The organism is Proteus sp. fly-1067 (genome assembly GCF_040139345.1).
In the GTDB taxonomy this organism is placed as follows: domain Bacteria; phylum Pseudomonadota; class Gammaproteobacteria; order Enterobacterales; family Enterobacteriaceae; genus Proteus; species Proteus vulgaris_B.
In genome coordinates, this window is the sequence record NZ_JBEEUL010000001.1 from 217,718 (window position 1) to 448,403 (window position 230,686).

Sequence of the window (230,686 nt, forward strand, 5' to 3'; positions counted from 1 at the left end):
ACAAATTGGGGCAAATGATAAAGAACAAATTAGTGTTAATCTGAAAAAGATGGATGCCACTACTTTAGGGATTGATAAATTAGATTTGACCGCTAAACCAAGCAGTTTACATGGGAGTTCAACTACGACAGTTTCTGTCTCCGATGGCGATACTCCTCCTAAATATCAAGATGTTGATATCGATACAGCATCACTTAAAACAGGTTTAGCAGCAGGTGAATCTTTAGAAGGTGTTTACTATGCGTTGGATGCCAATGGTAAAGAAGATAAAACCCAATTGGCAATCGAAATAAAAGATAAAAATGGGGATGTTAAAACGTATAAAGCAACGCTGGATACAACGGGTGCTGTCGATACATCAACGCATAAATTTACAGTTGGTGGTAAAGTGGTTTTATCACAAGGCGCTGAAATTAAAGCATCTTCAACACCACCAACCATTAATGATGCACCGTTAAAAGGATTAGACGATGCATTAGCGCAAGTGGATAGCTTACGTAGCTCAATGGGGGCTGTTCAAAACCGTTTAGAATCGACTGTGAATAATCTAAACAATACTGTGACTAATTTAACTGCAGCAAACAGCCGTATTTTAGATGCCGATTATGCCACAGAAGTGTCTAATATGAGTAAAGGTCAAATCTTACAACAAGCCGGTACTTCGGTATTAGCGCAAGCAAACCAATTACCACAAAATGTATTATCACTATTAAGATAATAAAATAATAAAGAACAATTAGGCTGATTAATTTTTAGATAGAGGATCCAGATCCTTTGCTATTTAAAAGTTAATTCAGCCTATATTTTTAAATAGCGTATTTTTATTTTAGCTATTAATAAATGTAGAGTAATAACAATGGCACAAGTTATTAAAACAAATATCTTATCACTCACAACGCAAAATAATTTAAATCGTTCTCAAAGTGCATTGAGCAATGCCATTCAACGTTTATCTTCGGGTTTACGCATTAATAGTGCGAAAGATGATGCTGCAGGTCAGGCAATTTCAAACCGCTTTACCGCCAATACTCGAGGTTTAACCCAAGCCGTACGTAATGCGAATGACGGTATTTCGATTGTACAAACTGCCGAAGGCGGATTAAATGAAATTAATGACAACTTACAGCGTGTTCGTGAGTTAATCGTACAAGCAAAGAATGGTTCAAATTCCATTACAGATCTCAAATCGATCAAAGAAGAAATCAAACAACGTACTGCTGAAATTAATCGTATCTCTGAACAAACCCAATTTAATGGTGTTCATGTTTTGAATGATGATAATGAAATGACCATTCAGATAGGAACAAATGATAATGAAGTGATTAGATTTAAGTTAGATAAAATCAATAGTAATACTTTAGATATTGCAAACAATAAGTTATTAACAACATCAACAGTAAGAAAGGGTGAAACAAAAATAGGAGCAATTATTGATCCAAGCACACTCGGTATTAGCGGTATTACAGATTATAAAACAGGTTATTTAGTCGGTGAATATATTCTTGATGGTAAAGTGGTAAAAGATAAATATATTGCGGTATCAGGTAACCGATGGTACTTAGTGTCTGCGGGAGCTTTTGAAGCTGATGCAACAGATAAAACTAAACTCGTCATAAAAGCGAGTGCAATGGGTCCTGCTAATAACTTTACCCCTAGTGCAGGGCGTCTGGTTGAAGCTTTCAGTGTTAATGATGGTGCTCTTGCAGCGTTAGATTTTGCAATTAGTAAAGTAGATAACGCTCGTTCTGCATTAGGGGCTGTTCAAAATCGTTTAGATTCGGCGGTCAATAACCTGAATAATACGGTGACTCATTTAACGGCGACTAACAGTCGTATTTTAGATGCCGATTATGCCATGGAAGTCTCTCATATGAGTAAAGGACAAATTTTGCAACAAGCGGGAACCTCGGTATTAGCGCAAGCAAACCAGTTACCTCAAAATGTATTATCACTGTTGCGTTAATCCTCTTCATCCTTCTGATAAAACAGATAAGTCATTCGATAATTTCCTGTGTGTTTTATCATCAATGTAATAGTTTTTTTAATTAATCATTTGTGAGTATTTCAACTCGCTATTAAGACGCTAAAATCGCATAAAAGAAAATGCTCTGATTTATATGTTATTTTTTTATGAACAGAATGCGTATTTGATGCGCTAATTTCTTTTAATGAGATAAATTATCAATTTAATTAACGGTTTTTCTAAGGATTAGCTGTGTATGTTTTAAGGTAAAGTAGTTCTCGTAATGCAATGACAAATTAATTTATCAATGAAAACCCAATTTTTGCCGAAAATTTGGCATAGGTGAAAAAGAGGCGCTTTTGTTTCACTGTTCAGCCGATTGCTAAATTTATTTCGCCAGATAATGGTTTCCGGTCTTTTATCCAAAGGTGTCTTTTGTTGTGAGTGATTTGTATACCGCCGAAGGCGTGATGGACAAAAATAGCCTCTGGGAGCGATATGTCCCGTTGGTTCGCCATGAAGCATTACGATTACAGGTCAAGTTACCTGCGAGTGTTGAATTGGATGATCTTTTGCAAGCGGGTGGGATTGGGTTATTAAACGCTGTTGAGCGTTATGACTCAATGCAAGGTGCTGCCTTTACCACTTATGCTGTTCAACGTATCCGTGGCTCTATGTTAGATGAGCTACGTAGTCGAGACTGGGCGCCACGTAGTGTGCGTCGCAATGCAAGAGAAGTGACTCATTCTATTCATCAATTAGAGCAGGATCTAGGACGACCCCCATTAGAACAGGAAGTTGCTGATCATTTGCAGATTGAATTAGCAGAATACCGGCAGATCCTATTGGATACAAATAACAGCCAATTGTTCTCTTATGACGAATGGCATGAAATTTACGGTGAAAGCTGTGAACCGTCTCAAGACGAAGATCATGATGACAATCCATTACAGATGTTATTAGAAAGTGATATTCGCCAAAGAGTCATAGACGCGATAGAATTGCTTCCCGAAAGGGAAAAAATGGTTCTTACTCTGTATTATCAGGAAGAACTTAATTTGAAAGAAATAGGCGCAGTGCTTAATGTCGGGGAATCCCGCGTAAGCCAGCTACACAGCCAAGCCATAAAAAGGCTGCGAGCACGCTTAAACCCAGAGAAATAGAAGTTTTGCTTATTTTTGTTTTTGTTTATTAAGACTACAACACAGGGCTTTATCTCTTATGTCTGTTTCAACACAAAAGAAACGGCCGCTAAGCCGTTACATTAAAGACTATAAACACAGCCAGACTCATTGTCTACATTGCCACAAGGCGCTTGATCGGATCTCTCTCGTATTCAATCGCCAAGTTATCAATAAAGAAGCCATTTCTGAAATGACGGATTTAATTGATGATGAAACGTGGGAAACGTTACAAGAGAAGTTTTCTGCGCTATGCCGTTTTTGTAGTGAGATTTACTGTAATAGTGAAACTGACTACTTTGACATTATGTCTTTTAAGCAGTATTTGTTTGAACAAACGGAGATGAGCCACAGTACTGTTCGTGAGTATGTGGTTCGTTTACGTCGGCTCGATGAATTACTGACTTCAACTAATTTTCCTCGTCAAGAATTTACGACAGAGAAAATTCAGTCAGACCTGAGTAAAAAGCTCACTCCCTCTGCATTTAGTAACTACAATATTGCGCTACGTAAGTACGAGCAATATCTCGATTGGTGTCAAGAGCCACCATCGATGAATAGCAGTCACTAATTGCGCTCAAGAGAGACCTTAAAAGGAGTAGCCTAGCCTACTCCTTTTTCTTTTGACTTAATTCAAGTTCCTTTCTGTTTCTTCTTACTTAATCTCTTTGTTGTTTTTCAATTTCTTTATTTATCGATGATTAAATACAATATTGTGTTTATAAATGCCATTAACATGACATTTGTAAGTAAAAAAAAACGCCCCGAAGGGCGTAACTTTTAAGGTATACATAACGATATAATTCAATCAACTTCTAGGTTTTGGTTGACTTGGCGACAAGTATATTTACTAATTCAATAGTCGGCGATGGATAAATATAAAAAGAGTGAGAATAGTCACAGCATTAAGATAAATATCTATCTGGGCTATTTTTTATAAGCATTAGATTAATAAAAGAAAAAACCACCTTTAATCAAAGCTTTTTTAAAGGTGGTCTCAAAATAAAAAGAGAAAAAGAGGAGAGCTAATTAACTAATGGTCATTAAACTTGCATTACCACCGGCGGCCGCAGTATTAATGCTTAACGCTCTTTCATGTAATAAACGCTCTAACAATAAGCCCGTTTCACCTCGTGAAAATCCTTGAACAGAGATTATTGCCCCTTTGCGTTGAGCAATTTTCTGGCAAGTTTCACGTAATTGATCACCATCACCATGATAAATAACAGCATTTATTTTTGATGGTTCCTCAGCCCAGTTTTCAGTGAGTGTAATTGCTTTTCTGACAATATCAGGTAATTCACGGTATGTTTTTTGTGAGAACGAGCTATTGACGATAATGGCATGGCAACCCGAGGCGAGAACACCGGCTATTTGGGTTAGAACATCTTGCTCATTATCTGAAATACAAAGCACATTACCGCAAGGAACTAATTGGTAAGTATTACGTTCGCCAGTAGGGCCAGGTAATATACGTAATGTCCCTGCTTGGGATGCAAGTGCATATTTTTCTAAGGCTTCATAGTGTAATTTATCTGCTTTGTTTGATAACCATTCCATATATTTATTGTAAGTTTGTAAATTACGCATAGAAGTATCAAGCGGGAATGTTTCATCTTGACGCGCCAGTGTTTGCGTTGCTGCATTTTCAGGGCGTTTGGATAATAAGCGATACAGATAAACAGGGCCACCCGCTTTCGGGCCTGTACCAGATAATCCTTCACCACCAAAGGGTTGAACGCCGACAACCGCACCAACCATATTACGGTTTACATATAAATTCCCCACTTTGGCATTTGATGCAACATAAGCGATAGTCTCATCAATTCTTGTATGAACGCCCATTGTTAAGCCATAGCCTGTCGCATTAATCTCTTCGAGTAATGCAGGTAAATCTTGGCTTGCATAACGTACAACATGTAATACAGGGCCAAAAATTTCCCTTTTTAGAGAACTGACTTTATCTAATTCAATTAAAGTAGGTTGAACAAAAGTACTGTTATTTTCAATTTGTTTTGGCAGGTTATTGTATGAGGCTTGATAAATGTCGTAACCTGCTGTGCGCATAACTTGAATATGTTTCTCAATACCTATTTTCGCTTCTTTATCAATAACAGGGCCAATATCGGTGGATAATAAACTCGGATCACCTATTATCGCTTGTGCCATTGCTCCTTTAAGCATCTCAATGGTGTGATCTGCTACTTCTTCTTGAATACATAAAAGACGTAACGCAGAACAACGTTGACCCGCACTATCATAAGCTGAAGCCATAACATCCGTAACAACCTGTTCGGTTAATGCAGAAGAATCCACAATCATGGCATTTAAACCACCAGTTTCTGCAATTAAAGGAACAGGGTGACCTTCGCTATCTAATCGACCAGCTAAGGTTTTTTGTAAAATATGTGCAACATCTGTCGAGCCTGTAAACATCACACCACGAACACGTTCATCAGCCACTAAACGTGCGCCAATCGTTTCGCCTTGACCCGGTAAAAGCTGTAATGCAAAGCGAGGAACACCAGCTTGAAGGAAGAGTTCAACTGCTTTTGAAGCTATTAAAGGAGTTTGCTCTGCAGGTTTAGCAAGTACGGTATTACCTGCGGCTAACGCTGCTGCGATCTGTCCGCTGAATATGGCTAATGGGAAGTTCCATGGGCTGATACAAACCACAGGCCCTAAAGGGCGATGTGTATTGTTATCAAAATCTTGTGCAACTTGCGCCGCATAGTAATAGAGGAAATCAATCGCTTCTCGTACTTCTGCAATGGCATTGCTATAAGTTTTGCCCGCTTCACGCACTAAAATTCCCATTAATGGCCCCATTTGTTGTTCCATTAATTCCGCAGTGCGAACTAAAAAAGAGGCTCTTTGTGTAGGAGGCGTTGCAAACCATATTTCTCCATTTTCTTGAGCAACGGTTAAAGCAAAATCTACCTCGGCTTCAGTGGCTTCTCTTACCGTACCCACTATATCAGTATGATTTGCTGGGTTTAAAACAGATTGAAGCGCTTGTGTTTTTTCTGAAGAATTAAACGTATCACCTAACAACGGTTCACAATGTCTATTTTCAGTGGCAGAGGTTAACAATGCACTAGAGAGTGATGCCAAACGGTGTTCATTTGACATATCAATACCTGGTGAGTTCTTACGCTCATCACCATAAAGCTGATGAGGAAGTGGAATTTTAGGGTGTGAAAGCCCAATTTGCCCCTCAGCTTGTGCCATTTTATTGACTTCTTTGACCGGATCAGCGACCAACTCATCAAGGGAAATAGTGGTATCCGCGATCCGATTTACAAATGAGGTATTGGCTCCATTTTCAAGTAAACGACGCACTAAATAAGCGAGTAACGTCTCGTGTGTTCCTACTGGTGCATAAATGCGGCAAGGACGACCCAACTTCCCGTCTGCTATTTTTCCTACAACTTGTGCATAAAGAGGCTCACCCATGCCATGTAAACACTGGAATTCATATTGCCCGGGGTAATAGTTTTGTCCTGCCAAATGATAAATTGCAGAAAGGGTGTGTGCGTTATGTGTTGCAAATTGAGGATAAATAAAGTTAGGCGACGCAAGTAGTTTCTTTGCACAAGCCAAATAGGAAACATCGGTATACACTTTACGAGTATAAACAGGGTAATCCTCAAGACCATCAATTTGAGCACGTTTTACTTCGCTATCCCAATATGCGCCTTTAACTAAACGGATCATTAAGCGACGACGGCTACGACGAGCTAAATCGATGACATAATCAATGACTAATGGGCAACGCTTTTGGTAGGCTTGAATAACAAAACCAATCCCATTCCAACCTGCTAATTCAGGCTCAAAACAGAGCTTTTCAAGGAGATCGAGTGAAATTTCAAGTCTATCCGCTTCTTCAGCATCAATATTAATACCGATATCATATTGTTTTGCTTGTAATGTTAATGAGAGTAGGCGAGGGTAAAGCTCTGACATAACACGTTCATATTGTGCACGGCTATAGCGAGGGTGTAATGCTGAAAGCTTGATAGATATTCCTGGGCCTTCATAAATACCTCTACCATTAGACGCTTTGCCAATGGCGTGGATAGCTTGCTGATAAGAAACTAAATAATCTTGTGCATCTTTTTCTGTTAATGCCGCTTCTCCTAACATGTCATAAGAGTAGCTAAAGCCTTTCTCTTCAAGCTTACGAGCATTTGCTAATGCTTGAGAAATAGTTTCACCTGTAACGAATTGCTCCCCCATTAAACGCATGGCCATATCAACGCCTTTACGTACTAATGGCTCACCACTTTTGGTCAAGATGCGATTCAAAGAGTTAGAGAGTTTTTCTTCATTATGTGTAGAAACTAATTTACCTGTGAATAATAAGCCCCATGTCGCTGCATTCACAAACATCGATTGGCTTTGTCCTAAGTGTGAGCGCCAATTACCATGACTAATTTTGTCACGAATAAGGGCATCACGTGTGGCTTTATCGGGAATACGCAGTAACGCTTCCGCTAAACACATTAAAGCTACACCTTCTTGTGAAGAAAGTGAAAATTCTTGTAATAAGCCTTGTACAAGTCCTGAACGCCCAATGCCATTTTTTTGTTTACGTAATTTTTCGGCAATGGAATAGGCTAATTTATGCGTTGCTTGGGCTTCATTTTCAGGTAATGTCGCTTGTTGCAATAGCATAGGAACAGCCTGTATTTCAGGAGTACGATATGCAGAGGTAATAGCAGAGCGTAAAACAGATTGCGGGTGAATATGTTCAGCAAACTCTAAAAAAGGCTGATAATGAGCTGTTGGTGTTTCAGTCTCTCCTTCAAGATCTTGTTCAGCAAATGTTGTATTACTAATATTCACCTGATCATTTTCAATTTGTTCAAGATAATTGAAGATAGCTTGTTTAATTAACCAATGCGATGTTCTATCTAATTTTTGTGCAGCCTCTTTTAATCTATTGCGGGTATCTTCATCAAGTCTAACACCCATTGTTGTGCTACTCATGCAGTGCTCCTCATATTCTATTTCTCATTCACAAGTACTGTTACCCGTTATTTTTATTAATATCATTCATGTTGCAACTTTGTGCAACATTGTTAACAATTTATTTATAAATAATGTGAAAGTGGTCAGGTTTTATGTGTGATTAAAAATGAATCAATTTATATCTCTTTATATATCTATATAAATCAATTAATTATATTTATTTTATTGATGTTTATATTTATAATGTTGTTCAAATTAAGACAAATAGTGTGAAGTCATATACAAAAATTAAACATTTAAACGTTAATTTCTTGTTAAATGCAGTTAACCTATTCTAGGATTGATGTGAATGTTTTATCTGTTGCTGTAAGAAATTATTTTAATTAAAAACTGAAAAGATCATTAATGCGCAACGAAGTGCAACGTTCCTGTACAAGTCAGAAGCATATCGATGATCGAAAACAGATTTATGGAGAACTGCAATTATGGCTCTAACTTCGCCAATGCTAATTACATTTACGATCTATATTCTGGGTATGCTTTTTATTGGCTATCTAGCTTATCGCTCAACAAAAAACTTTGATGACTATATTTTAGGGGGGCGACGGCTAGGCAGTGTAGTGACTGCGCTTTCAGCGGGTGCTTCAGATATGAGTGGATGGCTATTAATGGGATTACCCGGTGTAGTTTTTTTTGCGGGTATTTCAGAAAGTTGGATAGCTATAGGGCTCTGTTTAGGTGCATGGCTAAACTGGCGCTTAGTTGCAGGGCGTTTACGTTTGCAAACTGAAAAAAATAATAATGCATTAACGTTGCCTGATTATTTGACTTCGCGTTTTGATGATAAAAGCAAAATGCTACGCATTATTTCAGCATTAGTTATTCTTACCTTTTTTACTATCTATTGTGCATCTGGTGTGGTCGCTGGTGGAATGCTATTTGAATCAACCTTCCATATTCCTTATCACGAAGCAATGATTTATGGTGCACTTGCAACAATTGCCTATACTTTTTTAGGTGGTTTTCTTGCAGTAAGCTGGACTGATACCGTTCAGGCAACACTCATGATTTTTGCTCTGATCCTGACACCGATTATTGTGATTTTCTCCATTGGTGGCATTGATACTTCTATTGCAATTATTAAAGCTAAAGATCCGTCTTATCTTGATATGTTCAAGGGTCTTGATTTTATCGCCATTATCTCTTTATTGGCGTGGGGATTAGGTTACTTTGGACAACCTCACATCTTAGCGCGTTTTATGGCGGCTGATTCGAATCAAACAATTCGCAAAGCACGTCGTATCGGCATGACGTGGATGATCCTTTGTTTAGGCGGAACGGTTGCAGTTGGTTTCTTCGGTATTGCTTATTTTGAAATGAATCCGGCACAAGCAGGGGCTGTAACGGCGAAAAATGAACGTATTTTTATGGAATTGGCATCGTTACTGTTTAATCCATGGATTGCAGGTATTTTGTTATCAGCCATTCTCGCCGCCGTAATGAGCACATTAAGCTGTCAGTTGTTAGTGTGTGCAAGTGCCTTAACAGAAGACTTATATAAGCCTTTCATTCGTAAAAGTGCTAGTCAAAAAGAACTGGTTTGGGTAGGGCGTGGGATGGTGTTATTAGTGGCTGTTATTGCTATCTTCTTAGCTCGAGATCCTAATAATAAAGTCCTCGATTTAGTCAGTAACGCATGGGCTGGATTTGGTGCCGCTTTTGGCCCTGTCATTCTTATCTCTGTGATGTGGAAACGTATGACACGCAACGGCGCTTTTGCCGGAATGTTGATTGGTGCTTTAACGGTATTAGTGTGGATGCAATACAAGTGGTTTGGGTTATATGAAATTATCCCTGGCTTTGTTTTTGCTTCTATCGCCATCATTGCAGTAAGTCTTATGGGGAAAGTACCAAGTAAAGAGAACCAGCAACGTTTTGATGAAGCTGAAATGCAATACCGTAATACATAATAAAAATTTAACCAAGTTAAAGAGAGAAGGGCGTTTATTTAATAAATAAACGCCCTTTTTAAATATAATTATTTATACTGGGTAACTTTATAATTCAGAATTAATTTAAATTAACCTCTTCATAATACTCGAAACGATTATAAATAGTTGCTTTGCTAGTATCAATAAGCTCACCATTTTGTTTAATAGTACTAATTAAATCCCAGGTTAAACAATTATTATATTTATCCCATTCTCGACATGTTTGGTCATATTCTCTTATATCATCATAGAGGCTACTGAATAATTGTGTTTGATGTAATACTTTACCATCTGAGCCATAATTAAATTCTAATGTTATTTCATTGTTTTCAACTGTTTTTAATAAACGATCTTGTTTATCATAATGAAAATAGATGGTATTTCCTAAATTTTCAGTATCAGATTTAATCACCGTTTCTGAAGTGATTTTATTATCACTATAAGAAAATTGGCTTGTTTCAGAGCCCATTAATTTGCCATGCTCATCATAAAAATTAGAGACCTTATGTGTTAACTGATTTTGAGCATTTTCATGGTATAAGGTGTGTAAATATAAAGTATGAGTTCTATGGCGATTCTTTAGTTGATATTTAAATTTCATATCATAAGGCACTGACATTCTTAGAAGGTTGGTTTCTATATGTTCATGAATATATTCTTGTGTGGAAAAATCATACAGCATTAAACTTCCACATTCATCAAATTGAGCTTCACCTTTAAAAGCTTTAAATCTACCTTCGTGAGGCAATTGACTGCTTGTAATGACTGATTTCACTGGACCATTATAATAATCAAGCATACTAACCATATTCTTTGCTGAATTACTTTGTCTGTGTGTTTTATCGCACAAAGATCCTTTAGCAGAAGCTGAAAAACTTATGAGTGGTGTGCATAAAGAAAAAATAAAAAATAACTGTAATTTCATGTAATGAGCCATTTTGAAATTTTTATAAAAGGATGTTGTTTAATAGAAAGCGTCCATCATTATTTTCTAAGCAGTATAAAGGAAGATAATTTTCTTAGTAAGTATTACGCTATCATTAATTGATTTAAGTAGTTTTACATAAATTGCTTTTTGATGAAAGTGTTGATAACTACCTTATTGATATGTAGGTATATAAATAAAAAAATCAGTCTATTTTAGATAGTCTGATTTTAATATTATTTAGTTATCTATCAAAATAATAAAAAATATATAAATCACTCGTAGTAACTAAATTTATTATGAATAGTCGCTTTGCTATAATTAATAATTTCTTCATCAAACTTTATGGTACTTTCCAGTTGTTCTTCTAAGCAGTTATTGAAAGTATCCCATTCAATGCAAGTAGAAATAAATGCCTTGTCTTCCCCATTTATACCTTTGATATAATTTGATTGTTTAGTTATTTTCCCTTCAACATCATATTCATATTCCACATTAACTTTTCCATCTTCAATCACTTGTTGCAGTTTTCCTTGGGGATCATAAGAATACAATGTGGTGATAACATCAGACGTTGTTGCTGAAGATTGACTGATCTCTTTAATGATACGGCCCTCTTTATACTCAAATTGACTGGTAAACGTATCCATTAAAGCACCATCATGGGCATAGTATTGAGTGATTTTTTTATTGAGTCGGTTCTGTTCATCTTTAAGATAGGTTTCTTGCATATAGATAGAATGTGAACCATAGGCATTTTTTAGCTGAAATTGATATCGAGTAACAGAAGGGTTATCGGGGGATGTTCTTATCAAATTCGTTTCTACATTACCTTCAAAGTATTCTTGCATTGATGTACTGTCTTTAAGCAAGTTTCCACATCCATCAAGCTGAATTTCACCTTTTAATGCCTTAAATCGTCCATCATCAGGAATAGTGCTTGTCATGATGACTGATTTAACAGGGCCATTATAAGAGCTGAGCAGCATAATGGTACTATTGGCAATATTGATCTGTTTTGCAGCATCAGTACATTGGTTTGAAGATGCAAACACAGAGAAAGATGAAACAGCATACAGTGACAAGGTAAGAAGTAATCGTGATTTCATAAGGCCATCCATGATAAAGCAGTGTATAAGATATAATGCAAGTATAGGTAATTACATTGACAAATAGTATAGATGAAATACTTTACTTGCTCATGCACCAAAATGGATAAAGTACTCATTTTAATTTTTTAATGGAAACACTAATGCCTACACATTTTTCCTTTATTACAGATACCGCCACTTTAGCCATTTTTGATCTGCAGGCTATCCAACATCGGAAATTAGATACAGCAGATTGGTGGTGTATCCCAGATGACGAATTAAAAGAAATGAATAAAGGAAATATTGCATTTATTGGATTGGGTGAAGATGGTTTATACACGATTAACCTATGTGAAAAAATAGAGAAACCGGATGTAAAAATAAAAATAAATTGCCCTTCTGGAAAAATATTCATAGGTGCAGGTGAAGATACGACAGGAGGGGATCTAGAACCTAATGATCCGGCATCTTGTTCAGGAGAGATTATTTTTTTACCGAAAGGAAATTATGAAGTCTCTTTAAGAAAAAAAAGTTATTCACTTTTTATTTCGATAATATCATGTAAATTAGAAAAAAATAGATTTAAAACAATAATACGTATTGATTAATAAAAATATAAATATCACTTTAAAATAATCGATATTTTATTAATTAAATTTAACTAATTAACTATTTTTAAATATTACATTGATAAATAGTTTATTGTTGTTAATAAAACTATAAATAATTAAATAAATTTATTCTTTAAGTAGAGATAAGGATCGTTGATTGACTTCTAATAAAAATGATAAATATTAAATAAAATAAAGAAAGGTTATTTTTAATATTAATCTTAATATTTTTAATTAATTAAATTTTAATTGAAATTTAATCTAAAAAAGAAAATCAAAATAAGAATGATATTGTAAATTATATAGGTATAAATACTTATTTTAATAGTAAAGTAGTTGCGTGTTTAGAGTGAATAAGTAGATAATCATAATTACTTACATATTATTACGTAATAAATATAGAATAATGTTTTTTATAAACTACATTATTCGATGTCCTATTTATATATTACAACCACCATAAGCCAGTCTTATTTAGATATATTACCGGAGAGTTTTACTATGAATAAAATACTTCTTGCTACTATGATCGCAGGTATTTTTTCTACCACTGCTTTTGCTGCTTCAGATAATACTATTCGTTTCCAAGGTGAAGTTTCTGATGAAACATGTACTGTCACCGTTAATGGCAACTCTGCATTACCAGTTGTGTTATTACCCACAGTACCAGTGACTGCGTTAGACACAGCAGGCAAAACAGCAGGACAAACACCTTTTACTATCGCGGTAAGTGGTTGTACAGGTACTAAAGGAACTGATACAAATATTAAAACGATTTTTGTTGCCAATAATCTAACCACTGAAGGTCGTATTGGTAACTCTGCTGCTAATAACAATGTCAGTTTAGAAATCATCGATCCTGCAAACACAGGAACAAAAATTGATTTAACCGGTGTAGGTAATGATGGGCTGGTATTAAAAGCCAATGAAGAATCTGCATCTTATGATTATGCGGTTCGTTATTATGCTGATGATGTGGCCACAGCAGGTAAAGTAGAAGGCAGTGTGCAGTATTCTATCTCTTATCAATAATATTACTATGTCTCCTTTATATAAAGGAGACATTTTTTGATTATATAAGAGGAAGATAAAATGATAAAAAAAATAATTATGCTCATTGCAGTTCTTTTTTTAAGTTATAGTACAGCGGCTTTTTCAAGTGTTACGATGCTAAAAACCCGAATTATTTATTCTTCAGACTCACGTTTTGAAGTTTTAAAATTTATGAATAATGATGATATTCCTTACATCATGCAAATATGGGCGGATAAAAACAATCCAAATTCAACGCCGGATAATGCGGATGCTCCTTTTATAATTCAACCTCCCGTTTTTCGTATCGATCCTAAAATAGGGCGAGATGCCCGATTGATTTATATAGGAGAAGGTCTTCCTCAAGATAAAGAATCCCTTTTTTATTTAAATATCGCCCAGATCCCACCTAAAAATCTAAATCAAGATATCAAAGAAGGTAATAGTTTTACTGTTATTGTGCATCATAGATTAAAAATATTTTATCGTCCTAGCGCAATTGAATCACAGATCAATAATGTTGAAAAACAAATAACCTTTTTAAAAGACACTAATGGCAATATAACAGTTAAGAATAGCTCACCTTTCTTTGTATCATTTGCTTCGTTAGAAGCCACAAATACGTCAGGACAAAAATTTGCATTTAAGTCTACTATGATTTCTCCGCTCTCTACAGAAACTTTATTATCAGAGACAAACAATAAACTTTCATTCTCACCCGATAAGATAACTTATAAATATCTTAATGATTTAGGTGGACAAAATAGCGCAACATATTTAATTCATTAATTTAAATGGCATTGAAATGAAATTAACAGAAAAAAGAGTGGCTAAATTAAACAAGAAGTTAAGATTAATATTCTTAATTAGCTCCTTTACTTTTGTTATTCATACAATGCCTTTAGCTATTGCTGATGAGTATGAATTTGATCCTGCTTTATTATTAGGCAATAAAAACAATATTAATATGAATCAACTTCATGACAGTAATTATCTCTCTCCCGGTGATTACGATGTTGATATTTATATTAATAATCGTTTTGTAGAAAGAAAAACGATTAAATTTAAGTTAAATGATAACGATAAAGTGTTGCCTTGTTTTACGCTTAAGCAAATTGATGAAATGGGAATTTTGTTGAGCGATATAATGAATAATGAGAATACGCAATGTTTGTCATTAAACCAGATCAATAAAAATATCGTAGATACTTTTGACGCTGCAAACTTCAGAATAACGATAGCGGTACCACAAATCTTATTAAAGAGAATACCGCAAGGTTATGTTAATGAAGCGGATTTAGATGCAGGAAATACGATGCTGTTTACCAACTACACTGGTAACTATTATAAAAATAAATCGAGAGGGCAAACCTCAGACTATGGATTTGCAAGTGTTAATCTGGGCGTCAACTTAGGAACATGGCAATTTCGGCAACAAGCTTCTTATTCTTATAATTCTTCAAAGGCGGGGAGTGATAGTGATTTTAATTGGATAAGAACTTATCTACAAAAACCGATACTCTCATTAAAATCGACACTAGTGGTGGGAGATATTTATACGGCAGGTACACAGTTTTCTAGTTTGGCATTTAAAGGGATCCAATTGATGTCTGATGAAAGAATGCTGCCTGATTCACAAAAAGGGTATGCACCTGTTATCAGAGGTATTGCCACCACTACGGCGAGAGTGGTAGTAAAACAAAATGGCACTGAGATTTATCAAACGACAGTGTCTCCTGGTCAATTTGAAATTAATGATCTTTATCCCACTAGTTATGAAGGTGATTTGCTTGTCGAAATACATGAAGGAAATGGCAAAATCTCTTCTTTTACCGTGCCTTTTAGCGCATTACCCGAATCAGTCAGGGCGGGGCGGTTTAAATATAATTTCACCGCTGGAGAAGTGAATAATTTTGGCTCCGAAAATAGCTATTTTTCGGATCTTGCTTTGCAATACGGTTTAAATAATACCGTAACATTAAATACAGGATTACGTGTTGGGCATCAATATCAGGCAATATTTGCTGGTTCTGTTATTGCAACTAAATTAGGGGCTTTTGGATTTAATAGTGCGCTTTCTAATGCTGAGATTAATGGTAAAAATTATCAAGGTGGACGATTAGGTATGAGTTATAGTCGTACTTTTAGTCCAACAAATACGGTTATTACATTGGCGGGTTATAAATATTCAACAGAAAATTTTCGTGAATATAATGACGTATTAGGTTTAAGAAAAAGTGCAAATGATGGCATGATTTGGAATTCCAATAGCTATAATCAAGAAAGCCAATTTACACTAAGCGTGAATCAAGCTTTAGATAAATGGGGACAGCTTTATATTTCTGGTTCCATCAGTAATTATTATGGTAATAAAGGGCATGATGCACAATATCAAATCGGATATTCCAATACTTATAAAGATATCGCTTACAATATTGCCTATAGTCGCCAAAAAACAGGGCAGATGATTGCCAATAATACATTCACATCAACAAAAACAGACTCTATTTCAGAAGATATGATTATGGTTTCTGTTTCTATGCCATTAGGGATGTCTGATTATTCACCAATGTTATCATTATCATCAAGTCATGCGAGTGATGACTCTAGTTATCAAGCTAACCTCTCAGGTTTGTTAGGTGAAGACAAAACGTTATCTTATAGTGTAAATACTGACTATGACACGCAAAACAGAGCAATAGGTAGCGGTTTACATGTGATTAAACAACTGCCATTTACGACACTATCAGGCAGTATTTCAAATGGTAAACATTACACTCAAGGGAGTATTGGTGTTCAAGGCGCATTGGTTGCTCATAGTGGTGGTGTAACATTAGGACCTCGTATTAGTGAATCATTTGCATTAATTGAAGCAAAAGGTGCGAATGGCGCGAGTGTAAGTAACGGAATGGGATCTAAAATTGACTATTTTGGTTACGCTATTGTGCCATCTCTGGTTCCTTATCAATATAACAATGTCAGTTTAGATGGGAAAAATATTCAAAATAATAATATTGAGCTTTTAGAAAATACGAAACAAATTGCGCCATATTCTGGGGCTAGCACTAAAATAGTATTTAAAACGCGAGTCGGATATCCTGTATTAATTGGTGTTAAACCAGAAACTCAGCTAGCACTGGGTGATAATGTTTACGATAAAGAAGGTCATATTGTCGGTATGGTTGGGCAAAGTAACCAAGTTTATGTTCGGGTTGAAAATAGAGAAGATACATTAATTGTTGGGAAAGAAGCAAATAGCTGTAAATTAACTTACTCAATACCCGAAGAAAAAGAAGCCGATAAACTTATTTTATTATCAGGTCAATGTTTATGAAATTAAATTGCCACTACTTTTCGTTTAAAACAGCTATTTTATCCGTGTTAATGTTGATCCCAACTTTTGTTTCTGCAACCTGCTATAAAATAACGACAACAAACACTAATCCTAGAAGCAATTATTATACAGAGCCTGGTAAAGGGACGGCAAAAAGTTGGGCTGGCGCGCGAGATGATTCTGGATCTATGGGTACAACTCCCAAAGTTATTAATGTTAATAATGATCAGTTCCAGCCTCCGGGTACTTTAGTCGCAAGTGGTTTTGTTTCTATGTTAGATGCTGGTTATGAAACGTATGATCCTGAGCAAATACTATTTCGCTGTACAGCAGATGAGGAAGGAAAATTAAGAGAGTTCTATTCCACTAATGGCGATTATGCTTATGGTGGTAATAAATTAGTTAATCCTGCATTAGGATTAAATGAAACTTATATTAGCCTTGCTAGAGGATTAGGCATCCGTATTAAAAATACCATAACCGGTGAATATTACAGCCGTTACTGGAAATCTCGTCCATTAACTAATTTAGACCGAGATAGCCAAAATTGGATCTTAGTAAAAGCCAAGGATTTCTCAAATATGGAAGTTGAGCTTTTTAAAATTAACTATGAAAGAACAGGGGATATGCCACCTGCGCAATCAAGTAGCGGATTAATTACCTTTGTTAACCAACCTGCCGGTTATATTGCCTTTCAGAGTTCTAATTATTCATATTTATTAAAAGATGGCAGTGATCATGCCTCAAATTATCATGGCTTTTATGCTTATTGGCCGGCTTCTGTAAATATGTCTCGTCGTATTTATATTCGAAATGCAGCAACTTGTTTTGTGCGTAATGTTACACCTTATGTGTCATTTCCATTAGTTACCGTTAATGAATTGGCAAGTGGAAAAAAAGTTACATTACCTATCGATATTAATTTCTATTGCCAAATAGCGAGTCCGGCTAATGATGGAGTAGGAAATATGTTAACAGGTACGGGAACCGGTCAAACTGCAATGGGTTTTTTACCTCGTCCTGCTAATGTTAATAAAGCTATTGAGTTAGGGTTAACAGTGCCTAATGGAGGCGCTATCACGCATTTAGTCACGGATGGGTATGGAACTAATAATAATATGGCAAAAGGTGTCGGGGTAAGAATATATAGACCTAATGGCATGCCATTAAATTTATTATCGACTTTGGCGAGTGAAGGGCAAGGCGAAGCCTATGGCTGGTATTCTGTATTAGAGGATGCGCAATCACTCTCTTATAATAATGGTGTCTCTGAGTTAACAAAAACGCTGTATGCCTCATTGGAAGCATTACCGAGAGAGCAGATCACAATGGGTAAATTTAGTGCCACATTACAAGTTATTATACAGGTGCAATAATAATGAAGCGATTTAGGTTATTTATTTTATTACTCTGTATTCCTATTTTTGCGAATATTGTGAAAGCAGATTTAGCATTAGAAGGTTCTAGAGTTATTCTTTATCACTCTGATAGAGAGGCTTCATTTAAGATAAAAAATGATGGCGAATTTCCGGTTATAATCCAAACATGGGTTGATGATGGAAATCCTGAAAATACACCAGAAACGATAACTGATGTTTCTGCTTTATCTTTACCTCCTGTATTGCAACTACAACCTAATAACTCACAATTAATTCGAATAATTAATAAATTTACGCATACAGACAAAGAAAAAGAAGCACTTTATTGGCTCAATTTATATGAAATAACACCCAAGCCAGTAAATAAAAAAGAAGATGAAAACTTAATTAATGTTGTGGTGAGATTGCAAATAAAAGTATTTTATCGCCCTGATCATTTAGTGATGAATATTTCAGAAGTTAGCCAATCGCTTATCTTCACGAAATCAGATAAACAATTAACAATCGAAAATCCTACGCCGTTTTATGTCACGATAAAATCTGCATCTGGTGAACATAATCCTAATATCATTATTCCTATGTTAGCACCCTTTTCAAAACAGCAAGTAACATTAGCCAATGAAAAAATAAACCAAATCAGCTATGTGCTTATCGATGATTTTGGTAGTGAATTTCAAAGTAAACAGGAGATGAAGTAGGGTTTTAGTGATTTATTTTTAGATTGTTCTATTAATTAGATATATATTTTATTTTAAATATCAGGAATTAGATATTGTTTGTATAAGCTTTATACCAAGATTGAGTTAATAATACACTTTGCTTATTAATCGTAAATATAAGGCAAAAAAAGAGCCATTTTGTCGCCATTTTCTTTCAGATACAAAAAAGCCACTTATTGCTAAGTGGCGTAAATGTCTGATTTATCAGCTTAAATTTGGTGGGTCGTGGGAGGCTCGAACTCCCGACCAATTGATTAAGAGTCAACTGCTCTACCGACTGAGCTAACAACCCGATGCGCAGATTATTCTCCTCTCAAAAGCGATGGTCAAGCCCTTATTTTAATTTTTTTTCAAATGGATAAAATATCGCCAGATAAATTAAAGAAAGGATCTTATCTGGTTATCAAAGCATCATTCATTTTACTAAAAGTGATCTTTTCATTACTTACACTGAGATTTGTGTCACAATAATTTCGCAAACATATTGCCACGTCAAAAAATAAAATAGTGGCAAAACAACATCAAAAATATGAACACATTTCAGGTATGGTATGGAAGAGCAAACAGAAATTTCTCCTCCCGCTAGAGTGAAAAATGCCACTCTACAACGCGGGCTAACAAATCGTCATATTCAATTAATTGCTATTGGTGGAGCTATTGGTACTGGTCTATTTATGGGATCAGGGAAAACCATTTCATTAGCTGGGCCATCAATTATTTTCGTCTATATGATAATTGGCTTTGTCCTGTTCTTTGTTATGAGAGCTATGGGAGAGTTGTTATTATCAAATTTAGAATATAAATCATTTAGTGATTTTGCGGGTGATTTATTAGGGCCTTGGGCGGGCTTTTTTGTCGGTTGGACCTACTGGTTTTGTTGGGTTATTACGGGTATTGCCGATATTGTTGCTATAACGTCTTATATTAGTTATTGGGCGCCTAATTTTCCTGAATGGGGCACATCGTTTATTTGTGTGCTGACATTGCTTATTTTGAACTTAGCAACAGTAAAACTGTTTGGGGAAATGGAGTTTTGGTTCTCCATGATAAAAATAACAGCTATTGTTTCTTTGATCATTGTGGGGATTGTTCTCATTAGTATTGGATTTGAATCTCCAGCGGGACATACCGCGGCATTAGAGAATATTTGGAATGATGGGGGAATGTTCCCTAAAGGGCTAAGTGGTTTTTTTGCAGGCTTCCAAATCGCTATTTTTGCTTTTGTCGGAATAGAATTAGTAGGAACCGCAGCTGCTGAAACTCGTGATCCAGAAAAATCATTGCCTAAAGCCATTAACGCTATTCCTATTCGTATTATTACTTTCTATGTGCTGGCATTAGCAATTATTATGTCAGTCACACCATGGCGTTCTATTTTGGCGGATAAAAGCCCCTTTGTGGAATTATTTGTCATGATAGGAATACCTGCAGCTGCAAGTTTGGTGAACTTTGTCGTATTAACGGCCGCTGCGTCTTCTGCTAATAGTGGTATATTTTCTACAAGCCGTATGTTATTCGGTTTATCAAAAGAGGGCGAAGCACCAAAGCAGTTTAGCCAATTATCTAAGCGGGCTGTACCTGCCAATGGGCTGTTATTCACCAGTTTATGTTTATCATGTGGGATCGTATTAATTTACTTTATTCCCGATGTTATGCATGTATTTACCTTAGTAACAACAGTGTCGGCGTTATTATTTATGTTTATTTGGAGTATGATTTTATGCTCTTATTTAGCGTATCGTAAAAAACGCCCTCAGTTGCATGAGAAATCTATTTATAAAATGCCATTAGGTATTCTGATGTCGTGGCTATGCCTGACTTTCTTTGTCTTTATGACGGTGTTATTAGCTTTTGAACATGATACTCGCCAAGCGTTAAGTGTGACGCCATTGTGGTTTATTGCACTGGCTATAGGCTATCAATATGTTAAAAAGAACAAACAGAAAAAGAATGTTCAAAAATAAAACATTAATCACGCAATGAAAGAGAAAAGCCTTATTTAATTTTATAAGGTTTTTTTTTGAATTTTTTATTACTGATAAAGTAATTATTTTATAAAAATTTATAATCTAAAATAAAGATATTATATTTATATACCCATAATTGCCTTATAGTCTTAGTTATTAATTTAATAAGTGTATATTTTATTATTTACTGAGTGAAAAATAGGCATTATTTTGGGGTAATAAAATATTTTTAAAATATGTTAACTACATCCGGTAATTTTTTAAAAATACACTATCCTACAATTAAAATAAAAGGAGGCGGTATGTATAAGAATATTTTGGTTCCCATTGATATTGATGAAGATAACCTAATGAACAAAGCAATTCCGTTAGTGGAAAATATTGCAAAAAATGAAGATCCTTATGTTCATTTTTTGTATGTACTCCCGAAACTTCCACAATCTTCTTATTATCGACTTGTTATGAATGGCGATCAATTAGATCAAGGTTGCCTAAAAACATCAGCTGAAAAAGAGCTAAAAAAAATTATTGAACGGTTTGATTTACCTGAAGACAGAATGCAAACTCATATTTGCATAGGAACACCACGAGATGCCATATTGCAGATCGCAGATGAAGTAAACGCAGATCTAATCGTGATTGGCTCTCATAATCCTGAAGATGATTCTTATCATATTGGTTCAACAGCTGCTGATATTACACGCTACGCTAAACGCTCTGTTATGGTGGTGAGATAAGACTTAGTAGGCTGTATATTGCATAAGAGTAACTGCCATTTATAACAATACCGCTGTTATATTTCATTTTTATATAACAGCGGTTGTGTAATGAGATTGCGAGGATCGCACAAACCAATGGTTTTTATATTTGAAACACTTCCTTTTTTAATTACTATAAGCCATCTTCTAATAACGATAATCATCAAAACTCATGTTAAGAATTACTGCATTACTAGAAAATAAATCAGTCAATCCTGAGCTTCATTACTATCCTGGCTTATCATTATTATTAGAAGATGATGAGTGCCAAGCTAAAATACTTTTTGATACGGGAAAAGATTTTACCTTTGCTTCAAATGCGAAAAAGATGGGGATTGATTTAACTACATTGAAAACAATTGTTGTCTCTCATGGGCATTATGATCATTTTGGTGGACTTACGCATTTACCAGTAGGCTTTTTCTCCAATAAGCCACGAGTTATCGCTCATCCTCATCTATTTTCCGTTCGTTATTCAGCACTTTTTTTAGGTAATAAAAATATTAAATTTAAACGATTAGCTCCTTTTTTTGATCGCAAAAAACTTGAAACACAATTTTCTTTTGAATTAACAGAAGTTCCTTTAACAATTGAGAAGAATTTCATTTATTCAGGACAAGTAACACAACGCCAAGTGAGTAAACGCTATGGTGTTATTATTCATGAATTAGGCGAAGAAGATGATTATGTTCTTGATGATAGCTTTCTTGTTTGGCAAGGGAAAAAAGGTCTAGTGATTATCACCGGTTGTAGCCATTCGGGGATTGAATCCATCATTGGGCATGCAAAAAAAATAACCGGAAATAACCAAATTCAAGCGATTGTAGGAGGATTGCATTTACGTTGTGCAACACCCTCTGCATTACAACGTGCTAAAAAAGCCATAGATGAAAATATCGATGTGTATGGATGTCATTGTACGGGAGTATTAGGGCGAAAATACCTTAATGCAAAAGATTTTAATGCAGGGCAATCTTTATCTTTTGAATAAAAATAAACAGCAAAATTTATATCCTCACTTTAGAATAGTGTGAGGATATGAAGTAAAAAAGAGAATAAGTCGTTCAAAGGGAATCAAAAATTCGCTGATAAATCATTTTTACGATGTGATCTTTTTTCTGATTATATTGATGTACATTTTCAACATCTTCTTTTGCACTGAGTTTTGCATCTATATATAACTCTCTATCTTCTTTATGATTAATTAACCAATCTCTAAATAAAATATGTCTAAGATGCTCAGGGCAATTAGGTGCAAATACATGTAGATTCACATTAGGTGTTTCTAGTTTTAACATACGATGTTGATACCATGAAGGTTCTCTCACCGTAAGTTTATAGCCTAACTGATTTAACCAAGGAATATAGCTTGGTTCATCAGCAGGATCAGCAACAATTAAATCAATATCAATGATCGGTTTTGCATTTAACTCAGGTACTGCTGTTGATCCTATATGCTCAATAGCTAGGCATTTATCTTTTAATTTTTGGATAATCTGTTCTTTTTGTTGATTAAATAATGTTACCCATAATTTATTATATGGCTCAATCGTTATTACACTTGGTGTTGGTTTGCCATTTACCCATGGATTTTCATCAGGAGAACCTTCTTCAAAGGTACTGATTTTCTGTTTTAGATCTTGATTCATAAATATCTCATTTAAGGTTTTGGCAGATAGAAAATGAAAATAAATTTATTGAAATTACATTTAGGATAAAAGCAGAAGTTGCGATAAAAAAGAGATGAAATTTTTGTTTTTTGACCTGCATTCTAGCAAGTTAACTATTTAAAATGAAAAATTTAAGGTGCATTTAGTGCTATTTAGGCAGAAGATTAAACAATGCTTTTGGCAATAACTGATGCAGTATTATTGCCAAAAGAAGAGTGCATAAGTGGTTTTACTTGCGAATAACCATGACTGAACGTGAGGTGTTATTGACAATATAATCCGCTGTTGAACCCAGCAATATATTGCGTTGGTTACGTGAGCTTGAACCTATAATAATAGTATCTGCATCAATTTTTTCTGCTAACTCTAGAATATTATAATTAGGTGTGCCGATAACAGCATGGCATTGGTATTGCTCTTTAGGTAAGTTAAATTGTTGTTTTACACATTGCTCTAATTTTTCAGTTAGTAAAATTAGAGCTTGTTGCTTTTTCTCAACAACGGAAATGCTATCGCAATTAAGCCCATAAGCTTCTAAAGAGCGTAAATTAGGCATAACTGTAATAAAATGGAAATAATTTTCTGGTTTTGAGGCAAGGAAGTGAATATCAGCAATCATTCGTTGAATTCTGTTATCTTCTAATAAATCAATTGCAACAAGGTATTTGTTAGCCATAGTCTACCTTTTAAATAAATTAGCCCTTAAAGTAAGTATAAGTAAATTAGCTTACAAGTTGAAATTTAAAAGCAAATATTGCGATTATTGCATCATTATTTTGGGTTTTTAGGCTCTAAAAGATAAAAAAATGGTGTGGTGAACGAGTAAATCCTTTAAAATTTAGCCAATTGCCTAATCGCTATTTTTATTATTTTTACACATCCATGGAATGATCTCACTAGGTTATAGTTTATATGAGAAAATCAAGCGAAGACTTACTTAAATGTATTGCCACCATATTACAGTGGGTGCTTAATATTGGATTGCTTATTTTAGCAATTGTATTAGTCAGTTTTCTTATCAAAGAAACTTATGTAATTGCTTCATTATTATTTAATTTAGGTGCACAAGAGTCATCTTATCAATTACTAGAAGGCATTTTGATCTACTTTCTTTATTTTGAGTTTATTGCGCTTATTGTTAAATATTTTTTATCTGGTGGGCATTTCCCGCTTAGATATTTCATCTATATCGGTATTACTGCAATTGTGCGTTTGATTATTGTTGAACACAAAGATTCTGTGGATACTTTAATCCAATCAGGCGCAATTTTACTGCTAGTTATCGCATTATTTATTGCCAATACTGAAAAGTTAAAACGGACTTAAAAATCGATAATTTATGTTTACTTAGCTACTGAGCATAAAAAAACAGTCTTAAAAATAAAAATAAGGTTTCCGCAAGATTGAGAGAGGTATGTTATTATCTCTCTCAATTTTATTAGGGGTTATACAAAAATATTACTATGTCCTATCAATGTCCATTATGTCACCAGGCACTTTCTCTTCGGGCTCACAGTTGGGTATGTGAAAATAATCATCAGTTTGATTGTGCGAAAGAAGGGTATGTAAATTTACTACCAGTGCAATTTAAACGCTCGAAAGAGCCGGGTGATAGCGCTGAAATGATAAATGCTCGCCGTGAGTTTTTAGATGCAGGTTTTTATCAGCCAATGAGAGATAAAGTGGCTGATTTACTACAAACATTGTTGCCTATAGATAATAGTGTTGTATTGGATATTGGTTGTGGCGAAGGCTATTACACCCACCAGTTTTATCAAAATTTAAAATTACATAATCCACAAGTGTATGGCTTAGATGTTTCTAAAGTTGCGATTAAATATGCAGCTAAACGTTATTCATCTATCCATTTTTGTGTGGCTTCAAGCCAGCGTTTGCCATTTTGTGATGCTTCTTTAAATGCGGTTATTCGTATTTATGCACCTTGTAATAGTGATGAATTAGCCAGAGTTATTGTAAATAATGGATATATTATTACGGTCACTCCTGCACCTCGCCATTTATACCAGCTAAAAGCACTGATTTATTCAGAAGTACATCTTCATCCATTAAAAGAAGAACAATTTGATGGTTTTAATAAAGTGGCTGAACATCAAGTTGCTTATATGATGAATTTAAACGGTAAGCAGGCATTTGATTTATTACAAATGACGCCGTTTGCATGGCGAGCAAGTGAAGAAGTGAAACAGTCATTATCTGAAAGTGAACGTTTTGAATGTGAAACGGATTTTTTAATTCGTGTTTATCAACGTCGTGCTTAATAACGAAAAACAATAAATAATTTATGATGTAAATAAAAAAGCTTAGGCGTGATATCAAACCTAAGCTTTTTATTGTGTTCTGTTAAATTGGTAATTATTTAGCGTACATAAATAATTCAAGATGTTCGAATACAATATTAAAGCCGATAGCAATTAATACGATCCCACCAATAATTTCTGCTTTTTTCCCAAGCACTGGGCCAATATAGCGCCCAATTAGCATACCTAATGTTGCCATGATCATCGTCATCATGCCAATGGTCATCGCAGTATGAACAATATTTACTTGAAGGAATGCTAAACCAACACCAATTGCCATTGCATCAAGGCTTGTTGCTATGCCTGTTGCAATTAATGAGAGTGAGCCATGGCGTTGTGGTGCGTCGTCTTCGCAAGGACATTCATCACTACGTTTTAGGCTTTGATAAATCATACGGCTACCAAGAATAAATAATAGCCCGAAAGCCACCCAGTGATCCCATTGAATAATATATTGGCTAGTATATAAACCTAATGCCCAACCGATAACGGGTGTGCTGGCTTCAATAATACCAAATATAAATCCAGTACGGAGTGCTTCACGAAAACGAGGTTTATGTAATGTGGCACCTTTACAGACTGCAACAGCAAATGCGTCCATAGAAAGAGCAAGGGCGAGGATGATAGTAGCGTAGAAACTCATAATAAAGCCTCGGTTGGGGTATTTCCATATACACACAATTGACCCCCAACCAAAGAAGTACAATTATGTGTCTATGGTCTTGCCAACCGTATTACGGCATCTGCACCACGCTAAATAAAAATAAGCGAGTATGTTGACACAGATTTCTTAAAATAATTAAGTCTTATTTTAAGACAGGCTACTCCCCAATGACTTGATGCAGAAGATAACATATTATTTCTGAAAGGCAACATATTATTTATTATATTTCAAAGATGATATTGATAATAATTATCATTATTAACTTTGGCGATTTTAAATATATTAGAAACGTTTTTTAAATGTTAAAAAAATGATAAGTTTCAATGTGATAAATTATTAACCATGTAATAAACAATAGATTATAATTATATTTATAATAAAAAATTAATTTTTTTAATTGAGAGTAATACACCTAAAGATAATAAGCTTAATTTCTTCAAATATTAAATGAATATTAAATAAGCCTATATTTAATGAGTCTATATTTAATGTTTATTTTCTGTTTTTAATAATCAGATAAAAATAAAAAATAGATTTTTTTAAAAAAAGTGTTTTTTAATTTAATTTATTAATTTTATTTTTTTCTTTAATTATCTATAGGTTAAGTGATTATTAAAAATAAAATTTATAGTAATAAAAAAGCCATTCAAAATGAATGGCTTTTTAACTAAAATAAGGTTAATTAGTCACATTGTACTTTTATTGCTAAACCGCCGCGTGATGTTTCGCGATATTTAGCATTCATGTCTTTACCTGTTTCATACATAGTTTCAATGACTTTATCGAGAGAAACTCGTGGTTCGCTGGTACGACGAATGGCCATACGTGCCGCATTAACTGCTTTTACTGAAGCAATGGCATTACGTTCGATGCATGGAACCTGTACTTGTCCTGCAACTGGGTCGCACGTTAAACCGAGGTTATGCTCCATACCGATTTCAGCAGCAATGCAGACTTGCTCTGGGCTTCCACCTAATAATTCAGCAAGACCCGCAGCTGCCATTGAACAAGCTACGCCGACTTCGCCTTGGCAACCCACTTCAGCACCAGAGATTGAGGCATTCATTTTGTAAAGAATACCAATTGCCCCTGATGCTAAGAAATAACGTAAGTAGGTTTCTGGTGTCACAGGTTCGATACAACGATCGTAGTAAGCCAATACTGCTGGCACGATACCACATGCGCCATTAGTTGGTGCAGTTACAACACGTCCACCTGCTGCGTTTTCTTCATTTACGGCCAGTGCAAACATGTTAATGAGATCAACGACTTTCATTGGATCGTTTGATAAGCTGTTGCTTGATGTTAATAAACGATTTAATGCAGCCGCACGGCGAGGTACACGTAATGGGCCTGGCAATACACCTTCTGTATTTAAACCGTGTTCAATACATTCTTGCATTGTTTTATAAACATCAGCGAAATAGGCATTGATTTCAGCTTGGGTGTGCAGATCTAGCTCGTTTTTCATCATTAAGCTAGAAATGGATAAACCCGTTTCTTTACAGTGCTTTAATAACTCTTCTGCACTAGCATAAGGGTATGAAACAGGTTTGCTATTAAGTGTTGATTTGCCAAAATTTTCTTCATCAACAATAAAACCACCACCAATAGAGTAGTAAGTTTTTCTATATATTTCTTTGTCACCAGCAAAAGCATGAATAGTCATACCATTCTCATGTAATGAGAGATTGTCATTACTGAAATGCATGCTTTCTGCTGGGAAATCGACAACTTTTAAACCGTTCGCTAATGAAAGTTTGCCTGTTTCTTCAACTTCACGAATAAAACCGGGGATGCTGTCAATATCGACAGTAGCTGGTGCGTTACCTGCTAAGCCCATAATGATAGCGATATCAGTATGGTGACCTTTACCTGTCAAAGACAAGGAGCCGTAAACATCAACAGCTACACGAGTGACAGACGCAATCAATTCCTGGTTGACTAAATCATCGACAAATTCTTTACCCGCTTTCATTGGCCCTACAGTGTGAGAGCTAGATGGTCCGATGCCCACTTTAAACATGTCGAAAACGCTAATCACGTCAGACTCCTTAATAATAAGAGAGAGGGTTAAAAAAGAATAAAATATAGTTATTTATAGTAAAGGGATCGTTTTTACGATTATATCGTCCCGTTAATGATGTAGTTTACAACATTTTTTTAAAATAGCTAAGTAGAGTTGTGAAGGCGATGATAAAAAGCACAAGCTGAACAGAAAATAACGCTTTAAGTGATATGTAAAGCAAGTTTATGTAAAATAGCTGCCGTTAATCCCCAGACAAGATGTCCATTATAAGGGTAAAAATAGATCCGATGATTTTCGCCTGAACGACGAAAATCGAGTGGCTGATAATGTTGTGCATTGAGCACGTGACTTAATGGCATTTCAAAGATAGACGCAACTTCAGCTGGGTTTTGGCGTAAAGATAAACCTGCTGGGATTACACCCACGATGGGAGTAACCAAATATCCACTTGAACTTTGCAATGGAGGTAATTGCCCAATCACTGAAACAGCATTGGGGGGAATAGCAACTTCTTCGTGAGCTTCTCTGAGTGCGGTTTCAATAAGGTTATTATCTTCAGGATCACGTTTTCCACCAGGTAAAGCGACTTGACCTGCATGAGAGCGTAATGTTGATGCGCGTTCTGTTAATAATATGGTTGGATTAGGTTTATTGATAATCGGCAGCAATACAGCTGCCGTTTTTTGAGCATGAAGTGGCTGATTTACCCTATCATTAGGTAATGTGAGTTGAAAACGATTGATAAAAGTATCAATGGGTGTCATCGACAGTAGACTCATTTAAAACAGTTAATATTTGCCCAAGTTTATCGAATGTTTCTTGGTACTCTTTTTCAGCAACACTATCAGCGACAATACCGCCACCCGCCCAACAGTAAATCTTATTTTTTTCTGTCAATAAAGTACGGATGCTGATATTGGTATCCATTGTGCCACAAAAACTAATGTAGCCAATGGCACCGCAATATCCATGACGGCGGTGTGGCTCTAATTCTTCAATGATTTCCATTGCCCTGATCTTAGGTGCGCCAGTGATCGAACCGCCGGGAAACGCAGCTCTTAATAAATCGGTTGCTGTTAGATGTGAGGGAAGTTGTGCTGTAATAGTACTGACTAAATGGTGTACCGCTGGAAAACGTTCAACAACAAACAGTTCTGGTACTTTAACGGAACCTGTAACGGCAACTTTTCCTATATCGTTACGCATAAGATCAACAATCATTAAATTTTCTGCGCGATCTTTACGTGAGTTTTGGAGCAGTAAAGCTTGTTCATCATCTTCTTCGGGGGTTGCTTTGCGAGGCAGAGTTCCTTTTATTGGGCGTGTTTCTATTTTACTATCAGCTAAATGAATAAAACGCTCTGGTGAAACACTTAACACAAAATTATTGGGCAAACACATAAAAGACGAAAAAGGTGCTTTATTTGCTTGATTTAATGTTAAAAATGCATTCCATTCACTACCAACATAGCTTGCGCAAAAACGTTGAGCCAAATTAACTTGATAGCAATCACCAGAAAGTAAATATTGATGAATTTTAGCAATTTTTTCGTTGTATTCAGCATTGCTAATGTTCGATTGCCAGTCTGTGGTTAATGCAAATGGAGTATCAATCAATGTGGATATTTGGTTTTCTAGCCATTGCAATCGCTCATCAATATTGTCATAACTAATTAAAGTGGCTTTTTTTAATTTATGATCAACAATTAAAGCCCAATCATAAATTCCAATAGCCATATCTGCAAAATTGAGTTCATTTTTAGCGTTTTCAGGTAGTTTTTCAATGCGACGACCTAAGTCATAACTCCAAATACCTAAAGCCCCACCTAAAAACGGCAATGAGTCATTGTATTCTGGATGAAAATTAAACTGTTCTAGTTCTTGTTGGATCAATGTAAATGGATCTTTTTTAGAGCGTCTGATTGCACCATTTTTTTCTTTAATCGTTGTGGTTTGCTTGCGAGTTTCTAAAGTTACAAGAGGATCAGAGACAATAATATCAAAACGGTTATGAGGATGTTCGGCAAAGCCAGAATGAAGTAAACTAGACCAAGGCAATGAAGCGATGGGAGAGAATACCCGTAGTGCTAGATCTGGAGTATAAATGAGCTCACGTTGTTGTAATTGCATATCCATCTTATGACCATGTAAACAAAGTATGTTGTATCATTCGCACAATGAATTGTAATCAAAAAGATTATATTCATGTAAATACAAAATAGAAGTTGATAAAGATAAGAGTAACATTATGTTTCTAGGAATGCCTACATTAACACATGAAGAACAACAAAAAGCAGTAGAAAAAATTCAATCTCTTATGGCTGAGGGAATGAGCAGTGGAGAGGCTATTCAGTTGGTTGCTCAGGAATTAAGAGAAAAGCACACAACGCGTGAATCGGTTTCTATCATATTTGATGACGAGAATGAATAAAACATTTTTTTAACAAATGTCACAAATATGTTGTTAACCCTATGCTATGCTTAATGGAAACACATCCTGTTTTAAGGGATATTTTCGGGAGGTTATATGAAATTAAGCAAGTTAGCAGGTCAAACAGGGATACTTGGTGTCGCTCTTTTACTTGTTGTTTCTTTTGGAGCATCTGCGGAAAGTGTCGATAATGTTAATAAAGATGTTGTACGTTCTGCGCCTTTTGCAAGTTGCGTTAATTTAGACAACAACCAACTTGTTGCTAGAGTGAAGAATGATTATCTACAGAATCGCCTTCCTCGTTGGCAAGAAGATAAAAAGGCACTGGGTCCGAAACCTGTAGCAAGTATCAATGCTAATGAAGTTATCAAGATGGATAATAACTATCAGATGGTATTGAATGTTCGTGGGGCGAGAACAGACCTTCGTTACAACGTTCAAGTTAATTGCGATGAAAATACCATCACTTATGTTTCACCTAAATAATGAATAAGTGGTGTTTTTCGTTGTTAACTGATTGAAAAAAAGAGATAAACTTAAGTTTATCTCTTTTTTTGTCATTAAATTTTATCAAGAAAGTGCTATTATTTTTTCGCTTGAGGCTCATAAGGTAAACGAGAATAGTGTTGGCTTCTTGCTCGATAAAACATTAGTCTTTCTTGAAAAAAAGCATGGAGCGCTTGAGGCTGCTCTCGTAAAACTGCGTCAGCAACAACGGGCATATTATATCGCTCTTTAAAGGCAACTCCTGAAGCTGCTAAGCTTACGTTTATTTTGTCTTTTTCTTCTTGTGTTAATTCTGAAAGGTTATAACCCATCATCTTCCTCCCTATAACAATACGAATAAAGTAAAAGAGCATGCTTATTAATGCAAGTAAATAAAGATATTAGTCATTATATAATGATAAAAAACATACGCATTATTTAGAACATTTTTTAATCAGCATTATTAAATATAACAATAAAATATAAATATTTACTAATTGTTATACTACTTTATAGGTAATTCTAATAATGAAAATGATAAAAATTACATTTATACATATAATTAAATTGATTTTAAAATAGACTAAAAAATAATTTACCTCTACAAAGAGTAAATAAAACTAATCTTTAATTTGATTTAGATCAATGAAAAAAACAGAGAAGTTTGCATCAAAAATAGATAAATATTGTTAATTTATTGGGTAGGGGGGATCTATGTGTTTGTTTTATATTACTTGATAAAAGTGGGGGGTAACATATTGAAATATTGATGTAAAAAAATGCCCTGTTGGGGAAACAGGGCGAAAAATAATACAACACCAGGGAAAAACATAGTATAAATAAAATTAACTAAATGGTTAATAGGTAAACTTACGTGATTCTTCATTTTTTTATTAATATGAAATAAATATTTAATACTCTTTAATTAGTATTCAAAAAAAAGGAGTGCTATTAATGAATAGTAAGTGAATAAAAAAGAGAAAGGATGCCAATCAATGGCATTCGTAAAAATGAGAAATAAAAAGATATATTTAAATTTAAATATTTAGATAGGTTTATAAGAGAAATTATAAAGTATACGTTTTGTTTTACTATAATACCTTATTAATATTAAAGCACTTTATTGATTTTATAATATAAAATGTTTATTGTTAATGATTATAAAAATCTTATTTCTTAAATGTTAATTATCAGAATGGCTAATCCAAGCTTCAAGATATTACTTTAACGAATCGTTTTTATTTTTCATTTTTAAATTTATTTTAGATATAAGTAAAGTTATTTGCTGATGTTTTTTTAAGCTATATGTTTTTTTTCTAAAATGACTGATTAACTTAATTATTAAAGTGTTAATTTTTCTTTTTTGAGTTAATGAAATTAAGAAATATTTATTTATCTTAATGATATGTATGTTTTTTTTATTTTTTAATATTGTTCGTTTTAGTTAATGAGATAATTAAATTTAAATACTAACATGTAAAAAAATAAACAAAAAATATACATATCGTATAATCTTGTGTTACATTTAATTCGCTTTTTACACAGCAACTTTTGATATTACATAAAGACATACTCGGATCATTAATTGATTCAATCATACGGTGTTTATTCGTTTTTATTTCAATAGCGATGTAAGGATAAGTTATATACGTTATTATACAGGGGGATTAATTTGACTGGGCTAATAAACTTTGCAAATAACATTTTATGGGGATATGTCCTTATCTACTTACTTCTAGGAGTCGGTATTTATTTTACTATCCGTACTGGGTTTATACAAATCCGACATTTTAGTCATATGTTCTCTATTTTAAAAAATAGCCATAAGTCAGATAAATCAGGGATCTCTTCCTTTCAGGCGTTATGTACAAGCTTAGCTGCGCGAGTAGGAACCGGAAATTTAACCGGTGTCGCTATTGCATTAACGGCAGGCGGGCCTGGTGCTATTTTTTGGATGTGGGTTGTTGCTCTAATCGGTATGGCAACATCTTTAATTGAAAGTACATTAGCACAACTTTATAAGACAAAAGACGATGAGGGTAATTATCGTGGGGGACCTGCTTATTATATGACGAAGGGATTGAAAATGCGCTGGATGGGCGTTCTCTTCGCTATTTTCCTCATCATTGCTTTCGGTTTAGTTTTTAATGCGGTTCAAGCTAATTCAATTGCGCAAGCAACAGCATCAGCCTTTAATTTTGATCCATTTTATGTTGGCATCTTTTTAGTGGTAACTAGCGGATTTATTATTTTTGGTGGTCTACGTTGGGTTGCTCGTGTTGCAGAGTTAGTCGTTCCTATTATGGCAACTGCTTATTTATTATTAGCCTTCTGGGTTGTTGCTGATCATATTGAACGCTTACCTGATGTTTTCCTTTTAATCTTTAAAAGTGCTTTTGGTTTACAAGAAGCTGCCGCTGGTGCGATAGGTTACGGTATTAGCCAAGCAATGACTCAAGGTATTCAACGGGGTTTATTCTCTAACGAAGCAGGAATGGGATCAGCTCCTAATGCCGCCGCTTCTGCAACACCTTATCCGCCACACCCTGCATCTCAAGGTTATATTCAAATGCTTGGCGTATTTATGGATACGTTGGTTATCTGTAGCGCAACAGCAGTGATTATTTTGTCATCAGGAGTACTCGATAGTTATCCTGAAGGCATTAATGGCATTCAATTGACACAATTAGCGCTGTCATCAAGTGTTGGTGGTTGGGGAAGTACCTTTATTGCTATTGCTATTTTCTTCTTTGCTTTTACCTCGATTATTGCCAATTATGCTTATGCAGAAAGTAATATGATTTTCCTTGGGCGTAATCATACAACAGGGTTATTCCTTTTACGTTCAGCTGTATTAGCAATGGTGATGTTTGGTGCTTTGGCAGATATGCCTCTTGTTTGGAAAATGGCTGATCTCTCGATGGGATTAATGGCAATGACAAATTTAATTGCCATCATATTGCTTTCAGGTGTTGCATTAAAATTAGTCAAAGATTACAACGAGCAACGACAAGCTGGTTTATTGCCAACTTTTGATATACGCCAATATCCAGAGTTACAAGCGGATATTGAAGATGGCATATGGGAAAATAATATCATTCCTGATGAGCCTTTAGTTCGGTGTGAAAAAGTCAGCAATAACTGAAAAATATAAAAAAAGAGTCAAAACGGAAAACCCATATTTTTTAATATGGGTTTTTTGATTACAATTTAACTTTGGGAATAATCAATCAAGGATCAGAAATGAGGTCTAGTCGGTATTATATAGGATTACTTATTGTAGTAGGTCTCTTAAGTAGTTGTGCTCAACAACCTGAATTTATTGATAGAGGCAATTATATTGCTAAAGTTATCCCTAATAAGCAGGATGCTAAGGACTGTGTTAAATATCTAGTCATGCATTATACCGCGCTAGATGATGAGCGTTCATTGAAGGTTCTCACTGCTGGGCGAGTCAGTAGCCATTATCTTATTCCCACACATCCTTCAACTATTGATGGAAAACCTGTGGTTATTTCATTAGTAGATGAAAAACAAATTGCTTGGCATGCAGGTGTTAGTCAATGGGGAGAAGCGACAAGCTTAAATCATTGTTCTATTGGTATTGAGATAGTTAACCTGGGCTACCGTGATAATGGAAAATTTAGGTATTGGTATTCTTATACAGCAGATCAAATTGTGACTATTTCAAGTGTGATGAAAGATATTATTGAACGCTATGATATTGAGCCTCAAAATGTTTTGGGTCACAGTGATATTGCACCTTTAAGAAAAGTTGATCCGGGTCCTTTATTTCCTTGGGAACGATTAGCAAACCAAGGAATAGGTGCTTGGCCTAATAAACAGTTAGTACAAACTTATTTAGCAGGTAGAGATCCTTCTGAGCCCGTTGATGTTGCAAACTTCCAAAAGCTATTACAGCAATATGGTTATCAAACACCCACAAATGGCGTATTAGATAACAATGCACAAAAAGTCGTGAAGGCTTTCCAAATGCATTTTAGATCAGCAAAGGCCAATGGGATCCCTGATGCTCAATCAGAAGCTATTTTAATGGCTTTGATTGAGAAATACCGAACTTAAAATTTCCGTTGATGAGATGAATAGATAGCAAAAATATAGGTAATCAAAAAGAAAAAAGCGTCTCCAATATAAAAGTTGGAAGACGCTTTTTTTGTGAACTCACAATCAGTGTTACAAATTACGAGCTATAGACTAATTATTTCGCTGTATTTTCTACTGAAAGATTTTTTTCTTTAAGATTTAAGCTAACGAACAGTGAAATCACGAATGCGATCGCACCGGGTAATACCCAACCTAAACCATAATCAGAAAGTGGGATATAGCTAAATAATTGCAGTAAATCAGCATTTAACCATTTCAATTGTTTCAACGTATCGAAAAGACTCATTAATACGATGATGGCAATAGTAAAGCGATAGGTAAAGCGTGGTGATTTTAATTTATTACGAATAAATTGTAGTAATACTAATGTGACTGATGTTGGATAAATCATCAATAACGCAGGAATGGTTACGCGTAATAAAGTATCAAGGCCAAACGTTGATACGATTGTGGTCATTAATGTAAAGACAACAACCCAGAAGCGATAGCCTAAGCGGTGATGGAATGTCGCAAAATAGTCAGCTGCAGCACTTGTTACACCCACGAGTGTGGTCATACTTGCTAATAAAACAATCCCTCCCATTAGCCAAGTACCGACAGAGCCAAATAAGGCATCAACATAACGAGAGAATATTTGACCACCATTTGTGGCATTGAGTGCAGGATCTGCAAAAACAGAAACAGAGTGGCTAGTAGCTCCTAAATAGAAAAGGCATAGATAAAGTGCAGCTAACAGTAAAACTGAAATGAGTCCTGCTTTTACGGTAATAAAACCAATTTGGCGTGGTTCAGTAATTCCTTTGGTATACAAAGCACGCGCAACGATACCACCGAATGCCATAGCAGAAAGGACATCCATGGTTTGGTAACCATCTATAAAGCCAGAGAAGAAACCATTAACAGCATAAAGACCTGTTGGTTCTCCAATAGGAGAAATAGGTTTAGCCACAACGGCAATGCCGACAACAACCAGCAAGACTAACAGTGCTGGAGTCATAAATTTACCAATAGCGCTGATCATCGTGCCTTGTTTTAGCATGAAAAACATGCTTGTAATATTGAAAACAAGCGCGAAAGTCAGGTGTGTTGCGGTATTTTTCTCAATAAGACCTAACGGCAGGAAGCCCATTTCATAGGCGGTGTTAGTCACACGAGGCATCGCGAAAGTAGAGCCTACGATAAGATATAGTGCAACCCAGAAAATGACAGCAACCCATGAAGGTAAATCAACAGAAAGACGCTCACCACGTCCTCGAATTGCGACAATGACTAAGGTAAGAAAAGGAAGTAAGACACCCGTAACAAGAAAACCTAAGGATGTGCTAAACCAAAGGCTACCCGATTGAAAACCCGCCATTGGGGGGAAAATAATATTACCAGCGCCGAGGAAGAGTGCGAAAACCATCATTCCAAGAACGAGCATGTCTTTTGTAGAAAGCATAACTAAAACTACCTGTCTGTGAAGAAAATATATTAATGATTTATATTTGTTATTCTACTCTGAGCCTATTTAATAGCTGAATATGTTGTAAAAATGCAGTTTGAATAACGAAAAGTGAATTGATAGTAACAAATTCTGAAGGATATGTAAGAAGAAAGGCAGATTTAACGCTCATTTAACAGTAATTATAGAATAATAAAAGGCTATGTTTTTGGTCAAAAAGCAGTGTGATCCTCTGCTAAGGATCACAAATGCTATATAATTTTGTAGACATTCACGATAAAACACAAAAAAGATCGTGTTTAAATAAATTTATTGATAGCGACTGCAACACCGTGCTCTTCATTAGAAAGTGTGACGAATTTGGCGACTTTTTTCACTTCATCAGGGGCATTTCCCATTGCAACACCTAAAGCTGCATATTTCAGCATTGCTAAATCATTACCTTGATCACCGATACACATAATTTTTTCTGGAGTAATTTTTAAATGTTCAGCGACTTTTTGAACCGCACTTCCTTTATTGACATTGGTATTTAGTACTTCAATAAAATAAGGGGCACTACGTAATATGCTGTATTGTTCGTAAATATTGGCAGGTAAATATTGGATGGCGTTATCTAAAACGGCCGGAGCATCAACAATCATAAATTTACTAAAATACATATCAGATTGCATTTCATTAAGTGGACGGTAGTAAAGAGGTGTCCAAGATAAGAAGGCTTCTTGGCAAGTGAAATGGCTAATATGACGATTAGTTGTATAAATTTTATTATCACTAATGACGTGAAAATGAACGCCTATCTCACGAGAGAGATTTTCAAAATAGAGGTAGTCTTCAAAATTGAGTAAATCTTGAATAATGACTTCACCATTATCTGCTTGATGAATTTGGCTTCCATTATTACTAATACAGTAACAATCAGAAGTATCAAGACCGAGTATCTTTAAATAAGGGGAGATGCCATTAAAAGAGCGCCCCGAAGCTAGCACAATCTTAACACCAGCTTCTTTTGCTCGTTGAACCGCATTTTGTACTTCGGGCGTGATTTCGTGTTGTTTGTTGAGTAAGGTTCCATCTAAATCAATAGCGATAAGCTTAATACTCATTAGCATCCCCATATTAAATAAAAGCAATCATGATAAAGGAAGGGCGAAGCGGTCTATCATCACATAGTTAGAGTATTATTTATGTGACATTAAAGGCTATCTGTATAATGTCACATAAATAGAAGGGTTAATCACAACAAGGTGATTGTAAATGTAAGGGTTGTTTGGTTTCTAATACGATCTCTTGATTTTGCCGAAAGTCGAAAGGCGTAATGCCATACTCTTTACGGAACATATAAGTAAAGTGAGACTGCGAACCAAAGCCAAAATCGAGGGCGATATCAAAGATAGAACGTTCACTTGTACGTAATAAATGGATAGCGCCAGCCAATCTACGTTGACGAATATACTTTCCTAAAGAGGTGCCTGTGACTTCTTTAAAGATTTTCTGCATGTGCCAAAGAGAATACCCAGAATAAGCCGCCAACTCTTCAAGATGGATAACACGGCCTAAATGCTCCTCAATCCATTTACTTAGCGCGCAAACCAATGCGAGATGATTATCTTGTGGCATTACAGTTCCATTCTATCAATGAAGTTAAGGTAAAAATCAAAATTAACTCCCTAATCTTATACAAAAAGTGGCAGACAGAGAAATCCATATTAATGGATAGCTATTTCTTATCGTTGGCAAAATGTGTAATAAAAATAAAAAGTGTTCATTTCGCCGACAATTTATAGAAAAATAGTGCAAATTATCTCAATTTTGTCGAGGAAGCGTTTATCTTTCATAATGAAAGTTATGCTAAATTCACTCATAGAGATAATTGATTGCGAATTTTATAACAACAACTCTCTGTGTTGTTATCGTATTTAAGCGAATGCTTATAATGTTATTAATCATACTAACAAAATGTATTTAAAGGATTTTAAATTGAACGCAAAGAAAATAATTATTAGTTTAATTATTGCATTAGCCATTAGCTTTGGTCTCTATCTTATGGCTTTAGACAACTTTTGCGATCGCGGAGAAGACTTTCAGCAAGGCCTTTGTCGGTTTACCACATTATTCCCCTCCAAACATAGTTAAAAAGTCGCTTTTCTTATTATTTTTCGCCTAGCATAAAATGTATTTGTTATTCAAGTCAGATTAGTGTTTTAATGGGGGCTTGAAATAAACAAAATCGTAAATATTAGTTTACACGTTAAGTTGATAAAATAATAAAAGAAGAGGATGTATGGCGAGAGAGTCGCAACAGACAGAACTTAAGCGCGGTCTGAAAAATCGACATATCCAGCTTATTGCGCTGGGTGGTGCTGTCGGCGCTGGTCTGTTTCTTGGTATAGCGCAAACCATTAATATGACGGGCCCATCAGTAATACTAGGATATGCTATTGGTGGTTTTATTGCGTTTATGATCATGCGCCAATTGGGCGAAATGGTTGCCGAAGAACCAGTTGCGGGTTCGTTTAGTCACTTTGCCAATAAATATTGGAGCCCTTTTGCCGGCTTCTTATCTGGTTGGAATTACTGGGTGATGTTTATCCTTGTTGGTATGGCAGAATTAACTGCAGCAGGAAAATACATTAACTATTGGTTGCCTGATATCCCTGTTTGGGTTTCCGTTGCTATCTTCTTTGTGGCAATCAACTTAATCAATTTGATTAACGTTAAAATGTATGGTGAAACCGAGTTTTGGTTTGCCATTATTAAAGTATTAGCAATTGTTGGTATGATTTTATTCGGGAGCTACTTGCTGGCAAGCGGCAATGGTGGGCCTCAAGCTTCTGTAAGTAATTTATGGGAATTAGGTTTCTTTCCTCATGGTTTTACGGGCTTTATGTCGGCATTAGCAATTGTCATGTTCTCTTTTGGTGGACTTGAGCTAGTGGGGATCACGGCAGCTGAAGCTGAAAATCCAAAAGTAAGCATCCCGAAAGCGACTAACCAAGTTGTTTATCGTATTTTAATTTTCTATATCGGTTCATTGTTGGTGCTACTGTCACTTTATCCTTGGACTCAAGTAGTGAAAGGTGAAAGCCCATTTGTACTGATTTTCCATAATTTGGATAATTTCTTAATCGCAAATATTTTAAATGCTGTGGTATTAACAGCTGCATTATCTGTTTATAACAGCGGTGTTTATTCTAATAGTCGTATGCTTTATGGTTTGGCAAAACAAGGTAATGCGCCACATGCACTTTCTCGTATTAATAAACGCGGTGTGCCAGTTGTGTCATTACTCTTGTCTGCAATTGCGACTTCATTAGGTATTTTAGTTAACTACTTATTACCTGATCAGGCGTTAGAGCTATTAATGGCATTGGTTGTTACTACGTTAGTGCTTAACTGGATTATGATTTGTTTGGCGAATTTAAAATTCAGAGCAGCAAAAATGAAAGAGGGTGTAGAGCCTTTCTTTAAAGCACTTTGGTATCCTTATGGTAACTATATTTGTCTTGCTTTTTTATGCATGATTTTAGTGATTATCTTATTTATGCCACAAGTGAATATTTCGGTGATCTTAATGCCATTCTGGATTGCGTTCTTGTGGGTTGGATTTAAGATTTCTCGTATGAAGAAAACGCCAGATAATGCTCAAGCAAGTCAAGATATTTAAGTTACTGCAGATTGGTTGAGTTACTTTATTGAACAAAAAACGCATCTCAATGATGCGTTTTTTTATGCTCTATATTTTTATTGTTCACACTTATTCTGATAGGCAAAAATAAGAAGTTACTGCCAACGTAACCAAGCAAATAACACGTTACCATTGTTATAAGTACCAGGTACATACGTTGCTTGTAGTGAAAGGTGCCCATAACCAACAGACACTAACGGCAAAGGCAGTGGCATAGGAATATAGTTATATTCATGGCGAGCAGTAATACTCAGTGTAAATCCTGCGCCCATTCGGAAACCGTCTTTATCACCGGGATACCACATTTTCTCAAAACCATAGCCCATAATAGGTTGTACACGGTTATTTGAGTCCATAAATGCCATTGCATAAAGAGAATGCCAATCACCATCACTGTCATAACGATATTTCCCCATACCAAAACCCCAAGGGGTTTCGTTATAGCGATCCGTTTTTTCTTTATCGTAAGTAAAACGGTTATGCCAAGTCCAAACAGGTAAATAGTAGTTATATTGGTCGTTATCCCAAGTTTGATTGATATTACGTTTGAATTTCCCCCAATAACTCTCTTCGTTATTAGATTGAGATACATTATTGGTAGTTTGATGATTTTCTGTAGTAATAATCTGATGTGGGATTAAATTATTTTCAGAAGCGGAAGCAGTTGTTGTTAACGCAAGCGAAAACAACGTGGTTGCTAATACGCTAGGGTGAAAATAGGTTGAAAACATAATATAACTCCGAGTACGGCATTGCTATGATTCTGGTGATGACAAATAAACGTTACTAATAGTGTTATTTAATCGACAAGTATTTAAGATAAGAGGTATCTGAAACTTTACTTCTTAACTAAAATCTTAAGGGATAAGAATCGGTTATAAAGAAAATAAACAAGTTTGTTGTATTTATGAATGTGTTTGTTTGAGGCATTCAATATTGTTATCTTTTAATGGTAACGTATTGTTTTTAATTTAAAATTAAGTTTTTATTAGATTGCTAATAAATAGCTGATAAATAAGGTTAAAGAGAAATAATTTTAGGTTGGTTATTTTCAACAGCAAAATCCCATAAAATAGCTATTTTTATGACTTAATGAAAATATTGAGATAAATTTAATATCAATAACATTAGGTTATAAAAAGAGATTAATTTCCAGCGGATAATAGAGTAACGAATAAGAAGAGTTAAATAAAAAAAGAAAAAAACAGAGGTTGGTTTATAAAACGTTTAGGTTGTGTAGTTTTTTTAGTGGGATGTCGTTTTTTATGCAGATTATCCTAAAGCAAAAACGTATGAGTAAACATCATTCACACGTTTTCAGGAAATATATTGTTTATTATTGAGATAATTTTTCTTGGCTAATAACAAGGAGTCGGTGAGTATGAGTATCACGATCCTTACCCCAGCAGAAAGCATCCCAGTTATTGTAGAAATCTTCAATACTGTCAATTAAGTGCAGAGGTCTATCTTCCTCAGTTCCATCTGAAGCATAAATATAATGACCTTTGCTAAAAGCCCATAAAATCATATCAATCCAAAAACCTTTACCATCAGAAGTTTGTTCTTCATCAGTAACGACGATATTATGAGCTTTTAAAAGATTACAGAAAAAAGTACGAGGCAATTCTCTGATCGCATCACGATGTTTAGGTATACGGGAACGCCAAACTTTTATTTGAGTACACGTTGTTTTTCCATAAACGATATCTTTTCGAAATCTAAGTTCAACAAGGTAGGCTGTTTCACTTTCTTTATCTGTGGTGATAAGTCTGTATTGATCTTTACGTAATGATTTAACTAAACGGTATCCTATTGGTGTATTAAAACCTTCTAAATCAATATCTTTCACACCTTGGGTAATAAACTGAAGTGTATGTTCAATATTTTTAGCTGGTAGTTTTAACTTTTCATTAAAGTCTGCATCAGGAATAAGATAAGGCATTGATTGTCCATTATTCTGTTGCGATGGTTCATTTTTCATTTAGCCCCTCCGCATAGTGTGATTGTCCAGAAATGCATTATAAATACCTCATCTAGCAGATAATATATCGATTGTCGTTAAAATGAACAAAATAATTTATTTTATTCTTCTTATTTAAAGATAGCTAAAATATATTTATTAAATTAATGCTTTGTGCAATATAGGCTATTGGTTTTGTGTTTATTATATACAATCTTCGCTGATTTATCTTACTGAATCACAAATCTCAACAATAGAGAATTTATAAATCGAGATTAGCTATCAAACTAGCATCTTTATCTTGAGCATGCGATACTCCTTATCGCCTGAATTTACAGGCTTTGGCTCGGGGCGCCTTATGGCTGAGATGAACCCGTATAACCTGATCTGGATAATGCCAGCGTAGGGAAGTCAAGGTAACTCTGCTGATTAACAGAGCCCGACTTTTCTGTAACTGGTGAAAGGAGGAGTTAATCAGTGAGATTCAATGCATTGTCTATCGCAGGCACCGATCCTAGTGGTGGTGCCGGTATTCAGGCTGATCTGAAAACATTTTCCGCACTGGGTGTCTATGGCACAACAGTAATGACAGCACTTGTTGCTCAAAATACCTGTGGTGTCCGTAGTGTCTATGATTTATCCCCTGATTTTGTTGCTGCTCAATTAGATGCTGTCTTGTCTGATGTTCGCATTGATAGTGCCAAAATTGGCATGCTCTCTAATGCTTCGATTATTGATGTGGTTTGCGAGAAACTTCAACAATATGCCATTCCTTTTGTTGTGCTTGATACGGTTATGATTGCAAAAAGTGGCGATCCTCTATTACAGCCTGATGCGGTTAATAAAATGATCCGTCAGCTTTTACCGTTGGTAGATTTGATCACTCCTAATTTACCCGAAGCAGCTGCACTGCTAGGTTGTGAAGTCGCTCAAGATGAAATAACGATGAAGCAACAAGGTTATGCATTGCTAAAGCAAGGATGCAAAGCCGTGTTAATGAAAGGAGGGCATTTAACAGAAGATGAAAGCCCTGATTGGTTATTTACTCAAGATGGCGAGTGGCGATTTACCTCAAAACGCGTTAATACGAAAAATACCCACGGTACAGGATGCACGCTTTCAGCCGCTTTAGCTGCTATTCGTCCTCAAGTCTCTAATTGGCAAACTTGTGTTGAGCAAGCAAAAGCCTATTTACAACAAGCGCTAGAACATGCGGATAGTTTAGAGGTTGGGCAAGGTTTTGGCCCAGTACATCATTTTCACCGCTGGTGGTGATACTAAAAAGCCCCTCAATAAAAGGGGCTTTATCGTCAAATCTATCAGTTAAGCAATTAAGCAATTAAGCAATAGTGACAGATTTATCCAAATAAACATCTTGTACGGCGTTAATCAGTGCAACTCCGTCTTTCATTGATTTCTTAAAGGCTTTACGCCCTAAGATAAGGCCCATACCACCTGCACGTTTATTAATCACCGCAGTACGAACGGCATCTTCAAGGTCATTATTACCAGAAGCGCCACCAGAGTTAATTAATCCTGCGCGCCCCATATAGCAGTTTGCTAATTGGTAGCGAACTAAATCAATTGGGTTTTCAGTCGTGAGTTTCGTGTAAACGCGCTCATCAGTATGACCAAAACCAATCGCTTTAAAGCCACCGTTATTTTCAGCCATTTTTTGTTTAACGATATCAGCACCAATAGTCGCCGCTAAATGGTTTGCCTGCCCCGTTAGATCTGCACTTGCATGGTAATCTACACCATCTTTTTTGAACGCTGGGTTGCGTAAATAAGCCCATAGTACAGTGACCATACCCAATTCATGAGCACGTTCAAAGGCCATTGAAATTTCTTCAATTTGGCGACGGCTTTCTTGTGAACCAAAATAAATAGTCGCACCCACTGCAACAGCACCCATTTCAAAGGCTTGCTCTACGCTGGCATACAGTGTTTGGTCATATTGCGCTGGGTAGCTTAAGGTTTCATTGTGGTTTAATTTCACAAGAAAAGGAATTTTGTGTGCATAGCGACGAGAAACAGAAGCAAGAACACCATAAGTAGAGGCAACACAGTTACAACCTGCTTCAATCGCCAACTCAACAATATTTTTTGGATCAAAATAGAGAGGGTTTGCTGCGAAAGAGGCCGCCGCTGAGTGCTCAACACCTTGGTCAACAGGTAGAATAGACAGATAACCCGTTCCCGCTAAACGCCCGTGATTAAACAGGGTTTGCATTGAACGTAACACGCTATTAGGGCGATTATTATCAATCATTACACGATCAACAAAGTCAGAACCTGGCAGGTAGAGATTTTCGCTCGGGATGGTTTGGCAACGATGGTCTAATAATGATTTTGCATCAGCACCTAACAAACTTACTATATCAGTCATTACATACTCCAGTTCATGATGAGATGAGAGTGATTGTCATTTATCTACATTAAGATAACAAGTCACATTGAGGCGGTAACCGGCAGTGGATCGCTTCAGGTAACACAATAAATTCAAATTTATTCCCTAAAAGGGGTTCTCCATCTAAATTAAACACCATTTCATGAGAAGCACTAATGTTTACCCAGCGACTTTCTCGCTCAATTATCTTGTCATTTTTCTTGCTATCAAACATGCTGTTTAAAATAGAGGGGAGAAGTTCGTGAGCTTCAACAATGGTGATATTGAGTTTATTGTCATTAATTAAGGCTTCAGAGCATAATTTCTGTCCGCCACCAGCTTGGCGGCCATTACCGATAGCTAGAATAAGAGACTCGCCTTCCCAATGGAAATTTTCAGCTTCAATAGTGCAATAATCAGCTTTTAAAGAGTCGATACTTAAAAGACCATTAATAAAATAGGCAGCTCCACCTAATGCTGATTTTAATGCCTCAGGAGTCTCGGTTGTGATTTTGGTTCCAAAACCGCCTGATGCCATATTAATAAAATAGTGCGTCTTGTTCACTGAGATAACATCAATGGGAACAGCTCGACCTTTAACCGCTAAATTAAGTGCATTTTCCATATCACGAGGGATTTGTGCGCTGGTGGCAAAATCATTTGCTGTGCCTAATGGAATAATGCCCAGTGTTGGTAAAGATGAGGGTGAAAGATGAATTAATTCAGAAACAACGCTATTAATCGTTCCATCTCCTCCTGCGGCAATTACCGTTTCTGCTTGTATATCTATAGCTTCTTGTACAAAACGGCGTATATCACTGGATTCCCAAGTTACTCTTACTTGGAGGTTAAAACCTTCGTTACGTAATTGGTAAACTGCTTTTCTCAATGCGCTGTTGTTAGCGCTTTTTCCATTAATGATCAGCAAACTAATTTTACTCATTGATGAATCCCTTTAATTGAATCACTCTTTTAAAGGTAATGGATATCGAGAAAATTACTATTTTTTTTACAAATGATAACGAAAAAGGGAATGTGTTTACGTAAAGGAGAGTTGATAACGGGAATGAAAAAAGAAAAGGCAAATCCAAGGGAGATTGGATTTGCCAAGGAGGTGGTTCCTAGTCTTACTGTATTCATTCTAGTTCTTTATTTTTCGGAACTGATGATACGGTAAACAAATCATTATTGATGTGATCTGTATTTGAAATTGATCACTTTAAATCAGATTATGACGCTTTACTTCACTTCTACAGCATCAATCTTATGCGGCTGACGTGTTGTTGTACCTTGTAGGTTGCGGATCAGCAGTGCGAAATCTAAATCAACATCTTCAGGAACAGATAAATAAACCATGTGACCATTACCTGGTGCAACATCAGTTGGTTGCTGTTTTTTGTTAAACAATTCTTCTAAGGTAAATTGAATATTGCCGGTTGGTGTCATTAATTCTAGGCTATCACCTAAAACAAATTTATTTTTAACATCAACTTCGGCTAAACCGTTTACGCGTTTGCCGGTGAATTCACCGACAAATTGTTGGGTATCAGAGACAGAATAACCATATTCATAAGTTTGGTATGCATCATGGGTATGACGGCGTAAGAAACCTTCTGTATAACCGCGATGTGCTAAGCCTTCTAATGTCGTTAGCAACGTTGGATCGAATGGTTTGCCTGCAACAGCATCATCAATTGCACGACGATACATTTGTGCTGTACGGGCACAGTAATAGAAGGATTTAGTACGGCCTTCTATTTTCAGAGAGTGCACACCCATTTGAGTTAATTGCTCTACGTGTTCAATTGCACGTAAGTCTTTAGAGTTCATGATATAAGTACCGTGCTCATCTTCGAACGCAGTCATATATTCACCAGGACGTTTGGCTTCTTCAATTAAGTAAACTTTATCTGTTGGTGCGCCAACACCTAAAGTAGGCTCAACGTTTTTAACTGGAATTGGCGTGTATTTTTCAACGATATTACCCACATCGTCTTCTTTGCCTTCTTCGACTTTATATTCCCAACGGCAAGCGTTAGTACAAGTACCTTGGTTCGGATCACGTTTATTGATATAGCCAGATAGCAGGCAACGGCCTGAGTAAGCCATACATAATGCACCATGAACGAAAACTTCTAATTCCATATCAGGAACTTGCTTACGAATTTCAGCAATTTCATCAATAGAGAGCTCACGAGACAGGATCACACGCGTTAATCCCATTTGACGCCAGAATTTTACGGTTGCCCAGTTAACAGCATTGGCTTGTACTGAAAGGTGAATATCCATTTCAGGGAACGCTTCACGTACCATCATGATCAAACCCGGATCAGACATAATCAGCGCATCAGGACCCATATCAATGACGGGTTTTAAGTCACGGATAAAGGTTTTTAATTTAGCATTATGGGGTGCGATATTAACCACAACATAGAAGCGTTTACCTAATTCATGGGCTTCTTGAATACCTTTGGCAAGGTTTTCGTGGTTAAACTCATTATTACGCACACGTAAGCTATAACGTGGCTGACCTGCATAAACGGCGTCTGCGCCATAAGCAAATGCATAGCGCATATTTTTTAATGAGCCAGCAGGAGAGAGCAATTCGGGTGTAAACATGGTTAATTTCCTGGTTCTGATTTCAAGTCAGTCCCCCACACATTGGGTAGGGGTATATCATAAAGGGGAGGATTCTAGCGCTTAAGTGTAGCGAGGTTCAATGTATTCCTGAAAAAATATCATCGAAATCGATAAGCTTGTGTCTCCCAACGATACCCTTGGCCATAAATTGAGCGAATAAATTCGATTTGATCGTTAAGTTGCTCAAGTTTACGTCTTAAGTTTTTAATATGGCTATCAATGGTTCTGTCCGTCACAATGCGATAATCATCATAAAGATCATCCATTAGCTGATCACGAGTTAATATTTTTCCGGGTTGTGTCGCTAATGCTTTGAGTAGACGGAATTCAGCTGTGGTTAAGTCGAGAATTTTATTGTTATATTGGATTTGATAAGCCTGCTCATCAATGATAACTAACTTATCGCTTTGAACAATATCTTGTGGTCGATAAAAACGGCGTAATAAAGTTTTGACTCTGGCTACGACTTCTCTTGGGCTGTAGGGTTTGCAAATATAATCATCGGCGCCAATCTCAAGTCCAAGCAATCTATCTACTTCCTCTGTTTTGGCTGTGACCATAATGATGGGAATATCAGAAAACTGACGTAACTCTTTACAGATCGTAATGCCATCTTTAACGGGCAACATCAGATCTAATAATATTAAATCGTAATGTTGTTGTTTTACACAATGGCTAACTTCAGCACCATCTGCTAGCCAGTGAGTTTGATATCCTGAAGCTTGAAGATAATCAATAAGTAATTGAGCAAGCTTGGGTTCATCTTCAACTATAAGGATTGAATAGGGTGATTCGGCAGCAGTCATTATTGGCTCAGTGGTTATAGGCTTAAAGATCATCAGAATATGCAGGTAATTCTATAAGAATTTTCATGCCTCCTAAAGATGAAGGCATAGCACTTATTTTACCATTATGAGCTTCAACGATATTTTCGCAAATCGCAAGACCTAATCCAGAACCGCCACTGGCACGATTTCGTGAGCTTTCTGCACGATAAAAGCGTTGGAAAACGGCTTGATACTGTGATTTATCCAATCCAGGCGCGCTATCTTCTAAGGTTATCAATACACAGTTATTCTCTTTTTTTGTCTTGATATGTAATTGTCCACCAGCATAGGTATAACGCACACTATTTTCTAATAGATTATGAAAAAGCTGAATAAGCCGGTCAGGATCGGCTTGTACAATTAATGGAGAGATATCATCTAATTCAGTATATAAGGCAATATCTTTGGTGTGATATGTGTGGCGATAAGAAGCAACAGCTAATAAAATCACCTCATTAATATCAATAAAATCTTTACGATAAGTGAGTGAGCCTCTATCTGATAATGAGAGTTGGTGGAGATCATTCACCAGTTTTGTCAGGTTTGTTACTTCGAATAAAAGGGAGTTTAATGTCTCGGACGTGGGCTTTCTTACACCATCTTGTAACGCTTCTAATTCCCCTTTTAAAATAGCGAGAGGTGTACGTAACTCATGTGAAATATCAGCCATATAATCACGACGAATTTGCTCATTTTTCTCTAGTGTGCTGGCGAGTTGGTTAAAGTCTGTGGCGAGCTGGCTGATTTCATCTTTACTACTGGGTGTTACACGAACAGCAAAATCACCAGCGGCTAATTTATGTGTGGCTTCGACCAGTCGTTTAACGGGGCGTATCATATTGCGAGAAAGGATCAGTGTAATAAGTAAAGCTAAAAGAACGGTTAAACCTGCAATTATCCAACTGGTACGCAGTTGTTGTTTATCAAAACTGATATCCGCTTCACTACTAATCTTATCAGCGGCACTGACAATCACCCAACCTACAATTTCATCATGAGAAGTAATTGGTTTTTTGAAGGTTTCTTCAGGAAATTGATTGTCATGACCAAATAAGCGCTTCATGTTTTTATCAACAATCCAAAACTGTGTGCGCCAGCCTTTTGGTGGAGGGCCTTCACTGCTTTGGCTTATTTGGTCAATACTGCGTAATATTTGATAAAGAGAACGATCATCTCTATTGAGAAAACGCCAGTCACCGGTTAAAGCATATTGATCTGTTAAGGCTTCAGCTAAAAGAGTTGCACGCTGTTCACTGTTTTTCTTGATATAGCCAATAAACCCTTGTTGAAAGCTACCTCGAATACCAATATGCATGGCAAGAACTACAACCATACAGGTAGCGAAAATCACCAAGAACAGCTTGCTTCTCAGTTTCATGCTTTAGCCTCTTTCTTGCTGAAACGGCGTTGTTGCCAACGTTCACGCAATCCATCAAAAAATAGATAAATAACTGGGGTGGTATAAAGGGTTAAGAGTTGGCTCATTAATAACCCACCTACGATTGTTATCCCTAAAGGTTGTCTTAATTCTGCACCATCTCCGCTTCCTAACATCAATGGCAATGCGCCAAATAATGCGGCAAGGGTTGTCATAATAATCGGGCGAAAACGCAATAAGCTCGCCTGAATAATGGCTTCTTTGGCTGACAATTTACCCTCGCGTTGGGCAGTGATCGCAAAATCCACCATAATAATGGCATTTTTCTTCACAATACCAATGAGTAACATAATGCCAATAAGTGCAATCAAGCTAAAAGGTGTATCAAAAAGCTGTAACGCTAATAACGCACCGACACCGGCGGAAGGAAGGGTGGATAAAATGGTGAGTGGATGAATATAGCTTTCATACAGTACACCTAATACCAAGTACACAGTCACAATAGCCGCTAAGATAAGAATAAGCTGTGACTTAATGGTTTCTTGGAAGATCTGTGCCGTACCTGCAAAGGTGCCCCTTACGGTATTGGGTACGCCCAACTCGGTCATTGTGCGTTCAATAGAATTAATTGCATCAGCTAATGTATAACCTTCAGGAATATTAAAAGCAATCGTTGAGGCGGCAGATAATCCTTGATGGTTGACGCTCAATGGCGCATTGGCAGGATACCAACTTGCAAATGCAGAGAGCGGAATGCGCTCACCTTGGTTATTTACCACATACATTTTATCTAACGCAGAAACGTCTTGTGTATACTGTTCAGACACTTCCATGACGACTTTGTACTGATTGAGTGGGGCATAGATAGTGGAGATCTGACGTTGACCAAAAGCATTATTCAGCAAGTTATTCGCATCACTGACATTAATACCTAATTGTGACATGGTATCTCGATCGTAAGTTAGTGCCATTTCAGCACCTTTATCTTCTTTATCTGAGTTAACATCCACAAGTTGAGGCAGTTCGCCTAATGCTTTACGTACAATGGGTTCCCATTTACGTAATTCACTTAAATCATCCGCTAATAAGGTAAACTGATAACTGGCATTGGCCTGACGCCCACCTGCTCTAACATCTTGCACAGGCATTAAAAAGAGGTTAGCGCCAGGTTCATCAGCGAGTTTGGCACGTAAACGATTGATCACTTGGTTGGCACTATCAGTACGCTCTGACAGTGGATTGAGGGAAATAAACATAAACCCACTGTTAATACGCCCCCCTCCCGTAAAGCCCGTTACGCTATCTACGTCTTTATCTGCATTTATTTCTTGCATAAAACGAGTCATTTTTTCTTTCATTGATTGGAATGAAATACTTTGGTCAGCACGGACAAATCCCATTAATCGGCCAGTGTCTTGGTCGGGAAAAAATGTTTTAGGTGCGCTGATATACAGGTAAGCATTTAGGCCTAAAGTCGCAAGAAAAATCGCCATAACCCAGCGTCGATGGCGCAGAGCCCCTTGTAATGTGACACTGTAACCTTGTTGAGCGCGGAAAAGTAACTTACCAAATCCTCGCAAATGCGATTGTGCTTTGGGTTTGACACCTTTTAATAAATGCGCACACATCATGGGGGTCAGTGTTAACGAAACAAATAAAGAAATAGCGATAGCTGTGGTTAACGTAATAGCAAATTCTTTAAATAATCGTCCAACAAGTCCATCCATTAATAGCAGAGGGATGAATACCGCCACGAGAGAAATACTCATCGAAAGTACGGTAAAGCCGACTTCTCCAACCCCTTTTAAAGCGGCTTCTTTAGGTTTTAAACCATTCTCAATGTGGCGAGAGATATTTTCGAGTACCACAATGGCATCATCAACCACAAAACCGGTAGCAACGGTTAATGCCATCAATGAAAGATTATTTAAACTAAAGCCACAAAGATACATGGCTGAAAAAGTACCAATTAATGAAACGGGTACAGCAACGGCAGGAATAAGCGTAGCACGGCCTGAACGTAAAAATAAAAATACGACTAGAATTACGAGTGCGACAGCAATGGCTAACGCACGTTCAACTTCTGCTAATGATGCGCGGATAGTGGGGGTTCTATCTTGGGCAACTTTTAAATCGACATTGGCTGGAATAAGTTCACGTAATTCAGGAAGTTCATCACGAATACGGTTAACCGTTTCAATAATATTGGCTCCCGCTTCACGGCGAATAACCAGTAAAATAGCAGGTTCGCCGCCACTCATCCCTGCTGCGCGTGAGTTTTGTACCGAATCAGTGACTTGCGCAACATCGCCTAAACGCACAACAGCTTCTTGATTGTAATGCACGATGATTGGGCGATATTCAACCGCTTTGCTTAACTCGTCATTGGTTTGAATTTGCCAACGATTTTCATCATTATTGACAAAGCCTTGAGGGCGTCGCACATTCGCTTGGTTAATTGCTTTTCTCACATCATCAAGGCTAACATTTTGGTTAAATAGCGCATCAGGATTGAGAGCAACACGTATTGCGGGTAATGATCCTCCACCAACAGAAACTTCACTTACTCCTTCAATTTGTGAGATTTTTTGTGCAAGGCGGGTTGATGCCAGATCGTAAAGCTCTCCTGTATTTTGTATGTCAGAGGTCAACGTTAAGATCATTATCGGTGCATCAGAAGGATTTGATTTATAATAACGTGGGCGACTTGGCATTCCGGAAGGTAATAAGCTTTGTGACGCATTTAGCGCCGCTTGCACATCACGAGCAGCAGTATTGATATCTTTATTTAAGTCAAATACCAACGTAATGCTGGTACTACCAAGCGAGCTACTAGAGGTCATCTCATCAATACCTGCAATTCGCCCTAAAGAGCGTTCAAGCGGTGTAGCAACAGAAGATGCCATAGTTTCAGGCGAAGCCCCAGGTAATGAGGCATAGATATTAATAACGGGATAATCAACCTGAGGCAAAGGCGCAACAGGAAGTAACATAAAGCCTAATGCACCACAAAGAGAAATTGCTAAACTAAGTAATGTGGTTGCTACAGGTCGTTGAATAAAGAGGGCGAAGAACTTCATGATACAGCCCCGTTATTATTCTCAATGTGTTTATTGCGGTTTACATAGAGTGATAATTTATCAAACAGTAGATAAATCACTGGCGTAGTAAACAGAGTTAAGATCTGGCTCATAATTAAGCCTCCGACCATACAAACCCCTAATGGCTGGCGTAATTCTGCACCCACACCAGTACTTAACATTAAAGGTAAAGCTCCGAGAAGTGCCGCCATTGTTGTCATTAATATTGGACGAAAACGTAATAAACACGCTTGGTAAATAGCCTCGTAAGGGGTTAAACCTTGTTCTCGTTCTGCTGCAAGGGCAAAGTCTATCATCATGATCGCGTTTTTCTTTACGATCCCAATAAGTAAAATGATCCCAATAATAGCAATAATATCAAGCTCATTACCCGCGGCCATTAATGCGAGCAATGCGCCAACACCCGCGGTCGGTAGTGTAGATAAAATAGTAATAGGGTGAATGAAACTCTCATATAACACACCGAGTACAATATACATTGCCACAATAGCCGCGATAATCAGCCATAAAGTGCTTGAAAGTGCACTTTCAAAGGCAAGTGTTGCACCTTGGAATTGAGTAGTGATATCTCTTGGCATCGAGATTTGCTCTTCCGCCAATTTTACCGCTTTGACAGCTTCTTCAAGAGACGATTTTTCGGCAACATTAAATGAGAATGTTGCTGAAGGGAATTGTTCTTGATGATTAATCGAAAGTGGCGCTAGGCGTTGTTCTACGGATGCAATAGATAATAAAGGCACCATAGCGCCATCTTTGCCAGTTAAATGTACAGCTGAGAGCGCCTGTAAGCCATCACCGCTGCGAATATCTTGTTCTAATACAACACGGTACTGATTTGCTTGAGTGTAGATAGTTGAAATTAAACGCTGACCAAAAGCATTATAAAGTGCGTTATCAATCTCACTCATTGTAATGCCTAGGCGACTTGCAGAATCTCTGTCCACTTTGATATACGCCATCATGCCACCGTCTTGCCAATCGCTGCTGATGTCGGTTAGTTCTGGGCTGTTTTTTAATGATTGAGAAAGCTTTGGTACCCAATACGCCAATTCATCTAATGATGTTGCTTGCAACGTAAATTGATATTGAGTACGAGAAACTTGCGTGTCAATTGTTAGATCTTGTGTGGGTTGCAAATAGAGCGTTATGCCTGAAATAGAGGCTATGCGTTCTTGTAGACGAGGAATTATTGTATCAATACGCGAGTCGCGTTGATCAAGGGGTTTTAATGTGATTTGTAATCGACCTGTATTGAGTGTTGCATTACTACCATCAATGCCGACAAAACTGGCAATATTATCAACCGCAGGATCATCAATGAGTTTATCAACCACTTGCTGCTGTTTTTCAACCATCGATTGATAAGAAATAGATTGTGAGGTTTCGATGGTGCCTTGTAATAATCCATTATCTTGTAATGGGAAAAAGCCTTTAGGAATAAACATATACAGCAAAACAGTCAACACCAAAGTGCTGAGTGCAACACCTAAGGTTATCCATTGATGGTTTAACACACGTTTTAACCACACGGCATAAACGGCAATCATTTTTTCAAAGAAGCGTTCACATGCTATTTCAAAACGATTGTGTTTGATTTCATTTTCAGGCCTTAGCAATCGCGCGCACATCATTGGCGTTAATGTCAGCGAAACCACCGCAGAGATTAGAATAGCGACAGCAAGGGTGATTGCAAACTCTCTAAATAGACGGCCAACAATATCTCCCATAAATAACAGGGGGATCAGTACGGCAATCAGAGAGAACGTTAGTGAAATAATGGTAAAGCCAATTTCGCCGGCTCCTTTTAAAGCGGCTGTTAACGGCTTATCACCACGCTCAAGGTAGCGGGAGATATTTTCAATCACAACAATGGCGTCATCGACAACAAAGCCAGTCGCAATCGTTAATGCCATTAAGGTGAGATTATTGACAGAAAAACCACAGAAATACATCACTGCGAATGTACCTACTAATGAAAGTGGTACGGCAATGCTTGGAATTAAAGTTGCGACACCATTACGTAAAAAGAGATAAATCACCATCACTACAAGTGCGATAGCTAAGCCAAGCTCAAATTGTACATCTTTAACTGATGCCCGGATCGTTGTGGTTCTGTCGGTTAAGATCTCAACATTCACTGATTTAGGTAAATTAGAGACTAAATCTGGTAATAAATTACGAATATTATCAGTGGTATCAATAACGTTAACGCCGGGCTGACGTTGAACATTTATAATAATTGCCTGTTCGTTATTTGCCCATGCACCTAACTGGTTATTTTCAGGTGCTTGCTCGATAGTTGCGATATCAGATAAACGAATAGGCGCATCATTTTTATAGGCAACGATGAGTTGGCGATAATCTTCTAATGATTTCATTTGGTCATTAGCCGATAATGTTACGGAACGAGTAGGGCCATCAAGGCTTCCTTTCGCTGAGTTAACGTTCGCATTATTGATTGCTACACGAATTTTTTCGCTGTCTAAACCGTAGGACGCTGCGGCTTGTGCATTGAGTTTGACTCTAACTGCGGGACGCTGACCACCGGCTAATGCCACTAAACCTACACCATTAACTTGTGAAATTTTTTGCGAAATACGGGTTTCAACCATATCTTGCAACTGTGTCATCGGTAATGTTGAGCTCGTCACCGCTAAAGTTAAAATAGGCGGATCAGCTGGGTTTACTTTGCTGTAAATCGGTGGGTAAGGCAAATCGGAGGGTAGTAGATTCGTCGCTGCATTTATCGCAGCTTGTACCTCTTGTTCTGCAACATCTAATGGTAAGGTTAATTGGAACATCAGAGTGATCACTGAAGCGCCACCAGAGCTTTGTGATGACATCTGTTTTAACCCAGACATTTGCCCAAATTGTCGTTCAAGTGGTGCAGTGACAGCGGATGTCATCACATCAGGGCTTGCTCCAGGATAGAGAGTAACGACCTGAATTGTCGGGTAATCAACTTCAGGTAAGGCAGACACTGGCAACATACGATAACCAACGATACCAGCTAACAGTATGGCCACCATAAAAAGAGTTGTTGCAACTGGGCGCAGAATAAATAAGCGAGATGGTCCCCCACCTGTACCGTGTGTTTTTTCGGTCATTACGCTTTCTCCGCAACTACACGGTTATTTTCTTTATTTTTAGGTACTGTAGGTGTCACGATTTCGACTTTTGCATCTTGTGTTAATCTATCCACACCATCCGTTACAACACGCTGATCTGCTGATAAACCAGAAGCTATCACAACTTTTCCTGCATTTTGTAAGGCGACTTCCACGCGTAATTTGCTAACTTTATTTTCGTTATTCACAACCCAAACAAAGTGACCTTCATTACCCATTTGCAAAGCCGCATTCGGAATAACAACCGCTTTTTTTAATGTGGTGATATAAAGACGGACATTGACGAATTGATTAGGAAATAATGTTGTCTCTTGTTGCGGGAAACGTGCTTTTAATTTAATGGTGCCAGTAGTGGCATCAATTTGGTTATCAACACTAAATAATTTTCCTTGAGCTAATTCAAACTGGTTATTTCTGTCTAATGCGGTGACAGGCAAATCAGCACTATTCTTACGTGCTTGAATAACTTTTGCTAAATCTTGTTCTGGCAATGTAAAAAGCACATCAACGGGATCCATTTGATTGATAACCACAATCGGCGTTGATGAGCCACCTGAAATATAGTTACCCACGTCAACTTGTTTTAATCCCACACGACCTGAAATCGGTGCCGTAATCTTACTGTAAGTTAATTGCAGCTGTGCATTACTGATTGTAGCCTCATCAATACGGATACTTGCTTCTGACTGTTTCACTAAAGCTTGCTGATTATCCAACTCTTGTTGTGAGACTAAATTCGTTTTTGCCAACTTCTGATAACGCGCTAAATCAAGACGTGCATTAGCTAATGTGGCTTGATCTTTTGCAAGTTGTCCTTTGGCTTGGGCTAATTGCACTTCAAATGGGCGAGAGTCAATTTCTGCTAATAAATCACCTTTTTGAACCTGCTGCCCTTCCGTGAAATGTAAAGCCATTAATTGACCTTCAACACGACTCGTCACTGTGACGCTATTAGTTGCTTTCACTGTACCTAAAGCTGATAAAAATTGAGGCACATCTTCTTGTATTGATGTTGCAACCTGAACGGGTGGCATAGGAGGGCGACGAGATCCAGTTGTACTTCGACTTTGTGAGCTTGTTGCTTGAGTTCCTTTATTTTCAGGTGTAGTTGTTTTTGCTGCATTAAATTGCCAATAGGCGTAAGCACCTGCGACTACGACGATTAAAGCGATAATAAGAGAAACTCTTTTTTTAGCATTTTTATTTTTATTCATTACTTTTGTGATCCCACTGGCAACTAGCTAATCAGAAATACTGAAATGAAATTTTGGAATAGTGACATTCTACCTGTTTTTACACAGTTAAAAATGGAGGAAATATGGAAATTAAGTCAAGGAATGTGTTTTATTGGCTTTATTTTAAGCAGTTAAAATAAAATGATACTGGCATTATTTTATCGTTGTTATTCAATAAGCCATTATTTATTAAAAAACGGACAAACAATAGCGTGGCTTAATTGTTTATATAGGGATAATTAAGTAGAAAATAATTTATTGATAATCAGTAAGTTATTTTGCTTGATGTTTTTTTGAACGCATAACTATTTTGTACAAATGCCTGTAACTATGATAAAACGCAATAGTTAGTTATAATTCTTAGATAATTATGCTTTCCAGTGATAGAATGCCAACCTTGTTTTTCTCTGTGTTTGAACTCTTTTCAAAGAATAACAATCCAGTATGAAATTCACCGAGCTTTAACTCTGTCTTAAAATAATCATTTTTGTAAAAATTAGCCTAAATATAAAGGCGTAATAAAATAATTAGAGGTTTTTAGTGTCAACTGCAAACACACCTGACGATGGACAAAAACCGAGCCTGAATGCATTTAAACAGCCTCGCGCATTTTATCTCATCTTCTCAATCGAATTATGGGAACGTTTTGGCTATTACGGTCTGCAAGGGATCATGGCCGTTTACCTGGTTAAAATGCTGGGCATGGGTGAGGCGGAAGCAATCACCGTTTTTGCTGCATTTACCGCATTGGTTTATGGTTTTGTTGCTATCGGTGGATGGCTTGGGGATAAAGTTCTTGGTACTAAAAGGGTTATTATCCTTGGGGCAATCGTACTGGCAATTGGTTATGCAATGGTGGCTTTCTCAGATCACGATAAAGATGTGATTTATTGGGGACTTGCAACCATTGCTGTAGGTAATGGTTTATTTAAAGCAAATCCATCCTCATTACTTGCAACCTGTTATGAGAAAAACGATCCACAATTAGACGGTGCATTTACCATGTACTATATGTCTATCAACGTAGGTTCGTTCTTATCTATGCTAGCAACACCATGGTTAGCAGCTAATTATGGTTGGGATGTAGCATTTGCATTAAGTGTTGTAGGTATGCTGATCACCTTAGCAAACTTTATGGTTTGTCGAGGATGGATCAAAGATAAAGGCTCTAAACCTGATTTTGAACCGCTTAATTATTTAAAATTGTTATTAACGCTGGTGGGGATCGTTGCTTTAACGGCAGTATCGACTTGGTTATTACATAATAATGAAGTGGCAAGTTGGTCTTTAGCCGTGATCTCATTAGGTATCATCCTTATTTTTGCGCGTGAAACCTTTATGATGAAAGGGGCTGCTCGCCGTAAGATGATTGTGGCATTTTTACTGATGGTTGAAGCAGTGGTCTTTTTTGTTCTTTACGATCAAATGCCAACATCTTTAAACTTCTTTGCGATCCATAACGTTGAACACTCAATCTTAGGTTTTAGCGTTCAACCAGAGCAATTCCAATCACTTAATCCATTCTGGATCATGTTAGCAAGCCCATTATTAGCAGCTGTATATAACTTTATGGGCGATAAATTACCTATGCCTTATAAGTTCACTGTTGGAATGTTCTTAAGTGCAACAGCATTTTTAGTGTTACCACTGGGTGCAAGCATGGCAAATGAAGCAGGGATTGTCTCTTCATGGTGGTTAGTCGCAAGTTATGGTTTCCAAAGTATTGGTGAGTTAATGATTTCAGGGCTTGGCCTTGCAATGGTTGCCCAACTTGTACCACAGCGTTTAATGGGCTTTATCATGGGTGCTTGGTTCTTAACTTCGGCAGCTGCTGCAATTATTGCAGGTAAAGTGGCAAGTTTAATGGCGGTACCAGAAGATGTTCAAAGCGCACATGCCTCATTAGAAATCTACAGCAGTGTCTTCCTACAAATCGGTATTGTGACTGGTGTTATTGCAATCTTAATGCTTTTAACTGCACCAATGCTGAGCAAAATGACACAGTAATGTGTCGCATTAAAAAAGAAAGCTGAAGAAAATAGAGGATGCCACAAGGCATCCTTTTTTGTGTTGAGGATTACCTAATTCAGAAAAATTGCCGCCATAAAAAATACCGCCCTAATAAGGGCGGTATTGTATAAGGGGTCATTTATAACATTGATAAAGACTTAACCAACCACTTTATCAATTTGTAATGCAACGTCTTTTTCATGGGTAGCTGGCTTTACCGCAGTCCAACCTTTATAAGCCAAAGGTAAGAATGCGACAGCAATTGCTAAGAATGAGACTCCTGCGACATAATAGGCGCCCGCCATAGCTGTTTTTTCTAACCATGCACCTGTTAACATTGGAGTTAATCCACCAAACACGGCATAAGCCATATTATAAGCAAAAGACAATCCTGAAAAACGAATCGATGGTGGAAATGCTCTTGTACTAACAATTGGTGTTGTTGCAATCGCACCAACGAAAAAGCCCATCAATCCATAATTAAATGCCAACTGAAAACCTGACATTGCTGTATCTAAATTGCCATAGAAATGGAATGCAGTAACAATCAAACCACCCCATGATAATGTCATTGAAACACGTGTTCCTAATTTGTCGCCAATCCAGCCCCAGAAGATACAACCTAAAGTTAAGGTTAATGTTGCAACACAGTTCGCTTCCAATGAGGTGGTTCTATCAATTTTGTAAATCCCTTCAACAATTACACTAGGTGTCATCAATATGGTGACAACAATGGCTGTTGATAAAGACCAAGTTAATGCAGCCGTAATTAAACACGCTTGTTTATGGTTTTTAATAACAGAAATTACAGGCATTTCTTGTGCTAAGGCTTTTTTTGCGGCCATCTCTTTAAAGATTGGAGTTTCTTGCAAGAATCGACGCAAGTAAACAGAGATTAAGCCAAATATTCCGCCTAAAATAAAGGGAATACGCCAAGCAAAATCATTAACTTCTTGAGCGCTATAACTGCGCTGAACGATAATTGCGACGATCGATCCTAATAAAATACCGCCAGTAATACCTGATGTTAATGTTCCAACACCTAAGCCATAACGTTGTTTTGGTGTATGTTCTGCAATAAATACCCAAGCACCTGGCATTTCGCCACCGATAGCAGCACCTTGCATGATACGCATTAATAACAACAATAATGGGGCTGCGATCCCAATGCTGGCATAAGTGGGTAATAAACCAATAATTAATGTTGGAACAGCCATTAAAAAAATACTTAAAGTAAACATGCGTTTACGGCCAATAATATCGCCGTAGTGTGCCATAATAATGCCCCCCAAAGGGCGAGCGAGATAACCGGCAGCAAAAATACCTAATGTCTGCATCTGTGCAATAAAGGCGTTATCACCGGGAAAGAACAAATGGCTCAATGTTTTCGTAAAGAACACGAAGATCACGAAATCATAGAACTCCAAAGTTCCTCCTAGTGAGGATAAACCCAACGTTTTATAATCGTTGCGATTTAATGGTCTTGCCGTAGGTTGACTCAACGGCTGAGTGGAGTGTGATTGTGATGTCATAATAACAACCTATAATAATCATCGTGATAAAATAAATAACTAATAAAGTCACAAATACATTCTTTTAGGATCAGCAAATAAAATAGGGTGGAAATAAATAACATTAAGTGGTTATTTATAGGCTATTTACGTGAGAAAGAATAATGTTGTGATGATGGTTTAAGTTATAACAGGAAGCTCTTAATGATGTAAATAGGTTAAAATAAAACAATCAAATAGACTTGAAAGCTAACAATTATCAAGTTTAATATCTATAATTTATCTATATCGCAATATCTTATATCAATAAATAGGAAATGCCATATATAATATAAAAATATTACATATTGTTTTTTATGAGGTGAATTTTAATATTTTTAAATAAAAACGAGGTGATATTGAATATATTTATTATGCTTTAAATAAACGATTAAATAATAAAATCGATATGAGTTTAATTTATTATTTTTTGTAAAAAAAGTTATTATTAGATAATTAATAAAGCTATTCGTATTAATAGTGAAAGATATGATCTGATAGGAAATAGATTATTAGTATATTCTACTGTATGTTAAATTTGGCTTTTGTGGGTATTGGTTTCAATAAATTAATAATTATTGGAATTAAATGCCAATTAATTTTGTAATCATAATCATATTTTTGTGTTTTTATGCATAATGTGATTTTTTTGAGCGACTTCTTAAATGAAAAATAAAAACAAAAATAAGCATCAAAAAAGTTATTTTTGGTTATAATTACAACAGTAAGTCAATTGAACTGTCGGAGGATTTATGGTCTCTATCTCTATGAGTGCTATTCTCTTAGCTGCAATTGTTCTGTTTGCCTCACTTTCTGTCGTTGCATTAGGTGGTGGTTTAGCGTTAAAAACCATTCTAAATAACACCAAATACAGTGATAATTATGCTCTGAGTGCTTCTGTTAAAAAAACCTTTATCACATCGCTGATCATCGTATTGCTACTCATTTACTATTACCTTTCAACAACGGCTTAATTATTTATTGTTGGTTACTCAAAAAAACGCCACTGTATTTTATTAACAGTGGCGTTAGTGTAATGATTTATTATTGCGTTATTTTAAACTAAGAAAATGGTGGCTAAACCTAAGAATATAAAGAAACCACCAGTATCTGTAATGGCGGTTATCATCACACTAGAACCAATGGCGGGATCTTTACCTAATTTAATCATGGTCATCGGGATTAATACACCCATCATGGCGGCCATTAAGAGATTAAGCACCATTGCCATCGTCATAACTGCGCCCATAGCAAGGTCACCATAGAGGAAGAAGGTGACAATACCCATTATCCCTCCCCAAACAATACCGTTGATAAAGGCGACACCAAGCTCTCTTAAAATTAAGAATGAGAAGCTTCCAGTTTGAATTTGGTGTAGTGCTAAGGCACGTACAATCATTGTAATAGTTTGATTACCTGTGTTACCCCCAATACCAGCAACAATTGGCATTAGTGTGGCGAGGGCAACTAATTGTGAAATAGTATCTTCAAAGACACCGATAACACGGGAGGCAACGAAAGCAGTACATAAGTTGATAGCAAGCCAAGTCCAACGTGTTTTAACAGCTTGTCCAACTGGAGCGAAAACGTCTTCTTCTGGGCTCAAGCCCCCCATACGACGAATATTGGTATCGCTCTCTTCATGCATGTTATCAACAATATCTTCAACGGTTAATCGCCCCATAAGAAGGCCATTGCTATCAACCACAGCAGCTGAAATTAAGTCATAACGTTCGAACGCGCCCGCAGCATCTTCGCCTTTTTCTTCTGGCATAAAACTGACGGTATCTGTTTTCATCACATCTGAGACAAGTTTGTCAGGAGATTGCGTTAAAACAGTGGTTAATGGAAGTTCGCCCAAAAGATGATTTTTATTATCAATAACGAAAATTTTATCCGTTGCTTCAGGAATAGAGCCTCGTTGGCGCAGATAGCGTTGTACGGTTTTTAACGTTACATTGCCTCGCACAGTGACGAACTCAAAGTCCATCATTTGACCAACGCTGTCTTTTGGATATTGCAGGACTTCTCTTATCCTATTACGCAGGCTTGGTTCTAAATAGGTAAGAAGGCGACGCATTGTATCGCGGGGTAAGTGCTCTGCAATGTATGCTTGCTCATCCACATGTAATGTGGCGACCGATCGTAATAATTCACGGTCGGTCATATCTTTAATTAAACTGTCCCAAACGGCGACAGACGCTTCGACTAAAACAGCACCACGTTCATTATTATCAACCAAATGCCACAATGCGAGACGTTCGTCATAGGGAAGGGCTTCAAGAATATCTGCAATATCTGCCGCGTGTAGATCTTGTAGTAATTCTCGAACAGTGGTGATTTTTTCATGAAGTTCATGGTGGCTCAGCCTATCATTTTCACTTGCTTCCCCTAAAACGGTTTCAACAAAATGATCATCTTCAAGAAAGATACTCAAAATTTGCTGACGCAGGAGTGCCACTTTTTGTGAATACGGATTGATGGCAGCCGCAGTATCATTGTTGATAGCTGGTTGAGACATGTTATTCCTTTTTAATTCTTACGAGGGAGATAACCATTAACACTAATTATTCCATTTTAGGATGATTATCGGTTTTCTCCGTATAAAAAATATGAATCTTGAACAATATTGCGTTGATGATGTTCATATTATGGTCACAAATCAAACCTATGTTGTTATGTGATAGTTGTTGTATGATAGATGCAACAAAAGACGCATTGGCTAGCGTCTTTTTCTGTATAATATCATATTGTTAAGCAGATTCCTCTTTTATATCCAGTTTCCAGCCAGGAACTGACTGCCAATGCTCTTGTTCTTTTTCTAAATCCAATTCCATCAATGTGTTATCAGAAAGATATTTTTTAGGAAAATAAAGAGTCCAGTGATTTTCATCAGTAACTAAACGCAAAGATGCTGGTTTTGTCGTTGATTGTCGCTGATTATTAAGTAAAGTTGCTAACCTCAGTATTTGTACAAGTGGGAAATACTGTTTCTTTTTATAAAGATTAAATTTAGGTAGTTCATCCAGCTTAATCCCTTTTCGGTGATAGCGAACTAAGGTTGTTAATAATAGCTGTTGTTCTTGATTAAAACCCGGCAAATCTGTATTTGAAAGAATATAGGCAGAATGGCGGTGCAATCCACTTAAATTAATGCTTAATCCGACTTCATGTAACATGACAGCCCATACTAAAATAGCTTCTAGATCAGGGCGAACGAGTTTAGGATTTTGTTGCGCCCATTGTTCGTAAAGGGATTGCATGGTTTCAAGTACGCGCTTTGCTTGCTCTCTATCAATATTATAGTGTTCGGCAAGGCTTTTTGCTGTACGTTGGCGAATATCTTGATGGCGAAATCTGCCTTCCATTTCATAAAGCACACCTTCACGTAGCGCACCATCAGATAGATGTAGTGCTTTTAATCCTAAAGAATCAAAAATACCACATAAAATCGCCAAACCTGGTACAAAAACATGCTTACGCTCATCGGATAATCCAGGCAATGAGATGTCTTTAAATTTCTTAAAGCGTAACACTTGCTTTGTTAACATGAGTAGACGTTCGGGGGTGATAACACCGTCTTTTTCGCCAAACTCAACTAAGATCTCATGAGCTGCTTTAATTGTACCCGATGCGCCTAAAGCCACATCCCATCCGGTCATTTTATATTGCCATGCAATTTTTTCCATTTTACGTGCTGCTTTTTCTCGCGCTTTACGAAAAGCAGATTCGCTGATTTTTTGCTCAGGAAAAAATTGACGACTAAAACTAACACAACCCATGCGCTGGCTTTCAATTAATATCGGCTCAAAATTTTCACCAATAACCAATTCTGTTGAGCCACCGCCAATATCAATAACGAGCTTTCGACCTTTTTCCGATTGTGTATGTTCAACGCCCATAAAGATAAGCCGGGCTTCTTCATGTCCAGAAATAATTTCGATAGGGTAAGGGATAACTTCTTTTGCTCGTTGGAGAAAGACTTTAGCGTTAGTCGCAACACGTAATGTATGTGTGCCAACGACGGTAACATTTTCGGCAGGAAAACCCTGTAACCTTTCAGCAAAAAGAGAAAGGGCGGAAAGTCCACGTAACATAGACTCTTCGCTTAATTCATTATTATCGTCAAGGCCATCAGCGAGATAAACACGCTGTTTTAAGCGACTTAACACTTGCAATGCGCCATTAACAACGCGCGCAATTATCATATGAAAACTATTAGAACCGAGGTCAATAGCTGCAATTTCTAAAGGGCGTGGTGAAGAGTCATCTTGTGATAAAGGCATAAAATTACGCTCGTTCCCCTGGTTGTTCTAACAATTTAATGTACTCATAGACAGCAAGCTGGGAACGAATTTTACGTTTATTTCCACGAGGAACATAGCTATTTGTTAAATCTTTATCAATAAAACGCGCTTTAACGGTGTCATTAAATTGAATATCTAATATATCAAGAACACGCTGTTTTAGTTGAGGATCAAGCAAAGCCACTGCAACTTCAATACGATAGTCAAGATTTCGCGTCATCCAGTCGGCAGAAGATAAGAAGATTTTTTCATCACCTTTATTAGTAAAGACATAAACACGATCATGTTCTAAAAAACGATCAACGATACTGGTGACTTGAATATTCTCACTAAATCCTGGCTGATTAGGGACTAAAGAGCACATGCCTCGCACTAAAAGTCGGACTTTGACTCCCGCTTCTGATGCGTCATAAAGACGATTAACTAACTCTTCATCGACTAAATTATTCACTTTTAATGTAATCCCTGCGGGATGCCCAGCTTGAGCACTGTGAATTTCATTAGTAATTAGTTGGTTTAAAAGAGTTCGCGAATTTTGAGGTGAAACCATCAAATGTTCAAAAGTAACAGGGCGATAAGGGTTTTCAATAAAGCTAAAAACACGACGTACTTCATTGGTAATTTCAGTATTCGCAGTTAAGAGCGAATAGTCAGTATAAAGGCGCGCCGTTTTTTCGTTAAAATTCCCAGTACCAATATGGGCATAGCGAATAATTTCGCCATCTTCTAAGCGAGAAATAATAAATAATTTCGCATGAATTTTTAAACCTGGCGCAGAGAATATAACGTGAACACCGGCTTCTGTTAGGCGTTTTGCCCAATGAATATTGGCCGCTTCATCAAAACGAGCTTGTAATTCTACAACCACAGTGACTCGTTTACCGTTATGTGCAGCATGGATCATGGAGTCTATAATTCGAGAGTCTTTTGCAACACGGTAAATATTGATTTTAATTGAAATAACGCTTGGGTCAAAAGAGGCTTGGCGCAACAATTCCAGCACATGTTCAAAAGTATGATAAGGATAATAAAGTAAGACATCTCGCTCCCTAATGGCATCAAAACCATTACGGAAATTATCAAACCAAATATGGCGTAACCGCGGGATAGGCTTATTTAATAGAAATTTGCTACCTTCATTTGGAAAGTTAATAAAGTCTTTAAAATTATGATAACGCCCTCCTGCAATAACGGAGTCGTTATTTGATAAACCTAATTTACTGCGCAGTAATGCCACCATCTCATCTGGCATATCACGTTGATAAACAAAACGCACAGGCTCTGCGGTAAGGCGTTGTTTTAAGGTTGAGGACATCATTTCAAGTAAACTTGATTCCATTTCTGTCGCAAGATCGTACTCCGCATCTCGCGTCATTTTCATAGAATAAGCATTCAATGAGTCATAATCAAAAAAACCTTTAAAAACTTCATCAAGGCAGTAACGTAAAATATTATCCAATAAAATCATGGACTTTTTCTTACTACGCCCTTGATCAGTTGGCAAAATAACAAAACGAGGAACTTTATCTGATGGAATTTCTAATAAGGCGTAATGAATAGTTTGCCCTTGTGCAATTTCAACGGCCAAATAGGTATAGTCATCTTTAAGAAATTCAACCAAATTGGTTTCAGGATTAATTAAAATAGGCGTAATGTGTTTTCTTAAGTTTTGACGAAAATATTGGCGTAACCAGATTTGTTGATTAGGTGATATTTGACGTTCATTGATTAAGAAGATTTGATTTCGTGCCATCTCAAGCAATAAATCGTTATATAAAGCATCAAATTCTTGGTCAGCCTTAGCCACTTTTGATTGAATTTTTTTGATAAGATGGCGAGCATGACTTGAAGCAGAGCGAGAGCCTCGCTCTTCATTAATTAAGATACGGCGTTTAACATCAGCAAAACGGACTTTATAGAACTCATCAAGATTATTTGAATAGATCCCCAGAAACCTGACTCTTTCAATTAACGGGTTTCGTTTGTCAGCCGCTTCTTGTAATACACGTTCATTAAACGCAAGCCAACTGATCTCTTTATCAATATAGAGTCGTTCCTGGGACATCTGAACTCCAACTAGGGTTAAAGTTAAATCTTAATATCTGAATAAATCAGACATGTTGCTTAATAGTCGCACCCGGTTTGACAAAATTTTCGGGTTTTGCTTCTTTGGCTTTTTGCTCAAAATAAGGTGCTTGGAATGTACACATTCTAATTGCAGAACGATAGGCACCGTTAACAAAAAACTCATCTATTAAATCACCTTCTTTTTTAAAGCCAAGCTTTTCATAAATATGAATCGCTTTAGCATTCTCTTTATCAACGATTAAATAGAGTTTGTATAAATTAAGTACAGAAAAAGCATAATCCATCGCTAATTTTGCTGCTCGTGCTGCATAGCCATGACCTTGATGTGCAGGTGCAATGATAATTTGGAATTCGGCACGACGATGAACATAATCAATTTCAACCAACTCGACAAGTCCCACTTTAGTGCCTTCACTTTCAGCAATAAAACGGCGTTCACTTTGGTCGTGAATATGTTTTTCATATAAGTCACTTAACTCAATAAAAGCCTCATAAGGCTCTTCAAACCAATAGCGCATAACACTGGCATTGTTATCAAGTTGATGGACAAAAGAGAGATCTTCTCGTTCGAGAGGACGTAATTTTATAGGTGGAACTTTCCTACCACCGGACATAAGCACCTCGGTGAATGCATTGAATAAAAAAGAGAAAAGGGTGACACAAAAAAAGTCACGCGGGCTACAGTGTAGCACAATGTGACTTTTTAGCTTAAACGAAATAGTTAATCAAGGCTGCCGAACAACGCAATATCATCAAGGAAAGCTTGATTATTCTTCATAGTCAATCGGTCTTCAGCTAACCAGCTGATTGCTAATGGGTAGATACGATACTCTTCTATTTGTATTCTAGCTTGTAATGATTGTTCAGTGTCATCCGGCAAAACAGGAATACGTGCCTGAAGAATCATTGGGCCACCATCAAGTTCTTCGGTAACAAAATGGACGGTAACGCCATGAAAAGACTCTTTATTTGCTAAAACTTGGCGATGAGTATGCAACCCTGGATATTTAGGAAGCAAAGAAGGGTGAATATTTAATAATTTATGCTGATAATGAGTGACAAAATTAGGTGATAGAATACGCATAAAGCCTGCTAAAACCACGATATCAGGCTGATAAACATCAATTTTTTCGATTAGCGCTTTATCGTAATCAGCTCTATCATTAAGTTGGGATGGATCAATAAAATAGGCTGGAATATCAGCCTGTTTTGCACGTTCGAGGCCATAAGCATCCGCTTTATTGCTAAAGACAGCAACCACATTACCTGTGATTTTATTTGCCCTACAGGCGTCAATAATCGCCTGTAGGTTGCTGCCGTTTCCTGAAATAAGGACAACGATATTTTTCATTCACATGTTTTCATTAGTTAATAATAACTTGTGCTTCACCTGCGGCTTGTGGCGCAATTTCACCGATAAGCCATGCATTTTCACCACATTCTGCAAGGTGTGCTAATGTTTTTTCAACATCATCTGGATTAACCGCAATTAATAGTCCGACACCACAGTTAAAGGTGCGGTACATTTCATGTGTGCTAACTTGTCCCGCTTCTTGTAACCACTTGAAGACGATAGGCCATTCCCAACTGTGACTTTCGATACGAGCTTGCGTATTTTCAGGTAGTACGCGAGGAATATTCTCCCAGAAACCGCCACCTGTAATATGTGCAACTGCATGAATATCAACATTCTCAATTAATGACAGCAGTGATTTCACGTAAATACGTGTAGGCGCTAATAGGTGATCGGCAAGTGATTTTTCACCTAATGATGTGTTATCAGCTTGTGTATTGCTGACTTCAAGAATTTTTCTGACTAATGAATAACCATTAGAATGAGGGCCGCTGGATGCTAAAGCAATTAATGCATCACCTGTTTTAACTTTACTGCCATCAATAATCTCTGATTTTTCAACCACGCCGACACAAAAGCCTGCGATATCATAATCATTGCCATGATACATGCCGGGCATTTCTGCTGTTTCACCACCCACTAATGAACAACCTGATTGTTTACAACCTTCAGCAATACCTGTTACAACACGAGCAGCGGTATCGACATCTAATTTTCCTGTGGCATAGTAGTCAAGGAAGAAAAGGGGTTCGGCGCCTTGAACAATTAAATCGTTGACACACATTGCGACTAAATCAATACCGATGTCATCATGGCGATTTAAATCCATCGCAAGGCGGAGTTTTGTACCCACACCATCGGTGCCTGAAACTAAAATAGGTTCGCGGTATTTAGATGGAATTGCACATAGTGCACCAAAACCACCTAAACCCCCCATAACTTCAGGACGGCGAGTTTCTTTTACTACACCTTTGATACGATCGACTAAAGCATTACCTGCATCAATATCGACACCGGCATCTTTATAGCTGAGAGAGGATTTGTTAGTCACGTAGAGCCCTCACGGCAAGTTGCTGTTAAGAAAAAATGTGTGCGGACGCTATTCTAACAGGCAAAGCAAACGTTTGCGAGGATCTTCTTTCTAGGTCACAATTATTCATGTTGGTGTGGTTAAAAGCTGTGCGCTTGATCAATATCAATAGAAAAACGATGGAATGTTGGCAAAAAAGCGGTATAATCTCGCGATTTTTTTGTCAGGCTGCGTCGTACATTAGGAGAAATTATGAAGATCGTTGAGGTAAAACACCCACTCATTCAACATAAATTGGGGCTGATGCGAGATCATGATATAAGCACTAAGCGCTTTCGTGAACTGGCTTCAGAAGTTTCCAGTCTACTGACGTATGAAGCTACCGCCGATTTAGCAACAGAGACGGTAACAATTGAAGGTTGGTGTGGTCCGGTAGAGATAGAACAGATTAAAGGAAAAAAAATCACAGTAGTTCCTATCCTCCGTGCAGGTATCGGGATGATGGATGGAGTATTAGAAAATATTCCTAGTGCCCGAATCAGTGTAGTTGGCGTTTACCGCGATGAAGAAACCTTAAAACCCGTCCCTTACTTCCAGAAATTAGCATCCAATATTGAAGAGCGTATGGCTCTTGTTGTTGACCCTATGTTAGCAACAGGCGGCTCTATGATTGCCACAATTGATTTATTAAAAAATGCGGGCTGTACTTCAATTAAAGTATTAGTACTGGTTGCTGCTCCAGAAGGTATTAGGGCATTAGAAGAAGCTCATCCAGATGTGGAGTTATATACTGCATCGATTGATAGCCATCTTAATGAGCATGGGTACATCGTTCCAGGTCTTGGCGATGCTGGTGATAAGATATTTGGTACAAAATAATAATTAAGCCGACTTTGATAGTCGGCTTTTTTTTGGACCATTTATTTTTTCTATACTCTACATATTTAAGGAGCAGTTAGATGACTAGTGCGAGTGGGCCTAGACAGCAACATGGCGACTTAAAATAAGACGAGTATAAAGTTAAAAATACAAACCAATTTCACATTCATATTAAAGAGAGGTCGTAAGCATGACTCGTCGTGCAATCGGGGTAGAAGAGCGCCCACCATTATTACAAACAATTCCGTTGAGCCTTCAGCATCTGTTTGCAATGTTTGGCGCTACCGTACTTGTGCCAATATTATTTAAAGTTAATCCGGCAACAATATTGTTATTTAACGGGATCGGAACCCTGCTTTATCTCTTTATTTGTAAAGGACGCATTCCTGCTTATCTAGGTTCAAGTTTTGCGTTTATCTCACCAGTGCTTTTGTTGTTACCATTAGGGTATGAATTAGCACTTGGGGGATTCATCGTTTGTGGCGTGTTATTTTGTCTTGTGGCAGGTATTGTAAAAATAGCAGGGCGAGGCTGGATTAATGTGATGTTTCCACCTGCGGCAATGGGCGCAATCGTTGCCGTTATTGGGTTAGAATTAGCAGGAACCGCGGCAGGAATGGCGGGTTTATTACCAAGTGCAGATGCACCAGTAGATAATCAAACATTGCTTATCTCTATGGTCACTTTAGGTGTCACTATTTTAGGTTCAGTGATGTTTAGAGGATTCCTTGCAATTATTCCTATTCTTATAGGGGTATTAGCAGGTTATGCGCTTTCTTTCTTCTTAGGGGCTGTTGATGTTACGCCTATTAAAGAAGCTAATTGGTTTGCATTACCGACATTCTATTCACCACGTTTTGAATGGAGTGCAATCTTCATTATTCTGCCTGCGGCATTAGTGGTTATTGCTGAACACGTTGGTCACCTTGTTGTTACAGCAAATATTGTGCAACGCGATTTAATGAAAAATCCAGGCTTACATCGTTCTATGTTCGCAAACGGTTTCTCTACCATAATTTCGGGTTTCTTTGGTTCAACGCCAAATACCACATATGGTGAAAATATTGGTGTTATGGCAATTACCAAAGTCTATAGCTCATGGGTTATTGGTGGCGCGGCAATATTTGCAATCTTATTATCCTGTGTAGGTAAATTAGCCGCCGCTATTGCTGCTGTTCCTGTTCCAGTGATGGGCGGAGTATCTTTATTGCTTTATGGTGTCATTGGTGCATCAGGTATTCGTGTCTTGTTAGATTCAAAAGTGGATTACAACAAACCGCAAAACTTGATATTAACTGCCATTATTCTGATTGTTGGTGTGAGTGGCGCTTCAATTCACATTGGTGCAGCTGAATTAAAAGGCATGGCTTTAGCAACAGTTGTGGGTATTGTTTTAAGCTTAATCTTTAAATTAGTCAGTGTTGTTCGACCTGAATCAGAATTTGTAGATAACACGATTGAATCAGTCAGTGGTACTGCAAATAAAAAATAAGTGATATGTTGAAGTTAACGAAAAAGGCGGATTATATCCGTCTTTTTTATTGCACCCTGTTTTTATGTTAAAATTAAAAACTAAGATATTTGATTTTTTGAGTGTTTAAAACTTAGAAAAGCATCAATAATTCAATCATGATGTTTATTTAAATAAAATAAATGAGACAATGGATGTCTGTTCTTATGCGAAATAGGCATTTAGTTACTGTTTAAGTGACATTCGTTTTAAGGTTGGGAAAGACTCAAAAAAGGTATAACGTAATTTATGGAAAAACTCATTGAAATTTATGATTTCATAACATCAAAGCAAATATTTACCACAATATTCTTAGTTGTTGTGTTGCTGGTGGTATGGTTTCTCGCCAAGATGATTTTCCGCCGAATTGCAAAGCGATTACTTTTTTTATTTACTGAACTTTCAGATGAAGAAACGATAGAAGACATTGCTAAAAAGAGTGCCTCTATAGTTGCAGTAACATTAGTTCTTTATATTAATCAGCTACTACCTTCTTTTTCTCATGAGATGAATGTTATCTTTGAGACGGTTGCTCGAGCTTTTATTATTATCAATATTGCCTCATTGCTTAATAATGCTCTCGATATTTTTAACATTAGGCATGCAAAAAAGGCGTGGCATCGGAACAATTCCATTAAAGGTTATATTGAAATTGCCAAAATCGTCGTTTGGATAATTTCTTTTATTTTGATCATTGCACTTTTTACTGAACAATCACCACTTATTATTATCTCAAGTTTTGGTGCCATTGCTGCGGTATTAATGTTTGTTTTTCAACATACTCTTATCTCATTTGTTGCCAATATTCTTATTTCTAACGGTAAAGTCTTAAAGCTTTATGATTGGATAGAACTTCCAAGTAGTAATATTAGTGGTGAGGTGATTGATATCGCATTACACACTATCACAGTCCGTAATTGGGATAATACGATTTCACGTATTCCAACCAAAGATTTTTTGACGGAAAAATACACTAACTGGCAACCGATGTTTTCATCTGGAGGACGTCGGATTAAACGTAGCTTTTATATTGACCAATCTTCGATTTCATTTGCAACGGAAGAATTGGTCCTTGAATTAAAAAATACAGTTCCTCTTCGTAAAAGCATAGAAGCTATGCTTGAAGGCAAAGAAGAAGAGATTGGCGATATCAATGTGTGGCTAGAAACAAAAGGGGTCACCAATTTACAGCTATTTAGAAAGTACATGCTAAATTGGATAAAAATGCGTGGTGATGTTAGGCCTGATATGTATTTAGTGATAAGAACAATGCCACCAACCCCCATGGGATTACCCGTAGAGTTATACTGTTTTACCAGAGCGACAACATGGGTAGAATATGAAGAAACACAATCTGAAATTTTTGAGTATATAAATGCATCAGCTAAATATTTTAAGCTTGATATTTATCAGCAACCTTCAGGTAATGATGTTGCGAAATTAAAATTCAGATAATAAAAATATTAATTAAACAAAGAATACTTTTTTAATTTTATGCTAAATAATTTGAGGTATAGCTTGGCAACTCGTGTAAATAAACAAAGTCAATGATAGGGCAACTTGAAGCATGAAGAGTTCATAAAATAAGCGATCACGCAAATCTTGCTGTTATCTTAATCAGTATCATGTGCTTTTTTAATATTGGTTCTGACCTTGTGAGAATTTGTGTTAGAATCACCACGTTTATTAAACTATTCAGGTGAGGTGCTTCTGAATACGCCGTCACAGCTATCATTACCACTATCTCTGCCCGATGATGAGACATTCGATAGCTTTTATGCAGGGGAAAACGCGTCGTTAGTCGCGGCAATTCAAACCGCCATTCATCAATCCCATGGCAGTTATATCTATTTCTGGTCCCGCGACGGGGGTGGAAAAAGCCATCTATTACATGCTGCATGCGCTGAACTTTCATTAAAAGGTGATGCCGTTGGCTATGTTCCACTTGATAAACGAGCCTATTTTGTTCCCGATGTCCTTGAAGGCATGGAGCATCTATCATTAGTTTGTATCGATAATGTTCAATGTATTGCAGGTGATGAAGAGTGGGAGCTTGCCTTATTTAATCTTTATAATCGCGTTTTAGAGCATGGTCGAACTTGTTTATTAATTACTGGGGATAGACCACCTCGCCAAATCGAATTACAACTTCCTGATCTTGCGTCTCGGCTAGATTGGGGGCAAATTTATCGTTTGCAGCCATTAAGCGATGAAGAAAAAATTCAAGCATTACAATTAAGGGCAAAGCTTCGTGGTTTTGAGTTACCTGAAGATGTAGGTCGCTTTGTGTTAAAGCGCCTTGATAGAAAAATGCGGACACTCTTTGAAATGCTTGATGAACTTGATCATGCTTCTATTGTAGCTCAACGAAAACTCACCATTCCCTTCGTGAAAGATATTCTTAAACTGTAGCTTTTACCTCAATATTATCCCTCATCAAATTAGGTGAGGTGAATAACACAAATTTTCCTCTATTGTTTAAATTAAACCAATTAAAAGTAATGATTTTTCGTTATTTTTAATGGTGATTTTTTGTATTAAAAACTATAAAAAAACCGCTTGTCTTTATAAAAGGCAAGCGGTGAGAAATACAAACAATAAAGGAGGAGGGTTAAATAATTAGTGTGCTTCTACTACTTTAGTTTTCTTCTGAGGTACCAGTAAGAAAATCAGATAAAGTGCAGTAATTGCAACCGTGTATCCTGTGAAAATTAACCAGAATGATTTCCAGTCAACGGCACCATTTGTGGTGTATAAGTCAATGACCCAGCCACTTAACATTGCACCTAAATAAGTACCAAAACCGTTCACTAAGGTCATAAACATACCTTGTGCAGTTGAACGATATTGTAATGGGATCTCTTTTTCTAAGAACAGTGAACCTGAAATATTAAAGAAGTCGAAAGCACAACCATACACAATCATTGATAATAATAAGACGATTTGTCCTAATGATGTGTAATCGCCGTAAGCAAAGAAACCGAAACGTAAAATCCAAGCAATCATACTAAATAAAACAATAGTTTCGATTCTTACTCGTTTTAGTAACAGAGGTAGGAATAAAATAAAGACGACTTCTGAAATTTGTGAAATAGATAAAAATACAGAAGGATAACGTGCAAAGAATGAATCATCGGCGTTTGGTAATGCTGCAATATCCTGCAGGAATGGTACACCAAAAGTATTCGTAATTTGCAGAACAGATCCTAATAGTGTTGCAAAGAATAAGAAAACAACCACGTTTCTCTTTTTGAAAACTTGCAAAATATTAGAAAGACTAAATGCCACTTCTTCTGTTTTAGCTTCATTTTTATCAACCGCTTTTGTTGCAGGTAAGAACATGGCAAAAACAGCGAGAATAATAGAAGCAATTGCAGCCACAAAGAGTTGATGATAGCTATTACCTAAACCTAAGAAACTAATAACCCACATGGCCGCGATAAAACCAACTGTGCCGTAAACGCGGATCTTTGGAAAGTAGTTGTTAGGTTCTAAATGTTTTTGCTCTAACAGTTCAAAGATGATGCTGTTTGCCATTGAAATACTTGGCATAAAGAACAATAAATGCAACAAGGTAGCAAAAAATAATGTAGTGACAGTCGTCATTTGCGACATCAACACTAATGCTAATGCAGAAAAAATATGCAGGGTAATAAATACTAATTTGCGGTTATTTATTTTATCTGCAATAAATCCCATGATGACAGGTGCGATAAGTGAGGCAAGCCCAAGAGCACTGAAAATAAGCCCAACATCACTACCTTTAAAATGCAGTTCTCCAAAGAGGTACGAGGCAAATGTTACCAGCCAAGATCCCCATATAAAGAACTGGAGGAATGAGACAAGTTTTAATCTAAGTACGATATTCATCTGTTTTCCTATTAGCCTAGCAATCACCCGACACCATAATGATGATTGGTTAGTTTTAATTGCCCATAATGTTGGCTATAACGTTGTTTATTTCATATACATCTATAACTTCATTTCACACCGATTAATTGTCATCAAATTAAAAGTTAACAACTAAAGAAGAGATAGAGTAAATAACAAATTGAAAGATTATTGCTGTATTGCAGTGCTGTTTAAAATGTATTTTTTTTGTTAATTTCTTTCTTGGATGATAATGAAAAAATAGAGTGGCGAGAATTTAGTGTTTATCAACTCTGCTATCATATTTTCTGATGTCCATGATATGTAGGAACGCATTTGTGTAAAGAGACTTGAGTCACAATATAAATGAAACACATGATTATTTTTTTCTTTTTAAGGTGACCTATAGCGGGATCGTGTGATCTTGATAGACTATCCAAAAAATGATGATTTATTAGCCATAAAAAATATGAAACTGAGATGAATTTTTTTGAAAGCAAAAAGAGATTAATTTTTTTCTGTTGAGGGAATAAAGAACACTTTATTAATTGTTGTGTTTACAATTTAATAACATTTGGTGATTTATGCCTAAATGGGGAAAATAGAGTAAACGATTGCGGTATTAATGATAAAACATAAAGAATAAAGCCTATCTCACGTATCGTGAAGTATAGGCTTTAATTTTCTGATCCTAGCTAAATTTTCCTGTTCTTAGCTAAATAACTCTTTCACTTGCTCAGGTGGGCGGCCTAAACGGGCTTGATTTCCAACAACCACAATAGGGCGCTCAATAAGCTTAGGATTTTCATGCATTGCTTGAATTAACGCATCTTGCGATGTTTCGTCAGCAAGTTTGAGTGTTTTATAGATCTCTTCTTTTGTACGCATTAATTTTCTTGCATCATCAAACCCTAGCGCTTTAAGAAGTGTTTTAAGTTCGGTTACTGAGGGCGCTGTATCTAAGTAGAGATTAATCTCAGGGGTTACTTGCATTTCTTCTAATAAATGTAAGGTTTCACGGCTTTTTGAACAGCGTGGATTGTGATAAATCGTCACTTTCTTGGTCATGTTGTCCCTTATTTAAATTGACTGTCTCTTTGCTGTATTTTTCTTAACTGATCAATACGCGCATCAAAGCGTGCTTGGTCGTTACTGCCCAGTTTAACTTGTCTGCTTGCATCACCTAAATAACGGATCGCTGTTTCAAAGTCACCTCGGAGTGCTAAATCTTCAGCATAAGCCGCTAATTCATGGGCTCTATCACCTTGTTTAGCTGAGTTTTCTGCCATTAACTGCCAGCCAATAGGATCATTTGGATTATCAAAGGTATAACGATAAAGCAGGCGATTAGCTTCGTTATATTGTTTATTATGTATATAAGAATTAGCCAAGTTAGCAATAATAACGTTGTTATTAGGGTTCTGTTTTAATGCCAATTGCAATCTTGCGACAGCATCACTTGCCCGATTTTGCTCTAAATCGATATCTGTCATTGCATCGATAAGCCAAATATTATTAGGTTCTTTTTCTAACATTGGCGTGAGTAATTTTCTTGCGTCATCAAATTTACGATCACGAGAGTAAATGAGTATTTGCGCATAATTGGCGGCTAATTTTTCAATCGCAGTACCTTGCTTAAACTGATCAAGCGTGGTTTGAAATGCATTATCTGCAGTGGGATTTTTATTTAGCATGGTTAACACACGCATTTTAGCGAATAGAAAATTTGCTGACTGAGGAAGTTGGCGTGCTGGATATTGGCTGGCTCGGCTTCTTGCATCAGATAATCGGCTATCCGGTAAGGGGTGTGTTAATAACATTTCAGGCGGTTTAGAACTATAGCGAACTTGGTCAGCAAGAATTTGCATAAAATCAGGCATCCCTTTGGGGTCAAACCCCGCTCGATAGAGTGTTTGAATTCCAATACGATCAGCCTCTTGCTCGTTCATTTGTGTAAACGTGATCATATTCTGCTGCATCCCCGCCATACTCCCCGTAAAGGTTGCAAGACCTGCATTGGGATTTGCCATAAATATCAGGATAGAGCCTAATACCCCAGCAAGTGCAAGAGGGGTTGTTTTTGCTTGGTCTTCCAGCATTCTTGCTAAATGACGCTGAGTAACATGCGTGATTTCGTGAGCCATGACAGAGGCTAACTCACTTTCATTTCGGCTATAGCGAAAGAGTGCGGAATGTAAAACAATGTTCCCCCCAAAATAAGCAAAGGCATTAATATTGGGATTATTGACTAAGTAAAAATGAAAGGGTGTTTTGACTGAGCTAGCATTAGAAACCAGCTTTTGCCCCAAATTATTAATGTAGTTAGAAAGCAGAGGGTCAAAAACTAATGGTGCACTATTTCGCAGTTGGCGAGTATAGTAATCTCCCATAGCAATTTCTTGGTTAATACTTAGCGTTGAACCTGCAGTGGTTCCCATATCAGGTAAAGAGTCTTCAATATCAATCGCAGCATGCGCTGGCAATACTGATGTTGATAGCAACGCAGAAACAAGAAGCGCGACTAATGGTTTTTTAAGTCTGAGTTTCATACAACTATATCCTGATGGCTATCTTAACGAAAAATTAATAATTAATGATGTATGATAGCAAAACCTAACGTAAAATCTGTCAAAAGATTATTGCTTATATGAATGAATATATATAGCTCTATTGTTCTGATTATTATAAAGGATCTTTATTTTCATGCTGGACTTGCTTGTTCAATGGTACAAACGCCGATTTGCTGATCCACAAGTTATCGCCCTTGTGGTTATCTTAATTGCAGGCTTTTTAATTCTGTACTTCTTCAGTGGCATACTCGCTCCTTTGTTAGTGGCAATTGTGCTTGCCTATCTTTTAGAGTGGCCAACTCATTTACTTGAGAAATTAGGATGCGCCCGCATATGGGCGGTATCAATTATTCTGACACTCTTTATTGGTATTAGTGCTATCGTTATTTTGATTTTAGCACCCACAGTTTGGCAACAAGGGATGACACTAATTTCTGATATCCCAAATATGATCAATAAGTTCAATGCATTTGCACATGAATTGCCTGATCGTTTCCCCGCATTAATGGATGCGGGTATTGTTGATATGATGGCAGAAAACTTACGTAGTAAGTTCTCAACAGTCGCTGAATCTGTCTTAAAGGTATCTTTAGCTTCATTAATTGGCGTTATCACACTTTCTATTTATCTTATTCTTGTTCCTTTAATGACGTTCTTTTTGCTTAAAGATAAGCAACAAATGCTTAATGCCGTACGTCGTGTTTTACCAAAAAATAGAATACTGGCAGCGCAAGTTTGGATTGAAGTTAATCAGCAAATAACCAATTATATTCGTGGCAAAGTGACAGAAATGGTTATTGTTGGCATCTTTACTTATTTTGTTTTTGCCTTCTTCGATCTACGTTATTCCGTACTGCTTGCTGTTATTGTAGGTGTCTCTGTTTTAGTACCTTATGTTGGCGCTGTTTTAGCGACGATCCCTGTGATTGTTATTGCGCTTTCTCAATGGGGATTAGGCTCTGATTTTTGGGCGTTATTTATCGCTTATCTTGTTGTTCAAGGATTAGATAGCAACTTATTAGTACCGATTTTGTACTCTGAAGCAGTAAATATGCATCCTTTAGTTATTATCTTATCCGTGATTATATTTGGTGGTATGTGGGGATTTTGGGGGGTTTTCTTCGCTATCCCATTAGCAACATTGATAAAAGCAGTATTGCATGCATTACCTGATGAAATTGCAAATGAGCAACATATAAAGAAAAGTTAAAGATAGTTTTGAGTTAGCAAAAAAACAGACAGTGAAAACTGTCTGTTGTCTTATCAATACAGGTATTTATTTACGGATGCTGGGCGAGATATTCGAGAACGATTTGATGGTGATTAGTCGTTTTAAAGCTATCAAAAACGTGTTCAATAACGCCATTTTTATCAATTAAGAAAGAAGTACGATGAATACCATCGTAAGTTTTTCCCATAAATTGCTTTTCTCCCCAAATACCAAATTCTTCTGCAACTTTATGATCTTCATCTGAAAGTAATGTGAAGTTTAACATCTCTTTTTCAGCGAAACGGGAAAGTTTTTCTGATTTATCTGTGCTAATACCCAATACTTCGACTTTGGCCTTTTTTAATGTATCCATTTCATCACGTAAGCCACAAGCTTGTGTCGTACAGCCTGGTGTCATTGCTTTAGGATAAAAATAAACGAGCACGCGTTGACCAGCGAAATCAGATAAATTAATTATTTCTCCATCTTGGTCGGGCAGACTGAATTGAGGCGCCTTTTCACCGGCTTTTAATGGGTTCATTTGGTCATTCTCCATTTTTTACTGTTTCATCATCAGACTATTTACGATACTTATTGTGCCTTGAGCATTTAGCTCTGTACATAACTGATTGAATTTCTCATTAATAACAAGACCGTGATCATCTAATGGGTTATGCGCCGTGATTTGTATTTCTAAACGGGCAGGTGTGCCATCTTCTGACGGGTGCGTTTTAGAAATTAATTCAGCAAGATTAAAATTATGCTGGCTAAACAAATTAGTAAAGCGTTCTACAATACCGGGCGCATCTTCAATATCAACCTTCGCTGCAATGGTTGAAGGATAGGTAATGGGAGCCCCATTTTTGGTTCTTTTCATGACGGTCAATAAATCAAGTTCCGCACTTTTAATCGGCAACAACGCTTCTAGCTGTGCGATAGCGTTCCAGCCACCTGAGAGTAGCATGATAAACGTAAACTCTTGACCAAACATCGCAAGTCGGCTGTCCTCGATATTACATCCACATTGGCTGACTAATTGTGTAATGGTATCAACAATACCTGGGCGATCAGCGCCTAATGCAGTAATGACGAGAAAATGTTTATCAGGTATGGGCAAAATGAGGTTCCTTTTGACTTTCAGTTTATTCTTAACAGGTAAACACAAATTTTGATTTCTGCCAAGATCCCTTGCTCACTATCTTCAATTATTATATCTCTTTAATTCATATCAAAGAATATTAGCAAATTTCATTAGAAACCTAGAGTTAAGTAGTTTTCAATAGAGCAATGAATGAGTACCATTGAGTATACGTCTATCTCGGAGCAATGATTATGGTGAATAACGAATTTAATTTTACAGGCAGTATGGTGGCATTGGTTACACCAATGGACGCAAAAGGCAATGTTGACCGGGTTAGTTTACGTAAATTAGTTGACTATCATGTTAATGCAGGCAGTGCTGCCATTGTTTCTGTCGGTACAACTGGTGAGTCTGCAACATTAAGTCATGACGAACATGTTGATGTCGTTTTAATGACATTAGATATGGCAGATGGACGTATTCCTGTGATTGCAGGTACGGGTGCTAATGCAACATCTGAAGCTGTTTGGTTTACACAACAATTTGAAAACAAAGGTATTGCAGGTTGTTTAAGTGTGACGCCATATTATAATAAACCTTCACAAGAAGGCTTGTATCAGCACTTTAAAGCGATTTCTGAAAGCACCGCACTATCACAAATCCTGTATAATGTGCCAGGACGCACGGGATGCGATTTATTGCCAGTAACAGTTGCACGTTTAGCCAAGTTGGATAATATTGTGGCAATTAAAGAGGCGACAGGGAACTTAAGTAGGGTTAGTCAAATCCAAGAGTTGGTTAATGATGATAGTTTTATCTTATTAAGCGGAGATGACGCATCATCATTAGACTTTATGCAACTTGGCGGCCATGGTGTTATTTCGGTTACTGCTAACGTTGCTGCGTCAGAGATGGTAGAATTATGTCGATTAGCAAATGCGGGTGAGTTTGCAAAAGCACGTGAACTTAATCGACGGCTGATGGACTTGCATCATCAGTTATTTGTTGAACCTAATCCAATCCCAGCTAAATGGGCGTGTCAACGTATTGGATTGATTGAAGACGCCACATTGCGCTTACCTATGACTCCGTTGACATCATCAGGTCAGCAAATTGTCGAGAAAGCGCTGTTAACAGCGGGAATACTGTAAAACTTAGGGAATTTTAATGGCAACACTATTGCATAAATCAAAGATTATGAAAGTCGCGGGTCTGTCGCTGGTGGTTCTACTGGCAGCCTGTTCAAGTGATCAGCGCTATAAACGTCAGGTCAGTGGTGATGAGTCTTATTTAGAGACGGCAGGGCTAAAGAATTTAGCTATTCCGGCGGGTATGGTGTTGCCTTTGCAAAATGGGGAATATGATATTCCAACCCCTAAAAAAACTGAGCCAGTAGGCTTAGCGCTTGATATTCGTCCACCGACTCAAGCTCTGAACTTATTAAGTGGTTCACGTAGTGAAAATAATGCAGATAACAGCAAACTGTTCTTACCTAGCACTCCTGAAAATACAACACTGTATGAGCAAGTAACGGCTATCTTAAAGGATAAAGGCGTTGCTATTGTAAAAAGTGATGCAGGGCAAAAAGAAATTCATACTGATTGGATAACATGGCTACGTGCAGATGAAAACGTGCCTTTCCAAACACGTCAACGCTTAGTCATAGCTCAAGCGGGTAATGTAATTTCATTAACAGTGACTAACGAAGGTTTACGTCAAGGCGAAACAGACGTTACTGATCCAGCTGAAGTAAAACGTTATAATATTTTAATGCTTAATGAGCTGGTTGATGGTTTAAACCGTATGCGTAATTTAAGCGAAAATACAGCTACAAGTAATCTTCAAGGTATTATTGATGTCCAGAGTGGCAGTGATAATGCAGGGCTTCCAGTGATTATTGTACGTGCGCCATTCGATGTTGTTTGGGATAGATTACCAATCGTATTAGAAAGCGTGGGAATGAAAATGGGCGACCGCACTCGTTCTAAAGGTTCAGTTGAAGTGACCTATAAAGGAATGAGTAGCGCAAACTGGAGCTCGTTAGGTGTTGATAGACCAACTGTAGAAGAAGCGGATTATAAATTACAAGTGGGTGATTTAAATAACCGTAGTAGCCTACAATTTATCAGTGATAAAGGTAAACCATTAACACAATCACAGAATGATCAAATGGTTGCAGCGTTGAAAGCCGCTTTCAGTAAACCTGTGAAATAGGTATTCCGCTTTATAAAATAAAGAGAAGCCGCACAACATTAGTTGTGCGGTTTTTTTTGTGTTTTTAATCGGCAGAAATCTCTACTTATTTTTATTTTTGGAGATTTAAATAGAGATTCATTATTAAATTCGTCATTAATTGAATGCTCTTTTAATGATAGTGTTTAATTTGGTGTTGTTAATAATATTAATCTTAATGCAATGCTCTTAAATTTATGTAATATTGCGTCAATTCTTGTTCTTAATAAAAATAACAAAGCATTCTCTAACTATATGAAGGAGTATTTATGAGTGCGGGTGATATGATTATTCACTTGATATTAAGTGGGATACTTATTGTAGGTGTTTATCAATTTTATTTTTTTACTCAACGATATACATTGAGAGAAGTGAAAGTAATTAATTCACCTGTTGATGAAAAAATTCCTTTCTGGCCTTGGTGGTCATGGATTTATAGTTTCTTATATTATCCCGCAATTCTATATCTTAACTGGATTATTCAAGACTCAAGACAATTTATTATGATTGTTTTTAGTTATATAGTGCTGTTAGTCATGCAAATGTTTTTCTTTGTAGTATTTCCTGTTGCCACCCCTGCACATTGGCGAACCATTAACCCAGGAAAAACAGCATCAGAGAAATTTCTTAAGTTTGTTCAACACTTTGATGACTCATCAAACTGCTTCCCTAGTATGCACGTTTCAGTTGCAACACTTACTGCTTGTCTTGCATATGCAACATTAGGGCCTTGGGTTTTCTTATTCCCATTATTTATTGCTTTATCTTGTATGTTTACCAAACAACACTATTTAATTGATTTACCAGCAGGCGCCTTATTAGGTTGGTTTGCTTATGAAATCTATTGTCTCATTATGTAATAAAAAATTTATACCATTTTTATTCGTAGGTATATTTAAAAAATACAAAGTTAAATGAATAAAAATATCTTGTTGAAACTTAGTAATAAGAAATATAACCAAATTAGTTTCTAATAAAAAAGAAATTAATTTGGTTTTTTTATTCAAAACAACTCAATATAGGTGTAATAAAAAATGAATTAATTATTGAAAATAATATAACTCTAAAAAGGAGATGATACAGTGATATAAACTAAAAATATTCTTATTTTGATTTTTTATATCCGCTATATTCTTACCTTATTATAGAATTTCTCTTTATTACTTTTAATGGTTAATTGTTATTGCTTTAAATATTAAAGATAATAATGCACTTTTATTCTCTATAAATAGTGCTGTTATCAATGTGTTATCTTCAAGATTTTTTAGTGATAGCTCTCACGTTTTAAAAGCTTTTTTATCTAATCTAGAGTAGAGTATGGGAAGCAAATTTCTTGTTAAACCTATCACATCTTTGGAGTGTGTCAGATGCAGAAAAAAGCTGAGTTGTATCGTGGAAAGGCCAAGACAGTCTATACCACTGAATCTTCTGATTTTCTTATCCTTGAATTCAGAAATGATACATCAGCGTTAGATGGCCAACGTATTGAACAGTTTGATCGTAAAGGCATGGTAAATAATAAATTTAACCATTTCATTATGAATAAACTGGAAGAAGCGGGTATCCCAACGCAGATGGAACGTTTGCTTTCTGATAATGAAGTGCTAGTCAAAAAACTCGATATGGTGCCTGTTGAATGTGTTATCCGCAATCGTGCGGCTGGCTCATTAGTTAAACGTTTAGGCGTTGAAGAAGGTATGCTTTTAAACCCACCTATTTTTGATTTATTCTTAAAAGATGATGCGCGTCATGATCCTATGGTGAATGAATCTTATTGTGAAACCTTTAATTGGGTATCTAAAGAAAACCTCGCAGAAATGAAACGTCTTAGCTATAAAGCAAACGATGTCCTTAGCGAATTGTTTGATAAAGCAGGGCTTATTTTAGTCGATTTTAAACTCGAATTTGGTCTATTCCACGGTAAAGTTGTATTGGGTGATGAATTCTCTCCTGATGGTAGCCGTCTATGGGATAAAAATACCTTAGATAAAATGGATAAAGACCGTTTCCGTCAAAGCTTAGGCGGATTAATTGAAGCATACGAAGAAGTTGCACGTCGAATTGGTGTTTCTTTAGACTAAATACGCAAACGATTACGTAAAGAGAAAACAATATAATAAAAAAGGTCAGCTTAAAAACTGACCTTTTGTTTTTTCAAAAAGAGTTTAAAAGAACATGATTAAGCAGTTATATTGATAAAATTACGTTTAATAATAAGAATAATCATCGTAATCCTAAACTTACTAATAATTGTTTAATTTCATTATTAAGTGCAAGACTATCAATATATTGATTAATTAATGGTGTTGGTTCAATGAGTGCATATTTGCATAAGAAAATTAGGAAATAGCCCACATACACATCAACCGCAGTCAGATTTTTGCCACAAATATAAGGGTTAGCACTGGCTAGCCCCGTTTCTAAACAATGAAAGGCACGTTCAAATGAACCAAAACCAGAGGACTTTTGTTGTTCTTCATTCAACTCCACACCGAGATCTTTGACTGTAAATGCTGCTTCAATAGGGCCTGCGGTAAAAAAGAACCAACGATAATAGGTAGCTCTTTCAGGAGAATTTAGTGCAGGTGCGAATCCTTTCTCAATAAACTTATCCGCTAAATAAGCACAAATTGCGGAAGTTTCTGTAACAATATATTCGCCATCAACTAATGCAGGAACCTTCGCCATCGGATTAATTGCAAGGTATTCAGGACTATGCATTGGTTCGCCATAAGCTAATTCAATGCGCTGATATGGTACATTTAATATCTTTAAGAAAAGCTCAACTGTGTTGCCGCGAGACATTGTATTAGTATAAAGGATAAGTTCACTCATGATGTTTCCTTACTGTGTTGATTGACATAATGTTTGTTTAAACTGAAATCGCTAAACGAGGAACAGCAAGGAAGATATTACGGAAGTTGAGTGTCAGTTATTGTCAGGAGCATCTTTGAGGATCTCTTTTTTCCATCTATCGAGCAAATAACTTTTTGGATAAGGCAAATTATCACTTAATACATCATAAGAAATAATCCTATCGAGTCTAAAATGGCGATAACTTTGGCGTAATTCACACCATGCAGCAATGACTTGCGAGTCTTGAAAATAGCCAACCGCAATCGGCCAAATAATACGATGACTTAATTGTTTTTGAGCGTCTTTATAATCAATTTTCGCTTTTTTCTCTTCACGTAAACTTAAGCGTAAATCTTTAGCAATAGTGTGGTTAACTTCAATAATTCGATTTGTAGGTACAAATAATGTGTTTTGCTCCAGTAATGTTTGATGCTGTGTTGTGACTACGGCATTAATTTTATTAATCGCACGTAATGCCGAGTAGCTTAATTCATTATCTGTATTATTTTCAACCCAACGCAATCCTAAGATAAGGGCTTCCAATTCATTGATATCAAAGGTTAATGGAGGAAGTAATAATCCTGAACTCAATTGATAACCTATACCCGCTTCGCCCGTAATTTCAGCACCTTGATCACGTAGAGATTCAATATCACGATAAATCGACCGTACACTTATGTGTAATTTATTAGCGAGCGACTCAGCAGTTATCGGATAACGGTTTTCTTTTAGAATTTGTAATAAAGTGAGTAAGCGCTGGGTCCGAGTCATTAAGATCTCAATGTGTTAACAAAAAATACGATGATTAGGAATAAGAATTCTATTATGAAATGACTAAAGTGTGTTGAGTTATTTTCTCTAATAGTCTCTATTACCTTACTCTCAAAAAATAGGGAATAGAGATGACAATTTTTTGTTATTATCTCAAATCAAGTGATAAATTTACTCATAATAAAGATAAATTAGCCTATTAAAACCGTGGGGATATGTTATGCGTTGGAATGATCGCCGAAGAAGTAATAATGTAGAAGACAGAAGAGGGCAACCTTCCTCTGCATCTGGTGGTGGCAATCTCCCATTAGGATTAATTGCACTTTTACTGCGTACTAAATATGGTTTTGTAATAATTATTGTTTTAGTTATCGCCAGCTTTATGGGATTTGATTTTAACACGTTAACAGGTGGCAATAATCAAGCACCACAACGTAATGAACAACAAACCGCACTCTATAATGAAGCTGCTGATTTTAGTAGTGTTATTTTAGCCAGTACAGAAGATTTCTGGCGAACAATTTTTGCACAAGTAGGAAAACAATATAGTGATCCTAAACTTGTGCTATATACCAATAGCACGACAACACAATGTGGAACGGGCACAAAAATAATGGGACCATTTTATTGTCCCGCGGATCGAAAAATCTATCTTGATCTCTCCTTTTATAATGAAATGAAAAATAGCTTAGGTGGTGGTGGTGAATTTGCCCAAGGCTATGTTATATCTCATGAAGTTGGTCATCATGTTCAGCATTTGCTAGGTATTACAACCCAAATGCGCGAAAAACAACAAATGGCTCGCTCAAAAGCAGAAGCAAATCGTTTATCTGTAAAATTAGAACTACAAGCTGACTGTTTTGCTGGAATGTGGGGGCATTTTATTGCAGGTGAGGGCCGTATTGATGAAAGTGATTTATTAACGGCAATTAAAACAGCGCAAGCTATCGGCGATGATAAATTACAGCAACAACAGCAAGGTTATGCTGTACCTGACAGTTTTACACATGGTAGCGCAGAACAGCGTAAAACTTGGTTTATGCGAGGGTATAACAGTGGCAATATTAAATCTTGCGATACATTTGCTTCTTCGTCTTCGAACTAATACCATTCTTTGGTAAATAAAAGACAATTAACACTATAAAGAGAAAGGGTTAGGAACAAACATGAGCAATGTTGATCCCTCATTATTAATTTTGCTGGTTCTCGCTGGGCTCGGCATTATTAGTCATAACATGACTGTGACGTTAGCCATGCTGGCTTTGTTAGTCATTAAAATAACACCATTAAATCAATATTTTCCTGTTGTTGAAAAATATGGCATGACCATAGGGATCTTAATTCTTACCATCGGCGTAATGACTCCCATTGCAACGGGGCGTATATCAGGACAAGAAGTTCTTAATTCATTCTTAAACTGGAAATCACTATTAGCGATTGCTATTGGTATCGCTGTTTCTTGGCTGGGGGCTAGAGGCGTTTCTTTAATGAATAACCAGCCGTCAACGGTTGCCGGCTTATTAGTGGGAACGGTTATTGGAGTAGCGCTTTTCCGTGGTGTTCCAGTTGGGCCATTAATTGCAGCTGGTATTCTTTCATTATTAATTGGCAAATCCTAGCGGTGTCATTCTCTCATTTGCATCAATACCAGCAAAAGTTAGCGCGATTTGGGCTGCGTCAATTACTGCTATTAGCGGGCGAACCTACATGGCAAACAGAACAGATCCAGCAAATTACCCAGTTATGCCAAGGTGATTGGATAACGATTTCATCTTGCCAGCCTAATGCTATTTTACCAGAGCACGCTATTCGTCTGTTAGGACGAGAGTTTCTACATGCTGTTTTTGATGCTAATGAGGGATTTAATACTGATGCTTTAGCCATGTTAACGGGCACATTAAAAGCCGGTAGTTTATTGATCCTGTGTTTACCCAATATTGAAAGTTGGGATAGCTACATAGATAACGATAGTCAGCGCTGGAATGATGCTCAAGGTGCACTTTCAACACCGAACTTTATGGTATGGCTAAAAGATATCACATTAGGTGATGAGCAAGTGATTGTGTGGCAACAATCAACATTATTAAAGTTGCCTACAATGATTGAAAACGCTAAACCTTGGGTACTTCCACAGGGTGAACCAACCACAGAACAGCAATTGATTTTAGATAATTTGCTTATATCGACATCTGGTGTTTGGAGTGTTATTGCACCAAGAGGGCGTGGAAAATCTGCGCTTGCTGGTATGTTTATCGAGCAATATCAAGGTAATGTGATAGTTTGTGCACCTGCTAAAAATAGCACTGATGTTTTATCTTCCCATACCAACAAAGCTATTTCATTTTACTCTCCTGATAATTTATTAGCACTGTGCAAAAATAATGAAATTCAAAGTGATTGGTTGATTATTGATGAAGCTGCTTCTCTACCAATTGCACAATTAGAAGTGCTATGTGGTTATTTTCCTAATGTGTTAATGACAACCACAGTACAAGGTTATGAGGGGACAGGGCGTGGTTTTATGCTTAAATTAGGAGGTAATATTCCTCATTTACGCACTTATCAATTACAAACACCAATCCGCTGGGCTAAAGATTGTCCATTAGAAAATTGGCTTAATCAGTTGTTATTACTTGATGAGCCTGAGCATGATTTTGAACGTCAGCAACAAGGTGAAGTCGATATCCAGAAGCTTCAAGGAAATTGGCATAATAATATTCCACAACTACATGGGTTTTATCAACTACTTACTAGTGCGCATTATCGAACAACACCGTTGGATCTACGGCGTTTACTTGATGGTCAAAAACAGCATTATTGGTCAGCGACAATCAATAAAAAAATCGTGGGTGCCGTGTGGTGTATTGAAGAAGGGGGATTACCTTTCGAACTTGCTTATGATGTATGGCTAGGTACTCGTAGGCCTAGAGGTAATCTACTTGCTCAATCATTAGTCACCTATGGTTTAACACCAGATGCGGTGTGTTTAACCTCATTGCGCATTAGTCGAATCGCCGTTTTACCTCAATATCGGCGCCAGAAAATTGCTGCAACTTTAATGACTAATATTGTAATCGAGAGTCAAAAACAGGCTATTGATTACCTTTCAGTGAGCTTTGGTTACACCGAAGTTTTAGCGCAGTTTTGGATGAAATGTGGCTTTCAAATAGTACGATTAGGGGTACATAAAGAGGCTAGTAGTGGATGTTATGCAGCAATGGCCATTTATCCACTAACAGAAAAAGGTGAACAGTTATTGCACTCGTCTTTAAGCGCTTTTGCTTTGCAATATCAGCAGATAAAAAAGCAAACAGGTATCTGTTTATCAACGAAATTGCTACCCCATCATATTGCTACATCACAAGACACTTGGTTAATGATGGCAGGTTTTGCATTTGCTCATCGTCCGGTACTTACTGTTTATGAGAGTGTGGCCAACTTTTTGGTAGGCTATGAGCAACACTACCCGTTATTAGTGGCTTTTTTTGTAGAAAATAAAACAGTTGAGCAGTGTGTGGCTGAATTTTCTTTATCAGGAAAAAAAGTCTTAACTAAGCAACTAAGAGAACAATGCGCGAAATTAATGACTGAAAAAGATCCTCAATTAACATCGCATTATCAACAGTGGTTAGCTACTTATTCTCATCCTTCTTGTTTTGATTTTGTTTAGGCCAATCATCTTCATCATCCCATTTATCATTAAAATCACGGTGTGGGGGCAATTTCCGCTTATTTTTAAGAAATTGTTTAGGATCGATTTTGTTCATATCTTTAATTGCGTTAATAATAATTCCCACTAAAAGAATTAAAATAACCCACCAATAGTCAGCAAACCAGTGCATAAATAAACCTTCTGTTTTAAAATCGTTATTGAGAATGAGGATCTTTTTTATTTAACGCTATAAAATAACCAGATACAGCATAAGTTGGAAAAGTACAGTATGAAACGGATATTATTGATTATAGCAGGTTGGTTATGTGTTGGATTAGCCACGCTGGGTGTTATTTTACCTGTATTACCCACAACACCTTTTTTATTACTTGCTGCATGGTGTTTTTCACGCTCATCAACACGCTTTCATCATTGGCTACTTTACCGTTCTTGGTTTGGCTCTTATTTACGTTATTGGCAAGCTTATCGCGCTATGCCTAAAGGGGCGAAACCTAAAGCTATTTTAGTGATTTTAATTACTTTTGCGATTTCACTGTGGTTAGTATCGATGCTATGGGTCAGAATATTATTACTCATAATCCTAGCTTGTTTGTTAATTTTTATGTGGAGACTTCCTGTAAACGATCAACAAGAAGCCCCATGTGAGAAATAATTTTATTCAGGCAAAACAATATAACGTGAAAATATCTCGTCAAGATCCGCTAATAACCATTGTTTACCATGAATATCTTCTTCCTCTAGCACTGATTTAAGAATTTCAGGCGTGTAAGCAAGTGAGGCTTCATGAGATAGAGGCCAATAACTGATATGCCAAGGTTCGTAAGCAATATAGCTCTCTTTATGAGTAAAAGGGCGATAAAAATCATACGCTGACATATTCTCTGTTAACCACTCATTAAGCTCTGCAAAATAGCCTCCGTCTTCATACTCCCAAGGTTCTAACTGTAATGATTGCCCTTCAGGTAAGCGAAAGGGATCATAAATATCAATTTCGGTTCCCCAATGGTGGCGACTTGCACCAGGTAACGCTGACCATTTTAAAATCGCGGTACAGCGTTCGCCTTCTGATAAAGTAGTTATATCAATGGGTTGACTTTGTGCATCTAAAACAGGACGAGTGCCTTCAAACTTTCCATTCCATATCGCTAATTGGCGATTAAAATCACGAAAAGAGCTTGCGGGCATCAATTTAAAGCCGGCTTTTGTTGCCTGTTGTTGTAAGGCTAAAAAGGCTTTTGCTGCATTAAATTGTAAACGATGTTGACCGGATAAAGTGACTAAATGCTCAGTAGAGCGACCTGTTAGCATTAAAGGCGTTATCATAAAATAAGTTGCTCCATCACTCGCTGATAAATTCGACTAAGTTGCTGTAGATCTGCTGCATTAACACATTCATTCACTTTGTGAATAGTTGCATTTACAGGGCCTAACTCAACAACTTGCGCTCCCATTTGAGCTATAAATCGCCCATCAGAAGTGCCTCCGCTGGTGGAGAGTTCTGGATCTAAATTGGTATAATGTTTGACAGAATAACGAACCGCTTCAAGCAATTTACCTTGACCAGTAATAAAAGGTTGACCAGATAAAGACCATTCTAAATGGTAATGAAGTTGGTGTTTTTGCAACAAAGCCTCTGTACGTTGGCGAATTTCTTCATCAGTAATTGCGGTGCTAAAACGGAAATTAAATTGGATAAACAACTCACCAGGAATAACATTATTACTGCCAGTACCCGCATGAATATTAGCAATTTGCATGGTTGTCGCTGGGAAAAATTCGTTGCCTTCATCCCAAACCGTATTGACTAATTCTTGAATAAAAGGGGACGCAGTATGAATAGGATTTTCTGCAAGGTGAGGGTAAGCAACATGCCCTTGTACACCTTGAATTAATAAATTCGCTGTTATTGAACCTCGGCGGCCATTTTTTACCATATCACCTAATTGATGTTGGCTCGAGGGTTCACCGACAAGGCAATAATCAAGCCGTTCGCCACGTGACATTAAAGATTGCACAACTTTTACCGTACCATCAGCTGCTTTTGCTTCTTCATCAGAGGTAATTAAAAAAGCCAGTCGTCCACGATGATCGGGATAAGAACGTACAAAACGTTCTGCTGCGATAATCATTGCTGCAAGAGAACCTTTCATATCAGCAGCACCGCGACCATAAAGCATGCCATCACGTATTGACGGTTCAAACGGTGGTTGTTCCCATAATGCTGGATCACCAGTAGGAACCACATCTGTATGACCCGCAAAGGCTAGAGTCTCTCCCTCACCTCCACGACAAGCCCATAAATTCTCTGTTTCACCAAAAGGCATTCTTTCAATAGTAAAACCAAGAGGAGCTAGCCTATCAATAATCAATTGTTGACAACCTTGATCGTCAGGGCTTATCGAAGGACGTGAAATTAATTGTTGTGCAAGTTCAATAACAGGACAGGACATAAATATTAGGCTCCTGTAAAGGTTAAATAGTCATTGGTATTAAAACCGACAATAAAGCGGTTATCTGATGAGACAAGAATAGGGCGCTTAATGATAGCGGGTTTATCTAACATCAGTGAAATAGCGGAGGTAACATCCGTGATTGCATTTTTTTCTTCATCAGATAATTGACGCCAAGTTGTTCCTCTTTTATTCACAAGTGTCTGCCAATCTAAATTTTCTGTAAAGGTGCGTAATAATGCTTCCGTCAAACCCTCTTTGCGGTAATCATGAAACGCGTAAGGAACATGATTATCATCTAGCCATTTACGTGCTTTTTTGATTGTATCGCAATTTTTTATGCCGTACATGGTATATGTCAGGTTTGTCGTGGACATGATATTTTCCTTATATGACAATACGTAATATTAGTATTGATGAGAATGAGTGTTATACAATTCCAAAGTAACAGCTTTTGTTGTAGTGAAAAATCCTATTTACATTATAAAATATATCGGATATTAAACTGTCACGTTAGTGTAACGAATTGTGTAGCGTAGAGTAATACAAATACGAATAAAGATTTCCGTTGGTAAAAGAGAATATGAAAAGTATTTCACTGAGTCTTATATTACTTTTACTTTCTTCTTTTAGCTGGGCAGATGAAGAAAATGACAGTCAAAAAGTTGATGAGTATAAAATAGCCTTAGAAGCTTTTTTTAACAGTGATTATTTATTGTGTTTGGGCGAAGGGAAATGGCCTGTATATAGCAATGAAGATGATGCACCTTGGGTGTTAGAAAGAATGCATGCATTAGTTGAGGCGGGATTGATTGAACAAACAGCAAATGGAGAAGAATGGGTGTTCAATCTTAGTGAAAAAGGACGCAAAGCGTGGCAACCTTACCAAGACTTCTGCTATGGCCATCTGTTTATTAGCCAAATAAAAGAGATCCAACCGATAGGATCAGGGAAAAGTAAAATTTATTTCTATTATGGTGTAAAAGGTATTCCTTCGTGGGCAACCAATGAAGAAATACAATCTGCTTTTAGTGAACTTGATATTGTCATAAATGGAATTAATCGAGAGCTTTATCAGTTAAATATTGAAAAAATGCCAGATAACCATTTTAAAGTATTAAGTTATCCTGTTCCCATTGAGTAATTAATGATTCAATACACACTTAAGCAAAATATTCAATAATAACTCTGATTACCCCGACCCTGTGTCGGGGTAAAACGTTTAATACTGGTGCTTAATAAGAATAAGACTGGCAGCTAAACGAGAAGTAACTTGCAGTTTCTTTAAAATGTTACGAATATGAACTTTCACTGTTTCTTCAGAAATAAATAAGTTTTCAGCAATTTGTTTGTTTTTCATACCAACTGACACTTCATGAAGGACATCAAGCTCCCTTTTCGTAAGAGCTGAAAGTGGATCAGAATAGTTTTGTCTAAGTTGAATATATTGCCAAACACGCTCGCTATAAACAGGATGCCCAACAGCCGCTTTACGCAAGCTTAGTAACAGCATATCTAATTCACATTCTTTTAAAAGATAACCGTTTGCGCCTGCATCCAATGCGGCATAAACATCGTTGCGTGAATCAGAAACGGATAAAACAAGAACGTAAGATGTTAAACCAGAACGTCGAAGTGTTCGAATAGTATCAATACCTGAACGCCCTTGCAGATTTAAATCCATCATAATTAAATCTGGATTTAATTGTTTTGCAGCGGTTACAGCCTCTTGAGCATTGCCACTTTCGCTTACTACGACAAAATCCTTGTCTTTTTCTAACAATAGCCGTAATCCATATCTCATGATAGGGTGATCATCCACTATCATAATTGAGTAGCTAGGCATAACCCCTCTCCCTAAAAAAAAATAATAATGTGCGTAATCTTTCCAAAAGTAGAAAATAAAAAAGTAAATTCCAAATGAGGAATAAAAATTAGAATCAGACATCTTATTAAAACAATAAGAAAATAAAATTGACGGTTGGCAATATTACACCAATTATTGTTACGGGTAAAAAAGAAAATAACCAAAACGCTTAACAAAAAACCTAATTCTATAAAATCTTTATCGTTACAATGAGTTGTATGGAGATGTGCCTATTTGAAAAATAATCAACAAGCGAAAATAGTTATTGTTTTTTTAAATAATATAAAAAATTTAATTATTTTAAATGTTAATTTAATATCTGATAAATAATAAACAAACATTGTCTTTTTTCTGTTCGAGTTTATTACAGTGGGGAAAATTAAATGACGTTAATAATATACCTATAACTAGGTATTAATTGTATATAATAAATCTAGAGTGTATTGATCTTAGATGGTCATTTTCATTCGTATTCAAATGAGTAAAACGTCTTTTAATCGAACCCAAAGGGCTGTTTTTAATAGCTGTTTTTATTTTAAGTGATCACTATTAATATCATTCAATACCTAAAATAGCTGAGTAGGTTGTTTTATAAGCTTTTGTTGCGATAAAAATAAGCAAAAAAGATCAGTGCGTTCTAGTTTATTAAATTGAAAAAAGTGTCGTAGCCGTCATGATTTAACGCTCCATTACCATTATACTAACGAAGCCCTTACCCTATTGATACAAAGGATATGAAGATGGAAGACAAATTAAAACAAAGCGCTCTAGATTTTCATGAATTTCCCGTACCAGGCAAAATCACAGTAACACCTACAAAACCGTTAATTACCCAACGTGATCTGGCATTAGCTTATTCGCCGGGTGTTGCAGCACCTTGTTTAGAAATTGCAGCCGATCCTCTAGCTGCTTATCGCTATACCGCTAAAGGTAACCTTGTTGGGGTGATTTCAAATGGTACAGCAGTGCTTGGACTTGGAAATATTGGAGCCTTAGCTGGTAAGCCTGTAATGGAAGGTAAGGGCGTTTTGTTTAAGAAGTTTTCTGGTGTTGATGTTTTTGACATTGAAGTTAATGAAACGGACCCTGATAAACTTGTTGATATTATTGCTTCATTAGAACCTACTTTTGGCGGTATTAACCTCGAAGATATTAAAGCACCTGAGTGTTTTTATATTGAGCAAAAATTGCGTGAGAGAATGAATATCCCTGTTTTCCATGATGATCAACATGGTACAGCGATTATCTCAACTGCCGCGATCCTCAATGGTTTACGTATTATTCGAAAAGATATTAGCAAAGTAAAATTAGTGGTATCAGGGGCGGGTGCAGCTTCTATCGCGTGTATGAATCTATTAGTCGCTTTAGGACTCACACGTGAAAATATCACAGTATGTGACTCAAAAGGCGTTATCTACCGTGGTCGTGAAGCTAATATGGCAGAAACCAAAGCCGCCTATGCGATTGAAGACAATGGTACGCGTACATTAGATGATGTTATTAATAATGCCGATATTTTCTTAGGTTGTTCAGGGCCTGGTGTATTAACACAAGAAATGGTTAAAAAAATGGCGCGCGATCCACTTATTCTTGCGCTTGCAAATCCAGAGCCTGAAATTTTACCGCCATTAGCAAAAGCAGTGCGTTCTGACGCGATTATCTGTACGGGTCGTTCAGATTATCCAAATCAGGTTAATAACGTATTGTGTTTTCCATTCATTTTCCGTGGTGCATTAGACGTTGGCGCGACTGCGATTAATGAAGAGATGAAACTCGCATGTGTGCATGCTATCGCAGAGCTTGCACTGGCTGAGCAAAACGAAGAGGTCGCTTCAGCGTATGGTGATCAAGAGCTCTCTTTTGGTCCAGAATATATTATTCCAAAACCGTTTGATCCACGCTTGATTGTAAAAATTGCACCTGCAGTTGCAAAAGCAGCCATGGATTCAGGTGTTGCAACACGTCCAATTGAAGATTTCTCGGTTTATATCGAACATCTTAATGAGTTTGTTTATAAAACTAACTTATTTATGAAGCCTATTTTCTCTCAAGCGAAAAAAGAGAAAAAACGCATTGTTTTAGCTGAAGGTGAAGAAAACCGCGTATTACATGCCACACAAGAACTCGTTACATTAGGTTTAGCAACTCCAATCTTAATTGGTCGGCCTAGTGTTATTGAAATGCGTATTCAAAAACTGGGTTTACATATTCAAGCTGGCAAAGATTTTGAAGTAGTGAACAATGAAAACGACCCACGTTTCAAAGAATATTGGCAAGAATATCACCAAATTATGAAACGTCGAGGTGTCTCTCAAGAACAAGCTCGTCGCGCAATGATTGGTAATCCAACGCTTATAGGTGCCATTATGGTACGTAGAGGTGAAGCTGATGGCTTGATTTGCGGTACAGTAGGGAGCTATGCAGAGCACTTCGAAATCTATAAAAATGTATTTGGTTTACGTGAAGGTATGGAAACGGCAGGAGCAATGAATGCACTGTTATTACCAAGTGGTAATACTTTCATTACAGATACTTACGTTAATGAAGATCCAACTGCCGAACAACTGGCGGATATTACTCTGATGGCAGCGGATACCATTCGCCGTTTTGGTATTGAACCAAAAGCTGCGCTAGTTTCTCGCTCAAGTTTTGGCTCCTTTGATAGTCCATCATCAATCAAACTTAGAAAAGCGTTAGAAATTATCAAACAACGCGCACCTGAATTAGAAATTGATGGTGAAATGCATGCCGATGCTGCATTAGTAGAGTCTATTCGCCGTGATGTGATGCCTGATAGTCCATTAAAAGGTTCTGCGAATTTACTTATTATGCCAACGATGGAAGCGGCACGTATTAGCTATAACTTATTACGAGTAACCAGTTCTGATGGTGTGACAGTGGGGCCAGTTTTAATGGGGGTCGCTAAACCGGCTCATATTTTAACGCCAATTGCATCAGTACGTCGTATCGTAAACATGGTGGCATTAGCGGTTGTTGAGGCTCAAGCCCAATCACAAAATTAATTCTTATAATTAGCTGTATTATATACAAAAGGCGCCTTTTTAAGGCGCTTTTTTATATTCATGAAACTATGTAAAGCATTAAATGCAAATTAATATAATAATGATATTGATAATTATTAGCAATAATATTAACCTATGCGTCCAACTGAATATAGGTATATATAACTAATAGGATGATTATGTTTTTCTCAATATCAAAAAGGATCTTACTGCTAGTTTCATTAATAAGTCTTTCAGCATGTCATTCGATAGAAAAGCAACCTGTATCAGCTGTAGATCTGACAATTATTCAGTCGGCAAACATCATTGATACTCAGACTGGGCAATCTATTACGTCAGATACTCTGCTAGCTCGATTAGCAAACCAACCTCGTGTGATCATTGGTGAGAAACATGACAATGCTTATCATCATGATATTGAATATTGGTTAATGACTGAATTAGCTAAAAAACGTCCTCAAGGATCGGTTTTACTAGAGATGCTAACGCCAAGTCAGCAATCCTTAGTTGATAGTACGAAAAAACGTTATTCAGGTTCTGAATATCTACGGGATGAACGTCTAATGGCGGCATTAAAATGGAATTCCGGTTGGCCTTGGAAATGGTATGGCGATATTGTTAAAGCAGGGCTAAGTGCAGATTATCCTTTATTAGCTGCCAATATCGATCGTAGTGAAATATCTAGTGCATATAAAAAACCACCTATTATTGAGGGGGTACATTCAACTGATGCATCCGTTCGCCAACTTATTCAAAAAACCATCGAACTTTCTCATGGTGGCGCGCTTGATAAAACGCAAGCAGAAAAAATGACGATTATTCAGCAATTGCGAGATCGCGCAATGGCACAACGTTTATTAAACGCTCCTACTCCTGCGCTTTTAATTGCAGGCTCTTTCCATGCCACAAAGGTAATGGGTGTTCCTTTGCATGTTGCTGATTTAGCACCGAATGAACACGTGATTGTTGTGATAATGACGGAAGAGGGAAGTGATGTCACTTCAGTTCATGCCGATTATCTTTGGATAACACCTGTTGCATTACCTTAATTTATTGATAACACGATTATGCTTATTTCCTCTTGTATGGATCAAATGCCAAAATTCCAGCTTTGTAGTTCTAAAGCTTTAATTTTTGCTATCGGTGTACATGCTGTTTTTGTCATGGCTTATTTTTATTTTAATAAAGAGAATACGGTATTAATACAAGAGCCTGAACTCGCTGTGATGATGAGCTTGAGTGAAAATGTACAAGCGCTCAGTGATGAAAAACAGGTTGTTGGCATGGATCAACAACTTGCGGTGGCAAGTCATAAAAAGGTAGAGCAAGATATTGCTGAAAAACAACCTGATCTGATTGTGAATGAAAATGCTGATATCCTTATCGAAAAACCTAAAAAAAGGGTCAATGTAGAGCAAACAGCTAAAGTCACACCTGTTACATCACCAGTAAAACCAGCACCTATTATTAGTGAAAATGTGTCTAGCCAATCAGCACCTTCAAGTAGTCGCTCCGCGGCGAGACAGCAATCCAATGATGTTAGTGCAAATTATGACAGTGATTCAGACAGCTCAGAAAGCGCATTAGCATTATGGCAAGCTAAAACAAAAGGGCATCTTAATCGCTATAAAGCCTATCCTGAAGAGGCAAAAAGCAAAGGTAGAACGGGTATTTCTAAAGTGCGCTTTATTGTTGATGAACAAGGTTATGTCATATCGAGTGAATTAATTCTTAGTAGTGGCGTGCGTTCTTTAGATAGAGAAGCACAAAGAGTACTCAAACGTGCTGAGCCCTTACCGATACCGCCTATAGAGTTATTGTCGAAAGGTAAAATAATGGTTGAAATGCCAATTGAGTTTTCTACACTAACGTTCTAACGACAGGTTAAAAAGGAAATAAAACGTTATGCTAGTCGCAACAAAAAAATGGATGACGTTGCAATTAACGAGTGCGATCATGGCTTTGTTAATTTCAGCAACACCTGCATTGGCTCAAAATCAAAAGGACTCCCTAGTGACGCCACCAAAAGCGAATAAAGTGCCTCATGTGATGACAGAACATGGCGATGCACGTACCGATAATTATTATTGGCTAAGAGATGATTCACGCAAAGATCCTAAAGTGCTTGATTATCTTAATGCTGAAAACGCCTATACCGAATCCGTAATGAAAGAAGGTAAGGCATTAGAAGAAACTCTCTTTAATGAAATGGTGAGCCGCATGGCTCAAAATGATGAGTCTGTGCCTTATATTTATAATGGCTATACTTATCGTACTATTTACCAAGAAGGTAAAGATTTCCCTATTTATCAGCGTAAACCAGTTAATAGCGAGGGTGAATGGGAAGTTCTTGTTGATGGAAACGAACGTGCTAAAGGGCATGAGTTCTATCAATTAGGTGATCTGACTATCAGCCCAGATAATAAACGTATAGCGATTGCTGAAGATAAAGAAGGGCGAAGAAACTATAATGTAGCCTATAAAGAGTTATCGGATAACGCATGGAAAGAGAATGTGTTAACGAATATCTCGGCAAATTTAGTGTGGGCAAATGATAGCAAAACACTATTTTATGTTGATAAAGATCCACAAACGCTACTGCCTTATCAAATTTATCGCCATCAATATGGCACTGATCGTCAACAAGACGTTAAAATCTTTGAAGAAAACGACGATCGCTTTTATACATGGATGGGTAAAAGCAAATCTGAAGATTACATTTTGGTGTCAATTGAAAGCTCAACAACGTCAGAGTCTCGCTTAATTGATGCAAATGCACCAGAAAAACCAATGGTGATTTTCTCTGCACGCCAAGAAGGCCGAGAATATGATATCGACCATTTTAATGGCGAATTCTATATTCGTTCGAATCATGAAAGTGAATTGTTTGGTCTTTATAAAACCGCATCAATTGATAAGCCTTGGGAAACCGTCATTGCACCACAAAAAGATGTCGATTTAGAAGGTTTTGATCTGTTTAATCGCTGGTTAGTTGTAGAAGAAAGAAAACAAGGCCTAGTATCATTGCGCCAGATTGATTGGAAAACAGGTCAATCAACTAATGTCACATTTGACGATCCTGTTTATATGGCATGGTTAGGATTTAACCCTCAAGCAGATAGTGAAGAGCTTCGCTTTGGTTATACATCCATGACAACACCATCTTCAACTTATCAATGGAATATGCAAACACATCAAAAGCAACTGCTTAAACAGCAAGAAGTAAAAGGCTTTGAACGTGATTTGTATGAAAGTGAGCGCATTTGGGTAAAAGCAAAAGACGGTGTTGAAGTGCCTGTATCATTGGTTTATCGCAAAGACTTATTTAAGAAAGGTGAAAATCCTATCTTAATTTATGGTTATGGCTCTTACGGTAGTAGCATTGATCCATCATTTAGTTCACCTCGTTTAAGTTTATTAGACAGAGGTTTTGTCTACGCAATTGTGCATGTGCGTGGGGGTGGTGAACTAGGCAAGCGCTGGTATAACCAAGGTAAAATGGAGCATAAAGTTAATACTTTTACTGACTTTATTGATGCTACTAAATATCTAATTGCTGAAGGTTACGGAGCGCCTAAACACGTTTATGCCATGGGCGGCAGTGCGGGTGGATTATTAATGGGGGCTGTTGTGAATATGGCGCCAGAGTTATACCGTGGCGTCGTATCACAAGTTCCATTTGTTGATGTTGTGACAACAATGCTCGATGCTTCAATTCCATTAACGACAGGGGAATATGAAGAGTGGGGAAATCCTGCGGATAAAGACGTTTATTTCCGCTTAAAATCCTATAGTCCATACGACAATGTGGTTGCGAAAGCGTATCCTCATTTATTAGTTACTACAGGATTACATGATTCACAAGTACAATATTGGGAGCCTGCAAAGTGGGTTGCTAAATTACGTGAATTAAAAACAGATAATAATTTATTATTACTTGATACTAATATGAGTGCAGGACACGGTGGTAAATCAGGACGTTTTAATCGTTTACGTGATACTGCAAAAGAATATGCTTTTATTCTGATGTTAGAACAACCGAAAGTCTATTTTAAAGATCAAAATATTAATTAGATTAATAAGTAATAATAAATAAATTTAATAAAATTAGCCTGTCTCTCTTTAAGAGAGGCAGCGCTATTATTTAAATTTTATATAACAATAATAATGTTTTTTCTTATTTTAATTTTTATATAAAGCAACGTGAGCCTATTTAAATAAAAATAAAGAATAGGTTTATTATGAAATTTACAAGGAAAATACTCGGCACTCTTATATTATTTTCGGGTGTTAATCATCTTGTCCTCGCATCTGAAACAGATAAAGCAGTTCAATTTAGTAGTTTAAAAGTTTCATCAGCACAAAAAGAAACACCAGAACAAAAAGCATTGGGAAAACCCGGTGCTTATAGCTCTATTGGTGAAATTAACAATCTCGAATCTGTTGAACAAACATTACGCTCAACGCCAGGTACGTATACTCAAATGGATGTAAGTCAACCTGGTGTTAGTGTCAATATTCGCGGACTTAGTGGTTTTGGTCGCGTTAATATGATGGTGGATGGTGTCACGCAAACGATGTATAGCACATCACCTAGTCAATATGCTCATGGTGCACAACCCTATAATCAATTTAATACGATGATTGATCCGAATTTTATTATTAAAATTGATATTTCTCGTGGTCAACAAGATGGTGAAAATAGTATCAATGCTTTAGCAGGTAGTGCTAATTTTAAAACAATTGGTGTCGAGGATGTTTTATTTAAAGGGAATTCATGGGGTGTAAGAAGTAAAGCAGCTGGTGGTACGAATGGATTAGGTTATAACGGCATGGTCGCTTTTGCCGGACAACGCTCTTTATTTAATGATAATGGTACTGTTGGTGCAATGCTTGCATTGAGTGGGCACAAAATAGAATCGTCTTATAAAAATGGTGCGGGTTTTAATAGTGAAGAATTTGCGACAAGTAAAGAATTTAATCAGAGACCACACTCAGAACTCACTAAAATAAATATAAAGCCGAATGATTCTCATGAAATAGAATTAAGTGGTCGTTTTTATAACAACAATTTTAATCGTCGCAAAATTGATGCCAAAGATTACTATGCAAAATATCGCTATACACCTTTAAATGATTTATTTGATAGTGAAATTCTGCTTAGCCACAGCCAAGCATCACAAAAGTTTGAGGGCGATTCTCTTGTAAGTTTGCGAGAAGCAAATGCTAAAAATATATCTGATTCATTAGTGGCGAAAAATACCAGTCGCTTTAATTATGGTGAATTAGATATGGCATTAACGCTGGGCTCTAAATTAATGTCAACAGAATACAAACGTAATGTTACTGCACCTTCTAGTGATCCATGGCAATCACAAAATATGATTGAATATAACTCCTTTGCACCTAAAGGAAAAAATGATTTAACCAGTTTCTTCTCACAAATGAAATTTGAATATGACATTTATACGTTAGATCTCAATTTAAATTATGTGGATTATCATATTAAAGGGCGTAAACCTGCTTGTGATCCAACTGCTGCCTGCTTCCCTGAAGGTGAAATGAATGTTAATCGCCATGATAGAAATTGGGACCCAGGCATGTTACTTTCCGCTGAAATTATTCCTGAATTTCAGCCGTTTGTCAGCTATGCACAAACAATGAGAGCACCTACCTCACAAGAGATCTTTTTTGCCAATGAAGGTGGCGCTTCAATGAATCCATTTTTGAAAAGTGAAAAGGCCGATACTGTTCAAATTGGTTTTAATAGCTATCGTCCAGATTTAATTATTGAAGGTGACAGTTTACGATTTAAAGGATTGTGGTATCACACAAAAATTAAAGATTACATCTCTAGTGATTCTTATTTTGTATGTAAAGGTGGTGTGCGTTGTAAAAATGACGGCTCTTTAACGGATGAGGATTATGCGGGAATTGAATATGATGGCAATATTTTCTTGTATACCAATAGCCTTGAGCCTGTAACTTTACGTGGTTATGAACTTCAAGCAAATTATGATGCAGGGGTATTTTACACAAACCTTTCTTATAGCGATCAGCGCACATCTCAACCGACTTCGATTGCCAGCACCGATTTTGGGCAAACTCCCGCCTCTGAGTTACCTAAATATTATGCCTCTATTGATACCGGTGTTCGCTTCTTTGATGACCAGTCATTAGAACTAGGTACTGTGATCCAAATCACAGGGAAATCACGTAAATCTTCACCTGAAGGTGTTGATTTTGATACGGGTAAAGTCCCTATGGTGCAACAAGATAATATTCCAACGGTTATTGATCTTTATAGTAATTACAAAATTAATAAGAATATTTCTTTGAAATTTGCAGTGCATAACTTAATGAATAAAAACTATTCTAATGCGCTTGATAGAAGTAATTCAGCGCCAATGATGCAAGAGCCTGGAAGTAATACTCAAACTGCTCGAGGACGAAGCTACCTTTTTGCAGGAGAAGTGCGTTTTTAATATAACGTAATGATTATCTTAAAATATAGATAATAAAAAACGGCACCAATATTATTTTGATGCCGTTTTTCTTCTGTACTTGTATAAAGCTTAAATTACTTGATTTAACTTAATCGTTATTTTTAGCAGTTATTTTGCGTTTTGCTCTAATTTTTTGTGTTTTCACTACTTCACTGGTGATCCAACCATCTTCAACACGCGTTTTTAATGGATCGCCCACTTTCACTTGTTTGGTGTTTTTCAGCACTTCTCCAGATTCTGTTTCACTAATACTGTAACCGCGAGAAAGTGTTGCGAGAGGACTCACACTTTCTAAGCGAGAACAACTAATAGCGAACTGTTCACGTTGACGGGATAGCTGCTGTGCAATACTTTCTCGCATACGGTAAATCAACAGTTGTTGTTGGCGAAGTAATGCTTGAATTTGGGAACTAGGCTCTTGGTAATTAAGGCGTTTTTGTAGTTGTATTTGTTGATGTTGTTTGGCTTGCAATAGTCGCTGAAAACTAGAAACTAAACGCTGTTGTGTTGAAGACAATACATTTTGCTGACGGGCAAGACGTAAATGAGGATGCTGTTGCTGTAAGCGATGATGAAGTTGTGTTATTGCGCGTAATTTTTTCGCTAAGTAATAATCCATTGCCATTTCAAGGCGTTGTTGTTGTGATTGCAATTGGCGCAATAGCTCAAGCTTGTTACGGCTGATGAGTTCTGCTGCTGCAGAAGGTGTTGGCGCCCTAAGGTCAGCAATAAAATCAGCGATAGTCACATCAGTTTCATGACCAACAGCACTTACAATAGGAATTTTACTGGCAAAAATAGCGCGAGCGACGCGTTCATCATTAAATGCCCAGAGATCTTCTAATGAACCACCGCCACGGCCAACAATTAAGACGTCGCACTCTTTACGACGGTTAGCAAGTTCAATAGCACGAACAATTTGCATAGGTGCTTCAGCACCTTGGACTGCCGTTGGATAGATAAGCACAGGTAAAGATGGATCACGACGGCGAAGAATATTTAAAATGTCGTGTAGTGCAGCGCCTGTTGATGAAGTGATAACACCAATTTGTTTTGCAGGTGATGGTAGGGGGTTTTTATGGATAGCATCAAATAAACCTTCTGCACTGAGTTTTTGTTTTAATAGCTCAAACTGCTGTTGTAAAAGCCCGTCACCAGCAGGTTGCATACTCTCAACAATCAGTTGGTAATCACCACGAGGCTCATACAATGTGATTGTTGCTCGCACTAAGACTTGCTGACCATGTTGAGGGCGGAAAGTGACTTTGCTATTTTGCCCACGAAACATCGCAGCTCTAATTTGGGCGTTAGTATCTTTTAGCGTAAAATACCAGTGACCAGAAGAGGGTTGAGTAAAATTAGAAATTTCAGCGCTGATCCAAATGCGACCCATTTCCATTTCTAATAATTGGCGAACGGTCTTATTTAGACGGCTAACAGTAAAAATATTATTGTTTATTGATAGTGTCATGTGAGCCAGATCAAATTTTAAAACAAAGACTTAATTGATTGATACTACCTAAGTTCGCGGCAGGATCAATAAAAATTTTGAAAAAAAGCTAGAAGCAACCGATTACGGTGTGTATAATTCCGCGGCAATATTTTCTATTTCCTAAAAGCCGCCTTGGTGAGATATTGCTATGTTACGAATTAAAAAAGAAGCACTTACATTTGATGATGTTTTGTTAGTTCCTGCACACTCCACTGTTCTTCCTAATACTGCCGACTTGTCTACTCAACTGACTGAAACAATCCGCCTAAATGTTCCTATGCTTTCTGCTGCAATGGATACTGTGACTGAAGCGCCTTTAGCTATCGCATTAGCTCAAGAAGGTGGAATTGGTTTTATCCACAAAAATATGTCTATTGAACGCCAAGCTGAAGAAGTGCGTCGCGTGAAAAAACATGAAAGTGGTGTTGTCACTGATCCTATCACCGTAACACCAGAAACTTCTCTGCGTGAAGTTCAAGCAATGACAGAACGCAATGGCTTTGCGGGTTATCCTGTTGTGACTAATGATAACGAATTAGTCGGTATTATTACTGGCCGTGATGTTCGTTTTGTAACTGATTTAGACCAACCTGTTACTGCGGTAATGACGCCAAAAGAACGCTTAGTGACAGTACAAGAAGGTGAAGCACGCGATATCGTTATGCAAAAAATGCATGAGAAACGTGTAGAAAAAGCGTTAGTGGTTGATAGCCACTTCCACCTGAAAGGTATGATCACTGTAAAAGATTTCAAAAAAGCAGAACGTAAACCTAATGCTTGTAAAGACGAGCATGGCCGTTTACGTGTTGGTGCAGCTGTTGGTGCGGGTGCCGGTAATGAAGAGCGCGTGGCTGCATTAGTTGCTGCTGGCGTTGATGTTTTACTTATTGACTCTTCTCACGGTCATTCTGAAGGTGTACTACAACGTATTCGCGATACTCGTGCTTTATATCCTAACTTACCTATTATTGGTGGCAATGTTGCAACTGCAGAAGGTGCTTTAGCATTAGCGGATGCTGGTGTAAGTGCGGTTAAAGTTGGTATCGGCCCAGGCTCAATTTGTACAACACGTATCGTAACAGGCGTTGGTGTACCGCAAATTACTGCTATTGCAGATGCGGTAGAAGCACTAAAAGATCGCAACATTCCTGTTATTGCTGATGGTGGCATTCGTTTCTCTGGTGATATCGCGAAAGCATTAGCTGCGGGCGCGGCTTGCGTTATGGTTGGTTCAATGTTTGCAGGTACTGAAGAATCTCCAGGTGAAATTGAACTGTTCCAAGGACGATCTTATAAATCATACCGTGGTATGGGTTCATTAGGTGCAATGTCTAAAGGTTCATCAGACCGTTACTTCCAAACTGATAATGCCGCAGACAAATTAGTACCAGAAGGTATTGAAGGCCGTGTTGCTTATAAAGGCTTATTGAAAACTATCGTTCATCAGCAAATGGGTGGCTTACGTTCATGCATGGGCTTAACAGGTTGCGCAACCATTAAAGAATTAAATACTAAAGCTGAATTCGTTCGCATCAGTGGTGCGGGTATTCAGGAAAGCCATGTTCATGATGTTACTATCACAAAAGAATCACCTAATTATCGCTTAGGTATGTAATTTATTCCGAGAAAGGCTTGTTGTAATAATACTGAGCAAGCCTTTCAACTTTATGACTTTATCTGTTTTGGAATTCACCACAAATGACAGCAAATATCCATAATCATCGCATTCTTATCCTTGATTTCGGTTCACAGTATACGCAGCTTATTGCTCGTCGTATTCGTGAAATCGGTGTTTATTGTGAACTCTGGGCATGGGATGTAACCGAAGAGCAAATTCGTGAATTTAATCCTAATGGTATTATTTTGTCTGGTGGTCCTGAAAGTACGACAGAAGATAACAGCCCTCGTGCACCAGAATACGTATTTAATGCCGGTGTTCCTGTATTAGGTATTTGTTATGGTATGCAAACGATGTCGATGCAATTAGGTGGCGATGTCGAAGTGTCTGGTGAGCGTGAATTTGGTTATTCACAAGTTGAAATTCGTGAGACTTGCGCGTTATTCCGCGATATTCAAGATTCAGTAAGTGAAGATGGCAAACCATTATTAGATGTATGGATGAGTCACGGCGACAAAGTCACTGCTATTCCTTCAGATTTTATCACAATAGCAAGCACTGAAACCTGCCCGTTTGCTATTATGGCCAATGAAGAAAAACGCTTTTATGGTGTTCAATTCCACCCAGAAGTGACCCATACACACCAAGGTTTAGCGATTTTAAAACGTTTTGTGCTAGATATCTGTGGCTGTGATGCTTTGTGGACTTCGGCTGCAATTATTGAAGACACCGTTGCTCGTTTAAAAGAGCAAATTGGTGATGATCACGTTATTTTAGCGTTATCAGGTGGTGTTGATTCCTCTGTTACCGCATTACTATTAAATCGTGCAATTGGTAAACGTTTAACCTGCGTATTTGTTGATAATGGGTTACTGCGTCTGAATGAAGCAGAACAAGTGATGGAAATGTTTAAAGGCAAATTTGACCTTAATATTATCCATGTTGAAGCAGAAGATCGCTTCTTGACTGCATTGAAAGGCGAAAGTGATCCAGAGAAAAAACGTAAAATCATTGGTCATTCTTTTATTGAGATTTTCGATGAAGAGGCACTCAAACAGCCACAAGTTAAATGGTTAGCACAAGGTACAATTTACCCAGATGTCATTGAATCAGCAGCATCAGCAACAGGTAAAGCCCATGTGATTAAATCACACCATAATGTGGGTGGTTTACCGGATGACATGAAACTGGGTTTAGTTGAACCATTAAAAGAGTTGTTTAAAGATGAAGTGCGTAAAATTGGCCTAGAGTTAGGTTTACCTTACGATATGCTTTATCGTCATCCATTCCCAGGTCCGGGTTTAGGGGTTCGTGTTTTAGGTGAGATCAAAAAAGAGTACTGTGATTTATTGCGTCGTGCTGATGCTATCTTTATTGAAGAACTACATAAAGCTGACTTATATAACAAAGTAAGCCAAGCATTTACCGTTTTCTTACCTGTGCGTTCAGTTGGTGTAATGGGTGATGGTCGTAAATATGACTGGGTTGTTTCATTACGTGCAGTTGAAACCGTGGACTTTATGACTGCGCATTGGGCACATTTGCCGTATGACTTCCTAGGTCGTGTATCTAATCGCATTATCAATGAAGTGGGTGGAATTTCCCGTGTTGTCTATGATATCAGTGGTAAGCCACCAGCAACGATTGAGTGGGAATAAAATACCGTTTATCAGCAATAGTTGATAAAGGTTAAAAAACTAATAGCCATCAGTAAGTTACTGGTGGCTTTTTTGTTTATCAAATAGTATCAAAATCGATATCAGTTATTTTTGTTGCATAATGGACATCGTAGTACCTTGCATTTTTCTATAACCTAACACTAATCCTAGTGATAATAATGAAACTAATAAGGATGCGATGGGCAATAATGGTAATGCTTCTTGTGGGAAAACATAAGCTAATAGCGGGAATGCATAGACAGCCGGAATTCTCATATTAAAAAGATGAAGTAATAACCACATTAAAGGCATAGTAAGCAAAATAACGGCAATCCAATTGACGACATAGAAATATAGAAGTACTCCAATTGTTGCTGATAGTGTCAATACTATTGTTTGTTTTAGTAATATACGTAAAGAATACATTTTCATATATAGCGATTCATATATAACAACAGCAATGGGCGGTAAAACGGCTAAATGTGCATAATTAAATATAGATGCTACTCCAATACTAATTAATACAATAACTGCATATATTCCCATTAATTTAGGTTGAAGAGTGACATTGCGATCAGGTGTTATTTTAAATTTAGCAAATATAACAAGAAACATTAAAATAAATGTTGTGACTAATATAGAGATAATAAAAGATATTTCGGTAGCGTTAGTTACAATAGGTAAAAAACCCGTGGCTAATGCAGGTGCTAGACTATAACGAAATAATAAGAAAAAAAGTAACATACTTGCAAGGATTAGAATTAATTTTGTCGTAAAAGGGATTGATAGTAAGTTAATACCAAAACCTAATAAAGCCGTAATTGTTGGCCAAATAAAGATTTTTTCAGGATGACGCATCCAGTTTTGTTCACGATACACCCATAAAGCAACGGCCATTGCTGCAATCTCGGGTAAAATAATTTCACGATCGTCAAAAAATGACGCTATTGCAATCATTGCTATTATAAATATAAATGCAAGTGTATAAGATAATACAGATTGACGTTGAGTCAATGTGACGTGTTGCATAGTAAATCCCTTAAAATTTGACGTATTACACTTTTGCTTTATTAAACGAAAAACCAAATAATAATATGTATTGTCAGGCTTAACCTTAGGGTAATGTCAAACAATAAATGATTATAATATTGACAATAACCATAACAATGTATGATGTTTTTTATTTGAGTTGTTATGCTTTATTTTATTATTAATAAGTATGGAGAAGTGATATATTTTTTAGCTAAAGATATATTTATAAAAAAAGTTATTTGAATTTTAAATCTTGTAATAATATATTTTTCAGTAAAAGTGTTAATTTTAATGACAGTTTTAAACTATTAATAAAAAAAATCATAAAGATAAGCTTAATATCTTTTCTTTATCACCGATAGTTAATGTAATCTCTTCAAAAAAATCAGTAAAAGAATTGTGAGTTTTATATATACTACTATAGTTATTAATGCCTTGATAAGTATACCCTTTTCTTTCATCGTTAATATGTAGGCCAGTACGATCCCAATAATAAACGCCTTGTCGTTCTCCTTGTGTGATTAAAATATAAAAATTACCGCCAGGATCCCCACCAATTAAGAATGTATCATTAATATGTGAAATTTCATCAAGAAACTCATTGTTGATATGCTCTAAACAAAAGTGTTCGTTTAATATCTTTGAACCGAAAAGAACATCAAAAGTAATAAAGCCATCATCCACGTTATCGTAAGGCAAATCACAATAATCAGGTGATGAGATCCTATAACCATTATAAGTTGTTAAAAATAATTTATAATCATGAGGGAGTGATATTGAATAATTTGATTCTAATATGGAAATTTCTAGATTACTTAATCCTGATGAATAAAGAATAGGCATAATATATTACTTAATGGTAAACGTTTAGTCGTATTGTTTTTACATATGTTATGAAAATTAAGCAAGTATTTATTCGTATATCATGCTAAATACATAATTAAATTTCATACAGATTGTCTAATCTAACATAAGTATGTTAATAATAGAATTCAAATAAAAATACAAATAGGAGATAAGGACATCATGCATAATGAGATTTTAAAAAAACTTCCACAGATAGAGCAAGAGTATCAGGTAAAACTACTCTATGTTGCTGAAAGTGGTAGTCGAGCTTGGGGGTTTGCCTCAACAGATAGTGATTATGATGTGAGAGGTATTTTTATACAGCCTCGCAATGCTTATCTTTCTATTGATAAACCTAAAGAAACCTTCGAATGGATAGAAAATAGCTGGTTTGATGTAGGCGCTTGGGATATTACCAAAGCTCTACACTTATTACGTAAATCGAATTGTATATTATTAGAGTGGCTCCAATCGCCAATAATTTATCAACAATATCCTAATGTTCAAAAAGAGTTATTTGAGTTTGCAAAACTCTATTATCAACCAAAAGTGATTGTTCATCATTACAGAGGAATTGCTAAAGTTGTGAGTGGATATTCTCCTGAAAATAACGCTAAAAATGAGATTATTGCAGAACCAATAAAATTAAAAAAATGGTTCTATATGCTACGCTCTCTTTTATCCGCATATTGGACAGTGAAAACGAGCAACATTCCGCCTATGGAATTGGATATGCTGATAAAAATTTTAACTATCGAAGAACAAAAAGCTATCAAAGAATTAGTGGAATTTAAATCAGACAAAGATGAGCATTTTACTTGGATACCAACAGAAACGATGCAACATCTAATCCTTTTTTTATGGCAGGAAACAGATGTGCAATTAGCAAAGCGAGAAATACCAGACAATGATGTTTTAAATAATTGGTTTAGGAAAAAATTAGATGAAACTGACAATTGAAGACATAAAGCCTTACCTTTTATTTGAAAGCATTGCAGGAAGCCGTTCGCATAATCTTGCGACAGAAACATCGGATACAGATATTAAAGGCGTGTTTTACCTCCCTAAAGATCTTTTCTATGGATTGGAGTACACACCACAAGTTAGCAATAAAACCAATGATATAGTCTATTATGAACTTGGTCGATTTATTGAACTGTTATGTGCTTCGAATCCAAATATTTTAGAACTATTGAATTCACCAGAACAAGTCGTTATTTATCGACACCCATTAATGTCATTAATAAAGCCAGAGTGGTTTTTATCTAAAACCTGCATTCAAACATTTGTTCATTACGCTGAAGGACAAATTAAGAAATCTCAAGGATTAAATAAAAAGATCGTCAATCCAGTCGAAAAGCAATTAAAGACTATTCTAGATTTTTGTTATGTAATTGAAGGTGGAAAAACAATACAAGTTAATTCTTGGTTAGATCGCCGTCACTGGAAACAAGAGCAACTGGGGTTAGCTAAATTAGCTCATGCTCAAGATTTATATGCAATGTATTATGATAATACTTCTCTTTTTCAGGGGATCATTAAAAAAGAGAATAGCAATGATGTATTGTTAAGCAGTATTCCAAAAGAAGCTAAGGTGCAGGGTTATCTGAGTTTTAATAAGGAAGGGTATAGCGCATACCGTAAGCAATACCACGATTACTGGCGGTGGGTTGAGCAACGTAATGATGCACGTTACCAGCAAAATATTGATCATGGGCGAAGTTACGATAGTAAAAATATGATGCATACATTTAGATTGTTGTATGTTGCATTAGGTATTGCACAAGAAAATAAAGTAAAAGTTTGGTGTGATAATAGAGATGAATTATTAGCAATTAAATCCGGTCAATTTAGTTATGATGAATTATTACGGCGTAGCGAAATTCTGATAAGAGATATTCAAAATGCATTTAAATTAAGTTGTTTACCTGAAGAAATTAATTTTCAATTAGCAAAATCAGCACTGATAAATATCAGAAAAGAACTTTATAAACTATAGATTAATAAATTAATCAAGAGATTAATATCCCTTACATAATGTAAGGGATATGCTATTTATTAATAATTTAGTTATAAATTAGTCTAATAACTATTTATAAAATAGCGTTAACGTATAAAAATTTAATTAGTCGCAAGATACTCTGGGTAAGCATCTGTCAGCTTCATATATATACGTTTATTCTCTGCTTTTTTTCTAAAATCTTGCTTTAAACAGACTAGAGCCATATTTTTTAGCTCAGTAGGTAAGTTCTCCGCATCAGTAGAGGCAATAATGGAAAAACGCACTTTCTTTTTAGACCGACTTAAATTATAAGGTAAACCTAAAATACGTCTTGCGACTCTGTTTGTTTTCACAACTCACTCCTTTTCATGTGTAATTTAGAGAAAGCGTATTGAGTATAGCAGATAACAACGAGAATAAGATGTTGGTAAATTCATTAAATTAGAATTTAAGACTGTTTATCTCCTGTTTTTAAAAAATAGAGAATGAAAATATAAAATAATTATTTTTCATGATTTTTTATAAACAAGATAATATTCAAGATTGTTTCTATAAAAGATTGAATGCATATAATTACTTATATATAAATATTTAAAGGTGCTCATTGATAATAAGAAAATATATTTAATATTAACGTAACTACACTTGTCTAAGAATTGAGATGCTAATGTGTTTTTATTTACAAATTATTATCACCCCCGTAAAAATAATTTAAAAAATCGCTATGAAAGCTGATGTTATTTTAATTCAACGATTGGTATATCCAATTAAGATAACCTTTAAAACCATTTTCAATCGGTATTATAATAACCTCAGGAGTGTCATAAGGATGTATTTCGGCAAGCGCATCAATTAAAACCTGTTGTTTGCTTTTTTCGGATTTAATCATCATGAGCACTTCACTATCTTCAATAACTTCGTTATTCCAACGATAAATCGATTTTACATGGGGTATCAGATTTACACAGGCAGCCAGTTTTGCATTGATGAGATAGTGAGCGATTTCATTAGCAATCATTTCATTTGGTGCGGTTGAGTATGCGATTATCATTACTTTTCCTTTTGATATTAATCTATTTATTAACATTGATGATAAGGTTTGGGTGATTTTAATTTTACCAAAATAAAACTTTTTAAAACTTAAAGCTAATATTTTTATTTTTCTCGAAATAAAACGGTATTTTCAAAAAAAACTTTCTCGTTATGAACCGTTTACGGCATTATTAAGGGCTTTTTACGTATTATGAGGTTCTTGTAGTAAAGAAAAATATCAGGGTGCCGATATTATTAGTAGATTAATAGAATGTATCTATTTGTGTTATAAGGCTTAATTTAAGCAAAGATATTTTTATCTTCAATAATATCTCTAATATAAAATAAATTAATTAGTCAAAAGATTTATAAAAAATTGTGGGGTTTAAAATGGATAATAATTCGCTAAAGAACGCGAGTTTATTTGATAATGATCCCGTTCTCTATGCTGCGTGGCTTTACTATCAGGACGGACTCAGTCAAAGTGAAGTTGCAAATATTATGGGTGTTTCCCGAGTCACAGTCGTGAAATATTTGCATTTAGCTAGAGAAAAAGGATTCGTAAATATTAGCTTAGATTCATCAGTATTTTCTACGATTGATTATGCAATTAGAATAAAAGCAAAATTCGATCTGAATAATGTGCTTATTTTACCTGATGAAGAAAAAAATAAATCGCAACATACATTAAATATGAACAGAGAAAGACTAGCGAAAGCAGGGGCGATGTATCTTTCTCAAATAATGGGTGATGATGATATTTTAGGTGTCGCTTGGGGACGAACAATTTATAAGTTAGGTAATTATCTTCCACCCAAATCACTAAAGAATGTCACCGTACTACAAATGATAGGGGCTGTCGCGCCACAACCTGATTTTAAAACGGCAGAAGCGGCTGCGTTAATTGCAAATAAATTATCAGGGTGCAGTATTAATTTACATGTACCTGCTGTCGTTTCGAGTGCTCGTTTAGCAATGGAGCTTCAAGCGGAGCCTATCATTAGACGTAATTTTTCAGCGCTAAATCAATGTAATAAGGCACTTTTTGTTGTGGGTAATACATTGGATGATAATCCTCTTGTGACAACTGGTGTGTTAACCAGTGGTGAAATGGCGCAATACCGTGATTTGGGTGCTGTAGGGGTAATTTGCGGGCGCTTTTATGATGCGCAAGGCAATCCTTTGGTTTCTGATATTGACCTTAGGATAATGGGAATAAGCTTAGCTCAGTTAAGACAAATACCGCAGCGACTCTTTATCGCCGGAGGTGTGGAAAATATTCAAGCAACAATAGGGGTGATAAAAGGAGGTTACGCTACTGATATTGTCATTGATGAAGTGACCGCCTTGGCACTATTAGAGTTGGAAAGCTAATAATTAAATCCTCGTGAAGACGGGGATTTGTTGGCGAGTTACTATTTTATAATCTACTTATTTCTGATAAAAATGAATATATTAAAGTGTTTATTTTGATCAGCTTCTTTTGTAAAACTCACAGATAAATAAAAGGGTAAAAATGATAAGTTGTTAACATTTTTCTCTTTTTTTATATGAGCCTCTTGCCTTAAACTCTTATATCATTCATTATATAAAAAATTATATAACGATAGTTAGGGTTACCTCTTTTATGAAACGCCAATTACTCGCTAGTTTAGGGCTAGCACTAGGATTAATTTGTCATAATACACTGGCAGCTGAACTTCATCTTTATGCTGGTGCTGGTTTAAAACAACCAGTAGAACAAGTTGTTACTGTATTTGAAAAAGAAACTGGAAATAAAGTCACTATTGAATATGGCGGTTCAGGTCAAATATTAACACGTTTTAATTTAACTAAGCAGGGAGATTTGTTTTTTCCTGGCTCACAAGATTACGTGGAAAAGTTAGATAAAGAAGGGCAGGTTGTTAACCAATATTCTATTGTTCGTCATATTCCCGTAATTGCTGTACGCAAAGATAAAGTGGGCGATATTAAAACGCTAGAAGATCTTGCGAATAGTTCATTAAAGCTAGGTATGGGTGATGCTAAAGCTATAGCATTAGGAAAAAGTGGTGAACAACTTATTGATGCATCAGGTCAAGGTGATAAATTACGCGACAAAGTAATTGTACGCACAGCAACGATTAAACAATTATTAATGTATTTACTTAATGGCGAAGTGGATGCCGCCATTATTGGATACGCAGATGCAATGAAAAACCAAGATAAATTGGTTTTACTTCCAGTGCCTGAAGGTAACCCTGAAGAAGTAGCAACTTTGGCGGTTTTAAAAACATCAGCAAATCCCAAAGAAGCTCAATTACTTGCTGATTATTTTACACGCGCAGAGGGAATAAAAGCTTTTACTGATTATGGTTTTCTTCCTGTAATTTCGAAACCATAGATTTTTTCTCACATAAATTGTGTTTTTTCGCCACCAACTCACTGGTGGCTTTTTTCATTATTACAGCAAAATAAGTTTTATTTTTAAAAAAGGAAATAACGTGTTTCGTTGGGCATTAATTCCACTTTTTTTATTGTTATTTCTGATCTTAGGATCACTAATCGCATTAATATGCCAACTTTCATATGTTGAATTTAGACAAGTCATTACTGATCCTGAATTTCATTTTGCTATTGGTATGTCACTTAGTACGGCATTAACATCTTTATGTTTAGCAATTATCTTAGGTGTACCTGCTGCATGGGCAATGGCAAGAATTCCTTTTAAAGGACATCGTTTTATTGATGCGTTATTAGATTTGCCTTTGGTTACTCCTCCATTAGTTATCGGTATCGGATTATTATTATTGTTAGGAAATCAGGGGCCTTTAACGGGTGTTTTTCCTGAATTATCTCGTTCTCTTTTTTCACCTTTAGGTATTATTATTGCTCAAACTTATGTCGCTAGTGCGATTATTATGAGAAATAGCCTTTCTGCCTTTAAGTCTGTTGATCCCGCTTATATTCAAACGGCGCAAAATTTAGGATTAACGCCAACAAAAACATTTTTCTTGATTGAAATACCATTATGTTGGCCAGCTTTAATGAGTGGAAGCATCATTGCATTTTCTAGAGCCTTAGGTGAATTTGGCGCTACATTAATGTTAGCTGGCGCAACAAGATTAAAAACAGAGACGTTACCCATGGCTATTTATCTAAATATCGCCAGTGGAGACTTCACTTTGGCAATAGGTTGTGCACTCGTTCTTATCGCTATCGCAATTACGTTATTATTTGCGTTGCATCGTTTACAGCGAGAAAGGAAGACATCATGTTAGAAATTCGTTCATTAACATCGGGTATATTAAAAGACGTCTCGTTAAAGGTAGAAAAAGGAACTTGCTTAGGAATAAGTGGTACATCAGGAAGTGGTAAAACAACACTTTTAAATGCAATAGCGGGATACACTTCGTACTCTGGAGATATCTATCTTGCAAATAAAAATATTAATACACAGCCAGTGTGGTTGCGTTCTTGTCGATATTTAAATCAACGGCTTTATTTATTTCCATTTATGACTGTAACCCAAAATTTATGGCTAGCACAATATGGTGCAAAACAGAAGCGAAGCAAGGAGAGAGAAAGGTCTATATTAGAGCAGATGGGAATTGAACGTCTTGCTACACGTTATCCTCATCAAATTTCAGGAGGGGAACAACAACGCGTGGCATTGGCAAGAGCTCTTATTAGCCAACCCAAACTTTTACTACTGGATGAACCTTTTTCGAGTTTGGATTGGGAAACGCGTTATCAGCTTTGGGATTTAATTGATTCCTTAAAATCTAAGGAAATAACGATGATCATGGTTACTCATGAACCTCGAGAAATCAGAGCGCTAGCAGATAAAACGGTTTTATTGTCTAAAGGACAAGTTATTACTGAAAATTCAATACGTTGAAATTATTGCCTTGATTATTGATTACCAAGCCATTACTGACCAATGGATAATACGCCCCATAATTTTTACAGAATCAGTTTCTGCTGATTCGTCAGGGAATTCGTCTTTATTATAGCTACGTATGATTAATTTGCCGCCTGGTTGACGATAAAGCAGTTTTATTCTGAATAAGGCATCTTGTTCGATAGCATAAATACCACCATCAACAATGCGTGTGTTACCTGTATCAACAGTGACCGTTGATCCATTTGGGATAACGGGTGACATGCTATCCCCATAAACAGAAAAACAAATGACATTTTGAGAGGAAGCGCCATAACGGCGTAATGTACTTTTTGAAAATCTCAATTTATATCCGTTATGATCTTCGTTAGTACAACAACCATCACCAGCTGCAAGTTCAATACTTTTAAAGTAGGGGATTTCTACTTCATCAGCATCTAAAGGGGTATTGCTATCCCATTCACTAACAGGTTGCCATTCATTTTCAGGTGGAATTTCAGAAGTAATATCAGGTTGCTCTTCACCTTCTAATAGCCAAGCTAAATCACAATTTAATGCTTTTGCTAATTCAGGTAAAAAACGAGGGCGTTTAGTTTTACCACTTTCTAGTTGTTCGATAGATTGTTGTGTTGTATTTGCTAAAGTAGCAAGTTCTGATTGTGTTAAACCTAACGCAATGCGCTTGTCTTTGGTACGTTTCGCAATAGACATTAGTGACTCCTAATACGTGTCCTTACATATTCAAGTACAAAGAGTATATCGTAAAAAGAAAACAAATTAAATTGTATTTTATCTTGATAATAAAATTAAGAATAGGTTAACTACTTAATTTGGAAAACATCATCTGTACTGTTTGGTGGTGTGAGATAAGGATTTTCATCAGTAACATCAGGATCTCTTAAGACTTCTCCACAGAAAATAATAAGGTCAGGTCTTTTTTGTTTTAAGTAGTTAAGCCGAGTGGTGCATTCATCTTTAGTATAAATAGTTTCTGTAACAGGAACGGCATCGCAAGAATCATTTCCACAAGGGCTTACCAATAACACGTAACCGACCAGCATGAGCTGTGAAGTAAACATAAAATATCCTTTTAACTATTCATGTTTGGTCATCAAAATCAGACAGCTAGATTACCTATTTGTTGATAAAAAAGCAGTTTCTATTTGTCTTAAATAGGATTAATGATGCAAAAAGGTGTAATTGATCACAATTTTTCTAGTGTTTGTTTGTATTTATGAGTGATGTGTTATAGGCAATTAGCCCAAACAATAGGGACTAATACGAGGAAATATAGAGTGAAAACAAATAGAATTGTTTTTTAACATAACCTAATGTTGTAATATTGTTATTATTGCATTGATTGATGCACTTCATAAAATATTAATATAAATGATGCTGGTTAAGTGGATAAATTAGGGAGAATTACATTTAGTTCTAATTAAAGTAATTACCATAGTAAATAGAGAATAATTTTCTTTTTAAGAACTCTCCAAAATAATGATGCTTAGTATTCTAATCTCTATTCTTAATAGTGTCATTAAAAAGAAAATAAAATTAGATAGGTGGATAGAATGATGTCAATTCAATTTATTGATTTATAATAAAGATAAGTTGTTTTATGCTATAACTAGCCAGTTATTTGTGAGAGTTTAAAATACTCCTTTTATGAATAGTTAAAAGTATTTTAAATTACTTTCTTTTTTAAAGTAAATAATGACATGAAAATATGTCGAAATTTATTTTTATCACGTATAATTTATCAGAGGAAAAGTTAAAATATTGTTCATTATTGAGTTAATTATTAAGTAATATATTAACTATCTTATATCTTAATATTAGATATATTTTGTATAAGTTTCATTGGTTGAAAAATAGCATGCTAAGGTAAGGATAAATTATGTTAAAAAAAGTCATGGGATCCCTATTTTTAATATTTGTAATAATAACACTATCAGCGTGTGGTGATAAAACAGATGATCCGGGGCAGGCGGCCGTTGCATTTGTTGAAGCGGTTGCTGCAGGGAATGGTGATAAAGTTATTTCATTAATTTACTTAAGTGAAATGCAAGGAGATCCAAGAGCTGAACAATTTAATAATAAATTTAAAATGATTGTAGAGGAAACCGGTAAGCAAGTTAAAAAGCAAGGTGGCCTGAGCAAAGTTGAAATTATCAGCGTTGAATATAGTGAAGATAAAAATAGTGCAATTGTGACATTAAAAACTACATTAAAAGATGGTGTGGAAAAAACTCAAGCACAAGAGATGATTAATGTTGATGGTAAATGGAAAGTTAATTTCAAGTGATGATCCGTGCCTTTACTATTTTAGCTTTATTTTTAGCGAGTTCATTTTATGCGCTCGCTTTGCCTCTTGATTTAAAAAATGGTGATTTAGTTTTTCGAGAAGGTGATGAAGCGATTAGTAAAATAATTAAGCAAGTCGATAGAAGTGGATTTAGTCACGTAGGAATGGTATGGATTTCGGATAATGGTATTAAAGTGATCCATTCAACACCAAGTGAACATATGGATATAAAAGATGGAGTTACCATTGATAATATAGACTTCTTTATTAGTCGAGCAAAAGCCAACACTGTGCAATTTTATCAAGTAAAAGGAAGCGAAGAAGCTAGAAGTAATGCTGTAAAAATTGCATTAAATCGCGTGGGGGAGAACTTTAGTATTTATCCTAAGCAAGGCGTTTATTGTACAGAATTAGTTGCTGATGCATGGCTAAAGGCGGGGGTATCTATTTCAACTGGAACTCAAATATTAAATATGCCGTTTATTTCAGATATTCCACTTATTTTTCCTGAAAATTTAATTAATTCTGAAAATGTAATTCTTTATCCTCAATAAACGTTATGATTAGCCTCTTTTCAAGTCTTTACTAATACAGAAAGACAAATAAATTTGAAGATTAAATATCTAGCTCTTTTTTAAACTTACAGGTAATATCCCTCTAGATTTATTTCCTCTCACTTTTGATTATTTAGGTTGTAGTTATGTAATACACATTAAGGCACTGAAGTCATGGTGCAGAAACAGAAAATTCACTTACCGAATAACTATTTAAATTTGGTAGAACCTCTGTTACTTAATGAGTACAAAATAATGAATAATCAATCACAAAAATATGATAGAACCTATCACTATCCTTTTTCACCAGGCACAACAAACGACGATCGTATAAATGCGCAATGGTGGCAGGATATTTGCCAAATAAAACATCTTATCCATACAGAAAAGTTGGATGGAGAAAATAATTGCCTAAATAAAATGGGGGTTTTTGCGCGGTCTCATGCCACACCAACGCAATCGGCATGGACATTTCAATTGCGTCAACGTTGGCAAATGATGAAAAACGATTTAGGTGAGTTAGATATTTTTGGCGAAAATCTATATGCCATTCATTCTATTGAATATGCACACTTAGAAGAATATTTCTATGTGTTTGCAGTTCGTTATAAAGATAAATGGCTAAGTTGGGAAGAAGTGCAGTTTTATGCTTCTTTATTTGATCTTCCTACTGTGCCAGAGATTAAACTGCCTGAATGTCAGGATAAAACAGAGTTTGAAAATATGATTGTTTCACAAGCCAAACAGGCAAGTTTTTTTCAATCTCAAGATGTTTTAACGCAAAAACCAAGCCCAATGGAAGGTATTGTGACACGAGATATACAGTCATTTTCTTTAAATGATTTCTCTCATCGTGTTTTTAAATATGTCAGAAAAGATCATGTAAAAACGGATGTCCATTGGAAAAAAAACTGGCGACGTGCTCCGTTAATCTGGGAAAAAATACAGGGATTTTAATGATGCTTCATAAGAAATTACACACTGAGATGTCATGGGAGCACCTTTGTGAACTGTATGATGAAATTAGTGATATGGCGGGGGTTATACAGGACCCCATTCATCATGCAGAAGGTGATGTGGCGATACATACACAAAGAGTAATCAATTCAGTTAAATCATTACCTGAATATGGAACTCTGACAGAAAGAGAACAACAAATTTTATGGATCTCGGCACTTCTTCATGATGTAGAAAAACGTTCTACAACACGAGAAGAAGAAGGACGTATTATTTCTCCAGGTCATGCGCGTAAAGGTGAATTAACGACTCGTCGTTTTCTTTTTGAGAAAGTGCCATTAAGTTTTGCTGATAGAGAGCAAATTGTAGCTTTAGTTCGTTTTCATGGATTACCTTTGTGGGTAATGGATAAGCCCGATCCTAAAAAAGCATTACTTGCAGCATCGTTAAGAGTGGATTGTTATTTACTAGCCTTACTGGCTAAGGCGGATGTTTTAGGACGAGATTGTGATGATAAAGAAGGGCTTTTTGACAAAATTACGTTATTTACACTTTATTGTGAAGAGTTAAATTGTTGGCGCAAACCTGCTCCGTTCTCTTCAAATAAAGCCTGTTTTCATTATTTTCATACAGAGAATAGTGCTGATTGTAATTATGAGCCTTATCCTGAAAAAGGAAGTGACGTCACTGTACTTTGTGGTTTACCCGGGATGGGAAAAGATACCTACATTCGACAATATTGTGCAGATATTCCTATCGTAAGTTTAGATGAGCTACGTCGCCAACATAATATTAAACCCGATAATCGAGATGCTAATGGGTGGATAGCACAACAAGCAAAAGAGCAAGCTCGAGTTTATTTACGAGAGCATAAAACTTTTGTTTGGAATGCTACTAATATTACAAGAAAAATGCGGGATCAGCTGATCTCTTTGTTTTATCGTTATAATGCAAAAATAACACTGGTTTACATTGAAGTGCCTTATACTCAATGGCAAAAGCAAAATAATGCAAGGAATGAAGTTGTACCTATTAAAGTAATGGATCGTATGTTAAGTAAATTGGAAGTTCCAACACCAGAAGAAGCACATAAAGTAATCTATTGGGTTGAAGGGAAATCACAAACATTGCTTTAATTTAATTGGTTAATTTTGGCGTTTAGCATTATTCAAATAGTTACCTGAGATGTAAGTTATAACCATAAAGTAAGGGCTACTTTGTTTCTACAAAATAGCCCTTTTTCTTGTTTATGAGGGATTTATTGGCAGGCAAAACAACGTATTAAATTTATTTTTTAATATGATGTACAATATCGAAATAGGTGTTGCGATCTTCTGCATTTGGATAAATACGATAAGTATATTCATCATTTTTAATCGTGATATTTTCTACATCACGGGTAAATAACGTCTTACCTTCAGTGTCTTTAGCAACTAAGGTACGTATCTTGCCATCATCTGACATAGACCAATCGCCTTGCATTTTCTGTTTACCTTCCGGTGTAAACATAATAAATGTACCATTAGGATAATATTCAGCAAGGCCAAAATAATTACTCACTTGGGCATTACCTGCGTCTGTTTTATTGCCTTTTTCATCAATTGCATCAGTCGTTACCCAGACTTTTTCTATCATGAGTTTCTCATAGTTATTCAGTTCTTTTTGAGCTTGAATAACACCTTGAGCTTGCATATTTGTGGATGATGTTGAATTCTCAGCGGCAAAAAGAGAAAAGCTAGCGCTTAATAATGAGATTGCGATAAGTGATTTTATTTTCATTTATATATCCTTATTTTACGTTGTACTTTTTGTCAGGAGTTTATGTTGTGTCTGACTGTATGTATAAATTTAGGCATAAAATAGATGAAGTGCGAGGAAAGAAGTATGACAAAATGTTTCTGATAAAAAGATTAACTGACAAAAATAATTAGCAATAAATATCGTGATTATTTGTTTTTTTAATCTTATTCTCTGCTTTTATTCTTATTCTAGTGATAATTACTTCAAACTGAGTGTGTAAAAAACAAATAGTCTTCATTGATAGCTAATGAAAAAAATAAAATTTCTTTTTTGATTTACAAAACAAAATTAAAGTTTGACTAAATGATGTATTAAATAGACAAAGCATAATGGATTTTTTTGATAAAAATTGCTAGAAAAAAGATAAATTCAAAAAATGAGTTTTATTTCCCCTAAAAAAGAACTTCGTTATCTGACTTAATGTTATCAAGATCACAAAAATGAAAGATGAATATTGAGCGTGTTTTGGGCATTGCTTTTGTATTTCTTAACTAAATGACGCTAATTTATAGAGAGAGTTCGGTTTTTCAGCCTATGTAATGATTAAGTTTTCTTTATTATAAGAACGTCGTGAAAATAATGATGATAAAAATAATTAATGCATTGCTCGATTCAATTAAATTGTATTTAATTTAAGCATTATTACTGTTTTTTTGTATAAAGATAAAATTAATTTTTCGTAACTACCTATCTTAAAAAGTAATTTTTATTTTTCTATTTTAATTTATATTACTATCCATAGCCAATAAGAAAAATATAGTATTAAATTTACTTATGATAAATAAATTAAAAATGAATTATTTGTCGCATTTGTTTTTTATTAAAAAGAAACAAGGTGTTAATTTATTTATTAAATAATCTTACGTTTATCGTTATTTATTTCTGTTTCTTTTTGCTTTTTATTTTTGTATTTCTGCTTTTTTTTGCTTTTAATAAATAACATATGATTGTAATCACAATCCCATAACAACTAATAAACTAAAGTTGTTGCCATAGAGGTAACATTAAATGAAAGCAGAGCGTCATAAAAAAATAATTAATCTGATAAAAGGTAATGGTGCAGTAAAAGTTTCTGTTTTGGCTAAAGAACTTGATGTTACCAAAGAAACAATACGATCAGATTTAAATACATTAGCTGAAAAAGGAATTATAAAAAGATGCCATGGTGGCGCTTTTATAGAATTTGAGACATTAGATAAAGTCGCTAAGAAAGAAATTATACAATTTCTAGAATGTAATGATCAAATTGACAAAAACGATTTAGCAAATAAAACAGCAATAAATAAGGTGTGCGTACTGGGTTCGTTTAATGTTGATATGATTAGCTATTTGCCTAGATTGCCAGAAGCCGGGGAATCCTTATTATCAAATAAATTTATCTTCTCACCAGGAGGTAAAGGCTGTAACCAAGCATTGGCAGCGAGTTATGCCGATGCACAAGTACATTTTATTACGAAGATTGGTACTGATCAATTTAGTGATTATGCAGTTAATTTTATATCGTCATCAAGAATAAAAACATCAACGATATATCAAACTGAAAATTACCAAACAGGAACAGCGTCTATTTTTGTTTCGGAAGAGAGTGGAGAGAATATTATTTCTATTTATTCTGGTGCTAACATGGATATCTCTGCAGATGAAGTAAAAATACAGAAAGATAAAATTATTGATGCAGATATTATTTTATTACAGTTAGAAACAAACATTGAAGCATTAAAAGAAATTATTGCTATTGGAAATGAAAATAATATTCCTATTATTCTTAATCCAGCGCCTTATAACAAAATAGTTAATGAATTACTTCCTATGATAGATGTATTAACACCTAATGAAACGGAAGCAAGTTTATTATCTGGAATAGAAGTTCTTGACTTAGGAACTGCAAAAAATGCGGCAGTTTCTATTTATCAACAAGGCGTAAATAAGGTGGTTATTACGCTAGGTAGTAAAGGTTCGTTAGCTTATGACGGATATAAGTATATTTACTCTCCGGCATATCCGGCAGTGGTAAAGAATACCGCAGGGGCAGGTGACGCTTTTAATGGCGCGCTCGCGGCCTCATTGGCAAAAGGAAAGCAGTTTTCTTATGCGTTACGCTATGCATCAGCTTTTTCATCATTAGCTGTTGAGACGAGTAATGCTTCAGAAATGCCTGAAGATATTAATGTCATGCATCGCATCAATCAAACAACATATTCACAGATTGTCACCCAATCCCCTGAATAAATAATCTTTTTTGAAAGAGGAATAAAAATGAAAATCTTATTTATTGGTGAGTCATGGCACATTCATATGATCCACTCTAAAGGCTACGACAGCTTTACTTCCAGCAAATATGAAGAAGGCTCTACGTTCTTATTAAGTTGCTTAAGAGAGAAAGGTGTTGAAGTCGATTATATGCCTGCTCACACCGTTCAGGTTGCTTTTCCACAAACAGCAGAAGCATTGGCTAAATACGATGTCATTGTCATAAGTGATATTGGTGCAAATACGTTCCTTCTGCAAAACGATACTTTCTACAACATGAAAGTTATTCCTAATGCTTTGGGATTAATTAAAGAGTTTGTAGCGAATGGCGGTGGCTTATTAATGATTGGTGGTTACCTGTCATTTATGGGTATTGAAGCTAAAGCAAACTACAAAAATACATTACTTGCAGAAGTTCTGCCTGTTGAAATGCTAGATGGTGACGATCGTGTTGAAGCACCTGAAGGCGTATTTGCAAATGCAGTAAATGCAGCACATGCATCAGTAAAAGGCTTTGGTGAATGGCCGATGTTCCTTGGCTATAACAAAGTATCAGCTAAAGAAAACACAGAAACCGTATTAAATATTGGTGAAGATCCATTGCTGGTATTTGGTCAATTCGAAAAAGGAAAAACAGGTTGCTTTATGAGTGACTGTTCTCCTCACTGGGGAAGTAAAGAGTTTTTAGCATGGCCTCATTATGCGGATATGTGGGTCAATATTCTTAAGCAAATTGCACGTTAATTTGAATTCAGAATAACTGTCATAAAAAGTAAAAAGGCGCAGGGTTGCGGCTCTGTGCTAATAAAAAAACCGATTACTTGAAAAATAAAAAAAGAAATCACTCATAGCCAATAATCCAAAAGGAACATCTTATGAGTACAAAAAATTTATCAACACCCTTGCTGATGTTAGCAACCGTGTTAGCAGGTATGCTATCACCAATGCAATCTGCGGTGAATGGGCAGCTAGGACACGTTTTAAAAGATGGTAACGCCAGTGCGGTTATCTCTTTTGCTAGTGGTTTAGTGGTAATGTTTTTTATCATAATGTCGAAAAAACAGTACCGTCAGCAATTCGCATCAATTCCAAGTTTAATTAAAACACGCAAAATCCCATTATGGAACTGGTTTGCGGGTCTTTGTGGGGCGATGGTTGTTTTCTCTGAAGGCGCTTCTGCAAGTGCATTGGGGATTGCTACTTTCCAAACAGCATTAATTTCAGCACTGTTATTATCGGGCTTGTTATGTGACCGTTTTGGTGTGGGTGTGGATGAGAAAAAATATTTCACGCCATATCGTGTATTAGGTGCAGTGTTAGCCGTTGTTGCAACTCTATTTGTTGTTTCTCCGCAATGGCATTCAACTTCATTCATTTATTTAGCAATCTTACCTTTCCTTGCAGGTCTATTAGCCGGTTGGCAGCCAGCAGGTAACTCTAAAGTCGCAGAAGCAACAGGTTCTATGATGGTGTCTATCACTTGGAACTTTATTGTTGGCTTTACTGTTTTAACGATTGCTTTAATTGTTCGTATGGCATTAGGTCATATCACACTTGAATTACCAGGAACATGGTGGATGTATTTAGGCGGTCCTTTAGGACTGATGTCTATCGCGTTAATGGCTATTTTAGTTCGCGGTTTAGGCTTGTTGATGTTAGGTGTCGCATCTACAGCGGGTCAGTTATTAGGTTCTGTCTTAATTGATCTGTTATTACCATCATTAGGTAATACCGTTTATTTAGTGACAATCATCGGTACATTATTTGCGTTAGTGGGCGCGATTGTAACCACAATCCCAGAATTCAGAGCCGCTAAGCCAGCGAAAGCATAGGAGTAACATGATGAAAGGTTATATTCAAACTGTAACAGGCCCAGTTAAAAAAGAAGATATGGGACTGACATTACCTCATGAACACCTGTTTAATGATCTCTCTGGTGTTGTTGATGAACCTTTTTATGAATTCTCACATGTATTAGTTGATAAAAAAGTCAGTGCCGATATTCAATGGGGGCTTAAATACGATCCTTATTGTTGTTGCGATAATATGGATAAAAAACCAATTGATGATGTTATTTTTGAATTAAATAACTTTAAAGAATTAGGTGGCAGAACGATCGTTGATGCAACGGGATCTTCATCTATTGGGCGTGATATTAGAAAGCTAAGACAAGTTGCAGAAATAACAGGGATCAATGTTGTTGCTTCTTCAGGGCTTTATATTGAAAAGTTTGAAGGTCAACGTCTTGCTGATGATATCGAGGCAATGGCAAAGATTATTGATGACGAGTTAAATGTAGGCATTGATGGTACAGATATTCGAGCAGGAATGATTGGTGAGATTGGGGTTTCTCCTTTCTTTACTGACGGTGAGAAAAATAGCTTACGTGCAGCGGCAATTGCTCAAAATAATAATCCTTATGCTTCTATGAATATTCATATGCCAGGCTGGCAACGTCGTGGTGATGAAGTTTTAGATATTCTGTTATCTGAAATGGGCTGTAACCCTGCAAAAATTTCATTAGCACATTCTGATCCATCGGGTAAAGATATTGATTATCAATGCAAAATGCTTGATCGCGGTGTTTGGCTTGAGTTTGATATGATTGGCCTTGATATCTCTTTCCCTAAAGAAGGGGCTGCGCCAAGTGTTATGGATACTGTTGAAGCTGTCGCAACCTTAATTGAAAGAGGTTATGGTAGCCAAATTGTATTAAGCCATGATGTGTTTTTAAAACAGATGTGGGCAAAAAATGGGGGGAATGGCTGGGGATTTGTTCCGAATGTCTTCCTTTCATTATTAGCTCAACGTGGCATTGATAACTCTATTATCAAAAAGTTATGTGTTGATAATCCAGCAAATTTATTGGCTTAAATCTGAGTTCGAATAAATAACAATAAACATACCCCTTGAAGTATTTAGCGGCACCTTAATCGAGTGCCGCATTTTTATGTCTCAAGGAGCAGGAGATAAACTGAAAAATTAACGTAAATGGTAATTTTCAATATAACGTAGTGAATGTGTTGAACCATTAATCACTAAAGAATGTGTTTGTAGATATTGGGATTGTTGGTTAACACCAGATAAAAGATCACCTGCCGTAATGGCGGTTGCTGCAAACATCACATCTTGATTACGAACTAATGTATCTAGTGATAATTTGATATTTACATCGGTTCCCATTTTATGACAGCGAGCAATTTCACTGACAGCAAACTCTCTATTTTCTGCAGTATTTCCTTTTGCGATGTCACGCGTAATCAGACGAGCTTGCATATCACCACCAAGTGCTTTAGCTATCGCAGCACTAATAACACCTTCAGGAGCTCCGCCAATACCGTACATAACATCAATACTATTATTTGGCATTGTGGCGTATAAAGAAGCAAGAACATCACCATCAGGTAGTGTAATCACATTGATCCCTTTGGAACGAAGGTCGTTAATAATATCGTGGTGGCGAGGTTTGTCTAAAATAGCTAACGTAAGTTGCTCAAGTGATTTATTTAATGTTTGTGCAATAGCATCAAGGTTATATTCTAGGCAGTGGTTCAGATCAATGACGCCAGCAGCTTGTTTACCGACAATTAATTTTTCCATATACATATCGGGAGCTTGTAGAAAACTGCCTTCAAAACCTGCAGCTAAAATAGCTAGAGAATTGTTTTCACCCGTTGCTACCATGCGAGTGCCATCAATAGGGTCAACAGCAATTTCTATTTTTTCACCTTTTCCATTACCGACTTGCTCACCGATATAAAGCATCGGTGCTTCATCTATTTCGCCTTCACCAATAACGATTTCACCATTGATATTTAAGCTATTTAAACGTGCTCTCATGGCACTTACGGCGGCATCATCTGCTGCGTTTTTATTTTGTTTTCCGATCCAAGGCATGGCTGCAATGGCCGCTGCTTCTGTTACAGAAGCAATTGCGTTAGTTAATTCGTCATTTAATTTCATATTATGAGTGTGTTTTTTAGTACAAATGGAAGATTAAGGGAGTTGATAGATCATACCTTTTTTTTGAAATTGTGTGCTAGGTTTAAATCAAGAGTTCTTGAATTTGATTATTTAGGAATAAACTAAGATAAATCTGTGAAAATTAAAGTATAACTAAGGTTAAGAGACTAAATTACATGGTGTATTATGCAAAAGGATTAGGTTGATGGATGATTTTCTGACGCTCATTGTTACGATATTTGTCGTGGTATCTTTGTATTGGCAATATCATACCTATACAAACACTCATTCATTGTTGTATCGAATTAAGCAACTTGAAGAAAAGCTTACCGAACAACAAGCTAAATTACTTAAGTTTTTAAATAAAAATAGCTCTGCAAATGAGAGTGCAGAGCTTGATGATAATAAAAATGAAATAGGCGATTTATCGTGTGAAATAAAAAGGGAGCCAAAATCAACTTCATCAAGTTATCAGCCTAAAACAAGTACATTCATTAACAAAACAGAAGAAATACAAAATAAGGTTGAAAATAAAGAGCCAGCTGTTTATCAACAAGCACAAGTATCAAGAGAAACGACATTTGATAAAGTTTCTCCTAAAGAACAACCTCCGATCGCAGATGCTTCTATTAGCAAAGCACTTAATGTGGAAGATCCACACACCAATAAGTCAACCTGCTCTAAGCCGGAACCAAAACCTTACCAACCTAAAATTTCAACGAGTCGTTTTGCCCATCGTTATCAAAACGAGCCAAAAAACACACCAAATGAAATTTCGCCCACCCCACTACCAGAGAATAGTGTGAATGTAGCGAGAGCTAATCAATCTGGAGCTCAAACTGATAATTTAGGTACAACAATAGCTCAAGCCAGACCCGCATCACAATATAGACCCGCTTTAAATCCTCACCCAAAACGTCAACAAAAATCGATTTTGGGACTTATTTGGAATTGGGTAGTAACAGGAAATCCGTTAGCTAAAATAGGGATGTTATTACTCTTTTTTGGTCTATCTTATTTACTTAAATACAGTATTGAAAATGAGCTTGTCTCAGCATCAACACGTTTAATGATGGCTGGAACAGGATGCTTGGTCTTATTAGGTCTCGGCTGGTGGCTTAGAAAGAAAAATCTGATGTATGCACTGATTTTGCAAGGAGGCGGAATTGGTGGGCTGTATATCACAATTTTTGCAGCGACCAAAATTTATGATTTTATTCCTATTGGCATCGCGTTAGCGATTATGGTGTTTATTTGTATAGTCAGTGTTATTTTAGCTGTTCTTCATCGAGCAATTAGTTTAGCGGTATTAGCTTCATTAGGTGGTTATTTAGCACCTGTTTTATTGTCTACAGGTAGTGGTAATTATATTGCATTGTTTAGCTATTATCTTATTCTTTCCATTGGCATTCTTATTATTAGCCATTGGCAAGTTTGGCGTTTATTAAATCTTATTGGTTTTGTTTTTACTTTTGGTATCGGTTTTATATGGGCAATACCGAATTACGCTCATGCCGATTATTTACCTTGTCAGATATTTTTAATTGCAAATTGGTTGATTTTTGGTGTTGCAACGGAACTTTCAACATTAAAAAATAAGCTGAGACTCAATATTTCTTTTGATGCCACATTATTATTCGGTACACCATTAATTGGTTTTATCTTCCAACACCGATTGGCATCAGAATGGGAATACGGTGTTGCTATTGCTTCATCTCTTTATGGATTAGCCTATTTTGCATTGAGTTGGTTTGTCCTTAAACGCTATCGCGAAGAGGGTAAATTACTGGCTATTGCTTTCTTTATGCTATCAGCCACATTTGCTACTTTAGCCGTACCATTTGCTTTCTCTGTTGAATGGACATCTATGGTATGGGCAATTGAAGGCGTTATGATCCTTGCGTTTTCTGTTTTACAGCAACAAAAGAAACCAGCTATTGCTGGGACTATTTTAGTTGCTATTTCCTTTGTTCTACTATTTAACATGCGTGTTATTTCGTTAAGTGATTGGCTAATGTTTATAACACAAATGATTGTTGTATTTGCAGTGGCGATACTGTGGTATCGAGCTAAATTTATTAATATCGATAACCGCACTATTGGATATGTAACTCTATTTATTGCTGCGGTGAGTTGGGGATATTGCGTATTTACTTTACAAGAGTATGGCGAATATTGGTTTTCTCCGAGTGTGAAAGCTATTACTTTTGCTTTTATTCTTATTAGTTGCTGGGGAATGTATTTTGTAGGTAAAAAAACACAATTCTCTGAATTAGCGAGTTGCTCTGTTTTATTGTGGCCAATGTCAGCACTGATTATGTTAGTGTACATTTTCCAAGCTGGATCATTAATTGACAATTGGTTAAGTACCATTGTATGGATAGCAATATTTGCGAGTGGCTTCTATTTACTTAAGGTTAATACATTATTGCCTACACAAAGGTTAAATAAAGCATTAATTCATGTTATGCATCTTGTTTTTATTGGTTTGTTCTTATTCACTGAAATAATTTGGCTAATTGATACTACTTATCTTTATGTAAGCCTGCATTTTGCCAGTGTTATTTTTTCCATAAGCTTATATATAGCAATAAGTACTATACTTGTTATGAAAGTTAATTGGATTAAAGCGTATCTAAATACTTATTTAGTAATAACAGTACCTGTTTTAGCTTTACTAGCTCTTTCTTTAATTTTTGCCAATATGAATAATGGTACTGAAAGTGGTGTTAAATTTATACCACTCTTTAATTTGATGGATCTCATGGGAATTGTGGGGATATGGGTTGGCTATAAATTTATTTCAGTAATGAAACAGTCTCCTAAATATCAACAGTTATTACAAAATAATTTTCCATTATACAATTATATTATTCCCGCGGTGATTTTCTGGTGGGCTAATGGAATTTTATTAAGAGGATTAGCCTTTACTACAGATATTGACTGGTCAATGTATGAGATCATTAACTCTAAAGTGATCCAAACAGTATTAGCTATTATCTGGGCAATTACTGCAGTAGTGACGATGATGATGGCAACACGCAAAAAATCACGTTCAAGTTGGTTTATTGGTGGTGGGTTATTAGCAGTTGTCATCGCTAAACTCTTCTTCATTGATACATCGTTAAGTAGTGGATTACTTAGAGCATTGGCCTTCATTGGTGTTGCTATACTGATTTTGTTTATCGGTTATTTCTCACCATTACCGCCTAAAAAGCAAAATCAGAAGACAAAAGCGTAGGAATATTTGCGTTTAAAAATACTTATTTTGGGAACTAAATCATGCATATAATCTTAAAAAATTTATGCATGATTTAAAAAGAAGAGGAAAGTATCAATGCATCAAGGCCTATGTCTGTGTGGTGGTGTTAAATTGTCAACCACACGAAATATCTCTGAGCTCAGTGTTTGCCATTGCAGTATGTGTTTACGTTTGAATGGTGGCCTAGGATTTTCTATTGATTGTCAGTCAGATTTGAATATCGAAGGTGAAGAAAATATCATACGTTATGATTCATCATTATGGGGTGAGAGGGCATTTTGCAAGCACTGCGGTTCTCATCTTTTTATCATCTGAAAGAAGCCAACATTTATTATGTATCAGCAGGATTGTTTTCTGAAACAAAAGAAAGCAAGCTTACTCTACAAATTTATATAGATAATAAACCTCACTATTATAATTTTATAGAAAAAATGTCGATGCTTACAGAAAAAGATATTATGGATATGTTTAATAAATAATTTTGGTGCTATTTATTGATTTTTTGTATTTAAATTTTTGATTGTAATAAAGGCTCGTTTATACGGATCTTTATTTATATCTGAACAGTTAATGATATTAATTTAATGAAAATAAGATAAGGTTGGTAAAAAACTAGAATGTTAATGAGCAATGCAATATGATAATTGGGTTTTAAATAAATACAGATTTTTTAATACCTTAACTAAAAAGGAAAAATTATTGATAAACACAATAATAATAAGTCAGGCTGAGTTATTTAGCTTGGGGATAAAAACACTTCTTAGTCAAATCAAAAAAATCAATATTAGAAAAATCATGACTGATGAGACAGAAGCATTCCGCTATTGCCGTCAGTTTTCTGTTAATCTTATTATTATCTATTCATCTCCTTCAGTTTCATTAATTAATTCAATAAAAAGGATTAAACGTTCATTCTTATCAATTAAAATTATTGTTATTTCACCTAGTACTGATTCCATTTTATCTATACCACTTCTTCAATTAGGAATTGAAGGCTTTGTGGTCATAAATGCCTCGAGTGAAAATATTCTTCAAGCTATTCGACAAGTATGTATTGGCCAGCGTTATTTAAGCCAAGAGTTTGCTATGGATATTGCACTGGCTAAATTACAAAAAAATTTGAATCCATTACATCATTTATCTGAAAGAGAGCTGCAAGTAATGTCTATGATAATTAGAGGAAAAAAAATCACACAAATTGCAGATGAGTTAAATCTCAATACAAAAACAGTAAATAGTTACCGTTATCGAATGTTTAGTAAACTTAAAATCTCAGGTGATGTAGAATTAACTCATATAGCAATACGTTATGGGTTAATTGAGATTGAGAGTCATTTACAAAGTGGAAGACAAATTTGACGCCAAAGCATTCTTAAGTCGAGTCACTGATAAACCAGGTGTTTATCGAATGTATGATGCAACAGATACTGTAATTTATGTCGGTAAAGCCAAAGATCTGAAAAAGAGGCTTTCGAGTTATTTTCGTGCGCAAGTAAATAGCCGTAAAACCGAGGCATTGGTTAAGTGTATTGCAAATATTGATGTGACTATTACACATACAGAAACAGAAGCATTATTGTTAGAGCATAGTTACATTCAGCGCTATCAACCTCGTTATAATGTGTTATTACGAGATGATAAATCTTACCCTTATATTTATTTAAGTGGGGATAAACACCCAAGACTAGCTAGCTACCGTGGTGCAAAGCATGCAAAAGGGGAATATTTTGGGCCTTTTCCTAACTCTTTTGCAGTAAGAGAAACCTTAGCATTGATGCAAAAACTATTTCCTATTCGTCAATGTGAAGACAGTGTGTATCGCAATCGTTCAAGGCCTTGTTTACAGTATCAAATTGGCCGCTGTCTTGCACCTTGTGTGAAGGGTTATGTTTCAGACGAAGAATATGCTCAACAAGTTAATTATGTACGGCTTTTCCTTTCTGGTGATGATACACAAGTGATTGAAGGCCTTGTGACTCGTATGGAAGAAGCAAGCCAAGATTTACGCTTTGAAGAAGCTGCACGTATTCGTGATCAAATTCAAGCCGTAAGACAAGTAACGGAAAAACAATTTGTTGCCAATATAGGTGATGATCTTGATGTGATTAGTGTTGCTTTTAATGGCGCAATTGCTTGTGTGTATGTTCTCTTTTTCCGACAAGGTAAAGTATTGGGAAGCCGAAGTTATTTTCCTAAAATTCCAGCAAATACTTCACTTGATGAGGTAGTTCAAACTTTTATTGGTCAATTTTATTTGCAAGGAAGTGCTATTAGAACCTTGCCGACTGAAATTCTGCTCGATTTTAATTTGGAAGATAAAGCGATCCTTTCTGAATCTATCTCATCTATTGCAGGGCGAAAAATTCAAATTCAAACGAAACCTCGTGGTGATAGAGCGCGTTATTTGAAATTAGCTAGAACGAATGCAGCAACAGCATTAGCTTCAAAACAAGTCGAACAATCGACAATTTCACAACGCTATGCCTCATTGATGTCTCTTCTTGATATGAAAGAGATAAAACGAATGGAATGTTTTGATATTAGTCACACTATGGGAGAACAAACTGTGGCTTCATGTGTAGTATTTGACATGAATGGCCCATTAAAATCGGAATATAGGCGTTATAATATTAGTGGTATTACTCCTGGTGATGATTATGCGGCGATGAATCAAGTACTCACTCGACGTTATGGTAAATCATTAGAAGAAAATAAAGTTCCTGATATTATCTTTATTGATGGTGGTAAAGGGCAATTAGCACAAGCAATAGAGGTATTTGATTCTCTGGATGTTGATTGGGATAAGTCACACCCTAAATTAATTGGTGTTGCAAAAGGGAGTGATCGTAAAGCAGGGCTTGAAACCTTGTTTTTTGTCCCTGAAGGTGAAGGTATGGCATTACCTTCTGATTCACCCGCGTTGCATTTGATCCAACATATACGTGATGAGTCGCATCGTCATGCAATAACTGGGCATCGACAACGTAGAGCGAAAGTGAAAAATACTAGCTCATTAGAGTCTATTGAAGGTGTAGGGCCTAAACGTCGTCAAATGCTATTGAAATATATGGGAGGGCTACAAGCTTTACGAGATGCAAGTGTAGAAGAAATTGCGAAAGTCCCCACAATTTCGACAGCATTAGCAGAAAAAATATTTAATGCGTTGAAACACTAAGTGTATTGATGCACCATATTAATAACTCTCACTTTTCTAGGTCGTGTAGAACGCTATGCAACTAAATATCCCAACTTGGCTAACTCTATTTCGTGTCGCTTTAATCCCATTCTTTGTTTTGGTGTTCTATTTACCATTCAAAGATGCGCCATTAGTATGTGCTATTATTTTTATGGTAGCCGCTGCAACTGATTGGTTTGATGGATTTTTAGCACGTAGATTGAAACAAACTACTCGCTTTGGGGCTTTTCTTGACCCAGTAGCAGATAAAGTAATGGTTGCAACTGCACTTGTTTTAATTACAGAGTATTATCATGAATGGTGGATAACTTTACCAGCAGCAACCATGATCGCTCGTGAGATAATTATCTCTTCATTAAGAGAGTGGATGGCAGAATTAGGGAAACGCAACAGTGTTGCTGTTTCTTGGATTGGAAAAGTGAAGACAACCGCACAAATGGGATCGTTAGTTGTGCTATTATGGCGTCCTACGGTTGAAGCAGAATGGTTTGGATTTGCATTATTGTATGTCGCAACCGTGTTGACTTTTTGGTCAATGTTTCAATATTTGAGCGCTGCATGGTCAGATTTGCGTGAAGCTTGATCGAAATGACTGAAAATTCACCGAACAGTCAAAAAGATGCAAATATAGTGTTGACTAGATTCAGGAAATCAGTAGAATGCAACGCATCGAAAGGCACAACGGTTTACAGAAATAAATAAGTAAATCAGCAAGTTCGGTAAAGCGGGAATAGCTCAGTTGGTAGAGCACAACCTTGCCAAGGTTGGGGTCGCGAGTTCGAGTCTCGTTTCCCGCTCCAATCTCTCATGAGATTGAGCAGTTGAGGCGCGTTGGCAGAGTGGTCATGCAGCGGATTGCAAATCCGTGTACCTCGGTTCGATTCCGGGACGCGCCTCCATTAATGCCCAGGTGGTGAAATCGGTAGACACAAGGGATTTAAAATCCCTCGGCTGTAAGGCTGTGCGGGTTCAAGTCCCGCCCTGGGCACCATCTCTTTTAGATAAAGAGTTTGGTGCAAAAGAAAAGTCCATTAATGAATGGCATTGTGTAGTAGTTAAGTCGTCCATACCAGTATTTATCTTAGTAATAAGAATTTACGGGCGCACCACAGAATTTAGCCCAGGTGGTGAAATCGGTAGACACAAGGGATTTAAAATCCCTCGGCTGTAAGGCTGTGCGGGTTCAAGTCCCGCCCTGGGCACCATATAAAATGCGGACCTTAATTTAGGTCCGTTTTTTCTTCCACTGCACATTTAGTGAAAGAAAACATATTAAGTTAGTTGTTTTAGATGTAAATGTTTTAAATTTATTTGTTACCTTGTTTTATTAGCAATATTATTCGTAACGAGTAAATACAATTTAGCCCAGGTGGTGAAATCGGTAGACACAAGGGATTTAAAATCCCTCGGCTGTAAGGCTGTGCGGGTTCAAGTCCCGCCCTGGGCACCATATAAAAAACGGACCTCGATGAGGTCCGTTTTTTTGCTTATTTAAATCGTATTAAAAACAGTTTTCTAAAATAGTAAGTACATCTTTAGTTGTTAACTTTTTATAACCTTTGCCAATAATTGTTGTGGATTGAGCAATTATTGGTAGCATCTCTTTTGTTGCACCTAGTGCTTCTAATGAAGTTACAATACCGCACTCTTTTGTGAAGCGTTCAAGTGCATCAATACCTTCAAGTGCAATTTGATCTTGAGTTTTACCTTCAGCAGAAATCCCCCACACTTGGGTGGCAAAGCGTACAAATTTTTCAATGCCGAATTTATAGATAAAACGATAATAAGGTAGAGAAATTGCAGCAAGCCCCATTCCATGGGCGCAATCGGTATAAGCCCCCAATTGATGTTCAATCATATGAACTTGCCAATCTTGTGTTTTTGAAAGCCCTGTCAAAGTGTTTAATGCCAGAGTTGCATTCCACATTAGGTTACTTCTTGCTTCATAATCAGTTGGATTTTTAAGTGCGATACGCAAATTATCAATAGAAGATTTTAATAAACCTTCAATTAAATAATCGGTTGTATTTGCGCCTTGATCTGAAAAATATTGTTCCATCAGATGGGACATTGTGTCGTATACACCACTCACCATTTGGTATTGAGAAACCGTAAAGGTATATTCTGGATCTAAAATTGAAAACTTAGGAAATACATTGGCAGGAAAAACACGGCCAATTTTATATTTTGTTTCTTCATGCGTAATGACTGAACCGCCATTCATTTCAGAGCCTGTTCCTACCATAGTAAGAATTGATGCAACAGGAACAGTTTTATTTTCAATTTCTTGATATTCAACCCAATACTTTTGGAAAGGATCTTCATTTTCACAATAGGCAGAAACAGAGATACCTTTAGCACAATCAATAACGGAACCTCCACCCACAGCTAAAATTAAGCTGACATTATGTTCACGTACTAATTGAGCACCTTCCATCATTTTCGCATAGGTTGGATTGGGCATAACACCAGATAACTCAACTACTTTTTTTCCTGCATGTTTAAGTATTGCCATGACTTCGTCATAAAGGCCATTAGATTTGATAGCATTACGGCCATACATCAGCATGATGGTTTCGCCATAATGTGATAACTCATCATTTAATTTAGCAAGAGAGTTCTTACCAAAATGAATGGTTGTCGGATTGTAGTAAGTGAAATCGAGTTGCATTTTGATATCCTATTGCAATATTAAGTTGATAGCTATCCCATTGAAGTATAGTCTTTTTTTAACTTCAAGAGATATAGTCTCTTTTCTGTTGATATAAATGCTATCGTTTTCGCATTTAGATATGAATGTCCGATCTTCTTAGTCTCTTGCCTAATTTTCCAAAAAACTAAAAAAGTGATAATAAATAATATAAATAGGCAATAAAGATAAAACGATTGAGCTTATGAAAAGTGATTATATTCAAACATTATTAGATTCTTTGAGCATTTTAATATCAGTTGCAGGTGGAGCTCCAAATAATCGACTATATTCACGACTGAATTGAGACGGGCTTTCATAGCCGACACGAAATGTTGTTGTTATTGCACCTAAGTTTTCAGTTAACATTAATCGTCGAGCTTCGTTGAGGCGAAGTTTTTTTTGAAATTGAAGTGGTGTCATTGATGTCATTGTCCGAAAATGAGTATAAAAAGCAGATTTACTCATTCCTGTGTATGACGCTAATTCATTAATATTTAGTGGTTTTATAAAGTTATTTTTTAACCAATCAACGGCTTTTGATATTTGATGGCTATGACTACCTGCTGTAACGATTTGATTTAATCGCTCACCTTGCTCTGTGATCAGTAAACGATAAAAAATCTCACGTTTTATACCTGGAGCAAGAATTTTAATACTATCAGGGGTATTCAGAAGATCGAGCAAGCGAATAAATGCATTTAATAGAGGTTCTGATAATTCACCAATCGCAATTCCTTTTTGAGCGCTTGAATTTAAATTAAATATTAATTCACTATCAACGATCAGTTGAGATATTTCTTGTAGATCTAATTCCATTACAAGTCCTAAAAAAGGTTTATCCTCACTGGCTTTCATAATATTTGCCATTACAGGAAGCTCGATGGAAGAAATTAAAAAATGGTTGGCATCATAAATAAAACTTTCTTCCCCTAAAATCACTCTTTTTTCACCTTGAGCAATTAAGCATATACCTGATTTATGTGTATGACTGGTAATAGAGGTAGGGGAAGTCCAGTGCGTTAATGCTAATCCTGGAATTTGGGTATCAAAATAATGCGTATTGTGAGTCCACTTTGCAATTTGCATGGCAAGTTTTTGGGTTAATAACGCCATGTTTTCTCTATTATTCATGTAGACTCCATACAGGGTAAAGCCAAGAATATTACTCTAATAATAAAATTATAATGTATGAGATGAATATTAGACAATTATTTGATTTAGCTTGAATAGGAAATTTGGCAGGAAATGTTAAAAATAAAATGGACTATGACCCGAAAGATCATAGCCCATATAAATCTATTATTTATTAGTTTTATTTTTTTCTAACCATTTTTGCATTTGTTCAATTTCAGGGCCTTGAGCATCAATAATGGCTTGAGCTAGCTTGCGCATCTCAGGATCTGTACCATATTTTAATTCAATTTTAGCCATATCAATGGCACCTAAATGGTGTGCAATCATGCCATCAGCAAAAGCAACGTCTGCATTATCAGTGTTCATTCCTTTTGCCATCTCAGCATGCATTTTATTCATAGATTCATTGAGCTCTTTTTGCATTGGAGAGCTATTATGCGATGCATCCATATTCATATGTGTATTGTTTGCCATTGCACCAAAAGAAATAGCACTCATTAAAATAATAGTGGCAGGTAAAATCTTTTTCATAACAGTTTCCTTTACTTTATCGTGAAATTGTTATCACTTTAAAGATTCCCCTTAGGGGAAGGTCAATGTTGTTATCCAAAGTTTAATATTCTTTACTTTTAATGACGCAATTACAGAGTAATTTGTTTAACTCTTTCTATTTCAATAAATTTCATCTTACAGTTAAAAATTTATTTATTGTGTCCTTTAAGATTTTCTTTATAAAAAAAGATAAAAGTAATGATAACTATTCCCATCAAATGTTTTTTATTATAAAGTTGCATTAATAATGCAACTTTATGGGTGGCAATATGGAAACTCAAACAACAACACAATCTATATCTCAAGAGCAGCCAAAAGCAGGTCATACTTTTTTAGCTAGTTTAGGAAAAACACGCTTAAGACCGGGGGGCGTAGAGGCTTCTGATTGGTTAATTAATAACGGGCATTTTACATCCTCAAGCTATGTTTTAGAAATTGCATGTAATATGGCGACAACGTCAATTGAAATAGCGCAAAAATATGGTTGTCATATTATTGCTATAGACATGGATGAAAAAGCATTAGCTAATGCACAACGTAATGTTGAAAATGCGAAGTTATCACATCTGATTCAGCTAACGAAAGCCAATGCCTTATCTCTGCCTTTTCCCGACAATAGCTTTGATGTTGTTTTAAATGAAGCGATGTTGACAATGTATGCGGATAAAGCTAAAGCTAAATTAGTAAAAGAATATTATCGTGTTTTAAAACCCGGTGGTTTGTTATTAACACATGATATTATGAAAAAAAATAATGACGTAGATAAAGATAATTTAATTGGGGTAGTGAAATCGAACGTGGCTCCTATGTTTAAACAAGAGTGGCATGACTTGTTTATTAATATTGGGTTTTCAGAAGTAAAAATAAAATCAGGTAATATGAGTTTAATGTCACCTACAGGTTTGATCCGTGATGAAGGTTTACTTAGAACAGCAAAAATAATTAAAAATGGATTAAAAAACAAACAGAATAGAGAAAGGTTTTTATCCATGTTTCGTTTTTTTAGAGAAAATCGGCATCATTTAAATTATATTGCGTGTTGTTCTAAAAAATGATTTTTATCAAGATAAATTTATATATTGATTATAAGCACCTACAATTAGGTGCTTATTTTTTATAAAAATAAGAGTAATTAGAACTGTATATCTCGGTAATAAAATGTAAAAAATAAAAAGAATCGTAATCCAGATTGAACCTGATTTATTTAAACTATATATATTAAAAACAGAGATAACTAATATGTGGAGTTAAAGATGAAACAGATACTTATTATTGCAGGAGGACTTTTATCACTGACAATCATGTTGGCTATTTTTATTGCTATTTTAATGGTGTCTGTTTTTAAAGAAACAACGGCTGAAATTTGGAATGAAGGTCGTGAAGTCATTGAAAATTCATCATCAAAAATGAGCGAAACTATTTCTACTGTAGAAGCAAAACGCGATACGCTTATGGCTGTCTATAAATCAAAAGAGAATAATGGTAGTTGTCAGCAATTAGCTCAAAAGTTAAATGAGGTTGATAGCGCGCTTTCTAATGGGCGTTTAATTTTGCCTCGAACGGCTGTTGAACAAATTGCTACTATTAAAAATGCTTTTGATGAATCAACTTCACCCACAAGAAATATAGCTTGCGAGCAAGCAATTCAAGTTATTGATAATTTAAGCCAGTAATTGATATATCCTTCCTGTTTTTATTCGTTTTTTATCTCAATATAAGAATATTTTGAATAAATAAATTAATATTTCTTATCATAATTCAATGAATAGCCTGCTTATTTTTACTCGAATTTGTTTATTTTTATTATTTTAATCAGATTGCGAATGAGATATTTATATCTACAATTTTACATCCTGAGAATATGTTAACGTTAAAAAGAAGTTGTACTAGGGATTTAAAGTCATAAGATGAATATGCTAAAATTGATAGCTGATTCGCTTTAGCTATCAAATTTAGTTATAACTTGGTTTGTTTTTTGTTTTTAAAAAACGCATTTTTTGTATTTATGCCATTTTTTATTACCAATAAATTTAAGCTCTTTAGAGTAAGTGGGCAAAGCGAGTTATATGAAGGCTTATATTATAAAGCAATAATATATACATCAATATTATTTAAGAAAGCATCGATTAATTATGAATATCGCAACACCAAACATAAATGAAGTAAGCCGCCAAACAGCCTGGATCAGGGTAATAATATTGTCGTTTGCAGCTTTTGTTTTTAATACAACAGAATTTGTTCCGGTTGCTCTGTTAAGTGATATTTCTGAAAGCTTTGGAATGATCCCAGCTCAAACAGGTTTAATGATCACCATATATGCTTGGGTGGTTGCTTTAATGTCATTACCATTAATGATAATGACAAGTAAAGTTGAACGCCGTAAGTTACTTATTATCTTATTCATTCTTTTTATTTTAAGTCATATTTTGTCTGGTATTGCATGGGATTTTAAATCGTTGATTGCAGGGCGTATAGGCGTTGCTTTTTCTCATGCAGTTTTTTGGTCTATTACTGCCTCATTGGCAATTAGAGTAGCGCCCCCTGGTAAACGAGCACAAGCATTAGGTTTATTAGCAACAGGAACAGCATTAGCTACGGTTCTTGGTTTACCCATTGGGCGTGTTGTTGGACAATGGTTAGGATGGCGTGCAACATTTATGGGAATTGGTGTTTTAGCTTTAATTACCATGTTTGCGTTAATGCGTTATTTGCCTTTATTACCCAGTGAGCATTCAGGATCATTAAAAAGTGTACCTGTATTATTAAAACGTGGGCCATTAATGGGGATTTTCTTGTTAACAGTTATTGCTGTTACCGCACATTTTACGGCTTATAGTTATATCGAGCCTTTTGTTATTGATATTGCAAAATTAGATCAAAACTTTGCTACGTTAGTTTTACTTATTTTTGGTGGTGCTGGCATTATTGGTAGTGTGCTATTTAGTCGTTACAGCGCCAAAATGCCAACATCTTTTTTATTCTTTGCACTCATTTTACTTACTGCTTGCCTGAGCTTATTAATGATAAGTAGCCAAAATTTAACGACATTTATTGTGTTGATTATATTTTGGGGGATTGGCTTTATGTGTATCGGCCTAGGTATGCAAGTTAAAGTGATTGATTTAGCTCCAGATGCAACAGATATTGCGATGTCTATTTACTCCGGTATTTTTAATATTGGCATTGGTGCTGGGGCTTTGATTGGTAATCAAGTTATCTTACATGCGGGTATGCCAAACATGGGGTATGCAGGCATGATATTGAGCATTATTGCTGTTATTTTGTGTGGCTTTATTTTTAGCCGTTATCGCGTTTCTATGGGGGGGAAACCTCGTAAAAAGAATCAGCTTCACAAACACTAAATAAGTATTTTTATTTTAAAAGGCGTCTATTCAATATGAAAGATGCCTTTTTTATTTGTTGTAGATGAATATCCTCAATATGGCTTGTGATAGAATTCACAAAATTGACTTTGTATAAGATTAAGGCGAAAAAATGAATGGATTAACTTACCTAATGTTGGCGATTATATCGGAAGTAATTGCGACAACAATGTTAAAAGCTTCTGAAGGCTTTAGTCGATTATATCCATCAATTGTTGTTGTCATTGGCTATTGTTTTTCTTTTTGGGCACTTTCTCAAGTGGTAAGGGTTATGCCATTGGGTATTGCTTATGCAATATGGAGTGGTTTAGGAATAGTGCTAGTTTCTGTTGCGGCTGTTTTTATTTATCAACAAAAACTTGATTTACCAGCCATTATTGGTATGGGATTGATTATTGCTGGTGTTTTAGTCATAAACTTACTTTCAAAAAGTGCTTCACACTAATAGTGAATAACAGCAGACATTAGGGTGTCTTTGATGCAAAAAAAATTTAAAACAACATGTTATCTGTTTATGTTAGCTGGCTTGGGTTTTATTACAGGATGCAGTAGTTCAACCCAGACACAATATTCATCAACACAAGCAGTGAATAAAAGCAGAACGATACCGGCAACAAGTCTTAGTGTTCCTTTAGATGAATCGGCTAAGGCAACATGTGTTTTTTCAGGAGGGATACCTTCTTTAAACTATGAATTACATGGTGGGCAAACACCAGTGTGTCAATTTGCTAATGGTAAACGCTGTAGTGAACAGGCATTGATTGACGGTGCGTGTATTCCAGGTTAAAACTGAATTAAAGCATATTATTTAGTTAATGTTTAAGCCTTATTTTACGAAGATAAATAGCCCTTAGCGACACACTAAGGGCTGTTTTTTTATTCTTTTGATTTAAAAGAACTGGTGATTTGGCTCATTAAGACCAATAGACCCACAACAAAGTAAGCAGAGAAAATAATTAGCATCCACTGTGGCATTTCTAATGTTAAGAATTGCCATTGGCTGACAGAGCAGTCACCCGTTGCTTGGAATACAGCAGGGAACCAATTTTGTAATGCAAACCAAGAAGGTAATGTGACAAAGAAATCACATGTTGCAAAAGGTGATGGATTAAGAATAAGTTGCGTATGCTCCCAAGCCAGCTCAATGCCTCGGTAAGCTGAATAAAGCCATAAAAAACTACCTGCCATACGCATGAGTGCCATTTTGGGTGCGCTTGCACCAATGAATGCGGCAACTAATATTCCTAATACTGCGATGCGTTGATAAACGCACATCACACAAGGCATTAATTCCATTCCGTACTGAAAATACAATGCAGCACCTTCAAGACCTATTGCCGTTAATGCAAGCAATAGCCATGAAAAACGGCGTTGTGACCAGTGACGAAGAGCAGTCAGCATAATAATGTCCATTTAAATATTAAAATAAGTGTCTATTTTGCCCAAAATTCAAGCGCAAAAAAAGTTAAAACTTGTTATTTCACAAATATTTACATTCAACCTTATTTTAATGAAAAAAATAGGACTTTTATCAAGTAAAAGTCCTATTTATGTGGTGTAACTGTAGAACTATTGTTATGGAATAGCAACTAAGCCTATTTCATAAAACCAATGTGTTGTAGGAACTAGCCAGAATTCAACTGCCAGTAAACCAAATAATGTCATTACAATAGTATATGGCAGAGCCATTATTACCATTCGTCCATACGATAAACGAATAAGCGGAGATAACGCAGAGGTTAATAAAAATAGGAATGCTGCTTGGCCATTAGGTGTGGCAACAGAAGGTAAGTTTGTACCTGTATTAATAGCAACACCAATATGTTCATATTGTGATTGACTAATTAATCCATCTTGTAAAGCTGTTAAGGCTTCGCTGATATATACAGTACCCACAAAAACGTTATCTGAAATAGCAGACAATAGACCATTAAACAGATAGAAGAGAGAGAGCTGTGAGGACTCTGAAGCTTGGAGTACAAACTGAATAATTGGACCGAATAATTGTTGGTCAATAATAACAGCAACAATAGAGAAGAAAACGGTCAATAGCGCAGTGAAAGGTAAGGCTTCTTCAAATGCTTTACCGAGCGCATGCTCTTCTGTAATACCACAAAATGCAGTTGCAAGAATGATAACAGATAAACCAATAATACCGACTTCTGCTAAATGAAGAGCTAAAGCAACAATTAACCAGATCCCAATTAATGCTTGAACCATCAATTGTGCTTTTTCTTGAGAAGTGCGTTTTTCACTGTTTTTCTTATCGTACTCAGTTAAAACTTTACGAACTAAATCAGGTAATTCAGCGCCATAACCAAAAATTTTAAAGCGCTCTACCAAATAGCACACAGCAAGGCCTGCAAAGAAAACAGGGATTGTTACAGGTGACATTCGAATAAAGAAGGTCACAAAATCCCATTCTAAATGTTTTGCAATGATCAGGTTTTGCGGTTCACCTACCATGGTCATTACGCCACCTAATGCAGTACCTACACCAGCATGCATCATTAAGCTACGTAAGAAAGCACGGAATTGTTCTAATGTTTGTTTTTTCTCTGCGGTATCAATAAATCCATCATTATTTAGCTCTGTTCCTGCTTGGTTAGAGGCGAAATTATGATAAATAGAGTAGAAACCGAGAGAAACACTGATCACAACAGCGATAACGGTTAAAGCATCTAAAAAGGCAGATAAAAAGGCACTTGCAAAGCAAAAAGCGATAGATAACATTCGTTTAGAACGAATGGATAAAAGCAATTTGGTAAAAGCAAAAAGCAATAATTGCTTCATAAAATAGATACCCGCAACCATGAAGACTAAAAGTAAAATAACTTCAAGGTTGTTGGCAATTTCATGACCAATCTGTTTTGGGCTAGTCATTCCAATAATGACAGCCTCAATGGCAAGTAGTCCTCCGGGTTGTAATGGGTAACACTTTAACGCCATAGCCAGTGTAAAAATAAATTCTACAACTAATAGCCAACCGGCGACAAAAGGGTCAACAAAGAAAAAAATCAGTGGGTTGATAATTAAAAAAGTAAGAATAGCAAGCTTATACCAATCGGGAGAATTTCCCATAAAGTTCTTCAGTAGTGCTTGTCTTATACTCATATCCATTAGGTTTCTCATCCTCCAAACAGAGATTTTAAGCGCAATCACGCGCGATCTAACCATAGTACGCGTTAATTGCTGTGAAATTAAGCGCGTTAGTAATAATAAATTGATAAAACTACATCAGGTTTTATGATGCCACTCACTATTTAATGATGGTTGAGCTATATCAAAATTACGCATTCTGATATTATCTTTTTCATTATTAGCAGAAAAATCGCTTCGGAAGAAATAAAAATATGGTTATTAAGGCTCAAAGCCCCGCAGGTTTCGCGGAAGAGTATATTGTTGAAAGTATCTGGAATAATCGATTTCCCCCTGGATCTATCCTACCAGCGGAACGTGAACTGTCTGAATTAATTGGTGTAACAAGAACCACATTAAGAGAAGTATTACAGCGCCTTGCTCGTGATGGATGGTTAACGATCCAACATGGAAAGCCAACAAAGGTAAACAATTTCTGGGAAACATCTGGCCTTAATATTCTTGAAACTGTAGCTCGTCTTGATCATGATCGCGTACCGCAATTAATTGATAATTTATTGGCGGTAAGAACCAATATTTCAGCTATTTTTATCCGCACTGCATTTAGAAGCAATCCTGAAAAATGTATTGAGGTTTTAAATCATCAGCTAACGACAGAAAATAGTGCTGATGAATTCAGTGAATTAGATTACAACATTTTTCGTGGCTTAGCTTTCGCATCAGGTAATCCAATTTATGGTCTTATCCTCAATGGTTTGAAAGGTCTATATACGCGTGTTGGTCGTTACTATTTTTCAAACATTCAAGCCAAAGAACTTGCTTTAGCATTCTATAAAAAATTAGCTGCATTGTGTGAACAGAAAGATGTTGAGCATGTAATGGAATGCGTTCGTCAATATGGTAAAGACAGTGGAATTATCTGGCAAAGCTTACAATCACCACTTCCTAGTGATTTGGAAGAAGTTAAACGCTAATTTTTTGTGATTTTTGTCATAATAGAAAAGGCCAGTATCCTCATTGATTTGTGATGCTGGTTTTTTTATGTTTTAAAAAAATAAAGTGTCATATTTTAGGCAATGCTTTAAATAGGCTAATTTTAGTAAAAAGAGTTACTAAAGTTAGTTAATTAAAAAATTATAATCTAATATTTTGTATATATTTAGTTTTTAATAAAATCTGCATTCGGGTTTTCTACGGATAAAATTCTCTTTTAAATAAATTAATTTATTAATAAATATTCTTATAATTTATTGATAAACGCATATCTTGTTGATTTTAGTTGTTAATTCAGCGATTTTTCGTTGAAAAAAACTTATTCAATAATAGACAAGTGTGACTTAACTCTAAAATTTGCTTTTTTATTCGCCTAGATGATTATTCTATATTGGCTTTTTGTGTATGGAATATTATTCTTATGTTATATCAATGTAAATTATTGGAGTCTTGCCATGAAAGTGATCATCTTAGGTGGCGGCGTTATTGGTGTAACGAGTGCGTGGTATCTTGTGCAGCAAGGGCATGAAGTCATTGTTGTTGACAGACAAAGTAGTGCAGCAGAAGAAACCAGTGCGGGCAATGCTGGTCAGATATCGCCAGGATATGCAACCCCTTGGGGTGCCCCGGGCATTCCATTAAAAGCAGTAAAATGGATGTTCCAGAAACATGCACCCTTAGCCATTAAACCGGACGGTTCACTTTTCCAATTACGCTGGATGTGGCAAATGTTACGTAATTGTGACGCATCACATTACACTATGAATAAAAGTCGCATGGTGCGTATTGCTGAATATAGTCGTGATTGTATCCGTCAATTGCGCCAAGATACAGGAATTGAATATGAAGGGCGCCAAGGGGGAACTCTTCAACTTTTTCGTGATCAAAAACAATTTGATAATGCCGCCAATGATATTGCTGTCTTAAAGCAAGAAGGCGTTGCTTATGAATTATTGACGGCAGAGCAACTTAAATTCGCAGAGCCTGCATTAGAGCATGTTAGTCATAAACTCACCGGTGGTTTGCGTTTACCAAATGATGAAACAGGTGACTGCCAAATTTTTACGAAAAAGCTCGCTAAAATGGCAGAAGACGCTGGTGTTACATTCTTATTTAATAAAGAAATCAAACATTTATTGTTTGATGGTGATAAAGTAGCGGGCGTTCAATGCCATGATGGATTACTTACCGCGGATCATTACGTTGTTGCTATGGGTTCTTATTCGACGGAATTTTTGAAAAATAAAGTCGCCATTCCTGTTTATCCGCTTAAAGGTTATTCACTCACGATGCCGATTATTGATGCTTCAAGAGCACCCACATCAACCATTCTTGATGAAACCTATAAAATTGCGGTAACACGTTTTGATGAGCGAATTCGTGTTGGTGGAATGGCAGAGGTCGTTGGTTTTAATTTGGATGTTTTAAAATCACGCTGTGAAACATTAAAAATGGTTGTACAAGATCTCTATCAAGGTGGCGGTGATATAGAAAAAGCCACATTCTGGACAGGACTAAGACCCATGACACCAGATGGTACGCCTATTGTCGGGCCAACGGCTTATCGTAATTTATCTTTAAATACGGGGCATGGCACATTAGGTTGGACGATGGCATGTGGCTCAGGGCAATTATTGGCTGATTTAATTTCAGGGAATAAACCTGCGATTGCTGCTGATGATTTATCTGTGTTTCGTTATATCGATGGCTTTAATACTAAATTGCTCTTACCAGGGCAAAAACTTGATGCTGCTTATTAATTGAGGAAAAAACATGTCCAGACCCACAAAAGTAACCATTAACCTCGATGCTTTAAGCCATAATTTGTCTGTTATCAAAGAGAGAGTGAAGGGCAGCAAAGTGTGGTCTGTTGTGAAAGCAGATGCTTATGGGCATGGATTATCCTGTGTTTGGCCAGCATTGAGTCATACAGATGGCTTTGCATTAATTGAATTAGACAAAGCCATTATGCTAAGAGAGCAAGGATGGGTTGGACCCATTCTTTTACTTGAAGGTTTTTTTAAACCTGAAGATGTCTATTTATTAGAACGTTATTCTCTGACAACAACAGTGCATTCCGATTGGCAATTTGATGCCATAGAAAAAGCACAATTAGATCGCCCCATTAATATCTATCTTAAACTTAATAGTGGAATGAATAGATTAGGTTATCGTTCTGATGTTTATCAACAAGCTATCGCCCGGGCTAAAAGTATCAATAACATCGGTTCTATTATTCAAATGTCGCATTTTGCTAATGCAGATACAGGGCTGAATATGGATGCGCAAAAAGCGGTAATTAATCAAGCAATGGTCAAAGAATTACCTCGATGTTTAGCAAATTCGGCAGCAACATTGTTTTACCCTGAAACATATCAAGATTGGGTGCGACCAGGCATTATTTTATATGGTGTTTCGCCTTCGGGGATTTGGCAAGATATTGCTGATTTCGATTTACAACCCGTAATGACATTTAATAGTGAGATATTAGCCATTCAACAAGTGAAAAAAGGTGAGCAGATAGGTTATGGCAGTCGATATATTGCTGAGCGTGATATGCGAATAGGGGTTGTTGCTTGTGGTTATGCAGATGGTTACCCAAGACATGCACCAGATGGTACACCAGTTATTGTTAATGGGCATCGAACACAATTGGTAGGGCGTATTTCGATGGATATGTTAACCGTTGATGTTACGGATTTCCCTGATGTCACTTATGGTAACCCCGTTGAATTATGGGGTGAGCAGCTCCCAGTTGACGATGTTGCAACAGCCTGTGGCACTATTGGTTATGAATTACTGTGTGCAATAGCTCCTAGAGTTACAGTTGAAGTGATGATAAATCTACCTAATTCCACTTTTTCTGATCTAAATGAAAGTTGTTGATAATCACTAAACTAGAATAAGCTTAAATTTATTTTGATTTGGTGATCCTATGAGTAACGGCATTGCATTGCGTGTGAAAGGTAAGGTTCAAGGCGTTGGTTTTCGTCCATTTGTTTGGCAATTAGCCCATCGTTTTGGTTTATTAGGGCAAGTGAGTAACGACAGCTTAGGTGTATTAGTGTACTTAACACTCTCACCTAAAAATACATTGTTTATCGAAGCATTAAAAGCCGAATGCCCCCCATTAGCGCGCATTGAACGTATAGAAGAATCACCCTATCAATGGGAACAGTTACCGACCGACTTTATTATTGTAAAAAGTGGTGGTGGCGAAATGGATACACAAGTGGTACCTGATGCCACGACTTGTCAAGCATGTATTAATGAACTGTTTGATCCCCAAAACCGTCGTTTTCATTACCCTTTTATTAACTGCACACACTGTGGACCTCGTTTTACTATCATAAAAAAAATGCCTTATGATAGGCCATTTACCTCGATGTCTGAATTTCCATTCTGTCCTGAATGTAAACATGAATATGAAGATCCTGCAGACAGACGATTCCATGCTCAACCTAATGCATGTCCTGTGTGTGGACCTTATATTTGGCTTGCGGATAAGCAGGGTGAAGAGTTAGCAATTAAAGAGTTTGCATTAACTCAAGCCTGTGAAGCGTTACATGCTGGAAAAATTGTTGCTGTTAAAGGTGTTGGTGGTTTTCATTTAGTATGTGATGCACGTAATAATGAGAGCGTTGCATTATTACGAAAACGCAAATACCGACCAGCGAAGCCATTAGCTGTGATGATCACTGGAATTGATCAAATTAAAGAAGATAAGCAAGATCCTGATTTTCTTCCAACGGCTATCCAAACTTTGCAAAGCACTGCGGCTCCAATTGTATTAGTCCCTAAAGCTGCTGTGTCTAAACTTTCGGAGCTTATTGCACCGGGATTAACTGAAATTGGTGTTATGTTGCCAGCCAATCCATTGCAACATTTATTAGCGCGTGGCACGAATATTCCACTGGTTATGACATCAGGAAATGCATCTGGTCACACTCCTGCGTTAAGTAACGAAGATGCTTTAATGCAACTGCGTGATATTGCTGATCTATTCTTGATGCATAATAGAGAGGTTATACAGCGAGCTGACGATTCATTAGTGCGTATTGAAGATAAGCAGAGTGTTATGATCCGCCGTTCTCGTGGCTATGTTCCTGATGCTATTTCATTACCTGACGATTTTGAGCCACAACCCTCAGTGCTTGCAATGGGGGGTGATCTCAAAAATGTATTTTGTTTATTACGTCAACATCAAGCCATTATGGGGCCTCATTTAGGGGATCTTGATGATTTAAGTGTGCGTCAACAACTGATGAAATCATTAGATCTTTTTCAGCAAATTTATCGCTTTACGCCTAAAGCAATTGCGATCGATGCACACCCGAATTACATTAGCCATCAACTGGGTAAACAATTCGCCCAAGCGCAAAATATCCCTGTCATTGAAGTTTTTCACCATCATGCACATATTGTTTCTTGCCTTGCCGAACATGGTCATACCCATCAGCAAGGTGCTGTAGTAGGTATTGCACTTGATGGTTTAGGCTTTGGGCAAGATGGCTCTTTATGGGGTGGAGAATGTCTACGGGTGGATTATCAAAAATCTGAACGAATAGGTGGGCTTCCTGCAGTTGCCATGCCTGGGGGAAATCTGGCATCTATTCAACCCTGGCGAAACTGGTTCGCACATTTAGCTACTTTTTCTAAGAATTGGCAAGGTAGTGTTATCACCCAATTGATACCTAGTAATGATTTGAAAATATTAAGTAAGGCAGTAGAACGTGGTTTCAATTCACCTAAAGCCTCTTCTTGTGGGCGCTTATTTGATGCGGTTTCAGCATCATTAGGATTAGCCCCTAAAGAAATAAGTTGGGAAGGTGAAGCTGCATGTTACTTACAAACAGCAGCATTAGCGTGTCAAAAAGAAAAACAAACGGAAATTATTAAGCAATATGGGCATTTAATGCCTATAAAAAATAATTTGCTTGATCTATCTGTTTTTTGGTCGCAATGGGAAGGTGTAAAGCTTAATGCCAGTGAAAAGGCGTGGCTATTTCATTATTTATTAGCTGAAAGTTTAGGCAATATTGCATTGCAATATGCTGATGAACATCAGATTGATACCGTTGTACTTACGGGCGGTGTGTTAAATAACACATTACTCAAACATCTGTTTCAGAAAAAATTAAACAATAAAAAAGTACTAACCCCTATGATATTGCCCGTTGGAGACGGTGGTATTGCATTAGGGCAAGCACTGATTGCTACACATTTAATGCAAAACAAAAATAATTATAGGTAAAATAATATCAGTTTTAGTTAATTGTGACTGAAATTGGTTTTTGGTTGCTACTTTATTAATGACAATATGGAAAATCATCGTGAGTAATAAGAAGATTATCATTTCTTTAGCCGTTATTGCAGGACTTAGCACACCAGCAGCATTTGCTGGAGAATGGTCAATTGGTGGCTCGGTCTTAGCACAAGTCACTCCCTATAAAGGGGCTAAATCAAAAGATTATTTATTACCAGTGCCACAAGTTAACTACCAATCAGAAAATTTCTATTTTGCGACATTAGCCGCAGGGTATTACTTGTGGAACACCCCTAAAGATCAACTTTCTGTTGATTTACACTATTATCCTCAAGCTTATAAGCCAAGTGATAGTGATGATGAGCAAATGAAAAAATTGAATCGTCGTCGTGATACTATGATGGGGGGTTTTACTTATAAACACCATGAATCATGGGGTAGCTTAAGAGCGATTGTTTCTGGTGATATGCTGGGTAAAAGTAACGGTATTATCGCTGATGCCGCCTATTTATACCCTTTCGAGTTAGGTAATTGGTCTTTCCAACCGGGTGCGGGTGTTGTTTGGGAAAACAAAAAGCAAAATCGTTATGCGTATGGTATTACTCATGCAGAATCACAGCGTAGTGGTTTAGCTGAATACACGCCAAATGATAGCTGGAGACCTTATTTCGAGATTTCAGCTAACTACAAATTTGCTGAAAAATGGAACTTCTTTGCTATGGGGCGTGTTGACCATTTACCAAGCGAAGTCAAAGACAGCCCAATGGTGAATAAGTCTGTAACTGCGATTGTGTGGACTGGTGTGACTTATACATTCTAATTAATGACTGTATAACGCTATAGATATTTAAATAGGTCATTTATGACAAAAAAGCTTCGATTTAAACCTCGAAGCTTTTTTATTTATGTAATACGTGAGTAATATTTATTTTTCAGCAATATTTTTACGAACACGCACTACTAGAGATAAACGACCAGGATGCACATTATCTGGTTTTAACGGTTGATGGATACGTGCAGTTTCTACACAAGCCATTTTACGATAGCCACCTGCACTCATATCTTTCATTGAACTTGCAAGCTCTGCGCCGGGGTTCCAACATACCACATCACTATGGTGATAATGATGAACTTCAATTGTGCGATCCCAACCATCATCATGAATAAGATTAAAATCGTCAGGCTCTGTATAAAGCCTGTCAGTGCGTCCATTAAAACGTAATGCGGTTTCATCAGTATAGACTTCTTTGTCTGCCACAGTGTCAATGTAGTGGCTTCCTAAGCCGGTGACAGAGACATTATCAATATCACTCACATTAAAATAAGAGTGAAGGGCGGCTGTCGCGTCATAATCACCATAAGATTCTAATTCTACTTCACAAGTTGTCCCTAACTTAAAACGGGCAATTAGAGTAAACGGATGAGGCCAATATTTTTGTGTTTGTTGGTTCTCTTTTAGTGTCATTGTAATAAGCACGCCGTCATCTTGTTCTGTGTGGGCGCTAAATTCCCAAGGTAGAATACGTGCAAATCCGTGACTTGGTGTACCTGCTGAAGCGAACCAAGGCCAGCAAATAGGGATGCCACCACGAATGGCAACACCGGGAGTGAAGAGTGATGCCTCACTGAGCCAAAAGACAGGGTGTTCTTGTGCGGGTTGCCAAGCAATTAAATGTGCACCTTGAAGGCTAATAGCTGCTCGAACTTTAGGATGTGAAATAACAAGGATAGGAAGTTCACCTAATTGCCGACGACTTAAATAAGGTGATATTTGTTCAATAATCGGCAATGAAAAAATTTTCTCGTTCATTATCTTTGGGCCTTCTGTCACTGACTATTTCAATACAATAAACTGACTGGCTGGAAAATAAAAGAGCCACCTAAAAGGTGGCTCTAAGCAAAATCTTGATTTTATAAGCTCTATTATTTAGAGATATGAGAAATCAGATCCAGAACTTTGTTTGAATAACCAACTTCGTTATCGTACCAAGCAACTAATTTAACAAAGTTGTCGTTCAGAGCGATACCTGCTTTAGCATCAAATACTGAAGTCAGAACTTCGCCATTGAAGTCAGTTGAAACAACTGCATCTTCAGTGTAACCCAGAACGCCTTTCAGTTCGCCTTCAGCTGCTGCTTTGATAGCATCACAGATTTGCGCGTAAGAAGCTGGTTTTTCCAGACGTGCAGTCAGGTCAACAACAGAAACGTTAGGAGTAGGAACACGGAAAGACATACCAGTCAGTTTGCCGTTCAGTTCAGGAATAACTTTACCTACAGCTTTAGCAGCACCAGTTGATGATGGGATGATGTTTTGAGAAGCACCACGACCACCACGCCAGTCTTTTGCAGAAGGACCATCAACAGTACGTTGAGTTGCAGTTGTTGCGTGAACAGTCGTCATCAGACCTTCAACGATACCGAAGTTATCGTTGATAACTTTAGCTAAAGGCGCTAAACAGTTAGTAGTACAAGATGCGTTAGAAACGATATCTTGGCCTGCGTATGATTTATGGTTTACGCCCATTACGAACATAGGAGTGTTGTCTTTTGAAGGACCAGTCAGAACAACTTTTTTCGCGCCAGCTTGAATATGTTTACGAGCAGTTTCGTCAGTTAAGAACAGGCCAGTTGCTTCTGCAACAACGTCAGCACCGACTTCGTTCCATTTCAGATTTGCTGGATCTCTTTCTGAAGTTACGCGGATGGTTTTACCATTAACAACGAGGTGGCCATCTTTTACTTCAACAGTACCGTTGAAACGGCCATGAGTTGAATCGTATTTCAGCATGTATGCCATGTAGTCTGCGTCTAACAGATCGTTAATACCTACGATTTCGATATCTGAACGTTCTTGAGCAGCACGGAAAACGATGCGGCCGATACGACCAAAACCATTAATACCTACTTTGATAGTCATATGTATTCCACCAGCTTTAATTTAGTGAATTAAAAAGTTGCTTCTAAAGTTACCAAAACCGCGCCAATCGTCAAGCGGAATCGTGTCAATAATTGCAAAAAATCAATTAAAAAAACACTTTTCGCTTAAAGATTGGTCGTTTTAGCTAAATGTTACGCTGTGTATTATCGGGATCAACGCCGATAAATGAAGTTACCTTTGCTCCGTTATGTGAAATTCATCACATTTCAAAAACTAAAGATTACTCTTGATGATTTTAGACTATATTTTCCAGATTTGTTGTTAAATCTTTGTTATTATTCACTGTTGTTTTAAAAAGCATTTTTCTGAGCACGAGGTCGATATGGCAGATAATGAAAAGAAAGTGAATATTTCAAGTAATAACAATCACCTTGATTTATCAACACTCAATGAAATGCAACGTTATGTGACGCAACAACACGGCACAGAACCTCCGTTTAGTGGTAAGTTATTACATAATCGTCAAACTGGGATTTATCACTGTTTATGTTGTTCTGCTCCCTTATTTTATTCAGATACAAAATTTGATGCAGGATGTGGCTGGCCTAGTTTTTACCAACCTGTTAATAGTGATGCGATCCGCTATATTGATGATTTTTCTCATAATATGAAAAGAACGGAAATACGTTGCCAGCAGTGTGATGCACATTTAGGTCATGTTTTTAATGATGGTCCAGCCCCTACAGGGGAGCGTTATTGTGTTAATTCAGCTTCACTGTCATTTACAAACAGTGAGACAGGCGAAGAGCAGAAAGGTTGATAGCTATTAAATTAACAAAATAATAACAAGTGAAAAAACGATTCAGCCATTTTGAGTGATTATTTAACTTATGGAGCAATCAATGGAAGTTAATGAACTTATTTCGATGGTAACCCCTGAAATTTATCAGCGTATTTCAACCGCAGTTGAATTAGGCAAATGGCCTGACGGCGTTGCATTGACTGATGAACAAAAAGAACATTGCATGCAGATTGTTTTATTATGGCAAGCAAAAAATAACCACACACCTGAGCATATGACAGTAGGCACTAATGGACAAATTACCATGAAGAGCAAACAAGAATTAAAAGCTCAGTTTCAATCTGAACGTTTGGCAACGCTAACGCCAATGGATGATGATTAAATTCTTATAGTATAAATAAGATTGTTGTAGACCTTTATATTATAGGTAAGAGTATTTTTAATAGTTCTTATCTGTGGGAGAATAAGAAACGATAAATTGAGAGGGGATGAAATGAAAATTGATAAAGTAATAATAAAAAACTTTCGTTGTTTTGAGCAACTTGAAGTCACTTTTCATCCTCAAATGACCGTCCTTATAGCACCTAATGGTGCTGGAAAAACAACAATTCTTGATGCTGTTCGTATTGCGCTGTGGCCTTTTGTTAAAGGTTTTGATTTAGGCAGTCAAACAGGTAAAGCTGCAACAATACAAATTGATGATGTCCGATTAAGGCGCCTTGATCAAAACATGGAACCTGCCTTACCTTCAGAAATAGAGGCATTTTCTAATCAAAAAGACGATATATTACCTGCATCTTGGTTACAGTTTCGCGAAAAGGTAACGCCGAAAACAGGGACTAAAGGGGACAAACTTACTACAGTCCTGACTAATATCGCTAAAAAGTATCAAAGTGAGATTTATAAATCTTCTAAAATTGTTAAAGAGTCTCTTACTCAAGAAAATACTAACTTGCCTCTGATCGTGTATTTAGGGACTGGGCGATTATGGTATCAAGGACGATACAGTTCAGAAACACAAGATAAAAAACTGGATAACAGTGTTCACTCTCGTTTTTGGGGATATCAAAACTGTTTAACTGCCACATCAAGTTATAAGCAGTTTCTGACTTGGTATAGTTGGGTCTATCGTAGTCACAGAGAGCTACAAATAACACAATTAGAGAGCCAATTAACACCACAAGATGAAGTCGCCCAAAAAAATTTTTCTGCTGCAATTAAAGTTGTGCAAACTTCTATTAATAAGTTAACTCAAAAGCTGACAGGCTGGCATGATTTACAATATAGAGCCAGTATGGGGCAACAACTTGTTATGTTGCATCCCGAGCAAGGTTACATACCGCTTTCTTTATTAAGTGATGGTTTACGTAATATGGTAGCAATGATCTCGGATATTGCATTTCGCTGTATTAAATTAAACCCACACCTTGGTGAGATGGCGGCAGTTAAAACTTCAGGTATCGTGCTCATTGATGAAGTGGATATGTTTCTCCATCCTACTTGGCAGCAAACGGTACTATCATCGTTAATGGAAGCATTCCCCAATATTCAGTTTATTGTGACAACTCATAGTCCACAAGTTATTAGTACCGTTCATTCGGATTGTATCCGAGTGATTGGTGAGGATCATAAAGGTGAAGCGATCGCATCAAAACCACTTGCTAATACATATGGTAATCCAAGCAATCAAGTTCTTGAAAGTGTTATGCATGTTGATCCTCAGCCACCCATTAAAGAAAAAGAGATGTTAAATAAACTGACTGAGCTGATCGATCAAGGAGAAAGTCATACTGAATTAGTTCAATCATTGCTGAATGAGTTAACGTTTCTTTTAGGTAAATCCCATCCTCAACTGCAACGCCTACAAAGAAGTATTCGTAGGCAGAAGCATTTCTCTGATTTAGAAGGGAAGCAATGAGATTCATCAAACAGTCACCATTGAATGTATATGGATTAACGCAAGCAAATGAAAATCCACCGACTATACAAGCAGAGTCAACAAGCCGTTGGTCATCTTTTAGCTATAAAACGGAAGTTTTACAAAGATTATGTAGGCAACAATGTCAATTATGTTGTTATAGTGAGGTAAGAGCGGATAAACTCGGATTGGAATATCATATCGAACATATTGAAAATAAAAGTCAGAATCCAACTCGCACATTTGATGAATCAAATCTTGCAGCAAGTGTATTTAGTAGCGACTGCCTCAAAAAATTACAAAAAGAGGACATATTTGGTGGGCATACTCTTGCAAAGCAAACAAGTGTTGATATAACACGTTTTGTATCTTGCTATCAGAATGATTGTGAGCATTACTTTGCTTTTTTATCTGATGGTAGAATTGTTCCCAAAAAAAATTTAGATCCAAATAAAAAAGACAAAGCAGAATATACAATTAATTTATTGAATCTAAACTGCCACTTTTTAATAAATTTACGAAAACAACATTGGGATGATTTAGACGAATTATATGAAGAGCATTTGGAGAAAAATTGGGATCTTGAGCAGTTATGTTATTTAGAGTTGGTTTCTTGTGATAACCAAAATGGTCTGTCGCCATTCTATTCTTTAACTAAACAGTTTTTTGGCAAAGTTGCGGATAAAGTCATACAGCAACAAATCAATTAATGATTTATTGCTGTTTTTTACGGTCAAATTATTACGAACTTATTGATTGTTACGATTAAGCCAATGTGCTGAATCAATTAATACCGCACCTTGTGCCTGCATCTCTTCCAGTGCTTTTTCGCTATCATCATCTTGAATATTTACACCGCGACAACCGTCTGTAATAACCGATACTTGATAACCTAGCTGTAAAGCATCCAGTACTGTAAATTTAACGCAGTAATCAGTAGCAATACCAAGAATATAAAGATGTTTTATATTAAGCGTTTGCAAAAGGGTATGTAAGCCTGTTTGATATTCATGGTCGTTATCAAAAAAGGCACTATAGCTGTCAATAAGGCGGTTTTGGCCTTTGTAAATAATATGGTTAATCAATGTGTGATTGAGTTCTGGGTGGAATGCCGCGCCGTGAGAGTTTTGCACGCAATGAACTGGCCACCAAACTTGCGGTAACCCGTTTAGTTTACCAATTTCACCCACAACGGTACCTGAGTTTTCAGCAAAGCTAAGATGATCGGCTGGATGCCAATCTAAACTTGCAATAATTGGGCTTTTAGTTTGTTTGAAACCATTAATGAGCTGATTAGCTGTTTGAATAACTATCTCACTTTCGTTAACAGCTAAAGCGCCCCCTGTACAAAAATCGTTTTGTATATCAACCAGTAATAGCGCAGAGTTTTTCACTAAATTTGCCCTTTTATTAAGCTTAGTCGTTATCGTTTAATGTCATTTCACCGCGAAGGTTTTGTTGCATTAAGCGACAAATTTCAGTGTAATCATATTGTTGGCTAAGGAGATAATGCAGTTTAGTTAATGTCGCCTCAAATGTCATATCGTAACCACTAATAACGCCGACTTCAGCTAAGGCTTGGCCTGTTGCATAACCTTCCATATTCACTCGACCAGAAATACATTGTGTAAGATTAATAACGACAATGCCACGCTCTGTTGCTTCGCGTAATGTAGAAAGTAAAGCTGGGTGTGATGGTGCATTACCCACGCCATAAGAACGTAATATTAATGCTTTCACTGGTTGCATCAGAATATTTTTAACGATCTCATCTGAAAGGCCAGGGTAAATTGTGACAACCCCGATGGGTTGAGGTGTAATATTATGTGCAATAAATTCCCCTTTTCCTTTTGGAAATGAATTAATTTTAAATTGCTTAATATTAATCCCTGCTTCTAAAAGAGGGGCGCTATTCGGCGATGCAAACGCATTAAAACCATCTGCATGTGCTTTTACTGTGCGGTTACCGCGATACAGTGTGTTATTAAAGAAAAGCGCGACTTCATTAATTGGGTGATGTGCAGCTAAATAGAGCGCATTTAATAGATTCGTTTGTCCGTCAGAGCGCAACGCTTCTAAAGGAATTTGAGAGCCAGTGACGATAATGGGTTTACTGAGGTTCTCAAACATAAAAGAGAGTGCTGAGGCCGTAAATGCCATGGTATCAGTACCATGAAGAATAACGAATCCGTCATAATTATGATAATTTTCGTTAATATCGTCAGCGATAGATTGCCAGTCTTCAGGTGTGATATTTGAAGAATCAATTAAAGGAAGATGCTCTTTGATTGTAAAATCAGGCATCTCTTCACGATGGAATTCTGGCATTTTAGCTAATTGGCGTTGTAAATGTCCTGATACAGGAATATAGCCATGTTCAGAATGTTGCATACCAATAGTACCGCCAGTATAAACAACGTAGATTGATTTCTTTTGCATCAGACAAGCACTCTTATTAAGCTGTGAGAAATACCTGATTATAGGGAGTTTGTAGAATAAAAAAAGGAAAGGGTGCTAAAAAAAAGAAAATAGAGGTTATCTAATATCTGCTTTAAATCATTGTGTTAAAAATAGCTTGAATACAAACGAACAAAAAGTATTCATCAGAATATCATTCTATCAAAAGTCGGAAAAAATAGAAGAATACACCTACTCTAACTGAGCAGGTGTATAGATTGAAAAGATTATTGAATATCACCACATGATAAACAATACGCATAGCGATTTAGCGGATCGTTCATATTGCGATAAAACTCTGTTTGTGTTTTAACTTCTTTTAAAACAGGTGCCGGCAAATAAGCTTGTAATGGATCAGGAATAAGCGCTTTTGTATTAGAGGATAAACTCATTATGATCTGTTCTGACAGACTTAATTCTGGTTTCATCCAATCAATAACCGGTTGGTCGATTTTTGCCATTTTAGCAACTGTATCAATAGCATCATCAAAATCACCAAATTCATCGACTAAACCGACATTTTTTGCATCTATTCCTACCCATACCCGACCTTGAGCAATCCGATCAATTTGAGCCGGTGTCTTCTTGCGTGATTCAGCCACTAAATTAAGAAATGTTTTATAACCACTTTCAATATTTAGCTGTAAAAGCTCTGCAAACTCTTCCGGTAGTTTATTAGTGACAGATAATCCGGCTAAGGATGAAGTTGTTACACCGTCGGTATAAACACCAATAGACTCTAAGCTATTTTCAAACGTATTAATAACGCCAAAAATACCAATAGAACCTGTTAATGTTGAAGGGCTGGCAATAATCTTATTTGCAGGGGTTGAGATCCAATATCCACCTGATGCCGCCATGCCACCCATTGATACAACCACATATTTTTTCTGTTGTTTAAAAGCAGCTACTTCACTGCGTATTTGCTCTGAAGCTGAAACACTACCACCAGGGCTATTTACGCGTAATACAAGCGCTTTAATGTTCGGATCTAAACGAGCTTGGCGAATTTGATTTGCAATAGTTGAACCCCCCGCAGAGCCGGGGATACTTTCACCATCAATAATGGCACCTTGAACAACCACTACGGCAATATTTCCTTCATCACTTGCAGGCAATGATGAGGTTAGCGTGTCAGCATAATCATAAATGCTGATATTTTTAAATTGCTTATTCTCTTTATCCCACTGGAAGGTTTCTGTCATATCTGCTTCAAATTGAGCGTATGAGCTGACAGAATCTACCAATTTACGATTTAGTGCATAAGTGGCGTTATCACCATCTGCATTACGTAGCTGTGCAATCATCTCTTTTGCACCTGGGAAAACATCGTCTTTGGTAATGCTACGGTTTTCTGCAACTTGGGTTAAATAAGTAGACCACAGTGCATGAACTAAACGTAATGAAGCTTCACGAGACTCTGCTGACATATCATTGCGCATTAATGGCTCAACCGCAGATTTATAGGTGCCTACGCGGAAAATATGGGTACTGACTTTTAAGTTTTCTAGCAGCGTTTTGTAATAGAGGTTTTGAAAACCAAAACCGTAAACACCCACGGCACCTTGAGGCGTGAGATATACTTTATCGGCATAAGAGGCGAGGTAATATTGAGGCTGGCTGTAATAACCGCTTACTGCAAAAATAGGTTTACCCGTCTTTTTAAACTCATTAAGCGCTTTACCAATATAATTTAGTGACGGTTGATCAGCACCTGCGAATTCATCAAGTTTTAATACCATTCCTTTAATTTTCGGATCTTGAGAAGCTAGGCGTAGCGTATCAACAACTTCAAATAAGGAATTTTCTTGAAGTTGACTACTTGATACACCTAAAAGCTCACGTCCAACTTCACCTAAAGGGTTTTGTGTTGCGGTTTGGTCAACAATCACACCTTTAAGATCAACAAGAAGGGCGCCTTCATAATCAACCGGCTTTTGTGCCTCTTTGGTAATTAAGAAAATACCAAAGACCATAAAAAGAAGGAAAAAGAAAATAACGTTTAAGATTAATTTCCTGATAAAGTTAATGGCTTGCCAACTAAACTTTAATATTGCGCCGATTAACTCCATAATTTTATTCATATTATCTCCACATCATGTAAAGCTAAATTTTAATCCTAAACAGTCATGCTAGAATTATTGGTAAGCAGGCTACATCCACATAATCTCATACTATTAAAACAAAATATGTTGTTAGCAATAGAGGGAATAGCAATAACAATGAAGGAATATTCTAATATAGCTCTTATTGAATGTCTGTCATTGATTTTTAGGAAACGATTAATGACAACCTTTTGGTTAAGGTGTTATTAAGTAAACATTTATCTTACGTGAAAATAACTAAAAAAGGTCACATAAAAAGGTATCAATGTAATATAGGAAATAGTCGAATTAAAAAGAAAAGTAGGATCAAAATAAGCATAAATTAACTTAGGTAAGTTAAGATTAATCATTTTATGAACAATAAATTACGATTAAATAACCACACAACTGATTTTTGGAAAAATTCCCGCCTAAATCTGTGGATGGTGGTAATATAACAGTTTGTTATACTGCGAATTGATAAGAACTGTCCATCCCCATAAGAATGGGATCTTGCTAAAATAAAATGCTGACAGGAGAATAAAAATGGATGCATTAACGCTGCTTTTGAACCGCCGTTCAGCTTCTCGACTGACTACTCCAGCCCCCGATAGTGAAGCCCTCAATACTATTTTACAAGCGGGCATGCGCGCGCCTGATCACGGCGCACTTAAGCCTTGGCACTTTATTGTGATGCAAAACGAAGGTATTGAGCGTTTTAGTCAATTGCTACATAAAGCGGCTGTTGTGGGTAATTTAGGGCCAGAAGTTGAAGAAAAAGCAAAAAATGCACCTTTTCGTGCCCCTTTGATCATCACAGTTATTGCAAAAGTGAAAGATCATCCGAAAGTGCCTGAATGGGAACAAGTGGTTGCTGCTGGTTGTAGTGTACAAGCAATGCAAATGGCCGCTGTTGCACAAGGATTTGGGGGAATTTGGCGTTCAGGCTCTTGGACTCATGATGCAGTCGTAAGAGAAGGACTTGGCTGTGGTGAACATGAGCAAATTATTGGCTTTCTGTATTTAGGTACACCAGCCTTAAAAGCGCCAAACACGGTTTCTCCTGCTGACTTAACTGATTTTGTGACTTATTTTTAAAAAGGATGGCATGTTATGTCTGAAGCAATTCGTTTAACACAATACAGTCATGGTGCAGGCTGTGGTTGTAAGATCTCGCCAAAAGTTTTAGAAACTATTTTGCATAGTGAGCAAGCTAAATTTCATGATCCTCATTTACTTGTGGGTAATGAAACCAAAGATGATGCCGCTGTTTATGATTTAGGAAATGGTACAGGTATTATTAGCACCACTGATTTTTTTATGCCTATCGTTGATAACCCTTATGATTTTGGGCGCATTGCTGCAACGAATGCTATCAGTGATATCTTTGCTATGGGCGGAAAACCTATCATGGCAATTGCTATTTTAGGTTGGCCTATTGATAAATTAGCACCTGAAATTGCACGTGAAGTGATTGAAGGTGGGCGAGCCGCTTGTCAAGAGGCTGGAATTTCACTGGCTGGTGGACATTCTATTGATGCACCAGAGCCTATTTTCGGGCTTGCTGTAACGGGTGTCGTACCTGTGAGCAAAGTAAAGAAAAACAGTGAAGCAAAAGCAGGATCTCAGTTATTTTTAACAAAACCTTTAGGTATTGGTGTGTTAACAACGGCTGAGAAAAAAGGTTTGTTAAAACCAGAACACCAAGGTTTAGCAACAGGAATTATGTGTCGTATGAACAAAGCCGGTGCTGATTTTTCTAATATCGAAGGTGTTACTGCAATGACCGATGTTACAGGATTCGGTTTATTAGGTCATTTGAGTGAGATTTGTGATGGCTCTGGTGTGCAAGCTACCATTCATTTTTCACAAGTGCCAAGATTGCCAGAAGTTGAATCATATATTGAAAAAGGTTGTGTGCCAGGCGGTACAGGGCGTAATTTCGAAAGTTATGGCCACTTGATTGGTGAAGTTACTGAAATGCAACGCAAATTACTTTGCGATCCACAAACCTCAGGTGGGTTATTATTAGCTGTATTACCTGAAGCTGTAGAACAAGTTAAAGACGTCGCTGCTCGTTTTGATATAGAACTAACCTCTATCGGCGAGTTAACTGAACCAGTGGCAGGAAAAGCGTTGATTGAAGTGATTAACTAACGTAATGAGATTATTTATTGCAGAAAAACCCAGCCTTGCTCGTGCTATCGCTGATGTATTGCCAAAACCTCATAAACGGGGTGATGGCTTTATTCTTTGTGGTGATAACCAGTATGTGACATGGTGTGTTGGTCACTTGCTTGAACAAGCTGAGCCGGATGCATACGACCCGCGGTACGCCCGCTGGTCGTTAGATGATTTGCCTATTATTCCAGAAAAATGGCAACTCAAGCCCCGAGCTGATGTAAAAAAGCAGTTAGAAACAATCAAGACACTACTTAAGCAGGCAAAAGAAGTGATCCACGCGGGTGACCCCGATCGTGAAGGTCAGTTATTAGTTGATGAAGTGCTTAACTATTTAAATATCAGCGAAGACCAAAGGAAACAGGCGCGTCGTTGCTTAATTAATGATTTAAACCCCGCAGCAGTGATGCGCGCTATTGATAAGCTACGTTATAACCATGAATTTATTCCATTGTGTGTATCCGCTTTAGCAAGGGCAAGAGCTGACTGGCTTTATGGGATAAATATGACTCGAGCATATACACTCTTAGGTCAGCGCAATGGTTATCAAGGTGTATTATCTGTAGGGCGAGTGCAGACCCCTGTGCTTGGTTTAGTGGTTCGCCGTGATGAAGAAATTGAAAATTTTGTTCCTAAAGATTTCTTTGAAGTAAGAGCGCATGTTGTGACTCCCGCGGATGAACGCTTTACTGCAATTTGGCAGCCTAGTGAGCATTGTGAACCTTGGCAAGATGAAGAGGGGCGATTATTAAACCGAAAACTGGCAGAGCATGTTGTTGATAGAATTAAAGACAAGCCAGCCAATGTTACGGATTATCAAGATAAACAAGAATCTGAAATCGCACCGTTACCGTTTTCGCTCTCAGCATTACAAATTGAAGCCGCAAAACGATTTGGTTTAAGCGCACAACAAGTCTTAGATACCTGCCAGCGATTATATGAAACACATAAATTAATCACATATCCCCGTTCTGACAGTCGTTATCTCCCAGATGAACATTTTGCAGGCCGTCATGCGGTGATTAATGCCATTAGTGTGCATGATGGAAGTTTATTACCGCAAGAAACCTTAGATATTGATAAAAAGAATCGTTGTTGGGATGACAAGAAAGTGGATGCGCACCATGCTATTATTCCAACTGCAAAAACGGGTAATATTTCATTAAATGAAAACGAAAAAAATATTTATTATCTTGTTGCTCGCCAATATTTAATGCAATTTATGCCTGATGCGGTTTATCGCAAATGCGTGATTGAACTTGATATTGAAAACGGTAAATTTATTGCTAAAGCTCGATTTTTAGCTCAAGCAGGTTGGCGTGTGTTATTAGGTGCCAAAGAGCAAGATTCAGAAAATGATGGTTCTGCATTACCTATAGTAAAAAAAGGTGATGAACTGTTGTGTGAAAAAGGTGAGATTGTTGAAAAACAAACGCAACCTCCAAGGCCTTTTACAGATGCAACATTACTTTCAGCCATGACAGGTATTGCGCGCTTTGTTCAAGATAAAGAACTTAAGAAAATCCTAAGAGCGACGGATGGATTAGGTACTGAAGCGACAAGGGCGGGTATCATTGAATTACTGTTTAAACGTGGTTTTTTACAAAAAAAAGGACGAGCCATTAATTCAACGCCAGCGGGTAGAGCATTAATTCATGTATTGCCAGATATGGCAACCTTACCGGATATGACTGCACATTGGGAATCGATACTCACACAAATTAGTGAGAAGCAGTTTAAATATCAAGATTTCATGATGCCATTAAATAATACATTGGTAGAGCTAATTACTCAGGCAAAACGTCGCCCTAATATTCAAGCTTTCAGAAATCTTCCTACGCCAGTGCATAATAAAAAGCGCAAGACAGTAACTAAAGGAAGTAACAAAGCAAGCAGCACAAAAAATAAAGCGCAGAGTAAAGTAGCAACGACTGATAATTAAGCCATAAATAAAAAACACTTCCTTAAATAATAAGGAAGTGTTTTTTTGAATAATGATTAAAGGCGATTAAATTTTAAATTCAGCCCATACAGGGGCATGATCGGATGGTTTTTCCATTCCTCGAATATCGTAATCAATTCCTGTTGAAATACAATTATCCGCTAAACAACGACTGGCTAAGAGTAAATCGATACGTAGTCCACGGTTGTCATCAAATCCTTTAGAACGATAATCAAACCATGAAAATTTATCATCTATTTGAGGATGTTGTTGGCGGAAAGTATCTGTTAATCCCCAGCCCATCAATGTTGCCAGCCATTCACGCTCTTCAGGTAGGAAAGAGCATTTTCCTGTTTTTAACCAGCGTTTCATATTATTCTCGCCAATACCAATATCTTTATCTGTTGGGCTAATATTTAAATCACCCATAATAAGGACGGGAGAGGTTGGTTTTAAACTGGTTGCTAGGTAGTTTTGTAAGTCAGCATAGAATTTTTCTTTTGCTGGGAATTTTGTTTCATGATCACGGCTTTCACCTTGAGGAAAGTATCCATTCATTACAGTGAGTAATCCTGCTGGTGTTTCAATATCAGCCATGATCATCCGGCGTTGAGCATCATCATCATCACCTGGAAAGCCTTTACGTACTGCAACAGGTTTTGCTTTTGTTAATAAGGCAACACCATAATGTCCTTTTTGGCCATGATAAAAAACATGGTAGCCCAAAGATCCCACACTTTCTAATGGGAACATATCATCATGAACTTTCGTTTCTTGAAGTCCGATAACATCAGGTTGGTGTTTTTCTATGATGGCTTCAAGTTGGTGAGGGCGAGCACGTAAACCATTAATATTGAAAGAGACAAATTTCATGTGACTGTAACCATTTATATATTGAATAATAGGATGCCTTATACTATCAGGATCATAAAATGAATGTAAGTAAATCACTTAAATCATGGCACGGCTTATCAATAGAAAAATAAAACTAGATAAAATAAAGAGGGATCAAAGAAAATACGATAAATTAATAAAAATAGTTAATTGCATAATAAAAATTATTAATTAAACAAAGTGGAAACATAAACTAATCTTTGATAGAAGAATATAAGTATTATTATTCTTTATATGTGAAGAATAATGACATAATAAAAATAGCATTGCAGTTATAAATTGTATTCATTAAAAGGAGGTAAGGAGATATTTATATAAAACCATATTTATATAAAATTAATTTTTAAATTAATTAATCTATATTTTATTTACATTAAATGAATTAATGAAATTATTTGTTCAACACAGCAAAGGAATGGTGAATTATGTTTTTTTCTCGTAAATTAGAAGCCTTTATGGCCGTAGTTGAAAATGGTTCATTAAGTAAAGCTGCTCGTGTTATGAATCGAACGACACCTCCAGTCGCTAAGTCTATAAAGGACTTTGAGGCAGTATTGGGAAAGCGTCTATTTAAGCGAGAGAAGTTTGGTATGAGCTTAACGCAAGAAGGGCTTGAGCTTTATAATGATTTAAAATCACTTTATCTTCAGGAAAAAGAGATAACAAAAAAACATACCTCAGGTATTATTAATAATAGTATTCATGTTTATTATGATTGGGGGAAAAGCCAGTATTTAACACAACTTTATCAGGCGGCTAATAAAAATTATTCTCATATAAATATAATGAGATTCTCAAAAGAAAGCTTTGATGAAATACCTGACTATGATGGAAATACATTAATATTAAGTTCAGAAAAAATTATTAGTGAAAAATTTAGTCTTATTCATAAAATAGACAATAAGTATTTGGGGATTTGTTGTCAGCGAGAGATTGCTAATAGCGTTAATAAAAATATTGATAAACTCTTAAGTGAAAATATTTGGTTATGTGATCCCGCATTATACAAAACAGCTAAAATAAAAAAATTAGAGAGTGAAATAAGAGATGGGGGAAAACCTGTTTGCGTTAGAATGATGGACGATCTTAATTGTTGTTTACGTTTTATTCAAACGCACCATTCTCTGTTATTTACAGATGAAAACCCATTGAAAGATGAGTATGACGGAGAGCTCTGTTTTATCCCTTTAACCCAGCCTACATTACTGTACAACTGTTATATTTATAAATCTAAGTATCACTCAAGTGTGTTGAATCGTTTTATTGATTTGATTGGAAAAATGGAATAAAGAAGTCTATTAGGATGAAGCTAAGAAGAGATGGTGGTGGGAGAAGGATTCGAACCTTCGAAGTCTGTGACGGCAGATTTACAGTCTGCTCCCTTTGGCCGCTTGGGTATCCCACCAACATTAAATTGTTTTGCTGTCCGTGACAGCGGGCGCAATAATACCAAATACCGAAGATCTGTAAAGCGCTATTTTACTAAAAGTAGATCGTTTGCTGTAAAAATACGCATGTTGTTCAGCTTTTATGCTTTATCGTATTGATTTTAAGCGAAAACGTAAAAATTAATAGAAGATAAAATAAACCGCGATATGTTTTGTATCGCGGTTTATTTTTAGATAATCATAATGTATTCAATATTAATGATTTGAGAACTTATAAAATAATCGTTCTGTTACCATAAACGAAGACGCGTTGTGAAAGTACCCAATATAAAGCATGGCTAAGTACATTTTTTTCAACATCACGACCAGCTCTCATCATATCTTCTGCAGAAAATGTGTGGTCAACGTTAATTACGTTCTGTGTGATGATTGGGCCTTCATCTAAATTATCATTTACGTAGTGAGCAGTAGCACCAATGATCTTGACTCCGCGTTCGTAAGCCTGATGGTAAGGGCGAGCACCAATAAAGGCAGGCAAGAAGGAGTGGTGAATATTGATAATTTGATTCGGGAAGTTTTGTACAAATGCAGGTGTTAATACACGCATGTATTTTGCGAGTACAACGTAATCAGGTTTGTATTGATTAATTTGTGCAATTAGCTTTTCATCATGTTGATCACGAGTTAATCCTTCATGACTAACAAGATGGAAAGGAATACCAAATTGTTCTACTAAATGTTTTAACGTGTCATGATTACCAATAACAGCGGCAATTTCTACATCTAGATCACCGAATGCGCTCTTCATTAACAAATCGCCAAGGCAATGTGCTTCTTTTGTCACCATAACTACAATGCGACGGCGACCTGCGGTATTCAATTCACGTTGAGAACCTTGCGGTAATGCATCATCTAAATCAGCAAGAAAAGTTTCATCATTAAAGATGCCTTCAAGCTCAGTGCGCATAAAAAAGCGACCAGTACGATGATCAACAAATTCACTATTTTGAACAATATTTAATTGATGTTTGTAGCAAATATTGGTGATTTTTGCGATTAGGCCTTTTGCATCAGGGCAAATAGTACGGAGTATTTTTTTTTGAGTATTTTGGTGTTGCATGTATGGATAAATCCTTTCTTTTACTTCTGTGTTTGCAATTATTTGATGTTATTTTCACAACATTTTTTGTATTTACGCCCTGAACCACAAGGGCAGGGATCGTTTCGTCCTACTTTTGGTTTCACACCGTCAATATAAAACCAACAGTCATCTATTTTTAGAAAACGGGATCGTTCATGTAAGTACTGTTTATCATCGGCATTTCTTTCAATAAAGCAAGCCGAGAATTCAACGTATGCCTCATTTTTATTTGTGCTCGCTTGCGATGAGATAATATTGAGTCCAAGCCATTGTGTATTTGGAAAGCCGGAAGTTAATTCATCATGCAAGGATGCAACACGACAAGAGGGGTGCCACGTCTTTATTAAGTAATTAGCATTATGTTTAACGAACGCGCTATAACGCGACCGCATTAATGCTTCTGCTGTTGGGGCATTTTTCTGCTCCAAATGGTAAGGCTCACAGCAATCAGAGAAGAATAATTGGCTATTACAGGGGCATAAATTCGACAAAATAATGTCCTAACTCACGTTATTAGTATGACGATTTCCCATAGATTGAAAAAAGTAATGATTGAGAATAATTAACGTCAATGTTGAACTAAACTAGTAATGTATCGCTAATTAATCGGCATGTGAAACGATAGTTACTGGAGTAACCAATGAATAAAGCCTTAGTGGGTAAAAAAATCTTGATAATTGATGATGAGGTTGTTTTTCGCACTATGCTGACGGAATATTTCTCACATGAAAAAGCGTGTGTCTATACAACAGATAATGGCAGCCAAGCGTTATCTTTATTAGATAAGGGATTATTACCCGACCTTATTTTATGTGACATTCGTATGCCAGTTATGAATGGCCCTACGTTTTTATGTCACCTTGAACAACGTAAACTTGCTATTCCTGTTATTGCTATTTCATGTACAGATAATATGTCTGAAGTAGATGATATGTTGCGTTTAGGGGCACAAGAAATTTTTCTTAAGCCAATAACACATCTCGATAAATTAAAACAAAAAGTTATTGAAGTATTATGCCCAGGTTTTTTTGAATCAGTATTAATAGAAGGTATACATTTAGAACCTCTTTGGAATAGCTTGCGAAAAGATACACATTATATTCAGTCGTTCATAAAACAGATGCAACCTCAGGTTAAACAAGTTGTAGCGGGATATTGTGTTAATTATCGTCAGCTAAATGATATTGCTAAAATGGGATTGTTATTTGACATTGCCGCTTTATCAGAAGATCAAATTATTTTTTATTGTGTTGATATATCACGGGACGACGAAAATGGGCTTTTGGTCGCTTTACTCTTACGAGTTGTATTTAATGATGTATTAAAATCATCAGAAAAAAATCGTTCGCTTCCAAGCATGTATAACATGTTGAATAAACTTAATAAGATGCTGAATGAAATAGGTGTAAAAGGGCAGTTTCCTATCACTTTAGGGTATTATCATACACAGAAAAAAAATATATTATTGGCATCAGCAGGATTACGAGCTGAAATAAAAACAGAGAGTAAAAAATTCGAATTGAATAGCGGTGTTCCCTTAGGTACTTTGCAACTTTTATATATTAACCAAATAAAATGTGAAGGAACAAATTGGCAATGTAAGATTTGGGATAATACAAATCAGATTAAATTAATGTTTTCCCCTATCTATAAAAGTTAAATTTAGATTAAATAAATACAGAATATCGTGCATATATTAAACATAAATGAAGAACTATCTCAATTAAGCGGTAGGGCTCTGTTTATCCTTAGATATTAGCTGGTATACTCTGGCGATTATTTTTTAATGTACCCATTCATATTTGAAAATAGAACGGTACGAATTGCAGGAGAAATATAATGTCATCAGCAGTGCGTAAAGTTAGAAAAGCGGTGATCCCTGTTGCTGGATTAGGAACAAGAATGTTACCTGCAACTAAGGCAATTCCGAAAGAAATGTTGCCTGTGGTTGATAAACCACTTATTCAATATGTGGTTAATGAATGTATTGCAGCGGGTATTAATGAAATTGTCCTTGTCACACATTCTTCTAAAAACTCCATTGAAAACCACTTTGATACCAGTTTTGAATTAGAAGCTATTTTAGAAAAACGAGTTAAACGCCAGTTACTAGAAGAAGTACAAGGTATTTGCCCAAGTCATGTCACTATCATGCAAACTCGTCAAGGGATCGCAAAAGGATTAGGCCATGCTATTTTATGTGCAAAACCTTTAATCGGTGATGAGCCTTTTGCGGTTATTCTGCCCGATGTCATTTTAGATAGATACAGTGCAGATTTAACTAAAGTTAACCTGAAAGAGATGCTTTCCCATTTTGAGCGCTCTGGGGCAAGCCAAATTTTAGTTGAACCCGTACCCGAAGATGAAGTCTCTAACTATGGTATTGTTGATTGCATGGGAGAACATTTATGCCCAGGTGATAGCAAACCAATTACTCGTGTTGTTGAAAAACCGAAAAAAGAAGAAGCGCCTTCGAATTTATCTATCGTGGGTCGTTATGTGTTATCTGAAAGTATTTGGCCATTATTGGCAAAAACAGCGCCAGGTGCGGGTGATGAAATTCAGTTAACAGATGCGATTGCGATGCTGATTGAAAAAGAAGCCGTTGAGGCTTATCACCTACAAGGAAAAAGCCACGATTGTGGTAATAAATTAGGGTATATGAAAGCATTCGTAGAATACGGCATACAGCACGAAGAGTTTGGTGAAGATTTCGCACAATGGATAAAATCATTGAAAGTAGAGTGAAATGGCACTGAGTAATAATCATTTTGTATAGCGGTTTTTATTGTATGGTTCTTGCGAATACATTGTGTTATAGACAAATGATTTTGTGAGAAATGCTAGATAAAGTGATCACAAGAGATTAAGGTATGGCTCAATGCAACCATGTATTGAGCCATACTGATTTTTGTAAAGTATGATGATGTTAAGCGTTATGATGTTTAATCAAGGTGATATTAAGCATGATAACGTTTACGTGAATAATAATTAATTGGGTTTATTTGAGTGATAATATGAAAATATTAGTAACAGGTGCTGCGGGGTTTATTGGCTCTCATTTAAGTCAGCGTTTAATTGAAATGGGTTACCATGTTGTTGGAATAGATAATCTCAATGATTATTATGATGTACGCTTAAAAGAAGCTCGATTAGCTAAATTACAACAGTTAGAAAAGTTTCAATTTGAGAAAATTGATATTGTTGATTCAACAAAAGTGGCTCAATTATTTGTAACTCATCAGTTTGATCGTGTTATTCATCTAGCGGCTCAGCCGGGAGTCCGCTATTCAATTGAAAATCCAATGGCCTATATTGATGCAAATATTGTCGGTCACATTAATATATTAGAAGGATGCCGTCATAATAAAGTAGGACATCTTATCTATTCTTCTTCAAGCTCTGTATATGGTTTAAATCAAAAGCAACCGTTCTCAACGGAAGATAGTGTTGATCATCCTGTTTCATTATATGCAGCAACTAAAAAAGCTAATGAGCTAATGTCTCATAGTTACTCGCATTTATATCAATTACCTACAACTGGATTACGATTCTTTACTGTATATGGTCCTTGGGGACGTCCAGATATGGCATTATTTAAATTCACAAAAGCAATGCTTGCTGGTGAGCCTATTGATGTTTATAACGGCGGAAATATGACACGCGATTTCACTTATGTGGCTGATATCGTAGAGTCAGTTGTTCGTTTAATTGATATTGTTCCCAAAGCGGATGAAAGCTGGACGGTAGAAAAGGGCGAGACATCATCCAGTTCTGCGCCTTATAAAATCTATAATGTAGGTAATGGGCAACCAACAAAACTGATGGATTTTATTAAGGCAATTGAAAAATCATTAAATATTAAAGCAAAACTAAATTTAATGCCGATGCAAGATGGTGATGTCCTTTCTACCTGTGCCGATTGCCAAGATTTATCTCAGGCCACCGGTTTCTCACCAAATACAAATGTAGAATATGGTGTAAAACAGTTTGTTGATTGGTATTTAAGTTATTATAGAAACTAAAACTGTTGGCTTAATTGAAGCGAATAAAAAAGGAGCTATAAAAGCTCCTTTTTCATTATAAATAAAAGTCAATAGTGTGATTTTTACACTCTTTATTTCTGTCTTCCAACTTTATATACAAACAACATCAGCACATATTAAAATTAAACGCTTGTTTAATATAAGGAGTAAACAAGAAAATACCCTTTTAAATAATTAAAAGGGTATTTCAAATAGAATATTGACTTAAATTAGATAAGGAAATCTTCTAATGATTTGCCTTCTTCGTCAATTGCACGTTTGATTACAGCTGGTGTACGACCTTGGCCTGTCCAAGTTTTAGTTTCACCATTTTCATCAACGTAAGAATATTTAGCTGGGCGAGCTGCACGTTTAGCACGGCCAGTTTTATTAACAGCACTTGCTTCAAGTAAGTCTGTTGGGTCAATACCGGCTTCTTCTAACATTTCACGGTATTTTTGTAATTTCTGAACACGCTCTTCTTCAGCTGCTTTTTCTAATGAGAATTCTTCACGACGCTCATTAACAACAACTTCGAGCTTTTCCAGCATTTCTTCTAAAGTTTCTAAAGAAGTTTCTCTTGCTTGTGCGCGGAGAGTACGGATGTTATTTAATATTTTTAAAGATTCGCTCATTTTCCTGGTCTCAAATAAATGTTGTTGGCTGATGTAATACTAATAATAGATTGCTATTTAAATTTCTGCAATACCTAAATACAAACCTTACGTAAAATTTCTTTTTTTTAAACTATTATCTCAACGAAAAAAATAATAAATGTTGAGGTATCTTTAGTCAATAAAGGAAATATGAGTAAGGAAATGCATCTTTTAACTGATGATAGCGCTAATGTAAAAGAATAGAAAGCTTTGTTCATTTTTTTATAATAACGGACTTTTTTCAAAAAATGAGTTGGGGTTAACTTTCATACTTTAATAAACGTATATCAAGGCGTGTTTTAATATGTTAAGTACTTATTAAAGCTATTTATTTTTTAAGCAAAAATTAGCATTAACAATGACTCTCATCTTTGAATGGTATATCTAGAATAGAAATAAAGGTAATAAATACTCGTTATTGATAACTTGCAGACTGTTTATGTTAGACTGTCGCCCGTGAAAATAAACACTATTTAAGGAGAGAGCTGATGGCTCAGCTTTACTTTTATTATTCAGCTATGAATGCTGGAAAATCAACATCGTTATTGCAATCCTCTTATAACTATAATGAGCGAGGAATGCGTACATTGATTTTCACAGCGGCTATTGATACACGCTTTGCAAAGGGAAAAATTAGTTCAAGAATCGGTTTAAGTGCCGACGCATTGCTCTTTAGTGATGATATGAATATTCGCGATGTTATTGTTGCTGAGCATAACAAACAACCTATTCATTGCGTATTAATTGATGAATGCCAATTTTTAAGTAAGGCTCATGTAGAACAACTTTGTGAAATAACGGATACCTATGATATTCCGGTTCTTACTTATGGTTTAAGAACAGACTTTAGAGGTGAGTTATTTACAGGTAGTGCGTATTTATTAGCATGGGCAGATAAATTAGTAGAGCTTAAAACGGTGTGTTACTGCGGTAGAAAAGCAAATAAAGTATTACGCTTAGATGATAAAGGAAATGTGCTGAGCGATGGTGCTCAAGTTGAAATTGGCGGAAATGAAAAATATGTTTCAGTTTGCCGTAAGCATTATACTCAGGCAACGCTAAAAGGGAGTATCGAGCAAGAGTAATCTTTTCATTTTCTTCCCTCTTTTGCGTATTTATAATGATGAAAGAGGGATTAAAATAAGTGTCCAAATAAAAGCTTATATTACTTAATACTAAAAAATGTTTATCTGTTTTTAAATTTAACAAAATTATTGTTTTTTTTTATATCAAAAGTTGGTCATTATGATGTCCTTATGTAAAGAAATATTCTTTTTTTAAGAGAAAATTTATTCATTTCATAGATTTCATTATCATTAATCAAAAAAACATAATCAAATATACGTAGAGTGTCTAATTTGTGATGGTGATATTGTTTTTTACAAATGATAAGACGTAAAAACATTTGATACATTAATATTATTCATAGTTTAATAAAATTGAATAAAAATAGTCATAATGGGCTATAAATCTATTTATTTTATCTATGCTTAACATAATGAAACATTTATATCGAGTCTTATTGATGATGCTTATTGGTTTGCCTGAATCATTATCTAATAAATAGTATGTCTCACTCTATGGATTTTAATACAAGAAAAAGACTGCACTTTTTATACTCCTAAAGGAGTAAATTTAACCGTCAAATGGACAAGTAGCGACCTTTCTTAAGCTATTACTTTATCAATATGCATACAGTATTTTGATAATATTTTATTGAAATTATGTGCTTTATAAAGTGAATGTTATTAATAACGTTGATGTGGAAATATTTCATATCAATATATTTTGCTCATTATTTAAAAGCTAAATAGATCGAAATGTTCATTTTTCTTCTTTTCTAATGAGAATAAAACTCATTGTTAACGAATAAATGGTGATCTTGGTTTTAAAAATACCTTTTTAGATCTATTCGATAAAGATAATTGGTTCAAAATAAAATAATTATGCTAACTAATGGAGAAGGTAGTGAGTTAGACAAGCGCTGTAATTTACACAGACAACTTTTTTTAGGGTGGTTAATGCAACAGGGTAGCTGAAAAAGAAAATGGCTTAGCGCCTCATTTAAAGCTATATAGGCTTAAATATTCTAAATCCCATTCTTAATAAAAAAATAATTGATGTTGATTAAGGGTAACTACTTATATTTTTTGGTTAAAAAATCGCTGAGCCATGATTTAGTGGTAAAACAAAATGAAAAGGCCTGACTCCGGTTAAATATCGAAATCAGGCCTTACATATCGCTTTACTAAAAGTGCCCAAATTTATAGGGCACTTCATTAGCAAATTTTTATTAATAATAAATAATCGATTATTTGAGGATCAGACTAACACAGTGTGTCTCGATTATTTTTTACTGCTTTTTTTAGCTGGTTTTGATTCTTCTTTTACTTCCACAACAGGATGTTCATTAAATTCACGACCGTAGTAAGAATCTAATAATAGTTGTTTCAGTTCAGAGATCAGTGGGTAACGTGGGTTAGCACCAGTACACTGATCATCAAACGCATCTTCAGATAACTTATCAATTCTTGCTAAGAAATCACTTTCTTGGACGCCGGCTTCACGAATAGAAGATGGAATACCTAATGAAGATTTCATTTCTTCTAACCATGCTAATAATTTTTCAATCTTAGCAGCAGTACGATCACCCGGTGCTGAAAGTTCTAAGTGGTCAGCAATTTCTGCATAGCGACGGCGAGCTTGAGGGCGGTCGTATTGGCTAAATGCAGTCTGTTTTGTTGGGTTATCATTTGCGTTATAACGAATAACGTTTGAAATTAATAACGCATTAGCTAAACCATGAGGAATATGGAACTCAGAGCCTAATTTATGCGCCATTGAGTGACAAACACCCAAGAATGCGTTAGCAAAAGCAATACCAGCAATAGTTGCCGCATTATGAACACGTTCACGAGCAACTGGGTTTTTAGCCCCCTCATGATAACTTGCTGGCAGATATTCTTTCAGTAATTTCAATGCTTGTAGTGCTTGTCCGTCAGAATATTCGTTAGCTAATACAGAAACATAAGCTTCTAATGCGTGAGTCACTGCGTCTAAACCACCAAATGCACACAGTGATTTAGGCATATTCATAACAAGGTTTGCATCAACAATAGCCATATCAGGTGTTAATGCATAGTCTGCTAATGGGTATTTCTGACCTGTTTCGTCATCAGTAACTACCGCAAAAGGTGTTACTTCAGAGCCAGTACCTGATGTTGTAGTGATAGCAACCATTTGTGCTTTCACACCCATTTTCGGGAATTTGTAAATACGTTTACGGATATCCATAAAGCGTAGTGCTAATTCTTCGAAGTGAGTTTCTGGGTGCTCATACATAACCCACATAATTTTTGCAGCATCCATTGGTGAACCACCACCTAATGCGATGATCACGTCAGGTTTAAAGCTGTTCATCTGTTCTGCGCCTTTGCGCACAACACTCAATGTTGGATCGGCTTCAACTTCAAAGAAGACTTCTGTTTCAACACCAAATTTTTTCAGTACACGAGTAACTTCATCGACATAACCGTTATTGAATAAGAAACTATCGGTTACGATAAAGGCACGTTTTTTACCATCAGTCGCAATTTCTTCCAGTGCGATAGGTAAGCAACCACGGCGGAAGTAAATAGATTTAGGAAGCTTATGCCACAACATATTTTCTGCTCTTTTCGCCACGGTTTTAGTGTTGATAAGGTGTTTTGGCCCTACGTTTTCTGAAATGGAGTTACCACCCCATGACCCACAACCTAAGGTTAGAGAAGGAGCAAGCTTAAAGTTGTATAAGTCACCAATACCACCTTGAGATGCTGGAGTATTGATTAAGATACGAGATGTTTTCATTTTATCGCCGAAATAGGCAACATGTTCAGGACAATTATCTTGGTCTGTATATAAGCAAGATGTATGACCGATACCGCCCATTTCAACTAATTTTTCTGCTTTATGTACCGCATCTTCAAAAGTTTGAGCGTGGTACATTGCTAATAATGGAGATAATTTCTCGTGAGCAAATGGTTCTGCTTCGGTTGTTTCTTTTACTTCACCAATTAAAATTTTGGTGTTTACAGGTACTTCAATGCCGGCCATTTCAGCGATTTTTGTTGCTGGTTGACCTACGATAGCCGCATTTAAGTTACCGTCTTTTAAGATGATATCTTGAACAGCCTTTAATTCTTTACCTGTTAGCATATAACCGCCGTGAGTTGAGAAACGCTCACGAACTTGTTTATAGATGCTATCAACAACGATTACAGATTGTTCTGACGCACAAATTACGCCGTTATCGAAGGTTTTAGACATTAAGATTGATGCCACAGCACGTTTGATATCTGCTGAATCATCAATAACAACCGGAGTATTACCCGCACCAACACCGATAGCAGGTTTACCTGAACTATATGCTGCTTTAACCATGCCTGGACCACCTGTTGCTAAGATCAGGTTGATATCTTCATGGTGCATTAATGCGTTAGAGAGGGCGACTGATGGCTCATCAATCCAACCAATTATGTCTTTTGGCGCACCTGCGGCGATAGCTGCATTTAAAACGATTTCTGCGGCGCGATTTGTTGCTTCTTTAGCGCGTGGGTGTGGCGAGAAAATAATACCGTTACGTGTTTTTAAGCTAATTAATGCTTTAAAAATCGCAGTAGATGTTGGGTTAGTGGTCGGTACGATACCGCAAATGATACCAATAGGTTCAGCGATAGTCATTGTGCCGTAAGTCAGATCTTCAGATAAGATCCCGCAGGTTTTTTCATCTTTATATGCATTGTAGATATATTCGGAAGCAAAGTGGTTTTTAATCACTTTATCTTCAACAATACCCATGCCAGATTCTTTCACAGCCAATTTTGCCAGAGGAATACGGGCGTCAGCGGCAGCTAATGCAGCAGCACGGAAAATTGCATCAACTTGTTCTTGAGAGAAGTTAGCAAATTCACGTTGAGCTTTTTTTACACGAGCAACCAAATCATTGAGTTCAGTAACGTTAGTTACAGACATAAAGAGACTCCTGATAAAATGTTAAATTTTTTAAGCAAATTAGCCGTTTTGATCATCATTAATAAGAATAGTCTAGATAGATGACATCGTACTTATTTCAGTAATAATAATTAGAAGCCCTAATTTGCTTAAAAAACTTAAAAAAAACAACAATAAACATAAATATATTTTTTAAATTACCCTCTTTTTCCGAATGATAAGAGCTTACCATCTTTCTAATTAATTAACGTGATATATATCACAAAGTTGACAAGCTGACACCTTTCAGCATGGCTATTAATGAGAATGATAATCATATGTAAAAAATCATCAACGATTTTTTTGTCGTATCTCATATTTCGATATAAAATTAAACCACTAGGTTTTTATCGGTTTACAAGAGAATATTTTAGGTAAAAACTTGTTAACTAATAGAATTAACTGGTTTATTGATTTAAAGTAACGCGGATTTTTTAGAGTTACTCTATCTTTTATAGAATAATTCGCATGTTTATTAGCCAAGAAGGGGCTTTTCATGGGGGCACTGCTGGATTTATCCGGTTATATTAAATTTTTTGTGGGTCTTTTTGCGATTGTAAACCCAATTGGTATTTTGCCTGTTTTTATTAGTATGACGAGTTATCAAACGGATGCAGGGCGAAACAAAACAAATTTAATTGCAAATGGCTCCGTTGCAATTATTTTGGTTTCATCTCTGTTAATCGGCGATTCTATACTGAATATTTTCGGTATTTCTATCGACTCGTTTCGTATAGCGGGAGGGATGCTGATTGTTACAATTGCCATGACCATGATAAATGGGCGTTTAGGGGAAGATAAACAAAACAATCAAGAACGAAATGAATCTGCCGTACGTAATAGTGTTGCAGTTGTACCTTTAGCGTTACCATTAATGGCTGGGCCTGGGGCAATTAGTTCTTGTATTGTATGGAGTTCTCGCTGGGAAGGTTTTACTAACTTTTTGGGATTAGCCGCAACCAGTATCTTTTTTGCATTCTGCTGTTGGTTGCTTTTTCGTAGTGCAACACTATTAGTGAAATACTTAGGGCAAACGGGAATTAACGTGGTAACCCGTATAATGGGCTTATTATTAATGTCTTTAGGTATTGAGTTTATTGTGACCGGTTTGCGTTCTATTTTTCCGGGCTTATTAGTTTAAATATCGTTGACACAGTAGCATTTTTAAAAATCGCAGTGTTTTTTAATACTGCGATTTTTTATTTATTACATCACTTCTTCCATGTTAATCAAGACGATGTATTCCTTTTGATAACGCATCTCTATCATAGTGTTGAGTCAATTCGCCATTTTCCATTAATGCGGCTCTATCAGACATATGAGCAATCACATCGGCATCATGACTCACTAATAAATAAGTCATATTATGCTGTTTTTTTAGGGTGTTAAGCAGATTTAAGATCTCAGCTTGCACTGACATATCCAATGCTGAAGTTGGCTCATCTAATAATAACAATTGAGGCTGTAGCAAAAGGGCTCTTGCAATAGCAACTCGTTGGCGTTGTCCACCAGAAAGTTGGTGAGGATAACGGCTTGCTACGTCCGCAGATAAGCCGACTTGAGCTAATGCCTGTTCAATTGTGCTGTTATCAAAAGGAATTTGATGAATTTTCAAAGGTTCAGAAAAAGCACGCTCAATACGGTGTTGGGGATGTAAAGAGGCATAGGGATCTTGAAATACCATCTGTATATTACGGCGCAATGCGCCTTGAAAACGTTGCTGTGGTTTAATGGTTTGCCCTAAAAGTGACATGCTACCTTGCCAATGAGGCAATAATCCAGCAATGACACGTAAAACGGTTGATTTTCCACAACCAGAACGACCTATTAAGCTGAAGGTTTCACCTTGTTGGACATGTAAGTTGATCCCTTTTACAACATGCTTTGCTTGTTTGCCTTGCTCAAATTGAACGTGTAAATCATGAATATCAATTAGCATGATGTTGCTCCTTGAAATTAAGCGTCCTATCTAATACTGGCAATTGTGTGCCATAAGTGCTTGCATTAGGTCTACATGTCCAAAGTGTACGCGTATAAGGATGTGTGGCTGTCGGTAATGCTTTCGCATTGAGTTCATCTACTTGTTCGCCTTGGTACATCACCATTACACGCTCGCAGTATTCAGCAACCAGAGGTAAATCATGACTAATGAGTAGTAAACCCATCTTGCGCTGCTCACATTGGGTGGTAATCAGTTCAAGAATTTGATGGCGTAATTGGGCATCAAGCGCTGATGTTGGTTCATCAGCAATTAGAATTGTTGGGTTATTAATTAGCGCAATAGCAATCATTGCCCGTTGTCCCATTCCTCCTGATAATTCACCGGGATAGCGGTAAATACTCTGCTCAGGAAAGCCAACAGATAACAGCATTTCGATAATCAATTGTCGCCTATCTTGGCGTGAAAGTGTTTGATGGCGTTTTACCGACTCTTCCACTTGTTGATAAATGGTTTTTACCGGATTTAATGCATAACGGGGATCTTGCAATACCATCGAAATAGTATTACCTCGAGTGTTATTCCATTGGCGCGATGAAAAATTCAATAGATTATTTCCCATCAAATTGAGCTGCTCTGCGCTAACTTTTCCTGGTTGACGCACGAGTCCCATTAATGCGCGAGCTGTCATTGATTTACCCGAGCCTGATTCACCCACCACGGCTAAACGCTCTTGGCCTAAAGTAAAAGAGACGTTATTAACCACTCTTGCCGTTGGATAATCAATACAGAGTTTTTTCACTTCAATTAAAGGTGTTTTACTCATGGGTATCTCCCAATATATCCCGAAGCCCATCACCTAATAAATTAAAGGCGAGACTACTGATCAAAATTGCTGTACCCGGAATAGCGGCTACCCACCATTGGTCAAAAATAACGGGCATACCTTCTGCTATCATTGCTCCCCATTCCGCCATAGGAGGGCGAGCACCTAATCCAAGAAAGCCCAAACCTGCGGCAGCAAGAATAATCACCGCTAAATTAAGCGCTAAACGCACAATGGCTGACGGTAAACATAGCGGTAAAATATGCCCCCATAAAAGACGAACACCTTTTATTCCCATCATTTCAGCCGCAGCAAGGTAATCACTATTGCGCAAATGTTGAATTTCACTGCGAGATTGACGTGCATAAGCAGGCCATGCTGTTAAAGCCAGTGCTAATGCTCCATTAAGAAGACCGGGGCCTAACATTGCTACAAAGGCAAAAGCTAGGATCAATGAAGGCATTGACATCACAACGTCAGTGAATCGCATTAAAATACGTTCAGTCCATCCACCGTAATAACCCGATAAAATCCCGACCAACAATCCTAATGGTAAGGTGATAATAGCCACCAAACCCACCAAACCAAGCATTGGGCGTGTGCCATAAATAATACGTGAAAGGATATCTCGCCCATAATTATCGGTGCCTAACCAGTGTTCAGCGTTGGGTGCTAATAAGCGTTGAGCTGCATGTTGCCAATTGGGATCGTAAGGGGCTAACCAAGGTGCAAAAATAGCAATAATTAACAGTAAAATAAGCAACGATAAACCGATAAATGCGGAAGGCGAACGCGCTATTTTTCTTAAAAATGAAGGTGACATTAGCGGAGCCTCGGATCAGTCAAACGAATAACGATATCGGTCATATTATTAATAAAGACAAAGCATAAACCGATAATTAAAGTACCGCCCATAATGGCTGTGGTATCACCTGCAAAAAGTGCGGTTGTAAGATATCGACCAATTCCCGGCCAAGAAAAGACCGTTTCTGTTAATACCGCACCTTCTAACATACCGGTATAAGACAAGGCGATAATGGTCATTAATACACCACGAATATTGGGTAATACGTGATAAAAGAGAATACGTAACTCACCAATACCTTTTGCTCTTGCTAAGGTGACATACTCTTTATTCATTTCGTTTAAACAGGCCGAACGTGTTAAGCGAGTAATAGAGGCAAGGGCAAAATAAGCTAACAGAGAAACGGGCAGAATAAGGTGTGATAACGCGTTAAAAAAGGCATCTTTATCACCGGCTAATAAGGTATCGATTAACGCAAAGCCTGTTACAGGTTCAATCGTAAATTGATATATATCGTCTAATCGTCCGGGGCCTGCGGTCCATTGCAGTGTGGCATAGAAAATTAATAATAAAATTAAACCTAACCAGAAAATAGGAACAGAGCTACCTAATAGCGTCAAAATGCGTAAAACAAAATCGAGAGGTGTACCGACAAAACGAGCACATAATACGCCAAATAAAATGCCCAAACTGGCACCAATAACCAATGCGACCGTTGCTAACTCTAGAGTGGCTGGGAAAGTCAATAATAAATCATCAAGAACGGGTTGACCCGTTGATGTCGCTGTACCCAAATGTCCTTGTAATAATGCTTCTACATAGTGAAAAAACTGCATATAGAGAGGTAAATCTAGCCCCAATTCATGTTTGACTTGGTTATATGTTTCGAGGCTTGCATGATCACCGACAATTTGCAGAACAGGATCAACAGGGGAAAGTGCAGAAAGTGTGAAAGTAATTACAAGAAGCCCAAAAAGCGTAAGTACTAATGTCAATATTCCTTGAGCAAAAGTAATTAACTGGCTTTTTAGACGAATAGGTAACGTCATAGCAGTGTTCATACAGCAATAGCCTAGTGAAATGGCAAAAAAATAGACCATCCACAATAACATGACTGTGGATGGTTTTAGGAAAAAATATTACTTAGTTACTTAATTACTTAATTACTTAGTTACTTTGTCATAATAAACCATATCTGCATTTAGACCTTGGGCATAACCTTTAACATTATCGCGCATGACGATTTGGTTTTTACCTTGATCGATAAAGACATAAGGTGAACTACGTTGTAACTCTTTTTGCATTTCAGTATAGAGTGATTGACGCTTTGTCTTGTCTGCCTCATTCAGCGCCACTAATGTTTTTTGGCTTAGTTCAGGGATTTTCCAACCATTTAACCAAGCAACAGTATTGGATTGTCCGTCGTTATAAGCAAAGGCACTCGCATTAGAATGTGCATCAAAATAGTCTGGGATCCAAAAACGAATCGCGGCTTGGTGTTGTTTCGCGCGCACACGGCTATACACTTGGCTACCAGCCGCTGGTAATAAGTCTACTTGTACACCTGCTTGAGCAAAGCTTGCCTGAATAGATTGCGCCACTGTAATGTAAGGGACTTTATTCTCAACATCTAATGTAAAGCGAGCATTGGTAATGCCTGCTTTGGCTAAAATTGCCTTCGCTTTTTCGGGATCAAAGGTGAATGGATTATCTTTTAATGCACCCGGTAAACCCACAGGCAAAAAGCTTTGGTGAATAAAATACTGCCCACGCATTAAATCTTCAGTAATACCTTTGTAGTCAACTAAATAACGAGAGGCCTCCCAAAATGCGGGGTTACTAAGCGCAGGGTTTCCACTTGCGGTATTAAAAGCTAAATAAACTTGCTCAGCGGAAGGAATATTTAAAATTTGAATACCAGCTTTGCCAGACAGTGCTGCTGTTTGGTCTGTACCTAGCCCTCGAGCAATATCTGCATCACCTTTTTCAATCAACAAACGACGGGATGCTGGATCAGGTACGTTTTTAATAATGATATTTGCTATTTTAGGTGCGCCAGTTGGTGAGAGAGGGTTAGCTTCTAACACAATCGCTTGGCGAGGTTGATAAGCACGCATTTTGTATGCGCCACTTCCTGCTGAATTCATTTTCAGCCAGCTATTCCCAAAGTCATTATTTTTAACGTGAGCAGAAACCAGCTTTTCATCAATAATAGAAGCAATTGGGGTTGAGAGGATATTTAGCACAACATCAGGGCTGACATCGGCTATCCAACGTACTTCTAATTCATTATCACTGACTTTTTTCAATAATGAATTAATGTTATCTGCTTTCCAGCCTAAGACATTTAGAATAAAGGCGGGTGACTTATTCATGGTGATCGCACGCTGATAAGAGAAGATAATATCTTCAGGGCGAACAGTGTTACCTGATGCAAATTTTGCATCAGGTTTAATTTTAAATACGATAGATTTTTGTTCAGGATTGGCTTGCCAACTTTCAACTAAAATCGGTTCATTAATTTCAGGGTTATCGCGATTAGGTTGAACAATACGCTGATACAAACTAGGCACAGTCTGAATACTAGACAGTTCATTACTTTCAGCGGGATCAAGACTGACAATATCATCAAGCCCTTGAACCACAATTAATGTATTAGCAGGTGTTGCTGCAAATGCCGGGACGGAAAGGGCACCCACAACGAATAATGATAATAATTTTGCTTTCATGAGACGCTCCCTGAAACGGTGTCGCTAAAATCGTTATGTTAATAACTTATTAGTTATTACTTTGTGAAATTAACTTAGGCAAAACGTGACCGATGCGCAAAGTTTTAATTACGCTTACATATAACGCTTGGTTATAAGCAATTAAGATTAATTATGGTAGAAGAATAATTAACCGCAAGATGAGAAGAACCAGATACTCCTTTAGTAGTAATTGATTGACTATTAAGTTGTAGTAGCTGAATTGATTAAGCTGTATTTGATATCCATCAATATTCCTTATGAGTAGTTTCGTATTTTAGCCTTAGAAATCTTTAAATCTGAGGCAAAAATGAGCAAGAAAACACTCGCAATCATCGGTAACGGTATGGTGGGGCACCGTTATATCGAAGAATTGATTGATAAAGGTGGCAATGAAGAATTTAATATTGTCGTCTTTTGTGAAGAACCTCGCGTTGCATATGATAGAGTCCATCTCTCCTCTTATTTCTCCCATCACACCGCTGAAGAACTCTCTTTAGTTAAGCAAGGATATTATGAGAAACACCAAATAGAAGTATTAATTGGTGAACGAGTGATAACCATCAATCGTGAAGAAAAAGTGGTACACACCAATACAGGGCGTTGTGTCAGTTACGATAAGTTAGTGATGGCAACAGGCTCTTATCCATGGGTTCCCCCTATTAAGGGAAATAACTCACCAGATTGCTTTGTTTATCGAACTATTGAAGATTTAAATGCCATCGAATCTTGCGCACGTATTAGCCGTAAAGGCGCGGTAATTGGCGGTGGACTTTTAGGATTAGAAGCCGCAGGTGCGCTAAAAAGTTTAGGTATTGAAACTCATGTTATCGAATTTGCTCCAACCTTAATGGCAGAACAACTTGATACATTAGGTGGTGAGCAACTTAAGCGAAAAATAGAGCGTATGGGTGTGAAAGTGCATACCTCTAAAAACACACAAGAAATATTATCGACAGGTGAAAATGCACGTAAAACACTGCAATTTGCAGATGGTAGTTTTCTTGAAGTTGACTTTATTGTGTTCTCCACAGGTATTCGCCCGAAAGATAAACTGGCTCGTCAATGTAATTTAGATATTGCCCCAAGAGGCGGCATTGTTATTAATGATTATTGCCAAACAACAGATCCTGATATTTATGCTATTGGTGAATGTGCATCTTGGCAAAATAAAACTTTCGGGTTAGTGGCTCCGGGCTACAAAATGGCACAAGTTGCCGTCGATAATTTATTAGGCCATCACTCTGTCTTTCAAGGGGCTGATTTAAGTGCCAAATTAAAACTTCTCGGTGTCGATGTCGGCGGTATTGGTGATGCTCATGGACATCAAGTAGGGTGCCGTAGCTATATTTATCTGGACGAAGGCAAAGAAATTTATAAACGTCTGATAGTTAGTGAAGATAACAAATACTTATTAGGGGCTGTATTAGTGGGAGATACCGAAGATTATGGCAATCTTCTACAGTTATCACTCAATACTATTGAATTACCAGAGCACCCTGATTCCTTAATTTTACCGGCACATGCAGGAAGTAAGCCTGCAATCGGAGTTGACTCCTTACCTGAAACAGCACAAATCTGCTCTTGTTTTGATGTGACAAAAGGCGAAATTATTCAAGCAATTGAACGAGGTTGTCATACAGTTGCTGCCATTAAAGCTGAAACTAAAGCCGGTACAGGGTGTGGTGGTTGTATTCCTCTTGTGACTCAAGTCTTAAATGCAGAATTAACCAAACAAGGTATTGAAGTTAATCACCATCTTTGTGAGCATTTTCACTATTCACGCCAAGAACTTTATCATCTTATTCGTGTAGAAGGTCTGAAAAGTTTTGATGAACTGCTGGCAAAACATGGTCAAGGTTATGGCTGTGAAGTGTGTAAACCTACAGTGGGGTCATTGCTTGCCTCATGTTGGAATGAGTACATCTTGAGTGATGATTTAGTTTCTCTACAAGATACTAATGATAACTTTCTCGCAAATATGCAAAAAGATGGGACTTATTCCATTATTCCTCGCTCTCCCGGTGGTGAAATTACGCCCGCTGGTATTATAGCTATTGGGCAAATCGCTCAAAAATATAATTTGTATACCAAAATTACTGGCTCGCAACGAATGGCAATGTTCGGTGCTCATAAACAGGATCTGCCTGCTATTTGGGAAAAATTAATTGCAGCAGGTTTTGAAACAGGCCATGCCTACGCGAAAGCATTGCGTATGGTAAAAACGTGTGTAGGTAGCAGTTGGTGCCGTTTTGGTGTTGGTGATAGTGTTGGTTTGGGGGTTGCGCTAGAGCATCGTTATAAAGGTATTAGAACGCCTCATAAGATGAAATTTGGTGTATCAGGTTGCACCCGAGAATGTTCTGAAGCACAAGGAAAAGACGTCGGTATTATTGCCACCGACAAAGGCTGGAACCTCTATTTTGGCGGAAATGGTGGTATGAAGCCACGCCATGGGGATCTCTTTGCTTCGGATCTTGATGAAGAAACCTTAGTGCATTATATCGACCGCTTTATGATGTTTTATATCCGTACCGCAGATAAGCTACAACGAACCTCAGTATGGTTAGATAATTTAGAAGGGGGAATTGAATATTTACGTGATGTTATTATTCATGACAAGCTAGGCTTAAATACGCAGTTAGAAAAAGAACTGAAAGCCTTACAAGAACGAGTCGCTTGTGAATGGAAAGAAACGGTTGATTCTCCAAAAGCATTAAAACGTTTTGCCCACTTTATTAATAATCCAATGCCCGATCCGACAGTGCAAACGGTAAAAGAACGATTCCAACACCGTCCCGCACGTTTACATGAACGTATTGATATCAAATTGGTCACTGAGGAGGCGCAATCATGAGTCAATGGATAGCGGTTTGCCAATTAGATGATATTACACCAGGAACGGGTGTTTGTGCGCTGGTGGAGCAAGATCATGTTGCCATTTTTCGCCCTTATTCTGATACACGTTTATATGCATTAAGCAATATCGATCCCTTTGCACATTCCAGTGTTCTATCACGAGGATTAATTGCTGAACATGAAAATGAGTTGTATATCGTTAGCCCGCTAAAAAAACAGCATTTTCGTTTAACGGATGGTTTTTGCCTTGAAGATGAGCGTTTTTCGATCACACATTTTGATGTCAAGGTTGAAGGTAATACTGTTAGCGTACGCAGCCGTAATAAATCATCTCAATAAATAGGGGAATGAATATGGATTACTTTCCAATATTCTGTCAGCTCAAAGATAAACCTTGTTTATTAGTGGGAGGCGGTGAGATTGCTGAACGTAAAGCCAGATTGCTTATGGAGGCAGGGGCTATTATTTCTGTCATTGCCCCTTCATTTACAAGGCAGTTTATGCAATGGCATACCGAGCAAAAACTAAACTGTATTACAGGAATATTTAATGAGGTTCATTTATCTGGTAAATGGCTTGTTATTGCTGCAACAGATAGCGAGCAAGTGAATCAACAGGTTTTTCAATCAGCAACAGAGAATCAGATATTTTGTAATGTGGTGGATTCACCAGAGCAAGCTAGCTTTATTATGCCGTCTGTCATAGATCGTTCCCCCATTGTGGTGGCGATTTCATCGGGCGGAAAAGCACCTGTATTAGCCCGCATTTTGCGAGAAAAAATTGAACAACTCCTCCCTAATTATCTTGGTGAGCTAGCACAACTTGCCGGAAAATTACGAAATAAAATAAAACAGCGTTTTTCATCGATGAGTGCAAGACGTTATTTTTGGGAGCAATTTTTTGCGGATAAATCATTACAAGCTGAAATAGAAGCGCAAAGAGACGATGGTATTGAGCGACGCATTAGCGCACTGTTATCTGAAAATCAGCAACCTCAAGGCAGTGTTGTTTTAGTTGGCGCAGGGCCGGGTGATGCTGGGTTAATGACCATTAAAGGTTTACAGCAGTGTCAGCAAGCAGATGTAGTGGTTTACGATAGACTCGTGTCTGATGAGGTTATGGCTCTTGTTCGTAGAGATGCGCAGCGCATTTATGTTGGTAAGCAAGCGGGTTTTCACTGTGTTCCTCAAGACGAAATTAATCAAATTTTAATCAAAGAAGCCACTGCGGGAAAACGAGTGGTGAGATTAAAAGGAGGCGATCCTTTTATTTTTGGTCGAGGCAGTGAAGAGTTAGAAGCTTTGATTGAACATCGTATTCCATTTTCAGTGATCCCTGGTATTACGGCAGCATCAGGCTGTACAACTTACGCGGGTATTCCTTTAACGCATCGAGATTATGCGCAAAGCGTTCGTTTTATTACAGGACATGGAAAAGGGTTAAATGAAGCCCAGTGGCAATGTATTGCGCAAGAGAATCAAACATTGGTTTTTTATATGGGATTGACTAAAGCCCATTACATTCAGCAAATGTTACTCAGTCAAAACATGTGTGCGACGATGCCTGTTGCTATTATCGAAAAAGGAACATTAACAGCACAAAAAGTGATTACTGGGCAATTACATCAACTAGCACAGATGGCAGAAACAATGGAAAGTCCAGCGCTGATTATTGTGGGAGAAGTTGTCAAGTTGAATGATAAGCTACAATGGTTTCAATCAAAATCGGCTAAATAGCTGAAAAAAATTGAAGTTGACGTTATAAAATAAAAAAACCTCTTTAATATTCAATATGTATATTAAAGAGGTTTTTTATCTAATGCATAGAAATATATATGAAAATATTTTTTCATTTCATTTCAATTAAACAATTAGATTAAAAATTAAAAATTAAAAATAAATAATAAAAGTGAATGTTTAATAATCTACGGTAATTTTTAGGTTGGAATTATTATTCAATCTAAAGCTCAATTTATTGCTATTTTTAATTAATTTCAAACAGAAACTCTTTACTTATAACGCATCATAAAGTTCTGTAAGTTGGATAAAAACCTTCCTGATTATATTAATTCTGTGAGCTACGTAGGTTTTCTATCTATAAAACTTGCGTGATGTTAATTAAATGTTTATTTGTTGTTTTACCTCTTGTGATATTTGTTTTTTATTTTTCTAAGATAGAACCTTTGAGGGCTAAATAAAGTTAAGTGATAAGAATATCGCATTAATTGACAAAATTTACGATAAGTGTAAAAAAGAAGCGTGTTGTTATCACTTTCTATCTTGTCTAGATCTTAAAATGTTTAAGAATAGTCATTATTACAATCAAAATTTAACAGCGATGCAAATCGTTAATTGAGCGACCCCGCTATAAATTACTGTTTATTAGGAGAGGTACCCATGAAAAATAAAGCTGTGTTAACGATGATGTTTCCAGTCGGTATTATTTCACTTGCCTTAACCTCCTTTTTTTCTCATGCTGTGACTCCCCCTGAAGGCACTATTCTGGCAAAACAACAACATATTGTTATTAATAATGGCACTGAGGTTTCGTCACTTGATCCCCATAAAGTAGAAGGCGCGCCTGAAGGTAATATTATTTTGAATTTATTAGAAGGTCTGACTTATGTGGGGCCTAATGGCGATAGCATGCCAGGCGTTGCGTTGCGCTGGGAAACTGATGATAACAAGGTGTGGACATTCTATTTGAGAGAAGATGCCAAATGGAGTGATGGGACGCCAGTAACAGCCGAAGATTTTGTTTATAGTTGGCGTCGATTGGTAGATCCTAAAACTGGTTCACCTTATGCCAGTTATCTCGAATATGCTTATGTTGAAAATGTTGCAGATATTCTTAGTGGTAAAAAATCCCCCGAAACATTGGGTGTGAAAGCGATAGATCCCTACACTTTGCAAGTCAATTTAACCAAACCAATTCCTTATTTGGTTGATATGGTCAGTCATACATCATTAAAGCCTGTTAAAAAAGAGATTGTTGAAAAATACGGTGTTAATTGGACTCGCCCAGAAAACTTTGTCGGTAATGGGGCTTATATCATTGACAATTGGATTGTGAATGAAAAGGTAACTTTAACGCGAAACCCACTTTATTGGGATAATAAAAATACCATTATTGAGCAAGCCACGTTTTTACCAATTAGTTCAGAAACCAGTGATATTAACCGTTATCGTAGTGGTGAAATTGATATTACCAACAGCGCTATTCCTCCAGTTCTTTATAAAAAAATGAAGCAAGAACAGCCTGATAATTTACACGTTACACCTTATCTATGTACCTTTTATTATGAACTCAATAATAAAAAAGCGCCTTTTGATGACGCCCGAGTTCGGGAAGCTGTGAAATTGACACTTGATAGGCAAGTGATTGCTGAAAAAATAATGGGACAAGGCCAAATCCCTGCTTACTCTTTTACACCATCTTTTATTGGTAATGGTAATTTTAAGCCGCCTAAATGGGCATATTGGACACAACAACAACGTAATGAAAGGGCGCGTGAGTTATTAAAAGAGGCTGGATTTGACAGTAAAAATCCGCTGACTTTCACATTGCTTTACAACACTTCAGATCAAAATAAACAACAAGCTATTGCAGCTGCATCAATGTGGAAAAAAAGTATTGGCGCCAATGTCACGTTACAAAATCAAGAATGGAAAACAGCGCTAGAAAATCGTAATCAGGGCAATTACCAAGTTGCTAGAGCAACATGGTGTGCAGATTACAATGAACCGACTTCATTTTTAAACTCATTTCTTTCTAAAAGTAGCCTAAATACGATCTTTTATGAAAATAAAGCCTATGACGACACATTAAATAATGCACTACTTGCACTCGATAATGGTGCACGTCATCAACTCTATCAACGCGCTGAAGCCTTGCTAGATAAGGATTCTGCGATAGTACCTGTTTATTATCGTGTCAGTGTTAGATTAGTGAGTCCAAAAGTAGGTGGATTTACTGGTAAAGACCCCTTTGATTATACGGACTTAAAGCGCTATTTTATAAAGGTAGATAACTAAAACTGGTAAATTATCGGTATTCTATAGTTATGTACGATTTAAATGGTTAAAAGTGACTTTAACCGTAGTAAAAAATAAAAAAGCTACACAAAAAAGATAACGGCATAAAAAAATTATAATGTTATCAGGCAATTAAGCACTGATGGCAATTAAGTAAGTTTGATTTATTTTTTGTAAAAACAATAAGTTGTGTAAACCGTTCTAAAACACAACTGAACATCACAGAATGGTTGTCTAACAACCAACTCACTAACTGGGAGTATTTTATAAGATGAGTAATTTAACTAAAAAGAGTGCGTTGGCGATTGCAATAAGCGCAATCTTTGGATTGTCAGCACTAACAGCTAACGCTGCGGTTGTTCCAGACGGGGTAAAATTAGCTGAAAAACAAGTGCTTGTTCGTAATAATGGCTCTGAGCCACAATCACTTGATCCTCATAAAATCGAAGGTGTGCCTGAATCTGCATTAGCACGTGATCTCTTCGAAGGCGTTACTATTGTTGGCCCAGATGGTGAAATTCTACCCGGCTCAGCAACTAGCTGGGAAAATAAAGACTTCACCGTTTGGACATTCAAAATTCGTGAAGGCGCTAAATGGTCAAATGGCGAACCTGTTACAGCACAGGATTTTGTTTATAGCTGGCAACGTTTAGCAGATCCTAATACGGCATCTCCTTATGAAAGTTATCTACAATATGCGCATATCGTCAATATCGACGATATTATCGCAGGTAAGAAAAAAGCCACTGAATTAGGAGTTAAGGCATTAGATAACAACACATTAGAAGTGACATTATCAGAAGCAGTGCCTTATTTACCAAAATTATTAGCTCACTCCTCCATGTCGCCAGTTAATCAAAAAGTGATAGAAAAATTTGGCGAAAAATGGACTCAACCTGCTAATTTCGTCGGTAACGGCGCTTATAATTTAAAAGACTGGACAGTCAACGAGCGCATTGTTTTAGAGCGTAGCCCAACCTATTGGGATAATAAAAATACCGTTATTGATAAAGTCACATTCTTACCTATCTCATCAGAAGTCACCGACGTAAACCGCTATCGTGCGGGCGAAATCGACATGACATATAGCAATTTACCCATCGAACTTTTCCAAAAACTGAAAAAAGAGATCCCGGATGAATTGCGTATAAGCCCATATTTATGTACTTATTATTATGAAATTAATAATGAGAAAGCTCCGTTTAACGATCCTCGTGTCCGTGAAGCACTGAAACTGTCAATGGATAGAGATATCATCACTTATAAAGTGAAAAACCAAGGCGATATCCCAGCTTATGGCTTTACCCCTCCATTTACTGATGGCATTAAAGAGAACAAACCAGAATGGTTTGCGACTTGGACACAAGAACAACGCAATGAAAAAGCACGCCAATTATTAGAAGAGGCTGGCTATAACAAAGCAAATCCACTGAAATTTAAGCTTCTGTACAATACATCCGACTTACATAAAAAAGTTGCGATCGCCGCTTCTTCAATTTGGAAGAAAAACTTAGGTGCCGATGTTTCTCTTGAAAACCAAGAGTGGAAAACTTTCTTAGATACTCGTCACCAAGGAACTTATGATGTTGCTCGTGCCGGTTGGTGTGCAGATTATAATGAACCTTCTTCATTCCTGAACATGATGCTGTCTTACAGCAGTAATAACACTGTTCACTATAAAAACACAGAATTTGACGCATTGATCAAAGAGTCTTTACGTGTGAAATCTGATGATGAACGTGCCGCTATTTATCAAAAAGCTGAAGGTGTATTAGATAAAGATTCGGCTATTGTTCCACTTTACTACTATGTAAACACCCGTTTAGTGAAACCTTATGTCGGGGGTTATTCAGGTAAAGATCCATTAGATAATTTACATACTAAAGACTTGTACATTATTGCTAAGTAATCGGGCGAGACCTTGCTTTTTAAGGCAAGGTCTTTTTATCGTCACGCCTGAATAGGTTTGTGTTATAGGAACGGGCAATGCTCAAATTTATTTTTCGTCGCTTTTTGGAAGCGATACCGACTCTATTTATTCTAATAACGATTTCGTTTTTTATGATGCGCTTAGCGCCGGGTAGTCCTTTTACGGGTGAAAGAAAACTCCCGCCTGAGGTAATGGCAAATATTGAAGCGAAATACCATTTAAATGATCCCATTTATAAGCAATATTTCGATTATTTAATTCAGCTATCGAAAGGGGATTTAGGGCCTTCTTTTAAATATAAAGACTACAGTGTAAACACCTTAGTCGGTAAAGCATTCCCTGTTTCAGCTAAATTAGGGCTGTCGGCATTTATTTTTGCCGTAATTTTAGGTGTGGGGGCAGGCGTGATCGCGGCACTGAATCAGAACAGCAAATGGGATTATACCGTCATGACTTTTGCCATGACGGGGGTTGTAATACCGAGTTTTGTTGTCGCACCACTCCTAGTGCTTATTTTTGCTATTACCTTAAGGTGGTTACCAGCAGGAGGTTGGAATGGTGGCGCAGTGCAATATATGTTGTTACCAATGATTGCATTATCGCTTTCTTATATTGCTAGCATCTCGCGTATTACCCGTAGTTCAATGATCGAAGTATTACACTCAAACTTTATCAGAACGGCCAAAGCGAAAGGCTTGCCGATGAAAAGAATTGTACTGCGTCATGCTTTAAAACCCGCGTTGCTACCTGTTATTTCTTATATGGGGCCTGCATTTGTCGGTATTATTACGGGCTCAATGGTTATTGAAACTATCTTTGGATTGCCGGGTATCGGACAACTTTTCGTTAATGGTGCTTTAAACCGAGATTACTCATTGGTATTAAGTTTAACCATTATCGTCGGTGCATTAACGATTTTCTTTAATGCCATTGTCGATATTTTATATGCCGTTATTGATCCGAAAATTCGTTATTAATAGATACTGGAGCGCGTTATGTTATCACTGAAGGAAAACAGCGAAGCTCTGGGGAATTTCTCGGAGCAGCTAGATATTGAAGGTCGTAGTTTATGGCAAGATGCTCGTCGTCGTTTTATGCACAATAAAGCTGCGATCACGAGCCTTGTATTGCTTTTCTTTATTATATTATTTGTTATTTTTGCCCCCATGTTATCACCATTTCTTTATGATGATACTGATTGGGAAATGATGTCAATGGCACCTGACTTTGCCTCTTCTCACTATTTTGGTACTGACTCATCAGGCCGTGACTTATTAGTACGGGTTGCGATTGGTGGTCGTATCTCATTAATGGTAGGTATTGCGGCAGCCTTTGTTGCGGTCATTGTTGGCACACTTTATGGCGCAATGGCGGGTTATATTGGTGGGCGTGTTGACTCAATAATGATGCGCTTACTCGAAATATTAAACTCATTCCCATTTATGTTCTTTGTTATCTTATTGGTGACATTTTTTGGTCAAAATATCCTACTGATTTTTGTTGCTATCGGCATGGTGTCTTGGCTTGATATGGCACGTATCGTAAGGGGACAAACTTTAAGTCTAAAACGTAAAGAATTTATTGAAGCTGCGCTGGTATGTGGTGTTTCATCACGCAATATCGTGCTAAGACATATTGTTCCTAACGTATTAGGTGTAGTGGTTGTTTACGCCTCGTTATTAGTGCCTAGCATGATTTTATTCGAATCCTTTTTAAGTTTCTTAGGTTTAGGAACACAAGAGCCATTAAGCAGTTGGGGTGCACTATTAAGTGATGGTGCAAACTCAATGGAAGTTTCTCCTTGGTTGATTCTTTTCCCGGCTTCGTTCTTAGTTGTCACACTGTTTTGCTTTAACTTTATCGGTGATGGCTTACGTGACGCATTAGATCCGAAAGATCGTTAAGGAGAACAAAATGACAAATACAACAAATAAGTCGTTATTAAGTGTTAAAGATCTCAGTGTCACTTTTGGTACCGCAGATGGTGACGTTACGGCAGTGAATAAGCTGAATTTTGAATTATCAGCAGGTGAAACCTTAGGCATTGTTGGTGAATCGGGTTCTGGTAAATCGCAAACAGCTTTTGCTTTGATGGGATTATTAGCGAAAAATGGTCGTACAGCGGGTAGTGCCAATTTTAATGGCCGTGAGATCTTAAATCTTCGTCAAAGCGAATTAAATAAAATGCGCGCTGAAGAAATATCCATGATATTCCAAGATCCAATGACTTCATTAAATCCTTATATGAAAGTCGGCGCACAGCTTATTGAAGTCTTGATGCTGCATAAAGGCATGAGTAAAAATGATGCTTATGCGGAATCAGTTCGTATGTTAGATGCCGTAAAAATGCCTGAAGCACATAAACGAATGAGTATGTACCCTCATGAATTTTCAGGCGGGATGCGTCAACGTGTCATGATTGCAATGGCATTACTGTGTAAGCCTAAACTGTTAATTGCTGATGAGCCGACAACGGCACTTGATGTGACGGTTCAAGCACAAATCATGACACTGCTAAATGAGCTTAAAAATGATTTAAACACCGCAATTATTATGATCACCCATGACTTAGGGGTTGTTGCGGGGATTTGCGATAAAGTATTGGTAATGTATGCAGGGCGCACTATGGAATATGGGAATGCGCGTGATATTTTTTATCAACCCTCACACCCTTATTCTATCGGGTTGCTACAAGCCGTTCCGCGTTTAGACGGTGAAGATGAGCGACTAGCGACTATTCCGGGTAATCCTCCTAACTTATTGCGTTTACCAAAAGGTTGTCCATTCCAACCACGCTGTCAGTATGCAACAGAGCAATGTTTGTCGCATGAGCCTGAATTAGCGCAATTTGCACAAGGGCGATTACGAGCCTGTTTTAAAGCGGTGGAGGAATTGGTATGACGCAGGCCACATTACAAGATAGAAAAGTTATTCTAGAAGTGAATGACTTAAAAGTTTATTTCGATGTTCAAGATAATAAACAGTGGTTTTGGAAAGCGAAAAAAAGCCTCAAAGCCGTTGATGGTGTCACATTGCGTTTATATGAAGGTGAAACATTAGGGGTTGTTGGTGAATCTGGTTGTGGTAAATCGACATTTGCGCGTGCCATTATTGGGTTAGTCAAAGCCTCTGGGGGTACAGTCACTTGGTTAGGCAATGATTTATTGGGAATGGGTAATAAACAATGGCGCGATATTCGCCAAGATATTCAAATGATTTTCCAAGATCCACTGGCTTCCTTAAACCCAAGAATGACGATTGGCGACATTATTGCTGAACCCTTAAAAACCTATCACCCTAAAATGAAACAGGCGCAAGTGGTTGAAAAAGTGAAAGCAATGATGATGCGAGTCGGATTATTGCCAAACTTAATTAACCGTTATCCTCACGAATTTTCAGGAGGACAGTGTCAACGTATCGGTATTGCTCGCGCATTAATTCTAGAGCCTAAATTGGTGATTTGTGATGAGCCCGTTTCTGCACTTGATGTATCAATTCAGGCTCAAGTAGTTAACTTGCTGAAAGATATTCAAAAAGAGATGGGGTTATCGTTGATCTTTATTGCCCACGATCTGGCTGTGGTAAAACATATTTCTGATCGTGTCTTGGTGATGTATTTAGGGCATGCGGTAGAATTAGGCACCTATGATGAAGTTTATCATCACCCATTACACCCTTATACCAAAGCGTTGATGTCAGCAGTGCCTATTCCTGATCCCGATAAAGAGCGTAATAAGCACATTGATTTATTGGAAGGCGAGTTACCTTCACCGATTAATCCACCATCAGGTTGTATATTCCGTACACGTTGCCCAATGGCGGATGAAGAATGTGCCAAAACACGCCCTTTATTAGAGGGAAGTTTCCGCCATGCCGTCTCTTGCTTAAAAGTAGATCCGCTTTAATGTAACTAAATAGTGTTGATAAGAGAAGAAGCCTGCTTGAATAAATTCAAGCGGGCTTCTTATTTTTAACATGCAGAATATTGGACATTTATTATTATTTTCTCTTTAACGGATCTTCGATAATATCGGGCATCTTTGGTAAATCTAATTCGCCTTTTTCCATATAGATATCTAAGCCACTTAGCCAATCCGCATATTTTCTTAACTCATCCATTCTTTCTGGGTTTCTACCTATTTCACAATAACCAATAGGTAAATCATAAGTGACTACACGACGAAGAAACAGTGAATTTCTTGGTAATGTACCATGGTCAGTAGGGCGTTGATTATATTCGCGAATACGTGTTCTCATCTCTTCTAAGGTTTCATATTTTGAGGTTGTATTTTTATCTTGAGGATCTAACAGTGGGTTATTCTGGAGTATTTTTCGCTCTTCTGGGGTGAGTTCAACCCAAATACGATGTTGATAAGAATAGAGATCTTTATAGAAATAGTATTCGGCATCTTTTGGAGTGTAGATATCTAATTCATCATCATAAAGAATTTGCCCATAACCTTGACCTAAAGGTATCTCTTTTTTCTGATTATTAGCATTGATATTAATTTCAGGGGCTGGTTTCTCCGCTTTTTTTTCTATTACGGCAAAATCTTCATCAAATGTTGCTAATTCGGCTGGTGTAATAGGGTGAGGCACTTCTGGGGCATTAATATTTAATGACATATTAGCGGAAGGAGCTGGCCATGCGAAGCCTTCTAATGTTTTGGTATTACTGTCCCAGAAAATATTACCGTCACTAAATCGTCCATTTGCATCGGTAAATACTGTGTTTGGGTTGGGTTTTTCACCACAAGGCGTATTACGTGCTAACATTCTGATATAGGGCGGATGTTTAAGGCTAAATAGTGGATGGTGAGAAGTTTGCCCCTTTTGAGTAATATTAGGAAGTGGACACCAACCAATACTTTGTAAAGGCGATGAGCCCATTACGCGATCGTGTGGATTACAATAAATATAAAATCGCCCATGATTATCTCTTTCCTTAATCATTTCACCTTTAGCTAATTTTTCCTTATTTTTTTCAATATTTCTTTTCTTGCTAATATCAAGTTTTTCTCCCTTATATATGACGACATCAGGAGTCCAACTTTTCTTATCTTCACTCTGCCCAACAATTAGACCTGAATATCCACAAGGGGCATCTTTCAATCGATTTTTATTTTTTGCAATTTTATCAATAATTTCTTTAAGTGTGGCTTCTCTATGTGCTTGATTAATATTTTCATTGTAAACATACGAGTAACTATTTAAGAAATTATCTTCTGTGGCATAAGGAGAATTTAAAACAAACAAACTATCAGGGGGTTCAATTGCTGCTGCGGCTAACGCTATCATGGTACCTTGGCTGTGTGAAATGACGGTAACGGTATCATAAGGATAATCTTTACGTATTTTCCCGACTAAATTGGCTAACCGTTTTACAGCATGAGCATAATAATGACGAGGAGGTGACTTTGTTAATAACCGATCTGTTTCAGGGTTAAAGGCTTGTACATTAAAAGGGATTGGCGTTGGGATCACGGTCCATAACATCGCGAGATTGCTAAAGCCACTCTTACTCCATAAACTGACTAAATTATTGCATCCATTTTGAAATGGCCCACCGCCCCAGAAAAAAGGACCTTTATGTTTAATTTTTTCATTAATAAAGAGGCGTTTTTTACGGTAAGGCAAGGAATGGTATTCTTGTACAGTATTGTATTTTTTTATATCTTCAAGGGTCCAATATCTTTCATCTTTATGACTGTATTCGGGCTCTAATATCTCACTGACTAAGCGATGATAGCTTTCTCCGGCTCTATTTTTTAATGGAATACAATATTGGCCTAAATCGTCATCAGTTGCACGATATCCCCAATAAAAACGGATCACGGGGGAATTACCCAACTCGGTTAAGGTTCGAATAGGTTCTTCATAAATATAGTGGCTATTATCATAATTTTTTTCATCTAAAATAAACTTAGATTGGTAATATTTATTCCTTTCCAACTCATAAGCTGTACCAGTAAGATTCAGTCTTTCATTAAGTCCTTTGCACAGTTCTCGTTCAGCATCGTCATACCACTCTCCTTCTGAATTCACTCCATGAACAAAAATAATAATACCGGGTAAATGAGGTTTAGCATGGATTTCTGCCCCAATATTGGCAGCGTGGGTGATAGAACGCCATTCTTGACTGCCATCAAGGCATTCTTTAGGTTTTAGCCAACGGGTTGGATTGCTGTTACTCATCATTTTTCTGCCTGTGAAATAGGATAAATAGAAGGGGCACTACAATCAAAACGGGTTTGTCCTGAGGGGGTTTTTAGTGTTGGAGAGGGAGATTCTTTATCCCCGACACTACTATGAACATAATTTGAATCGGTGGGATCAAAATAAAATTTTCGCCACCAAGGTTTAGCTAATTCATCATTAGCTTCTCGACGACTGACAGCGGTTTCTCCTAAATAAAATCCCTCATCAGTGACGATGATATCGAAAAAAGAAGAGTAGTAACCAGGGTGGTCAGTGTGAATACCAAACCCCCCATTTGTGGGCCTAAAGTTTTTTCCACCATCAAGGGTGACAAGAATAACGTTAACACAACCTGTTTTTGTTCCTGCGCAACGACTGGTTACACGACTCAATACTCCCGGAAAAGCAAAAGCATCATCACGCTCGGTTGCCCAGATTAAACGCCCTTGATAACGGCAAGCTGAAGACCGGATAATCTCTTGGTGGATACCTTTTTGAGTATTGTTGTAATACGTCGAGCCACTGCGCCTTTCATTATATTTCTCCAAGGTAAAAAAGCGGTGGTCATCAATACGATAAATGACAGTGGGAGGGCCATAACTTTTAATCTCTTCGGCTATTAAACGTTGTTGCTCGGCGCTATCTTGTTCCGCTTTGATAGCGGCTTTTTCTTTTAATGATAAGCAACCGGTTAATAGCGTGGTGCTTAAAATAAACAGTAAGGGAAGTTTCAGTTGATGTAATAACATGGGGTGTCCTTTCTGTGATGCTGATTTGTTTATATGTGCATCTGCCGATGTTTTATGACTGTAAAATTAATCACGGTATCTATAAAAAATTGTGATTTATAACATCATGCTAATTCAATAATATTGCTGTCCTTGGCGGTTATAACCATGTTTTATAAATGATAAAAAATATAATTTATTAATTATTAAAGTAATAAAGCTAATTTATTATTTTTTGAAGTGAAGTTATATTTTTATTCGATAATTTTAGTTATAGCAAGCAAGATGCTAATTATCAATGTGTTGACTTTATTATTAAGACGGAATTCGCAAAAACAAATTCTTACTTTAGTAGTCATACGTAATTAAATTGATCTTATTAACATTTAATAGGTTTAATTAAAATAATAAAAATAGCGAATGCACAGGTGTTTTTGTTTTAAATTATATTAACTATTGATAACGTAATGGAATATTAGTTGAAAACTAAAAATAAATAAAACTTATACTATTTCATAGTCTTATTATCAGACTAAATCCAGCTTTTAGCTCTAAAGGCTTTTGATTTAGTTACATTAGTCGATTTTTTGCATCTCGAAATAACTTTGTGGTTTGTATCACTGTGTCATATTTTCAATGTGATAGTTTATTATTGAACATCCATTGGCATTCTGTTTATTTTTCGAGGAAATGATGAAAAAAAGTGTAATATCTATTTTAGTCAGCACAGGTGTATTACTGTCATCAATGGCAGTGGCAAATACCACAGGCTCAGAAATCCTTGCTGTACAATCAGGGGGAACACCCAATAAGGTGTATCAAAATAATAAACCAACACTGAAAGTTGCTACCTATAATATCGGCAAAAATGAAGTTTCAGCAGATGTCACCAATTTTGACAAGCTTAACCAAGCAATCAAAAATATCGATGCTGATGTCATAGTAGTGACGGAAGTTGATAATAAAACGGCACGTAGTAAAAATATTAACCAGCTTGAAGAGTTAGCAAAAGCTAATAATCTACAGTTTGCTTTTGGCAAAGCACTTGATTTTGATGGTGGACAATATGGTGTCGGTATTCTATCTAAATATAAAATTGATAAATCACAAGTCGTTAATCTGCCTTCCGGTGATGCAGAACAACGCATTGTTTTATTATCACAAATTACGAAACCAGGGTTTGATTCACCGATTATTATTATGGGAACACACCTTGATTGGCAAAAAGATCCCACGATTCGTATCGGTCAAGTAAGACATATTTTAGATGCTGCAATTGGTGATACTGAGACAGGCTTTGATAATATTTCAACATCAATAAAAATATTAGCGGGTGATTTTAACTCTACCGCTAATGAACAACCCATCCAAGAAATTAACTATTTTTGGAACCCTGTTGAAAAGCCAAATAGTGATAAACGTACATGGCCTGCAATTAATCCAGCTATAGATATTGACCATATATTTACGTTTAAAGGTCAAGTGTGGGATATCAAAAATATGGACATTCCACAAGATTCAGCAACATTTAAATGGTCAGACGCAAGTGATCATCTTCCTGTTATTGCAGAACTAGAGTTACAAGAACAGTAATAAATAAAAATGCCCTTGATAGTATTTTCAAGGGCATTATTTTTATCAACGGCTAATTAAGCGTTAAATCAGGCTAAATCCAACCTTTAGCTCTAAAGGCTTTTAATGTAGTGACGAAATAGCTCATCTCTTCGGGTGTGCCTAATGTTAAACGGCTCCAACCAAAAGCAGGCGGAAATTCACGACCGACCATAATGTTCGCGTCTTTCATTCTATTTTGATAGGTTTTTACATCACCTTTAACTTTATGGAATATAAAGTTTGCATGAGAAGGCGCGTATTCAATATCCAGCTCTTTTAATGCATCTACTACCATCTGACGAGAAACATCAATCGACTTACGGCTATATTCCACATAGGCTTTATCTTTTAATGATGCGAGCGCCGCCACCGCACCTGCTGTATTGGTATTATCAATGGAAACAAACACATTAACTTCTGAAATAACGTCAGGTACGGCAACACCATAACCGACACGAAGTCCAGCTAAGGCATAAATTTTTGAGAAAGTACGCGCAACAATCAGGTTTTTATAGCCTTCAGCTACTAGCGCAATAGCACTGGTAAATTCAGGTGTTGAAACAAATTCTGCATAAGCTTCATCAATAATAAAAAAGACATTTTCTTTAGCTGATTTTATCCAATGGGTTAACGCTGCCGTTGGTGTCAACATTGCCGTTGGATTGTTTGGGTTACACAAATACACCATGCTAATACCATCAAACTCTTGCGCTTTTTTTTGCATGGTAGCTAAATCAAAAGCCAGAGTGCTATCAACAGGAACTTTAACGATTTTTACCCCTAAAGGTTCTGCATAAAGCTCGGCATAGTTAAATGTTGGATCAGGAACAATAAGTTGAACTGCTTTACCCTCTTTTTGAGCTTTGTTGGCCACAAATTGAACGGCTGCTTGAATTGTCTCAGATGAACCATTACCCAAAGTGATATGTTTATCTGAAAGTTTAAATTCTTTCCCTAATTCGCTAATTAATGCGCTACGTGCGTCATCGGGATATCTAAATGCATTAGGTAAAGCATCAATAATGGCAAGCTTTGCTTTTTGTGACATGCCTAATGAGTTTTCATTAAAGTTAAGTAATAGCGGATTTTCTGCGTTAAAAACCAATTTATTTTTTAGCGTTTCATTGGCATAAGCAGAGCTAACAAAGGAACTTAATGAAAGCCCCCCAATCACTAAACTTGATGATGTTAAGAATGAACGACGATTCATGTGATGTTTCCCAAGTAAATTATTCTATGTTTTATTAGTTCACATAGATTACTAAAAAACAGACCAAAGTAAATATGTATGCGTAAAAAATAGTTATTTATTCAATCTTTTTTTAAAGGGATAAATCAGAAATACGGTTTTATTTTTGCGAAAACAACATTATAACGATTGTTCATCAACCTTTTTTGAACTCTTTTCAGCTTCAGCAATTATCCAGTTTTTAAACTTTCCCTGTTTAGAATCAGGGGTAATTTCTATTGGTGAAAGTAGATAATAACTTGAGTTATCTTTCACAAATCCATTTATGGCAACTAATTGCTGATTATGTAATTCATCTTGTACCATGAGAAAAGAGGCAATTGTTGCTCCCAACCCTGCTAATGTTGCTTGAATAGCCAGATAAAAATGCTCATATTCACTGGTTTTTGTATAGTTTGATACAACTCCTGAGTATTGAAACCAATCTTGCCAAGCTTGAGGCCGTGACAATGTTATTAACTGTTTATTTGAGTGATGAAGATTATTCGGTTTTATGACAGCACCTATTTTTTCATCACAAATTTTGGTTGCATAAATATTCTTGCTCCAAAAAAAATCATCTCGTCGAAATGCTAAATCAACACCTTCTTTATTAAAATCAATCGCACCACCCGCGGCAACTAAGTGCAACGTGATTTCAGGATGTAATGCATAAAAATGAGAAAGTCGCGGGATTAGCCATTTCATGGCAATAGTAGGTTCGCATGAAACAACTAACACGGGGTTATTTAAGGGAGTGCGCAGATGGGTGACGGTTTCTTCAAGTTGTTCAAATATCGCTGACGTGGTTTTATATAAATACTGACCTGCTTCATTTAAATAAACTGCACGATTACGACGTTCAAATAAAGCAATGCCTAATTCATCTTCTAATAAGCGTATTTGTCGGCTTACTGCACTGTGTGTAACATGAAGTTGCTCCGCAGCACTGACAAAGCTGCCTGTTTGTGCCGCACTATTAAAAAAACGTAAGGATGTTAAAGAAGGCATTTTCATAAAAGTAAGCCATAAAGTGAGTAATAAAATAGACGATGAAAAATTACAGATATACTGCAAGATAAATCGCTTTTTATTTTTAGTCAAATTAGCAAAATAAAGTGGTTACGGTGGATTAAATAGGTTTTTTATTCAAATAAAAGCTTATTTTATGTCACTTTTTATTACTTATAATTAACTCAAATGTGAGAGTAAGGAAAGAAATGAGTGAGCTAATTGCTGTTGCAATGATCACGGTATTGGCTGTGATTAGTCCTGGCCCTGATTTTGCTATGGTGACAAAAAATAGTTATTCCTATGGTGTGAGAGTTGGGCTGATTACAGCAATTGGCATTGCCATTGGTGTTCAGGTTCATGTCTTTTATACTGTATTTGGTGTTTCTTTTATTATTACAGAGTCTCCAACACTTTTTTTTATAATGAAGTTATTAGGAGTGGGGTATTTAATTTATTTAGGCTTTAAGTCATTAACGAATAAAACACAATTGACGATTGAAAATGCGGTAAATTCGGCTCCTAATGTGTTTCAGGCATTACGTGTTGGTTTTTTAACGAATGCATTAAATCCTAAAACAATGTTATTTGTTATTGCGTTGTATACACAAGTGGCTAACTTGAGTAATCCACTCTGGGTAAATCTTTCTTATGGTATGTTTATCTCTGTTGCTCATTGGATTTGGTTTAGTTGTGTTGCATTATTTTTCTCCACACCTTTATTACGCACAAAAATACTTTCGCATCAAAAAATGGCAGATAAAATTATTGGCATTTTATTAATTCTTTTAGGTATTGGGTTGCTGTTTATTTCAGTGAAGTAGAAAATTAATCAAATAAAAAGGAGATCAGATAACGATCTCCTTTTCTTTATTTTTTAATCACTATTTAGTTTGACTCAGGAAAAGTTAATGTCGATCCTGGAGCTTCACGACTAAGATGAATAAAATTCAAGTGTTTTTCATATTGATCTAAAATATCAGTAATTACTTGCTCTTTGGTGTAATCCATTAAGTCATTTCCTTGGGTTCCTTCCCATAAATAGGTCTCTAAGCGGTAATAATCTGATTTACCTCGACGAGCACGATAAGTGAATGCAGGTACTGAATATTTTTGTGGCCAAATTTGATAAATAAAATTCTGTTCTTGGTCAAGATCAACCACAAGCTCTAAATGATGTAAACGTTCATTATCTTCAATTGGATAATAATTGAATTCGACTTTCGCTCCACGTAATAAAAGCTCTTTAGCCACATCTTGCATCGCTGGCATACAGGTTAAATCTAACATGCGCTGTGTATAGGTCGTTCCAGGGAAATTCATCACCCGCCCTAAACGCTGTTTCCAATTCATCGTAGCATTACCATAAAGTGGTGCTGGTGCATTGGTATTTAGTGAACTAACTCGTCTAAAATCTTCGACTTTTAATGATTTATAAAGTCCGGCCATAATAAAGAAAATAACAAAGCTAAAGGGTAATCCCATTATTATGGTCGTGTTTTGTAAGGCAGAAATACCATCTGCCATTAACATACCTAACGTTAATAAACCAATAGCAATAGACCAGAAAATGCGAAGCCAATTAGGTGCGTCGTTATTAACATGGCTTAATTGAGAGGTAAAATTGCCTAATACTAATGAACCAGAGTCGGCAGAAGTAACATAAAATAATAATCCAGTAATTGTGGCGACCGAAGCCGTTAAACCAAAACCAGGATAAAGTTCTAATAATGAATAAAATCCTTTTTCGGGAGCTTCTAATACTGTTTGTGCGAGTGCTTTATTACCATGGATCACTTCATATAAAGCGCTATTACCAAAAATGGATAACCATAGCAGTGTAAAAACAAAGGGAATAATTAAAGTGCCTATGACGAATTGTCGAATTGTTCGTCCCCTTGAAATACGTGCTAAAAAGAGCCCAACAAAAGGTGACCATGCAACCCACCAAGCCCAGAAAAACAGTGTCCAGCTATTCATCCAATCTGTTGGTCTATCAAATGCAAAGCTATTTAACGTCATGCCTAAAAAACGATTAGTATAATCACCGACATTTAATACCAGTGCATTTAATAAAAACTCAGTATCACCCGCAAATAAGATAAATAAAATAAGCCCCAATGCGAGTAATACATTCAGTTCAGATAAAATCCTGATCCCTTTGTTAACGCCCGATGTTGCAGAAATAACGGCCATAATAACAGATAATAGAATTAATCCGCCTTGAACGCCCAATCCTTGGGGCAAATCAAAAAGAACTTTTAGCCCATAATTAAGTTGTACAACGCCAATACCTAACGTTGTTGCAATACCAAAAATGGTGCCTAATACCGCGGCAATATCAACTGTATGACCAATTGGGCCATAAATACGATTTCCAAAGATAGGATAAAGTGCAGAGCGTATGGTTAATGGCAAATTGTAACGATAGCTAAAATAGCCCAAAGCGATACCAATAAGTGCATACATAGACCAGCCCGTCAGGCCATAGTGGAATAAAGTCCACACCATCGACTGACGGGCTGCTTCTATTGTTTCACCTTCGCCGGTTGGCGGTAACATATATTGTGTAATGGGCTCTGCTACAGAGAAAAACATCAAATCAATCCCAATACCTGCTGCAAATAACATCGCAGACCAACTTAAAACACTAAATTCAGGTTTCGATTGCTCAGGCCCTAATTTGATATTTCCAAAACGAGATGTGGCAACAAAAATAACAAAAACAATGTATAACGTTGCCGCCAATAGATAGTACCAACCAAAGGTTTTTGATACCCATCCCAGTGTTGCCACAATCAATGTATTTGCTGTTTCTGTCATCAAAATAGTGAAAAAAGAAAACGCTAAAATCAGCGTTGCTGAAGCGAAAAAAACGACAGAATTTAGCTTGTCTTTCTGTGGTTTTTTTGTGCTGTTAAGAGTTGTCATCAGAAATTCCAAAAATTTATTTATCTAAAGTTAAAAGTTGCATTCTTTGTTAACTAATTGAATTAGTTGCAAAGATTCAAATTTTCACGATATCCTCTCATATTGAAATGTAAATTAATTGTGATAAACAATAGTTAATATTGATTGAATGTTCAATTAAAAAAACGTTTAATGAATGTGTTCAATGTATTTTTTAGGTCTTTAAAACATGCCGAAGATAGGAATGCAGTCGATACGTAAACAGCAATTAATCCAAGCGACGTTAGCAGTTATTAATGAGGTTGGAATGCAAGAGGCGAGCATCGCATTGATAGCTCGAAAAGCCGGTGTTTCTAACGGCATTATTAGTCACTACTTTCGTGATAAAAATGGATTGTTGGAAGCTGCCATGCGCCATATCCAGTATCAATTGGGTTTTGCGGTGGCGATACGTTTAAGAATGTTAAGCGATGCAACACCTAAGCTACGAATTCAAGCCATTGTTGAAGGTAACTTTGATACCACTCAAACCAGTGAAGCAGCAATGAAAACATGGTTAGCATTTTGGGCAAGTAGTATGCATCAGCCTAATTTGAATCGTCTACAAAAGGTCAATGATAGAAGGCTTTATTCCAATTTAAGTTACGAGTTTGGGCGCGTTCTTACTAAAGATCAAGCACGTTTAGCTGCAAAAGGTTTAGCTGCATTAATAGATGGTTTATGGCTAAGAAGCGCATTAAGTAACGCACCATTTTCTCTTGAAGAGGCCAAAATCATTACTAATGAATATATCGATATGCAACTTACAAATCGGAGTCAAATAAAGACTTAACAAACTAATAATAAAGGAGAAAATATGCCAAACCCGCCGTTACATAAGCTCTATATTCATGGTGGATATGTTGATTGTGCACAACCGGAGTGTGAACAATTTGAAGCGATTAATCCAGCTAATGGCGAAGTGATTGCACATTTACAATCAGCAAGTGAAGAAGATATCAATTGGGCCGTCGAGAGTGCGAAACAAGGGCAAAAAATTTGGTGTGCTATGACCGCAATGGAACGTTCTCGAATTTTACGACGCGCTGTTGATATTTTACGTGAACGTAATGATGAATTGGCTCATTTAGAAACCCTAGATACAGGCAAACCGCTATCTGAAACACGTTATGTCGATATTGTGACAGGCGCTGATGTTTTAGAGTATTACGCCGGTCTTATTCCTGCACTTGAAGGAGAGCAAATTCCGCTTAGGGAGACCGCTTTTGCTTATACTCGCCGTGAACCATTGGGAATTGTTGCCGGTATCGGTGCTTGGAATTACCCCATCCAAATAGCGTTATGGAAATCTGCGCCTGCACTTGCTGCAGGTAATGCCATGATCTTTAAACCAAGTGAAATGACTTCATTAACAGCATTAAAACTTGCTGAAATATACACACAGGCAGGATTGCCAAAGGGTGTTTTTAACGTTGTTACAGGAAAAGCTAATGTGGGGCAATGGTTAACACAGCATCCTGATATTGCGAAAGTTTCTTTTACTGGTGGAATTGAAACGGGTAAAAAGGTGATGGCAAATGCTTCTGCTTCAAGTTTAAAAGAAGTAACCATGGAGCTTGGTGGAAAATCGCCTTTAATTATTTTTGATGATGCAGATTTAGATACTGCCGCTGATATTGCGATGATGGCGAATTTTTATAGTTCAGGGCAGGTGTGCACCAATGGTACTCGAGTTTTTGTTCCCGAAAGATTAAAACCTGCATTTGAAGCGAAAATTATAGAGCGCGTATCACGTATTAGGATCGGCTCTCCTCTTGAAATGGACACCAATTTTGGTCCACTGGTCAGTTTTCCTCATCTTGAAAAAGTCTTGAATTATATTGAGTTAGGCAAAACCCAAGGAGCCAGATTACTTTATGGTGGCCATCGTTTATTAGAAGGTAATTTTGCTCAAGGTGCTTATGTTGCACCTACGGTTTTCACGGATTGCAACGATGATATGAATATCACACAAGATGAAATCTTCGGCCCTGTGATGAGTATTCTTAGTTATCAAACTGAAGATGAAGTGATTTTACGTGCAAATAATAGTGTTTATGGTTTGGCAGCAGGTCTTGTTACCAAAAATCTCACAACAGCTCACCGTGTTATTCACCAATTAGAAGCAGGAATTTGTTGGATTAATACATGGGGTGAATCTCCAGCTGAAATGCCCGTTGGTGGCTATAAACATTCTGGGGTGGGACGTGAAAATGGGCTTGTTACACTACAGAATTATACTCAAATAAAATCTATTCAAGTTGAACTTGGGGAGTTTTCATCCGTTTTTTAATCCATTCTTTTTTTAATGACTGAAACAGAGGAGATAACAATGGTCTATGACTACATTATTATCGGTGCTGGTTCAGCCGGTAACGTTCTTGCTACCCGCTTGACAGAAGATCCTGAAGTTACTGTGCTGCTCCTTGAAGCTGGAGGTCCGGACTACAGGTTCGATTTTCGTACACAAATGCCAGCGGCATTAGCTTATCCGTTACAAGGTAGGCGATATAATTGGGCTTATGAAACAGAGCCTGAACCACATATGAATAACCGACGCATGGAATGTGGTCGTGGGAAAGGGCTTGGTGGATCATCATTAATTAATGGTATGTGCTATATCCGTGGTAATGCGATGGACTTTGATGGTTGGGCTAAATTACCCGGTCTTGAAGAGTGGGATTACTTAAGCTGTTTACCTTATTTTCGTAAGGCAGAAAATCGTGATATTGGCGCCAATGATTATCATGGTGATAAAGGCCCTGTAAGTGTGACTACGCCGAAAAAAGGCAATAACATTTTATTTCAAGCAATGATTGAGGCGGGTATACAAGCAGGATACCCAAGAACGATTGATCTTAACGGCTACCAACAAGAGGGCTTTGGTCCGATGGATAGAACCGTCACACCTAAAGGTCGTCGAGCAAGTACAGCAAGAGGCTATCTTGATCAAGCAAAAGTGCGTAAAAACTTGACGATTGAGACACATGCAACGACCGATATTATTGAGTTTGAAGGTAAAAAAGCCGTGGGTGTCCGTTATTTCTCAGGAGAAAATACCACGCCTCATCGTGTCAAAGCCAATCGAGAAGTATTACTTTGCGCAGGCGCAATTGCTTCGCCCCAAATTTTGCAGCGTTCTGGTATTGGGCCTGAAAAAGTATTAAATGAATTCAATATTCAACCAGTACATGTACTACCCGGTGTTGGGGAAAATCTGCAAGATCACTTAGAAATGTATTTGCAATATGAATGTAAAAAGCCCGTTTCACTTTATCCTGCTTTAAAATGGTATAACCAGCCTAAGATTGGCGCACAATGGCTATTTCAAGGAACAGGGATCGGTGCAAGCAATCAATTTGAAGCAGGGGGATTTATTCGCTCTAGCGAAAAGTTTGCGTGGCCTAATATTCAATTTCACTTTTTGCCCGTTGCTATTAATTATAATGGAACCAATGCGGTAGAAGTGCATGGTTTCCAAGCACATGTAGGCTCTATGCGTTCACCAAGTCGAGGACGAGTAAAACTAGCATCTACAGATCCTCATCAACATCCCAATATTTTATTTAATTACATGTCCACTGAACAAGATTGGGAAGAGTTTCGCTCAGCTATCCGTATTACGCGAGAAATAATGGCACAACCGGCATTAGATGCTTATCGTGGTGAAGAAATTAGCCCAGGTAAACATATTCAAAGTGATGAAGAGCTTGATGCTTTTGTCAGAGAACGTGCTGAAACAGCATTTCATCCTTGTGGAACATGTAAAATGGGAACGGATGAAATGGCGGTTGTTGATGGAGAAGGTCGAGTACATGGCATAGAAAACTTAAGAGTTATTGATGCATCCATCATGCCCCTAATAATCACTGGAAATTTGAATGCGACTACGATTATGATTGCTGAAAAGTTAGCTGATAAGGTGAGAGGAATTAAACCTTTATCTAAAAGTCAGGCTAAATATTATGTTGCAGGTGATCAGCCTGTAAGAAAAATAAATCTAAGCTTATAAATCAGGGTAGACAAAAGAGGAGTGTAAATTCCTTTTTTGTCTTTTCATCATTATTTCCTCTTTATTAATATTGAAGTTACATAAAAATAATTTATATAAAATCTAAATGTTCAGGAAAAAATATGATTAATTTTTATCATAAGTATTTCTAAATAAAATCACTTTATAAAAAAAATTAAAAATAACGAGATAAATTCAAGTAAAACAACGATTTTTTCACCGTTTTTGTGACGGATATCAACTCTCCTTAAATGAAGCATTCCATTAATTATAATAAACAGATGACGAAAACGTTTGCATAATATTTTTATGTAGATAGAATTCGTCAGATTTTTTTGGCCTGGTGAAATTAATAGGGGGTTAAAGTGTCTCAGGACAACAATTATAGTCAGGGCCCAGTGCCCATATCCGCAAGAAAGGGTGGATTGGCGTTAACCTTTGTGATGTTGGGATTAACGTTTTTTTCAGCCAGTATGTGGACTGGCGGCGCTCTTGGTACTGGTCTTTCCTTTAATGATTTCTTCCTCGCAGTTCTAATTGGTAATCTTCTTCTTGGTATCTACACCGCATTTCTTGGTTTTATTGGTTCAAAAACAGGTCTTACTACTCATCTCCTCGCGCGTTACTCTTTTGGCATTAAAGGTTCTTGGCTTCCCTCATTTTTACTCGGTGGTACTCAGGTTGGTTGGTTTGGTGTGGGTGTGGCAATGTTTGCCATTCCAGTAGGAAAAGCCACTGGTATTGATATCAATCTTCTTATCGCCATTTCCGGCATTTTAATGACCATCACAGTATTCTTCGGTATTTCTGCTCTCACCGTTCTCTCTATCATCGCTGTTCCTGCTATCGCTATTCTCGGAAGTTACTCTGTTTATCTTGCTGTGCATGATATGGGTGGGCTTTCGACACTAATGGCGGTAAAACCGGCTCAGCCATTAGATTTTAATTTAGCGTTAGCAATGGTTGTTGGATCGTTTATTAGTGCGGGTACACTGACAGCTGATTTTGTTCGATTTGGACGAAACCCTAAAGTTGCTGTAGTTGTTGCAATTATTGCCTTCTTCTTAGGAAATACCTTGATGTTTGTCTTTGGTGCGGCTGGTGCCGCTTCACTGGGAATGGCAGATATTTCTGATGTGATGATTGCGCAAGGATTATTACTTCCGGCTATCGTAGTGCTAGGTTTAAATATCTGGACAACGAATGACAACGCGTTATATGCATCAGGATTAGGTTTTGCCAATATTACTGGTTTATCAAGTAAAAAACTTTCAGTAATAAACGGTATCATTGGTACGCTATGTGCATTATGGCTTTATAATAACTTTGTCGGTTGGCTTACCTTTTTATCTGCGGCAATTCCACCAGTAGGAGGTGTTATTATTGCAGATTATCTGATGAATAAAGCACGCTATAACACCTTTAATGTTGCTACAATGCAATCGGTTAACTGGGTAGCGCTACTCGCTGTTGCAATTGGCATTATAGCAGGGCATTGGTTACCGGGTATTGTGCCTGTTAATGCCGTGTTGGGGGGAGCAATAAGCTACGCTGTGTTGAATCCAATATTAAATCGTCGTACAGCTCGACAAGCGGAGATAAGTCATGCTGGGTAAAAATATCGAACAAATTAACCATGCTCGCCTAGTTGGAAAAGATGGTTTATGGCGCATTACGCTAAAAAATAACAAAATAGAAGCTATTGAACCGCAACCTGAACATGATTTTCACCCTGATGCCTTAGATGCACAAGGTGGATTGGTTCATGCGCCTTTTGTTGAACCTCATATTCATTTAGATACGACACAAACCGCAGGGCAACCGAATTGGAATCAATCAGGTACGTTATTTGAAGGTATCGAGCGCTGGGCAGAGCGAAAAGCACTGTTAACACATGATGATGTTAAACAACGTGCATGGCAAACACTGCAATGGCAAATTGCTAATGGTATTCAGCATGTAAGAACACATGTGGATGTTTCGGATGCTTCACTTACAGCATTAAAAGCAATGTTGGAAGTAAAAGAAGAAATTAAACCTTGGGTTGATTTACAAATAGTCGCTTTTCCTCAAGAAGGTATTTTATCTTACCCTAATGGTGAAGCTTTATTAGAAGAAGCATTAAAATTAGGCGCAGATGTTGTTGGTGCAATCCCTCATTTTGAATTTACGCGTGAATATGGTGTTGAATCACTGCATAAAACCTTTGCTTTAGCGCAAAAGTATGATCGTTTAATTGATGTTCATTGTGATGAAATTGATGATGAACAATCGCGCTTTGTTGAAACTGTTGCAGCTTTAGCCCACAAAGAAAATATGGGATCAAGAGTGACTGCAAGTCATACAACCGCAATGCATTCTTATAATGGGGCTTATACTTCACGTTTATTCCGATTATTAAGAATGTCTGGTATTAACTTTGTGGCTAATCCTCTGGTTAATATTCATTTGCAAGGGCGCTTTGATACTTATCCAAAACGTCGTGGTATTACTCGCGTAAAAGAGATGTTAGAAAGTAATATTAATGTCTGCTTTGGTCATGATGATGTTTTTGATCCGTGGTATCCATTAGGTACAGCAAATATGCTTCAAGTTTTACATATGGGGTTACATGTTTGCCAATTAATGGGTTATGGTCAAATTGATAACGGATTACAGTTAATTAGCCATAACAGTGCAAAAACACTCGCTTTAACGGATTATGGTGTTGAAGTAGGAAATAGTGCAAACTTTATTATTTTACCAGCAGATAATGGCTTTGATGCTCTACGTCGCCAAGTCCCTGTACGTTATTCCATTCGCCAAGGTAAAGTGATTACTCAAACAGAGCCAGCCAAAACAGAAATTATGTTAGATAAGCCGACAGCGATTAATTATAAGTAATAACCAAATAATTGTAGTAAAAGTCATCTTTATTTAAGATGACTTTTTTTATAGATAATTTAATGAATTGAACAATAAATAGACACATTGCGCTTGATTATTTTATATTTTTTTTATTTATATTATTTAACTTAAAAAGCATAATTTACCTTATGCTCATGAAATGCAATTACTAAACGCAAATAAATATATTTAAATTATTATTATCTCATTTTTGGTGTTTTATATAAAACAAGAATATATTTAATCTATTTGGTTTGCTATAAAATCTATTTAAATAATCTTATTTATAAAACATAATAAAAGGAGATAGATGTTTATGGCATATCGTTATGATGAAGATCTCGTTTTTCTCTCAGAATGTTCAAATGAAGAATTGAATGATCTTGTTTATTTATTAACACATGATAAAGATGGCGAAAAACGTTGGACAGAAGAGTTAACAAATAATTCTAATTATAAAGCATTTTATCCTAATCATAGTTTATATTGGGAAGAAATCGCTGCTGAAATACAATGTTTTGGTGGTAATACTTTCGCTACCATGTTTAGAGGGGGGAAAGGTGTTTTATATCGAGAAGTATTAACTGATGTCTGTGATAAATTAAAAGTTAATTATAATAAAAATTCTACTATTGAGATTATTGAAAATAATCTTTTGATGAAAATAGTAGCAGACGCGCTTGACTCGATGACACCAGAACAAATTAAGCAATTAGGTGGAGAACTAGGTGTAAAAAATACATCAGGCTTAACAGCACAAACACTAACTGCTGGTTTTCAGGCAATATTTAGAGCTGGTGGATTTAAGTCGTATCAGTTAACGGCGATTATTGTAAATCAAATAATGAAAGCTTTAATTGGTCGAGGATTAAGTTTTGCTGCGAATGGCACATTAATGAGAACAATGTCAATCTTAGCAGGGCCAGTTGGTTGGGCTATTACAGGAATATGGACGGCAATTGATATTGGTAGTGCTGCTTATCGCGTAACAATTCCTGCCGTAATTCAAGTCGCATTTTTAAGAACACAATCCTCTGCTAAATTAGCGAATGAGATTAGTTTTGATTGAGAAATAATGAGTTTTTCAGTTAGAACAACAAATCTATAATACTCTCTGTTTGTTTATTCAAATATTTATTGAATGAAAATGAATCACTGCTGTATTTATCATTGCAGATTTACCTAATTCAACTAAAATAAGACACTGTTAGACCCTCTCCGTATTACTGCGGCTGCTATCCCTTTAATCTGAGAGGTTTTTATGTCTACACAAAGAGATCGTGGTTGGCGCCAATGTGTTAACCGCAAAAATAAACATCAAGAAATGGGTTGTTCACGAGTGATGTTTAAACCAGAAAAAAAATGGTCTAATTTATATACTCGATCACTCAAAATGACCAGAGCTGCACAACTAGGAATCGAATACCCAAGAATTTCTCGTAGTCAGCGTCGATTAAATGCGTTATCTGATAGTGAATAATAATGAATATCTTATTTATTTGCAGTAAAAACCAATGGCGAAGTCCGACCGCTGAACTATTGTTTGCAGATAGAGAAGGGATTAATACACTTTCAGCTGGTACGCGCAAAGATGCGCAATGTGTTGTTGATAATGAATTACTGAAATGGGCTGATTTAGTGCTTGTCATGGAATCTAAACATTTAAATAGATTATCTGCACATTTTCCGGCAATCATGCGCTATAAAAAAGCACATGTATTGGGAATACCTGATAATTATCGCTTTAATGATCTGGCATTAATTGAACTCCTTGAACAGAAAGTTCAGCCTTATTTACCGATGGAAGCAAAGCTTTCAACTAAATAATTCATTTGTCTTGATAAAAAACGCTCAGCTTAAAGTATAAGACTGAGCGTTTTTTTATATTTGAGAGCCTTGAGTATAAAAAGAATAAGTTAGATTTTTATTTGTTGTATTTATTGATTGTTTTTTCTGATCAAGGATGCTAATTGTGCAAGCTCTTCATCACTCGCGCGTTCAAAATCGTGAGATGAAAGATAACCAGGATATTTATCAAAGAAAATCTTCTGCTTATTTTCAATGGGCGCCCATTTTGTCATATCACCAGTACCATGCATTGGACTAAGTTTACTGTGAACATGATCAACACCAAATCCTTCAAAAAACATGCCTGAGCGAGAAACATCAGGAAATGTTTTATCCAAGATCTTAGCGACTTTTTTGGTTGCAATAACGAGTAAAGCTAAGGCTTCATCGCTTAAATCAAACGCATAACTTGGATAGTGCTTTTTAGGGATAACAACAGTAAAGCCTTTGGTATTAGGAAATATAGAGAGAAAAGCGAGGTGGTGATCATCTTCCCAAATTTTATGGCAAGGTGCTTTTCCCGCAACGATTTGACAGAAAATACAGTTATCCATAGTAATTGCCCCATAATAAAATTACTCGTCATATTTCAAGGCGTAGCGTTGTTGCCGCTACACCTTGAATTATTTGGAGCATCTTCAATAAGTTGTTTACTGTATGTACTCAAATGAAACATTGTGCATAGCTGTATCTTAGTACACCTTAGATCATTTCGAGCATAAGATGATTAAAGTAGGTTTCTTTCAGCTAAATCAAGTGCAAAGTAAGATAGAATTAAATCTGCTCCTGCGCGTTTAATTGAGCCTAAAGTTTCCATGACCACACGATCTTCATCGATTGCACCAGCTAATGCCGCAAATTTAATTTGGGCATATTCACCACTGATCTGATAAGCCGCTAAAGGCAATAACGTACGTTCACGCACATCGCGAATAATATCTAAATAAGCGCCTGCGGGTTTTACCATCAGCATATCAGCGCCTTCTTGCTCATCAATTAATGATTCACGGATCGCTTCACGGCGGTTCATTGGATTCATTTGATAAGTTTTGCGATCACCAATTAAGCGAGAGCCTGCAGCATCACGGAACGGGCCATATAAGGCTGAAGCGAATTTAGTTGAATAAGAGACAATGCCTGTATCACTAAATCCTGCTTTATCAAGAGCTGCGCGAATGGCTGCGACTTGACCATCCATTGCTGCGGATGGCGCGATAAAATCTGCACCAGCTTGTGCCGCAGCAACAGCTTGAAGACCTAAATTATAGATAGTTTCATCATTATCAACATGTTCACCATGTAAAACGCCACAGTGACCATGTGAAGTGTATTCACAAAAACAAGTATCAGACATCACAATCATTTCTGGTACTGCATCTTTACAAATACGAGACATGCGAGAAACTAAGCCATCACTTTTCCAAGCATCACTTCCAGTTTCATCAAGATGATGGGATACCCCAAAAGTCATAACAGTTTTAATGCCAGCTTTGGCAATACGTTCAATTTCATAAGCAAGACGCTTTTCAGGAATACGAACCACACCCGGCATACTTTTAATAGGCTGATAATCATCAAGTCCTTCTTCAACAAAAATAGGCAGAGCGAGATCATTTTTAGTTAAGGTTGTTTCTTGAAAGAGCGCGCGCAGGTTTTCTGACTGGCGTAGTCTTCTTAAACGTTGGATGGATTGTTCGTTGCTCACAATATCTCCTTTTTATGGCCAGTACTAACAAGTATTTACTGTGGTATTATAAACCTTAATATTGATAGATAGATACTCTATAATTGATACTCGTCATACTTCAAGCTGTAGCGTTGTTGACTTCTTTCATTCGCACTAGTCACATACTATTGTATGCTCCTAGCGACTCATTCACTTGTCGCCTAGCTACACCTCGAATTATTTAGAGTATTTACTCGTCATACTTCAAGCTGTAGCGTTGTTGACTTCTTTCATTCGCACTAGTCATATGTAGCAACACCTTGAATTATTTGAAATATTTACTCGTTATATTTCAAGTTGTAGTGTTATTGACCACACCTCGAATTATTTAGAGTGTAGAGAGTTAGTTATAGAGAAAGAGAAAAAAGAGCAGGATAATTTCTACTCTTTAAATTGATGACTACTCATTTCTTAATGAGAGGATTATTTTTTTTGCTCTTCTAATGCAGAGATCATTTGAATTTTACAAGCTGCAACAATTTGAGTTAGGCCTTCTTGGAATTCTGCACGAGAACCAATTTCAGCTTTTGCGTCACGTAAAGAGTTAACAACTTCGATAGTGCCTTCAGTAAATTGTGCTTCAGTTGCTTCTAATTTTGCAAAATCAAATTTCTTTGCATTTAAAGAGGCTACTGCATCTTTGGCGATTTTCTCTGCTGGTTCTTTTGTATCATAAGCTTTAATTGAGATATCTTTAAAGGTATCACAGTAATCATCAGCCATTTTAGTTGGGTTTGCGAAAGCAACTGCGGGCAATAATAGCAGAGATAAGAGAAATGGTTTCATTTTAGCCTCATGTTTATTTTTTGGTACGTACTTATCGAGTGTAACATATAAACAAGGGTGACGATAAATCAGAATAAGTGTAAAAATATAAAACGTTAATTTTTTTAATCCGATTGAATCTAGTTTTATAGCTATAATTGTGTTTAAGGACAATAAACTAGGTTCTTATTTTCAAAGGAAAGTTATAATTAACAATAAATAAAATAACATGGTTTTAATGATATTAGGATTTATCTTTATTTACATTTTATGATATTGGTTTTTATTTATGTTAATAATAAAAAATAGAGAGTTAAATATAAAAATAAGGATAAAATGATAAGCTGTTAATACTGAAGTAAACTTAATTTATTGTATTCTATAGATTAATTTATAAACAACACACTAAAAGTATAAGGTTTTTATCTTACTCCCTAATTCAAATAACATTAAAAATGCTTAACAAAAAATATTTATTATTCAGATTATTAGCTAAAGATAATGAATAAACAAGATAATTATCATTTATAAAATATGAAAAAACTTTTAATGGGAGAGTTAAGAAATGGGAGTAAAAGAGAAAAAAATCCCCTCTATAAAGATAGAGGGGTAGCTAAATGAATAAAGAATGGTTTATTTCGAGATTGAGTATATAGGAATTTAAAACTAATTTTTGTTTATTTGTGCAGCACAAAAAGTTCATAAAATAGAATAAAAACATGTACCAAACCCAATCCAAAATAAATCAATTACTGGCGATAAACAGTTTTAATTTGGCTAATAGTATTACGGAATGTCTCTGCTTGTTTTTCGTCATCAACTTCTGCAATCGCGCGTTCAATATTTAAAATAATACGACCTGCATCTGCTTGGCCTAATGCTTTTAACATATAAGTGACTAGGGTTTTTAAACAAGCCACTTCTTCTGCCAATGTTTCAACATCTGCTTGTGTTTTAAATTTTTCGTTCATTATCTACTTCCTTTGTGTTTAATTGGCCAATGATATCAAATTAGGCCGATAGAATAGCAAAGTCTTGATGAGGGATGAATAGTGTAGCCTCAAGCATTTTATAAGATTGGTATCGTTAGAGTGACAATCAGGCAAAATAGTACGCTCTTACATTTACTCACTAAAATCACGCTATACTTTGAATATCAGTCGTTAAAGAGAGCTTGTATATCTATTGCGATTAATAATAAGAAAAAATGCAGGAAATGGTGGAGAAGAATAAGATGAAAAAAGAGCAGTTATTATATGCAATAACACATTATCCTGCACTTTATCAGCGTAAAACAGGAAATACACATAAAGGTACATTTGGAACAATTGGTATTATTGGTAGTGCTGAAGGAATGAGTGGTGCCATTGTGTTGGCTGGTAAAAGTGCATTAAAAGCGGGCTGTGGAAAAGTTTTTCTTGGTTTCGCACAATTACAACTTCCTCTTCCTTTTATTGATAGCGCACCAGAGCTCATGCTAAAAACAGCGTCTGAGTTAGTCGATAGGCAAGATATTTCTGCTTGGGCTATTGGTTGCGGGTTGGGAGTGTCGGCAAATTCTGAAAATATTTTATTAAATGTATTAGCTCAACGTGATGAAAACCAACCTTATGTTTTTGATGCAGATGCGCTAGTGTTGATGGCAAAATTAAAATCAAAAATCTCACTTAATCAACATTGCGTATTAACGCCGCACCCCAAAGAAGCCTCTATTTTACTTAATTGTACATTGAGTGATGTTCAAAATAACCGAGAACAAGCAGCTAAAGAAATGGCAAAACTTTACCACTGTTGGGCAATACTCAAAGGGGAAAATACAGTTATTACTTCTCCTACAGGTGAGATCCTAATTAACAGAACAGGTAACAGTGGATTATCAACAGCAGGAAGTGGGGATGTCTTAACCGGTATCATGGGAAGTTTTTTAGCGCAAGGAATGGTAATGTCTGAAGCGGTTAAAAGCGCGGTTTGGATACATGGTATTGCTGCTGATATTTTAGTTGAAAAAGGTATTGGACCAATAGGATTAACCGCTTCAGAATTGATTGATACTGTTCGCGATGTTCGTAATCAAATATGGGCGCAAACACAACAACATAATGCCGATTATTTTGAATAAGATCTTTTGTTTTATCGTATAACGTATTAATAATTAAAGTAGGTTTATATTAAGATTAGATTGTTTTTAGTTAATTCACTCACAGTAATCTTTGGGTTATTGCGGTAGGATTAAGGCAAATGGAGAGTTGAGAGGAGTTATTATGTATAAAACGATTTTAGTACCTATTGATATTGTAGAAGAAGAGTTAACCAGTAAAGCAGTACGACATGCTGTGTATTTAGCAAAAGAAACGGGAGCTAACTTACATTTAATTCATGTTCTTCCTATCTCTTCGGCAATCATTAATGCTTATTCACTGGGTTATCCAGAAATTAAAGATAAAGCGACAGTGAAAGCAGAAAATGATATGCAAATGTTGGTAGATTCGGTAGATTTACCAGCTGAAAAGGTCGCTTATACGGTTACTTTTGGCTCACCTCGTGATGAAATTTTAGTTACAGCAAAAGATATTCAAGCCGACTTAATTGTCATAGGCTCACGCAGGCCTAATATTAGCACTCATTTATTAGGCTCTACCGCAGCGGGCGTAGTTCGCTACGCGGAAATTTCAGTGTTAGTTGTTCGTTAATATATTCATTAATATGCTATGAGTATTCCTCGTAGCATATTTTATTTTTGCGTAGTTTATCTTATTTATTTAGTAAGCCATTTATTGAGTAAACACTCTATAGAGTGAATAAGAATGGAAAAATTCACCCAAGAACTTTTAAGGCTCGATCATTTTATTCTACGCATCTTACGCTATTATGTAATAGGCTCTATTTTCTTTTTTTTAGGGTTATTACCCGGCGTATTAGGATTTTATTTAATTGAAGGGCATAGCTTTATGGAGTCCTCATTAAATGCAATTTCTATGTTGAGTGGACAACCAGTAGAGCCTGCACCTGCAACCCCAACAGGGCGCTTTTTTATTGCAATATATGGTTTGTTTCTTCAGTGTGTTTTTATTTTATCAATTGGGCTGGTTGTCACACCGTTTATTCATCGACAATTGCATAAATGGCATCTTGAGGAAGATTAAATAAGCAAGCTGTGGGTTTAACGCTACAATAAAAACAGACAGTAATCTGATAATGAGGAGTTGCTATGTACAAAACAATTCTAGTACCTGTTGATATTTCAGAAGATGAGTTAACGAAAAAAGCCTTACAACACGCTGTTTATATTGCCAAACTAGAAGGTGCGAAACTGCATCTTTTCCATGCTATTCCTGATATTTCACGTTTTTCTATTAGCTATAGCTATCACTATGACATGTTAAGTTCTTTTGCCAACAAAGCGCTTGAACGTGTACAAGAACAACTGCAAGAATTAGCTAATAGTATCGATTTGCCTAATGAACGAGTTGAATATTCAGCCGTATTTGGCTCTGCAAGAGATAAAGTTTTAGAGCTAGCTGAAAAAATTAATGCTGATTTGATTGTGATTGGTTCACGTCGTCCAAGTATTTCAACACACTTATTAGGTTCAAATGCGTCAGGTATCGTTGCTTATGCGAAGCAATCTGTTTTAGTTGTCCGCTAAAAATTTTCATAAAAGTAAAAAACAGCTAAAGCCCCTAAATTATTTATTTGGGGGCTTTTTTACTTTGGTTTATAAAAAATCACTTATCATTTCGGATATGCATTGTCATTTCAATGCTAGGTAAAAAATATAGACAGGTGTAATTGTTTATTAAGTGGTTTTTATGCAAACATAAGGAACATCATTGATTGAGAATAATAGGCATTCTAAAGTAGGTTCTATTATTTTTTTAATGAGAGATGAGTATTATGTTGAATACCAAATTTGGCACCTTTGTTATTTTATATACTCGTCATACTTCAAATTACAGCGTTATAGGCGACGTTTATTTGCACAAGTTATATACTATTGCACGTATCTTAAAAGCTCTGCTTGTTGGTTAGTTGTACCATGAATGATTTAGAGTACATATTATTTAACGGGCTTTCTAAAGCAGAGATCCCACGAATAAAAGCGAGTGAGTAAATAAAGATTGATCTACCTACAGCCTTAAATATTTTATTTGCTCATAATAGTATTGAAAGATAACAGGGCGAGAAATGAGCTATGCTGATAAACTTTATATCAGCAGTGGCTCGTTTGTGATTAAAACTAAGGCATGGTATGGATAATGAGATAATGGCGGACTGCACTGCCATTTCACAAGATAAACAGCGTGAAATTACCAAGTTATGTATTCAAACTGCGTTATTGCTATTACAGCATGGCGCAGAAAGTATGCTGGTTGAACAGCTTTCAACCCGTTTAGGTTTAGCTTTAGGTGTACATCAGGTCGAAAGTGCAATTTCTGCTAATGCAGTTGTATTAACGACGATAGTCAATGGGCATTGCCAGACATCAACACGAAAGATAGTTGATCGTGGCATTAATATGCATGTAGTGACAGAAGTTCAGCATATTGTTATTTTGGTTGAACATCATCTTGCAGATATTCATGAAGCAAGAAAACGCTTTGAGCATATAAAGCCATTACGCTATCCACGTTGGGTGATTATTTTTATGATTGCCTTATCTTGTGGTTGTTTCTCTAAATTAAATGGTGGCAATTGGGATGGCTTTTTAGTTTCGGCTATTGGTGGCGGCCTTGGTATGTTTGTACGCCAAGTATTAACGCATCGCCAAATGAATCCACTAATTAATTTTTGTATTACTGCTTTTGTTGCCACATCTGTTTCAGGTCTATTATTAAAACTCTCTTATTTTCAAACAACTGCAACTATTTCAATGGCTGCCAGTGTTTTATTACTGGTTCCCGGATTTCCTTTAATTAATGCTGTTGCTGATATGTTTAAAGGCCATGTTAATACGGGGTTAGCGCGTTGGGCAATGGCAACAATGTTAACATTGGCAACCTGTTTAGGGGTTATTTTAGCCATGGCAGTATGGGAGTTAAGAGATTGGGCATAATAACGATTATTCTTACCCTTATTGAAGATATGATTTTAGCCGCCATTCCTGCAGTGGGTTTCGCAATGGTATTTAATGTGCCTTTACGTGCTTTAAAATATTGTGCGTTATTAGGAGCAATAGGGCATGGCTCACGTACTGTGCTGATTATGAGTGGAATGAATATTGAATGGGCAAGTTTCTGTGCCGCAATTTTAGTCGGTTGCATTGGTATTCAATGGTCACGCTGGTGGCTTGCTCATCCTAAAGTTTTCACTGTCGCGGCTGTTATTCCAATGTTCCCTGGAATTAATGCCTATATCGCGATGATCTCTGTGGTGAAATTAACACAAATCGGTTATAGCGAGGAGATTTTTGAAGCTTTAGTTACTAATTTCCTTAAAGCTTCATTTATTGTCGGTGCGCTTTCTATCGGGCTATCCTTGCCGGGATTATGGTTATATCGCAAGCGTCCGAGTGTATAATTTCTTACATCGCGTGTTGTAGTGAATTTAATGTAATATCCAGTTCATTTTTGTCAGAAATAATAATTTGAATTCGTAATTTGTTTTCAGACTCCAAACTTGCATGCGCTTTAACATCTTCGTTATTCGCATGCTTTTTTGTGATCTCTACTAATTCATCCATTAAATTCAGCATATTCTCATTCATTTTTAAATTTCTCCAAATCATTGATGGACTAAACCATAGCAAATCCCTTTTGCGTTAATGTCGAGAATAACGGCTTTTTCTATTACTATTCACACTTATTGTTTTATTTTTCACATAAAAAATAGCAAGAAAGATTGCCCAAAATAAATTTAAAAAAGGTAATATAAAGAAAAATAAAAATAAGATTATCAGTTGGTTATTAAAGATAATTCTTATTGGGTTTAATAAAATAAAGCGTAAGGCAGATATCACTTTGAGAAAAATATTACACTATACCGCGATTGTATTGGGTTTATTTATTTTTACATTAAATGTTCAAGCACAAGCCCCAGAAAATTTTACAAAAGCAAAAGAGATAGCAAAAGAACGTATCTATTATGATCAAAATCAAAAATCACAAGGAACGATTTATTGTGGCTGCGATTGGGAATGGGTAGGGAAATCTGGTGGTCGTGTCGATTTAGCCAGTTGTGGCTATCAAGTAAGAACACAACAAACAAGAGCTGCACGTATTGAGTGGGAACATATTGTTCCTGCATGGGTGTTTGGGCATCAGCGTCAATGTTGGCAAAATGGTGGTCGAGCTAATTGTGTGAAAAACGATCCTGTGTTTGGCAAGATCGAAGCCGATTTACACAATTTAGCACCGTCTATTGGTGAAGTTAATGGTGATCGTAGTAATTTCAGCTTTGGGCAATTACCTACTCAAGCACCTTACCAATATGGTCAATGCCGTAGCCGTGTTGATTTTGCCTCACGTACTTTTGAGCCTCGTAATGAAGTAAAAGGTCAAGTAGCAAGGGTCTATTTCTATTTACATGATCGCTATAACCTCTCAATGTCACGTCAGCAACAACAATTATTAATGGCTTGGGATAAGTCTTATCCGCCAACGGCATGGGAAAAAGAGCGTGATAATCGTATTGCTCGTGTCGTTGGATATCATAATCCTTTTGTGACGGGAGAAGTGAAATGGCAATTAGGGCATAAAAATAGTGGTGCTGGATTATCTGCAACAAATAATGCACCAGTCACTAAAGTTAAAACTGAGACACCGAAACAAGTAAGTACATCACAATCTGAAAGTATTAAGGGTAATATAAATAGTAAAATTTATCATTTTGCCCATTGCTCTGGTTATAAAACCATGTCAGATAAAAATGCTGTCTTCTTTAAAACAGAAAATGAGGCGATTAAGGCTGGTTATCGTTTAGCAAATAATTGCAAACAGCCTTAAAGGTGATTATTTAGATTACATCCAACGACGAACGTGGCGGCAATATTGTTGCCACGCTTGTGGAAATAACTCATTTAAGATCTTCTCTTCACGTACTATCGTATAGCGATCAGTAATAAAGTAGAACGCAATCGCTGCACCTAAAAATCCCCAATTACCAAAAATAAAAAATAGTCCAATACTGATGTCCAAAAAACCGAGATACATAGGATTACGGCTAATTTTATAAGGGCCACTTGTTACTAATTGTCGAGGTGTGTGATTGGGATTAGGAGATGTTTTTTGTTTAATAAAAAATGAGAGGCAATAAAAAAGCCAGATCCCAGAAGTCGTAATAGTGAGTAAACCTAAATAAAAAAAGAAACCCATTTTTAGAGAGCCTGAGTGAAGTTCAAAACTAATAAATGGAATTAGGTTAAGTAGTAACCAATAAATAAAAGGTAATCGCAAGAAATTCATTTACTCTCCCTAAAATAACACTTATTGTTATTTTTATGTTAAGTTCATCTCGTTATAGATAAGCTTAGTATTGAAAATATTTTTCTTTTGTCATTATACTGTCATAAAGCTTCGTTAATTTCACTCTAACTCCATGATGGGGAATATGAATGATAGAAGCAATGGAAATATCTCGTTACTCACAGAAAACCGGCAACAACCGTTCATTGATGTTTAATGTTCAGGATTGTGACCGGTTTTTTTGTTTTCTGTGACTAAACAGAGTCTGAAGGGGACTCATCGGTAAGCGAATGGAAGACAAATAGAGATGTCGATGACTTTTTGAAGACTAACAAGGGTAAATACCACTATGAGTAGACAAAAAGCAGCAACACGATCACGCCGAGAAAATAAACGCACTTCACGTAAAGAACAACGTAGTGGAGTACATAGAGATAATGTGATGATTTTACCGGGATTTGGGGATATTGATACTATTGGTATGGCGAGAGAGAAGCGTGATGAACGTGTACTTTCTCCGCGTAATGAAATACAGCGCCAATATATGAATGCCATTAAACATCAAAATCTTATTTTTGCTACAGGAGAAGCGGGGTGTGGTAAAACGTTTCTTAGTACCGCAATGGCAGCCGACGCACTAATTAATAAAGATATAGAGCGTATTATTGTGACGCGTCCTGTTTTACAAGCTGATGAAGATTTAGGTTTTTTACCGGGTGATATTGCTGAGAAGTTCGCTCCTTATTTTCGTCCTGTTTATGATGTATTAGTGAAACGCTTAGGTGCTTCGTTTTTACAATATTGCTTACGACCCGAAATTGGTAAAGTTGAAATTGCTCCTTTTGCTTATATGCGTGGTCGTACATTTGAAAATGCTTTTGTTATTTTAGATGAAGCACAAAATGTTACCGTGAATCAAATGAAGTTATTTCTAACACGTATGGGCGAGAATGTTACCGTGGTTGTTAATGGTGATATAACCCAATGTGATTTACCTTCACATATAAATTCAGGATTAGCGGATGCCCTTATTCGATTTGAGGCAAATAATCAAATTGGCGTGATTAAATTTACACAAGAAGACTGTGTGCGTTCAACTTTATGTCAACATGTATTAGCAGCATATACTAATTGAATAAACTTCAGAGTTTCTGCATAAAATAATCAAAGGCTACATATTGTTGAGATAATTAATATGTAGCCTATCAATAGTTAAATATGTCAAATAGTATGGTGTTGATATTTTATTAATTTTATAAAACACTCTTTTATTGGCGATTTTTTCCACCATAAAATTTATACCTTCTCTCATTCTAAATGAAAAAATATTTTCTATACCTTAATGAGGAATAGTTTATTAAAATAAATTATTCCTTATTTTTGTATTTTACGAAAAACTATTCTTTATTAGAGTGCTTATTAATACATTAATTGTTATTGTTTTTTAGTTAATTGTATTTAAATTAAATAATAAATTTAAATATCAATACATTTATATATTAACTATGATGTGTGGTTAATTAAATTTGACTTAAGTCACGAATTTTAAAAAATGTTTATTTTTATTTGTTGAGGTTTTTAAATGTAGCTAATATCAAAAATGACTAGGGTTTTATTTTTCATCCTTTAGTTAATGATGGCAATAATAGAAGCTTATTTTTGCTAATTAAATATTTGTCTATTCTTGGGGTTATATATGCTTAAACATAAACTCCCACTGTCATTATTATCAGTGGCTATATTGTCGACGTCAGCATTTGCCGCAACTAACAGCGCCGGTGGAATTATTTCTTTCTCTGGTGCTATTAGTGATACCACTTGTACCATTAATGGGGGAAATAGCGCCGATTTCTCTATTTTATTAGATCCTATTACTGTATCTGATGCAGGAACAACGGCTAATGCCGTGATCACCAAAAATCAAAAAGAGTTTGCTTTAACATTCTCTGATTGTGCACCAGCATCAACACCCACTGGCAGTAATTTAAAAATACATTTTTCATCTGCAAATAGTATTTCAACAAGTGGGTTATATTTAGTGAATGATACCGCTAATGAAAATGATCCAACAGTTGCGAAAAATGTCGGCTTTAGCTTATCGACAACTGCTGCACCAACGGTTGCTATACCGTTAAATGCAACATTTGATACGGGCATTAAAGGCGATAAAACAGCGCCTGATTCAGATACACTACGTTTAATTGCGAGTTATTATAAAACCAATGCAACAGCGGCTAAAACAGGGCCTGTGCACTCTAACGTTATTTATACTGTCTCTTATTTATAATCTAAAGGAACCAGACTCAATTTGAGTCTGGTTTTTTAGGGTGTTTATAATGAAAAAATTAATTATCTTTTTTATTGCTTTGATATTACCAATGAGCGTATTTGCTAATGTTATTATTAACGGTACACGCGTTATTTATTATGAAGGTGTAGATAGTGTTAATCTTCAATTAACAAATAATGGTGATTTAGCTTCACTTATACAAAGTTGGATAGATGACGGTGATGTCGATTCAACGCCGGAAGATGCAA

The 230,686-nt window shown here is 36.5% G+C and carries 199 protein-coding genes, 7 tRNA genes and 2 riboswitches (1 of these 208 only partly in view); of the genes, 122 read left to right on the forward strand and 84 right to left on the reverse strand.

The genetic code is table 11. The features are described from left to right. The 4 genes from ABN217_RS01035 to fliZ form a co-directional block, all read left to right on the forward strand. Positions 1–718: flagellin (locus tag ABN217_RS01035; RefSeq protein WP_349440565.1), on the forward strand; the 718-nt coding region annotated here is incomplete at its 5' end. 138 nt (positions 719–856) lie between these two features. Continuing rightward, positions 857–1,963 (forward strand): FliC/FljB family flagellin, encoded by a 1,107-nt coding sequence (locus tag ABN217_RS01040; RefSeq protein WP_349458976.1) that lies wholly within the window; start codon positions 857–859, stop codon positions 1,961–1,963. A 440-nt stretch (positions 1,964–2,403) separates the two neighbouring features. After that, positions 2,404–3,126, forward strand: coding sequence for an RNA polymerase sigma factor FliA (locus ABN217_RS01045; RefSeq protein ID WP_036912728.1), 723 nt, complete (start codon positions 2,404–2,406; stop codon positions 3,124–3,126). A gap of 58 nt (positions 3,127–3,184) precedes the next feature. Further along, complete coding sequence (fliZ, locus tag ABN217_RS01050) at positions 3,185–3,715, forward strand: flagella biosynthesis regulatory protein FliZ (protein ID WP_006533125.1); 531 nt, start codon at positions 3,185–3,187, stop codon at positions 3,713–3,715. Between the two features lie 458 nt (positions 3,716–4,173). Here the strand turns inward: fliZ and putA are convergent, their stop codons facing one another. Continuing rightward, on the reverse strand, positions 4,174–8,136 hold the full coding sequence (gene putA, locus ABN217_RS01055; protein ID WP_197269061.1) for a trifunctional transcriptional regulator/proline dehydrogenase/L-glutamate gamma-semialdehyde dehydrogenase: 3,963 nt from the start codon (positions 8,134–8,136) through the stop codon (positions 4,174–4,176). A 467-nt stretch (positions 8,137–8,603) separates the two neighbouring features. On the opposite strand from putA, the gene putP reads away from it, so the two are divergent. Then, a complete protein-coding gene (gene putP / locus ABN217_RS01060; RefSeq protein ID WP_196553694.1) occupies positions 8,604–10,088 on the forward strand; it encodes a sodium/proline symporter PutP in 1,485 nt (494 codons plus the stop codon). Positions 10,089–10,188: 100 nt separating this feature from the next. Here putP and ABN217_RS01065 read toward each other — a convergent pair whose 3' ends face one another. Both ABN217_RS01065 and ABN217_RS01070 read right to left on the reverse strand, forming a co-directional pair. Then, on the reverse strand, positions 10,189–11,034 hold the full coding sequence (locus ABN217_RS01065; RefSeq protein WP_196553693.1) for a hypothetical protein: 846 nt from the start codon (positions 11,032–11,034) through the stop codon (positions 10,189–10,191). A 275-nt stretch (positions 11,035–11,309) separates the two neighbouring features. Continuing rightward, the gene (locus ABN217_RS01070; RefSeq protein WP_196553692.1) at positions 11,310–12,143 is read right to left on the reverse strand and encodes a hypothetical protein; all 834 of its coding nucleotides are present in this window, start codon (positions 12,141–12,143) and stop codon (positions 11,310–11,312) included. A gap of 143 nt (positions 12,144–12,286) precedes the next feature. Between ABN217_RS01070 and ABN217_RS01075 the strand changes: the two genes are divergently transcribed. From ABN217_RS01075 to ABN217_RS01100, 6 genes are all read left to right on the forward strand, one after another. Beyond that, entirely contained in the window at positions 12,287–12,733 is a 447-nt protein-coding gene (locus tag ABN217_RS01075) for a DUF6386 family protein (protein ID WP_196553691.1), read from the forward strand. 504 nt (positions 12,734–13,237) lie between these two features. Beyond that, entirely contained in the window at positions 13,238–13,768 is a 531-nt protein-coding gene (locus tag ABN217_RS01080) for a fimbrial protein (RefSeq protein ID WP_072068492.1), read from the forward strand. 60 nt (positions 13,769–13,828) lie between these two features. Next, positions 13,829–14,557, forward strand: a complete 729-nt coding sequence (locus ABN217_RS01085; RefSeq protein WP_196554036.1) for a fimbrial biogenesis chaperone — start codon at positions 13,829–13,831, stop codon at positions 14,555–14,557. A 16-nt stretch (positions 14,558–14,573) separates the two neighbouring features. Then, the gene (locus ABN217_RS01090; RefSeq protein ID WP_196554037.1) at positions 14,574–17,102 is read left to right on the forward strand and encodes a fimbria/pilus outer membrane usher protein; all 2,529 of its coding nucleotides are present in this window, start codon (positions 14,574–14,576) and stop codon (positions 17,100–17,102) included. After that, on the forward strand, positions 17,099–18,478 hold the full coding sequence (locus ABN217_RS01095; RefSeq protein WP_231619280.1) for a fimbrial protein: 1,380 nt from the start codon (positions 17,099–17,101) through the stop codon (positions 18,476–18,478). Before ABN217_RS01090 ends, ABN217_RS01095 begins: the two co-directional genes overlap by 4 nt. Positions 18,479–18,480: 2 nt before the next feature. Further along, positions 18,481–19,179: a fimbrial biogenesis chaperone gene (locus ABN217_RS01100; RefSeq protein ID WP_196554038.1), complete on the forward strand. Its 699-nt coding sequence runs from the start codon at positions 18,481–18,483 to the stop codon at positions 19,177–19,179. 237 nt (positions 19,180–19,416) lie between these two features. Here the strand turns inward: ABN217_RS01100 and ABN217_RS01105 are convergent. Next, positions 19,417–19,492, reverse strand: a tRNA-Lys gene (locus ABN217_RS01105). Between the two features lie 259 nt (positions 19,493–19,751). Between ABN217_RS01105 and cycA the strand changes: the two genes are divergently transcribed. From cycA to ABN217_RS01120, 3 genes are all read left to right on the forward strand, one after another. Then, positions 19,752–21,164: a D-serine/D-alanine/glycine transporter gene (gene cycA / locus ABN217_RS01110; protein WP_196554039.1), complete on the forward strand. Its 1,413-nt coding sequence runs from the start codon at positions 19,752–19,754 to the stop codon at positions 21,162–21,164. Between the two features lie 305 nt (positions 21,165–21,469). Beyond that, positions 21,470–21,904, forward strand: coding sequence for a universal stress protein (locus tag ABN217_RS01115; protein ID WP_115349971.1), 435 nt, complete (start codon positions 21,470–21,472; stop codon positions 21,902–21,904). 193 nt (positions 21,905–22,097) lie between these two features. After that, positions 22,098–22,916, forward strand: a complete 819-nt coding sequence (locus ABN217_RS01120) for an MBL fold metallo-hydrolase (protein ID WP_196554040.1) — start codon at positions 22,098–22,100, stop codon at positions 22,914–22,916. Between the two features lie 73 nt (positions 22,917–22,989). Here the strand turns inward: ABN217_RS01120 and ABN217_RS01125 are convergent, their stop codons facing one another. Then, entirely contained in the window at positions 22,990–23,574 is a 585-nt protein-coding gene (locus tag ABN217_RS01125) for a GrpB family protein (protein ID WP_023581863.1), read from the reverse strand. 250 nt (positions 23,575–23,824) lie between these two features. Then, a complete protein-coding gene (locus ABN217_RS01130) occupies positions 23,825–24,271 on the reverse strand; it encodes a universal stress protein (protein WP_197269065.1) in 447 nt (148 codons plus the stop codon). 236 nt (positions 24,272–24,507) lie between these two features. On the opposite strand from ABN217_RS01130, the gene psiE reads away from it, so the two are divergent. Both psiE and rlmA read left to right on the forward strand, forming a co-directional pair. After that, entirely contained in the window at positions 24,508–24,921 is a 414-nt protein-coding gene (psiE, locus tag ABN217_RS01135) for a phosphate-starvation-inducible protein PsiE (protein ID WP_072068485.1), read from the forward strand. Positions 24,922–25,058: 137 nt separating this feature from the next. Continuing rightward, a complete protein-coding gene (gene rlmA / locus ABN217_RS01140; protein WP_196554041.1) occupies positions 25,059–25,874 on the forward strand; it encodes a 23S rRNA (guanine(745)-N(1))-methyltransferase in 816 nt (271 codons plus the stop codon). Positions 25,875–25,968: 94 nt separating this feature from the next. On the opposite strand, the gene mntP is transcribed toward rlmA, so the two are convergent. The 4 genes from mntP to pabB form a co-directional block, all read right to left on the reverse strand. Beyond that, on the reverse strand, positions 25,969–26,556 hold the full coding sequence (gene mntP / locus ABN217_RS01145; protein WP_196554042.1) for a manganese efflux pump MntP: 588 nt from the start codon (positions 26,554–26,556) through the stop codon (positions 25,969–25,971). A gap of 59 nt (positions 26,557–26,615) precedes the next feature. After that, positions 26,616–26,755: riboswitch (yybP-ykoY riboswitch) on the reverse strand. A 504-nt stretch (positions 26,756–27,259) separates the two neighbouring features. Continuing rightward, on the reverse strand, positions 27,260–28,621 hold the full coding sequence (locus ABN217_RS01150; RefSeq protein ID WP_072068482.1) for an L-serine ammonia-lyase: 1,362 nt from the start codon (positions 28,619–28,621) through the stop codon (positions 27,260–27,262). A 185-nt stretch (positions 28,622–28,806) separates the two neighbouring features. Beyond that, the gene (locus tag ABN217_RS01155) at positions 28,807–29,370 is read right to left on the reverse strand and encodes a CoA pyrophosphatase (RefSeq protein WP_115349968.1); all 564 of its coding nucleotides are present in this window, start codon (positions 29,368–29,370) and stop codon (positions 28,807–28,809) included. Next, positions 29,357–30,742, reverse strand: a complete 1,386-nt coding sequence (pabB, locus tag ABN217_RS01160) for an aminodeoxychorismate synthase component 1 (protein WP_197269066.1) — start codon at positions 30,740–30,742, stop codon at positions 29,357–29,359. Before pabB ends, ABN217_RS01155 begins: the two co-directional genes overlap by 14 nt. A gap of 112 nt (positions 30,743–30,854) precedes the next feature. On the opposite strand from pabB, the gene ABN217_RS01165 reads away from it, so the two are divergent. Beyond that, positions 30,855–31,037 carry a YoaH family protein gene (locus ABN217_RS01165; RefSeq protein ID WP_072068479.1) on the forward strand — a complete coding sequence of 61 codons (183 nt, stop codon included), beginning with the start codon at positions 30,855–30,857 and terminating at the stop codon, positions 31,035–31,037. A gap of 96 nt (positions 31,038–31,133) precedes the next feature. Beyond that, on the forward strand, positions 31,134–31,523 hold the full coding sequence (gene yebF / locus ABN217_RS01170) for a protein YebF (protein ID WP_197269067.1): 390 nt from the start codon (positions 31,134–31,136) through the stop codon (positions 31,521–31,523). 98 nt (positions 31,524–31,621) lie between these two features. On the opposite strand, the gene ABN217_RS01175 is transcribed toward yebF, so the two are convergent. Next, positions 31,622–31,855, reverse strand: a complete 234-nt coding sequence (locus ABN217_RS01175; RefSeq protein ID WP_072068477.1) for a DNA polymerase III subunit theta — start codon at positions 31,853–31,855, stop codon at positions 31,622–31,624. A gap of 1,340 nt (positions 31,856–33,195) precedes the next feature. Here ABN217_RS01175 and ABN217_RS01180 point away from each other — a divergent pair. Together ABN217_RS01180 and ABN217_RS01185 are read left to right on the forward strand one after the other, a co-directional pair. Further along, a complete protein-coding gene (locus tag ABN217_RS01180; RefSeq protein ID WP_196554045.1) occupies positions 33,196–34,668 on the forward strand; it encodes an alanine/glycine:cation symporter family protein in 1,473 nt (490 codons plus the stop codon). Between the two features lie 98 nt (positions 34,669–34,766). Further along, on the forward strand, positions 34,767–35,606 hold the full coding sequence (locus ABN217_RS01185; protein WP_196554046.1) for an N-acetylmuramoyl-L-alanine amidase: 840 nt from the start codon (positions 34,767–34,769) through the stop codon (positions 35,604–35,606). A 136-nt stretch (positions 35,607–35,742) separates the two neighbouring features. Here the strand turns inward: ABN217_RS01185 and brnQ are convergent, their stop codons facing one another. From brnQ to ABN217_RS01200, 3 genes are all read right to left on the reverse strand, one after another. Further along, positions 35,743–37,089 (reverse strand): branched-chain amino acid transport system II carrier protein, encoded by a 1,347-nt coding sequence (gene brnQ / locus ABN217_RS01190; protein ID WP_197269068.1) that lies wholly within the window; start codon positions 37,087–37,089, stop codon positions 35,743–35,745. A gap of 302 nt (positions 37,090–37,391) precedes the next feature. After that, positions 37,392–38,198: a sugar-phosphatase gene (gene yidA / locus ABN217_RS01195; RefSeq protein WP_196554048.1), complete on the reverse strand. Its 807-nt coding sequence runs from the start codon at positions 38,196–38,198 to the stop codon at positions 37,392–37,394. Positions 38,199–38,325: 127 nt separating this feature from the next. Then, positions 38,326–38,712, reverse strand: coding sequence for a helix-turn-helix domain-containing protein (locus ABN217_RS01200; RefSeq protein ID WP_006533085.1), 387 nt, complete (start codon positions 38,710–38,712; stop codon positions 38,326–38,328). 339 nt (positions 38,713–39,051) lie between these two features. Between ABN217_RS01200 and mgrB the strand changes: the two genes are divergently transcribed. Both mgrB and ABN217_RS01210 read left to right on the forward strand, forming a co-directional pair. After that, positions 39,052–39,228, forward strand: a complete 177-nt coding sequence (gene mgrB, locus ABN217_RS20615) for a PhoP/PhoQ regulatory lipoprotein MgrB (RefSeq protein ID WP_164526450.1) — start codon at positions 39,052–39,054, stop codon at positions 39,226–39,228. Positions 39,229–39,376: 148 nt separating this feature from the next. After that, on the forward strand, positions 39,377–40,759 hold the full coding sequence (locus ABN217_RS01210) for an amino acid permease (RefSeq protein ID WP_072068450.1): 1,383 nt from the start codon (positions 39,377–39,379) through the stop codon (positions 40,757–40,759). Positions 40,760–40,875: 116 nt separating this feature from the next. On the opposite strand, the gene pagP is transcribed toward ABN217_RS01210, so the two are convergent. Together pagP and ABN217_RS01220 are read right to left on the reverse strand one after the other, a co-directional pair. Continuing rightward, positions 40,876–41,511 carry a lipid IV(A) palmitoyltransferase PagP gene (pagP, locus tag ABN217_RS01215; RefSeq protein ID WP_197269069.1) on the reverse strand — a complete coding sequence of 212 codons (636 nt, stop codon included), beginning with the start codon at positions 41,509–41,511 and terminating at the stop codon, positions 40,876–40,878. A 605-nt stretch (positions 41,512–42,116) separates the two neighbouring features. Beyond that, positions 42,117–42,761 carry a hypothetical protein gene (locus ABN217_RS01220; protein ID WP_349458977.1) on the reverse strand — a complete coding sequence of 215 codons (645 nt, stop codon included), beginning with the start codon at positions 42,759–42,761 and terminating at the stop codon, positions 42,117–42,119. Positions 42,762–43,077: 316 nt separating this feature from the next. Next, positions 43,078–43,166, forward strand: a riboswitch (TPP riboswitch). A gap of 51 nt (positions 43,167–43,217) precedes the next feature. Between ABN217_RS01220 and thiD the strand changes: the two genes are divergently transcribed. Then, a complete protein-coding gene (thiD, locus tag ABN217_RS01225; protein ID WP_196554050.1) occupies positions 43,218–44,015 on the forward strand; it encodes a bifunctional hydroxymethylpyrimidine kinase/phosphomethylpyrimidine kinase in 798 nt (265 codons plus the stop codon). Between the two features lie 64 nt (positions 44,016–44,079). Here thiD and fbaB read toward each other — a convergent pair whose 3' ends face one another. The 8 genes from fbaB to ABN217_RS01265 all read right to left on the reverse strand — a co-directional run bounded on the left by fbaB (position 44,080) and on the right by ABN217_RS01265 (position 57,417). Then, positions 44,080–45,129: a class I fructose-bisphosphate aldolase gene (fbaB, locus tag ABN217_RS01230; RefSeq protein ID WP_109407737.1), complete on the reverse strand. Its 1,050-nt coding sequence runs from the start codon at positions 45,127–45,129 to the stop codon at positions 44,080–44,082. Between the two features lie 49 nt (positions 45,130–45,178). Further along, positions 45,179–46,072, reverse strand: a complete 894-nt coding sequence (gene yegS / locus ABN217_RS01235; RefSeq protein ID WP_072068446.1) for a lipid kinase YegS — start codon at positions 46,070–46,072, stop codon at positions 45,179–45,181. A gap of 296 nt (positions 46,073–46,368) precedes the next feature. Continuing rightward, positions 46,369–47,748 carry a prephenate-dependent tRNA uridine(34) hydroxylase TrhP gene (gene trhP, locus ABN217_RS01240; RefSeq protein ID WP_075674055.1) on the reverse strand — a complete coding sequence of 460 codons (1,380 nt, stop codon included), beginning with the start codon at positions 47,746–47,748 and terminating at the stop codon, positions 46,369–46,371. Positions 47,749–47,867: 119 nt separating this feature from the next. Continuing rightward, positions 47,868–48,575 (reverse strand): envelope stress response regulator BaeR, encoded by a 708-nt coding sequence (gene baeR, locus ABN217_RS01245; protein WP_349458979.1) that lies wholly within the window; start codon positions 48,573–48,575, stop codon positions 47,868–47,870. Positions 48,576–48,597: 22 nt separating this feature from the next. Further along, positions 48,598–49,974 (reverse strand): envelope stress sensor histidine kinase BaeS, encoded by a 1,377-nt coding sequence (gene baeS, locus ABN217_RS01250; RefSeq protein ID WP_196554052.1) that lies wholly within the window; start codon positions 49,972–49,974, stop codon positions 48,598–48,600. Next, positions 49,971–53,054, reverse strand: coding sequence for a multidrug efflux RND transporter permease subunit MdtC (gene mdtC, locus ABN217_RS01255; protein ID WP_197269071.1), 3,084 nt, complete (start codon positions 53,052–53,054; stop codon positions 49,971–49,973). The genes baeS and mdtC overlap by 4 nt, the downstream gene beginning before the upstream one ends. Continuing rightward, the gene (locus ABN217_RS01260; RefSeq protein ID WP_349458980.1) at positions 53,051–56,182 is read right to left on the reverse strand and encodes an MdtB/MuxB family multidrug efflux RND transporter permease subunit; all 3,132 of its coding nucleotides are present in this window, start codon (positions 56,180–56,182) and stop codon (positions 53,051–53,053) included. Before ABN217_RS01260 ends, mdtC begins: the two co-directional genes overlap by 4 nt. Beyond that, positions 56,182–57,417, reverse strand: a complete 1,236-nt coding sequence (locus ABN217_RS01265) for an MdtA/MuxA family multidrug efflux RND transporter periplasmic adaptor subunit (protein ID WP_349458981.1) — start codon at positions 57,415–57,417, stop codon at positions 56,182–56,184. Before ABN217_RS01265 ends, ABN217_RS01260 begins: the two co-directional genes overlap by 1 nt. Before the next feature lie 561 nt (positions 57,418–57,978). Here ABN217_RS01265 and dtpA point away from each other — a divergent pair. After that, positions 57,979–59,445, forward strand: coding sequence for a dipeptide/tripeptide permease DtpA (gene dtpA / locus ABN217_RS01270; RefSeq protein ID WP_196554056.1), 1,467 nt, complete (start codon positions 57,979–57,981; stop codon positions 59,443–59,445). A gap of 161 nt (positions 59,446–59,606) precedes the next feature. Here the strand turns inward: dtpA and ABN217_RS01275 are convergent, their stop codons facing one another. Beyond that, on the reverse strand, positions 59,607–60,980 hold the full coding sequence (locus ABN217_RS01275) for an MFS transporter (RefSeq protein WP_197269073.1): 1,374 nt from the start codon (positions 60,978–60,980) through the stop codon (positions 59,607–59,609). A 770-nt stretch (positions 60,981–61,750) separates the two neighbouring features. On the opposite strand from ABN217_RS01275, the gene ABN217_RS01280 reads away from it, so the two are divergent. Next, positions 61,751–61,972, forward strand: a complete 222-nt coding sequence (locus ABN217_RS01280; RefSeq protein WP_196554057.1) for a hypothetical protein — start codon at positions 61,751–61,753, stop codon at positions 61,970–61,972. 83 nt (positions 61,973–62,055) lie between these two features. Here the strand turns inward: ABN217_RS01280 and mgtE are convergent, their stop codons facing one another. From mgtE to purM, 6 genes are all read right to left on the reverse strand, one after another. Beyond that, entirely contained in the window at positions 62,056–63,519 is a 1,464-nt protein-coding gene (mgtE, locus tag ABN217_RS01285) for a magnesium transporter (RefSeq protein ID WP_072068437.1), read from the reverse strand. A gap of 232 nt (positions 63,520–63,751) precedes the next feature. Then, positions 63,752–65,284, reverse strand: coding sequence for an exopolyphosphatase (gene ppx, locus ABN217_RS01290; protein WP_072068436.1), 1,533 nt, complete (start codon positions 65,282–65,284; stop codon positions 63,752–63,754). Positions 65,285–65,288: 4 nt separating this feature from the next. Next, on the reverse strand, positions 65,289–67,370 hold the full coding sequence (gene ppk1 / locus ABN217_RS01295; RefSeq protein WP_072068435.1) for a polyphosphate kinase 1: 2,082 nt from the start codon (positions 67,368–67,370) through the stop codon (positions 65,289–65,291). 46 nt (positions 67,371–67,416) lie between these two features. Next, complete coding sequence (gene speG / locus ABN217_RS01300) at positions 67,417–68,007, reverse strand: spermidine N1-acetyltransferase (protein ID WP_072068434.1); 591 nt, start codon at positions 68,005–68,007, stop codon at positions 67,417–67,419. Positions 68,008–68,114: 107 nt separating this feature from the next. Then, positions 68,115–68,744, reverse strand: a complete 630-nt coding sequence (purN, locus tag ABN217_RS01305) for a phosphoribosylglycinamide formyltransferase (RefSeq protein WP_349458983.1) — start codon at positions 68,742–68,744, stop codon at positions 68,115–68,117. A gap of 13 nt (positions 68,745–68,757) precedes the next feature. Continuing rightward, positions 68,758–69,798 (reverse strand): phosphoribosylformylglycinamidine cyclo-ligase, encoded by a 1,041-nt coding sequence (purM, locus tag ABN217_RS01310; RefSeq protein WP_349458984.1) that lies wholly within the window; start codon positions 69,796–69,798, stop codon positions 68,758–68,760. Between the two features lie 231 nt (positions 69,799–70,029). Between purM and upp the strand changes: the two genes are divergently transcribed. The 4 genes from upp (at position 70,030) to hda (ending at position 74,578) form a co-directional block, all read left to right on the forward strand. After that, positions 70,030–70,656: a uracil phosphoribosyltransferase gene (upp, locus tag ABN217_RS01315; RefSeq protein ID WP_196554060.1), complete on the forward strand. Its 627-nt coding sequence runs from the start codon at positions 70,030–70,032 to the stop codon at positions 70,654–70,656. Positions 70,657–70,846: 190 nt separating this feature from the next. After that, positions 70,847–72,148, forward strand: a complete 1,302-nt coding sequence (uraA, locus tag ABN217_RS01320; protein WP_109407723.1) for a uracil permease — start codon at positions 70,847–70,849, stop codon at positions 72,146–72,148. Between the two features lie 267 nt (positions 72,149–72,415). Continuing rightward, positions 72,416–73,621 carry a mechanosensitive ion channel family protein gene (locus ABN217_RS01325; protein ID WP_072068429.1) on the forward strand — a complete coding sequence of 402 codons (1,206 nt, stop codon included), beginning with the start codon at positions 72,416–72,418 and terminating at the stop codon, positions 73,619–73,621. Positions 73,622–73,870: 249 nt separating this feature from the next. Beyond that, positions 73,871–74,578: a DnaA inactivator Hda gene (gene hda / locus ABN217_RS01330; protein ID WP_036938961.1), complete on the forward strand. Its 708-nt coding sequence runs from the start codon at positions 73,871–73,873 to the stop codon at positions 74,576–74,578. Between the two features lie 207 nt (positions 74,579–74,785). Here the strand turns inward: hda and ABN217_RS01335 are convergent, their stop codons facing one another. From ABN217_RS01335 to bepA, 3 genes are all read right to left on the reverse strand, one after another. Further along, a complete protein-coding gene (locus tag ABN217_RS01335; protein WP_109407721.1) occupies positions 74,786–76,036 on the reverse strand; it encodes an MFS transporter in 1,251 nt (416 codons plus the stop codon). A 711-nt stretch (positions 76,037–76,747) separates the two neighbouring features. Next, entirely contained in the window at positions 76,748–77,104 is a 357-nt protein-coding gene (arsC, locus tag ABN217_RS01340; RefSeq protein ID WP_072068427.1) for an arsenate reductase (glutaredoxin), read from the reverse strand. A gap of 8 nt (positions 77,105–77,112) precedes the next feature. Next, positions 77,113–78,585, reverse strand: coding sequence for a beta-barrel assembly-enhancing protease (gene bepA, locus ABN217_RS01345; protein ID WP_196554061.1), 1,473 nt, complete (start codon positions 78,583–78,585; stop codon positions 77,113–77,115). A 154-nt stretch (positions 78,586–78,739) separates the two neighbouring features. Between bepA and ABN217_RS01350 the strand changes: the two genes are divergently transcribed. After that, positions 78,740–79,816, forward strand: a complete 1,077-nt coding sequence (locus ABN217_RS01350; RefSeq protein WP_072068425.1) for an AI-2E family transporter — start codon at positions 78,740–78,742, stop codon at positions 79,814–79,816. Between the two features lie 70 nt (positions 79,817–79,886). Here the strand turns inward: ABN217_RS01350 and bcp are convergent, their stop codons facing one another. Together bcp and ABN217_RS01360 are read right to left on the reverse strand one after the other, a co-directional pair. Next, complete coding sequence (bcp, locus tag ABN217_RS01355; RefSeq protein WP_072068424.1) at positions 79,887–80,357, reverse strand: thioredoxin-dependent thiol peroxidase; 471 nt, start codon at positions 80,355–80,357, stop codon at positions 79,887–79,889. Between the two features lie 18 nt (positions 80,358–80,375). After that, on the reverse strand, positions 80,376–80,933 hold the full coding sequence (locus ABN217_RS01360; RefSeq protein ID WP_072068422.1) for a glycine cleavage system transcriptional repressor: 558 nt from the start codon (positions 80,931–80,933) through the stop codon (positions 80,376–80,378). A 215-nt stretch (positions 80,934–81,148) separates the two neighbouring features. Here ABN217_RS01360 and dapA point away from each other — a divergent pair, with 215 nt between their 5' ends. The 4 genes from dapA to purC all read left to right on the forward strand — a co-directional run bounded on the left by dapA (position 81,149) and on the right by purC (position 85,210). Next, on the forward strand, positions 81,149–82,048 hold the full coding sequence (gene dapA / locus ABN217_RS01365) for a 4-hydroxy-tetrahydrodipicolinate synthase (protein ID WP_196554062.1): 900 nt from the start codon (positions 81,149–81,151) through the stop codon (positions 82,046–82,048). A gap of 16 nt (positions 82,049–82,064) precedes the next feature. Then, positions 82,065–83,111 carry an outer membrane protein assembly factor BamC gene (bamC, locus tag ABN217_RS01370; protein WP_197269074.1) on the forward strand — a complete coding sequence of 349 codons (1,047 nt, stop codon included), beginning with the start codon at positions 82,065–82,067 and terminating at the stop codon, positions 83,109–83,111. 287 nt (positions 83,112–83,398) lie between these two features. Next, positions 83,399–83,989 carry a phosphatase PAP2 family protein gene (locus ABN217_RS01375; RefSeq protein WP_196554064.1) on the forward strand — a complete coding sequence of 197 codons (591 nt, stop codon included), beginning with the start codon at positions 83,399–83,401 and terminating at the stop codon, positions 83,987–83,989. A gap of 507 nt (positions 83,990–84,496) precedes the next feature. After that, complete coding sequence (gene purC, locus ABN217_RS01380) at positions 84,497–85,210, forward strand: phosphoribosylaminoimidazolesuccinocarboxamide synthase (RefSeq protein WP_072068417.1); 714 nt, start codon at positions 84,497–84,499, stop codon at positions 85,208–85,210. A gap of 142 nt (positions 85,211–85,352) precedes the next feature. Here the strand turns inward: purC and ABN217_RS01385 are convergent, their stop codons facing one another. Beyond that, the gene (locus ABN217_RS01385; protein WP_196554065.1) at positions 85,353–85,964 is read right to left on the reverse strand and encodes a glutathione S-transferase family protein; all 612 of its coding nucleotides are present in this window, start codon (positions 85,962–85,964) and stop codon (positions 85,353–85,355) included. Positions 85,965–86,057: 93 nt separating this feature from the next. Next, positions 86,058–86,756 carry a helix-turn-helix transcriptional regulator gene (locus ABN217_RS01390; protein WP_349458986.1) on the reverse strand — a complete coding sequence of 233 codons (699 nt, stop codon included), beginning with the start codon at positions 86,754–86,756 and terminating at the stop codon, positions 86,058–86,060. Positions 86,757–86,976: 220 nt separating this feature from the next. Here ABN217_RS01390 and ypfJ point away from each other — a divergent pair, with 220 nt between their 5' ends. The 3 genes from ypfJ to ABN217_RS01405 all read left to right on the forward strand — a co-directional run bounded on the left by ypfJ (position 86,977) and on the right by ABN217_RS01405 (position 90,426). Continuing rightward, the gene (ypfJ, locus tag ABN217_RS01395; protein ID WP_196554067.1) at positions 86,977–87,861 is read left to right on the forward strand and encodes a KPN_02809 family neutral zinc metallopeptidase; all 885 of its coding nucleotides are present in this window, start codon (positions 86,977–86,979) and stop codon (positions 87,859–87,861) included. Between the two features lie 61 nt (positions 87,862–87,922). Then, entirely contained in the window at positions 87,923–88,375 is a 453-nt protein-coding gene (locus tag ABN217_RS01400; RefSeq protein WP_006533030.1) for a DUF441 domain-containing protein, read from the forward strand. 2 nt (positions 88,376–88,377) lie between these two features. Continuing rightward, on the forward strand, positions 88,378–90,426 hold the full coding sequence (locus ABN217_RS01405) for a tRNA(Met) cytidine acetyltransferase TmcA (RefSeq protein ID WP_349458988.1): 2,049 nt from the start codon (positions 88,378–88,380) through the stop codon (positions 90,424–90,426). On the opposite strand, the gene ABN217_RS01410 is transcribed toward ABN217_RS01405, so the two are convergent. Further along, the gene (locus tag ABN217_RS01410; protein WP_036936107.1) at positions 90,389–90,598 is read right to left on the reverse strand and encodes a YpfN family protein; all 210 of its coding nucleotides are present in this window, start codon (positions 90,596–90,598) and stop codon (positions 90,389–90,391) included. The genes ABN217_RS01405 and ABN217_RS01410 overlap by 38 nt on opposite strands. Positions 90,599–90,697: 99 nt before the next feature. Between ABN217_RS01410 and ABN217_RS01415 the strand changes: the two genes are divergently transcribed. Next, positions 90,698–91,081 (forward strand): DUF454 family protein, encoded by a 384-nt coding sequence (locus ABN217_RS01415; RefSeq protein ID WP_072068409.1) that lies wholly within the window; start codon positions 90,698–90,700, stop codon positions 91,079–91,081. A 2-nt stretch (positions 91,082–91,083) separates the two neighbouring features. Here the strand turns inward: ABN217_RS01415 and ABN217_RS01420 are convergent, their stop codons facing one another. Genes ABN217_RS01420 through ABN217_RS01430 form a run of 3 tightly spaced genes read right to left on the reverse strand, consistent with a single transcriptional unit; the run spans position 91,084 to position 93,256 of the window. Then, positions 91,084–91,752: a M15 family metallopeptidase gene (locus ABN217_RS01420; protein WP_340893285.1), complete on the reverse strand. Its 669-nt coding sequence runs from the start codon at positions 91,750–91,752 to the stop codon at positions 91,084–91,086. Continuing rightward, positions 91,749–92,879, reverse strand: a complete 1,131-nt coding sequence (dapE, locus tag ABN217_RS01425) for a succinyl-diaminopimelate desuccinylase (RefSeq protein WP_340893283.1) — start codon at positions 92,877–92,879, stop codon at positions 91,749–91,751. Before dapE ends, ABN217_RS01420 begins: the two co-directional genes overlap by 4 nt. Before the next feature lie 5 nt (positions 92,880–92,884). Beyond that, on the reverse strand, positions 92,885–93,256 hold the full coding sequence (locus tag ABN217_RS01430; RefSeq protein ID WP_072068406.1) for an ArsC family reductase: 372 nt from the start codon (positions 93,254–93,256) through the stop codon (positions 92,885–92,887). 206 nt (positions 93,257–93,462) lie between these two features. Here ABN217_RS01430 and ABN217_RS01435 point away from each other — a divergent pair, with 206 nt between their 5' ends. Next, positions 93,463–94,023 (forward strand): SEN1982 family lipoprotein, encoded by a 561-nt coding sequence (locus ABN217_RS01435; RefSeq protein WP_072068405.1) that lies wholly within the window; start codon positions 93,463–93,465, stop codon positions 94,021–94,023. Positions 94,024–94,101: 78 nt separating this feature from the next. Here the strand turns inward: ABN217_RS01435 and ABN217_RS01440 are convergent, their stop codons facing one another. After that, complete coding sequence (locus ABN217_RS01440; RefSeq protein WP_072068404.1) at positions 94,102–94,725, reverse strand: response regulator; 624 nt, start codon at positions 94,723–94,725, stop codon at positions 94,102–94,104. A gap of 761 nt (positions 94,726–95,486) precedes the next feature. On the opposite strand from ABN217_RS01440, the gene maeB reads away from it, so the two are divergent. The 5 genes from maeB to ABN217_RS01465 all read left to right on the forward strand — a co-directional run bounded on the left by maeB (position 95,487) and on the right by ABN217_RS01465 (position 104,254). Continuing rightward, on the forward strand, positions 95,487–97,769 hold the full coding sequence (gene maeB, locus ABN217_RS01445; protein WP_072068403.1) for an NADP-dependent oxaloacetate-decarboxylating malate dehydrogenase: 2,283 nt from the start codon (positions 95,487–95,489) through the stop codon (positions 97,767–97,769). Positions 97,770–97,948: 179 nt separating this feature from the next. After that, the gene (locus tag ABN217_RS01450; protein WP_197269077.1) at positions 97,949–98,818 is read left to right on the forward strand and encodes a ChaN family lipoprotein; all 870 of its coding nucleotides are present in this window, start codon (positions 97,949–97,951) and stop codon (positions 98,816–98,818) included. Positions 98,819–98,863: 45 nt separating this feature from the next. Then, positions 98,864–99,646, forward strand: coding sequence for an energy transducer TonB family protein (locus tag ABN217_RS01455; protein ID WP_241253953.1), 783 nt, complete (start codon positions 98,864–98,866; stop codon positions 99,644–99,646). A gap of 28 nt (positions 99,647–99,674) precedes the next feature. Next, a complete protein-coding gene (locus ABN217_RS01460) occupies positions 99,675–101,843 on the forward strand; it encodes a S9 family peptidase (protein ID WP_349458989.1) in 2,169 nt (722 codons plus the stop codon). A 167-nt stretch (positions 101,844–102,010) separates the two neighbouring features. Continuing rightward, a complete protein-coding gene (locus ABN217_RS01465) occupies positions 102,011–104,254 on the forward strand; it encodes a TonB-dependent receptor (protein ID WP_349458990.1) in 2,244 nt (747 codons plus the stop codon). 109 nt (positions 104,255–104,363) lie between these two features. On the opposite strand, the gene xseA is transcribed toward ABN217_RS01465, so the two are convergent. Next, the gene (xseA, locus tag ABN217_RS01470; protein ID WP_196554074.1) at positions 104,364–105,746 is read right to left on the reverse strand and encodes an exodeoxyribonuclease VII large subunit; all 1,383 of its coding nucleotides are present in this window, start codon (positions 105,744–105,746) and stop codon (positions 104,364–104,366) included. Positions 105,747–105,915: 169 nt separating this feature from the next. Here xseA and guaB point away from each other — a divergent pair, with 169 nt between their 5' ends. Together guaB and guaA are read left to right on the forward strand one after the other, a co-directional pair. Beyond that, positions 105,916–107,382, forward strand: a complete 1,467-nt coding sequence (gene guaB, locus ABN217_RS01475) for an IMP dehydrogenase (protein WP_072068398.1) — start codon at positions 105,916–105,918, stop codon at positions 107,380–107,382. 83 nt (positions 107,383–107,465) lie between these two features. Next, entirely contained in the window at positions 107,466–109,043 is a 1,578-nt protein-coding gene (gene guaA, locus ABN217_RS01480) for a glutamine-hydrolyzing GMP synthase (RefSeq protein ID WP_196554075.1), read from the forward strand. Positions 109,044–109,148: 105 nt separating this feature from the next. Here the strand turns inward: guaA and ABN217_RS01485 are convergent, their stop codons facing one another. Both ABN217_RS01485 and ABN217_RS01490 read right to left on the reverse strand, forming a co-directional pair. Further along, the gene (locus ABN217_RS01485; protein ID WP_196554076.1) at positions 109,149–110,072 is read right to left on the reverse strand and encodes a hypothetical protein; all 924 of its coding nucleotides are present in this window, start codon (positions 110,070–110,072) and stop codon (positions 109,149–109,151) included. Positions 110,073–110,396: 324 nt separating this feature from the next. Continuing rightward, positions 110,397–110,918, reverse strand: a complete 522-nt coding sequence (locus tag ABN217_RS01490) for an SMI1/KNR4 family protein (protein WP_196554077.1) — start codon at positions 110,916–110,918, stop codon at positions 110,397–110,399. A gap of 183 nt (positions 110,919–111,101) precedes the next feature. On the opposite strand from ABN217_RS01490, the gene ABN217_RS01495 reads away from it, so the two are divergent. Continuing rightward, positions 111,102–111,881: a nucleotidyltransferase domain-containing protein gene (locus tag ABN217_RS01495; RefSeq protein ID WP_349458992.1), complete on the forward strand. Its 780-nt coding sequence runs from the start codon at positions 111,102–111,104 to the stop codon at positions 111,879–111,881. Then, positions 111,865–112,920, forward strand: a complete 1,056-nt coding sequence (locus ABN217_RS01500) for a DNA polymerase beta superfamily protein (protein ID WP_349458993.1) — start codon at positions 111,865–111,867, stop codon at positions 112,918–112,920. The genes ABN217_RS01495 and ABN217_RS01500 overlap by 17 nt, the downstream gene beginning before the upstream one ends. Before the next feature lie 122 nt (positions 112,921–113,042). On the opposite strand, the gene sra is transcribed toward ABN217_RS01500, so the two are convergent. Beyond that, positions 113,043–113,276, reverse strand: a complete 234-nt coding sequence (gene sra, locus ABN217_RS01505) for a stationary-phase-induced ribosome-associated protein (RefSeq protein ID WP_196554080.1) — start codon at positions 113,274–113,276, stop codon at positions 113,043–113,045. A 389-nt stretch (positions 113,277–113,665) separates the two neighbouring features. Continuing rightward, on the reverse strand, positions 113,666–113,974 hold the full coding sequence (gene cutA, locus ABN217_RS01510; protein WP_196554081.1) for a divalent-cation tolerance protein CutA: 309 nt from the start codon (positions 113,972–113,974) through the stop codon (positions 113,666–113,668). 371 nt (positions 113,975–114,345) lie between these two features. Here cutA and ABN217_RS01515 point away from each other — a divergent pair, with 371 nt between their 5' ends. From ABN217_RS01515 to ABN217_RS01530, 4 genes are all read left to right on the forward strand, one after another. Continuing rightward, positions 114,346–115,329, forward strand: a complete 984-nt coding sequence (locus tag ABN217_RS01515) for a sugar-binding transcriptional regulator (protein ID WP_115349905.1) — start codon at positions 114,346–114,348, stop codon at positions 115,327–115,329. A gap of 253 nt (positions 115,330–115,582) precedes the next feature. Beyond that, a complete protein-coding gene (modA, locus tag ABN217_RS01520; protein ID WP_196554082.1) occupies positions 115,583–116,338 on the forward strand; it encodes a molybdate ABC transporter substrate-binding protein in 756 nt (251 codons plus the stop codon). Positions 116,339–116,438: 100 nt separating this feature from the next. Then, entirely contained in the window at positions 116,439–117,215 is a 777-nt protein-coding gene (locus ABN217_RS01525) for an ABC transporter permease (protein WP_196554083.1), read from the forward strand. Next, entirely contained in the window at positions 117,209–117,835 is a 627-nt protein-coding gene (locus tag ABN217_RS01530; RefSeq protein ID WP_196554084.1) for an ABC transporter ATP-binding protein, read from the forward strand. The genes ABN217_RS01525 and ABN217_RS01530 overlap by 7 nt, the downstream gene beginning before the upstream one ends. 21 nt (positions 117,836–117,856) lie before the next feature. Here the strand turns inward: ABN217_RS01530 and ABN217_RS01535 are convergent, their stop codons facing one another. Both ABN217_RS01535 and ABN217_RS01540 read right to left on the reverse strand, forming a co-directional pair. Next, positions 117,857–118,549 carry an XRE family transcriptional regulator gene (locus ABN217_RS01535; RefSeq protein WP_196554085.1) on the reverse strand — a complete coding sequence of 231 codons (693 nt, stop codon included), beginning with the start codon at positions 118,547–118,549 and terminating at the stop codon, positions 117,857–117,859. 110 nt (positions 118,550–118,659) lie between these two features. Continuing rightward, positions 118,660–118,917 carry a hypothetical protein gene (locus ABN217_RS01540; RefSeq protein WP_196554086.1) on the reverse strand — a complete coding sequence of 86 codons (258 nt, stop codon included), beginning with the start codon at positions 118,915–118,917 and terminating at the stop codon, positions 118,660–118,662. A gap of 818 nt (positions 118,918–119,735) precedes the next feature. Here ABN217_RS01540 and ABN217_RS01545 point away from each other — a divergent pair. From ABN217_RS01545 to ABN217_RS01560, 4 genes are all read left to right on the forward strand, one after another. Continuing rightward, complete coding sequence (locus tag ABN217_RS01545) at positions 119,736–120,143, forward strand: DUF4878 domain-containing protein (RefSeq protein ID WP_349458995.1); 408 nt, start codon at positions 119,736–119,738, stop codon at positions 120,141–120,143. Continuing rightward, positions 120,143–120,697, forward strand: coding sequence for a YiiX/YebB-like N1pC/P60 family cysteine hydrolase (locus ABN217_RS01550; protein ID WP_349459110.1), 555 nt, complete (start codon positions 120,143–120,145; stop codon positions 120,695–120,697). The genes ABN217_RS01545 and ABN217_RS01550 overlap by 1 nt, the downstream gene beginning before the upstream one ends. A 255-nt stretch (positions 120,698–120,952) precedes the next feature. After that, the gene (locus ABN217_RS01555; RefSeq protein WP_349459111.1) at positions 120,953–121,654 is read left to right on the forward strand and encodes an RNA ligase family protein; all 702 of its coding nucleotides are present in this window, start codon (positions 120,953–120,955) and stop codon (positions 121,652–121,654) included. Then, complete coding sequence (locus ABN217_RS01560; RefSeq protein ID WP_349458996.1) at positions 121,654–122,790, forward strand: AAA family ATPase; 1,137 nt, start codon at positions 121,654–121,656, stop codon at positions 122,788–122,790. The genes ABN217_RS01555 and ABN217_RS01560 overlap by 1 nt, the downstream gene beginning before the upstream one ends. Before the next feature lie 151 nt (positions 122,791–122,941). On the opposite strand, the gene ABN217_RS01565 is transcribed toward ABN217_RS01560, so the two are convergent. Further along, positions 122,942–123,433 (reverse strand): DUF4822 domain-containing protein, encoded by a 492-nt coding sequence (locus ABN217_RS01565; RefSeq protein WP_115349900.1) that lies wholly within the window; start codon positions 123,431–123,433, stop codon positions 122,942–122,944. Positions 123,434–124,462: 1,029 nt separating this feature from the next. On the opposite strand from ABN217_RS01565, the gene ABN217_RS01570 reads away from it, so the two are divergent. From ABN217_RS01570 to ABN217_RS01585, 4 genes are all read left to right on the forward strand, one after another. Continuing rightward, positions 124,463–125,683, forward strand: a complete 1,221-nt coding sequence (locus tag ABN217_RS01570; protein WP_196554090.1) for a PfkB family carbohydrate kinase — start codon at positions 124,463–124,465, stop codon at positions 125,681–125,683. Positions 125,684–125,710: 27 nt separating this feature from the next. Beyond that, positions 125,711–126,448: a glutamine amidotransferase gene (locus ABN217_RS01575; protein ID WP_196554091.1), complete on the forward strand. Its 738-nt coding sequence runs from the start codon at positions 125,711–125,713 to the stop codon at positions 126,446–126,448. A gap of 131 nt (positions 126,449–126,579) precedes the next feature. After that, positions 126,580–127,536 carry a DMT family transporter gene (locus ABN217_RS01580; RefSeq protein ID WP_072068338.1) on the forward strand — a complete coding sequence of 319 codons (957 nt, stop codon included), beginning with the start codon at positions 126,580–126,582 and terminating at the stop codon, positions 127,534–127,536. A gap of 10 nt (positions 127,537–127,546) precedes the next feature. Continuing rightward, a complete protein-coding gene (locus ABN217_RS01585) occupies positions 127,547–128,578 on the forward strand; it encodes a phosphotriesterase family protein (RefSeq protein WP_196554092.1) in 1,032 nt (343 codons plus the stop codon). A 108-nt stretch (positions 128,579–128,686) separates the two neighbouring features. Here ABN217_RS01585 and glpX read toward each other — a convergent pair whose 3' ends face one another. Continuing rightward, positions 128,687–129,667, reverse strand: coding sequence for a class II fructose-bisphosphatase (gene glpX, locus ABN217_RS01590; protein ID WP_072068336.1), 981 nt, complete (start codon positions 129,665–129,667; stop codon positions 128,687–128,689). Between the two features lie 205 nt (positions 129,668–129,872). Here glpX and ABN217_RS01595 point away from each other — a divergent pair, with 205 nt between their 5' ends. The 10 genes from ABN217_RS01595 to ABN217_RS01640 all read left to right on the forward strand — a co-directional run bounded on the left by ABN217_RS01595 (position 129,873) and on the right by ABN217_RS01640 (position 137,575). Further along, positions 129,873–132,908: a DUF2339 domain-containing protein gene (locus ABN217_RS01595; protein ID WP_349458998.1), complete on the forward strand. Its 3,036-nt coding sequence runs from the start codon at positions 129,873–129,875 to the stop codon at positions 132,906–132,908. A 96-nt stretch (positions 132,909–133,004) separates the two neighbouring features. Next, positions 133,005–133,244, forward strand: a complete 240-nt coding sequence (locus ABN217_RS01600; protein WP_349459000.1) for a GFA family protein — start codon at positions 133,005–133,007, stop codon at positions 133,242–133,244. 315 nt (positions 133,245–133,559) lie between these two features. After that, positions 133,560–134,288: a LuxR C-terminal-related transcriptional regulator gene (locus tag ABN217_RS01605; protein WP_231619287.1), complete on the forward strand. Its 729-nt coding sequence runs from the start codon at positions 133,560–133,562 to the stop codon at positions 134,286–134,288. Further along, entirely contained in the window at positions 134,272–136,104 is a 1,833-nt protein-coding gene (uvrC, locus tag ABN217_RS01610; protein WP_197269092.1) for an excinuclease ABC subunit UvrC, read from the forward strand. The genes ABN217_RS01605 and uvrC overlap by 17 nt, the downstream gene beginning before the upstream one ends. Positions 136,105–136,159: 55 nt before the next feature. After that, positions 136,160–136,708, forward strand: a complete 549-nt coding sequence (gene pgsA, locus ABN217_RS01615) for a CDP-diacylglycerol--glycerol-3-phosphate 3-phosphatidyltransferase (RefSeq protein WP_072068332.1) — start codon at positions 136,160–136,162, stop codon at positions 136,706–136,708. Positions 136,709–136,849: 141 nt separating this feature from the next. Next, positions 136,850–136,925: transfer RNA gene (locus ABN217_RS01620), tRNA-Gly, on the forward strand. A gap of 25 nt (positions 136,926–136,950) precedes the next feature. Beyond that, positions 136,951–137,024, forward strand: a tRNA-Cys gene (locus ABN217_RS01625). Positions 137,025–137,029: 5 nt separating this feature from the next. Continuing rightward, positions 137,030–137,116, forward strand: a tRNA-Leu gene (locus ABN217_RS01630). A gap of 127 nt (positions 137,117–137,243) precedes the next feature. Beyond that, positions 137,244–137,330, forward strand: a tRNA-Leu gene (locus ABN217_RS01635). Between the two features lie 158 nt (positions 137,331–137,488). Then, positions 137,489–137,575: transfer RNA gene (locus ABN217_RS01640), tRNA-Leu, on the forward strand. A gap of 51 nt (positions 137,576–137,626) precedes the next feature. Here the strand turns inward: ABN217_RS01640 and ABN217_RS01645 are convergent. The 3 genes from ABN217_RS01645 to copM form a co-directional block, all read right to left on the reverse strand. Continuing rightward, positions 137,627–138,796 (reverse strand): iron-containing alcohol dehydrogenase, encoded by a 1,170-nt coding sequence (locus tag ABN217_RS01645; protein WP_115349894.1) that lies wholly within the window; start codon positions 138,794–138,796, stop codon positions 137,627–137,629. A 240-nt stretch (positions 138,797–139,036) separates the two neighbouring features. Next, positions 139,037–139,948, reverse strand: a complete 912-nt coding sequence (locus ABN217_RS01650; protein WP_072068330.1) for an AraC family transcriptional regulator — start codon at positions 139,946–139,948, stop codon at positions 139,037–139,039. Positions 139,949–140,116: 168 nt separating this feature from the next. Continuing rightward, a complete protein-coding gene (gene copM, locus ABN217_RS01655; protein ID WP_072068329.1) occupies positions 140,117–140,482 on the reverse strand; it encodes a CopM family metallochaperone in 366 nt (121 codons plus the stop codon). A gap of 290 nt (positions 140,483–140,772) precedes the next feature. On the opposite strand from copM, the gene ABN217_RS01660 reads away from it, so the two are divergent. The 5 genes from ABN217_RS01660 to ABN217_RS01680 all read left to right on the forward strand — a co-directional run bounded on the left by ABN217_RS01660 (position 140,773) and on the right by ABN217_RS01680 (position 144,673). Then, the gene (locus tag ABN217_RS01660; protein ID WP_196554096.1) at positions 140,773–141,558 is read left to right on the forward strand and encodes a class I SAM-dependent methyltransferase; all 786 of its coding nucleotides are present in this window, start codon (positions 140,773–140,775) and stop codon (positions 141,556–141,558) included. A 198-nt stretch (positions 141,559–141,756) separates the two neighbouring features. Continuing rightward, positions 141,757–142,176, forward strand: coding sequence for a hypothetical protein (locus ABN217_RS01665; protein WP_196554097.1), 420 nt, complete (start codon positions 141,757–141,759; stop codon positions 142,174–142,176). Between the two features lie 459 nt (positions 142,177–142,635). Then, a complete protein-coding gene (locus tag ABN217_RS01670) occupies positions 142,636–143,865 on the forward strand; it encodes a sugar transporter (RefSeq protein WP_072068326.1) in 1,230 nt (409 codons plus the stop codon). A gap of 133 nt (positions 143,866–143,998) precedes the next feature. Continuing rightward, positions 143,999–144,331, forward strand: coding sequence for an SMR family transporter (locus ABN217_RS01675; RefSeq protein WP_072068325.1), 333 nt, complete (start codon positions 143,999–144,001; stop codon positions 144,329–144,331). A 33-nt stretch (positions 144,332–144,364) separates the two neighbouring features. Next, entirely contained in the window at positions 144,365–144,673 is a 309-nt protein-coding gene (locus ABN217_RS01680) for a putative hemolysin (protein ID WP_349440497.1), read from the forward strand. Between the two features lie 89 nt (positions 144,674–144,762). Here the strand turns inward: ABN217_RS01680 and dsbB are convergent, their stop codons facing one another. Next, on the reverse strand, positions 144,763–145,287 hold the full coding sequence (gene dsbB / locus ABN217_RS01685) for a disulfide bond formation protein DsbB (RefSeq protein ID WP_109407670.1): 525 nt from the start codon (positions 145,285–145,287) through the stop codon (positions 144,763–144,765). 174 nt (positions 145,288–145,461) lie between these two features. Then, positions 145,462–147,006: a sodium/proton antiporter NhaB gene (nhaB, locus tag ABN217_RS01690; RefSeq protein ID WP_072068322.1), complete on the reverse strand. Its 1,545-nt coding sequence runs from the start codon at positions 147,004–147,006 to the stop codon at positions 145,462–145,464. A gap of 233 nt (positions 147,007–147,239) precedes the next feature. Here nhaB and fadR point away from each other — a divergent pair, with 233 nt between their 5' ends. The 5 genes from fadR (at position 147,240) to ABN217_RS01715 (ending at position 154,064) form a co-directional block, all read left to right on the forward strand. Further along, positions 147,240–147,959 carry a fatty acid metabolism transcriptional regulator FadR gene (gene fadR, locus ABN217_RS01695; RefSeq protein ID WP_072068321.1) on the forward strand — a complete coding sequence of 240 codons (720 nt, stop codon included), beginning with the start codon at positions 147,240–147,242 and terminating at the stop codon, positions 147,957–147,959. A 474-nt stretch (positions 147,960–148,433) separates the two neighbouring features. Next, a complete protein-coding gene (locus tag ABN217_RS01700; protein WP_164526402.1) occupies positions 148,434–149,738 on the forward strand; it encodes a D-amino acid dehydrogenase in 1,305 nt (434 codons plus the stop codon). A gap of 13 nt (positions 149,739–149,751) precedes the next feature. Beyond that, on the forward strand, positions 149,752–150,864 hold the full coding sequence (alr, locus tag ABN217_RS01705) for an alanine racemase (protein WP_197269096.1): 1,113 nt from the start codon (positions 149,752–149,754) through the stop codon (positions 150,862–150,864). 49 nt (positions 150,865–150,913) lie between these two features. Beyond that, a complete protein-coding gene (gene hypF, locus ABN217_RS01710; RefSeq protein WP_349459003.1) occupies positions 150,914–153,232 on the forward strand; it encodes a carbamoyltransferase HypF in 2,319 nt (772 codons plus the stop codon). A 79-nt stretch (positions 153,233–153,311) separates the two neighbouring features. Further along, positions 153,312–154,064 (forward strand): MipA/OmpV family protein, encoded by a 753-nt coding sequence (locus ABN217_RS01715; RefSeq protein WP_115349887.1) that lies wholly within the window; start codon positions 153,312–153,314, stop codon positions 154,062–154,064. 105 nt (positions 154,065–154,169) lie between these two features. On the opposite strand, the gene ABN217_RS01720 is transcribed toward ABN217_RS01715, so the two are convergent. Together ABN217_RS01720 and gapA are read right to left on the reverse strand one after the other, a co-directional pair. Continuing rightward, the gene (locus tag ABN217_RS01720; protein WP_197269098.1) at positions 154,170–155,054 is read right to left on the reverse strand and encodes a D-hexose-6-phosphate mutarotase; all 885 of its coding nucleotides are present in this window, start codon (positions 155,052–155,054) and stop codon (positions 154,170–154,172) included. A gap of 113 nt (positions 155,055–155,167) precedes the next feature. After that, the gene (gene gapA / locus ABN217_RS01725) at positions 155,168–156,163 is read right to left on the reverse strand and encodes a glyceraldehyde-3-phosphate dehydrogenase (RefSeq protein WP_072068317.1); all 996 of its coding nucleotides are present in this window, start codon (positions 156,161–156,163) and stop codon (positions 155,168–155,170) included. 343 nt (positions 156,164–156,506) lie between these two features. On the opposite strand from gapA, the gene msrB reads away from it, so the two are divergent. The 4 genes from msrB (at position 156,507) to ABN217_RS01745 (ending at position 159,554) form a co-directional block, all read left to right on the forward strand. Then, entirely contained in the window at positions 156,507–156,944 is a 438-nt protein-coding gene (msrB, locus tag ABN217_RS01730) for a peptide-methionine (R)-S-oxide reductase MsrB (RefSeq protein WP_072068316.1), read from the forward strand. Between the two features lie 82 nt (positions 156,945–157,026). Next, complete coding sequence (locus ABN217_RS01735; RefSeq protein ID WP_036912841.1) at positions 157,027–157,308, forward strand: YeaC family protein; 282 nt, start codon at positions 157,027–157,029, stop codon at positions 157,306–157,308. Between the two features lie 111 nt (positions 157,309–157,419). Further along, positions 157,420–158,844 carry an AAA family ATPase gene (locus ABN217_RS01740; RefSeq protein WP_196554104.1) on the forward strand — a complete coding sequence of 475 codons (1,425 nt, stop codon included), beginning with the start codon at positions 157,420–157,422 and terminating at the stop codon, positions 158,842–158,844. Continuing rightward, positions 158,841–159,554: a retron system putative HNH endonuclease gene (locus ABN217_RS01745; protein WP_196554105.1), complete on the forward strand. Its 714-nt coding sequence runs from the start codon at positions 158,841–158,843 to the stop codon at positions 159,552–159,554. The genes ABN217_RS01740 and ABN217_RS01745 overlap by 4 nt, the downstream gene beginning before the upstream one ends. Before the next feature lie 39 nt (positions 159,555–159,593). Here ABN217_RS01745 and pncA read toward each other — a convergent pair whose 3' ends face one another. From pncA to sppA, 3 genes are all read right to left on the reverse strand, one after another. Beyond that, positions 159,594–160,238 (reverse strand): bifunctional nicotinamidase/pyrazinamidase, encoded by a 645-nt coding sequence (pncA, locus tag ABN217_RS01750; protein WP_197269101.1) that lies wholly within the window; start codon positions 160,236–160,238, stop codon positions 159,594–159,596. 22 nt (positions 160,239–160,260) lie between these two features. Next, positions 160,261–161,283 (reverse strand): asparaginase, encoded by a 1,023-nt coding sequence (ansA, locus tag ABN217_RS01755; protein ID WP_196554107.1) that lies wholly within the window; start codon positions 161,281–161,283, stop codon positions 160,261–160,263. A gap of 245 nt (positions 161,284–161,528) precedes the next feature. Beyond that, the gene (gene sppA / locus ABN217_RS01760; protein ID WP_340893183.1) at positions 161,529–163,385 is read right to left on the reverse strand and encodes a signal peptide peptidase SppA; all 1,857 of its coding nucleotides are present in this window, start codon (positions 163,383–163,385) and stop codon (positions 161,529–161,531) included. Between the two features lie 546 nt (positions 163,386–163,931). Between sppA and ABN217_RS01765 the strand changes: the two genes are divergently transcribed. The 3 genes from ABN217_RS01765 to ABN217_RS01775 are packed head-to-tail and all read left to right on the forward strand — an operon-like array spanning position 163,932 to position 167,508. Further along, positions 163,932–164,483 carry an NAD(P)H nitroreductase gene (locus ABN217_RS01765; protein WP_164526398.1) on the forward strand — a complete coding sequence of 184 codons (552 nt, stop codon included), beginning with the start codon at positions 163,932–163,934 and terminating at the stop codon, positions 164,481–164,483. Positions 164,484–164,498: 15 nt separating this feature from the next. Continuing rightward, entirely contained in the window at positions 164,499–165,542 is a 1,044-nt protein-coding gene (selD, locus tag ABN217_RS01770; RefSeq protein ID WP_349459004.1) for a selenide, water dikinase SelD, read from the forward strand. Between the two features lie 4 nt (positions 165,543–165,546). Beyond that, the gene (locus tag ABN217_RS01775; protein WP_349459005.1) at positions 165,547–167,508 is read left to right on the forward strand and encodes a DNA topoisomerase III; all 1,962 of its coding nucleotides are present in this window, start codon (positions 165,547–165,549) and stop codon (positions 167,506–167,508) included. Positions 167,509–167,574: 66 nt separating this feature from the next. Here ABN217_RS01775 and xthA read toward each other — a convergent pair whose 3' ends face one another. Then, positions 167,575–168,381, reverse strand: a complete 807-nt coding sequence (gene xthA / locus ABN217_RS01780) for an exodeoxyribonuclease III (RefSeq protein ID WP_115349882.1) — start codon at positions 168,379–168,381, stop codon at positions 167,575–167,577. Between the two features lie 446 nt (positions 168,382–168,827). Here xthA and ABN217_RS01785 point away from each other — a divergent pair, with 446 nt between their 5' ends. Continuing rightward, entirely contained in the window at positions 168,828–169,691 is an 864-nt protein-coding gene (locus ABN217_RS01785; protein WP_072068307.1) for a LysR family transcriptional regulator, read from the forward strand. Positions 169,692–169,722: 31 nt separating this feature from the next. Here ABN217_RS01785 and ABN217_RS01790 read toward each other — a convergent pair. From ABN217_RS01790 to ABN217_RS01800, 3 genes are all read right to left on the reverse strand, one after another. Next, a tRNA-Tyr gene (locus tag ABN217_RS01790) sits at positions 169,723–169,807 on the reverse strand. Positions 169,808–170,061: 254 nt separating this feature from the next. Next, the gene (gene purU, locus ABN217_RS01795) at positions 170,062–170,910 is read right to left on the reverse strand and encodes a formyltetrahydrofolate deformylase (protein WP_198624260.1); all 849 of its coding nucleotides are present in this window, start codon (positions 170,908–170,910) and stop codon (positions 170,062–170,064) included. A gap of 38 nt (positions 170,911–170,948) precedes the next feature. Next, on the reverse strand, positions 170,949–171,422 hold the full coding sequence (locus ABN217_RS01800; RefSeq protein WP_196554113.1) for a YchJ family protein: 474 nt from the start codon (positions 171,420–171,422) through the stop codon (positions 170,949–170,951). A gap of 149 nt (positions 171,423–171,571) precedes the next feature. Between ABN217_RS01800 and rssB the strand changes: the two genes are divergently transcribed. The 3 genes from rssB (at position 171,572) to ABN217_RS01815 (ending at position 174,956) form a co-directional block, all read left to right on the forward strand. Beyond that, positions 171,572–172,591, forward strand: coding sequence for a two-component system response regulator RssB (gene rssB / locus ABN217_RS01805; protein WP_109407653.1), 1,020 nt, complete (start codon positions 171,572–171,574; stop codon positions 172,589–172,591). Positions 172,592–172,770: 179 nt separating this feature from the next. Then, complete coding sequence (gene galU / locus ABN217_RS01810) at positions 172,771–173,679, forward strand: UTP--glucose-1-phosphate uridylyltransferase GalU (protein WP_072068304.1); 909 nt, start codon at positions 172,771–172,773, stop codon at positions 173,677–173,679. Between the two features lie 269 nt (positions 173,680–173,948). Continuing rightward, positions 173,949–174,956 (forward strand): NAD-dependent epimerase, encoded by a 1,008-nt coding sequence (locus ABN217_RS01815; protein WP_196554114.1) that lies wholly within the window; start codon positions 173,949–173,951, stop codon positions 174,954–174,956. Between the two features lie 230 nt (positions 174,957–175,186). Here the strand turns inward: ABN217_RS01815 and hns are convergent, their stop codons facing one another. Further along, positions 175,187–175,591, reverse strand: a complete 405-nt coding sequence (gene hns, locus ABN217_RS01820; protein ID WP_072068302.1) for a histone-like nucleoid-structuring protein H-NS — start codon at positions 175,589–175,591, stop codon at positions 175,187–175,189. A 509-nt stretch (positions 175,592–176,100) separates the two neighbouring features. On the opposite strand from hns, the gene ABN217_RS01825 reads away from it, so the two are divergent. Beyond that, positions 176,101–176,697 (forward strand): thymidine kinase, encoded by a 597-nt coding sequence (locus ABN217_RS01825; protein WP_072068301.1) that lies wholly within the window; start codon positions 176,101–176,103, stop codon positions 176,695–176,697. Between the two features lie 1,261 nt (positions 176,698–177,958). Here the strand turns inward: ABN217_RS01825 and adhE are convergent. Further along, a complete protein-coding gene (adhE, locus tag ABN217_RS01830; protein WP_196554115.1) occupies positions 177,959–180,625 on the reverse strand; it encodes a bifunctional acetaldehyde-CoA/alcohol dehydrogenase in 2,667 nt (888 codons plus the stop codon). 514 nt (positions 180,626–181,139) lie between these two features. Here adhE and ABN217_RS01835 point away from each other — a divergent pair. Continuing rightward, on the forward strand, positions 181,140–181,784 hold the full coding sequence (locus ABN217_RS01835) for a YchE family NAAT transporter (RefSeq protein ID WP_072068299.1): 645 nt from the start codon (positions 181,140–181,142) through the stop codon (positions 181,782–181,784). A gap of 84 nt (positions 181,785–181,868) precedes the next feature. On the opposite strand, the gene ABN217_RS01840 is transcribed toward ABN217_RS01835, so the two are convergent. The 5 genes from ABN217_RS01840 to ABN217_RS01860 all read right to left on the reverse strand — a co-directional run bounded on the left by ABN217_RS01840 (position 181,869) and on the right by ABN217_RS01860 (position 186,942). Beyond that, the gene (locus ABN217_RS01840) at positions 181,869–182,582 is read right to left on the reverse strand and encodes an ABC transporter ATP-binding protein (protein WP_197269106.1); all 714 of its coding nucleotides are present in this window, start codon (positions 182,580–182,582) and stop codon (positions 181,869–181,871) included. Then, on the reverse strand, positions 182,572–183,408 hold the full coding sequence (locus ABN217_RS01845) for an ABC transporter ATP-binding protein (protein WP_072068297.1): 837 nt from the start codon (positions 183,406–183,408) through the stop codon (positions 182,572–182,574). The genes ABN217_RS01840 and ABN217_RS01845 overlap by 11 nt, the downstream gene beginning before the upstream one ends. Continuing rightward, entirely contained in the window at positions 183,401–184,231 is an 831-nt protein-coding gene (locus ABN217_RS01850; RefSeq protein WP_072068296.1) for an ABC transporter permease, read from the reverse strand. Before ABN217_RS01850 ends, ABN217_RS01845 begins: the two co-directional genes overlap by 8 nt. Further along, complete coding sequence (locus tag ABN217_RS01855) at positions 184,231–185,274, reverse strand: ABC transporter permease (RefSeq protein WP_196554117.1); 1,044 nt, start codon at positions 185,272–185,274, stop codon at positions 184,231–184,233. Before ABN217_RS01855 ends, ABN217_RS01850 begins: the two co-directional genes overlap by 1 nt. Before the next feature lie 102 nt (positions 185,275–185,376). Next, positions 185,377–186,942 carry an ABC transporter substrate-binding protein gene (locus ABN217_RS01860; protein WP_196554118.1) on the reverse strand — a complete coding sequence of 522 codons (1,566 nt, stop codon included), beginning with the start codon at positions 186,940–186,942 and terminating at the stop codon, positions 185,377–185,379. Positions 186,943–187,270: 328 nt separating this feature from the next. On the opposite strand from ABN217_RS01860, the gene nirB reads away from it, so the two are divergent. The 9 genes from nirB (at position 187,271) to oppF (ending at position 199,688) form a co-directional block, all read left to right on the forward strand. Continuing rightward, the gene (gene nirB / locus ABN217_RS01865) at positions 187,271–189,817 is read left to right on the forward strand and encodes a nitrite reductase large subunit NirB (RefSeq protein WP_349459006.1); all 2,547 of its coding nucleotides are present in this window, start codon (positions 187,271–187,273) and stop codon (positions 189,815–189,817) included. Further along, positions 189,814–190,158, forward strand: coding sequence for a nitrite reductase small subunit NirD (gene nirD, locus ABN217_RS01870; protein WP_349439083.1), 345 nt, complete (start codon positions 189,814–189,816; stop codon positions 190,156–190,158). Before nirB ends, nirD begins: the two co-directional genes overlap by 4 nt. Positions 190,159–190,172: 14 nt before the next feature. Then, positions 190,173–191,555, forward strand: coding sequence for a siroheme synthase CysG (gene cysG, locus ABN217_RS01875; protein WP_349439082.1), 1,383 nt, complete (start codon positions 190,173–190,175; stop codon positions 191,553–191,555). Between the two features lie 660 nt (positions 191,556–192,215). Next, entirely contained in the window at positions 192,216–193,853 is a 1,638-nt protein-coding gene (locus tag ABN217_RS01880) for an ABC transporter substrate-binding protein (protein WP_197269110.1), read from the forward strand. A 271-nt stretch (positions 193,854–194,124) separates the two neighbouring features. Next, positions 194,125–195,762 carry an oligopeptide ABC transporter substrate-binding protein OppA gene (oppA, locus tag ABN217_RS01885; RefSeq protein ID WP_115349871.1) on the forward strand — a complete coding sequence of 546 codons (1,638 nt, stop codon included), beginning with the start codon at positions 194,125–194,127 and terminating at the stop codon, positions 195,760–195,762. A 77-nt stretch (positions 195,763–195,839) separates the two neighbouring features. Next, a complete protein-coding gene (oppB, locus tag ABN217_RS01890) occupies positions 195,840–196,760 on the forward strand; it encodes an oligopeptide ABC transporter permease OppB (protein ID WP_197269111.1) in 921 nt (306 codons plus the stop codon). A gap of 18 nt (positions 196,761–196,778) precedes the next feature. Further along, positions 196,779–197,687, forward strand: coding sequence for an oligopeptide ABC transporter permease OppC (oppC, locus tag ABN217_RS01895; RefSeq protein WP_072068288.1), 909 nt, complete (start codon positions 196,779–196,781; stop codon positions 197,685–197,687). Positions 197,688–197,697: 10 nt separating this feature from the next. After that, complete coding sequence (locus ABN217_RS01900; protein ID WP_072068287.1) at positions 197,698–198,684, forward strand: ABC transporter ATP-binding protein; 987 nt, start codon at positions 197,698–197,700, stop codon at positions 198,682–198,684. After that, a complete protein-coding gene (gene oppF / locus ABN217_RS01905; protein ID WP_072068286.1) occupies positions 198,681–199,688 on the forward strand; it encodes a murein tripeptide/oligopeptide ABC transporter ATP binding protein OppF in 1,008 nt (335 codons plus the stop codon). The genes ABN217_RS01900 and oppF overlap by 4 nt, the downstream gene beginning before the upstream one ends. A 94-nt stretch (positions 199,689–199,782) precedes the next feature. Here the strand turns inward: oppF and ABN217_RS01910 are convergent, their stop codons facing one another. After that, the gene (locus ABN217_RS01910) at positions 199,783–201,981 is read right to left on the reverse strand and encodes a T6SS effector phospholipase Tle3 domain-containing protein (RefSeq protein ID WP_349459007.1); all 2,199 of its coding nucleotides are present in this window, start codon (positions 201,979–201,981) and stop codon (positions 199,783–199,785) included. After that, on the reverse strand, positions 201,978–202,730 hold the full coding sequence (locus ABN217_RS01915) for a T6SS immunity protein Tli3 family protein (protein WP_349459008.1): 753 nt from the start codon (positions 202,728–202,730) through the stop codon (positions 201,978–201,980). Before ABN217_RS01915 ends, ABN217_RS01910 begins: the two co-directional genes overlap by 4 nt. A 672-nt stretch (positions 202,731–203,402) precedes the next feature. Here ABN217_RS01915 and ABN217_RS01920 point away from each other — a divergent pair. Continuing rightward, positions 203,403–204,302, forward strand: coding sequence for an endonuclease/exonuclease/phosphatase family protein (locus tag ABN217_RS01920; RefSeq protein ID WP_072068282.1), 900 nt, complete (start codon positions 203,403–203,405; stop codon positions 204,300–204,302). A gap of 73 nt (positions 204,303–204,375) precedes the next feature. On the opposite strand, the gene ABN217_RS01925 is transcribed toward ABN217_RS01920, so the two are convergent. Continuing rightward, positions 204,376–205,533, reverse strand: coding sequence for a pyridoxal phosphate-dependent aminotransferase (locus tag ABN217_RS01925; RefSeq protein WP_197269116.1), 1,158 nt, complete (start codon positions 205,531–205,533; stop codon positions 204,376–204,378). Positions 205,534–205,692: 159 nt separating this feature from the next. Then, positions 205,693–206,568: a LysR family transcriptional regulator gene (locus ABN217_RS01930; RefSeq protein WP_197269117.1), complete on the reverse strand. Its 876-nt coding sequence runs from the start codon at positions 206,566–206,568 to the stop codon at positions 205,693–205,695. A 203-nt stretch (positions 206,569–206,771) separates the two neighbouring features. Between ABN217_RS01930 and ABN217_RS01935 the strand changes: the two genes are divergently transcribed. After that, entirely contained in the window at positions 206,772–207,386 is a 615-nt protein-coding gene (locus ABN217_RS01935; RefSeq protein WP_197269118.1) for a LysE family translocator, read from the forward strand. Between the two features lie 64 nt (positions 207,387–207,450). Here the strand turns inward: ABN217_RS01935 and ABN217_RS01940 are convergent, their stop codons facing one another. Then, complete coding sequence (locus tag ABN217_RS01940) at positions 207,451–209,493, reverse strand: choline transporter (RefSeq protein WP_349459009.1); 2,043 nt, start codon at positions 209,491–209,493, stop codon at positions 207,451–207,453. A 208-nt stretch (positions 209,494–209,701) separates the two neighbouring features. Between ABN217_RS01940 and betI the strand changes: the two genes are divergently transcribed. The 8 genes from betI (at position 209,702) to ABN217_RS01980 (ending at position 218,236) form a co-directional block, all read left to right on the forward strand. Next, positions 209,702–210,304: a transcriptional regulator BetI gene (betI, locus tag ABN217_RS01945; RefSeq protein ID WP_072068279.1), complete on the forward strand. Its 603-nt coding sequence runs from the start codon at positions 209,702–209,704 to the stop codon at positions 210,302–210,304. Positions 210,305–210,328: 24 nt separating this feature from the next. Beyond that, positions 210,329–211,804 (forward strand): betaine-aldehyde dehydrogenase, encoded by a 1,476-nt coding sequence (gene betB, locus ABN217_RS01950; RefSeq protein ID WP_197269120.1) that lies wholly within the window; start codon positions 210,329–210,331, stop codon positions 211,802–211,804. A gap of 39 nt (positions 211,805–211,843) precedes the next feature. Further along, positions 211,844–213,523, forward strand: a complete 1,680-nt coding sequence (gene betA, locus ABN217_RS01955; protein WP_197269121.1) for a choline dehydrogenase — start codon at positions 211,844–211,846, stop codon at positions 213,521–213,523. 365 nt (positions 213,524–213,888) lie between these two features. Beyond that, positions 213,889–215,139, forward strand: a complete 1,251-nt coding sequence (codB, locus tag ABN217_RS01960) for a cytosine permease (RefSeq protein ID WP_340893161.1) — start codon at positions 213,889–213,891, stop codon at positions 215,137–215,139. Continuing rightward, positions 215,129–216,406 carry a cytosine deaminase gene (locus ABN217_RS01965; RefSeq protein ID WP_349459010.1) on the forward strand — a complete coding sequence of 426 codons (1,278 nt, stop codon included), beginning with the start codon at positions 215,129–215,131 and terminating at the stop codon, positions 216,404–216,406. The genes codB and ABN217_RS01965 overlap by 11 nt, the downstream gene beginning before the upstream one ends. A gap of 319 nt (positions 216,407–216,725) precedes the next feature. Then, a complete protein-coding gene (locus tag ABN217_RS01970) occupies positions 216,726–217,478 on the forward strand; it encodes a YaaW family protein (protein ID WP_072068473.1) in 753 nt (250 codons plus the stop codon). 192 nt (positions 217,479–217,670) lie between these two features. Continuing rightward, positions 217,671–217,889 (forward strand): hypothetical protein, encoded by a 219-nt coding sequence (locus ABN217_RS01975; RefSeq protein WP_036912865.1) that lies wholly within the window; start codon positions 217,671–217,673, stop codon positions 217,887–217,889. Positions 217,890–217,891: 2 nt separating this feature from the next. Continuing rightward, positions 217,892–218,236 carry a low molecular weight protein tyrosine phosphatase family protein gene (locus ABN217_RS01980; RefSeq protein ID WP_197269123.1) on the forward strand — a complete coding sequence of 115 codons (345 nt, stop codon included), beginning with the start codon at positions 217,892–217,894 and terminating at the stop codon, positions 218,234–218,236. A gap of 110 nt (positions 218,237–218,346) precedes the next feature. Here the strand turns inward: ABN217_RS01980 and ABN217_RS01985 are convergent, their stop codons facing one another. The 4 genes from ABN217_RS01985 to ABN217_RS02000 all read right to left on the reverse strand — a co-directional run bounded on the left by ABN217_RS01985 (position 218,347) and on the right by ABN217_RS02000 (position 221,719). Further along, complete coding sequence (locus ABN217_RS01985) at positions 218,347–218,811, reverse strand: HIT family protein (protein ID WP_072068274.1); 465 nt, start codon at positions 218,809–218,811, stop codon at positions 218,347–218,349. Positions 218,812–218,984: 173 nt separating this feature from the next. Continuing rightward, positions 218,985–219,962, reverse strand: a complete 978-nt coding sequence (hemB, locus tag ABN217_RS01990; RefSeq protein WP_072064069.1) for a porphobilinogen synthase — start codon at positions 219,960–219,962, stop codon at positions 218,985–218,987. Positions 219,963–220,406: 444 nt separating this feature from the next. Further along, entirely contained in the window at positions 220,407–220,769 is a 363-nt protein-coding gene (locus ABN217_RS01995) for a hypothetical protein (RefSeq protein WP_349439074.1), read from the reverse strand. Between the two features lie 728 nt (positions 220,770–221,497). Beyond that, positions 221,498–221,719, reverse strand: coding sequence for a DUF2594 family protein (locus ABN217_RS02000; RefSeq protein WP_036936466.1), 222 nt, complete (start codon positions 221,717–221,719; stop codon positions 221,498–221,500). 263 nt (positions 221,720–221,982) lie between these two features. Between ABN217_RS02000 and ABN217_RS02005 the strand changes: the two genes are divergently transcribed. The 6 genes from ABN217_RS02005 to ABN217_RS02030 all read left to right on the forward strand — a co-directional run bounded on the left by ABN217_RS02005 (position 221,983) and on the right by ABN217_RS02030 (position 226,265). Beyond that, positions 221,983–222,867, forward strand: a complete 885-nt coding sequence (locus tag ABN217_RS02005) for an NAD(P)H-hydrate dehydratase (RefSeq protein ID WP_196554136.1) — start codon at positions 221,983–221,985, stop codon at positions 222,865–222,867. A 142-nt stretch (positions 222,868–223,009) separates the two neighbouring features. Next, positions 223,010–223,438 (forward strand): universal stress protein, encoded by a 429-nt coding sequence (locus ABN217_RS02010; RefSeq protein ID WP_036912874.1) that lies wholly within the window; start codon positions 223,010–223,012, stop codon positions 223,436–223,438. A 114-nt stretch (positions 223,439–223,552) separates the two neighbouring features. Further along, entirely contained in the window at positions 223,553–223,891 is a 339-nt protein-coding gene (locus tag ABN217_RS02015; RefSeq protein ID WP_075674296.1) for a hypothetical protein, read from the forward strand. 65 nt (positions 223,892–223,956) lie between these two features. Continuing rightward, positions 223,957–224,394 carry a universal stress protein gene (locus ABN217_RS02020; protein WP_072068270.1) on the forward strand — a complete coding sequence of 146 codons (438 nt, stop codon included), beginning with the start codon at positions 223,957–223,959 and terminating at the stop codon, positions 224,392–224,394. A 603-nt stretch (positions 224,395–224,997) separates the two neighbouring features. Beyond that, positions 224,998–225,801 carry a threonine/serine exporter family protein gene (locus ABN217_RS02025; protein WP_115349856.1) on the forward strand — a complete coding sequence of 268 codons (804 nt, stop codon included), beginning with the start codon at positions 224,998–225,000 and terminating at the stop codon, positions 225,799–225,801. Continuing rightward, positions 225,792–226,265, forward strand: coding sequence for a threonine/serine exporter (locus ABN217_RS02030; RefSeq protein WP_176694679.1), 474 nt, complete (start codon positions 225,792–225,794; stop codon positions 226,263–226,265). Before ABN217_RS02025 ends, ABN217_RS02030 begins: the two co-directional genes overlap by 10 nt. 4 nt (positions 226,266–226,269) lie before the next feature. Here ABN217_RS02030 and ABN217_RS02035 read toward each other — a convergent pair whose 3' ends face one another. Then, positions 226,270–226,452, reverse strand: coding sequence for a hypothetical protein (locus ABN217_RS02035; protein ID WP_036912881.1), 183 nt, complete (start codon positions 226,450–226,452; stop codon positions 226,270–226,272). A 253-nt stretch (positions 226,453–226,705) separates the two neighbouring features. On the opposite strand from ABN217_RS02035, the gene ABN217_RS02040 reads away from it, so the two are divergent. Next, positions 226,706–227,689, forward strand: coding sequence for an endonuclease (locus ABN217_RS02040; protein ID WP_115349855.1), 984 nt, complete (start codon positions 226,706–226,708; stop codon positions 227,687–227,689). 15 nt (positions 227,690–227,704) lie between these two features. Here the strand turns inward: ABN217_RS02040 and ABN217_RS02045 are convergent, their stop codons facing one another. After that, complete coding sequence (locus tag ABN217_RS02045; RefSeq protein WP_115349854.1) at positions 227,705–228,148, reverse strand: methyltransferase family protein; 444 nt, start codon at positions 228,146–228,148, stop codon at positions 227,705–227,707. A 349-nt stretch (positions 228,149–228,497) separates the two neighbouring features. On the opposite strand from ABN217_RS02045, the gene phoH reads away from it, so the two are divergent. From phoH to ABN217_RS02060, 3 genes are all read left to right on the forward strand, one after another. Next, entirely contained in the window at positions 228,498–229,283 is a 786-nt protein-coding gene (gene phoH / locus ABN217_RS02050; RefSeq protein ID WP_072068266.1) for a phosphate starvation-inducible protein PhoH, read from the forward strand. A gap of 561 nt (positions 229,284–229,844) precedes the next feature. Further along, the gene (locus ABN217_RS02055) at positions 229,845–230,435 is read left to right on the forward strand and encodes a fimbrial protein (protein WP_072068265.1); all 591 of its coding nucleotides are present in this window, start codon (positions 229,845–229,847) and stop codon (positions 230,433–230,435) included. A 49-nt stretch (positions 230,436–230,484) separates the two neighbouring features. Next, positions 230,485–230,686, forward strand: the 5' portion of a protein-coding gene (locus ABN217_RS02060) for a fimbrial biogenesis chaperone (RefSeq protein ID WP_349459011.1). 491 nt of this gene lie beyond the right edge of the window; only the first 202 of its 693 coding nucleotides appear in the window; it begins with the start codon at positions 230,485–230,487; its stop codon lies off the right edge, out of view.

Coding starts and splice junctions, on each gene's coding strand:
- ABN217_RS01040 (WP_349458976.1), top strand. CDS start 857: ATGGCACAAGTTATTAAAACAAATATCTTATCACTCACAACGCAAAAT.
- fliZ (WP_006533125.1), top strand. CDS start 3,185: ATGTCTGTTTCAACACAAAAGAAACGGCCGCTAAGCCGTTACATTAAA.
- putA (WP_197269061.1), bottom strand. CDS start 8,136: ATGAGTAGCACAACAATGGGTGTTAGACTTGATGAAGATACCCGCAAT.
- putP (WP_196553694.1), top strand. CDS start 8,604: ATGGCTCTAACTTCGCCAATGCTAATTACATTTACGATCTATATTCTG.
- ABN217_RS01065 (WP_196553693.1), bottom strand. CDS start 11,034: ATGAAATTACAGTTATTTTTTATTTTTTCTTTATGCACACCACTCATA.
- ABN217_RS01070 (WP_196553692.1), bottom strand. CDS start 12,143: ATGAAATCACGATTACTTCTTACCTTGTCACTGTATGCTGTTTCATCT.
- ABN217_RS01075 (WP_196553691.1), top strand. CDS start 12,287: ATGCCTACACATTTTTCCTTTATTACAGATACCGCCACTTTAGCCATT.
- ABN217_RS01080 (WP_072068492.1), top strand. CDS start 13,238: ATGAATAAAATACTTCTTGCTACTATGATCGCAGGTATTTTTTCTACC.
- ABN217_RS01085 (WP_196554036.1), top strand. CDS start 13,829: ATGATAAAAAAAATAATTATGCTCATTGCAGTTCTTTTTTTAAGTTAT.
- ABN217_RS01090 (WP_196554037.1), top strand. CDS start 14,574: ATGAAATTAACAGAAAAAAGAGTGGCTAAATTAAACAAGAAGTTAAGA.
- ABN217_RS01095 (WP_231619280.1), top strand. CDS start 17,099: ATGAAATTAAATTGCCACTACTTTTCGTTTAAAACAGCTATTTTATCC.
- ABN217_RS01100 (WP_196554038.1), top strand. CDS start 18,481: ATGAAGCGATTTAGGTTATTTATTTTATTACTCTGTATTCCTATTTTT.
- cycA (WP_196554039.1), top strand. CDS start 19,752: ATGGAAGAGCAAACAGAAATTTCTCCTCCCGCTAGAGTGAAAAATGCC.
- ABN217_RS01115 (WP_115349971.1), top strand. CDS start 21,470: ATGTATAAGAATATTTTGGTTCCCATTGATATTGATGAAGATAACCTA.
- ABN217_RS01120 (WP_196554040.1), top strand. CDS start 22,098: ATGTTAAGAATTACTGCATTACTAGAAAATAAATCAGTCAATCCTGAG.
- ABN217_RS01125 (WP_023581863.1), bottom strand. CDS start 23,574: ATGAATCAAGATCTAAAACAGAAAATCAGTACCTTTGAAGAAGGTTCT.
- ABN217_RS01130 (WP_197269065.1), bottom strand. CDS start 24,271: ATGGCTAACAAATACCTTGTTGCAATTGATTTATTAGAAGATAACAGA.
- psiE (WP_072068485.1), top strand. CDS start 24,508: ATGAGAAAATCAAGCGAAGACTTACTTAAATGTATTGCCACCATATTA.
- rlmA (WP_196554041.1), top strand. CDS start 25,059: ATGTCCTATCAATGTCCATTATGTCACCAGGCACTTTCTCTTCGGGCT.
- mntP (WP_196554042.1), bottom strand. CDS start 26,556: ATGAGTTTCTACGCTACTATCATCCTCGCCCTTGCTCTTTCTATGGAC.
- ABN217_RS01155 (WP_115349968.1), bottom strand. CDS start 29,370: ATGACACCCATTGATACTTTTATCAATCGTTTTCAACTCACATTACCT.
- pabB (WP_197269066.1), bottom strand. CDS start 30,742: ATGGATATGCAATTACAACAACGTGAGCTCATTTATACTCCAGATCTA.
- ABN217_RS01165 (WP_072068479.1), top strand. CDS start 30,855: ATGTTTCTAGGAATGCCTACATTAACACATGAAGAACAACAAAAAGCA.
- yebF (WP_197269067.1), top strand. CDS start 31,134: ATGAAATTAAGCAAGTTAGCAGGTCAAACAGGGATACTTGGTGTCGCT.
- ABN217_RS01175 (WP_072068477.1), bottom strand. CDS start 31,855: ATGGGTTATAACCTTTCAGAATTAACACAAGAAGAAAAAGACAAAATA.
- ABN217_RS01185 (WP_196554046.1), top strand. CDS start 34,767: ATGAGGTCTAGTCGGTATTATATAGGATTACTTATTGTAGTAGGTCTC.
- brnQ (WP_197269068.1), bottom strand. CDS start 37,089: ATGCTTTCTACAAAAGACATGCTCGTTCTTGGAATGATGGTTTTCGCA.
- yidA (WP_196554048.1), bottom strand. CDS start 38,198: ATGAGTATTAAGCTTATCGCTATTGATTTAGATGGAACCTTACTCAAC.
- ABN217_RS01200 (WP_006533085.1), bottom strand. CDS start 38,712: ATGCCACAAGATAATCATCTCGCATTGGTTTGCGCGCTAAGTAAATGG.
- mgrB (WP_164526450.1), top strand. CDS start 39,052: ATGTATTTAAAGGATTTTAAATTGAACGCAAAGAAAATAATTATTAGT.
- ABN217_RS01210 (WP_072068450.1), top strand. CDS start 39,377: ATGGCGAGAGAGTCGCAACAGACAGAACTTAAGCGCGGTCTGAAAAAT.
- pagP (WP_197269069.1), bottom strand. CDS start 41,511: ATGTTTTCAACCTATTTTCACCCTAGCGTATTAGCAACCACGTTGTTT.
- ABN217_RS01220 (WP_349458977.1), bottom strand. CDS start 42,761: ATGAAAAATGAACCATCGCAACAGAATAATGGACAATCAATGCCTTAT.
- fbaB (WP_109407737.1), bottom strand. CDS start 45,129: ATGACTGATATAGTAAGTTTGTTAGGTGCTGATGCAAAATCATTATTA.
- yegS (WP_072068446.1), bottom strand. CDS start 46,072: ATGAGTAAAATTAGTTTGCTGATCATTAATGGAAAAAGCGCTAACAAC.
- trhP (WP_075674055.1), bottom strand. CDS start 47,748: ATGTTTACACCCGAATTGCTCTCTCCTGCTGGCTCATTAAAAAATATG.
- baeR (WP_349458979.1), bottom strand. CDS start 48,575: ATGACTGCTGCCGAATCACCCTATTCAATCCTTATAGTTGAAGATGAA.
- baeS (WP_196554052.1), bottom strand. CDS start 49,974: ATGAAACTGAGAAGCAAGCTGTTCTTGGTGATTTTCGCTACCTGTATG.
- mdtC (WP_197269071.1), bottom strand. CDS start 53,054: ATGAAGTTCTTCGCCCTCTTTATTCAACGACCTGTAGCAACCACATTA.
- ABN217_RS01260 (WP_349458980.1), bottom strand. CDS start 56,182: ATGACCGAAAAAACACACGGTACAGGTGGGGGACCATCTCGCTTATTT.
- ABN217_RS01265 (WP_349458981.1), bottom strand. CDS start 57,417: ATGAATAAAAATAAAAATGCTAAAAAAAGAGTTTCTCTTATTATCGCT.
- ABN217_RS01275 (WP_197269073.1), bottom strand. CDS start 60,980: ATGACATCACAATCACACTCCACTCAGCCGTTGAGTCAACCTACGGCA.
- ABN217_RS01280 (WP_196554057.1), top strand. CDS start 61,751: ATGGTCTCTATCTCTATGAGTGCTATTCTCTTAGCTGCAATTGTTCTG.
- mgtE (WP_072068437.1), bottom strand. CDS start 63,519: ATGTCTCAACCAGCTATCAACAATGATACTGCGGCTGCCATCAATCCG.
- ppx (WP_072068436.1), bottom strand. CDS start 65,284: ATGCCTTTATCACAAGATGACTCTTCACCACGCCCTTTAGAAATTGCA.
- ppk1 (WP_072068435.1), bottom strand. CDS start 67,370: ATGTCCCAGGAACGACTCTATATTGATAAAGAGATCAGTTGGCTTGCG.
- speG (WP_072068434.1), bottom strand. CDS start 68,007: ATGTCCGGTGGTAGGAAAGTTCCACCTATAAAATTACGTCCTCTCGAA.
- purN (WP_349458983.1), bottom strand. CDS start 68,744: ATGAAAAATATCGTTGTCCTTATTTCAGGAAACGGCAGCAACCTACAG.
- upp (WP_196554060.1), top strand. CDS start 70,030: ATGAAGATCGTTGAGGTAAAACACCCACTCATTCAACATAAATTGGGG.
- uraA (WP_109407723.1), top strand. CDS start 70,847: ATGACTCGTCGTGCAATCGGGGTAGAAGAGCGCCCACCATTATTACAA.
- ABN217_RS01325 (WP_072068429.1), top strand. CDS start 72,416: ATGGAAAAACTCATTGAAATTTATGATTTCATAACATCAAAGCAAATA.
- ABN217_RS01335 (WP_109407721.1), bottom strand. CDS start 76,036: ATGAATATCGTACTTAGATTAAAACTTGTCTCATTCCTCCAGTTCTTT.
- arsC (WP_072068427.1), bottom strand. CDS start 77,104: ATGACCAAGAAAGTGACGATTTATCACAATCCACGCTGTTCAAAAAGC.
- bepA (WP_196554061.1), bottom strand. CDS start 78,585: ATGAAACTCAGACTTAAAAAACCATTAGTCGCGCTTCTTGTTTCTGCG.
- ABN217_RS01350 (WP_072068425.1), top strand. CDS start 78,740: ATGCTGGACTTGCTTGTTCAATGGTACAAACGCCGATTTGCTGATCCA.
- bcp (WP_072068424.1), bottom strand. CDS start 80,357: ATGAACCCATTAAAAGCCGGTGAAAAGGCGCCTCAATTCAGTCTGCCC.
- dapA (WP_196554062.1), top strand. CDS start 81,149: ATGGTGAATAACGAATTTAATTTTACAGGCAGTATGGTGGCATTGGTT.
- bamC (WP_197269074.1), top strand. CDS start 82,065: ATGGCAACACTATTGCATAAATCAAAGATTATGAAAGTCGCGGGTCTG.
- ABN217_RS01375 (WP_196554064.1), top strand. CDS start 83,399: ATGAGTGCGGGTGATATGATTATTCACTTGATATTAAGTGGGATACTT.
- purC (WP_072068417.1), top strand. CDS start 84,497: ATGCAGAAAAAAGCTGAGTTGTATCGTGGAAAGGCCAAGACAGTCTAT.
- ABN217_RS01385 (WP_196554065.1), bottom strand. CDS start 85,964: ATGAGTGAACTTATCCTTTATACTAATACAATGTCTCGCGGCAACACA.
- ABN217_RS01390 (WP_349458986.1), bottom strand. CDS start 86,756: ATGACTCGGACCCAGCGCTTACTCACTTTATTACAAATTCTAAAAGAA.
- ypfJ (WP_196554067.1), top strand. CDS start 86,977: ATGCGTTGGAATGATCGCCGAAGAAGTAATAATGTAGAAGACAGAAGA.
- ABN217_RS01400 (WP_006533030.1), top strand. CDS start 87,923: ATGAGCAATGTTGATCCCTCATTATTAATTTTGCTGGTTCTCGCTGGG.
- ABN217_RS01410 (WP_036936107.1), bottom strand. CDS start 90,598: ATGCACTGGTTTGCTGACTATTGGTGGGTTATTTTAATTCTTTTAGTG.
- ABN217_RS01415 (WP_072068409.1), top strand. CDS start 90,698: ATGAAACGGATATTATTGATTATAGCAGGTTGGTTATGTGTTGGATTA.
- ABN217_RS01420 (WP_340893285.1), bottom strand. CDS start 91,752: ATGATAACGCCTTTAATGCTAACAGGTCGCTCTACTGAGCATTTAGTC.
- dapE (WP_340893283.1), bottom strand. CDS start 92,879: ATGTCCTGTCCTGTTATTGAACTTGCACAACAATTAATTTCACGTCCT.
- ABN217_RS01430 (WP_072068406.1), bottom strand. CDS start 93,256: ATGTCCACGACAAACCTGACATATACCATGTACGGCATAAAAAATTGC.
- ABN217_RS01435 (WP_072068405.1), top strand. CDS start 93,463: ATGAAAAGTATTTCACTGAGTCTTATATTACTTTTACTTTCTTCTTTT.
- ABN217_RS01440 (WP_072068404.1), bottom strand. CDS start 94,725: ATGCCTAGCTACTCAATTATGATAGTGGATGATCACCCTATCATGAGA.
- maeB (WP_072068403.1), top strand. CDS start 95,487: ATGGAAGACAAATTAAAACAAAGCGCTCTAGATTTTCATGAATTTCCC.
- ABN217_RS01450 (WP_197269077.1), top strand. CDS start 97,949: ATGTTTTTCTCAATATCAAAAAGGATCTTACTGCTAGTTTCATTAATA.
- ABN217_RS01455 (WP_241253953.1), top strand. CDS start 98,864: ATGCCAAAATTCCAGCTTTGTAGTTCTAAAGCTTTAATTTTTGCTATC.
- ABN217_RS01460 (WP_349458989.1), top strand. CDS start 99,675: ATGCTAGTCGCAACAAAAAAATGGATGACGTTGCAATTAACGAGTGCG.
- ABN217_RS01465 (WP_349458990.1), top strand. CDS start 102,011: ATGAAATTTACAAGGAAAATACTCGGCACTCTTATATTATTTTCGGGT.
- xseA (WP_196554074.1), bottom strand. CDS start 105,746: ATGACACTATCAATAAACAATAATATTTTTACTGTTAGCCGTCTAAAT.
- guaB (WP_072068398.1), top strand. CDS start 105,916: ATGTTACGAATTAAAAAAGAAGCACTTACATTTGATGATGTTTTGTTA.
- guaA (WP_196554075.1), top strand. CDS start 107,466: ATGACAGCAAATATCCATAATCATCGCATTCTTATCCTTGATTTCGGT.
- ABN217_RS01485 (WP_196554076.1), bottom strand. CDS start 110,072: ATGCAACACGTCACATTGACTCAACGTCAATCTGTATTATCTTATACA.
- ABN217_RS01490 (WP_196554077.1), bottom strand. CDS start 110,918: ATGCCTATTCTTTATTCATCAGGATTAAGTAATCTAGAAATTTCCATA.
- ABN217_RS01495 (WP_349458992.1), top strand. CDS start 111,102: ATGCATAATGAGATTTTAAAAAAACTTCCACAGATAGAGCAAGAGTAT.
- ABN217_RS01500 (WP_349458993.1), top strand. CDS start 111,865: ATGAAACTGACAATTGAAGACATAAAGCCTTACCTTTTATTTGAAAGC.
- cutA (WP_196554081.1), bottom strand. CDS start 113,974: ATGATAATCGCATACTCAACCGCACCAAATGAAATGATTGCTAATGAA.
- ABN217_RS01515 (WP_115349905.1), top strand. CDS start 114,346: ATGGATAATAATTCGCTAAAGAACGCGAGTTTATTTGATAATGATCCC.
- modA (WP_196554082.1), top strand. CDS start 115,583: ATGAAACGCCAATTACTCGCTAGTTTAGGGCTAGCACTAGGATTAATT.
- ABN217_RS01530 (WP_196554084.1), top strand. CDS start 117,209: ATGTTAGAAATTCGTTCATTAACATCGGGTATATTAAAAGACGTCTCG.
- ABN217_RS01535 (WP_196554085.1), bottom strand. CDS start 118,549: ATGTCTATTGCGAAACGTACCAAAGACAAGCGCATTGCGTTAGGTTTA.
- ABN217_RS01540 (WP_196554086.1), bottom strand. CDS start 118,917: ATGTTTACTTCACAGCTCATGCTGGTCGGTTACGTGTTATTGGTAAGC.
- ABN217_RS01545 (WP_349458995.1), top strand. CDS start 119,736: ATGTTAAAAAAAGTCATGGGATCCCTATTTTTAATATTTGTAATAATA.
- ABN217_RS01550 (WP_349459110.1), top strand. CDS start 120,143: ATGATCCGTGCCTTTACTATTTTAGCTTTATTTTTAGCGAGTTCATTT.
- ABN217_RS01555 (WP_349459111.1), top strand. CDS start 120,953: ATGAATAATCAATCACAAAAATATGATAGAACCTATCACTATCCTTTT.
- ABN217_RS01560 (WP_349458996.1), top strand. CDS start 121,654: ATGATGCTTCATAAGAAATTACACACTGAGATGTCATGGGAGCACCTT.
- ABN217_RS01565 (WP_115349900.1), bottom strand. CDS start 123,433: ATGAAAATAAAATCACTTATCGCAATCTCATTATTAAGCGCTAGCTTT.
- ABN217_RS01570 (WP_196554090.1), top strand. CDS start 124,463: ATGAAAGCAGAGCGTCATAAAAAAATAATTAATCTGATAAAAGGTAAT.
- ABN217_RS01575 (WP_196554091.1), top strand. CDS start 125,711: ATGAAAATCTTATTTATTGGTGAGTCATGGCACATTCATATGATCCAC.
- ABN217_RS01580 (WP_072068338.1), top strand. CDS start 126,580: ATGAGTACAAAAAATTTATCAACACCCTTGCTGATGTTAGCAACCGTG.
- ABN217_RS01585 (WP_196554092.1), top strand. CDS start 127,547: ATGAAAGGTTATATTCAAACTGTAACAGGCCCAGTTAAAAAAGAAGAT.
- glpX (WP_072068336.1), bottom strand. CDS start 129,667: ATGAAATTAAATGACGAATTAACTAACGCAATTGCTTCTGTAACAGAA.
- ABN217_RS01595 (WP_349458998.1), top strand. CDS start 129,873: ATGGATGATTTTCTGACGCTCATTGTTACGATATTTGTCGTGGTATCT.
- ABN217_RS01600 (WP_349459000.1), top strand. CDS start 133,005: ATGCATCAAGGCCTATGTCTGTGTGGTGGTGTTAAATTGTCAACCACA.
- ABN217_RS01605 (WP_231619287.1), top strand. CDS start 133,560: ATGCAATATGATAATTGGGTTTTAAATAAATACAGATTTTTTAATACC.
- pgsA (WP_072068332.1), top strand. CDS start 136,160: ATGCAACTAAATATCCCAACTTGGCTAACTCTATTTCGTGTCGCTTTA.
- ABN217_RS01645 (WP_115349894.1), bottom strand. CDS start 138,796: ATGCAACTCGATTTCACTTACTACAATCCGACAACCATTCATTTTGGT.
- ABN217_RS01650 (WP_072068330.1), bottom strand. CDS start 139,948: ATGAATAATAGAGAAAACATGGCGTTATTAACCCAAAAACTTGCCATG.
- copM (WP_072068329.1), bottom strand. CDS start 140,482: ATGAAAAAGATTTTACCTGCCACTATTATTTTAATGAGTGCTATTTCT.
- ABN217_RS01660 (WP_196554096.1), top strand. CDS start 140,773: ATGGAAACTCAAACAACAACACAATCTATATCTCAAGAGCAGCCAAAA.
- ABN217_RS01665 (WP_196554097.1), top strand. CDS start 141,757: ATGAAACAGATACTTATTATTGCAGGAGGACTTTTATCACTGACAATC.
- ABN217_RS01670 (WP_072068326.1), top strand. CDS start 142,636: ATGAATATCGCAACACCAAACATAAATGAAGTAAGCCGCCAAACAGCC.
- ABN217_RS01675 (WP_072068325.1), top strand. CDS start 143,999: ATGAATGGATTAACTTACCTAATGTTGGCGATTATATCGGAAGTAATT.
- ABN217_RS01680 (WP_349440497.1), top strand. CDS start 144,365: ATGCAAAAAAAATTTAAAACAACATGTTATCTGTTTATGTTAGCTGGC.
- dsbB (WP_109407670.1), bottom strand. CDS start 145,287: ATGCTGACTGCTCTTCGTCACTGGTCACAACGCCGTTTTTCATGGCTA.
- nhaB (WP_072068322.1), bottom strand. CDS start 147,006: ATGGATATGAGTATAAGACAAGCACTACTGAAGAACTTTATGGGAAAT.
- fadR (WP_072068321.1), top strand. CDS start 147,240: ATGGTTATTAAGGCTCAAAGCCCCGCAGGTTTCGCGGAAGAGTATATT.
- ABN217_RS01700 (WP_164526402.1), top strand. CDS start 148,434: ATGAAAGTGATCATCTTAGGTGGCGGCGTTATTGGTGTAACGAGTGCG.
- alr (WP_197269096.1), top strand. CDS start 149,752: ATGTCCAGACCCACAAAAGTAACCATTAACCTCGATGCTTTAAGCCAT.
- hypF (WP_349459003.1), top strand. CDS start 150,914: ATGAGTAACGGCATTGCATTGCGTGTGAAAGGTAAGGTTCAAGGCGTT.
- ABN217_RS01720 (WP_197269098.1), bottom strand. CDS start 155,054: ATGAACGAGAAAATTTTTTCATTGCCGATTATTGAACAAATATCACCT.
- gapA (WP_072068317.1), bottom strand. CDS start 156,163: ATGACTATCAAAGTAGGTATTAATGGTTTTGGTCGTATCGGCCGCATC.
- msrB (WP_072068316.1), top strand. CDS start 156,507: ATGGCAGATAATGAAAAGAAAGTGAATATTTCAAGTAATAACAATCAC.
- ABN217_RS01735 (WP_036912841.1), top strand. CDS start 157,027: ATGGAAGTTAATGAACTTATTTCGATGGTAACCCCTGAAATTTATCAG.
- ABN217_RS01740 (WP_196554104.1), top strand. CDS start 157,420: ATGAAAATTGATAAAGTAATAATAAAAAACTTTCGTTGTTTTGAGCAA.
- ABN217_RS01745 (WP_196554105.1), top strand. CDS start 158,841: ATGAGATTCATCAAACAGTCACCATTGAATGTATATGGATTAACGCAA.
- ansA (WP_196554107.1), bottom strand. CDS start 161,283: ATGCAAAAGAAATCAATCTACGTTGTTTATACTGGCGGTACTATTGGT.
- sppA (WP_340893183.1), bottom strand. CDS start 163,385: ATGAATAAAATTATGGAGTTAATCGGCGCAATATTAAAGTTTAGTTGG.
- ABN217_RS01765 (WP_164526398.1), top strand. CDS start 163,932: ATGGATGCATTAACGCTGCTTTTGAACCGCCGTTCAGCTTCTCGACTG.
- selD (WP_349459004.1), top strand. CDS start 164,499: ATGTCTGAAGCAATTCGTTTAACACAATACAGTCATGGTGCAGGCTGT.
- ABN217_RS01775 (WP_349459005.1), top strand. CDS start 165,547: ATGAGATTATTTATTGCAGAAAAACCCAGCCTTGCTCGTGCTATCGCT.
- xthA (WP_115349882.1), bottom strand. CDS start 168,381: ATGAAATTTGTCTCTTTCAATATTAATGGTTTACGTGCTCGCCCTCAC.
- ABN217_RS01785 (WP_072068307.1), top strand. CDS start 168,828: ATGTTTTTTTCTCGTAAATTAGAAGCCTTTATGGCCGTAGTTGAAAAT.
- purU (WP_198624260.1), bottom strand. CDS start 170,910: ATGCAACACCAAAATACTCAAAAAAAAATACTCCGTACTATTTGCCCT.
- rssB (WP_109407653.1), top strand. CDS start 171,572: ATGAATAAAGCCTTAGTGGGTAAAAAAATCTTGATAATTGATGATGAG.
- galU (WP_072068304.1), top strand. CDS start 172,771: ATGTCATCAGCAGTGCGTAAAGTTAGAAAAGCGGTGATCCCTGTTGCT.
- ABN217_RS01815 (WP_196554114.1), top strand. CDS start 173,949: ATGAAAATATTAGTAACAGGTGCTGCGGGGTTTATTGGCTCTCATTTA.
- hns (WP_072068302.1), bottom strand. CDS start 175,591: ATGAGCGAATCTTTAAAAATATTAAATAACATCCGTACTCTCCGCGCA.
- ABN217_RS01825 (WP_072068301.1), top strand. CDS start 176,101: ATGGCTCAGCTTTACTTTTATTATTCAGCTATGAATGCTGGAAAATCA.
- adhE (WP_196554115.1), bottom strand. CDS start 180,625: ATGTCTGTAACTAACGTTACTGAACTCAATGATTTGGTTGCTCGTGTA.
- ABN217_RS01835 (WP_072068299.1), top strand. CDS start 181,140: ATGGGGGCACTGCTGGATTTATCCGGTTATATTAAATTTTTTGTGGGT.
- ABN217_RS01840 (WP_197269106.1), bottom strand. CDS start 182,582: ATGCTAATTGATATTCATGATTTACACGTTCAATTTGAGCAAGGCAAA.
- ABN217_RS01845 (WP_072068297.1), bottom strand. CDS start 183,408: ATGAGTAAAACACCTTTAATTGAAGTGAAAAAACTCTGTATTGATTAT.
- ABN217_RS01850 (WP_072068296.1), bottom strand. CDS start 184,231: ATGTCACCTTCATTTTTAAGAAAAATAGCGCGTTCGCCTTCCGCATTT.
- ABN217_RS01855 (WP_196554117.1), bottom strand. CDS start 185,274: ATGAACACTGCTATGACGTTACCTATTCGTCTAAAAAGCCAGTTAATT.
- ABN217_RS01860 (WP_196554118.1), bottom strand. CDS start 186,942: ATGAAAGCAAAATTATTATCATTATTCGTTGTGGGTGCCCTTTCCGTC.
- nirB (WP_349459006.1), top strand. CDS start 187,271: ATGAGCAAGAAAACACTCGCAATCATCGGTAACGGTATGGTGGGGCAC.
- nirD (WP_349439083.1), top strand. CDS start 189,814: ATGAGTCAATGGATAGCGGTTTGCCAATTAGATGATATTACACCAGGA.
- cysG (WP_349439082.1), top strand. CDS start 190,173: ATGGATTACTTTCCAATATTCTGTCAGCTCAAAGATAAACCTTGTTTA.
- ABN217_RS01880 (WP_197269110.1), top strand. CDS start 192,216: ATGAAAAATAAAGCTGTGTTAACGATGATGTTTCCAGTCGGTATTATT.
- oppA (WP_115349871.1), top strand. CDS start 194,125: ATGAGTAATTTAACTAAAAAGAGTGCGTTGGCGATTGCAATAAGCGCA.
- oppB (WP_197269111.1), top strand. CDS start 195,840: ATGCTCAAATTTATTTTTCGTCGCTTTTTGGAAGCGATACCGACTCTA.
- oppC (WP_072068288.1), top strand. CDS start 196,779: ATGTTATCACTGAAGGAAAACAGCGAAGCTCTGGGGAATTTCTCGGAG.
- ABN217_RS01900 (WP_072068287.1), top strand. CDS start 197,698: ATGACAAATACAACAAATAAGTCGTTATTAAGTGTTAAAGATCTCAGT.
- oppF (WP_072068286.1), top strand. CDS start 198,681: ATGACGCAGGCCACATTACAAGATAGAAAAGTTATTCTAGAAGTGAAT.
- ABN217_RS01910 (WP_349459007.1), bottom strand. CDS start 201,981: ATGATGAGTAACAGCAATCCAACCCGTTGGCTAAAACCTAAAGAATGC.
- ABN217_RS01915 (WP_349459008.1), bottom strand. CDS start 202,730: ATGTTATTACATCAACTGAAACTTCCCTTACTGTTTATTTTAAGCACC.
- ABN217_RS01920 (WP_072068282.1), top strand. CDS start 203,403: ATGAAAAAAAGTGTAATATCTATTTTAGTCAGCACAGGTGTATTACTG.
- ABN217_RS01925 (WP_197269116.1), bottom strand. CDS start 205,533: ATGAATCGTCGTTCATTCTTAACATCATCAAGTTTAGTGATTGGGGGG.
- ABN217_RS01930 (WP_197269117.1), bottom strand. CDS start 206,568: ATGAAAATGCCTTCTTTAACATCCTTACGTTTTTTTAATAGTGCGGCA.
- ABN217_RS01935 (WP_197269118.1), top strand. CDS start 206,772: ATGAGTGAGCTAATTGCTGTTGCAATGATCACGGTATTGGCTGTGATT.
- ABN217_RS01940 (WP_349459009.1), bottom strand. CDS start 209,493: ATGACAACTCTTAACAGCACAAAAAAACCACAGAAAGACAAGCTAAAT.
- betI (WP_072068279.1), top strand. CDS start 209,702: ATGCCGAAGATAGGAATGCAGTCGATACGTAAACAGCAATTAATCCAA.
- betB (WP_197269120.1), top strand. CDS start 210,329: ATGCCAAACCCGCCGTTACATAAGCTCTATATTCATGGTGGATATGTT.
- betA (WP_197269121.1), top strand. CDS start 211,844: ATGGTCTATGACTACATTATTATCGGTGCTGGTTCAGCCGGTAACGTT.
- ABN217_RS01965 (WP_349459010.1), top strand. CDS start 215,129: ATGCTGGGTAAAAATATCGAACAAATTAACCATGCTCGCCTAGTTGGA.
- ABN217_RS01970 (WP_072068473.1), top strand. CDS start 216,726: ATGGCATATCGTTATGATGAAGATCTCGTTTTTCTCTCAGAATGTTCA.
- ABN217_RS01975 (WP_036912865.1), top strand. CDS start 217,671: ATGTCTACACAAAGAGATCGTGGTTGGCGCCAATGTGTTAACCGCAAA.
- ABN217_RS01980 (WP_197269123.1), top strand. CDS start 217,892: ATGAATATCTTATTTATTTGCAGTAAAAACCAATGGCGAAGTCCGACC.
- ABN217_RS01985 (WP_072068274.1), bottom strand. CDS start 218,811: ATGGATAACTGTATTTTCTGTCAAATCGTTGCGGGAAAAGCACCTTGC.
- ABN217_RS01995 (WP_349439074.1), bottom strand. CDS start 220,769: ATGAAACCATTTCTCTTATCTCTGCTATTATTGCCCGCAGTTGCTTTC.
- ABN217_RS02000 (WP_036936466.1), bottom strand. CDS start 221,719: ATGAACGAAAAATTTAAAACACAAGCAGATGTTGAAACATTGGCAGAA.
- ABN217_RS02005 (WP_196554136.1), top strand. CDS start 221,983: ATGAAAAAAGAGCAGTTATTATATGCAATAACACATTATCCTGCACTT.
- ABN217_RS02010 (WP_036912874.1), top strand. CDS start 223,010: ATGTATAAAACGATTTTAGTACCTATTGATATTGTAGAAGAAGAGTTA.
- ABN217_RS02015 (WP_075674296.1), top strand. CDS start 223,553: ATGGAAAAATTCACCCAAGAACTTTTAAGGCTCGATCATTTTATTCTA.
- ABN217_RS02020 (WP_072068270.1), top strand. CDS start 223,957: ATGTACAAAACAATTCTAGTACCTGTTGATATTTCAGAAGATGAGTTA.
- ABN217_RS02025 (WP_115349856.1), top strand. CDS start 224,998: ATGGATAATGAGATAATGGCGGACTGCACTGCCATTTCACAAGATAAA.
- ABN217_RS02035 (WP_036912881.1), bottom strand. CDS start 226,452: ATGAATGAGAATATGCTGAATTTAATGGATGAATTAGTAGAGATCACA.
- ABN217_RS02045 (WP_115349854.1), bottom strand. CDS start 228,148: ATGAATTTCTTGCGATTACCTTTTATTTATTGGTTACTACTTAACCTA.
- phoH (WP_072068266.1), top strand. CDS start 228,498: ATGAGTAGACAAAAAGCAGCAACACGATCACGCCGAGAAAATAAACGC.
- ABN217_RS02055 (WP_072068265.1), top strand. CDS start 229,845: ATGCTTAAACATAAACTCCCACTGTCATTATTATCAGTGGCTATATTG.